The organism is Lacinutrix algicola (genome assembly GCF_001418085.1).
Taxonomy (GTDB): Bacteria; Bacteroidota; Bacteroidia; order Flavobacteriales; family Flavobacteriaceae; genus Lacinutrix; species Lacinutrix algicola.
This window is the reverse complement of sequence record NZ_LIQH01000040.1, coordinates 115,344-346,029: the sequence shown is the minus strand read 5'-3', so window position 1 is coordinate 346,029 and position 230,686 is coordinate 115,344. Positions and strand designations below refer to the sequence as shown.

Here is a 230,686-nt window from a genome sequence, read left to right as displayed (position 1 = left end):
TAAGTTTTCAAACACCAAAATTAGTTTTCTTTTTACCAGAAACAGCAAAATACACTGTACAATGGGAAGTTTTAGATATTGGTATTGATCCTGATTATTTGTTTACAACGGTTACGGAAGCCGATTTAATTGGGAAGAACGAAGTATTACCAATTTATAAACCTCGCGAAAAGTATAGTCATAAAGGTACTTTTGGACACAGTTTAATTATTGGTGGGAGTTATGGTAAAATAGGAGCAGTAACATTAGCGAGTAGATCTGCATTAGCAGTAGGCGCTGGAAAAGTAACTGCTTATATGCCAAAATGTGGTTATATACCACTACAAACAGCTTTCCCAGAAGCTATGGTAATTACTGATGAAGATGATGAAAAAATAACTAAAATAGCATTCGATATAGAACCAACAGTTATTGGAATTGGAGTAGGTTTAGGTACAGACTCTAAAACGGTTTCTGCGATTGAAGCGTTTTTAAAAACAAACAAAAAGCCTTTAGTTATTGATGCTGATGGCTTAAATATTTTAGCTAAAAAGAAAGCTTTACTAAAATTATTACCAGAATTAACCATCTTAACACCACACCCAAAAGAGTTAGAAAGATTGGTGGGAAAATGGGATAATGATTTCGATAAATTAAAGAAAACAAAAGCTTTTGCTAAAAAATATAAAGTAATTGTAGTTATAAAAGGAGCAAATACAATTACTGTTTTCGATGATAAATTATATGTTAACGCAACAGGAAATCCTGGTTTAGCAACTGCAGGAACAGGAGATGTTTTAACAGGAATGTTAACAGGTTTAATTTCGCAAGGCTACGATCCTTTACAGGCTACACTTTTTGGAGTGTATTTACATGGAAAAAGTGCCGATATATTAATAGAGCAATTAGGCTACCAAAGTATTATTGCAAGTAATGTAATAGAAGGTATAAGTTTAGCTTACTTAGATTTGTTTAAGCAGCCAGAACAGACTCAAGTAGAGCAAGCAGATACTGAAGCTCCAGAATAAAAACATAAAATTAAGCACAAAAAAACCGAGCTTTAAACTTAATGTTGCTCGGTTTTTTTTATACTCTATTTTAAAAATTAGATATTATCTAATCCATTTAAAATTTCTCTTAATTTAGGACTTGAAGGTCTTGGAGCATCAGCATTAACAATATTTCCAGCTGGATCGATTAAGATAAAACGAGGAATACCATTAATTTTGAATCCTTGTACGAATTCAGATTTCCAACCTTTGTCAGATATTATTTGAATGCCACCTAATTCCTTTTCGGCTATCATTTTCTTCCAGCCCTCTTTAGCTGCAGCTACATCTCCTTTAAATCCTCTACCGTCATCTACAGAAAGGCTTACAAATTCAATGTTTTTACCATGGAAATCTTTTTCAACTTTTTTTAATGAAGGAATTTCTCTAAGACAAGGTCCGCACCAGGTTGCCCAAACATCTATATAAACATATTTACCTTTTAAATCTGCTAAAGCTGTTTTTCCGCCTTTAACATTTTCAAAATTAAAATCAGGAGAAGGCTGTCCTACATATGAAGCAAATTGTGCAGCTCTTCCTTGTTGTTGTTTATAAGCTCCAGTAATTCCTGGTTTAAATTGAGTAATCTGTGCTTTTTCATTAGCAATAAGTGTAGAGTCTAATCCTTTAGTGTTATCGTTTAAAAACGTGTACATTTCTTTTTCAAGGTCAACTACTTTAGCATTGAATTCTGCTTCTTCTAAATCAAAAAGACTTGGCTCTATTAAGTTTTCTTGCATGACTGCTTTTTTAACTAAATAGTTGTTAGCATCTGCGCCTTCACCTGTGAATTTTAATGACTCATCAAATTCTTTAGTATCTAATTCTAATTTTAAATCATAACCATTTTTTAGAAAAATGTTAGTAGATTCATTACCATCATAAACACCATACATTCCAGTAGTAACTTTTAAAGTATCACTAAACGTACCATCTTGAGCAATTTTAATCGTTTTAGAAAATGCTCTTCCTTGGTATACGAATAAAGAGTCACTACTTTGGTTTTCAATTTTACCAGAAAAGGTAACGTAGTCTTTAGGAGCTTCTTCTTTACAAGCTACAACTGCTAATACAGATAAGCCTAATAATAATTTCTTCATTTTTTTTGATATTAAATTTGTATCAAAAATAAGTTATAAATATTAATTTAAATCATTTTGATAAATTATTAACAATACTTGCACAGCTTGTTTTGAATGATGATTTTTGATACACATAAAACAAACCATGAGCACATTCCATTATATATCTTCAGAAAAACTTGACATTGTAACAATTTACAATATTTTTAAGGACAAGAAAAAGCTAAAGCTTTCTAAAGAGTCTATAGATAAAATTAATACGTGTAAAACGTATTTAGATAAGAAATTAAGTGAAGCCGATAAACCATTTTACGGTATTAATACCGGTTTTGGTTCTTTATATAATGTAGAAATTTCTAAGAACGATTTAACAAAGTTACAGGAAAATCTTGTAATGTCTCACGCTTGTGGAACAGGAGATCGTGTTCCAGAAAGTGTTGTAAAAGTGATGTTGCTTTTAAAAATACAATCTTTAAGTTATGGACATAGTGGTGTACAATTAGCTACTGTAAACAGATTGATAGACTTTTTTAATAACGATGTGTTTCCGTTTGTGTTTACACAAGGTTCTCTTGGTGCTTCCGGTGATTTAGCGCCTTTAGCGCATTTAGCTTTGCCGTTAATAGGAAAAGGAAAAGTAGTACATGATAAAGAAGAATTTAATGCCAGCGAAATACTTGAAAAATTTGGTTGGGAACCGATAAGATTAGAAGCAAAAGAAGGTTTAGCGCTTTTAAACGGAACACAATTTATGAGTGCTTATGGTGTATATTTATTATTAATGTCTCATAAAACATCTTATTTGGCAGATGTAATTGCTAGTATTAGTTTAGATGCTTTTGATGGTAGAATAGAACCTTTTCATGATTTAGTTCACCAAGTACGTCCTCATCCGGGACAATTAAAAGTGGCTAGACGTTTTAATGAGTTTCTAAAAGGAAGTGAACTAATTACAAGAGAAAAGGAACATGTTCAAGATCCTTATTCTTTTAGATGTATTCCTCAAGTGCACGGTGCAACAAAAGATACTTTAGATTTTGTTGAACGTGTTATTTTAACTGAGATTAATTCGGTTACAGATAATCCTAATATTTTTCCTGAAGAAGATTTAATTATTTCTGGCGGAAATTTCCATGGGCAACCCTTAGCTTTAGCATTAGATTATTTAAAAATTGCGATGGCAGAAATTGGTAACATTTCTGAACGTCGTGTATTCCAATTAGTTTCAGGCTTAAGAGGCTTACCAGCATTTTTGGTAGATAATCCAGGTTTAAATTCTGGTTTTATGATACCTCAGTATACAGCAGCTAGTATTGTAAGTGCTAATAAACAATTAGCAACACCAGCAAGTGTAGATAGTATTGTGTCTAGTAATGGGCAAGAAGACCATGTTAGTATGGGAGCAAATGCGGCAACACAGGCTTATAGACTGATTAAAAACGTAGAACGCGTAATTGCTATAGAATTAATGAATGCTAGTCAAGCCATAGCATTTAGAAGCCCATTAAAAACATCTCCTTTTTTAGAATCATTTTTAGAGCAGTACAGAAAAGAGGTGTCATTTGTGGAAAAAGATCGTGTTTTACATGATGATATTGAAGCTTCAATTCAGTTTTTAAATGATGTTGATGTAGAAATAGAAGAGTTGTTTTTGAATAATTATGGTGTAAATAATGGTTAATTATTTACAATCAAGTAGCTCAATATTGTTACCCTTTATTTAATTAAAACAAAAAAAAGTTAACTAATAGTTAACTTTTTTGTTTTCTAAGACAAGTAAGTTTGCCCATGATTTTGCTTCGTTAAGTTCTTTAAATATTTTAAAGGGCTTTTCGACAAAAAGTTTTTCTATTAATGCGTTATTCTTGGTGATTTCTTTTTGAGAGACAACAGCAAAACCAATTAGGTTTTTTATTTGCTTAGTTTCAAAATAAACGGTAGGGTTTACCGCGTAAGAATTTTTACGATTACTAATGTAAACGAAATTTTTATTCTGGTAAAAAAGATCGACTAGGTCTAATAATATTTTATTAGTTTCTATTGTAACAGTTTCGTCTTTATTTATTATTACAACTAAATAATTTTCGTGTATTGTTATGTAGCCTACGCCAATGTCTATGTGTGCTTGTTCTGTCATGCCAATTTTATCTAATCTTAATATACAAAAAAAAGAGGTTATTTAAGAATATTAAATAACCTCTATATCTAAAGTGATATTATTTTAAGATTCTGTAGACTTTTCTGTCTTTTCTATTTTAATTGTTATTTCATCAGTTTTAGAATCTAAATCCATAATAATTTTATCTCCTTCACTTACATTAGAAGTAATTATTTCTTCAGCTAAAGCATCTTCAACATATTTTTGGATAGCTCTTTTTAAAGGTCTTGCTCCATACTGTTTATCGAAACCTTTTTCTGCAATGTAATCTTTAGCAGTGTCAGTTAATTCTAATTCGTAACCAAGGTCTTTAATTCTTAATAGTAGTTTATCAAGTTCTAAATCTATAATTTTATGAATATCCTCTTTTTCTAGAGCATTAAATACAACAACATCATCAATTCTATTTAAAAATTCTGGTGCAAAAGATTTCTTTAAAGCATTTTGTATTACAGCACGTGCATTAGCATCTTCTTGAGATTTTTGAGATGCAGTACCAAAACCAATTCCTGTACCGAAATCTTTTAATTTACGAGCTCCGATATTAGAAGTCATAATAATTATGGTATTTCTAAAATCAATTTTTCTACCAAGAGAATCGGTTAAATAACCATCATCCAATACTTGTAAAAGCATGTTAAAAACATCTGGATGAGCTTTTTCAATTTCATCTAAAAGTACAACAGCATAAGGTTTGCGTCTTACTTTTTCTGTAAGCTGTCCACCTTCTTCGTAACCAACGTATCCTGGAGGTGCACCAACTAAACGTGAGATTGCAAATTTCTCCATATACTCACTCATGTCTATTCTAATAAGTGATTCTTCACTATCAAATAACTCACGAGATAATACTTTGGCTAATTGTGTTTTACCAACACCTGTTTGTCCTAAAAATATAAATGAGCCAATTGGCTTATTTGGATCCTTAAGTCCAGCACGATTTCTCTGTATGGCTTTTACAACCTTTGCAACAGCTTCATCTTGACCTATAACTTTTCCGTTAATAAGCTCTGGTAGCTCTGCTAATTTGTTGCTTTCTTTTTGTGCAATTCTATTTACAGGAATTCCTGTCATCATAGAAACAACATCCGCAACATTATCTTCAGAAACTATTTCTTTATTTAGTTTGGTATCTTCTTCCCATTTTTCTTGGGCAATAGATAACTCTTTTTCTAAACGCTTCTCATCGTCACGTAAACGTGCAGCTTCTTCGTACTTCTGTTTTTTAACAACAGAGTTCTTAGTTTCTTTAACTTCTTCAAGCTTTTTCTCAAGCTCAATAATTTGCTTAGGTACATCGATATTAGTAATGTGTACACGAGAACCTGCTTCATCTAAAGCATCAATAGCTTTGTCTGGAAGAAAACGCTCTGTCATGTATCTATTAGTAAGTTTTACACAAGCTTCAATAGCTTCTTGTGTGTACTCGACATTGTGATGTTCTTCGTATTTACCTTTAATATTGTTTAATATTTCTATAGTTTCATCAACAGTAGTTGGTTCGACAATTACTTTTTGAAAACGACGCTCTAAAGCACCATCTTTTTCTATGTATTGTCTGTATTCATCTAAAGTTGTGGCACCAATACATTGTATTTCGCCTCTTGCTAAAGCAGGCTTAAACATATTAGACGCATCAAGGCTTCCTGTTGCTCCACCAGCACCAACAATAGTGTGTATTTCGTCTATAAACAAAATAACATCATCATTTTTTTCAAGCTCGTTCATAACGGCTTTCATGCGCTCTTCAAACTGTCCTCTGTACTTTGTTCCAGCAACTAAACTCGCTAAGTCTAAAGTAACAACGCGTTTTCCAAAAAGAATACGAGAGACTTTACGTTTAACAATTCTATTAGCTAAACCTTCGGCAATGGCACTTTTACCAACACCAGGTTCTCCAATAAGTAATGGATTGTTCTTTTTTCTACGAGATAAGATTTGAGATACACGCTCAATTTCTTTCTCACGTCCAACCACAGGATCTAGTTTTCCTTCTTCTGCCATAGCAGTAAGATCTCTACCGAAGTTGTCTAAAACAGGTGTTTTAGACTTTTTGTTGCTTTTTCCCGTAGGTGTATTAAATATGTCTTTAGACTCGTTGCCTTCATTTCCTTTAGAATCATCATCTTGAAAAGATTCCGATTTAGGCTCTATATAATTACTATCGTCGTTTGTGATCATAGACTTAAATTGTTCTTTTACATTATCGTAATCCACTTTTAACTTATTTAAAAGCTTAGTTGTTGGATCGTTTTCATTTCTTAAAATACATAACAGCAAATGTGCTGTGTTAATAGAAGTGCTTTGAAAAAGTTTTGCTTCTAAAAAAGTAGTTTTTAAAGCGCGTTCTGCTTGCCTAGTTAGGTGCAAGTTCTTTTTGTCGTTAGAAGTAATGGTAACATTAGGATTCGCAGGGCTTAAAATTTCGACTTTTCGTCTTAAATGATTTAAATCAATATCTAAGGCATTTAATATATTTATTGCTTTTCCGTTTCCATCTCTTAATAATCCAAGCATAAGATGTTCGGTACCAATAAAATCATGACCTAAGCGAAGTGCTTCCTCTTTACTGTAAGCTATTACATCTTTTACTCTTGGTGAAAAATTATCATCCATATAGTTATTCCTTTCGTCAATAAATTTAGTGAATCATAACATCAATGGCAAAAACTATACCTTAAATATTACGATATTCTATTTCTTATTTAAAATTATGTTAAAATAAAAGATGATTTTTTTTATATTTAAGTAAGAAAGTAAAGCATAGCTTTAATTATGGTTTCTTTTTTTTGTTAAATAGAAAGAGAAAAAGGACGTTTTATTTAGTGATTTCAAATAATAGATAGTATTCTACGCTAATAGACAAAAAAATGTTTAAAAAATCAAAACAATTAACAAGATAGTTATTAACGATAAAGGGTATACGAATTGTTAATAAAAAGTCTCAAAAAGTAGGGATAAAGACTTACTGTTACTAATGAAATAATTATATTAGCGCGTTACGAAACAACTATAAAAATTTAATTAAGATTATATATGGCAGAAGGCGAAAAAGTGATTCCAATTAATATTGAAGATGAAATGAAATCGGCTTACATTGATTATTCAATGTCAGTCATTGTGTCACGTGCTTTACCAGACGTAAGAGATGGTTTAAAACCAGTACATAGACGTGTACTTTATGGTATGCATGAACTGGGTGTTAGAGCAAACAGTGCACATAAAAAATCTGCAAGAATTGTTGGTGAAGTTTTAGGTAAGTACCACCCACATGGAGATACTTCTGTTTACGATGCAATGGTACGTATGGCTCAAGAATGGAGTTTACGTTATATGTTGGTCGATGGACAAGGTAACTTTGGGTCTGTAGATGGAGATAGTCCAGCAGCAATGCGTTATACAGAAGCAAGAATGCGTAAGATATCTGAGGATATGCTTGCAGATATTGATAAAGAAACTGTAGATCATAAATTAAACTTTGATGATACTTTAGAAGAGCCAACAGTTCTTCCAACACGTATTCCAGGTTTACTAGTAAATGGAGCTTCTGGTATTGCAGTAGGTATGGCAACAAATATGCCGCCTCACAATTTAACAGAAGTTGTAGATGGTACAATAGCATACATTGATAATAATGATATTGAAATTGATGAATTAATTACACACATTAAAGCACCAGATTTTCCAACAGGTGGAACAATATATGGTTACGATGGTGTAAAGGAAGCATTTCATACAGGTCGTGGACGAATTGTCATGCGAGCTAATGCTAATATCGAGGAGGTTCAAGGTAGAGAATGTGTTATTGTAACAGAAATTCCTTACCAAGTGAATAAGGCAGACATGATTAAAAAGACTGCCGACTTAATAAACGATAAAAAATTAGAAGGGATTTCTACTATTAGAGATGAGTCTGATAGAAATGGTATGCGTATTGTTTACGTTTTAAAGCGTGATGCTATACCTAATATTGTTTTAAATAAATTATACAAATACACAGCATTACAATCGTCTTTTAGTGTAAATAATATTGCATTAGTAAAAGGACGTCCACAGTTATTGAATTTAAAAGAATTAATTCAATACTTTGTAGAGCATAGACATGAGGTTGTTGTAAGACGTACAAAATACGAATTACGTAAAGCCGAAGAACGTGCACACATATTAGAAGGTTTAATTATTGCTTCTGATAACATCGATGAAGTAATAAAAATTATTAGAGCATCTTCTAACGGAGACGAAGCTAGAAATAATTTAATTGAACGTTTTAAGCTTTCAGAAATACAAGCGAAAGCAATCGTAGAGATGCGTCTGCGTCAATTAACAGGACTAGAACAAGATAAACTTCGTAATGAATACGAAGAGATCATGAAAACGATTGAAGACCTTAAAGATATTTTAGGTGATGAAGCGCGTAGAATGTCTATTATTAAGGAGGAGTTAATTGTTATTCGCGATAAATATGGAGATGATCGTCGTTCTGTAATTGAATATGCTGGTGGAGATTTAAGTATTGAAGATATGATTCCAGATGAGAAAGTAGTGATTACTATTTCTCATGCAGGTTATATTAAACGTACTTCTTTATCTGAGTATAAGACACAAAATAGAGGAGGAGTTGGACAAAAAGCTTCGACTACACGTAACGAAGATTTCTTAGAGCATTTATTTGTTGGTACAAACCACCAATACATGTTATTCTTCACACAAAAAGGAAAATGTTTCTGGATGCGTGTTTACGAAATTCCAGAAGGAAGTAAAACGTCTAAAGGTAGAGCAATTCAAAACCTTATAAATATTGAGCAAGACGACAAAGTAATGGCGTTTATTTGTACTCAAGATTTAAAAGATGAAGAGTATGTAAATAGTCATTATGTAATTATGGCTACTAAAAAAGGTCAAGTTAAAAAGACTTCTTTAGAGCAATATTCTAGACCAAGAACTAATGGTATTAACGCCATTACAATTAAAGAAGACGATGTTTTATTAGAAGCTAAATTAACAACTGGTGAAAGCCAAGTGATGTTAGCATTAAAATCTGGTAAAGCCATTAGATTCGAAGAAGCTAAAACAAGACCAATGGGTCGTGGAGCTTCTGGTGTAAGAGGTATTAGATTACAAGATGAAAAAACCGATGAGGTAATTGGTATGATTGCTGTGGATGACATGGAAAGCAACATTCTTGTGGTTTCAGAAAATGGTTATGGAAAACGTTCTAGTTTAGAAGACTATAGAATTACTAACCGTGGAGGAAAAGGAGTGAAAACTATTTCTATAACAGAAAAAACAGGTAACCTGGTATCTATTAAGAATGTAACAGATGAAGATGATTTAATGATCATTAATAAATCTGGTATTGCTATTAGAATGGCAGTAGCCGATTTACGTGTTATGGGTAGAGCAACACAAGGTGTAAAGCTTATTAATCTAAAAGGTAAAGATTCTATTGCAGCAGTTGCAAAAGTAATGCATGAAGAAGATGAAATAGAATTAGACGAAGATGGAAACATAATAATTCCTGAAGGTGTTGAAAAGACTAGTGATTCTGAAAATGGCACGACTGTTGATTCTACCGAAGAAGAGGAGTAAATAATTTTAAAACTTAATTCCGGTCAGGAATATAAAAACTTAAACTAATGAAAAAACAATTAATATTTACACTAGCTTTACTTGTAACTCTATTCTCTTTTGGACAAAAGAAAGAGTTAAAGGTTTTAGAAAAAGCTGTTAAAAATAACAACTTTGCTGAGGCTAAAGCAGCAGCAGTAACATTAGAATCTATGCTTGGTAGCATGGATGATAAGATGAAGTCTAAATTTTACTACAATAGAGCTAAAGCATTATATGCTAATGGAGCTGGTAATGTTGCAGATTTTGATACGGCTTTCAACGATTTAAATAAAGTTGATCAAAAATATGTAAGCGATTTAGCCGAAACCAAAAAATTTGTACAGAATGAATTATTGGTAAAAGGAAATAGTTTTTATACAGGCGGTAAGTATACACAAGCAGCAAGTTTGTTTTCAATGTTATATAAATTGGTTCCTGAAGATCAATCTTACTTATATTATGCAGCAGTTAGTTCTGTGTTAGGTAAAGATTTCGATTCAGCTCTTAATCACTATACAGCTTTAAAAGAGTTAGGTTATACAGGTATTACAACAGAATACTTTGCTGTAAACAAGGAAACTGGTGAAGAAGAAGTATTCGATAAAGGTACACGTGATTTATATGTTAAAGCTAAAACACATATTAAACCAGGAGAGAGAGAAACAAAATCTAAAGTTGGAGAAATCTATGGTCAAATTACTTCGATTTATTTAAATCAAGGTGAGAATGAAAAAGCTTTAGAGTCTATTAAAGAAGCAAGAATTGCTGATCCTTCTAACAGTGATTTAATTGTTACAGAAGCAAATGTGCAGTTAAAATTAGGTAACGAATTAGAATATGGTAAGCTTATTAAAGAAGCAATTGCTAATGATCCTAATAACACCGATTTGATTTACAATTTAGGAGTGATTTCTAATCAGGCTGAAAATAAAGCTGATGCAGAAATGTATTACAAGAAAGTTATTGAAATTGATCCTAATTATATTAATGCATTAAAGAATATTTCTGCATTAATTTTAGAAGAAGATGCTGAGATAGTTAAAAAAATGAACGTTTTAACAAATTCAAACGCAGATAATAAAATCTACGACCAATTACAAAAAGACCGTGGTGGCGTTTATCAAAAAGCTATACCTTATTTAGAGTCTGTAATAAAATTAGATACTAAATTAGAAAGTGCAGACTTTGCTAGAACTTTATCTAACATTTATAGTGTTGTTGGTGAGAGCGAAAAAGCTAAAGCGCTTAAAGCTAAATATGGTTTATAGAAAGAATTAAAGACATATGTTACAAACAAAAAAACCACTTATAAGTGGTTTTTTTTGTATTAGGATTTATTAATAGTTGGTAAATATTTAAAAGAAGAAAGGAATACTTTATTCAGTGCATATAAATAATAATAAAGCTATTTAGAAAAGGTTTAAAAACCAAAAAAGGAATGCGTACAGCATTCCTTTTTTTATGTATGTAATTTTTATTTCTGTTAGATTTAAACCTGTAAAACACCCATATTAAAAGGCTTCTCTATAGGTGCATGATTTGCAGCTTCAATACCCATAGAAATCCAAGTTCTAGTATCTAAAGGATCTATAATGGCATCTGTCCATAAACGAGAAGCGGCATAGTACGGTGATACCTGGTTATCATATCTATTTTTAATTTTAGAGAATAGTTCTTCTTCTTTCTCAGGAGTGATTTTTTCTCCTTTTTTCAATAATGAAGCTTTCTCAATTTGTAATAATACTTTAGCAGCACTATTTCCACTCATAACTGCTAATTCAGCACTTGGCCAAGCTACAATTAATCTTGGATCATAAGCTTTACCGCACATAGCATAATTTCCAGCTCCATAACTATTTCCAATAATAATAGTAAATTTCGGAACTACAGAGTTACTAACTGCATTCACCATTTTTGCTCCATCCTTAATTATACCACCATGCTCACTCTTACTACCAACCATAAAACCAGTAACATCTTGTAAGAATACTAAAGGAATTTTCTTTTGGTTACAATTAGCTATAAAACGAGTTGCTTTATCTGCGCTATCATTATAAATAACACCGCCAAATTGCATTTCACCACTCTTGGTTTTTACTAACTTTCTTTGGTTGGCTACAATACCAACAGCCCAACCATCTATTCTTGCATAAGCAGTAATAATGGTTTGTCCGTATCCTTTTTTGTATTCGTCGTATTCTCCATCATCTACTAATCTAGAAATAATATCAAGCATATTATATTGGTCTGCTCTAGATTTTGGAAGAATACCATAAATATCTTCTGGATTCTCTTTAGGTTTTTTAGCTTCAACTCTATTAAAGCCTGCTTTATCGTAATCGCCAATTTTATCTATTAATCGCTTAATAGTATCTAAGGCATCTTTATCGTCTTTAGCTTTGTAATCTGTAACACCAGATACCTCGCAATGTGTAGTTGCACCACCAAGAGTTTCATTATCTATAGTCTCACCAATAGCCGCTTTTACTAAGTAACTACCTGCAAGAAAAATACTTCCTGTTTTATCAACAATTAAAGCTTCGTCACTCATAATTGGTAAATATGCACCACCAGCAACACAACTTCCCATAACAGCAGCTATTTGGGTAATACCCATACTACTCATTATAGCGTTATTTCTAAAAATACGACCAAAATGTTCTTTATCCGGGAATATTTCATCTTGTAATGGTAAATAAACACCAGCACTATCTACTAAGTAAATTATTGGAAGTTTGTTTTCAATTGCAATTTCTTGAGCACGTAAATTCTTCTTTCCTGTAATAGGAAACCATGCACCAGCTTTTACTGTAGCATCATTTGCAACAACAATACATTGTTTGCCGCTTACATAACCCATTTTAATTACAACACCTCCAGAAGGACATCCGCCATGTTCTTCATACATACCGTCACCTACAAAAGCACCAATTTCAATACTTTTACGTTTTTTATCTAAAAGATAATCAATACGTTCTCTTGCGGTAAGTTTACCTTTTTCGTGATGTTTATCAATACGTTTTTGTCCACCTCCTAATTTTACTTGAGCAAAGCGGTTACGCAAATCAGATAATAGTAATTTATTATAATCTTCGTTTTTATTGAAGTCGATATCCATTAAAATAATTTTTAAGCTAAAATACAAAGTTTAATATCATTTTCACTTTGAAACTATCATAAAAATAATAGTTAATAATTTATTAAATTCCCTGGTATTATATTCTATGGAAACTATTTATTTATATTTGAGATATAATATTTTTTTATGAAAAACATTTTAGTATTTGCAGGAAGTAACAGTAAGGTTTCTATAAATAAACAATTAGCAATTTATGCCGGTTCATTAATAGAAGAAGCTAAGTTAACAGTCTTGGATCTTAACGATTTTAATTTACCTATTTATGGTATAGATTTAGAGAATGAGGAAGGTATTCCAAAAGCTGCAGAAGTTTTTTTAGAACACATTAAATCTACGGATGGTGTTATTTTATCGTTAGCAGAACATAACGGAGCTTACACGACAGTTTTTAAAAATCTTTTAGATTGGTTATCTCGTATTGATAATAAATTATGGCAAAACAAACCAATGCTTTTAATGGCAACATCTCCTGGAGGAAGAGGTGGTCAGTCTGTTTTAGAAATAGCAAAAGATAGATTCCCAAGACATGATGCTAATGTAGTTGCAACTTTTTCTTTACCTTCATTTAATGATAATTTTTCAGAAAAAGGTATTAAAGATGAAACTCTAAATAAAACATTAACTCAAGCTATTAATATCTTTAAAGAGAGTTTATAATGGGAGATATTTCAAAAGAAATAGAATCGACTTTTGCATCAAACGATTTAAAGGCATATATAAATATTTTATATACAGCGAGTTGGATTAATGGTAAACAATTAGAATTCTTTAAGCCATATAACATCTCATCGCAACAATATAATATTTTAAGAATACTAAGAGGAGCAAAGGATCCAATTAGTGTACAAACCGTTAAAAATAGAATGGTCCAACGTTCTCCCAACGTAACTAGACTAATGGATAAATTGTGTTCAAAACACTTTATAGATAGAATACCTAGTAAAGACGATAGAAGAGTTGTAAATATTATTATAGCAGAAAAAGGATTAAAATTATTAGGTGAAATTGATGAGAAGTGGGATAGTATATTACTTAAAAATTTAACAGATGAAGAGGCTTTGCAGCTAAGTAATTTATTAGATAAAGTAAGGTGAAAAATAGATTGAACTCTATCCTTATATTTTATTAAAAGTTAAAATTATAATATAAAATGAAGACAGTTGTACATAAAGCAGATTCTAGAGGGTTTGCGGATCATGATTGGTTACAGGCAAATCATTCTTTTAGTTTCGCAAATTTTCACGATCCAATGAAAATGCATTTTGGTGCGTTACGAGTATTAAATGATGATGTTATTGCTCCAAAAATGGGATTTGCCACACATCCTCATAATAATATGGAAATTATTACTATTCCATTAAAAGGCATACTAAAGCATAGAGATAATATTAGGCATAAAGAATGGCAACAAGTATTACCTGGAGAAGTACAAATAATGTCGGCAGGTACAGGTGTAGAACATTCAGAAATTAATGGTTCGGAACGAGAACATTTAAGTTTATTTCAAATATGGATTATACCAAATAAGCAAAATGTTTCACCTAGATACGATCAGAAAAATTTTGAAATAAAAGATAGAAAGAATAAACTACAAATTTTAGTATCATCTATAGATGAAGATTTAGAAGGAAGCCTAAAAATTAATCAAGATGCTATAATCTCTACAATAGAATTGAGTAAAGGAGAGCAGTTTATTTACAATATTAAAAGTGAAAACCACGGTGTATACATATTAAATATTAATGGTGAAGTTGAAGTAAACTCAGAAATTTTGAACACACGTGATGCTATAGGTGTAAGTGAAGGAGACCGTTTTACAATTAAAGCCAATAAAGAATCTCAAATACTCTTTATTGAAGTACCCATGCTTTTTTAGTAGAGTAATAAAAGAAGCACTTCTAAAAGTGCTTCTTTTATTTAGATTTTCTTATTAAAATAATAATTATTGCAATAAACACACCTATTCCTGCCATAGCAGCTCCAACCCAATCTGCAGAGGTATAACCAAGTCCCATTGCAATTGGTATACCAGCAAAGTAAGCACCACTAGCATTTCCTATATTAAAAGCACTTTGATTTAGCGAAGAGCCTAAAGCTTCAGATCCTTTAGATGAATTTATAATTAGTAATTGTATTGGTGTAGATATAGAAAAGGATGCAGCACCTATAATAAATGTCATTACTAAAATCAATATTTTATTTGTAGCTAGAAATGTATTTATAATTAAGAATATCGACATTACAAAAAGAACTATCGTTACAGCATAAAGCGGCGAGAATTTTTGTGCCAATTTAGCTCCTATAAAATTACCAATAACCATTCCTAAACCTGCCAAGGTCATAGCGTAAGTTACCATACTACTTGGATGTCCAGCAACATCTGTTATTAAAGGAGCAATGTAGCTGTACCAAGCAAAAAAACCACCAGTTCCAACTGTTGTAAGTAAAATAATTAACCAAAGTTCTAAGCGTTTAAAAATTTTAAATTCACTAATAAAACTATTTTCCGAAGAGTTTTTTAATAAAGGCATCCAAAACTTTACACTTAAAACTGCAATTACACCAACAGCACCTACCATTAAAAAGGAAACATTCCAATTAAAATTCTTACCTAAATAAGTACCAAATGGCACACCTAAAAGATTTGCAAAGGATAAACCACTAAACATAATAGCAATTCCTTGTGCTTCTTTTCCTGGTTTAGAAAGTTTACTTGCTACAATTGCTCCAATTCCAAAAAATGCTCCATGTGGTAAACCAGATAAAAACCTTAATATAATAAAAGAATTATAGTCAGTGGCAAAAGCAGATAAAGTATTAAATACGGTAAACCAAAGCATTAAGCCTAATAGCACTTTATTTGCAGGAAACTTACTTCCAAAACCAGTTAGGGTAGGAGCACCAACAACAACTCCTAATGCATAGGCAGATATAAAGTGTCCAGCTACAGGAATGCTAACATTAAAAGCAGTAGCAACATCTGGTAAAATTCCCATAATAACAAATTCCGTAAGGCCAATTCCAAAACCGCCAATAGCTAGAGATAGTAAAGCTTTATTCATTAAAATTTGTTTTTTGTGAATTAAAATAGAAACAACAAAAGTAGTAGCTAAATAAATGTTAATCACTATTAAGTTTACTAATAAAAAGTTAATTTAGAAATTCTAAAATTACATGTAAAGTTTCCATTATTGGATTATAAGATAGAATTTGAGACTCTAATCTTTAGCTTTTTATATAAGCTTTAAAATATTGGATATCATTAGTGTAAAAAAAACACTAGAATATAAGCGGTATATTTTTCTAAAATAAACGATATTTGTATTTCGCTTAAAAAACAATACAATTATGGCAATGAATAAAAATACTGTGTTAGCATGGGCTACCACAATTATGATAATAGTAGGTTTAGCATTAATAGCCTTAGGTGCTTTTAGATACGACGATGTCGCTGGTTGGGGATTTGCATCGGTAGGTATTGGCTTCTTTGCTATTGCATGGGTTTTTAATGCTTTAAAAGGAAGAGTATAAAGCTAGGCAACGAGTGATTTGATTTAATCAAGTCGTAATAAAAGGTTTAAGTAGTTAACTTAACAAGAATAAAAACAAATAAATCAATACACATAAATTATATGTCTGACGATAAAAAAATTATATTTTCAATGGCTGGCGTTACAAAAACGTTCAAGTCGGCAAATACACCAGTATTAAAAAACATCTATTTAAGTTTCTATTACGGAGCAAAAATTGGAATCTTAGGTCTTAACGGTTCGGGTAAATCTACTTTATTAAAAATTATAGCTGGAATAGATAAAAACTTTCAAGGAGATTTAACTTCAGATAAAGAATTTACAACAGGTTACTTAGAGCAAGAACCTCAATTAGATCCTGAAAAAACAGTTTTAGAAGTTGTAAAAGAAGGTGCTGCAGCTACAGTTGCAATACTTGAGGAGTACAATAAAATTAACGACATGTTTGGTTTAGAAGAAGTCTATTCTGATGCAGACAAGATGGATAAATTAATGGCACGTCAAGCGGTCTTACAAGATGAGATAGATGCCGCTGGTGCTTGGGAGTTAGATACTAAATTAGAAATTGCAATGGATGCGTTACGTACTCCAGAAGGTGATAAGAAAATTGGTGTACTTTCTGGTGGTGAAAAGCGTCGCGTTGCTTTATGTCGTTTATTATTGCAAGAACCAGACGTATTATTATTAGATGAGCCTACCAATCACTTAGATGCAGAATCTGTACATTGGTTAGAGATGCACTTAGCACAATATAAGGGAACTGTAATTGCTGTAACACACGATAGGTATTTCTTAGATAATATTGCAGGTTGGATATTAGAATTAGATAGAGGTGTTGGTATTCCATGGGAAGGAAATTATTCTTCTTGGTTAGACCAAAAGTCAACTCGTATGGCACAAGAGTCTAAAACAGCATCTAAGCGTCAAAAAACATTAGAACGTGAGTTAGAATGGGTTAAGCAAGGAGCAAAAGGAAGACAAACAAAGCAGAAAGCGCGTTTAAAGAATTACGATAAGTTAATGAGTCAAGATCAAAAACAACTTGACGAAAAACTAGAAATATACATTCCAAACGGACCACGTTTAGGAACCAATGTAATTGAAGCTTCCGGTGTAAGTAAAGCCTTTGGGGATAAATTACTTTACGAAGATTTAAACTTCAACTTGCCACAAGCAGGAATAGTAGGTGTAGTAGGACCAAACGGTGCTGGTAAAACTACTATTTTTAGAATGATAATGGGCGAAGAGAAGCCAGATAAAGGTGAATTTAAAGTAGGGGAAACTGCTAGAATTGCATATGTAGATCAAGCCCATAGTAACATCGATTTAGATAAAACCATTTGGCAAAACTTTAGCGACGAGCAAGAGTTAATATTAATGGGAGGAAAAGAAGTAAATTCAAGAGCGTATTTAAGTCGTTTTAATTTCTCTGGAAGTGAGCAAAATAAAAAAGTAAGTATGTTGTCTGGTGGTGAGCGTAACCGTTTACACTTAGCAATGACACTTAAAGAAGAAGGTAACGTGCTGCTTTTAGATGAGCCTACCAACGATTTAGATGTAAACACACTAAGAGCCTTAGAAGAAGGTTTAGAAAACTTCGCAGGTTGTGCTGTAGTTATTTCTCACGACAGATGGTTTTTAGATAGAATTTGTACGCACATTTTAGCATTCGAAGGAAACTCAGAAGTATACTTCTTTGAAGGAGGATATTCAGAATACGAAGAGAATAAGAAAAAACGTCTTGGTGGAGATTTAATGCCAAAACGTATTAAGTATAAAAAATTGGTTAGATAATAACTTTAATATATTGCATAAAAAAAGAAGATAATAGTCATTGCATCTTTTTTTATGCTTAAATTATTTTATTGGTATAAATGGCCATCTGTAAAGTCAATATACTTATTATCCATATTTTGTTTACTCGTCATTTCTTTAAGTTTTTTATCTTGGTCTTCAAGAGCTTTTAAATCTTTAAAAAGTTTTATCTTTTGTTTTAAAAGTGGTACAATAAATAAAAGAGTAAATACAGTAAAAATAACAATAGGTAATATTATACTAATCATGGCGGTTTATAGTAATAATTTATTTGGGTTATAACAAATATAGTAAATATCTAATTACCTGTTACTAGCATTTGGGTACCAATCTAATTGTACAACCTCAATATCTTTTGTTTCATTATTAACTATTTCTTTAAAAAGGGCTATATCACTAAGGCCTTCAGTGCCACGGTAATGGTATGGGTAAACTTGTTTAGGTTTAAAAGATAATACAGCATTTGCAGCACTTTCAACAGTCATAGTGTAAGGCAAGTTCATGCAAATAAAAGCCTTGTCTATATTTTTTAATTCACGCATTTCTGGTATATCTTCAGTATCACCAGAAATATAAATACGCTCTTTTCCAAAAGTTAAAACATATCCATTCCCTCTACCTTTAGGATGAAATTTTAAGGCTTCTTCTCTTAAATTATACATAGGTACTGCTTCAACAATAAAAGTTTCATAATTTTCTTTAGTACCATTAACAAGAGCATTTGTATTTTCTCTAAGTTCTTTAGGTAGTAATTCGTACACAGCTTCTGGTGCAATTATTTTAGCATTACTTAAATCTAGAGACTCAATAGTGTTTAAATGAAAATGATCACTATGAATATCTGTAATTAAAACAAAATCTGCTTTTGGTAAACCTTTAAAAGCATCTTTACCACCAGTAGGATCTATATAAATGGTTTTACCATGGTATTCTATTATCATGGTAGCGTGCTCAATAGGTGTGAATTTTACTTCAGAAATTTCTGATTCATTATTAGTTTTATCATTTTTACATGCTGAAATACATATAATTAAAGCTATAATAAGGTAGTTTTTCATGTTTATTTTAATTGATTTATTATTTGGGATAAAGATAATTTCTTTATTTCAGATAATATAATTGTAACATTTAAATAAAAGTTAATACATATAAGTAAGTAATTTGTTTCAGAAGTTAATTTTTTTTAACGAAATTGCTTAGCGAATATTACGTACAACCTTAAAACCATACATAACCTATGTCTGATGATTTTGACTTATTAGAAACCAGTTCAAACGAGAAAACCGAAAAAGTAGATGTTAATTGGGGAAAAGCAATAGATACCATGAAATCTAAGCTTGCCCAAGAGGACGATCCAGAAAGTCGTCAGAAAATTCTAAACGCAACATTAGACGATGTTGTAGATATGGCAGAAAAAGACAGAACAACGCTTTTAGATGCTATTAAAGATTTAACAGACTATCAAGATGAGGTTGGTATTCTTTTCGAGCGTTTTTCTTCGCTTAATGCCGAAGAGCAAAAAGTTATCGACGATGCTCAAAAAGCATTAGAACGTGCCAAAATAGAATTAGAAGATGCCCAAAAAGTACCAGATACATGGTGGAATAACCTTTGGGGACGCAAAAGCAAAATAGCAAAAGCAGAACAAGGTTTAAAAGACAAAGAAAAAGTACGTGCAGGAGCAGATAACAAAGCAAAAGCAATGTTTCAAGAGCGTATAGAAAGCGCAGATGTACAAACATTATTAAGTGAGCTTTCATATAAATCTCAAGCAGCAGTAACACGTTTAAAAAATCGTGAAGTAGAAATTAAAGAAGTAGAAGAAAAGCTTAAAGATGCTATTGTAGAAGCTTCTAAAAACCATACAAAAGCTTTAGAGAAAAAGAAAGAAACAGAAGATAAGTTAGAAGCGCAATATGCTTTATTAAAGCAAGCACGCCAAGCATTAGAAGATGTGTCAGATAAGCAATCTGCAGACTATTCAGAAGCCTTATCTAAAGTAACAACACTAGAACAAAAAGTAGAAGAATTAGAAGGGCTTAAAAACGCATACACAACACTTGCAGCATCAAAAGATAGTTTTGTACACAAGCATAATTTAACAATTAAAGTATTAACATCTTTACGTTCAAATTTACAAACGCACCGTGCAAAATTAAAGAGTGATACAGACGAGCGTCTTAAATATTATGATGGTTACGTTGTCGCTTTAAAAGCAAGAACAGATCAAGAATTTGCAGCTATTTTAGAGCATTTAGGTGTTAAAACCGATGAGCATATTGGAGAAACTTTAGCATCTATGCATACGGCAAGTGCAAAAGCACGTCAAGAAATGATGGATAATATTCCAGTGCACGAAAAAGTAATGCAAGGTGTTTACGGTAGTTATGCCGAAGCTTTACAAGAAATTAGAGCAAAAGATAGTGATATCCAAAAGAACTTTGCAGAGCGTTACGGCATCGACATGAAAGAAATGTTCGAAGACTTTTACGCAGCAGATGCAAACGCACCTTCAGGAAGTGGAGACGATGCTCCGGCACCAAAAAAAGAAGACTCTAGCGACGACGATTTATTAGGTTAAAATAGTGATAGCGTTTCCTACTTTTGCTTTTAATGGCAAAAGTAGGTCAGGCTTTCCGCTATATCTTTTGCTGAAAAAGCAAAAGGATGCCGCTTCAATCCTTAACGCGCCTACTCAAATAAATACTAATGAGTAATAAAGCTGAGTAGATTTTTTCACTTTTAACTTAAAAGATGTCATTAAACCACATAGTAACACCTTTAGATTCTGCTGTATTAGACAGTAAAGAACAATACGTGTTCTATCATAAAAAAGTAGATTTCGCTTTAAAAGAGCTCATTACAAGTGTGCAATTCAACAAATTGTGTACACCGCAAGAAATGACCTATTTTAAGCAATACTGCGATTTATTATTGTATTCCATAGAAGCCATGCGTGTAAAATACATGTACGACGACGAGGATAATATGAAAGTAGATGTAACCGAATCTGGTTTTCCAAACTATTTAGAGTTTCGTTATTTGTATAACGATTTATCATTACGCGATAATTACCTAAATAAGCTAAAAGATGTAAGTGAGTTGCAAGAAGAATTTCTAACGCAATTAATGCACAAAAAAGAGCCAATAAAACGCGATAAACTCTTTCAAGCAGCATCAATAGTATATTACACATCGGTAGAACAAAAATACATTTTCAACCGTTTTGTTCAAGGTAAAATAATAAATGCAGAAGCAGGAAGCCAAGCCCAGTATATGGTAAGTTGGAGTTTTTACGATGTGTCGTTAAATCGTCCATTTGTTTGCTTTATGTATTTCGATTACGATGGTAAAAAATTAGATAACATAAAAGAAGAACTTTACGAGACATTAAAAAATGTAGCAGATAGAAAAATGGCACTGGATACTATGGCTTATGGAATAGACAGGCGTTTAAAAGACGTTAGACCAAAGCACATAAAACGTATCGATTTAGGACCGTTTCATAACGTTTTTGCAAAAGATGAAAATGTACTTACACACAGTATTTTAGAAAGCATTGTTAAAAAAGAAGTACCATTAGAATCTTACGCTTTATCCTTTAAAATAGACGAAGTATTCTCTGGTAGCGAATTTAAAGAAGGCGGTTATTTCTCTAAACAAACCTTGCAAAAATGGAGTGATATTGTCAAGCAAAAATATGTATTTGCACCACACCGTATCATTCAATTATTATACAACAAAAATCCTGAGATTATGAATAAGTTGGCAAAACCACCTTTTCAAGTTGCAGATTTAAAAATGAAGTAAAAAGTAAACAGTTTACAGTTAGCAGTCCACTGTTAACGGTTTTAAATTATAAAAAGAAGATTAATTGCAATTTAAAGTAAGTATAGTAGATTAACTCTGCATACTGAAGATAGCATACTGAAGACTAAAAAAAATGGAACACAACTCAACTTTCCCAATAAAACAAAACGAATTAAGCATGCTTCGCGACGAAGCAAGTGGTTATTTAAAAAGTATACAATGGGAACAAGGAGCAAGAGCAAAGAATAAAGATAAAGACGTAAAAGACGAATCTATTTTACTGTATTTGTCTCGTGCCAATAATGGAAGTGGAGCTACAGATATTACTTCGGTTTCTAAAACCATATTAGCTTTAAAAAAGCGACTGTTACCAGATTCTATTGCTATTCCTGTACACTTAAATCAAACACTTTTTGCAGTTCAAGAAGGTATTGCTTTAGGTATTTGGGTAAAAGATAGTTATTACGATGCTTCAGGTTTGTCAAGCTTAAACGAACGTAAAGCGGCATTAGATTCTAACGGAAAGCGCGAATACGAAAGTAAAATGCACACGTCTACAGCATTCATGTTGTTTTCAATGGCATATAATATTCTTCATAATTTAAAGCCTTTAGCATCAGACGATTTATCTGTAATGAAACAGAAATTTGCCGGTTTGCCAGAAGTGTCTTTTATAACACCTTTAAAAGGTATTGCTTGCAGTTTATTTTATTACGATAAATATTTAGGACATCCAGATATTGTTAAAACAGATAAAGATGTAATTGATTTTACGGTTGTTTATTTTGAAGCTTTAATAGCCGAAATTCAACTACGTAAAAGTAGTTTAGAGTATACCGAAACCATTGTAGATAGAACTTACAAATTAGAAAACAGTGAATTTGCTATTTCCGGTTGGGATAATGTGTTTTCTGGAACAGCAAAAAGTATTGACTTTAACAAAATTCAGTTTGAACAAATTGTTGGTAACAGAGATGCAAAGCATTTTGCAAGACGTTTAACAGAACGTATGCTGAGTTACGATTTCGAGGCAAAAAAGAATCCGTTTCAAGAACTTGGTGGTTTTATGCCAGTGTTTATGGGTTATGGTATTCCTGGAACAGGAAAAAGTATGCTTATTGCAGCAATCGCTACACGATTAAAAGAACATGCCGATAATTTAGACATTCCGTTTTTATTCCATCCCATGCCAGATACTTTAATAAGTACGTTTCAAGGTGGAAGTGCCGAGAAAATGGTAGAATGGATGAAACCAATGCAAGATCCTTCGAAATTAATTTTTGCACCAATTGATGATGCAGAGAATAATTTACAAGAAAGAACATCGCAAGGAGTATCGGCAGGTGTAAAAGAAGTTATAGGTGTTTTTCTGCGTTATACAGAAGGTGCTTATGCTGTAAATTATGGAAATAGTTCAATAGGATTATTTACCAATTTACCAGAAATGCTAGATAAAGCTGTAATCTCTCGTGTACAAGGTCGTTTTAAAATCGATGGCGCAAGATCGGAACACGATTTTTTAGATCAAGATCATATATGGTGGAGAAAACTGGATAAAACAATGCCAGATTTCGTTAATATGGCAAGCCCTAAAGATTACGAATACCTAAAAGATCAAGGTTTAGCAAAAAACATGGGAGACATTTTAAATACTGTCGAAAAACCAAGTGAAGCTAGAGTTTTAGAAGCTTACGATAAAGCAGAGAAATTGCATAATACAAACAATCACTTGTTTTATGCAGGTTTATATAAGGAGATTCAAAATATATTTCCATTCTTCTCTTCTAGAGATGTTAGAAATATTCAGTCTGCAATTTCTTTACGTTTAACAGATTTCGATTTGGAACAAGATTGGTTCGATAAACCAGAGATTTATTTCAAGCAGAATTACGAAACAAAATTCAACATGCTTCAAGAATTAATGAAGCAAAACATGAAAGGTTTAAACTTTTCAGATATAAGAAGACAAGAAGTTGTACGCTACCTAGATAACGTTGCAACTATTGCGGATACCGACTTTAAACGTAAAGTAGATGCAAGAGTAAACCAAATGAATATAGACTTAAAAGCAAGAGAAAGCTTTGGGAAATAGAATAAAAAATAGAGTAAGTAAAACGCTCCACAAAGGTTGGGCAACTTTAAGCGAAATAACTTTCGATTATAAGATGACAGCTGGTAATTGGGTTAGTAAAAAAAGAGAGTCGTATAATAGAGGAGACGGAGCTACAATTCTATTATATAATAAAGAAAAACAAACTGTAATTTTGGTTAAACAGTTTAGAATTTCGGCTTTTTTAAACGAAGATAAAACTGGATTTATAATAGAAACATGTGCAGGGATGTTAGATAAAGACGATCCTGAAACTTGTGTTATAAGAGAAGTTGAAGAAGAAACAGGTTACAGATTAAAAGAAGTTAAAAAAGTTATGGAAGCTTATTCTTCGCCTGGAGCTTTAACCGAAAAACTATATTATTTTGTTGGGGAATATTCCGAAGGAATGAAAGTTAACGAAGGAGGCGGACTTGAAAGTGAGAAAGAAGATATTGAAATTTTAGAAATGTCATTTAAAGCGGCATTGCAAAAAATTGAAACTGGAGAAATTAATGATGCAAAAACCATAATATTATTACAATATGCACAGATTAATAATCTAGTATAATTAATATTCTATTCTCAGTTTAAGGACTAAGAATCTCAATGAAATAAAATTAAAGATTACCGCTTTTGCGGAAACAAGATGCAAAAACTAAAACAAGCAAATTTATACAGAAGCGAACTTATTCCTATAAGTGGCAAATTAGTAGAGCGTTATAATAAATGTTTGGTAAAACTTGGTTTTATGCCAACCAAATTAACGTCGTTTTCTATAGATGGAATAGGTTGGAGCCCAGAAATTGCTGAAGAAAAAAAGAAATTACATTATTTAAATAATGGTGAAGCAAATCCGCATGCCATTATTATTTCACCTTTACAAAAAGGAAAACCTGTTTATGTACCGTTTCATACGTTCGATCGTGAAATGATGCTACAGGTGTTTAAAACTCACGAAGCAAAAATTAATAATATTACTAGGGACAGCGCTATTTGTATTGATTTCGATCAAAATATTGATGCGTTTTACGAGCCTTTAGATGTTTTAAAATATAATGTTGTAAATATCAATTTTCATTTAATTGATAATTTAGATAAAGTTAAAAAAGAACAATTAGAACTTATTCATAAATTTAAGCAAGGCAATAATTTTATAGATGAATCTATTCATCTAGAATTACTTGAATCGGCTAAAAAATATGGAGACTTAAGACATCGAGATTTAGATTTGCATGAGGTTCAGTATACTACAAGTTCTTTTTACACAAAAGCCTTTGGAGGTGTTTATGTACTTAGAGATTTTATTAAAGAAATAGTGGTTTTCGAGGATAAAAAATGGCATAAACAAGCCATTAAAGACACTACTCACGATGTGTTGATTTATCATATTTCGCAACCTGAATTAATGGATAAATTAAGAGATCATGTTATTATTGAGTGCGATCTTGAGTTGATTGTTAAAACGGAACGTTACGAACGTATTAAAAAGTTTGTTTTTGCCGAGACCATTAAAGAGTCGCAACATTCAATTAAAGCTATTTTAAACGATAATGTTTTAACTAAAAGTTATTTAAATAAACTTTCTATTGAAGACAGAAAACGAGTAATGGGAGTAGAACGCTATCTGGAAAAACTTGAGGTTAGCAACGAGTTTAAAATTGCAGATATAATAGATTTAAAATTCTATGAAGCTTTACATAAACCACATTCATCATTAGATACAAATCATCAAGATTTAATTTGGAAGCTTTTAATTAATGTTTCTGCTAAAGATGTTTTGTTTTTATATTGGTACGATAAGGAGCAATTTTATAAAACTTATACTACTTGGGAAGACGATTTAAAAGAGTGGGTAATTCAAGAAATTAGTAACAATATATAGAATTTGTAGACCTATAAATAGCATAGAATGACAAAAAAAACTAAAATGAATAAAATACATTTCGATAATATGAAGAATTGGTTTTGGATTATGGTGTTAATCCTTTCTGTTTCTTTTATTATAGGTGGTTCTTTTGGAATTTTTAAATTTGAAAACCCAAGAATTAATAAAGTAATAACTGCAATAGGTTTTTTGTTGCAGGTCATTTATTTTAGTAGGATATTTTGGTACAAAAACTACGTGCAATGGAATAAAAAAGGAGCTGTTATTAAAATAAATTCTTTTAGAAGTAAATCATTAAGTTTTAATGAAATTACAACCACAGAGATTAATGATGAAAAATTAGTAGTAACCACAATAAATGAAAAAGTAACGACTTTTAATTTAAGGAATATAATTAAGTCCGACGTTCAAAGGTTGAATGATATTATAGTAAGTAATAGTGTTGCTAACGCATAATAAAACAAAAAAATATGACATTCGAAATAATAATATTTATCGCATCAATCCTTTTCGGAATTGTATTGTATTGGAGAGAATCTAAATCTAACAAAGTATATAGTTTCTTTAATAAACTATTTTATTCCGAAGAGCTTCAAATGAAACCAGGAAGTAAAAAAGGCTTTCTGTACCAGCAATCTTTTTTAATGCGCTTGGTTTATATTGGTGTTCTGTTTTTATTAGGAATAGTAATAATTCGATTCATTATACCAATAGATGTTTATACCATTCAATTATTTATAGCAAGTATTTCGGGTACTTTAGTAGGAACGTATTTGGCTAATTTTGTATTTAAATCGTCTGAAGTTTTAGACGAGCAAAGCGACTCTTTAGTAGATGCTGTAAAAGATACTGTAGAAAAAGGAAAAGATTTTATAAAAGATTTAGAAGCAAAGGATAATAAAGTTATAGAAGAAGCAAAACAGCAAATTAAAACAGAACCTGAAGCACCAAAAAAGAGTGCGAGACAGCGTTTAAAGGATAAAGGACATTTGTAATGAATCCAGAGGAATTTAAAAAGTTTGAAAAAAGAAGAAATACAAGACTTTTGTTATTCTTTATCTTGGCTCCTTTCGCAATTTATTGTTTAATTAGATTTTCTAAAAATCAATCTGTCAATGAAGAAATTAGTGGAGTCGTTGTAGAATTAAATTATGATGGTCACGGAAATCCTGAAGTAAAATTTAAAGAAGGAGATTTTAATAATCTTTTGCTCTTTTCATTTGGAGGTAATGAGAGAAATTTAAAAGTAGGTGATTCAATATATAAGAAAAGAGGAGAAGAATTTTTATTTCATTACAAGAAAAATGATAGTAATAACTATTTTCTATATAGAACATACAAGTATTAATAATAACTAAAAGAGATTCCTGCCTTCGCAGGAAAATATTATGATAAAAAATTACTGGAACAAAGGCGGAAAACAAAAGCGCATCGTCGTTATTTTAAGCATAATTATAATCGCATTATTATTTTTTATGCGAGATGATTACCAACCAGCTTTACTGTTTGTAAGAAAATTTATATTCATAATATTACTTTGTGTTATAGTACTTTTCTTTGGGTTAAGAACTTTTAGAAAGCAAGCGTCTACAGGGAAACGTATTTTTATGCTTGCAATTATGGGAGTGTTTTTTGGAGCCTTATATTTTGTGGGATGGAAAATGGAATTATACGACTACATGAAAACGTATAATGTATTTAACGATTTAAATAAAGTTAATATTTCTGAATTGCCATTAACGCAAAATGAACGTATTCAGCCTTTAAAAAATATTCATTCTATGGGAAATGAAAGTGTTGGTGAAACAAAAGATGTTTCATTACCACATTTGGTTAGAATAGATGGAGAAAACAAATGGACCATGGCAATCCAGCCTACAGAAAAATACTACTGGCAAGGTATGCGAGATAATACCGAAGAAGTATTTTCTGTATCCAGTACAACGCCTTTTCCGCGTTTTTCTAGCGAAAATAGAATTCCGGTGACATTTGCCATTGGCGAGTCGTTAAAATTTAGTAGAAACACTTACAATGCGGTTGTGCAACGTTTTAATCCTTGGATGCTTGTTAATTACGAGCCAAGTGATACGTTTTACATGAAAAACGACACCGGTCAATGGGTAGAAGTTGTAAGTTTAATAAAATGGAAAGGTTTCTTTTTCCCTTATCCATCTTTTGGAGGCGTTATGATAATTGAAAATGGTGAGCATGATTCTAGCGATTATTTTGAGCGTATTACCATTGGAAAAGGAGAATATATCGCACCAGACGAAATGAAAAATTTTCCGTTTTTAACAAAACAAAATACTTTAGCAGAAAAAATATCGCGCCTACAGGCAGAATCTTTAAAGTTTTTAGGTGGATTTAGTGATCCATTACCTTGGAATATGGAAACAGCAGTTAAGATTCCAGATTTAGCAGACGATCAAAACCAACAACCATTTGTAACCGATTTTAACTTTGAGGATACTAAAGTAGGTGCATATAGTGGTTTATACCATTGGTTTGGTTTAGAGCCAGTAGGAGATGAGCGCACAAGTTTAACATATAGTGTTTTTGTACCTGCCGATGGTACCGATAAGTTATATTATTACGACCATGCAGCTAAAAAGCAAGGTTATGCAGGAGTTTCGGCAATGCCTTTAAAAGTAATCGAATCGCGTAAAGAATTTGACTGGTCTGTAAATAAACCAGTAGAATTTAGACCGTATATAAAAGATATTGCTGGACGTAGAAGATTATTTTTCCTTGGAACTATTGCTGCTATTAGAGAAGGCTCAGATGCTTTTGATGGCTCTGCAACACCAGATTTAGCTATAATTGATAGCGAATATCGCGATGTTGTTTGGATAGATGTTAAACATCCAAGTGGTTGGGAAAAAGAAATCTACACTCAATTAGGAGAAGCTTGGCGTTCAAGTGAAGGTATTGGTGAGTATTTTGTTGAAGACACAAAAATTATTGATGTTGTTGGAGATAGCATTCCAGATTTTAAAGTTGATCCATTACCAGTTGAAGGAGAGATTGAAGAATCTTTAGAATCATTACAACGTAAAGTAGATTCTATAAAAAACTTTAATAAATCTAAAGAAATTAATCGTTTAAAACGAGAGTTAGATTCTTTAAAGAACTTGAATTAATAATTAGAATTAATAATAAATTAACTAATTTCGTAGTCGCTACTAACTATTAATCAAAACCAAATTATTTTTATGAAACAAATTTACGTGCTTACATCAATATTGATGCTTTTTACTATGCCTTTAATTGCTCAAACTACTGTTGTTACAACAGGTGTTTCTGACCCGTATAGGCTAGAACTCGATGGAAACAATTTATACATTTCAGAATTTAACAATGGAGTAATCTCTATTTTAAATATAAATCTTTCATTACCAACAACTAAGACAAATGTTATTTCTGGACTAAGTCAACCTATGGGAATAGCTATTAAAGATGATTTTATTTATATCGCCGAATCTGGTGCAAATAAAATTTCAAAGTTTGATACGACTTCTTCTTCACCTGTATCAATAGATGTTGTTACCGGATTAAACCAGCCATCTGGTTTAGTATTTGTTGGAAACGATTTATATTTTACTGAATTGGCAACAAATAAAATTTCTAAAATAGACGTAACTGTGGTTTCACCAACAGTAACCGTAATTAAAACAGGTCTTTCTTATCCTTTTGATATAGAAAATATTGGAACAGAATTATTTGTCGCAGAATCTAATGCTGGTAAAGTGTCTAAAATAGATATTTCTACTGTTGCGTATACAAAAACAGATTTAATTACAGGTTTAAGTTATCCTGTAGCTTTGGCTTTAAATGGAACCGATTTACATATTGCTGAATATTCAGCAAGTAAAGTATCTAAAATTGATGTTACTAATCCAACGCCAGTAGCTACAGATGTTGTTAGCTCTTTACAAGCACCAATTGGTTTAGTTGCTAATATGGGTAGTCTTTTTATTGCTGAATTTGATGGAAATAGAATTTCAAAATTTGATTTTCCTACGTTATCTACAAACAGTTTTAATCAACTACTAGATTATAAAGTTTATCCTAATCCTTCAAGAGATTTTATTAGTGTTTCAGGATTAAAAACGTCTGAAAACTATACTATTTATAATAGCTTAGGAGCAGAAATAATGAAAGGGAATATTTCTGAAAACCAGAAAGTTGATATTCAAAGCTTAAGTAATGACTTGTACTTTTTAAGTTTAAATAATGGAAATTCTTTTAAGTTTTTAAAACAATAACACTTAAATAAATTATTAATAGAAAAGCACTAAAGTTCTCTTTAGTGTTTTTTTTGTAACTAATATTAGTAAAAACGGACCTATATAAAGCAATATTATAGCTGGTTACATGGGTTTTTGTATGCAAAGTTGGGTCTATAAGAGAAAACAGAGAAAGCCTTTTTCTAAACGCGAACTTATGGCTTATCTAAAAAATACTCCATTTTAATATCGCAACGCTTATAAGGGCAATTATTTTCTACATTGATTTCAACGAAGTCAAATTTTCTATATAAATAAATAGCGTTTTCGAGTTTTCTGCTAGAATAGAGTAGTAGTCTATTAAATTGTTCTTGTTTTGCATAAGTAATGCAATGATCTAATAATTGTTGACCAATTTTTAATCCTCTATGTTTTGGAGAAACAGCCATTTTAGTTAACTCGAAAGCATCTTGCTTGGGCAATGGCATTAAAGCATAAGTACCAACTACAGTATTGTTTATTTTAGCAAAAAAAATAGAGCCACCTTGGTTTATAATATATTTCTCAGGGTTAGATAGTACTTCTCTATCAAATGGTTCTACTTCGAAAAAAGCTTCTAACCATTCTATATTTAAATTGTAAAAATCTTTTGAATATTTACTATCGAAAGGAATAATATTTAAGGTCATTTTAAGAGAAATAAGAATTAGTAATTAACAACATTACTATTGTAAATAAGGATACTAATAAGGTGAAAATGTATGTAGATTGCTTTTGGTTTTTCTTTCTTAAGTTATCTACTAATGCCCAAATAGGTAGTGAAACCAAAGCTAAAAGTGCAGGAATGGTTAATAATTCTCCAAGAACTCTAATGAATTGCAACTCTATTTTAGTATAATAAACAAAAAGTATAAAACAAAAATAAATAAGGACAATAATGGTAGCAATAAGTCGGTTTTTTTCTAATTTAAGTCTACTTTTCATAATTAATTACTGTTTGCTCTTATAAAATCGGTTATTAAATAAGTAATTAATTTTCCAACTTGTGTCTCTGTTTTTTTAGTTGGTGCAGCTTCACAAATATGAAGATATTGAGCGGCAGGATTACTTCCAAAATAGTGAACAAATTGTCTGGCCTTATTTACCGAGAAACCCGAAGGTGTTTGTGCACTGCTTGGTACATTTGCTATCGCATCGCAATCTATTTCTATTCCAAAAGTATCTTTAGAAACGTATCGTAATGCTTCTTTCATTTCGTCTTTAAATTTTAAACTATTTTCAACTTCAATTGCTTCAAAAGTATTGTATCTAATACTTTTATTAGCGTTTAAAGTGTCTTCTAAAATAGTTTGAGAAGTATAGTTTTTATGTATTCCGAAGATAAAATAACGATTAAGGAATCCTTCCGCGAAAGCGTAACTAAAACCATTACCACTATGTCTGCCTTCGAGTGCTCTAAAATCTGTATGAGCATCGAAATTTATAACGTTTATTTTCTTGTTTAAAGCTAATGAGGTGCCTTTAATATTACCATAAGCATTGTTGTGACCACCTCCAATAATAATTGGAATTTTACCAGCTTTTACTATATTGTAAATAAGATTACTAACTTCTTTATCTATTTCGGCTACAAGAGCTCTGGCTTTTTTAACGTGTTTTATGTTATTTTGATTCCATTTAGAAAGTTGTTCTTGCTCTTGAGTAAAGTCTAAATGACCTAATACACATAATTGTTTGGGATTGTTAAAAGTGCTATTTTGCGTATTTAACAAAATTTTAATTGTAGCATCCCAAGCGTTACAAGCACCTGGTTTACCGTAGTTTGCAAAAACACCAACGTCTTCGGGCAAACCTACTAATACATACTTGACGTCTAAATGTACTAAGTCTCCGTATATGTTTGTAACTGATGGAAGTATAGTTATTTGCTCTCCAAATTTAGATTCTCCAGATCGTGTTGTAACACTATCTTCAATTTTAGATTTGGTCATTAAAACAAGTTTATTCATAACGTATAGATGCGTTTAAAAGATTAAAATTAATGTTTTAAAAAGTAAATATGACGTATTAATTGAAATAAAAAGAAATAAATTTGAACCCTTAAACAAAATAATTATGACAAACAAAACAGCAAGTAATGGCCTAAAAGTAGCTTTGGGAATTGCATTAGCTTTATTTATTGGCTTAGGTGTATTTTCATCTTCTTTATACAAAGAAAAGAAACAAAATGAAAAAGTTTTAATTAGCGAAAAAACAAAAGTATTAAACGAATTAAATCAAATGGCAGCGCAGTACGATGTTGCTATGAGTGAAAATAATGTTGTTAATCAAAATTTAGTTGATGCCAAAGGACGTATTGACGGTTTAATAGATTCTTTAAAAGTATCTGAAAACAATATGAAAAGTTTATGGAAATACAAAACGAAATACTTGTCGTTACAAAAGGAAATGGATTACCTTTTAACTGAAAACGATAAGCTTAAAGTAGAGAACCAAATGCTAGCAACAAGTTTAGACAGTACCAAAGTTGAGTTAATACAGCGTACTATGTTTACAGATTCTCTTTTAGTACAAAATATAGCTTTAGCTGATGTTGTTGAGAATGCTGCAATTTTATCTGCAAATAGTATGAAAGCTTCTGGAGTTTTAGAGCGTTCTTCTGGTAAGCAAATACCAATGGAGAAGGCAAGCAGAAGTGACAAAATTAGAGTTTGCTTTACAGTTGCCAAAAACAAACTAGTTGAAGCAGGTGATAAAGAATTGTTTGTACAAGTTATAGACCCAAAAAACAATATTTTAGGTTCTAATGAGCAAGTTGTTTTTGGAGAAGAAACTTTAAACTATAGTTTAATTAGTAAGTTTAGTTATGAAAACCAAAGTTTACCAATTTGTGAGTACATTACAAAGAAAGATAAAAACGACGATTTTGAAAAAGGGACGTATAAAGTAAACGTTTTTAATGGCAAAGAGTTAGTTACAAGTACACAGTTTTCTATGAGATAACAGAAACTGTTATAAATATTAAAAGCCTGAAAAATTAAATTTTTTCAGGCTTTTTTATGTGTCATTTTCACTAATGCTACAAAAACTATAGTTTCAGTTGTGACTCTTATACAGGAACGATTTTATATGACTAAATAATAATAAGAAATCAAATGAATTACTCATTATAAAACTTATAGTAATTTATTTGTCAGTATTTTAATTAAATAGATTCACCATTTATTATCACTTTATCGATATTGTTTTCACCAAAAGCATAAGGCAGGTAATTGTAACTAGGAACCGCTTTAGTAATAATTAGGTTTGCTTTTTTTCCTTTAGTAATGCTTCCGTATTGGTTGCTAATACCCATAGCATAAGCACCATTAATTGTGGCTGCATTTATGGCTTCTTCTGGTGTTAATTTCATTTTTATACAAGCAGTACTTACTACAAAATTCATGTTTCCAGAAGGTGTAGAACCTGGGTTAAAATCTGTTGCTAATGCTAGAGGCAACCCAGCATCAATAATTTGTCTTCCTGGTGTATATGGTATGCTTAAAAAATAGGAACACGATGGTAATGCTACTGGCATTGTATCGCTACCTTTAAGAGCATTTATATCGTCTTGATTTAATTCCTCTAAATGATCTACACTTATTGCTTTATATTTTACCGCTAAAGCGACACCTCCAAAAGCATTAAATTGATTAACGTGAATTTTAGGAATTAAATGGTATTGTTTTGCTGCTTCAAGAATTTGCTCGGTATCTTCTAACGAGAAATAACCTTTTTCGCAAAAAACATCTACGTAATCTGCCAAGTTATCTGCTGCAACTTTAGGCATCATTTCATTAATAATTAAATCTAAATAGCCTTGTTTATTATCTTTAAACTCTTTAGGTAAAGCATGAGCACCAAGAAAAGTCGCTTTTATTTTTATAGGAAACTCTTTTTTTATGCGCTTGATTACACGAAGCATTTTAAGTTCGGTTTCTGTAGATAAACCATAACCAGATTTTATTTCTAAAGCACCAGATCCTAATTGCATTACTTTATTTACACGTGCAATAGATTGCTGGTATAAATCTTCTTCGCTAGTATTTTCAAGAGTTTTAGCACTATTTAAAATACCACCGCCTCTGTTAGCTATTTCCTCGTAAGATAAGCCGTTAATTCTGTCTACAAATTCTTGTTCTCTATTTCCTGCATACACAATATGAGTGTGAGAATCGCACCAAGTTGGTAAAACAACCTTGCCGCTAGCATCTATAACGTTGTCTGCATTATCATATTTGCAGTTATCCATAGTACCAAAATCTACAATAGTATCATGTTCTATAAATAGATATGCATTTTTAAGAGTAGGAAGTGTTTTCATTTCTTCACCAGAAACTTTTAAAACATTTGGCTCTCTAATTTGTAGTAATTCTTTTATGTTTTTTATTAGTAAAGACATCTTAAAGTGTTTGTGAGTAATCGGTTATATAAAGATTATAAGTAGCAATACACATAACAATTATACCTAATAGGCTTATAATCCAATTGTATTTTTTTATAAATAAACGCGAAACAAAGTAGAGTAGAAGTGTTGTTATTCCTATTAAAGCTGGTATCCATTTTAATATAATACCTACCATTCCAGCATCGGAATAATCGACAGTAAAAGAAATAGATAGCGTAACTATTTCTACTATAATTATTGCTATAATATTGTTTTTAGGGTTGTTTAAAAGCTTATTCATAGCCCAAATATAGATAAAATGCATAAGCTTGAATAATAAAGTACTGTTAGTTTTATAGCGTTTAATGTATTATAGATTATAACGAAAAGATAGTTTTTGTTTCTTGTAATTAATTACATTTCAAAGGCAAACTTGTAATTGAAGTATAAAGTGCTATTTATATTTTGTAAATAATTTGAATGAAACCATACTATAAAGAAGCTTTTGATTTTATCAATACGTTTCAACCTGTACGAATATCTGTTTATGATATTGCTAGTTATAAGGAAAAAAAAGAAGGAGACAAGCTTCTTGAGTTAGGTGTAATTCAGCAAAAAAAATTACTTAATTGGTAGAGGTGTAATGCGTTCTTATATTTTACTTTCTAACGGAAAAGAAGTTACAACAACATTATACAGTCCATTAATGTTTTTTGCTTCGTTTAAAGCATTATTGCACAAGAAACCAACTAATCTAATCTATGAAGCTTTAACAGATTGTGATGTTTTTGAAATTGAATATCAAATAGCAGCTGCTTTGGGGATTACACCAGTGCAGTTAAGCCGAATTAGAGCAAGGCTTTAACACTTTATTAACACATGTTAAGAGTTGTTTTAAACTTGTACTATTATAAAAATTCTTATCCTTTATGATAACTAACAAAAAATAAAAAACCAATAAGCTTAGCTAGTGTTTTTTTTATTTTTTGTCATTCCTGCGAAGGCAGGAATCTATAATATTAAGTTGAATTCCTGCCTTCGCAGGAATGACAAAATATTTACTTTAAACCTCCAACCATATTTTCTGGTTTTACCCAAGCATCATAATCTTCGGCAGTAACATAACCTAAGTTTACAGCTTCTGTTTTTAATGTTGTTCCGTTTTTATGAGCAGTATTTGCTATTTCGGCAGCTTTATAATAACCAATCTTTGTATTTAAAGCTGTTACTAGCATTAAAGAGTTGTTTAATAATTCTTTAATAACATCGTGATTTGGCTCTATTCCAGCAGCACAGTTTTCTTCGAAACTTACACAAGCATCACCAATTAATTGCGCACTTTGTAAAATGTTTGCAGCCATCATTGGTTTAAAAACGTTAAGCTCGTAATGTCCTTGAGTACCACCAACTGTAATTGCTACATCGTTACCCATAACTTGAGCACAAACCATAGTTAAAGCCTCACATTGTGTAGGGTTTACTTTTCCTGGCATAATAGAACTTCCTGGCTCGTTTGCAGGAATAATAATTTCTCCAATTCCAGAACGTGGTCCAGAAGCCATCATACGTATATCGTTAGCTATTTTGTTTAAAGAAACAGCTAATTGCTTTAAAGCACCATGAGACTCTACAATAGCATCGTGTGCAGCTAAAGCTTCAAATTTATTTTCGGCAGTTATAAAAGGTAAGTTTGTAAATTTTGCAATGTACTTAGCAACTAAAACATCGTATCCTTTAGGTGTATTTAAACCTGTACCAACAGCTGTACCACCAAGTGCTAATTCAGCTAAATGAGGTAAAGTGTTTTCTAACGCTTTTAAGCCATGATCTAATTGAGATACATAACCAGAAAACTCTTGACCTAAAGTTAAAGGTGTAGCGTCCATAAGGTGTGTACGACCTATTTTTACAACATCTTTAAAATCTTGTACTTTATCGTTAAGTGTATTTCTAAGTTTAATTACTCCCGGAATAGTATTTTCAACTATTTTTTTATAAGCAGCAATGTGCATTCCTGTTGGGAATGTATCGTTAGAAGATTGCGATTTGTTTACATCATCGTTTGGTGCAATTACTTTTTCGCCTTCTCCAACAATTCTACCTGCTAATTGTTGTGCTCTATTTGCAACAACTTCGTTAACATTCATGTTAGATTGTGTTCCAGAACCTGTTTGCCAGATTACTAAAGGAAACTGGTCGTCATGCTTACCTTCTAAAATCTCGTCGCAAGCCGCAGCTATTAAATCTCTTTTATCTTCTGGTAAAACACCTAATTCGCAGTTAGTGTATGCTGCTGCTTTTTTTAAGTATGCAAAACCATAAACTACTTCTAAAGGCATAGAAGCCGGTGTTCCTATTTTAAAATTATTTCTTGAACGTTCCGTTTGTGCTCCCCAAAGTTTATCTGAAGGTACTTTAACGTCACCCATTGTATCTTTTTCTATTCTAAATTCCATCTGTTGTTAGGTTTGTTTTAGGCTGGCTAATTTACGAAAAAAATTAAAGTTTTTAGGATTGAAATGTTGATAAGTTTTAACAGTAATACGCTGTTTCTAATTAATGTAATTTTTGAAATAGTTAATTTCGTTTAGCTTAATAGATATTAATGAAATGATAATTAATTCAATATAATTTGGGAAAAAAGAAATGTATATGGTGTTTAAGTTTAGAACAAGAAGAATCTTTTAAGACTAAAGCTCACACTATTCCAAAATCTTTAGGAGGCCAAAGTTATAATAAAAATGTTTGTGATAAGTGTAATTCTTATTTTGGAAGTAGAGTTGAGTATAAGTATTCAATTGAAGAGGCTTTAAAAGAGGGATTCAATATTTCACGAAGAATGATGTTGCTTTCGGGGAATCCTAAAAAAAAAGTTGGTGGTTTTAAATCTAGATATTTTGATATTAGAGAGCGAAATGGTAATATGACTTTAAAAGTATTACCGTCATTTAGATTTAATGAACCTTTTCAAAAAGAACTCTGTCATGCATTTAAACGAGGTCTTTATAAATTATTCCTTGAAGAGTTAAATCGCCAAAAAGGACTAGGTTTCGACGAAAAATTTAACATAATCAGAGAGTTTTCTAGATATAATAAAGGAGATTTACCTGTAATATATTTTGATAGATCTGTTGGAATATTTATGAGTATTAAGCGAGAAGCTGAAACTCCTATTTTGCTTTTTGACAGAATGAAATATTTATACTCAAATGAAAAATTTGTAGAAATAGAGTTTTTAGGACACGTATTCGGTTTTCCTATAACAGATGTAACGGAAGAAGATTTTAAAAATTATATTACTAATTCTAAAGAGTTAAAATTAGGGCATTTTAATGGTTGGAAAAAAATCGAAAAATTAATTGATATTGATATAGCATTGAGTATAATGAAAGGATAAATATCACTTAACTCCTTTTAAAAAGTAAATCTAATTTTAATACCACCATATTTTGCAGAACTTTCCGATTTTAGTTCGCGAGTTATTGCTAAATGAGAATATTCAAAATAAAGTGTTTTTGTTTTTAAAACCAATCCATAATTGTATTGTGCAGTCAGGCGTTCTAAATTATCTAATACTATTTATTTGTTTTTTGATTAATAGTTTTATGCGCTTTACTTCAATTTAAAACTAAGAAAAATGTAATTAAGTAATTATGGTTAATAAATCTGTTAATAATTACAAAGTTTATATTGTATAAAAAAAGAGATTAACTTATATTTGCATAATATTTAAAACAAGACACAATCAATTATGTTCGAATTCGACCAATACTTAGGCTTTTTAGCATTTTTAACAATATTAACTATAGGTTTCTGGTTAATGATATTTTTAATAACTTTTGTTGTTCCTTATTGGATTGGCGGAAGCTTAATAGAACGTATTAACGAAATTAGAGAAGAGAAAAAAGCGAAGCTTGAAAATTAAGCTTATTTTTTTTAATTTTATTATACTGAAATTATCAGTGTAATTTATTACTTCAAAATATAAATATTAAAAAAGGGAAACTTATTTAAGTTTCCCTTTTTTGTGCTTAATAGTTATCTGTTTTTATTCTAAAATTGATTACTCCTAATACAAAACAGCCAATTAACTTTATAAAAAGAGATCGATACAAAAAAAATCCTTGTAGCTAAAATTAATAGTTACAAGGATTGAGTTTTTGTATAGTTAAAGATTAACCTTCAAATCCCTCGTCTCCACCATAATTTCCGCTTTGTACACGTTTCTTTTTCTGGTTAAATCTATAAGTAAAAGCAAGGTTAAAACTACGTTCTCTCCATTGGAACTCACTTTCTGAAGTATAAGTTGGAGTCGTTGTTTCTTGCATACGTTTTCTACTATTAAATAAATCGTTTACATTAAAAGCAATAGATGCTTTTTCATTAAACAAGTCTTTACTAAAAGCCATAGTTGTAGTAAATATACCTTGGCTTTCGTTTTGTGCATCTGCACTAGGACCTCTGTAATTTAAATTTGTTTGCCAATCTATATCTGCTGGCAATGTGTATTTATTACTAATACGTGCATACCAACTGTTGTTAGTATTATCTAAAGACAAACCGTTTGGAGTAGTACCTTTTGTTTCGTTTTGGAAGAAATTAAAGTTACCATTTACTCTCCATTTTCTTGATGGATTATAAGTTAAAGTAAACTCAAAACCATAACGATCTTCGGTTGCTAAGTTAATAGGTGTACGTTTTATAATTGGCAATTCTTCACCGTTAACGTTTGCTGTATCTCCAGTATCGAAACTAATGTAACTAAAACCATCTGTTGCATGAGAGTAGTAAGCAGATGTGTTAAATGTAAATTTACCAAAACGCTTTAAATAACCTAAATCTATCTGTCCAGAATAACTTGGGTTTAAATCAGGATTTCCTTGAAAAAAGTTTGTAACACTATTTCTAGAAGGAAACGGATTTAAAAAGTAACCTCTTGGTCTTCTTAAACGTCTAGCATAACCTAAAGTAACATTTTCTTTCTCGTTAAATTCGTAACTTAAATTAACAGTAGGAAATAAACCTGTAAAATTCTTTCTTGTTAAATCTCCTGTAGTAGGTTGGTCTATTGTAAATCTTGTATTCTCTAATCTTAATCCTAATAAAAAAGAAAATTTATTGAATTTACTACCAAATTGAGAGTAAACTGCATTTACATATTGCTTAAAATTTAAAACGTTTGTTAAGTCTAAATTAGATACAAAAGTATTACTACTTGCATCAAAATTAGAAACATTAAAATCTGTAGTAGTCGTATCAAAATTACCTCTATATCCTGCTTCAAACTGACTATTCTCTCCAATAGGTAGTACATAATCTGTTTGTAAAAGAATCTGACTTTGATCTTCTAAAGTTGATACGTTTTCTACAGCTACATTATCTACAGAAATTAAAGAGTTTTCATTCTCTTGGCTATCTTCATATTGAAAATCGAAACTAAATGTGGCACTAGATTCGTAATTTTTTTGAAAATTTAAAGCATATTGTACTGTTTGATCATCTTCAGTTTCTGGATCCAAACGTGTTGTTGTAGATAATAAGTTTCTGTTACTGTCATACTGATTTAGAATATTTGTATTTAAATCTGTATCCTTACTATCTCTATATAAAATAGAAGTTGTTAAAGAAGCCGAATCGTCTACATACCATTCTACACCAAAGTTTGTAGTTAATCCTTTTCGTTCTCTATCGTAAGTATTGTCTTCGTCTAAAAAGTTGTCTGTAGCATTATATTGTGTAGATGAATTTGAATTTCCCGGTGCTTCTCTATAGCTATAACCTGTAGTATTAAAAATGTTTACGTTTCCAGTTCTGTAGTTTACGTTTCCGTTAATTCCAGCTGAAGGATTATAACCAACATTTGTAGTAATAGCTCCATTTAAGCCTTGCAATTTGCTACGGCGTAAAATAATATTTATAATTCCACCTGTTCCTTCGGCATCGTATCTTGAAGATGGAGAAGTTATAACTTCTACTTTTTCAATAGATTCTGCAGGTAATTGACGTAAAGCGTCTGTAGAGTTTAAACCAACTAATCCGGAAGGTTTTCCGTTAATTAAAATACGTACGTTATCGTTTCCACGAAGTGCAACGTTTCCTTCTACATCTACAGAGACTGAAGGTACATTATCTAAAACATCACTAACGGTACCACCTCTAACAGTTAAATCTTTACCAACATTATATATTTTTTTATCGAGTTTAATTTCAACAGTCGTTTTTTCGGCAATAAGTTCTACTTCTTCTAAAGTTGTAGCATCTTCTTTTAAAAAGATACTCCCAAAATTTAAAGACTTATCGATGACTTTGTTTTTTAACGTTATTTTTTCGAAGCTTATAAATTCGAAAGTAAAATTATAGGTTCCAGCGGCAACATTAAAATTAAATGCACCATTTTCGTTTGCAGTACCTCCTGTAATAATTTTTCCATCAGTAGGATTAGAAACAACAACAGTTGCCCATTCTAAAGGGATGTTAGTTTCTCTTTCTAAAATTTTTCCAGTAATGGTATAGTCTTTCTGTGCCGAAGCAAAAAAGCCAATAAAAACGGTTAAAAAAGTGGCAATTAATTTTCTGTTCATTCTCTTAGGATTTAATTTATAAGTTTACAAAAATAGCCTAAGGATTAAACGTCTTTGGTTAAAGGTTTGTTAAATAAAAAAGCCTTGTAATTTTACAAGGCTAAATCTTTTATGTTATAATATCGAAAATTTTTCGTGCAGGTTTACCAATCACTACTTTATCTCCATTAATTCCGGATATTTTATAAGTATTTGAATGTACTCTTCTTCCGAAAAATCTATTCCGGAGTCTATAATATGCTGAAATTTTTCAATCCAAATTACATCATGAGTTCTAGTAATCTCGATAGGGGAGACGTTAAGAACTTTAATAATTTTACGAAGTTTTATAGCATCTAGTGGTTTGTCTTTATACTTTATTATTTCGTGATTGTGTTTACTGGTTTCTAATATTTCAAGACATTTATTAGAATCTTCCGATTCTGGATTGTGATATATTATTATCATTGTAGATTGAGGGAAGTTAAAAAAATGCTAAAAATTAATTGCTTTAAAAAAGGTACTAATCTTTTCTATAGAACTTTATTAATATTTTCTGTAGGACGGCATATAACTGCATTATTTCCATTTACTACAATTGGTCTTTCAATTAGTTTTGGGTGTGCTAACATTGCATCAATAATAGCATCATTACTAAGGTCTTGGTTTTTGTATTCAGACTTCCAAATAGCTTCGTTTTTTCTTACTAAATCTATAGGTTCAATATTCAGCATTTTAATAAGTTGCTGCAATTCCTCTTTAGTTGGCGCATCTTCCAAATATTTTATAATTTCAAAGTCTTTACCAGAGTTTTCTAAAATCTCTAATGCAGATCTAGATTTACTACAACGGTTGTTATGGTATATTTTAATCATATTTATTTTGTAAGAAGGAGAACTTCTTTGTTTTTTCTTAATAAAAAAAGGAAACTATTTTATTAACCTTTTATAGTTGATTAGATTCTGTTGTTTGTTGTCCCATCATCATTAAATAAGCTTTTAAAAACGGTGTAATATCACCATCCATAACTGCGTCTACATTACCTGTTTCGTGAGCAGACCTTACATCTTTTACTAATTTATAGGGATGCATAACGTAATTTCTTATTTGGCTTCCCCATTCAATTTTCATTTTTCCAGCTTCAATATCTTGACGTTGTGCTAATTGTTTTTGAAGTTCAATCTCATATAATTGGGACTTTAACATTTGTAAAGCTCTAGATCTATTATCGTGTTGAGAGCGCGTTTCAGAACATTGTATTTGTATGCCAGTAGGTTTATGTAGTAATTGAACTTTTGTTTCTACTTTATTTACGTTTTGTCCACCAGCTCCACTTGATCTAGCAGTAGTAATTTCTAAATCTGCAGGATTAATTTCAATTTCTATAGAATCGTCTACTAATGGATATACATAAACCGAAGCAAAACTAGTATGGCGTTTTGCATTACTATCGAAAGGAGAAATGCGGACTAATCTATGTACACCATTCTCGCCTTTAAGCCAACCAAAAGCATAATCACCTTCAATCTCTATAGTTACTGTTTTTATACCTGCAACATCACCTTCTTGAAAGTTAAGTTCTTTAACCTTAAATCCGCTTTTTTCAGCATACATTAAGTACATACGCATAAGCATTTCGGCCCAATCGCAACTTTCTGTACCACCAGCACCAGCAGTAATTTGAAGCACTGCACTTAAGCTATCACCTTCTTCCGAAAGCATATTTTTAAACTCTAAATCTTCAATTAAAGCTTGTGCTTTTGTAAATCTGTTTTCAACATCTTTAACAGTAGCTTCCTCTTCTTTAAAGAATTCGTAAATAACTTCTAAATCTTCAATAAGTGTGTTAGCTAGGTTATAATCTTCAACCCATCTTTTTTTCACACGTAGTGATTTCATTATTATTTCTGCAGCTTTAGAATCGTTCCAAAAATCTGGGGAAAAGGTTTGTTCTTCTTCATTGCTAATTTCTATTAATTTAGCATCTATGTCAAAGATATTGCCTTAACTTAGTCAGGCGTTGTGAGAGATCTTTAATTTGATCTTGTGTTATCATTATATATGTGTTTGTAACAAAAATAGAATTTATAGTATGATAAATAAATTATTATCTACTTATTTTCTAATTTTATACTGAAAAATAATAATAAGAAATTCGTTTATATAATTAAGGTGTTAATATCTAAATTAAGACAACGATAAATAACAATATTAAGAACAAATGAGAATAGATTTAAGAAGTGATACTGTAACAAAACCATCCAAAGGCATGTTAAATGCTATGATGAATGCTAAAGTTGGAGACGATGTATATAAAGAAGACGAAACTGTTAACGCGCTAGAAGAACGAGTTGCCAAATTATTTGGAAAATCTCATGCTTTATTTTTTCCTAGCGGAACAATGGCAAACCAAACAGCTATAAAATTACATACTAACCCTGGAGACCAAGTAATTTGCGATAAGTATGCGCATATTTTTAATTACGAAGGAGGAGGAGCATCTTTTAATAGTGGTGTATCTTGTAATCTTATAGATGGAGATAGAGGTATGTTTACAGCAAAGCAAGTTATAGACGCTATTAATCCTCCAGATTTTTATCACAGTCCATTAACTACATTAGTTGAAATAGAGAATACAACTAATAAAGGAGGTGGAGCTTGTTGGGATTTTAATGAATTAAAAAAATTAAAGAAGTCTGTACATCTAATAATTTGGGTTTTCATTTAGATGGAGCACGATTATGGAATGCACTAGTTGAAACTAAAGAAACAGCTAAAGATTATGGTAAGCTATTCGATACTATTTCTGTTTGTTTTAGTAAAGGATTAGGTTGTCCAATAGGTTCTGTATTAGTAGGAGACGAACATTTAATGAAAAACGCTATAAGAATTAGAAAAATTCTTGGAGGAGGTATGAGGCAAGTTGGTTTCCTAGCAGCGGCAGCATTGTATGCGTTAGATAATAATATGGAAGCATTAAAAGAGGATCACATTAAAGCTAAAGAGATCGCTTCTGTATTAGAAAAAGCGGATTATATATCTAAAGTAGAATCTGTAGAAACTAATATTGTAATTTTTACTTTAACCAATAAATATGATAATGAAACTTTTTTTAATATTTTAAAAAATAAGAATATTCACATAAGTAATATGGGGCAAGGTAAACTTCGAATAGTGACACATTTAGATTACACATATAATATGCATAAAGTTGTCTTAGATGAATTACGCGTTTTGTAAATAAATAGAGGAAAAGTGTAAACGTCTGATTATTAGAATAAAAAAATGTTAACTAAATGTTAAACGGAGTTTTTTGACACTTTATCGAATTGTCATAGAAATATAGTAATTATTTGAATTAATAGTTTGTTAACAAGTAATTTTACACGAAATTAGAGAACAACCGAGTATATATTTGGTCTGTTTAAACTTAAAATAACCATTAAAATTATTTAAAAAATGAAAAAAGCATTACTAACAATCTTATCTTTTGTTGCCTGTACAGTAGCAATCGCACAAGATTTGCCTACAAATCCTGAACCAGGAAAATGTTACGTACGTTGTGTAACACCAGATGTATGGGTAAATCAAGATGTAACTATTCAAGTTGCACCGGCTTACAAAAAATTAAAAGTAGTACCTGCACAGTACAGAACAGAAAAGGAAGAAGTTGTTGTTCAGTCTGCTGGTCAAGAATTAGCTGTTGTACCTGCACAGTACGAAACACAAACTTTCGAAGTAACCGTTCAAGGTCCTGCTCAAAGACTTGAGAAAGTTGCTGGATCTACAGATACAACTACTGAAGAAATGGTAATCCAGCCAGGATATCAAGAATTAGCTGTTGTACCTGCACAGTACGAAACTCAATCTTTTGATGTTACTACTTCAGATGGTGGACAAACTTTATCTGTTGTTCCTGCAAAATTAGGAACAGAAACTTTTGAAGTTGTTGTTACTGAAGCTAGTCAGCGTTTAGAAGTTGTACCTGCTCAATACGAGACAAGAACAGAAACTGTTATTGTACAACAAGCTTACCAAAAATTACAAACAGTACCTGCTCAATACGAGACAAGAACTGAAACTGTAGTTGTTACTGCTGCTGGACAACGTATGGAAGTTGTTCCTGCTAAATGGGGAACTGAAAATGTAGAGATTGTTGTTCAACCAGCATCTTCTAGATTAGAAATCGTTCCTGCTCAATATGGAGGAGAAACTGAAACTGTTGTAGTTACTGCAGCTAGTCAACGTTTAGAAGTTATACCTGCTAAATGGGGAACTGAAACTTTATCTTACAAGAAAAGAGAATTTGGAAATACTTTAAAAGTTGTTCCTGCTAGTTTTTCTACAGATTACCAAGTTATCGAAACTAAGCCAGCAACTGCTAAATGGGGAATGAGTGATACTCCTGCTGCAGATTGTGCATCTAGCGATCCTAACGATTGTAGATACTGGTGTTACAAAAATGTACCAGCTCAAAACATTACAGTAAATACAACTACTTTATCTAACGATGCATCTGTTGTAACAACTCCTGGTTGTGATAATTCTAATGCTAATAGTGATGATTGTGGTATGGGAACTTACACAAGAAAAGTTGTACAAACTCCTGCTACTACTAGAGTAATCGATATTCCTCAAGTAACTAAAGAAGTTAAGCGTACAGTAATGACTCAGCCTTCAACTACAAGAACTATTGCTATTCCTGCTGTAACTAAAACAATCAAGAAAACAGTTTTAGTTTCTCCAGCAACTACAAGAGTAATCGATATTCCTCAAGTAACTAAAGAAGTAACAAGACAAGTAATGGTAACTCCTCCAACAACAAGAGCTATCGATATTCCTGCTGTAACGAAAGTAGTTAAGCGTACTGTAATGGTAACACCTCCTACAACAAGAGTTATTACTATTCCTGCAGTTACAAAAACAATGAAGCGTACTACTTTAGTAACTCCTGCTTCTACAAGAGTAACAGAAATTCCTGCTACTAGTAAAACTATGAAGCGTGTTGTTATGGCTACGCCTCCAACAGCAAGAGCTATTGATATTCCTTCTAAGTCAACTACAATTAGAAAAACTGTTCTTACTCCAGAAACTACTAGATCTATTGATATTCCTGCTGTAACTAAAACAATGAAGCGTACTGTAATGAGTACTCCTCCTACAACAAGAGTAATTGATATCGCTCAAAAAACAGCTTCTTTAAATAAAACTGTTTTAGCTAGTGATGCTAGAGTAGAAGAAGTTACTATTCCTGCTGTTAACAAAACAGTTACTAAAGAAGTTTTACAAACAAAAGGTGGTTTAACTACTTGGACTGAGGTTGATTGTAAAATCGTTGAGTATAACGATCTTAACATAAACTGGTTATTAGGTTCTGCAACTTTAACTCCTGCTGCTAAAGCTGAGATTGATGCAAAATTATTAGTAGAATTAAAGAATGGTGTTTCTGTAGAGATTGCTTCTCACACAGATTCAAGAGGTTCTGCTGCATCTAACAGATCTTTATCTGAAAGAAGAGCTCAAGCTGTAACTAACTACTTAATTTCTAAAGGAATCAACTCTTCAAGAATTGTTTCTAATGGATATGGTGAGTCTAGATTATCAAATAGATGTTCTGATGGTGTTTCTTGTACAGAAAGAGAACACTTAGCAAACAGAAGAACTCAATTTAGAGTTATCAATGCTAACTAATATGTAATTCTTATTTCATTTATATATAAAAAGAAGCCTTCGGGCTTCTTTTTTTTTTGTTATACTTTTTCTCAATTATTGGATATAGCGTTTTTAAATTTTGTACTATTAGTAGTTTAGAATGGTATTAATAAAAAAGGCCTCACTAAATATTTATATTTAGTGAGGCCTTTTCTAATAGTATTATTTAATGATTAAACTATTTAAACATATCCATTCCAGGAATATTAGGCATACCATCCTTTGCTGCAGCTGCTAATTCTGCTTCATTAATTTGAGTAGCTTTCTCAATAGCTTTATTTAAAGTAAGTATTAAATAATCTTCTAACTGCTCTTTGTCTTCTAATAAAGAATCTTCAATAGTAATAGCTTTTATGGTTCTATTTGCTGTTAAAGTAACCTTTAATAATCCATCGTTACTTTGTTCATCTACTAAAACAGTGTTTAACCTTGTTTTAGTTTCTTCTACCTTTTGTTGGGTTTCTTTAAGTTTTCCCATCATTCCTGCTAAATCTCCAAACATAATTTGTTTTTGTATTAATTTAAGAGCAAATTTATTAAATAGAATGGTTAATAACCAATATAATATATAATCAAAAACTTGTATTTATTTTCGCTTTAAGTTTTACTTTTGTTTTTTCTTGTAAACAAAATAAAAAGATGTCAGAAAGAACAGTAACAGTAAATGCACCAGTTGCAAAAAAAATAAAGAAATCTCTAGAAAAGCATAACGATATTCGTATTGATAATTATTTCTGGATGAATGATAGAGAAGATAAAAATGTTATTGATCATCTTAATGCAGAAAACACTTATACTAAATCAGTTTTAAAACATACAGAATCATTTCAAAAAGATCTTTTTGAAGAAATGAAAGGTAGAATTAAAGAAGATGATACTTCTGTGCCTTATAAATTGAATGGTTATTGGTATGTAACTAAATTTGAAAAAGGAAAAGACTATCCTATATATACAAGAAGAAAGGAGAGTATAGAAGCAACCGAAGAAATTATTTTCGATTGTAATGAGATGGCTAAAGAACATGCATATTTTAAATTAGGAGGAATATCTATTAGTCCAGATAATAAAATGGCAAGTTTTGCAGTAGATACAGTAAGTAGAAGGCAATATACGCTTCAAATAAAAGATTTGACTACAGGTGAAATTTTTTCTGATAAAATAGAAAACACTACAGGAAGTTCTACTTGGGCTAACGATAATAAAACGTTGTTTTACGCAAAGAAAGATGAAGTAACCTTGCGTTCGGATAAAATATACAAGCATAAATTATATACAGAAGAAGACAAAGATGTTTTAGTTTTTAATGAAACTAATGATACATTTAACTCTTTCGTTTATAAAACAAAATCTAAAAAGTACATTGTAATTGGTTCTTCGAGTACATTAACTTCAGAATATAGAATTTTAAATGCAGATACTCCAGATGGAGAATTTAAAATATTTCAAGAGCGTGAACGTGAGTTAGAGTACTCTATTGCTCATTATAAGGATAGCTTCTATATTATTACTAATAAAGATGATGCTACTAATTTTAAGCTTCAAAAAACGTCTGAAACCAATACGGAGAAAGAAAATTGGAAAGATGTGTTGCCACACAGAATTGACGTTTTATTAGAAGATATTGAGATTTTTAAAGATTATCTTGTTGTTAACGAACGTGAAAACGGACTAAATCAAATAAGAATAATAAGCTGGAATGGAGAAGAAGATTATCACTTACCATTCGATAACGAAACATACACAGCTAGTTTAGGAAATAACCCAGACTTTAATAGTGATGAGTTACGTTACGGATATAATTCATTAACAACACCAAGCTCAATAATTGATTATAATTTAAAAACGAAGACTAAAATAACAAAGAAAGAACAAGAGGTTTTAGGCGGAAAGTTTAATAAAGAAAATTACGAATCTAAGCGTCTTTGGGCAACTGCAAGAGATGGTGTAAAAGTGCCAATATCTTTAGTTTATAAAAAAGGAATAGAATTAAACGGGAAAAATCCAGTTTTACAATACTCATATGGTTCTTATGGATCAACAATAGATCCTTATTTTTCTACTATTAGATTAAGTTTATTAGATAGAGGTTTTATTTATGTAATAGCGCACATAAGAGGAGGAGAGTACTTAGGTAGAGAATGGTACGAAAACGGAAAATTATTAACTAAAATGAATACTTTCACAGACTTTATAGACTGTTCTAAGTTTTTAATTAAAGAAAAATATACCTCTCCAGAACATTTATATGCAATGGGAGGAAGTGCCGGAGGCTTATTAATGGGAACTATAATTAATTTAAATCCAGAATTATATAATGGAGTAATTGCAGCTGTACCATTTGTAGATGTTGTAACTACAATGTTAGACGATACCATACCATTAACTACAGGAGAATATGATGAATGGGGAAACCCAAACGATAAAAAATATTATGATTATATGAAATCATATTCACCTTACGATAATGTTACCCCTAAAAATTATCCAAACCTACTAGTAACGACAGGTTTACATGATTCTCAAGTGCAATATTTTGAGCCTGCAAAATGGGTGGCAAAATTAAGAGAATTAAAGACAGATACTAATAAGTTATTGTTTCATATAGATATGGAAGCAGGACATGGTGGAGCATCTGGACGTTTTGAAAGTTTAAAAGAAGTAGCATTGGAATATGCGTTTTTACTTGATTTAGAGGGAGTTGACTGTTAAAAAAAAAAGCTTATTTTTGCAAGGTTTTAAGTTACATTTCTAACTATAAGTAACTGATCAAATATTGTTTATGACACACGAGAAACAGGTTTTTGACAATGTATTGGACTTAATTGGCAATACACCAATGATAAAACTAAAAAAAATGACTTCAGAGTTTAAAGGTAACTTTTTGGCTAAAGTTGAAGCTTTTAATCCCGGACATTCTTCAAAAGATAGAATAGCACTATACATTATTGAACAAGCAGAGAAGCAAGGTATACTAAAGCCTGGTGACACTATTATTGAAACTACTTCTGGTAACACAGGATTTAGTATTGCAATGGTAAGCGTTATTAAAGGATATGATTGTATTCTTGCAGTAAGTTCTAAATCTTCGGCAGATAAAATAGATATGCTAAAGAATATGGGAGCCAAAGTTTATGTTTGCCCAGCAAATGTTAGCGCAGACGATCCAAGGTCTTACTACCAAGTAGCAAAACGTTTACATGACGAAATGAAAGGTTCGGTTTATATAAACCAATATTTCAATCAATTAAATATAGATGCACATTATGCCTCTACTGGTCCAGAAATCTGGAATCAAACCAATGGTAAAATAACACATTTAGTAGCTTGTAGTGGTACAGGAGGAACAATTTCTGGTACAGCAAAGTATTTAAAAGAACAAAACCCTAATATTAAAATTATTGGTGTTGATGCTTTTGGTTCTGTACTAAAAAAATACCATGAGACTAGAGAGTTCGATGATAAAGAAATTTATCCTTATCGTATAGAAGGTTTAGGTAAAAATTTAATTCCTACTGCAACAGATTTTGATACTATTGATGAGTTTGTAAAGGTTACAGATGAAGAGAGTGCTCATACAGCAAGAGAAATAGCAAAAACCGAAGGTCTTTTTGTAGGTTATACTTCTGGTGCAGCAATGCAAGCTATAAAACAATTAAGTGCTTCTGGTGAGTTTAAAGAATCAGATAATATAGTTGTAATTTTTCCAGATCATGGATCTCGATACATGAGTAAAATTTATAGTGATAAATGGATGAATGAACAAGGTTTTTTTGATAGTAAAAACCTTGAAGCCGCAGAAAGTATACAATATATAAAATAAGAAACTATTATAAATAATAAAGCTGATAACTGTAAAAAGAAATCAGCTTTTTTTATGTTAATAATAGAATGTAAAAATGTTATGCAAAAAAGAGAGAATTGCTTAATTTTGCATTCTCTAAACTAATTAAGTACAGATGAAAGATTTATTTGCGAAAATATATAAGGATAAAGGGCCATTAGGTAAATGGGCAGAACAGGCTGAAGGTTATTTTGTGTTTCCAAAGTTGGAAGGACAAATTTCTAACCGAATGAAATTTCAAGGAAAAGATGTTATCACTTGGAGTATTAACGATTACTTGGGTTTAGCAAATCATCCAGAAGTACGTAAGGTTGATGCTGAAGCAGGAGCTGCATATGGATCGGCTTACCCAATGGGAGCTAGAATGATGTCTGGTCACACTGAGTTACACGAACAACTTCAAAATGAATTGGCTGCCTTTGTTAATAAGGAAGCAGCTTACCTTTTAAACTTTGGTTATCAAGGTATGGTATCTACTGTAGATGCTTTAGTTGCTAAAGATGATGTTATTGTTTACGATGTAGATGCACATGCATGTATTATTGATGGTGTAAGATTACATCACGGTAAACGTTTTACATATAAGCACAACGATATTGAAAGTTTAGAAAAAAACTTAGAGCGTGCTACAAAAATGGCAGAGACAACTGGAGGAGGGATTTTAGTGATTTCTGAAGGTGTTTTTGGTATGCGTGGAGAACAAGGACGTTTAAAAGAAATTGTTGCTCTTAAGAAAAAATATAATTTTAGATTTTTTGTAGATGATGCTCACGGTTTTGGTACACTTGGTAAAACAGGTGCTGGAGCAGGAGAAGAGCAAGGTGTACAAGATGATATAGATGTTTACTTTGCAACTTTTGCAAAATCTATGGCTAGTACTGGAGCATTTATTGCTGCAGATAAAGAAATTATAGACTATTTAAAGTATAACTTACGTTCTCAAATGTTTGCAAAATCTTTGCAAATGCAATTGGTCGTAGGTGCTTTAAAGCGTTTAGATATGTTACGTACAATGCCTGAGTTAAAAGAAAACTTATGGAAAATTGTTAACGCATTACAATCTGGGTTAAAAGAAAGAGGATTCGATATTGGTACAACACAAAGTTGTGTTACACCAGTTTATTTAAAAGGTAGTATTCCTGAAGCAATGGCTTTAGTTAGAGATTTACGTGAGAATTACGGTATATTCTGTTCTATTGTAGTATATCCAGTAATACCAAAAGGATTAATATTATTACGTATGATTCCTACAGCAACACATACCATCCAAGATGTAAATGAAACATTAGATGCTTTCGATGCTATTAGAACACGTTTAGAAAATGGAACTTATAAAAGAATGTCTGCTGCTTTAATAAAAGCAATGGGAGAATAATTTCTTTTCAATTTATTATATAAAAATCCAATTCGAAAGAATTGGATTTTTTTTGTTAAAGAAAACAGAATATATCAGTTTTAAATTCAAATTTTTTAAATTAAAAATAATTTACTACGCAACCTTTCGTGTTTTTTTACATCTATTAAGTAATAGCTTATCAAAATCAAATTCTAAGTGAAACTGCTCGAATTCTAATTTAAAGGTTTTTCACTAAAAGTTTCTGTTATATTTGATTATCAATAAAATCGTAAACTTTTAAAAACGAAAACTATGACCAACTACTTCAAAATTCAGTGCTTTTTTACTTTTGCCTTTCTATTTTTATGTAGTGTATTACAGGCGCAATCTACAGTTTATATATCTGGAACAGCAAATAGTTACAGTGTAATAGAAGGAGATACCTATTCGTTTAATATTAACTTATATAGTGTTAGTTCAACTCCTATTGTCGTTGATGTATCTATTGCATCAGGAACAGCAGATGCTACAGACTATACGCCAATTACTACAACGGTTACAATTCCAGCTGGGCAATTGTCTTTAAGCACACCATTAAATCTAATAACAAATAATGATGCTATAATTGAACCTAATGAGAATTTTAGAATTCAGGCAGATATTACTTCTGGAAATACTACAAATACATCCACAAATCGATATATTCAAATTATAGATAACGATACACCACCAACAGTTTCTGCATCTTCTAATACAAGTATAACAGAAGGAAACTCGAGATTTATAAACTATGGCTTATCAAATCCTTACAGTTCAGATATTATACTAAATATAGCAACAAGTAATGGATCTGCGGATAATTCTGATTATAATACTGTAAACACTACAGTAACATTTGTAGCAGGTGAAACAAGTAAATCTCAATCTTTTTTCTCTATAGATGATACAGTTGTTGAGACAGATGAGACCTTTATTATTACAGGCTCAATTACTTCTGGAAACACTAATAACGCGACTGTTGTAACTACTGCAACCATTAGGGATAATGATACTACACCAATGTTAAGTATAGGGACACCATACGATAGAACAGAAGGGCAAAACGTTGTGTTTTCTGGCAGGTTAGATAGAGTTTTTAATGCAGATGTAACAATACAGTTTACAACAAGTAATGGTACAGCAGGAACAAGTGATTATAATACAACAACAATAGTAGAAACAATTTCCGCAGGAAATATCTCTAAAACTATTACAGTACCTACCATAGATGATAACCTTGATGAACCGCAAGAAACATTCACATTAACAGGTGTAGTTACTTCTGGTAATACAACCAATGCCTCGGCTTCTGCAACAGCTACAATTGTAGATAATGACGGTTTACCAGATTTCAGGATTTCTTATAGCTCAAATTTTCAAGGAGAAATAAATGAAGGAGAAGATGCAAGATTTAGTGTCTGGTTAACTCATGTAAGTGCAACCGATACATCAATCCAACTTTTAACAACAGCTGGAACAGCTGGATCTTTAGATTATTCAGCTTTAAATACAACGATAGTTATTCCTGCAGGTCAAACATACTATAATGCAACTAATTTAATTGTGCCGACGGTTTTAGATCAATTGCAAGAAACAGATGAAACATTTGTTATTAACGCTACAACAACTTCTGGAAATACATTTAATACAAGCGAATCATTAGTGTTTACAATTTTAGATGATTATAATGTGAATGCACATCATGATACTTTTTATCCTGTAATGGAAGTTGGTGGTAGTTTTCAAGTACTAACTAATGATACTTTACATGGTTTAGCATTAAATGCATCAGATGTTACTATTACTTTAGAAGCTAATACTATTGGAGTCACACTTGACGCATCTGGAGTTTTAACAATACCCAACACGCTTTCAGGTTATTATAATCTAGAGTATACTATATGTGAAAATTCAAATCTTAGTATTTGCGATACAGCAACTATTACATTGTATTTCATTTCACCATTGGAAGTAAGGTATACACCAACATATTCAGATTATAATGGAGATGGTTTTACTAGTGTTGGAGATATTATAACTTATCAATTTAGTGTTACAAACAATGGTAATGCAGTACTAACAAATGTGGAATCTATTAGTAATTTTTCTAATTTAAACGTCATTGGCGGACCATTAGTTACATTAAACCCTAATCAAACAGACAGCACAACTTTTTCTGCAACACACATTATTACTCAAGAAAATATTAATTCCGGTTATTTTACAGGAGAATTAATAGAACATTTTTTTACAGGAATGTATTATGGATATCAAGTTGATGGTTTAGCTGAACTTGATACTCCATTAAATTTATCTTTTTCAGATGGCATAGAATTTAATGCTTTTGTAGATACTAATGCAAATGGTATTCAAGATAATGCTGAAATAGATTTTCCTTTAGGTCATTTTGAATATGAAATTAATAATGATGGCGTTATTAATAACCTCCTTACAACTCCATTTTATTTATATGAATCTAATCCTACAACTAGCTATAATTTAAACTATGTTGTTGATAGTGAGTATGCTGTAAATAATGTATGTACAGTTAATTATTCAGGTGTAACTGTGGCTTCAGGTTCTGGTATTACAACATATAATTTTCCAGTTACAGTAACACCTTATAAAGATTTATCGGTGAGTTTAAATAATTACAATGCTCCTCCAAGACCAGGTTTTAGTTATAGAAATTATATTACGTATACTAATAACTCTAATCAAACTGTAGCTTCAGGTTCTGTAGGTTTTGTTTTAGATAGTGCTTTATCTATTACAGAAGCCCCAAATGGCGCTGTGATTACTAGTACAGGACTTACTTATGCTTTTACAAATTTGGAGCCATATCAAACAAGATCTATTTGGATAAAAATGTATGTGCCAACAATACCAACAGTTGCTTTAGGGGATTTAGTAAATAATTCAGCTTCAATAAATATACCGGCTGGAGATATTTTACCACTTAATAACAACTCTAGTTTAACACAAACTATAATTGGTGCTTACGATCCAAACGTGAAAACTGAAAAGCATGATGGACAAATTGTACATTCTACTTTTACAGATGACGATTTTTTAACCTATACCATTCAATTTGAAAATACAGGAACAGCTAATGCTATTAATGTTAGAGTAGAAGATTTTCTTGACGATAAATTAGATGAAACGACACTAAGAATGATTGATGCTAGTGCAAATTATGCTCTAGAGAGAGTTAACAATCATCTAGTTTGGAATTTCTATGGAATCAATTTGCCTCCATCTGAAGAAGATACTGATATTGGACATGGTTATTTTACTTTTAAAATCAAGCCAAAAACAGGATACATGCTTGGAGATATTATACCAAACGAAGCAGAAATATATTTCGATTTCAATCCGGCTATAATAACAGATGTTTGTAGTACTGAGTTTGTGGAAACATTATTAAGTGTAGACGATTTTACTTTTTCAGATTTTAACTATTATCCAAATCCTGTAAAAAACACATTGTTTATTTCGAACACTTCAAAAATTGAAACAATTGAAATTACAGATATTTTAGGAAAAGTAGTGAGCTCTAAAAAGATGAATGCAATGCAAACAACTCTAGATTTGTCTTCATTTGCTAACGGAGTTTATTTTGCTAAAATAGAATCCGGAAGGCAAACAAAAACAATTAAAATTTTAAAAGAATAATACTAATAATGGTTGTAGCAAAAAAAATCCGATTCATTAGAATCGGATTTTTTGTTTATCTTCTTTTAAAGATTATTCTATATTTTTTCTATACGTTTTTCTACGTTTTACAACTGTAGTTTCAATATGCTTCCAAATTTTATGGATAGCTTCATTATCTTCTAACTCTGGAGTTCTGTAGCAATTAATGATTCCTTTTTGTCTAAAAGTTTCATAATACTCATTAAATATCACTGCATGAATACCTTTGTTTTGATATTCTGGATGCACACCAATTAAGTAGAAAACCACATCTTTACTATGTTTCTTAGCTTTTAATAATTTAGCAAAACCAAAAGGAAATAGTTTACCATTCATTTCTTGTAAAGCAGAAGCAAACCTAGGCATTACAATAGCAAAAGCTACCATATCATCATTTTCATCTACAACAAACTTTATATACTCAGGATTTACAAACGAGATAAATTTCTTTTTAAAATACGCTTTTTGTATGTCTGTTATTTCAACAAAAGAAGATAAACTTTCATAAGATGCATTAAACAAATCGAACATCTTATCGACGTAAGGCATCACTTCAGATGTTTTTGTGAGTTGTAATGCTGTTAATTTGTAACGTCTTTTTATAAGTTCTTGAGCTTTTTTAAAGTTTTCTGGCTTTACGTTTACAAAAGGAAAGCTACTTTCAGAATAACTTTTTTCTACTGTAAAACCATGTGCTACATAATGCTTCACATAATACTCATGGTTATACCATGTTATCATATTACTAATCTGGTCGAAACCTTCGGTCATTACTCCCACTTTATCTAAGTTGGAAAAACCTACAGGACCTTCGGTATATTCAAGATTATGTTGCTTTCCAATTTTAGTTACTTCGACTAATAATGCTTTAGAAACTTCTAAATCATCAATAAAATCAAACCAACCAAAACGCATTTTAAGATGCTTTTGTTTTTTTACTTCAAGCCAATTAATAATTGCTGCTACCCGACCAACAAGCTTATCGTCTTTATAGGCAAGAATTAATGTAGTTTCGGCATCATTAAAAATGGGATTTTTGTCTTTATTAAAAGTCTCCATTTCTTGACTAATAATAGGAGGAACCCAATATTTAGAATCCTTATATAGCGAAAACGGGAATTTAACAAAGGTCTTTAAATCCTTTTTTGTAGTTACTAGTTTAGTTGTAATCATAGGCATTACTCATCATCAAAATCAATATCCTGAGTTTCTTTTTTACGTTTGTTATCGCTATCAGGAGAAGCATCGTCACCTTTCTTTTTATTTTTCTTCTTACGTTTTTTATTAGCTTTTCGCTCAGCTTCTTCTTCAGCAGAAGTTCCATTATCTATTCCTGGATCTTTATGAAAATCTAAACGGTAAGAAACACCTAGATTTAATCCGAAAACTGAAGGTGTATCTTTAGTATTAAATGTTACAGCGGTATCTAACTGAAAATCTTTTCCCCAAAGATACGCACCACCAAATCTAAAAAGGTTATCTGCATAAAAATCACTATGGATTCCTTGGGTTTCACCAAATAAAACCCATTGTTCACTAACAGCTTTAGTTAGAGTAAAAATGTATTGAAAATCTGAATAATCGGTTCCAATTCTATCTTTAGATAAATTCATTACCAATACCCAACCACTAGCAAAATTATTTTGTGTGGCAACCATTACTTTAGGGCTAAAACCTTCTACTCCAGGAGCAGTGTATGGATTGTCTGCTGAATCAAAATTTGCACCAACATAAACTGCAACAGCAGGAATTAAGCTACTCCATTTAAAACGTTTGTTTGCATGGTAACTAAAAATATTTGGTTTTTCTTCAACAGCATGTTTATAAGGATCGTAAACTAGGTATTTAGCACCAAGTGTTAGATTTTTAAAGTTTGAACGCTTTAAATCTGTAGGAATAGTAGAACGATAATCTGTTTGTGTATCATTTTGGTAAATACCTTCTATATTAATTTCTAATTGTGGTAAAAGTAGGCCATAACGTGCAGCAAAGTCAACTCCAAAACCTGATACATCGTATTTTAAAGGAGTGTGTTCTTCCTTTACAGTATATGGACCAACTTCAAGTTGAGCTACATTTGTTCCAACAGAAAAAGCAGACCTAGACACTCCAGGACGATTAGAATTAATAACTTCTGTATATTGTGCATGTGCTGTTAAACCAGCAATACACAGTACTATAGTTAAATAGGTTTTATTTAAAAACATAAGTTCTAGGTTTAGCTTCAAATATAGAGATTTTATATATTTTTTAAGTAAATAAATCTGAAATTACTCAACAAGAGTTGTATTTTTGTATTAGAACATTTAATATTTTTGATTTTTCTATGGGATTAATAAAGACCATACTTATAATATTGTTATTTTATTACGGATTCAAAATCTTATCTAGATTTTTTGGTCCTTTTATATTAAAGTATTTTACAAAAAAAGCAGCTGAACGTTTTGGTGGCCAATTTCGTGATTTTAATAACCAAAACCAGCAGCAACCAAAGCAAAAAGAAGGCGAAATTACTATAGATAAAATGCCTGACAATAAAACTTCAAACAAAACGGTTGGTGAATATGTAGATTACGAGGAAATTGATTAATTTTCGGTTTTAAGAATTATTCTATTATTTATGCAATCAACTTTAAAAAAAGTCTTACCGCATTTACTTGTGTTTGTAGGTTTTATTATACTGTCTTTAGCCTATTTTAGTCCTGTTTTACAAGGAAAGCAAATATTACAAAGTGATATTTTGCAATACAACGGTATGGCTAAACAGCAACGCGATTTTAAAGCAAATACTGGTGAAGAAGCTTATTGGACCAATAGTGCTTTTGGAGGTATGCCAACTTACCAATTAGGAGCCAGATATCCACATACTTACATTAAAAGTTTAGATTTAGGACTACGTTTTTTACCTCGTCCAGCAGATTATCTTTTTCTTTATTTTGTTGGTTTTTATATCCTATTATTATGCTTGAAAGTTAATTTTAAGCTAGCGGCACTTGGTGCATTAGCCTTTGGTTTTTCTACTTATTTAATAATTATTCTTGGAGTAGGCCACAACAGTAAAGCGCATGCAATTGCCTATATGCCTTTAGTTTTAAGCGGTATTGTACTAACTTTTAGGAAGAAATATATACTAGGTTTTATTGTTACTGCCATTGCTATGGGATTAGAATTGGTTGCCAATCATTTCCAAATGACCTATTATTTAATGCTACTTGTTATTGTTCTTGGCATTGTATATTTAATTGATGCTTATAACAAAAAAGTACTACCACATTTCTTTAAATCTGTTGGTATTTTACTAGCTGCAGTAATACTAGCTATTGGATTAAATGCAGCCAATATTATGGCAACGCAAGAGTATGCTAAAGAAAGTACACGTAGTAAAACAGAGTTAACTATAAACCCTGATGGTTCTCCTAAAAAAGATATTAGTTCTGGTTTAGCAAAAGAAAAAATTACCGAGTACAGTTATGGCTATTTGGAAACTTTTAATCTTTTTATTCCTAGATTTTTAGGTGGAGGAATGGGAGAAGATTTAGGTAAAGAATCTGCTTTTTATGAGTTTTATAGAAGTCAAGGTGTACCACCATTAGAAGCAGCAGATGCAGCTAAATCTGTTCCTACTTATTGGGGAGATCAGCCAATAGTTGAAGCACCAGCTTATGTTGGAGCCGTAATATTATTCCTTTTTGTTTTCGCCTTATTTTTAGTAAAAGGCAGACTAAAATGGTGGTTGGTTTCCGGATCAATACTAGCATTATTATTGTCTTATGGTAAAAATCTAGGTTTTTTAACCGATTTCTTTATAGATTTTGTTCCATTTTACGATAAGTTTAGAGCAGTAACTTCAATACAAGTTCTTTTAGAACTTTGTATTCCTGTTTTAGCAATTTTTGGTTTGGTTAAGTTGTTTAACGATTACGAAAAAGATGAAGATAAATTGAAAGCCTTAAAGTTTTCAGCAATAATAACAGCAGGATTATGTTTGTTGTTCTTATTATTAAGATATGCAGGAATTGTTTTAGATTTTGAAGGTATAAGAGATGCAGGTTGGTCTCAAGGTGGTGGACAACCATTTGTAGATGCAATTGTTGCAGATAGAAAATCTATTTTCACAAAAGATACGTTACGTACCTTATTATTGGTATTACTTTCGGCAGGAGCTATTTATATGTTTTTAAAACAAAAGCTTTCTGAAGGAAAAGTTATTATTGTTTTTGCAGTGTTAATTCTTTTCGATTTGGTTGGAGTAGATAGACGTTATGTAAATACCGAAAATTTTGTATCGAGTAGAGAAGTGCAAAGTCCTTTTAAAGCAAATAATGCAGATAAGAAGATATTGAGTGAGCCTGGTGATTTTAGAGTTTACGATGTTAGTTCTGGAGCAGGAAGAGCCATTTCTCAAAAAGTTGAAAGTATGGCTTCAGGCGCAACTTCTGCACCATATTTTCATAATACTATAAATGGTTATCATGCAGCAAAGCTGAAGCGTTTTGATGAGATTTCAGATTTCTTTCCATTTACAAGACATCCTGAAATGCTTAACATGTTTAATGTTAAGTATATTATTAGTGAAGATGAAATTAAACAGCCTTATCCATATTTAAATACTGATGCCAATGGCAATGCTTGGTTTGTTGAAAAAATAAAACAAGTTAATTCGGCAGATGAAGAAATGCTTTCTTTATTAGATTTGAATACTAAAACGGAAGCTGTTGTAGATAGAAGTGCTATTGAAACTTATAAGACCGTTTCGCAAACAGCACCTAATAGAGCTATAACAGAATTTAATCATATTGTAGATTCGCTAGCTTCAATTAAAGTATTAGAATACCAACCTAATTACATTAAATACGAGTCTAATAACTTAAATAAAGGTTATGCAGTATTTTCAGAAATGTACTATGCTAAAGGTTGGAATGCTTATGTAGATAATGAAATAACAAATCACAATCGTGTAAACTACCTTTTAAGAGGAATGGAAATACCTAAAGGAAAACATGTTGTTGAGTTTAAGTTTGAACCACAAGTTGTTAAAACAGGAGGTACTATTGCTTTAGCAAGTTCTGTTTTATTAGCACTTATAGTTTTAGGAGGATTGGTTTTTGAGTTTAAAAGGAAAAATGAATAAAAAAAAGTTTTAATCATTACATACTATTGGCCACCAGCAGGAGGACCAGGAGTACAGCGTTGGTTAAAATTTGTAAAATATTTACCTCAATTTGGAGTAGAACCTATAGTTTATTGTCCGTCTAACCCTATTTATCCGCAAACAGACGAAAGTTTGTTAGACGAAGTTCCAGACGGAATAACAATACTTAAACAGCCAATTAACGAACCTTATAAACTAGCAGGTTTCTTTTCTAAAGAGTCTAAAACCATTAGTAAAGGTATTATTCCAGAACAAAAGAAGCAGAGTTTTGTGCAAAAAGCAATGCTTTTTGTGCGCGGTAATTTTTTTATTCCAGATGCTAGAAAAAACTGGATAAAACCATCGGTAAGTTATCTGTCTACTTATATTCAAGACTTTGGTATAGATACTATTATTACAACAGGTCCACCACACAGTTTACATATTATTGGTTTAAAATTAAAACAGCAATTAGGTGTTAATTGGATTGCCGATTTTAGAGATCCTTGGACAACTATTGGCTACCACAAGCAACTAAAACTCACACAAGCGTCTAAAAATAAACACAAAAAACTAGAAAGTAAAGTACTTAATACTGCAGATACTATTATAGTAACCAGCGCGGTTACTGAAACAGAGTTTAAAGCATTAACTAATAAACCAATAGAAGTTATAACTAATGGTTATGATGTTACCAAAAATAGTGTTGTAACACTAGATTCGGAATTTACTTTAGCTCATATTGGATCGTTTTTATCTAAACGAAATCCAGAAATTTTATGGCAAGCTTTAAAAGAATTGGTGAATGAGAATCAAGACTTTTCAAAGTATTTTAAACTTAATTTAGTAGGATTAGTTAGTGAAGAAATTTTAGAGAATATTAAAAATTATAACTTAACCAGCTATGTTAATAATATAGGCTACGTATCGCATGGTGAGTCTGTTATTTATCAAAAAAAGTCTCAAATTCTTTTATTAATTGAAATCGACTCTGAAGATACAAAGGCAATTATTCCAGGAAAATTATTTGAGTATATGGTATCAAATAGACCAATAATAGCAATAGGCCCAACTGATTCTGATGTTGAAAAAATTATTAAACAAACAAACACTGGAGATTATTTTTATTATAATGCTTTAGAAGATTTAAAATTAAAAATTCTTAATCATTTTGATGCCTTTAGTGCTGGAGAATTAAAAGTAAATTCGGTAGGATTAAAACAGTATAGTAGAGAGTCTTTAACCGAGAAATTATCTAAAGTTATTTTTAAAGACTAATTTTAAATAATTTCGAATTTTAAAAATACATGGGAATTGTAATAAAGCAGTCTATTCAAAATACTATTACAACTTATTTAGGTTTTGTAATAGGAGCTGTAAATACTTTGTTTTTATACACTCAGTTTTTAACTCCTGAATATTATGGTTTAGTAGGCTACTTACTTTCTACAGCTAATGTAATGATGCCTTTTTTTATGTTTGGTGTTAGTAATACATTGGTTAAATTTTATTCTTCTTATAAAACCAAAAAGCAACAAAATAGCTTTTTAACGTTAATGCTTTTTTTACCTTTACTAGCAATTGTACCCATTGGTTTTATTGGTGTTTTGGGATACGAGTCTATAAGTAATTGGTTAGCTTCAGAGAATGCAATCATTAAAAATTATACGTATTTAATTTATGTTATAGCCGTTGCAATGGCCTATTTTGAGGTGTTTTTTGCATGGAGTAAAATTCATTTTAAAAGTGCTTTTGGTAACATAATGAAAGAAATATTTCATCGTGTTTGCATTTTATTTTTACTATTAGCTTTACATTATAAACTGCTTACTGTAGATCAATTTATTATTGCAATTGCAATAGTATATGTAGTAAGAATGGTGATTATGAAACTTTATGCTTTTAGTATAAGATTTCCAAAACTAGACTTTAAGTTTAATTTTGAAGTTTCTTCTGTCTTAAAATATAGTTTTCTAATCATTATTGCTGGATCTGTAGCCATGCTTATGCTCGATTTAGATAAATTTATGTTAGGTAAACTTATTGTAATAGAAAATATAGCGTATTATAATGTAGCTGTATTTGTTGCTATTGTAATAGCGGTACCAGCAAGAGCAATGCATCAAATAACCTATCCTTTAACGGCTAAGTATTTAAACGAAAAGGATAAGGTTTCGCTTGAAGGTTTATACAAAAAATCGTCTTTAAACCTTATTATTGTTAGCGGTCTTATATTTGTTTTAATTGTTATAAATATCAATCAGTTGTATGCATTGTTAAAGCCGGAGTACAGTCAAGCTTTGTACGTGGTTTTAATAATTGCTGTTGTAAAACTAACAGATAGTCTTTTAGGTATTAATAATTCTATTATTTTTAATTCGGACTATTATAGAATTATTCTATTTTTTGGTATTTTAATTATTGTAGTAGCTGTTATTTTAAATTACATACTAATTCCAATTTACAATATCAACGGAGCAGCAATAGCTACTTTTTTGGCTATGATTTTATACGGGAGTTTAAAATTATGGTATGTAAATAAGAAGTTTAAAATACATCCTTTTTCTATAAATACATTGTATTCATTAATGCTAATATTTATACTATCAGTTTCATTTTACTTTTGGGAATTTAGTTTTCATCCTATAATAAACATTGTAGTGAAATCGGCTATAGTTACTTCTATATATGGAATTGTTGTGTATCGTTTTAAGCTTTCCGAAGACATTTCTACTATTCTTAATAAGCTATTAAAAGCTAGTAAATAAAAAATCCTGCTACTTGCTTTGGAAAACAAGGTAGCAGGACTATGGCATAAAATACTTTTTATTATTATCTACGAATAGTTTTACTTCTAGAAGATGAAGAGCGATTTGTACTTGATGAAAGTCTAGATGTTCTAGATGTTGCACTTCTACTTGTAGAGGCTACTCTTTGTTGTGTTCTTGGAGCACTACTAACAGTTCTAGTTCTTGGTTTAGAAGTAGTTGTTGTATTACTGCGAGTTTGTGCTCTTGGTCTCGTTGTTGTGCTTACTCTAGTTCTTGGCTTAGAGCTTACAGAGTTGCTACGCGTTTGTGTTCTTGGAGTAGCTGTATTATTACCTCTAGTTCTAGGTGTAGAATTAGTAACATTGTTACGTGTTTGAGTTCTAGGTGTAGAAGTTACACGCGTTCTACCTTCTGTTCTAGAAGCATAACTTCTATTTCTTGTTATTGTGTTACCTCTTCTGCTTCCAACGGCAGTAGTACGTCTATAATTATTTACATAAGGTCTATTATAGCTATAACGAATAGGAGTGTAGTGCTGTCTGTAAGGTGTATTAAATACCACACAGTAATTAATACTAGGCGCAGCATAATATCTGTGCCATGGTCTGTATACATAAGCTCTGTTGTAAACATTTATATATCCAGTATAATGGTCGAAAGTATTATATCTGTTATAGTGTACATATAATCCACCAACTCTTTCAATATAACCTCTGCTATTGTAGTTTATATGTATATCGCCAGCTTGGCTTATTCTTCCGTAGTAATCGTAATAAATTGGAGTGTTTTCAATTTGAATAATAGCTCCAAATTCGTCATATTGTACATATGCATCATAATTATAACCAGAGTTAAAACTAATATTAACATTTGGAGATCCAACTGTTACATTTACTTTAGGACCATAATTAGGCATGTAAAAATCAAACTGTCCATCTGCATAAATAGAAAATTCTATACCTTGCTCGTTAAAGATAAAAGATTTACCATAACCTCTATAAGAAGTTGAAGTATTGGTTTCTAAAGCGTTTTCGGTGCTAATATTGTCTGCATTTACAGTAAAACCTGTTAGGAGTAGTGCTGAAAATAAATAGATTAGGTGTTTCATAATATTCGTTTTTAAGATTGAATACTAACTAAAAATCAAGCATCGTGCCAAAACGGAAACGCTGTAGTTTTGTAAAACGGATAATATCACGTAGTTTCGCGTTATACTTAAATTTATCAAGTAAATATGTCTTTCAAAAAATTGAACCCAGAAATTTTAGAAGCTTTAGAAATTAATGATTTTGAAGCTCCAACACCATTACAAAAAATAGCATTACCAATAATTAAAGGTGGTGCAAACGTATTTTGTATAGGTAGTAAAGGCTCTGGAAAAACAACTACTATTGTAATTAGTGTACTGCAAAAATTAAAATGTAAAGCAGTTGGTGATGCGCCTCGTGCTTTAATTTTAGTAGAAACTAAGGCTGAAGCTCTAAAACTTAAAGAAGAATTTGAGAAATTTATAAAACCAAGAACACTTAGAGTTTACACGGCTTACGATGAGCAAACACTAGATCAACAGCGTGAAGAAATTTATTACGGACAAGATATTTTAATTGCTACTCCAAAACGATTAAACAAGCTCTATTTAATGAATAGCCTAGATTTAAGTCAATTAAAACTATACATAATAGAAGATGCAGAATTTGCAGAAAAAGGACTTTATTTTGCAGCGATTAATCGTATTCCTGAAAGTATAGATAAATGCCAATACCTTGTTTTTGCTCAAAAATTAAGTCCGAGATTAAAGCGTTTTGAAGAAACTTTTATGTTTCGTGCTCAAGTTGTTAAGGTTTAATACTATTATTTAAATGAAGACAGTTTGTATATTATCATTATTTTTTTTGTTACTTATTTCATGCAATAAAGCTGTAGAAAACAAAAATAATGAAATTGAATATAATCATAAAATATACAAAAATCAGAAGTTTAAATATAAAGAAGCCCAAAAACTTAATAATAAAGGTATAGAATTATCTATAGAAGGAGAGGATGCTCTTGCACTTAAAACATTTTTTAAAGCACTATCTGTAGAACCAGATAGTCCAGTTATTTTAAGCAATATTGGTAATGTCTATAATCATTTAGAAAGATATAAAGAAGCAATTGATTATTACGAAAGTGGCTTAAAATTTTCAGATTCCTCATACTTAGTTATTGGTACAGGTCTCAGTACTGCCTATTTTAAAGTTGGTAGTTATCAAAAAAGTATAGATATCTGTAATTATATAGCGAGTATAAGTGAAGATGATTATATGCTTTTTGCTTTACAAGTACACAAAATATATAGTCTCATAGAACTTAATAAATGTGAAGTTGCTATTAGTGAAACAAAAAAACTGAACAAATACAGTAAAAATATTGATAACCCTCAAGAATATATAGATTTTATTGAAAAGCTAATGGAGGATTGTAAATCAAACAAGTAAATCCTTAGTTTTAGAATTCGATTTTTAAAAAAACTCCCACAAAATTAAATTCGTGGGAGTTTTTACATTTATAATTATTTTACTTACTAGTTTTTAGTTTTTTTTGCTTAACAACTTTTCCTTCTTTTTTATAGTAGAAATGGTCATTATCGTTATCCCAATCGTTATTTTGTTGAGAAGAATTAGGAAAATGATTTGTAGAGCAAGACGATCCTACACAGATACTGCAACCTTGATTATGGTAATTAACTTGACCAACAAGTTTAATTAATTGTCCTTGTCAATTGTATTTTAACTGTAAGCCTCCAACTTGTGTTAAAGTACCTCCTCGAGTGTATCTCATATAAACACTACCTAAGCGTTTAACTTGCCCAATACGATTATAGTTTACAAATACATTACCAATACGTCTTACTTTTCCGCTAGGATCGTGAGTAATTATAGTTCCTCTACTTCTTGGAGCCGAATATTGTACACGAGTTCCTGGAGCACCATAAGTAGTGTTTATAGAGTGCCTTCGAGTATTCGATTTTCTATAATATTCATTATCGTAATCATTATCATATTGGTTGTCTTCAATGTGTGTATTAAAATCGAAAGTGCCATCTGGGAAAATTAAAAATTCGACACCACGTTCTGTAAACTGAATAGGTTGTGTGTAATTGTTGTAGCGATTACTTTTTAAATCTTCACCTTTCGATGCAGATTCAACTTTTTCTGCTGCTGTTACAGTTGTTAATCCTATTAACAAACCTGTAAATAATAGTACTAGTTTTTTCATAGTATTATGGTTTTAGATTTTGTGCCTACTCTTTAGCTTTTCGGCTTGCGTTATTTACTTTTAAGGTTTCAATTCGCGTGATAAACTTGTTAGGTGTTGATTTTGTTGATGTTTTAAAAGGTTTTATAGAGAGCATAATAGTCGGTTTAATATTGAAAAACTCGATTTTAATATTATATTTACAGTTATCAATCTAACCAACCTATGTCAATTCAATACAAAACTTGTAAAAATTGTGAAAACGATTTTAGAGAGAATTTCGATTTTTGTCCACATTGTGGAATGAATGAAAAAGAGAAATTGACCTTAGGTGTTTTGTTTTATAATACTGTTAGTAATTATTTCTCTTTCGACGCTCGGTTTTTTAAGAGCTTTATTCCATTACTAATTAAACCAGGTTATTTAGCCACAAAATTTGTTTCAGGTAAGCGTTTGTTGTATTTACATCCAGGACAAATGTATCTTTTTGCAGCCGTTTTGTTTTTCTTTTTGTTTTCATTTAGTGCAAAAAAAGGTGCAAATGAATTTGATAAAGGATTATCGCAATCCTTCGGAAAAAACACAAAAATAGATTCGTTCTCTGTAAAAGCTTCGGAGGCGAAAGTAAAGATCGATTCAGTTTTAATGGAAGAAGCACGGATTGCACTTAAAAAGAATTCAAATCTTACAGGAATAACAGATAAACAAGTAGACTCTTTAGTTAATAAAGAAAATTTTAATAAAGAAAAAAACAGCTTTACTTTTTCTGGAAAAAAAATAGACTCTTTAATTGAAGCTAAAGTCCCAGATAGTGAGATTTTAAAGGAAATGGGTTTAAATAAAGGAGATAGTGTTTTAAAGAAAAGACTCTATAGTCAAGCACTAAAATTCATAAAATCTAAACAAGGAAGTGGTATTTTATTTGCATTTTTAGATGCAGCTCCAATAGCAATGTTTTTTATACTACCAATTTTTGCTTTAATATTGATGTTGTTTTACAGAAAACGCGGACTTTATGCACACCATTTAGTGTTTAGTTTTTATTACTTCGCATTTTTGTTTACTGTTTTTAATCTTGTTATTATCACTAACTTTATTGTAGATATTCCAGATTATATAGATTCTTTAATTGTTCTATCTGTTTTCTTTTATCTTATTATAGCATTAAAAAAGTTTTATAAACAAGGTTGGTTTAAAAGCTTTTTAAAAGGAAGCTTATCTACAATGATATTTTTTCCAATTTTAATTTTCGTTTCAGCCTTTGTGCTATTATTCTCTTTTATGTTTTATTAGATTCGGCGTGCCAAATAGGTACATTTAAGAATTCGCTTAAAGTTTCAGCATCGTTAATAATACCTCTAAGATTAGAATGGTCCATAACATTTAATCTCTCTGCATTATTTAAAATTATATTCAGCTCAAAGCTTTTAAAGCTACCATCTTCGTCTGAGATGGTTTCTCCAATTAATTGTATGGCAACAATAGTTTTTAAACTAATATCTACAGACATTTTAGTTTGAATACTTTTAAAGCCTCTATAATATCTATTGGAAGCTTTATCAAAGCCATGTGGTGAGAAGTAATTGAATAGTAAATACATACTAACACATAAAAAAATCAATCCTACAGCAACAAACAAAAGTCTGTTAAATTCCCAAGAGTCTGTTTTATTGTGTATTAATTTGTAAAGTGGAAATCCGGTAAAACAGATGCTAAATGTTGTAAAGACAGCAACAAATAAAGCGAGTCCAAATGTAGGTTTAATAACAAGTTCACTATTATTTTTTTTAAATAGAACGTGAGTTTCAAAATTAGAGCCACCTTTTGATAGCGGACTTCTTTTAGTTTTTATTTTTATGTCTTCAATATCCAAAAGACTATAATTTTTCTTTCAAATATTTACCTGTTTCAGATGCTTTAATTTTTACAACTTCTTCTGGAGTACCAAAAGCAATTAAATTCCCACCATATTCACCACCTGTTGGCCCTAAATCTATAATATGATCGGCACATTTTATAAGTTCTAAATTATGTTCTACTACAATAATGGAATGTCCTTTTTCAATTAATGCATTAAAAGATTTTAGTAACTTCTGTATATCGTGAAAATGTAGACCTGTGGTTGGTTCATCAAAAATAAATAAAGCTGTTTCTTTAGTATTTCCTTTTCCTAAAAACGAAGCTAGTTTTATACGTTGTGCTTCTCCACCCGAAAGGGTAGAAGAGCTTTGTCCAAGCGTTACATAGCCTAAACCAACATCTTGTAAAGGTTGTAGTTTGTTCTTTATTTTAGTAACATGATTAGTATCGAAAAACGCAATAGCATCATCGATAGTCATGTTTAAAATGTCGTCAATATTTTTGTCTGCAAAAGTAACTTCAAGTACTTCTTTTTTAAAACGTTTGCCTTTACAAGTTTCACATTCTAAATGTACATCTGCCATAAATTGCATCTCTATGGTTACTTGTCCTTCTCCTTTACAAGTTTCACAACGTCCACCATCTACATTAAAACTAAAATGTTTTGCTGCATAATTTCTAATGCCACTTAGTTTTTGTTTGCTATAAAGCGCACGAATATCGTCGTATGCTTTTATATAAGTAACCGGATTTGAACGTGAAGAACGACCAATTGGGTTTTGGTCTACAAACTCAATATGTTTTACATTACTATAATTTCCTTTTAATTCTGAAAATTGTCCTGGTTTATCTCCAAATCCAGTAAGTTCTTTTTGTATTGCAGGAAATAGTATTTTTTTAACTAAAGTACTTTTTCCACTTCCAGAAACACCTGTAATAACGGTTAGCATACCCAATGGGAAACTAACGTCTATATTTTTTAAGTTGTTTTCTCTAGCTCCTTTTATTTCGATACTATATTTAGAAGTACGTCGTTTTTTAGGTACTTCAATTTTTAATGATTCATTTAAGTATTGAGCAGTTAAAGAATCTGACGCTAAAATATCTTTAAATGTTCCAGTGGCAACTACATGTCCTCCAAGCGTTCCTGCTTCTGGTCCAATATCTATAATTTCGTCTGCTTCTTTCATGATATCTTCATCATGTTCCACAACAATTACAGTGTTTCCTAAATCTCGTAAGGCTTTTAAAACCAAAATTAGTCTCTCAGTGTCCTTTGGATGCAAACCAATACTAGGTTCGTCGAGAATATACATAGAACCAACTAAGCTGCTTCCTAAAGAGGTTGCAAGGTTAATTCTTTGGCTTTCTCCACCGGACAAAGTATTCGATTTTCTGTTTAATGTTAAGTAATCTAAACCTACGTTGGATAGGAAAGCTAAACGATTTTCAATTTCTTTTAGTAATCGTTTTGCAATAGTATTATCATGCTCGTTAAGCTTTAATTCCTTAAAAAAAACAGTTAGTTTATCTAAAGGCATTTCAACCAAATCGGTTAAAGTTGCATTATTAATTTTTACATAATTAGCCTCGTTTCTTAAACGTTTACCATTACATACTTTACATTTTGTTTTACCTCTGTAACGCGACAGCATTACTCGGTTTTGTATTTTATATGCTTTACTTTCTAACTCTGCAAAGAAGGTGTTTAAACCTTCAAAATACTTGTTGCCAGACCAAACAAGGTCTTTATATTTTTGTTCTAATTCAAAATATGGTTTGTGTATAGGGAAATCAAATTTATGGCAATTATTAACCAATTGATCGCGATACCAACTCATGCTTTCTCCTCTCCAAGGAAAAATAGCATTCTCGTATACAGATAATGCTGTATTTGGGATAACTAAGTCATCATCAATACCAATAACATCTCCATAGCCTTCACACTTTGGACAAGCGCCATAAGGATTATTAAAACTGAATAAATGTACATTTGGTTCTAAAAAAGTAATACCATCCAATTCAAATTTATTCGAAAATTGTCTAGAGGTATTATCATTTAATTTTTCTATAAAACATTCTCCTTTACCTTCAAAAAAGGCAGTTTGTATAGCATCTGCTAATCTGTTATAAAAATCCTCATCATCTTTTGCAACAATTCTATCAACTACTAAATAAAGGTCTTTAGTTTTTTCGGTAATGCCTTCTGCTTTATCCAATCGTAAAACTTCTCCATTGGCTTTTATTCTAGCATAACCTTGTGCGTTTAAGGCTTTTAATTTGTCACTCATTTCTCGACCTTCTTCAAGGTGAATAGGAGCGAGGAGTAATAGTTTTTCGCCTATGGCTATAGATTTAACATAGTTTAAAACATCTGTAACACTATCTTTTTTTACTTCTAGTCCAGAAATAGGAGAATACGTTTTACCAATTCTAGCGAACAGTAACTTAAGATAATCGTAAATTTCTGTAGTTGTACCAACGGTTGAACGTGGATTTGTAGAATTAACTTTTTGCTCTATAGCAATGGCAGGAGCAATTCCTTTTATATAATCTACTTTAGGTTTATTTAAACGTCCTAAAAACTGTCTAGCATAACTAGAAAGGCTTTCTACATAACGTCTTTGGCCTTCTGCATACAAGGTATCGAAAGCTAAACTAGATTTTCCAGAACCAGATAAACCGGTAATAACAACTAATTTATTTCTTGGTATTACAACATCAATATTTTTTAAGTTATGCAACTTTGCACCTTTAATAATAATATTGTGTTTAGGGTTAACTTCGGAAAGCTTAGTGTTCATAAGTGTTTTTAATCTAAAAGAAGAACAAAGATAACACTTAAAAGGAGCTTCTAAAAAAGAATATTGTGCAATAAAATGTTAAATTTTGAAATTATTTTTGCTTTTTCGGAATGATTGTTGTTATATTTACCTCAATATTAATAAACTAATTGTCAAGCCTATAATACAACATTACTTTTTAAATTAATTAACCAAGCTGAAGCCCTAACTTCTGCAATAAAAGTAATGATTATGCGACAAGAACTTATCTCTGATGCTACCCTAGTTAGTAGTTATATTGAAGGCGACGAATCTTCTCTAGAAATTTTAATTAAAAGACACAAACAACGTATTTATAGTTTTATCTACTCTAAAGTTTACGATAGAGATATTACTGAAGATGTTTTTCAAGACACCTTTATTAAGGTTATTCGAACGCTTAAATTAGGAAAATATAACGAAGAAGGTAAATTTTTACCATGGGTTATGCGTATTGCTCATAATTTGGTAATCGACCATTTTAGAAAGAGTAATCGTATGCCTAAGTTTCAAAATAGTGGAGATTTTAGTATTTTTTCAGTATTAAGTGATACGAGTTTAAATGCTGAAAAAGCAATTATTAAAGACCAGGTAGAAAGCGATGTTAGACGTTTAATAGAAGAATTACCAGACGACCAAAAGGAAGTTTTAGTAATGCGTATGTATCAAGATATGAGTTTTAAAGAAATTTCAGATCGTACAGGCGTAAGTATAAATACAGCATTAGGGCGTATGCGTTATGCATTAATTAATATGCGTAAAGTAATAGAAAAGCATAATATTATTTTAACGAATTAATTTTATACAATATTAGAATAAATTTTGCGTTATTTATTTGAAACAAAAATCAAATACATGGCGAAAATTTACTCTGAAAATTCTAAAAACGCAAAAAAAATGAATCCTAAAGATGAGACCATAAGTTTCATTCTTAATTACTCCAAGGCTTTAAGTGTTATAAATTATAAAAAAATGAAGTTTGAAGCACTTCTGAATTAGACTGAAAGATCCTGGTTTTTATAAATCAGGATTTTTTTACAAATTGTAATTCTAGATAATTTTGAGTTCTTAAGTATTCTTTTCTAAGCGCTTCCAAATAATTAATTACTTTTTTATTACTTGGGTGTTCAGGCTTTAAGCTGTTTTTTAAACCTTCATCGTAAACGGTTAGTAAAATGTACCATTTACCAACTCTTTTAGAGTAATTATCTTCAAAAAGTCTTGAATTTCCGTTAGATTCTCTTTTTGCATCTATAGCTGCTAAAGCTAGATTAACCGTTTTTGTTTCTCTTTCAGTCTCTCTGTACGATAAATAATAGGTTTTATCATCTATTTTAAAATGAGTATTTGCTCCAACATTAACGTGGTTTAAGCTGTATTTTGCGTTTATATAATTGTAAAACTCACCACCATCTTTTGGATCGTTAAATATAAATGAGGTTTCTTTTGGGAGTTTTCTTTTAAACTTCTTTGCTGTAGTAATTTTATAACTTTCAATATTTGGTGCAATTTTTACTGGAAAGCAAGATGTTGTTATTATTAAAATAACTAAGATTAGAAGTTGATTTTTCATAAATTAAATTTTTAACTAATCATTAATTATTAGACCATAAAGTATACGTTACAACTTATATTAAAACTAGTGTTTTTTAGACTTTTCATAATCATTTATAACAGTACTTCTGCCAATAGTTTTTGTAATAATATCTTTATCTAAATCCCAACCTCTAGCAGGTGAGTATTCTCTACCATACCAAATAATTTGAAGATGTAAATCGTTCCAAGTTTCTTTAGGAAATAAACGTTTAGCATCTTTCTCGGTTTGTACTACATTTTTTCCATTAGTTAAATTCCATCGGTACATTAATCTGTGAATATGTGTATCTACAGGAAATGCAGGCACTCCAAAAGCTTGAGACATTACAACACCAGCAGTTTTATGTCCAACGGCAGGTAAAGCTTCTAAATGTTCAAAACTTTGCGGTACTTCGCCATTGTGTTTGTCTATAAGAATATGTGACAAACCATGAATACCTTTACTTTTCATTGGAGATAGACCACAAGGTCTTATAATTTCTTTTATTTCCTCAACGCTCATTTTAATCATATCGTAAGGGTTATCGGCTTTAGCAAATAGCAATGGTGTAATTTTATTTACACGCACATCTGTACATTGAGCAGATAGTAAAACAGCAACTAATAATGTATAAGGATCTTTGTGGTCTAGTGGAATGGGTATATCTGGATAAAGTTCATTTAACGTATTTATAACAAAATTCACCTTTTCTTGCTTATTCATTAGTCGTATTTTTGATAAAAGATACCAAAGTAATCATTTATTGGTATAATAATGAAAACCAAAATTACAATTATGAATACATTAAAGCAAGGAGATAAAGTACCAGATTTTACAGTTAACGATCAAAGTGGAAATGCAATTTCTTTAAGCGACTATAAAGGAAAAAAGTTAATTGTATTTTTCTACCCAAAAGCGAGTACACCTGGCTGTACTGCAGAAGCTTGTAATTTAACAGATAATTATAAAACATTACAAGATCAAGGCTACGAGATATTGGGAGTAAGTGCAGATTCTGAAAAACGTCAAACTAATTTTAAAGAAAAATATAAGTTCCCATTTCCTTTATTAGCTGATGAAAATAAAGAAGTAATAGAAGCTTTTGGAGTTTGGGGAGAAAAGAAATTTATGGGAAAAACCTATGACGGTATCCATAGAAAAACCTTTTTAATAGACGAAAATGGAGTAGTGGCGCATGTTATTGATAAAGTAAAAACTAAAGATCATGCCGCACAAATACTAGAATTATAAATAATAATTTTAATAAAAAAAGCACTCATTGAGTGCTTTTTTTAACATTTTATATAGTAATAAAATATTTGCTGGTATTATGTTTAATTACCTAGCAAAAAAAAGCTCAGAATTATATTAATTCTGAGCTTTTTTAGTCTTTAAATAGTATTACTCAATCTCAAAAGAAAATGTAACCTCAATATCAGTTTCTCCTCCAGCATCAGATAAACCAGTATTTGGTTTTGTAGGTTCGTGACGTAAAGTAAAAGTTATTGTACCATTACTTACCGCTCCAGCTTCTAATGTAAACTCTGTACCTAAATTGTTACCATTGTTATCAAAATTTGTGTAAGTTGTTGTTACATCTAAATTATTACTAGCTGTATAAAAGAATTGGTGCTCATCACTTTCTTCTTCAACTTCTTCTGTAATATCCTCAGCAGGATTTTCAGTTTCGTTTAATAACTCTATTTCTCCATCATAAGTAACTCCAGCATCTAAAAATCCTGCTGCTAAACCTCCTGGATAAGTAAACACAGGAACATCAGAACCATCTCCATCTGCATCTTGCATTTGTATAACAATTGGTGTTCCACCTCCTTGAGGTGTTAATGTTAAGTTTAATGTAGTAATTACTTCTTCTTCATTTACAGGTGTTGGTATAGCATCGTCATCACTAGAACATGCGTTAAAAGAAAGAATTGAAATAAAAACTAGTGTTAAAAATTTAATATTTTTCATTGTTTTGTTTTTTTTAATTTAATAATTGATTTTTAGGTTTATTGAAAAATTTCTACCCAAATCGTCTGCATAATATCGCATGCGATTTAAATAATTTCTGTAGGATGTGTTAAAAACATTAGAAACATCAAGTCCTACGGTTAATGATGTTTTTTGACTTAATTTAAAGACTGCACTAGAATTAAAGTTTAGTAAATGGTAAGCCTCTGGAGGTGTGCTTACATCTACTATTTCTGTGGTTCCTGTTTCTGGAATAAATACCTCAAAGTTATTGTCTGGGTATTCATTTTGTTCAAAAACATATTCACTTTGTAACTTTAAATATAGGTTGTTTAATTTCTTGTTATTATAAATAATAGCATTTTTTGTGCTCGCAGCAGGCATGCTTATTAAAGCTTCGTCTGGAGAAGTGTCTTTTCCTTTTACAATAGAGAACTGATTGGTAAAATTAAAGTTATCTGTTAATTTAAAGGCACTATTAATGTCCACTCCTAATAATCTCGCATCGGTTTGTCTATATTCCCAAACTTGAAAATTACCACGAATAGTTTGTTGGACATCTACAGGTTCTATTACAATAAAATCTTTAATAAAATTAACATAAGGATTTATTGAAAAACTAAAATTGTTATTTTCTCGTTGTAACGTTAACGAAATTTTATTAGCAGTTTCAGAGTTGAACTGTAAATCTCCATATTCTATTCTTGATGCAGAATGGTGTAAACCTTCACTAAACATTTCGGATGGATTTGGTGCTCTAGAGGCTAAAGAGTAATTAAATAAAAGTTTATAATCATTATTAAATTCATACGTAACACCTGCCGTTGCAGATGGATTGTAAAAGTTTAACTTCGGATTTGCTAAAACTTGATTACCAAAATCGCCTTCAATAACGATATCTTGAAAAATAGTATCGTAATTTCTGCTTTCCCAAAACGAGGTTCTATAAAACTTATAAGCATCTAAATAAGTATAATCAAATCTAGCACCAATTTCAAAAAGTAATTGGTTATTGATTTTTTTATCTAAAACCACATAGGCTCCAACATTATACTTATCGTAATCAGGTATTAATCTTCTAACTCCGGTACTTGGGTCTGCAAAATTAGTTTGGTATTGTCCTGTTACACCTAATTTTAATTTAGAAGTACTAGAGATTTTAGAATCTAAATCTAAAAGTAGCGTATGCGTGCTTAATTTTAAATCTAAAGAAGCCTCATCTTTATCGTCACCACGTCTTACATCAAACTCTAATCGTTTATTTTGTTGAAAGCCATATTGAAAATTTAATGTTCCTAAATCTTCAAATTTCTTAAACGCTTTAATTCTAGCTATTTGATGTGTAACATCTTGGTAAGGTGCATTAATATCGTAGGTAAAATCTTCGAGATATAATGGCACAGGGCTACTAATTGCTCTAACTTGGTCTGATGCACCACCTAAATGCGAAGCTCTTAAAATACCTGTTTCTACTTTGTATAAGGAATAATAAGCTTCTAGACCAGAGCTAAATTTATTAATACCACCACGTAGTGAAAAACTACGTTCAAAAACACCTGTGTTACTTAGGTTGTAATCTGGAGTATTAAAATCTCCAAATCGTTTAGTAGAACCTTGTACTTTTCCATACCAACCACTTTTAAAACTTTTAGTTAGTTGAGATGTTATAGATCCTCCACGACCATTTGTAGACCCAGTTGCTATTGTTTTACCATATAAGCTATCTTTAACCGGAGTTTTATCCATTTCTGTAATAATAATACCACCTATAGCACTTCCGCTATACTGTAAAGCACTTGCTCCTTTTATTACGGTAATGTTATCTATAGCATTAATGTCTATGTTTGGAGCATGTTCGCTTCCCCAATCTTGGTCTTCCATTCTTAAACCATCATTCAAAACTGCAACACGACTACTATGCAAACCATTAATTATTGGCTTTACAATAGTGTTTCCTGTATTTAAAGAGGAAACACCCGAAATATTATTTAAAACATCTCCTAAAGATTTAGCACTGTTACGCTCCAAATCTTCTTTAGATATTTTATTTTCTATAGTAGTATTTGTTTTTGTTTCTACACTTTTCCCTTCTAAAATAATTTCGTTTAATTCTTCTAAATGGTGTTCAAGACGAAAAGTCTTATTAAGATCACCTGAAACGTCTAATTTATATATTTTTGAGTCGCAGAATGCATGATATACTTCGACGGTGTATGTTTGATTGCACAAACCTGAGATGCTAAATTCACCTTGAAAATTAGTTAAAGCTATTTGCTTTGTCTCTAAAACGGTAATTTTTGCATCAATTAAAATGGTGCTATCATGTTGGTCTATTACTTTTCCTGTAATTGTGTTTTCACAATTTTGGGAAATAGCAATCTGACTACTTATAAAAAGTAAACTTATAAAAAATAAACGCATAAATGCAAAGCGTATTATTAGTTAAACGCATAAAAGCATTTAACCAATTTATATATTAAAATGATTTTATTTAATGAGAGTATCATTATATAAAAGGCTGAGATATTACTTTAGTTTAAAGTAATTTAAGAGAAAAGAATAATTGTAGAAGGAGGACCTCTTAATGCAACACCAATGCTTTGGTAGCTGCTAATATAAAAATATTGATTATCAATTTTTTTATGATTATTTTGAAATATAGGTATGATGATGTCGTTAAAAACGAAGGAAAAAGTATTATTTAATTTAAACTTGTAAAATTCACAGTCTATATCAATTTCATGAAAGTGACTATCTGATGGATTATTACAAACTTCATGTTTATGGTTCTCAAAAACGTGCGCAAACTTTACAGCAGAAGGAAAAAGAACAACAACAAAAAGAAGTATTGCCGTGCTTTTAAATAATATATGTTGTAATGTATGCTTCATTTAATCTAAATACCTGCCTAAGCCAAAACGGCGTAACATTTTTTTCTCGAATTCCCAGAAAAATTTACCTTGACCAAGTAAATAACCTGTGGTTACTAATAAAACTTGATAAAAAACAAGCCCAATGATAATATATAAAATCCAATAGACAAAGACATTTAAGTTTTCTTTAGTAATTCCTATAAATTTAATAAAAGGTCTGCCTACTAATAAAGACGATGATCCAGTAATTGCAAAAACTATAAATATTCTAATTATTTCCCAACGTTGTTTAACAACCCATTTGTTTTCTAACTTTTTGAATATTAGTAAAACTAAACGTAAAAGAAAGAACGTAATTAAAAGTGCAAATGCAATTTGAAATGCAATATGAGATTCTTTTCTAAACAATCCAGCTATTTTAAAGCTAGAGTAGAAGAGACCTAACAACCCAATTAAAGGAAATAGTAATTGCCAGTTTTTTGTAATCTCCCAACGTTTTTTAAATTGCTTCATAGCCTTTTTTTAGAAGCTGCAAATATAAATTAATTTTGAGGAACTCTTGTGCCTAAAAGGTTTTGCTTGTATCTATTTTGAAAATAAACAAAATAGTTATACATTTTGTAGTTTACATCGTAGCCATAATCTACACCTTGAGAATAGTTAATTTGCATTTCGTATAAATTAGAATTGTATTGTCTAGGTTGTAAAACGCGTCTGTTCCATTCTTGAACATAACGTATATTTCTGGTTTCTAAATAGTTTTGTAGATAAAAGCCTTTTGGTTTAGCAACAGAAGCAAGGTATGTGCCAAAGCCAGGTTCAATAATAATAACATCATACTCAATATTATCTCCAGAAATTTTAATGGTATCACCTTTTTTAATTTCAATGCCTTCGTTTTTTGTAACTGTAGTTTCTTTAGAAGAGTTACAAGCAAAAACCATAAGTATAACAGTGAATAAAAGAAATACGTTTTTCATGAGTCTAATTTTTATAAAAATACAAATTATATAATTGAGTTAAGTATAATAAATAAAAAGAGCCAAACCTTGGTTTGACTCTTTTTATTTATTATTTCAGGTTTTAAGAAATATTATTTTCCAAAAAGACCACCTAATAGTCCACCAAGACCACCTTTGCTTTTTGCCCCACCAAGTACCATTCCGGCAACATCATCGACAATACTTCCGTCTCCATCTGCATCTAAAATAGACTCTAAGAAACTTTGTTCTTTATCTGCTGAGTTTCCTCCTAATAAACCACCAAGTAAATCTCCAATACCATTAGAAGAGCTTACATTTTGTTGTTGTGCTTGTTTTCCTAAAACACCCATTAAAATTGGTGCAGCTACTTTTAAAATATTTGCGACTGAACTAGCATCTAATCCAGATTTTTCACCTATAATTTTTTCAACTCCTTCTTTTTTAGCACCTAAAACGTGATTTAAAATCTTATCTCCATCATTTTTAACTTCGTCATCAACACCACCACCAAATAATCCACCTAGATTATCTAATATACTTCCGTTGTGCTTTCCTTGTATTGCTCCCATAAGTCCTTCTGCTCCTTCTGGAGTAGTGGCATTACGCTGCATAGCTTTCATCAATACTGGTAGAGCCATTGTAAGTACGCTACTTGTTTTTGATGAGTCGTTTCCTGTTGATCCTGCAACACCACTAATTATTGATTTTCCTAAATCGCTTCCTAATAAATCTAAAATTCCAGACATTTTTTTATATTGTTTAAGTTATTACTGTGTTGAAAAGGTACATAAAAAAAGCCTTAACATAAATATTAAGGCTTTGTATTTTTTTATTTATTGAAATTAACGGGATAAACAGTTAGTTTTTTCCGTCAAGTAACAGGTTTTTTATTTGTGTTGCAAGTTCTACACCAATGCGATCTTGTGCTTCATTTGTTGCTGCACCAATGTGTGGTGTTAATGAAATTTTTGGGTTCATAAGTATTTGTACAGCCGGAGTTGGTTCATCTTGAAAAGTATCTAAGCCAGCAAATGCAATTTTACCACTGTCTAAAGCTTTTACTAATTCTACTTCGTTAACAACACCACCACGAGCAGCATTTATTAAAGCAGAACCATCTTTCATCATATCAAACTGTGCTTGACCAATTACGTAGTCTTTTTGTGCAGGTACGTGAAGAGTTACAAAGTCCGATTGTTTTAAAACATCATCCATTATTTGTGTCTTAATATTAAAACTTGCAGATTGACCATCGAAAAAATCGACAGATACATCAGCAGTTTCAATAAATTTATCGGCAGCAATAACTTTCATACCAACACCTAAACCTATTTTTGCAACTTCTTGACCAATACGTCCAAAACCAATTATACCAAGAGTTTTTCCTCTTAATTCAACTCCTTTAGCATAGTTTTTCTTAAGTTTCTTAAATTGAGTATCTCCATCTAATGGCATGTTTCTATTAGAATCGTATAAGTAACGTACACCTGTAAAAAGATGAGCGAATACTAATTCGGCTACAGATTGAGAAGAAGCAGCAGGTGTGTTAATTACGTGTAACCCTTGTTCGCGTGCATAATCTACATCTATATTATCCATACCAACACCACCACGTCCAATAATTTTTAAATCTGGACAAGCGTCAATAACTTCTTTTCTTACTGTTGTTGCACTACGCACTAAAACAACACTAATCTTGTTTTCGTTAATATAGTTTGCTAATTGTTCTTGTGCTACAGTTGTTGTAGATACTTCGAATCCTGCACTTTCTAAAGCGTCAATTCCACTTTGAGAAATACCATCGTTTGCTAATACTTTCATAGAAATTTATTTCGTTACTCTCATTTTCATGAGAATATTATTAATTATTGTTATGAAAAAAGTGAAAAATTAAAAGTGTTTTAAACGATTAATATTTCAACTTAAAATTATTTTGTTTTTTAATATTTTGAATGTAAAACGGTTTATTGATAATAACCAATTTTAAGCTTTACTTTCTAATTCACTCATGATCTCTACTAATACTTTTACACTGTCTAGTGATAAAGCATTGTACATTGATGCTCTGTAACCACCAACGCTTCTATGACCATTAATACCGTTAATACCACCTTCTTTACACATGGCATCGAAAGTTTCTTTAAGGTTTTCATTCTCTAAAGTAAAGGTTGCATTCATTTTAGAACGGTCTTCTTTTGCTGCAAAACCTTTAAATAGAGGGTTTAAATCTATTTCAGAATACATTACAATTGCTTTCTTTTCGTTCTCTTTTTCTATTGCTTTTATACCACCTAAGTCTTTTAGCCATTGCATAGTTAACATAGATGTGTATACTGCAAATACGGGAGGAGTATTAAACATACTACCTTTATCGATATGTACTTTGTAATCCATCATAGATGGCATTTTACGAGATACTTTACCTAGAATATCTTCTTTAATAACAACTAGTGTTGTTCCTGCAGGTCCCATATTTTTTTGGGCTCCAGCATAAATTAAATCAAATTGAGAAAAGTCTAATGTACGAGAGAAAATATCACTACTCATATCGCAAACTAATGGAATATCTACTTTTGGAAAACTTTTCATTTGTGTTCCAAAAATGGTATTGTTAGAAGTACAGTGAAAATAGTCGTAATCTGAAGGTACATCGTATCCTTTTGGGATATAGTTGTAATTTGCTTCTTTAGAAGATGCTACTTCGTAAACATCATCGTAAATTTTAGCTTCTTTAATTGCTTTATCACTCCATGCACCTGTATTTAAATACCCAGCGCGTTTTTCTAATAAATTAAGAGCAACCATTAAAAATTGAGTACTTGCTCCACCTTGTAAAAATAAAGCTTTGTATCCTTTACCTTCTAAGCCTAAAAGCTCTAAAGCTAAAGCTCTAGCTTTTTCCATAACATCTACAAATGGTTTACTTCTATGCGATATTTCTATTAAAGATAATCCGTTATCGAAATCTAATAAGGCTTCCGAAGCTTTTAAAATTACTTCTTTAGGTAATACGCAAGGTCCTGCGCTAAAATTGTGTCTTTTCATGGTATGCTGAATTTATTTCAGGATGTATTAATATTTCATTTTCTTTTAAAAATGATTTGAATAACAAGAATACAAAGGTGCTAAATATTGAATAGTTTTCTGTTATTAATATGATAATTTATTAGCTATAATTTTAACAAATATTAATGTTTAATTTTTTGCAAAAGAATATTATTAATATTGTAACTTAAAATAGAAACTGTTTTTGGTACAGTTTTTAACTTAGTAATTATGAGCTTAACACTTTGATATTGAGTGCTTTTTGTTTTATGTCTTTACGTTGTTCAAAAAGTTAAACTAATTGTATCAATAAGCATTACAAGTTTTGTTTGGTCTTCTTTTTGAATAATTAGTCTAGAATTTTAATAATTAAAGCAAAAATAAAACAGTATAGAAACTGAACGGTATTTATATATTTTATAAGTTTAATAAAAATGTAATAGTATCTACATTATCTGCATAATCCCAAAGTTCTGGTTTTTGAGTATTACCAAATTTAATTTCATTTTCTGTGAAACCTTTAGCTACAATGCATTGTATGTTTTCGGTTTTTTGCGCTAATGTATCTTGTAGTACATTCGTATCTTCATAAAATTCGTAAAATACTGTGGCTATTGGAGAAGAGAAGCTTTCGTCTTCTTTAATCATAAGGAAGCCATTTTCCAGCATATCGAATTCACTCATTATATAAACGGCCTTATTGTAATCGTAATTATTAGCATATTTAGATTCGTTAATAATTGGATTCCATTTATACATAGCTTTAAAAAAAGCATCGAAATTATAGTTTTTTGGTAAGTATAACTTAGAAACGTTCCTGCAACCTAAACCATAGTATCTAAAGATGTCTTCGGATAGATCTTCAAGTTCTTCGTGAGTTTCCTTTCCAGTTAAAACAGCAACTGAATTTCTATTTTTTCTTATAATTGAAGGTTTATCTTTAAAATAATATTCAAAATAACGCGCTGTATTAGAGCTTCCGGTTGCAATAACGGCGTCAAAGTTTTCCATCTTAGCTTCGGTAAACTTTATTTTTCCTTTAAAACCAGGTTCTACATGTTCTAAATACTTCGCTAGAAAAGGAAGTAAATGCTTATCGTTAGACGATTGTTTTACTAAAACCATATGCCCTGAAATTAAAACAGAAATAAAATCGTGAAAACCAACCAAAGGAATATTTCCTGCCATAATAATGGCCACATTTTGAGAGTTGCTTTCTGTAAAGTTATAGGATGAAGTCCATTTTGTTAGTTGGTTTTTTGTTAACGAGTTAACCCAGCCATTAATAGAAAATACAATATTGGCTTTTGTAAACCATCCGTTATTTTCTTGTGCTAATTTTATTTGATGCTTAAAGCCTTCAAAAAACAATTCATTGTGTGGAATGTTGTCTTGTTCTTGGAATGTTTCCGAAGAAAATTGACTAATAAATGTTCCTAATTTTGAGAAAGCGTTAATTCTTTGTTCTAAAGTCATTCTGTATTTGGTTATGAATGGTTTTGGCTTTATTTTTGCAATTGCAAATTTACGCAAACTAAATAAAAAAACTACTATGGCAATTATTATAACAGACGAATGTATAAATTGTGGAGCATGCGAGCCAGAATGCCCGAATACTGCAATTTATGAAGGTGCTGACGATTGGAGATATAAAGATGGAACAAGTTTAGACGGTAATATTGTACTTACAGATGGTAAAGCTGTAGATGCAGATGAAGCGCAAGAACCTATTAGTGATGAAATTTATTACATTGTTCCAGATAAATGTACAGAGTGTGTTGGGTTTCATGAAGAGCCACAATGTGCTGCAGTTTGTCCTGTGGATTGTTGTGTGCCTGATGACGACCACGTTGAAACTGAAGAAGCATTATTAGGAAAGCAGAAATTTATGCATCCTGATGGATAATAGGTTATTAATCTATACTAATGATAAAAAAAAGCCGAAACAGTGATTTTTTTTTTATATTGTATTTTGTGTTAATCAATATCAGTCATTTCAAAAACTAAATACTCCATTATTCTATCTGTTGTAGTGAAATCGAATTCTTGATTTTCTGTATGAAATGAAGAATAAAAAACAGCACCTTGGCCTAATAGAAACGTAAAAGCTAAATCTTTGTTTTCTGTTATTGTGGCAGAGGACGCATCATTATAATCTACCTCACCATTAATCCATGAGATAGTTGTAGCAGGATCATATGAATCTACAACTTGCCAAGCGTATAAAAATTCATCAATTTCCACAACATCATTAACAGATATTCCAAAGTTTAACGATAACCAAGCACTTAAATTACCATCTAAAATGGTAGCAGTAGTCGTTAGGGATTGCCCGCTTCGTCTAGGTGTGTAGAAAGATAAATAATTAGTATCGTTATTTGTTATAGTATTTAATAGGCTAGAAGACCAATCTGTAACATATAAAAAACCGCCATTATTTACATAATCCATTAAGTTTTGCTCGTAAATAGGATTTTCTGAATGACTACTGCAATTAATAAATAAAACATCGTAAGATGCTAAAAGAGTAGGATTAGACATTAAATCGGTATAAGAGAAGCTTACATTAGGATCTAATATTGGATTTTTCATTTGGCTATTACTTGTATTAGCTCCATGTACATGTTCTAAGTTGTCTAAAGGTGTGTTTTTATTTAAAGTGATGCCATCTATTATATCGAATAATGGCTCTCCGCTAATAGGATTTACTAGTCCAATACCATATAAAACACTTTCAATATTATCGTAATTTCCTGTAATCACTCCAATGTTGGGAAGTATTTCAATTTTATAACTATCTAAAGTTATTTCGCCTTCAACTGTGATTTGTTTTTCGGTAGTAAATAGTCCTTTGGCTAATTTTAAACTATAATCACCTTTTTTAAGAGATAATTGAAAATTACCTTGAGCATCTGTTCTAGTTTCATATGCAATTATATTATTGTTTAACGCTGAAACTTTAGCGTTTACAATAGGATCTATATTGTTAGGAGCGAGTAGTCTTCCAGAAATATTTATGCTTTCTGGATTTGAACTTGGTTTTTCATCTTCGGAACAAGAGAAAATAAACAATAGTAATAATGCTGATAAAATAGTTGATCTCATAATGGTTGGTTTTATTGATATATAAATATAACAACTTTACTATTAAAACTCCTACCGTATTTTGTTTGTAACTGTTTATTTTTTAGATTTTTATATATAATTTAAATTAGAATTATTAAATAAAAAAAATGCTATTCGGTTAGGAATAGCATTTTTTAAATTGAAGCTTTGGTTTTAATTAAAACTTGTAGTTTATAGATAAGTTAAACATTGTACCTAATTGGCTAAAATGAGAACCATCGTAAGTCATTTGAGAATAACGTTGGTTAAAAGTAATTAAATTAGATTGGTTTCTAGTTGCTGCTGCATCAGCTAAAATAGCAGCGCCATCTGAGTTTTCTGCTTTAAATTCCCATTCTGGTAATACATTAAGTAAGTTGTTTACGTTTAAAGAGATTGTTAATTTTTCTGTAGCATTATAGTTAACGGCTAAGTCTGTAACAATTTTAGGAATAAACTCTGTACGTAAATCATTACTTAAACCTTGTTGTTTAAAAGTAGTTTTACCAAAATAAGTATTGTTTAAAGAGAACCCGAATTTATTAATGTCGTAGTTAGCGCCAAGAATCCATTTTGTTTCTGGTCTAGATGTGAAAAACAAAGCTTCTTGAGTTGCGTTTACAACAGATTGTCCTGCATTTGCCACTAAAGGAATATCTTTAACCGCTCCGTCTCTTTCGTTTTTAATAGTATAGTTTCCAGAAAGGTTAAGATCTAAATCTCCTTCTCCTAGAGAAATATTTTTCTTACTTAAAACAACATCAATTCCAGATGTTCTAGTATCTATTGCATTAGAGAAGAAACTTACATCGTTTAAGTTATTGTCTCTTAAAATATCATCTAATGGAGTTGTTCCAATGTTATTTCCATTATCATCAAAAGCAGTACCTGTTATTTCAGAACCTAAAACAATTCTATCTTCTACAGAAATACTATAGTAATCTACTGTAAATGTTAGATTGTCGGCTAATTTACCTCCAAATCCTATTGTAAAGTTGTTTGAAGTTTCAGCATCTAATTCTGGAATACCTAATAATTTAGCTTGTGTTGAGACATTGTTAATTAAACCACCAACTTGAATTCCTGATCCAGGAGTAAAGCTGTATTGCGCTTTTTGAGTATAGATTTGGTGAAGTGTTGGCGCTCTAAATCCTGAAGAAATAGAAGCTCTAGCAGTTAAGTTTTCTGTTAGTTTGTAGCGTGAACTTAATTTATAAACGAAAGTGTTACCAAAATCTGAATAATTTTCTGTTCTTACTGTTCCGCTTAATAAAAAAGCGTCACTTACATCATAATCTAAAGAGAAATAACCACCAATATTGTAACGGTTAAATTTCCCAGAGTTTTGAGGAGCATTACCAGAAAAAGAATCTGCACCACCACCATCATAAGATGCTAATTCACCTTCAATAACTTCAAAAGTTTCATTTCTAAACTCGGCACCAAAACCAACACTTATTTTATCAGATAATATTCTAGAAATATCAATATTTCCTACGTTATGAGTAAATCTTGTTCCACCTGGATCGAATGATTGCTGACTATTATCTCTGTATAGTTCTGTGGGCTCAAATTCACCAGTCTCAGGATTATAACTAGGAGCGAATACTTCATTTCTGTTGTGAGAATTACTAACAGTATAAGTTTGCGTATTTCCACCAGTTGTATAACTTAAATCTACATTCCAATCGTTAATTTTAGTTTTAACACCAATAGTGCCATTGTAATCATTTAATAAACCTTCAAAAGTAGGAGTGTAGCCATCGTATCCACCTGCTGTATTTGGGTTGTTGCCAGGGAAAAAATCTGCTAAATAAGGATCTGCATCAACAGATCTCCAATACGGTGTTCTATTATTTGCAAAACTATTAACCTTTTTATAAACATAGGCTGCATTAAAATACAATTCGGTATTATCTGCAACATCAAAACCACCATTAATTAAAAATTTAGAAGATGCATTTTCAGGAGATCCATTTACGTTATCGGCATCAGGATTACGACTTAAATACTCGTTTATTTGAGTAACTCCAGCAGCATTGTCTGCCGTTATAGAAGCTTCAGTAGCTCCATTTACATAGTTATCAGGATCAGTTGGGTCAACATATACAAAATCGGCATATTCACCACCTTCTAATGGTTCTCCGTTTGGTCCAAGATTAGAAGTTCCTCCATCTACTGTGCCAGGTCTATTTGCTAAATTAGTTTTAGATAAATCTATAGTATAGTTAATATAACCTTTGTCGTCGCCAATAGTAGTACCATTGTTTACAGAGAAACCTATTGTTTCACCATCACCTTCAGATGTCATTCCTGTTCTTAAAGTAGCAGAACCGTTGTTTACATCGTCTTTTAATATAATATTCATTACTCCAGCAATAGCATCAGATCCGTATTGAGCAGATGCTCCATCACGTAAAATTTCAACTCTTTTAATGGCGTCCGTTGGTATTGCAGAAATATCTGCACCAGTTTCTCCACGACCAGGAGAGGTTTGTGTGTATAATAACGCACTTAGATTTTTACGTTTTCCATTAATTAAAATTAATGTTCTACTTGGTCCCATATTTCTAATTTCATAGGGATCTAAAAGTGAAGTTGCATCATTTACAGGTGTTTGTACTGTGTTAAATGATGGTATTCTATATTGTAACGCTTTGTCAAAAGAAGCTTGACCTGTAGAGGTAAGTTCTTTAACACCTACTACATCAATAGGCAATGCTGTGTCAACACTACTTCTAGGTGCGGTACGTGATCCAACAAGAACGACTTCATCTAGCGCTTCGCCATCAGCCATTGTAAGGTTTATAAGAGATTTGCCATCTATTGCTACTTCTTGTTTGTTGTAGCCAACTGAGCTAAATACTAGTATTGCAGAGTCACTAACATTCAAGGAATAGTTACCGTCAAAGTCTGTTGCTGTTCCATTAGACGTTCCTTTTTCCACAACGTTAACACCTGGTAGTGCAGATCCATTAGCATCAGACACTGTACCCGAAACAGTCTGTTGTGCAAAAGTAAATGCTGTAAACATAAGGAGGGATAATAAAAAAGTTAGTTTTTTCATTTTTTTTATTTTTAATGATTAGTGATGCTAAATTATGTTAAAGAATTCATAAAACGACTTAATTATTGAATAAATGTTTATTTTTTAATAAAAAAAATGATTTTCATCAAAAATATTCTTAAAAAATGATAATAATATTGAATGATTCAGATTGTATTTTAATGATTAAGTATAGTATATTTGCAGCTTTAAAAATTCGTATATATGAAAGCAGGAATTGTAGGCTTACCAAACGTAGGGAAATCAACTTTATTTAATTGTTTATCTAATGCAAAGGCGCAAAGTGCAAACTTTCCATTTTGTACAATAGAGCCTAATATAGGTGTGGTAAATGTACCAGATCCAAGACTTCAAAAATTAGAAGAATTAGTAAACCCAGAACGCGTTTTACCAGCAACTGTAGAGATTGTTGATATTGCAGGTTTAGTAAAAGGAGCAAGTAAAGGTGAAGGTTTAGGGAATCAATTTTTAGCTAATATTAGAGAAACAGATGCTATTTTACACGTATTACGTTGTTTTGATAACGATAATATTGTGCATGTAGATGGAAAAGTAGATCCTATTAGTGATAAAGAAACTATTGATATCGAATTACAATTAAAAGATTTAGATACAGTAGAGAAGAAGCTTGACAAAGTTAAACGTGCTGCAAAAACAGGAAATAAAGAAGCGCAGAAAGAAGAAGCTGTGCTTTTAAAGCTTAAAGCAGGTTTAGAAGCCGGAATTTCTGTTCGTGCTTTAGAGTTTACAGAAGATGAAGATAAAGATTTTGTAAAACCATCTCAATTAATTACAGACAAGCCAGTATTGTACGTTTGTAATGTAGATGAAGGTGCTGCGGTTAATGGGAACGAATATGTAGATAGAGTTAGAGAAGCTGTTAAAGATGAAGGAGCTGAGGTTTTAGTACTTGCAGTTGGAACAGAAGCAGATATTACCGAGTTAGATGATTACGAAGAACGTCAAATGTTTTTATCAGATATTGGTTTAGACGAGCCAGGTTCGGCGAAGTTAATTCGTTCGGCTTACAAATTATTAAACCTACAAACATATTTTACTGCAGGTGTAAAAGAGGTGCGTGCTTGGACAATTGATATTGGATCAACAGCGCCACAAGCAGCTGGTGTTATTCATACAGATTTCGAAAAAGGTTTTATTCGAGCAGAAGTTATTGGTTATAACGACTATGTAGAGCATGGGAGTGAAGCTAAAGTAAAAGAAGCTGGTAAAATGAAAGTAGAAGGTAAAACTTACGTTGTTAAAGATGGAGATGTAATGCATTTCTTATTTAATGTGTAGCTTACTTAAATGTTAGACTTTGTAAAAAAAATAAGCTACAAGCAAGTGCTGTTTTTTTTGGTAACTACTTTAGTTTTTCAATTTGTATTACTAAAAGACTTACCTTTTTTTTGGGATGGTATTAGTAAATCTGTAAGGGCAAGTTGGATTTATAATTCTAATTTTACAGAATGGATTGTTCCAACGAACATAAATTCTGGACATCCACCACTATGGATATTGTTATTGGCAACTTTTTGGACTGTTTTTCAAAAAACGCTATGGTCGTCAAGGCTTCTATTATTATTAGTTAATATAGGAGCCGTATGGCAATTAGTTTTACTATGTAAGACTAATTTTACTAAAAGAGTAGCTCCATTTCTAATCTTTTTGGTTTGTTTAGAGCCCACTTTTGTAGCGCAAACAACAAGTTTAAATAACGACATGTTATTGTTGTTTTTTACGCTATTAGCTGTAAATTCTATATTAAAAAACAGGCTATTTTTCTTTACGTTTGCAGTAACTGGTTTGCTGTTTACAAACTTAAGAGGAATGTATATTTTGCTCGCTATATTATTAACTCATTTTGCATATATAAAATATAAATTAATAGAAGTAAAGAGGTCAATGTACTTAGGTTATTTGGTGTCAATTCTATTGTTTTCTGTTTTTTGTGCACTCCAATATCAAAAATTAGGTTGGTTTATTATTAGTTTAAATGAAGGGTATAATGACCATAGACAATCCGTTGATTTTAAACAAATAATTATAAATACTATTGTGGTTTTAAAATGCTTTTTAGAATATGGTAGGTTTATTATCTATATTATTTTATTGCCTTTAGTTATTAAGTATCTTAAAAATCGGAAAAAGAATAAAAGTAAAGAAATTGATAGATTGTTATTAGCTTTTTTAATCTTTGTTTTCGTTTTGTTATTAGGTATGATACCGTTTTCTAACCCAATTGGAGATAGATATTTTATGATTTGTTATATACTGTCTATCGTATTGTTAATCAATTTGATAAGCATGTATATAGCTAATAAAAAAACAGTTGTTTATTGTTTAATTACCGTGTTTTTTGTTTCTGGACATTTTTGGGTTTATCCTGCTACTATATCTCAATCTTGGGATAGCTCGTTAGCTTATTTAAACTATTATAAAATAGAATCTAAAATGGAAGATTTTATAACCTCTCAAGGAATTGATAAGGCAAAAATTGGAACAAGAATAAGATTGAATGAGCGTTTTTATTCAGAGTTAAAAACTGCAGAAGATACTAAGCAATATTCTACTTTTAATATTGATACAAATGAATATATCTTACTTTCAAATGTAGAAAACTACACAAAAGACGAAGAGTTAAATCATGTCAAGAATAATTGGAAACTGATTAAAGAGTATTCTCAATTAGGTGTATTTGTTTCTTTATACAAAAAGCCATAAAATCACCTCAAAAAACAAATTTTTTAGGGAAAAAGTACTTATTATAAAACATTGTTAATTAATTTATCAATGCAGTGTTTTATTTTTTGCTATGTTGTATTATATTAGCATTCTATCACGAAATTTTACTCAAATCTATGTCTGAAGAAACTAAATATACCGAAGATAATATACGCTCGCTCGACTGGAAAGAACATATCCGTATGCGACCAGGAATGTATATTGGTAAGCTTGGTGATGGTTCTTCGCCAGACGATGGTATTTATATTTTATTAAAAGAAGTGCTCGATAACTCTATAGATGAGTATGTTATGGGTGCTGGTAAAACTATTGAGATTTCAGTTCAAGGTACTAAAGTAATTGTTCGTGATTATGGTCGTGGTATTCCGCTTGGTAAAGTTGTAGATGTAGTGTCTAAAATGAACACTGGAGGAAAGTACGATTCTAAAGCCTTTAAAAAATCGGTTGGATTAAACGGTGTTGGTACAAAGGCGGTAAATGCTTTGTCATCTTATTTTAGAGTAGAATCTTCTCGTGATGGTAAAAGTGCATCTGCAGATTTTGAGCAAGGAAACCTTGTTGATGAAGAGTTTTTAGAAGAAACAAGCAGAAGAAAAGGTACAAAAGTATCTTTCGTTCCAGATGAAATCATTTTTAAAAATTACAAATACCGACCAGAGTATATTGTAAAAATGCTTAAAAACTATGTGTACCTAAATCCAGGTTTAACAATAGTTTTTAATGGCGAAAAATATTTTAGTGAAAACGGTTTAAAAGATTTATTAGCCGAAAAAATAGCAGAGTCAGATTTACTTTATCCAATTATTCATCTTCGTGGTGATGATATTGAAGTTGCAATAACACACAGTAAAACACAATATAGCGAAGAGTATAATAGTTTTGTTAACGGACAAAACACTACACAAGGTGGAACACACTTAACTGCATTTAGAGAAGCTGTTGTAAAAACCATTCGCGATTTTTATGGTAAGCAATACGATGCATCAGATATTAGAAAATCTATTGTATCTGCCATTGCAATTAAAGTAATGGAGCCTGTTTTCGAGAGTCAGACAAAAACAAAATTAGGATCTACAGATATGGGTGGCGAGTTGCCAACCGTAAGAACTTATATTAACGATTTCTTAAAAACGTATTTAGATAATTATCTACATAAAAATACAGATACAGCAGATAAGATTCAACGTAAAATTCTACAAGCAGAACGTGAGCGTAAAGAATTATCGGGTATTAGAAAATTAGCAAAAGACAGAGCTAAAAAAGCAAGTTTACATAATAAGAAATTACGCGATTGTCGTGTACATTTTGGAGATGCTAAAAATCCTAGAAATTTAGAATCAACTTTGTTTATTACAGAGGGAGATTCAGCTTCTGGTAGTATTACAAAATCTCGAGATGTAAACACGCAAGCCGTTTTTAGTTTAAAAGGAAAGCCTTTAAATTGTTACGGACTTACAAAGAAAATTGTTTACGAAAACGAAGAGTTTAACTTATTGCAAGCAGCTCTTAATATTGAAGAATCATTAGCAGATTTAAGATATAACAATGTAGTAATAGCAACAGATGCCGATGTCGATGGTATGCATATTCGCTTGTTGTTAATTACATTTTTTCTTCAATTTTTTCCTGAAGTTATAAAAGAAGGACACCTTTATATTTTGCAAACTCCTTTGTTTAGAGTTCGAAATAAAAAGGAAACAATTTATTGTTATTCTGAAGAAGAAAGACGCGATGCAATCGATAAATTAAAGCCAAAGCCAGAAATTACCCGATTTAAGGGACTTGGTGAGATTTCGCCAGACGAATTTGTGCATTTTATTGGTGAAGATATTAGATTAGATCCTGTAATGTTAGACGATAATATGTCTATTGAAGATTTGTTGTCTTTTTATATGGGTAAAAATACACCAACAAGACAGGAGTTTATTATCGATAACCTTAAGGTTGAGTTAGATGTAATTGAAGAGTCTTAGAAGTAAATAAAAGATGAGAATATTTAAAATAGTAGGTTGGCTTGCATTAATATGTTATTGGATTTATAAAATATATACAAACGATTTGCAAGTAAAAAGTAATACAATGTACTATGCTGCAGTATTAATCTCGGTTGGAGGTTTTGCTAAAAGTATTTACGATTATAAAAATGCTTTAAAAGAAAAATAATTGTTTGTTATTCTGGTGAAAGCTAGAATTCATAAAAAAGAATATATTTCTGCTAATACAGGAATAATAGAAATATGACAGAAGACCAAAATGACGATTTAGAAAATATAACTAACGAAAATTTAGATAACCAAGAGCCGCAGGAAACCATTACCAGAATTACTGGAATGTATAAAGAGTGGTTCCTGGATTATGCTTCGTATGTTATCTTGGAGCGTGCAGTACCAGCTATAGAAGATGGTTTTAAACCTGTGCAGCGTCGTATCATGCATTCTATGAAAGATTTAGACGATGGTCGTTACAATAAAGTAGCAAACATTGTCGGTCACACCATGCAGTACCACCCACACGGTGATGCAAGTATTGCAGATGCCATGGTTCAAATTGGTCAGAAAGATTTGTTAATAGACACTCAAGGAAACTGGGGAAATATATTAACAGGAGATAGAGCAGCAGCTTCTCGTTATATAGAAGCACGAATTTCTAAATTTGGTTTAGATGTTGTTTTTAATCCGAAAATTACCGAGTGGCAACAGAGTTACGATGGTAGGCGTAAAGAGCCAATAAATTTACCAGTAATGTTTCCATTATTGTTAGCGCAAGGTGGAGAAGGAATTGCGGTAGGTTTATCTACAAAAATATTACCACACAATTTTATAGAGTTAATAGATGCTTCAATAAAGCATTTGCAAGGGAAACGTTTTACTATTTTTCCAGATTTTCCAACTGCAGGAGTCGCAGATTTTTCAAATTATAACGATGGTTTAAGAGGAGGAAAGGTGCGTGTTCGTGCTAAAATTTCGCAAATAGACAAGAATACATTGGCTATTACAGAGATTCCTTTTGGTACAACAACATCATCACTTATCGATTCTGTTTTAAAAGCAAACGATAAAGGGAAGATTAAGATTAAAAAAATTGAAGATAATACAGCTGCGGAAGTTGAAATATTAATTCATTTACCATCAGGATTATCACCAGATAAAACTATCGATGCATTATTTGCATTTACAAGTTGTGAAAGTTCAATTTCGCCACTAGGTTGTGTAATTGAAGATAACAAACCATTATTTGTTGGTGTTACAGAAATGCTTCGTAGAAGTACAGATAATACTGTTCAACTTTTAAAGCAGGAACTTGAAATAAAACTTGGAGAGTTTGAAGAGCAATGGCATTTTGCGAGTTTAGAACGTATTTTTATAGAGAATAGAATTTACCGTGATATTGAAGAAGAGGAAACTTGGGATGGTGTAATTGCCGCTATCGATAAAGGACTTCAGCCACATATAAAACATTTAAAACGTGCTATAACTGTAGAGGATATTACACGTTTAACTGAAATTAGAATTAAGCGTATTTCGAAATTTGATATTGATAAAGCACAACAGAAAATTGATGCTTTAGAAGAACAAATAGCAGAAGTAAAACATCATTTAGCTAACTTAATCGATTATGCAATTGCATACTTTACACGATTAAAAAAAGAATATGGTGAAGGTAGAGAGCGTAAAACAGAAATAAGAACTTTTGGAGATGTAGATGCTACTAAAGTAATTATTAGAAACACAAAACTTTATGTAAATAGAGAAGAAGGTTTTATTGGTACCTCTTTACGAAAAGACGAATATGTTGGTGACTGTAGTGATATCGACGATATTATTGCGTTTACAGGTGATGGGAAAATGATGGTGACTAAGGTGGATACTAAAACTTTTATTGGTAAAGATATTATCCATGTTGCAATCTTTAAAAAGAAAGACAAGCGTACTATTTATAACCTAATTTATCGTGATGGAAGTAAAGGTGCTTCGTATATAAAACGTTTTGCGGTAACTTCGGTTACTCGAGATAAAGAGTACGATTTAACTAATGGTACAAAGAGTTCTAAACTTTGGTATTTTTCAGCGAATCCAAATGGTGAGGCAGAGGTAATAAGTGTGCTTTTAAGGCAGGTTGGTAGTGTTAAAAAATTAAAATGGGATATCGATTTTGCCGATATTTTAATAAAAGGTCGTGCGTCTAAAGGTAATGTGGTTACTAAGTATCCTATTAAAAAAATAGAATTAAAAGAAAAAGGTGTGTCTACACTTAAGCCACGTAAAATATGGTTCGACGAAACTGTTCAACGTTTAAATGTGGATGGTAGAGGTGAACTGGTTGGTGAGTTTAGAGGTGAGGATAAATTATTAATTATCAATCAAAAAGGAATTGTGAAAACTGTAACGCCCGAGGTTACACTTCATTTTGATGACGATATGATTGTCATGGAAAAATGGATTCCTAAAAAGCCAATTTCCGCAGTTTACTTCGATGGTGAAAAAGAAAAGCACTACGTTAAGCGTTTTATTATTGAAAACGAAAGTAGAGAAGAGAGTTTTATTACCGAGCATGAAAAATCTCAATTAGAAATTGTTTCTACAGATTGGAAGCCAATGGCAGAGATTGTTTTTGTAAAAGAAAGAGGTAAGGATAGAAGAGAGAATGAAGAAATAAATATCGAAGAATTTATTTCTGTAAAAGGTATTACTGCTCTCGGAAATCAATTAACTAAGTATAAAATCAATCAAGTAAATTTATTAGAGGCTTTACCTTATGAAGAGCCTGAAGAGGCTTCTATAGAGGCTGTAGAGGTTGTAGAAGAGATTGTAGTCGAGAATACTTTACCTATAGGTGTTCCTGTTGTAGAAGTTGATACGCCTGCTAAAGAGTTTGTTAGTAAGGAGGATAAGGCTAAAAAAGCATTAGAAAGAGCTATCCAAAAGAAAAAAGAAAATCTTGAAGATGGAAAGGATCAAACGTCATTGTTTTAATTAGAATTAACTTAATTTTTTGATTGTTTAGTTTTGTGATAATTATTTTTAAATAAATATCACAAAACCTTTATTTGAGACTTTTAAAAAACATACTTTTATTTCAGAAGAAAATCTTTTTTACTTCTTATGTAATTTCAATCCCGATCATTGTATTTCAAAACTTTACATTTTATGGGATTTTGGTTATGTTGGTAATGATACTCTTGCATTATTTTATATATGAAGTTAAGAATGAAAATGAATACTTCTATTACTATAATTTAGGATTCTCGAGACTACAATTGTGGTTGTTAACTTTTTTTATCGGAATAATTAATGTTGTAATATTTGCATTAATATGAGCCGTCTTTATGTAGATAGTATTAACAAGTCTTATAATAACAGAGTTATTTTATCTGATGTGTTTTTGTCTTGTGAAATAGGTGAGATTAAAGGATTAATTGGAAGGAACGGTTGTGGAAAATCTACATTACTTAAAATTATATTTGGTGTAGAAAATGCGGAAAATAGATTTGTAAAAATCGACGGTAGTTTAATTAAAAACACATCAGACTGTAAAGGGTTATTAAGTTACTTACCACAAAAGCATTTTTTGCCCAATGGAGTAAATATCTCAAAAATTATTAATTTGTTTTTGGAGAAAAAATATAGAGAAAAATTGCTCTCAAATAAATTCATAATTCCATTACTTAATAAAACCAATCAAGAACTTTCTGGAGGAGAAAGAAGAATTGTTGAAATTTTATTATTAATTCATTCAAATTCTAAATTTATATTATTAGATGAACCTTTTAATGGAGTAAGTCCAATATTAAAGGAATATATCTCAGAGTGTATTTTGGAAGCCAAAAAAGAGAAAGGAATTATAATTACTGATCATGATTACGAAAATGTGCTAAAATTAGCAGATGCTATTTCGTTTTTAAAAGATGGTTATTTAAGAACTATTAAAGAGAAATCTCAATTAGTTGAATTGGGTTATTTTGTGAGGGTAGATTAAAGTGTATCTACCCTCAAATTTTAAGTAATCAAACAAACGATATTTTATTATTTTTTAGTCTTACTTGTTTTCTTATTTAAAAACTCAACAAATAAAGAAAATGTTATTGCAAAATATAAATAACCTTTAGGAATTGCACCAACAGTATTTCCAAAAAATTCTGTATGAGATAGGTGAGCAGCTTCTGTAAGAAGCATAAAACCAATTAGTATTAAAAACGATAATCCTAATATTTGAATACTAGGATTTTCGTCTATAAAACGTCTTATCTTGTTTGCAAAGCCAATCATTATTGCAATCGAGATTATAACTGCAATTATCATTAATATTAAATTATGATTTTGATTGTCCGATAAGCCATTAGTCATCCCAACAGCAGTTAAAATAGAATCGATAGAGAAAATAAAATCTAAAATTAATATTTGTACAATGGCTTGCTGAAAAGACTTTATTACTTTTCCTTTAGCTTCCTCTTCATCATGTTTAGGAGTTTCTACTTTTTCTCTAATTTCTGAAGTAGACTTATAGATTAAAAATAATCCACCACAAAATAATATTAATGCTTGCCAACTTATTTCAAGATGAAGCCAACTTGTTTCTATAATTTTAAAAGGCTCAGATAGGCCAACAAGAAAAGAAACAAAGAATAGTAGTATTATACGTTGTACCATTGCAAGCAATAGTCCAATGTTGGTTACTTTTCCACGTTGTTCTACTGGGAGTTTATTAGCTGCAATAGAGATAAAGACTATATTATCTATTCCTAGAATAATTTCAAGGAAGGTAAGTGTTAGTAGTGCGAAAATAGCATCAGAGGTTAATAGAAAATCTAGCATAATTATTTTATGTCTTTTAATTAATTAGTTCAGCTTTAGTTACGGTACCTTTTTGTTTTTCAGATTTACCCACATAAGAATATTCAAAAGTATAGCCAGAATCTGTTGTGCTTAAAATTTTTAAATGAATATCGTTTTTATCAGCCATTCGTTTTGGGTTGATGGTTTTGAATATCACTTCACAATCATTAATCCATCTTACTTCAGAAGAATCTATTTTATTGTCGTAAGTTTCTATTTGAAGATTTTCAGACCTTAATATATGCCCAACTTTTTCTACACCATTATCATTGTAGTTAAATTCAAAATAACCAGTTTTATAATCTGTGCAATTTCGTTCTGGCTGTTGGCAACTAATAATAAGAACAAGAGAGAATAGGAAGAATATATTTTTCATTTTTTAAAATTTGCTTTAAAACAAATTTACAAAATGAAAAGCTTAAAAAAGGGCTTTTTTACTATTCTCTTAGAATCGCATATTTTAAATTTTTAAGTGACTTGTGTTTAATTCTCAAAATTTGAAAAACTACCATCTTTATAAAAAATGACAATGCGATCAATTTCCTTTTTAGAATTTGAAACAATTTGTTTCATTTCAGAATTATCGGTTGGTCTTTTTTCGATTTCAGTTTTAATTTCAGTTTCAGCTTTCGAAAATAAATTTTGATTTTCAACTTTTGGTTTCACTTCAACTTTTTGTTCTGAATCTTTTTCAAATGGAAATTTTCCTTTTCCATTCATCAACCAATACAATTCTACTTCCGGAAAAGAGGAGAGTACTTTTAGTACAAATTCTAAACTTGGTTTATTTCTACCAGAAAGAATATGTGAAATACTAGAGCGTTGCACACCTATTTTTTCGGCAAAAGAAGAGGCGCTTTCACCGTAGTAATCTATGACTTTTTTAAGCCTTTTAGTAAATTCTTGGTTGTTTATCATTGTTATACAAATGTAAACAATCTAAAAGAAACTGAGTGTTTACATTTGTATATTTAACAGTATTATTATTGTTGAAGTTAGTTTAGTATGTGTAAATGTATTAAATGTATACTTTATGTATTAATATATAACTAGCTGAAAATAAATAATATAATTTACAAAATAATAATTTGTAATTATTTCTGTTTTGGATTAAGAGTTTCCTGTAGAATTTACATGCCTATTGGTTACATCTGTAAATTACATTTGTAACAATTACTGTTTACAAATGTAAAATAGATATTGTTTACATTTGTAACGTAAACAAAACCTATATGGAACAGATAGTATTAAAGACTATATTTAACACTTGCAAAGAGACGTCTCTTATTGGGCGATATATTACAGTAGAACATATTAAACCACTTTTAATTAAACACTCAAATAATTTTAAAATTGAAGTTATTGGGCAGTCTGTTTTAAAAGAAGACATACACTCTATTAAAGTTGGATCTGGAAATAAAAAGATCTTAATGTGGTCTCAAATGCATGGAAACGAATCGACGACTACTAAGGCTGTTTTCGATTTACTTAATTTTTTAGCAGACACTAATAATGCAAAATCCATATTAAAAGACTGTACAATACTTATTATTCCTATTTTAAATCCAGATGGCGCTAAGGCTTATACGCGCTTAAATGCTAATGGAGTGGATTTAAATCGAGATGCGCAAAACTTATCTCAGCCCGAAAGTAATGTGCTTAGGTCTCTTTATAATAGCTTTAAACCTCATTATTGCTTTAATTTACATGGGCAGCGTACTATATTTAGCGCAGGAGAAGTAAATAAAAGTGCTAGTTTGTCTTTTTTGTCTCCTGCTCAAAATGAAAAATGTAGTGTTACCGATAATAGAAAGGTTGCCATGTCTATAATATCTAAAATTAATACCATGCTACAGACCGAAATACCTAATCAGGTTGGTGTTTATGATGATGTTTTTAATATAAACTGTGTTGGTGATACTTTTCAAACTTTAAACACACCAACGGTTTTGTTTGAGGCTGGGCATTATGCAGATGATTACCAGAGAGAAGAGGTGAGGCGCTTGGTGTTTCAGTCTTATTTGACTGCGTTAAACGCTATATCTGAGGATAAAATTGATTTAAATGACTTTGAAGATTATTTAAAAATCCCTCAAAATGGAAAGCTCTTTTTTGATGTGATTATTAAGAATGCCTTGTATGAAAACAAAACTGTAAATATTGCTGTTCAGTACCAGGAGAAATTAATTGATAGTAAAGTGCATTTTGTTCCAAAAATCGAAAAAATTATAAATGATGATGCTTTTTTTGCTCATAACTATTTGAATGCTAGTGGTGACGTGGTTTACGGGCAAAATGGAGAATCTTTGACTTTAGGAAGCGAAAACGATTTCGTAATAATAAATAATGTAAAATTTTCATTAAAATTTGATTAATCTGTATTTTTAGTGTGGATAATTTAATAAAAATGTATTATTTTTGATTTTTATTTAAGAAAATAGACAAAATGGCTAAATTTAAACTAGACGAAATAGATCATCAAATTCTTGATATGCTGATCGATAATACAAGAGTTCCTTTTACGGATATTGCAAAAAAATTATTAATATCTGCAGGGACGGTGCATGTAAGAGTGAAGAAAATGGAAGATGCGGGAATTATTAAAGGTTCGTCGTTAACATTGGATTATAAGAAATTAGGGTATTCATTTATTGCTTACGTAGGTGTGTTTCTTAAAAACACATCGCAAACAACATTTGTTTTAGAGCGTATTAACGATATTCCTTTTGTTACTGTAGCACACGTTACTACTGGTAAGTTTAATGTTTTTTGTAAAATTAGAGCAAAAAACACAGAGCATGCTAAGGATGTGATCTTTATGCTTGATGCTATTGAAGGTGTTTATAGAACTGAAACTATGATTTCTTTAGAGGAAAGTATAAACGATAAAAAGCGTTTAATGCACGATATCTTTAATTCTTTATAAGGTTATTTAAGTGTGATAATTTAAAGTCCTTTAGCTATCTTGCTAAAGGACTTTTTTATGAATACAAATTAAGAAAAATGAAAGCAACAGATTTAAATAAAAACGAGTATTTGCCGTATTTCCAGCCGTACATTAACAAAATTGGAGATTTAGTGCTTTTAGAAGGTTTGGTAGATGGATTAGAGAAAACAATTACTTTCTTGAAATCTATTCCAGAAGATAAATTGGAGTATCGTTACGAGATTAATAAGTGGACTATTAAAGAGATAGTGAGTCATTTAATAGATTCGGAGCGTATTTTTGCATACAGAGCTTTGCGCTTTGCTAGAAAGGATAAAACTCCTGTTGCAGGTTTTGAGCAAGATGATTATATTTTAGCTTGTGAAGCAAATAAAAGAAGTATGGAAGATCTTTTGGAGGAATTTGTGTTGGTAAAACAGGCTTCTATTGCTCTTTATAAAACTTTTGGCACAGATAGTGAGGTTTTAAAAAGAACAGGTGTTGCAGGTGGTGGAGAGGTTTCTGTTCGAGCTTTAGGTTTTTTAATTGCTGGACACGAAAAACATCATTGTGATATAATAAGAGAGCGTTATCTTTAAAGAGTAATCACTCTTCTTCGTCGTTATTGAAGGACTTATTAATTATAATGTGTCCTTCATTATTTAAAACTAAATCATCTGTGTCGTCAAAATTCGCCATGGTATAGTGAAGTTTGCTGCTTATTTTTACGAGGTAAATTATTTCCTCAGTTCTAACTTCTATGGCTTCTATGGTTTCGTTTTTATGGTTGTCGAAAACGAGAATGTCGTTATCTCCATACCCATCAGGGTACTTCTGAGTAAGTAATGTTAGTACTTCTGGTGTTAATTTTTTGTAATCTACAATAACTCTACGCATAACATTAAAGGTTTAGGTTAGATGTTTTATTTCGCTTAAATACTGTGAGTTAATTATAAAAATACAAATTTTTATTTATAAATCATATTAAGATTTGTAAAATTTAAAAGCTTCTAAGATAGCTTCGTTTTCGACTATGCAACCTGTTTTTGGTTTGCCTATTGCTTCTAGTAGTACAAAGTTAATGTTGCCATGTTCATTTTTCTTATCGTACTTTAATAGATCGATAATAGGTGAGTAGTCTGTTTCAGTAATTTCTATATGACCATAAACGGCTTTAATTACGTTTTTAATATTATTGTTTTTTTCTTCAGAAAAACCACAGTATTTAACAGAGAGGTAGTTTGCTAATACAATTCCAATAGCAATAGCTTCTCCATGTAGCAAGCGCTCTTTATTGTCACTATCCATGTAATAAGATTCTATGGCGTGGCCTAGAGTGTGTCCGTAATTTAAAGTCTTACGCAAGCCTTGTTCTGTAGGATCTTGCTCAACAATAGTCTTCTTTATTATTATAGACTGGTAAATTAAATCGTCTAAATCTTCTATCGTAGATTGTGACAAATCTTGAAGTTGGTTCCAGTATTTTTCGTCGTAAATTAAGCCGTGTTTTAACATTTCAGCTAAACCAGAGCGCATTTCTAATTGTGGTAGAGTTTCTAAAAACGAAGTGTCTACTACAATTAACTCAGGTGTATTAATAACTCCAATTTGGTTTTTTAAAGTACCCAGATCTATTCCTGTTTTTCCTCCAATCGAGGCGTCAACCATTGCTAGGAGTGATGTAGGGATGTTTATAAAATCGATACCACGTTTAAAGGTTGAAGCAACAAAGCCACCTAAATCTGTAACAACTCCACCGCCAATATTAATGATAACACTTTTTCTATCAGCACCATATTCAGATAAGGTTTCCCAAAGCCCAAGGCATATGTCTAGGTTTTTAGATTCTTCTCCTGGATCAATTTCTAAAATGTCGTAGGCAATCTCTGTATCTATATTAGCGAGAAAAAAAGGAACGCAATCTATATTTGTGTTAGTATCACATAAGATAAAAACTTTTGAATAATTCGAGTCGCTTAAGTGTTGATTTAGTGCTTTGTATCCGTTGCTATTGAAATGGATAGTGTAATCTTGTGTTGTGATAGAAGTCATTAAAAAATGTATTATTATGATGTAAAAGTAAGGAGTTTTTGAATAAGTATAACTTAGTTGATTTATATTTGTGAAATAATTTATTTTAAAAATGACATCAAAAAACATCTTCGATAATACAGAAGTAGCATTTGCTTTAAAAAGTGATTCAGAATTAGAGCGTGCTTATTTTTTATTTAAAATGATTGCCAACGAACCTTTGGTTCGTATTGGTACAGCAGCGACAAGGTTTGCCTTGAATGCAAAACTGCCGGTTGAAGGTTTAATAAGGGCAACAGTATTCGATCATTTTTGTGGTGGAGTAAATGAAGAAGATTGCTTGCCTGTCATCGATAAGATGTTTACGGCAGGAGTTTGCTCAGTTTTAGATTACTCAGTAGAAGGTAAGGCTTCCGAAAATCAATTTGATGATGCAACCGAGCGTTTAGCAAAGATTATTGAGTTTTCAGATGAAAAAGAAGCAATGCCAATTGTTGTTTTTAAACCTACGGGTTTAGGTCGTTTTGCCTTATTTCAGAAAAAAGGAGAAGGAAAAGCTTTTACAGATGAAGAGAATGAAGAGTGGAATAGGATTGTAGAACGTTTTAAAAAACTATGTGGCTTAGCTAAATCTAAAGATGTAGAGGTTTTGATTGATGGAGAAGAAAGCTGGATGCAAGATGCTGCAGATGATTTAATTGAGGAAATGATGGCGCTCTATAATAGAGATGTGCCTATTGTTTATAACACATTGCAAACCTACCGTTGGGATAGGTTGGATTATTTAAAAGCGTCTCACGAACGTGCAAAAGGAAAAGGGTATAAGCTAGGTTTTAAAATTGTTCGTGGTGCTTATATGGAAAAAGAGCGTGAAAGAGCGAAAGAGAAAGGTTACGACTCTCCAATTTGTACAGATAAAAAAGCTACAGATGACAATTTTGATAACTGTCAGCGTTATATTTTAGATAATTTAGAAGATATTTCAATATTTATTGGAACACACAATGAAGAGAGTACTTATTTGGCTCTTGAGTTAATGGATAAGCTAAATATAGCAAAAGAAGATAATCGTGTATGGTTTGGGCAATTGTACGGTATGAGTGATCATATAAGTTTTAATCTAGCTAAAAACGGCTACAATGTGGCTAAGTATTTGCCTTTTGGACCTGTTAAAGATGTTATGCCTTACTTAATACGTAGAGCAGAAGAAAATACATCGGTTGCTGGGCAAACAAGTAGAGAGTTGTCTTTATTAAAGAAAGAGCGAAAACGCAGAAAAAATTAATCTAGAAGCTCAACAGAGTTTATAGTTGCAGTTTCTTCGCAGTTTTCTACTATTAAGGCGATGTCTTTTTTGTTTACATTGCCTTCAACAAAATAAAGGCCGCAAGGTTTTCTTTTAGCTTCACTTTTAGAGAAATCTACATCTCCTTTAAATAGGATATAGTTAATGTTGGTAGTGTCTATGCCTTTAGATTTCATAAAGGCTGTAGCTTCATTAGAATATACTAAAGTTTTAGTTCTAATGTTTTTTAGTGTTCTAGCATCTGGACCATAGTCGCAAGATGCTTTTTTTCCATTTAGAAAAAAGGCTAAAATTATTAAGCCAATAGAAAAACCTCCAAAATAATATCCAAATCTTTTAAGTAAACTCATTTAAAAACTTCTTTTTGTTATTCTGAATATGATTTAGAATAACGTTATTTTCAACAAAATTCGTGAATAAAACTGGTTTATAATAGAGAAAACCATAATTATAATTGAATTTAAAAAATTAGAAGATTTATATCGTTGTAATTCATGTCAAACCATTCTCCAACTGCACGATTGGTTAAAATACCATGATAGAAGTAGAGTCCATTTTTAAGACCATGATCCATTCTTAAAGAGTGTTCTAGACCACCATCTTCTGCGATTTTAAGCAGGTACGGTGTAAAGATGTTGCTTATTGAAGCAGATGCAGTTCTAGAATAACGAGCTGGGATATTAGGCACGCAATAATGTATTACACCATGTTTTTCGAAAATAGGATGTTTGTGTGTTGTAACATCGCTTGTTTCAAAACAACCACCCATATCTATGCTTACGTCAATAATTACAGCTCCCTTTTTCATTTGCTCAACCATATCTTCAGTAACAATAACAGGAGAGCGATCTTTGCCTCTAACTGCTCCAATAACAACATCGCAACGCTTTAAAGCTTTTTTTAGATGTTTTGGTTGAATAGTAGAGGTGTAAAGTGTTCTACCTAAGTTGGTTTGAATACATCGAAGTTTGGTAATGGAATTGTCGAAAATTTTAACATTTGCACCTAAGCCAATCGCGCTTCTAGCTGCAAATTCGCCAACGGTTCCTGCTCCAAGAATAACAACTTCTATGGGAGGAACGCCGCTAATGTTTCCGAACATTAATCCGTTGCCATTTGTCGTATTACTCAGTAATTCCGATGCTATTAAAACTGAAGCTGTTCCAGCAATTTCACTTAATGCACGAACTGCAGGGTAAGCACCGTCTTCATCGCGAATAAATTCGAAAGCTAAAGCGGTAATGCGTTTACTAGCTAGTGTTTCAAAATATTTTTTTGATTGTGTTTTTATCTGTAATGCCGAAATTAATGTAGATTTCGGGTTTATTAGTTTTAATTCTTCTAGAGTAGGTGGTTCTACTTTCAAAATCATTGGGCAGCCATATACTTTTGCTACATCGTTAGTTATTTCCGCTCCATTTTCGCTATAATCTTTGTCGCTAAATTTAGATCCTTTTCCTGCGCCAGATTCTATAAGTACGCGATGGCCATTGTTTACAATTGCCGAAACAGCATCCGGAGTTAAGCAAACGCGCTTTTCCTGAAAAGCAGTTTCCTTAGGGATGCCAATAAATAGTGAGCTTTTTTGTTTTGAAATCTCTAAAGTTTCCTCTTGTGGTAAGAGTTGTGCTTTAGAAAATGGAGTAATGGATTTTGCCATATTTTGCTATTCGTTATTTACAAAGATTTAAATTACGAATAAATAGTAAATTAACAAGTATATTGTAAGGTTATATTAATACAATTAAAAAAATTGCTTGATTTTCCCCCAAAGAGTTTTTGGTCTAAAGGTTAATTCGTCTTCAAGTTCTTGTATTGATTTGCTTACTGTGTTTAGTTTGTTGAATATTCTAGCTCTTACAAGATAAATAGACGGAATTATAATAAGCATTACAGGTAAAAGATATACTATGTTTAATTCTTCAAAATACCTATTATCGTCATTAAGAATACCCATTGCTTGGTATGTATACATAGCAATTGGGATTATTATTGAATGATACCACCAATGGCGGCAAGTGAAAAACCATGTAAGTAATAATATAATGGGTACTATTTTACCAGTTAAAAGCCATGCTGCAATATTTGCATCTGTGTAATGTGTACTGTTGTATGTAAATAGAAAAGTGTTCCAAACTTTTACCTTTGGAACACTTTTATAGATTTGAAACATTAAAGGAATAAAAGCAATAAATAATGCTATTATAGATCCTTTAATTAATCGTTTTTTATCCGTGTGTTGGAACTTTAAGCTTTGTTTTGTCAATTCCGTTTTCAATTTGGTCATTTAAATCAATAATGTTTGTCGCGTTTGCTGTGAAAAACACACCTCCGAAAATAGCCAGTGCTATTAAATACTTTTTACTTTGCATAATTTATAGGGATTAGATTAATTTATTACTCAAATCTATATAAAACTATGGTCTGAAAATACGCGAAATGTTAAAATTATGTTAAAAAGAACTTTTTTCTTGCTTTTCGTTACGGTAAAAACCGTAATCAACCCAAAATTACACTTTTTGTTGAGATAAAAAAGTCTTATGATTTTAATTTAAGATCATTTTTAGCACTCTACTAGTGTTGTTTTTTATGTTAATTGTAATACAATTATATGTTTCAATTAGATTTTTAGCAAGTTCTGGCCATTCTATAAATAGGTAGGTGTTTGAGTTTAGATACTCTTCAATACCAAAATCATAAAGCTCGTCTTCATCTTCCACGCGGTATAAATCGAAATGATATATTGTGTCAGTTTTGGTTTGATATTCGTTTACTAAAGAAAAAGTAGGACTGCTAACAGCATCGTCACAGCCAAGTTCCTTAACTAAAGCTTTGATTAGTGTTGTTTTTCCAGCTCCCATTTCGGCTTTAAAAAGAAAGGATTTTGTAGTTGCGTGTTTTAAAATTTGTTTAGCAACGTTATCAATGTCTTTTAAGGTGTATTCTATTTCTAACATATGGCAAAATTAAAGTTAAATCTCAAATAACTAAAATAAACGGGTTAGAAAAAACAGAAACTAAAGATTGAAGAAGTTTTTCGTGTAATAAATTAAATAAACTAATTGTGGTAGTCGATTTTAAATTAATTTCTAATTTAAATGAACTACCACAGTTGTTAGTTGTTTGTAATGAAGTGTGCTGTTATTTTGGGTCTAATACAACAAAAGGAATAATCATCTCTTCTAAAGAGACGCCTCCATGTTGGTATGTGTTTCTATAATAACTTACATAATGATTGTAGTTGTTAGGATATGCAAAAAACAAATCGCTCTTCGCGAAAATAAAAGAACTATTCATCGACATAGAAGGCAAGTGTATAGATTTTGGGTCTTTAGCTGCTAATACATCTTTGTTTTCATAACTTAAACTACGTCCTGTTTTATAACGTAGATTTAAACTTGTATCTCTATCACCAACTACTTTAGATGGATTTTTCACATTAATAGTACCGTGATCTGTAGTGATAATTAATTTAAAGCCCATTTGTTGTGCTTGCTGAATCATCTCTAAGAGTGGAGAGTTTTTAAACCAACTCTGTGTTAATGATCTATAGGCTTTATCGTTAGAAGCAAGCTCTTTTACAACATCCATTTCTGTTTTAGAATGCGATAACATATCTACAAAATTGTATACCACTACTGTTAAATCGTTGTCTTTGGTGCCTTTAAAGTTATCTGCTAATTTTTTACCATTTTTTAAGTTGGTAATTTTGTAATATTCATGTTTATAGTTAGTTAAGCCTAAGCGTTTCATTTGTGCTTCTAAAAAATCATTTTCATGCATATTTTTACCACCTTCATCAATATCATTTTTCCAAAACTCAGGATGTAATCTTTCCATGTCACTAGGCATAAGTCCTGAAAAAATGGCATTTCTAGCATATTGTGTTGCTGTAGGTAGAATGCTAAAAAAAGCACTTTCGTTTTTCTTTTTGTAATGATTGGTTACAAAAGGTTCGAAAGCTTTCCATTGGTCATAACGTAAATTATCAACTACTACTAAAAGTGTTGGTTGTTCTTTGCTTAATTCGGGAACAATTTTGTCTTTAAATAAGTTGTAAGATAGTGTAGGGGCATCTACATTAGGTTCGAACCAAGTAGGATAGTTTTTGTCAATAAATTTCCCAAACAAAAGATTAGCTTCGTTTTTTTGAGATTCTAAAATCTCAAACATGCCAGTATCTTCAATGTCTTCCAGTTGCATTTCCCAATATATTAGCTTTTGATAAAGTGCAACCCATTCTTCGTAACTATTCACCATTGCCATATCCATAGCAATTTTTCTAAACTCTTGTTGATAGTTAGAGGTTGTTTTCTCTGAAATCAATCGAGAATGGTCTAAATTTTTCTTTAAACTTAGTAGAATCTGATTAGGGTTTACGGGTTTTATAAGATAATCGGCAATTTTATTACCAATAGCATCTTCCATTATATATTCTTCTTCACTTTTGGTAATCATAACTACCGGAAGCGTGTCTTGTTTCTCTTTTATTTCGTTAAGCGTCTCTAAACCTGTTAATCCAGGCATATTCTCGTCTAAAAATACAATATCAAATTTTTCTTCTTCTAAAATCTCAAGCGCTTCTGTACCGCTATTGCACTTGGTTACAGCGTAATTTTTTTGTTCTAAAAAGATAATATGTGGTTTTAGTAAATCGATTTCATCGTCAACCCAAAGTATTTTTATTTTATCCATGTATATTTGTTTATCTTAATCATTGAAAATTCATCAGTTTGCAGAAAAGTAACAAACTTAAAATATTAAACGACCCAATTTACGGATTTATTACAATTCCTAATTCACTTATCTTCGATTTAATCGAACATCGTTATTTCCAAAGGCTACGTCGCATTACTCAAATGGGAATGAGTTACTTGGTTTATCCAGGTGCCCATCACACACGTTTTCATCACGCTATTGGTTGTATGCATTTAATGCAGAAAGCAGTTCAAGTGCTTCGTTTTAAGGGTGTTGATATTTCTGAGGAAGAAAAAAACGCACTATACATTGCTATTTTATTACATGATATTGGTCACGGGCCATTCTCTCATGCCATGGAACATAGTATAGTAAATGGTATTTCTCATGAGCACATTTCTATGCTTTTTATGGAGAAATTGAATGCTGAATTTAACAACGATTTAACTTTGGCTATACAGATATTTAAAGGCGATTATCATCGACAGTTTATGTGCGAGCTTATTTCTAGCCAAATAGATATGGATAGAGCAGATTATTTAAAACGCGATAGCTTTTATACGGGTGTTGCTGAAGGTAATATTAATAGTGAGCGTTTAATTACCATGCTTAATGTTAAGGACGATAAATTAGTAGTAGAAGATAAAGGTATTTATAGTATCGAAAAATTCTTGGTGGCTAGACGTTTAATGTATTGGCAAGTGTACTTGCATAAAACAAGTTTATCTGCAGAACAAGTATTAATAAGGGTGCTTAAACGTGCAAAGGAGCTAACAAAAAGAGGAGAGGAGTTGCATGCTAGTAGATCGCTTCAGTATTTTTTAAAGAAAGAAATAACATTAGATAATTTTAATAATGAAAGTCTAGAGACGTTTTCTAAACTAGATGATTATGATATTGTTTCAGCAATGAAAGAATGGCAATACCATGATGATTTTGTTTTAAAGAACCTTTGTAAGATGATTATTAATCGTGATTTATTGAAAGTTAAAATAAAAAAGAAAGAGATTAAGCCTTCTTTGTTACTTCAGCATAAAAAAGAATTAATAGAAAAACATTCTATCTCTGAAGCTGAAGCTGAGTATTTTGTATTTACCGGTAAAATATCAAACCAGGCTTATACTAGAAAAAAACAAGGCATTAATATTTTACATAAAAACGGAAAAATTGAAGATATAGTAAAAGCAAGCGATCAGTTAAATCTTAAGGCGCTGGCTAAACCTGTAACTAAATATTATATTTGTTATCCTAAAAATTAATATAAAGTAGTAATTGTTAAAGCGCGTGTATATTGAGTTTGTTAACTTAATTAAGAGATTAATTTAATGCAGATATAACATTAAATTAATGACCACCTAAGCTAAGCAGTAAACAACTTTAGAAGTTTTCACGTTATATGATACATTTTTTCTATTTTTGCGAGAGATGAAATTCACAGCAGAACAAATAGCTGGTATTTTAGAAGGCGATGTAGTTGGTAACCCACATGCAGAAGTTTCTAAATTATCAAAAATAGAAGAAGGCGTAGAAGGTGCTTTAACCTTTTTGGCTAACCCAAAATATACTCCTTATATATATAGTACAAAAGCATCTATTGCGATTGTAAATAAAGATTTTGAGCCTGAGCAAGAAATTAAAACAACTTTAATTAAAGTTGACGATGCTTATAAATCCTTTTCAAAACTTTTAGAATACTATAATCAAGTAAAACTTAATAAGTTTGGAATAGAGCAACCATCGTTTATTTCAGAATCCTCGACGGTAGGTAAGGATATTTATGTTGGCGCTTTTTCATACATTGGAGATAATGTAAGAATAGGTGATAATGTTAAAATATTTCCAGGATGTTACATTGGTGACAATGTGGTTATCGATAACGACACGGTACTTTTTGCAGGAGCTAAAGTTTATTCAGAGTGTATTATTGGTAAAAATTGCGTTATCAATTCGGGAGTTATTATAGGAGCAGACGGATTTGGTTTTGCACCAAATGAAGCAGGAGAGTATGATAAAGTGCCGCAAATAGGAAATGTGATTTTAGAAGATTTTGTAGACGTTGGAGCTGCAACTACTATAGATAGAGCAACATTAGGTTCTACAATTATTAGAAAAGGTGTTAAATTAGATAATCAAATTCAAATTGCACATAATGTAGAAATTGGTAAAAACACAGTAATAGCTGCACAAACAGGTATTGCTGGATCTACTAAAATTGGCGAAAATTGCCAAATAGGTGGTCAAGTTGGTTTTGCAGGACATTTAGTAATTGGAAATAATGTAAAAATACAAGCACAGTCTGGAATAGGAAAAAACATTAAAGACAACGATGTTTTACAAGGTTCTCCGGCTTTTAGCTATGGAGACTGGAATAAATCTTATGTTTATTTTAAAAACTTACCAAAACTAGTTAAAACTATTAACGCACTAGAAAAAAAAGGAAATGGCAATAGTTAATTCGGAAATCAACCAAAAAACGATAAGTAATGAAGTCTCTTTGACTGGTGTAGGATTACACACAGGAAAAGATGTTACTTTAACTTTTAAACCAGCTCCAGCAAACTCTGGATTTGCTTTTAAACGTGTAGATCTTGAAGGTAGTCCTGTAATCGAAGCAGATGCAAACTACGTTACGAGTACACAACGTGGTACTTGTTTAGAGAAAAACGGTGTTAGCATACAAACATGTGAGCATGTTTTAGCAGCATTTACTGGTTTAGACATAGATAATGCAATCATAGAATTAGATAATTCAGAACCTCCAATTATGGACGGTTCTTCAAAATTCTTTGTTGAAGCTATTGAAAAGGCTGGAATTGTAGAATTAGATGCTTTTCGCGAAGAATACATTGTAAAAGATGTTATTTCTTATGTGGACGAGGAGAGTGGTAGTGAGATATTAGTAATGCCTGCTAAAGAATACCAAGTAACAACAATGGTAGACTTTGGCACTAAAGTTTTAGGTACTCAAAATGCAACGCTTAATCGTTTGTCCGATTTTAAAGAGCATATTTCAGATTCTCGTACTTTTAGTTTTTTACATGAATTAGAATCACTTCTAGAACATGGATTAATAAAAGGAGGAGATTTAAACAATGCTATTGTTTATGTAGATAAAGAATTGTCTCCAGAAACAATGAAAAAACTTCAAGTCGCTTTTAATAAAGATGCTATTGCAGTTACTGCTAATGGTATACTTGATAATTTAACTTTACATCATCCTAACGAAGCTGCAAGACATAAATTATTAGATGTTATTGGAGATTTAGCTTTAATTGGTACACGAATTCGTGGAAAAGTAATTGCTAATAAGCCAGGACACTTTGTAAACACTCAGTTTGCAAAAAAAATGTCTAAATTAATTAAAAATGAAAGACGTAATAATGTTCCTGCTGTAGATTTAAACCAAACACCTTTAATGGATGTTAATCAAATAATGGATATGTTGCCACATAGACAACCATTCTTATTATTGGATAAGGTTTTTGAATTGACGAGTAGCAAGGTTATTGGAATGAAAAATGTGACCATGAACGAAGAGTTCTTTAAAGGTCATTTTCCCGGTTCTCCAGTTATGCCAGGTGTTTTAATAGTTGAGGCAATGGCACAAACAGGAGGTATTCTAGTATTGAGTACTGTTCCCGATCCAGAAAATTATTTAACATTTTTCATGAAAATGGATAAAGTTAAATTTAAACAAAAGGTTGTTCCTGGTGATACATTAATTTTTAAATGTGAACTAATAACACCAATTAGAAGAGGTATTTGCCATATGCAAGGTTATGCTTACGCTAATGGGAAATTATGTGCTGAAGCAGAATTGATGGCGCAAATATCTAAAATAAAATAAAAATATTAGTAACGTTAATCGCTTACATATTTTACCTTTCAAAACAAATATTACAAAAATGAACCAACCCTTAGCATACGTACATCCTGGAGCAAAAATCGCGAAAAATGTGGTTATTGAGCCTTTTACAACTATATATAATAATGTTACCATTGGAGAAGGAACTTGGATTGGGAGTAATGTAACAATCATGGAAGGTGCTCGTATTGGTAAAAATTGCAGTATTTTTCCTGGTTCTGTAATTTCTGCAGTACCACAAGATTTAAAGTACGATGATGAAGATACTTTAACTATTATTGGAGATAACGTTACCATTAGAGAATGTGTTACCATAAATAGAGGTACAACAGATAGAATGAAGACTGTAATAGGTGATAATTGCTTAATAATGGCATATTGTCACATAGCGCACGATTGTATTGTTGGTAGTAACTGTATTTTTTCAAATAACAGTACGCTTGCTGGTCACATTACTATTGGTGATTATGTTATATTAGCAGGAATGACAGCAATACATCAGTTTTGTTCTGTAGGTAATCATGCTTTTGTAACAGGAGGATCTTTAGTAAGAAAAGATGTGCCGCCATTTGTAAAAGCGGGTAGAGAACCTTTATCTTACGTAGGTATTAATTCTGTTGGATTAAGAAGAAGAGGATACACGACAGAAAAAATTAGAGAAATTCAAGATATATTTAGAATATTATATCAAAAAAATTATAACAATACACAAGCCGCTGGGATTATAGAGGCTGAAATGGAAGCAACCACAGAACGCGACGAAATTCTTCAGTTTATTAAGAACTCTCATCGTGGTATAATGAAGGGTTACTTTAAATCAAATTAATTTTTGATATAAGAAATAAAGAAGACAGATTTAATGATTGAAAATAGATTCTAAAATTTAGAATTATATCAATAATAAAAGACTTAATAATAAATAATAATATGGCTACTACTTCAGATATAAGAAACGGATTATGTATTAAATATAATAATGATATTTATAAAATTATTGAATTTTTACATGTAAAACCAGGAAAAGGACCTGCTTTTGTTCGTACTAAAATGAAAAGTGTTACTAACGGAAAAGTATTAGATAATACGTTTTCTGCAGGACATAAATTAGAAGATATTCGTGTAGAAACTCATAAGTTTCAATATTTATATAATGATGGTGAATTTTATCATTTTATGAATGAATCAGATTACACACAGATTAGACTTCTAGAATCAGCTTTAGATAATCCTGGATTAATGAAAGAAGGAGAAGTTGTAACCATTCAAATTAATACAGAAGACAATATGCCATTGTCTGTAGAATTGCCAGCAACGGTTATTCTAGAAGTTACAGCTACAGAGCCAGGAGTAAAAGGAAATACAGCAACTAATGCAACAAAACCAGCGACTGTTGAAACAGGAGCAGAGGTAAATGTACCTTTATTTATAAATGAAGGTGATAAGATTAAGGTTGAAACAACAAAAGGAACTTATAAAGAACGTGTTAAAGAATAATCTCACACAATTAATACCTATTTATTAAAGAATGAAATTCCCTAAACCACATACTCTAAAACAAGTTGCTCAAATAATCGATTGTGATTATGTTGGAGCAGATGATTTTCAAGTTTTAGGAATGAATGAAATTCATGTAGTAGAACCTGGAGATATTGTTTTTGTAGACCATCCAAAGTATTACGATAAAGCACTACAGTCTGCAGCTACTATAGTTTTAATTAATAAAGATGTAGATTGTCCAGAAGGTAAAGCGCTTTTAATAAGCGAAGATCCTTTTCGTGATTTCAATAAGTTAACTAAGCATTTTAAGCCATTTCGGGCTTCAAATAGTAGTGTTTCAGCTTCAGCTAAAATAGGAGAGAACACTATAATTCAACCCAACTGTTTTATTGGTAACAATGTAACAATTGGAAATCATTGTATTATTCATGCTAATGTTACTATATACGACGATGCTGTTATTGGTAATAATGTGACTATACATTCTGGAACTATTTTAGGAGCAAGTGCTTTTTATTATAAAAACAGAACAGAAGGTTTCGATCAATTAATTTCTGGAGGCCGTGTTGTTATAAAAGATAATGTAGATATTGGTGCATTGTGTACTATAGATAAAGGCGTTACAGGAGATACAATTATTGGTGAAGGCTCTAAGTTAGATAACCAAATACAAGTTGGACACGACACCGTTATTGGAAAAAAATGTTTAATAGCTTCTCAAGTAGGAATTGCAGGATGTTGTATTATTGAAGACGAAGTTACTATTTGGGGACAAGTAGGTACAAATAGTGGAATTACTATTGGTAAAAAAGCAGTTATTCTTGGTCAAACAGGTGTTACAAAATCTGTTGCTGGTGGGAAAAGCTATTTTGGTACTCCTATTGAAGAAGCAAGAGTAAAATTAAAAGAATTGGCTTATGTTAAGCAGATTCCTAATATTATAGATCAATTAAAAAATAAATAGATGTCTGCTAAAAAAGTTGTTAAAGCGTTTTATGATTCTAATTTAGCTAAAGATGAAGATATAATCAGCATGTTTCATGAAGATTGTGTTTTACATTGGAATAGCAGTCAGGGTTTTACAACGTTAAATAAAGATGGAATATTAGAGAAACTTCAAGGAGTTAAAGAATCTTATTTGTCATTTGCTTATAGGTTAAGTCACCTTTTAGAAGATGGAGATACTGTTACTGCTAGATATACTATTTATTGTACAACAATAGAAAGACCTTTTAAAGAAGAGCCTTTGGCGCATTTTATCTCAATATGGGAAGTAAAAGACGGTAAAATGTATAGAGGTTATGAGATTAGTCAGAGATTAGATGAAAGCGTAGAAAATTTAACTACTTTTTCTGAAATAAAAATTTAAATACATTTAAAAAATAGCTATCAAAAACTTACTTTTGTGGCAGATAAATAAAAACAACTCCATTTTTGTTTCCCTTTGGGAAATGTCTGAAAAGACAATGGGACAAAAAACATACAAATGAGCGTTTTAGTAAACAAAGATTCAAAAATTATAGTTCAAGGATTTACTGGTAGTGAAGGAACATTTCACGCTGGACAAATGATTGAGTACGGAACAAATGTTGTTGGTGGTGTTACTCCAGGAAAAGGAGGACAAACACATTTAGATAGACCAGTTTTTAATACAGTTGAAGAAGCTGTTGTTAAAGTTGGAGCAGATACAACAATTATTTTTGTACCACCTGCTTTTGCAGCAGATGCTATTATGGAAGCTGCAGATGCAGGAATTAAAGTAATTATTTGTATTACTGAAGGTATTCCTGTTGCAGACATGATCAAAGCATCAGATTATATTAAAGGTAAAGAGTGTAGATTAGTTGGACCTAACTGTCCAGGAGTTATTACTCCAGGAGAAGCTAAAGTTGGTATTATGCCAGGTTTCGTTTTCAAAAAAGGTACTGTAGGTATTGTTTCTAAATCAGGAACATTAACTTACGAAGCTGCAGACCAGGTTGTAAAACAAGGTTTAGGTATTACTACTGCAATTGGTATTGGTGGGGATCCAATTATTGGAACTACTACTAAAGAAGCTGTTGAGTTATTAATTAACGATCCAGAAACTGAATGTGTAGTGATGATTGGTGAAATAGGTGGTCAATTAGAAGCAGATGCTGCTAACTGGTATAAAGCTAGTGGATCTAAAAAACCAGTTATTGGTTTTATCGCTGGTGAAACTGCACCTGCAGGTCGTACTATGGGACATGCTGGAGCAATTGTTGGAGGAAGTGATGATACTGCTCAGGCTAAAAAAGCTATTATGAGAGAATGTGGAATTCACGTTGTAGATTCTCCTGCAGAGATTGGTAAAAAAGTGAAAGAAGTTTTAGGATAAGACTTTTAGTAGTTCAGTATTTTAACAGTTAAATTCTGTTAAAATATTTATAATATAATAACGTTATAAGTTCGTTGGCTGTACATTAGCTAACGAACTTTTTCGTTTTATAGCATCATTGTGTTTTATAACGTATCCCAAGTTCATTTTAATAATAAATATTAACACAATCAACCAAAAACCTTTACAATGAGAAATTTAAGATTGGTTGTTATTCTTTTACTTGTAGCTTTAGTCTACAGTTGTAAAAAAGAAGACAACAAAACAATGACTTACGCTGTAGAAAGTCAGAAAGATGCTAACGGATTTGCATACGAAACCGTTGAAAATGATCCAACCGGATTACGTTTGTATACTTTAGATAATGGTCTTAAAGTATATATGAGTAAAAATACAGACGAGCCAAAAATACAAACTTACATTGCAGTAAGAGCAGGTTCTAACTACGACCCTAAAGAATCTACAGGTTTAGCACACTACCTTGAACACATGGTTTTTAAAGGTACAGATGAAATTGGGACTATAGATTACGAGAAAGAAAAAGTCTATTTAGATAAAATTTCAGATTTATACGAACAACACAGAGCAGAGCAAGATCCAGATAAAAAAATTGCATTATACCGCGAGATAGATAAAGTGTCTTTAGAGGCATCTAACTATTCTGTAGCAAATGAGTATGATAAAATGACGAGTTCTCTTGGTGCAACAGGAACGAATGCGCATACTTGGTACGAAGAGACTGTTTATAAAAATAAAATTCCAGCAAACGAACTTAGTAAATGGTTAGCGTTAGAAGAGGAGCGTTTTGGTCAATTAGTATTGCGTTTATTTCATACAGAATTAGAAGCAGTTTTCGAAGAATTTAATAGAGGTCAAGATAACGATGGAAGAAAGCGTTATGCTGCAATGTTAGATGGTTTATTTCCTAACCATCCTTATGGTCAGCAAAAAACTATTGGTACGGCAGAGCATTTAAAAAATCCTTCTTTAGTTGATATTAATAACTATTTCGATAAATATTACGTGCCTAACAATATGGCAATGGTATTAGTTGGAGATTTAGATTTCGATGCTACAATTAAAGAAGTTGAAGCAACTTTCGGAAAATTAAAACGTAAAGAAGTAACACATCCTACATTACCAAAGGAGCAACCAATTACTCAAGTATTAACTACAGAGGTTTTTGGTCCAACATCAGAGAGTGTTTCTATAGCATACAGATCTGCAGCAGTAAATACTAAAGAAGAAAAATTAGTAACGCTATGCGATATGATTTTAGCTAATGGGAATGCTGGATTAATCGATTTAAACTTAAATCAGAAACAACTAGTGCAAAGAGCAGGTTGTAGTCCGACTTTTTTAAACGATTATGGTTACCATAGTTTTTCAGGTTCACCAAAAGAAGGACAATCTCTTGATGAAGTTAAAGAATTAATTTTAGGTCAAATTGAAAAACTTAAAAAAGGTGAGTTTGAAGATTGGATGATTGAAGCTGTAATTAACGATCTTAAAAAATCACAACTTCAAGAATACGAAAATAGCACAGCATTAGCTTCAGCATATTATGATGCTTTTATTCATAGAGTAGATTGGAATGATAAAGTAAGTTTCTTAAACGATTTAAAGAAAATTACTAAACAAGAATTAGTAGATTTCGCAAACACGTTCTATAAAGACAACTACGTAGTTACATATAAGCGTAAAGGTGAAGATAACAATATTGTAAAAGTATCTAATCCAGGTATAACTCCGGTTAAACTTAATAGAGACCAATCTTCAGATTACATAAAAGCATTTAATGCAAAAACGTCTAAACCATTAGCACCTTTATATGTTGATTATGCTACAGCTATAAAAGAAAAGAAAACAAACAGTGGTCTAAGTGTTTCATATATTGAAAATGAAACTAACGATTTGTTTACTATGAATATCATTTTCGATATGGGAAGTGATAGTGATAAAAAATTAGGTTTAGCAGTTGGTTACTTAGAGTATTTAGGAACTGAGAAGTATTCAGCTGAAGCTTTAAAGAAAGAATTCTACAAGTTAGGAATTGATTATTCTGTAAACACTGGAGGTGAGCAAACGTTTGTTGGTTTAAGCGGATTAAAAGAAAACTTACCAAAAGGATTAGAATTATTAGAACACCTTTGGGAAAATGCTGTACCAAATAAAGAGGCTTATGGTAAGTATGTTGAGTCAATTGGTAAAGGAAGACAAAATAACAAAACAAGTAAAGGTAGTATTTTACGTTCTGGTTTATTGAATTATGCTAAATATGGAGAAAATTCAAGGCTAAGAAATATTATTTCTGTTAGCGAATTAGAGAAAATAGATCCTCAAGAGCTTGTAGATTTAACTAAGAATCTAAAAAACTATAACCAACGTGTTTTCTATTATGGAAAAGATGTAGATGGAGCAGTTTCGGCTTTAAATACTTTCCATAAAGTACCAGAAAAACTAGAAGAATACCCGGAAGCTACGGTTTACGAAGAAAAGGAGACTGGTGGTAACGTATATTTTGTAGATTACGATATGGTACAAAGTGAAATGATGTTTTTAGCAAAAGGAGAACCTTTTAAAGCAGAAAACATGGCAGCTTCTACATTGTTTAACACTTATTTTGGAGGTGGTTTATCTTCAATTGTATTTCAAGAAATTCGTGAGTCTAAATCTTTAGCATACTCTGCATGGTCTAATTACTCTACAGCGCGTAAAAAAGATGATTCTAATTACGTGATGGCTTACATTGGAACGCAAGCAAATAAAATGCCTCAAGCGGTAGAAGCGATGATGGATTTAATGAGTGATATGCCTGAAGCTGAAGAACAATTTAATGCAGCAAAAGAAGCAACATTAAAGAAATTAGCAGCACAGCGTATTACTAAGTCTAATATTTTCTGGAGTTACGAAAGACTTCAAAAATTAGGAATAGATAACGATAATCGTGAAGAAATGTATAATGCTATTCAAAACATGACAATGGCAGATTTGCGTGATTTCTTCAACAAAAACATTAAAGGAGAAGATTATAATGTTATGGTTATTGGAAATAAAAAAGATATTGATTTTAAAGCACTTGAGAAATTAGGTGAAGTACAAGAAATGGATGTCGATCATTTATTTAATTATGAAAAAGCAGAAGACGTTAAGATGTAAGAAATCTTAAGAGTCTTGCGCATGCAAGAATTCATTATTAAAACCTCACAAATACTTTAATTTGTGAGGTTTTTTTATTCTGAAGAACATAGTAATTACTATATTTGAAATACTAAAAATTAAAACTCCGAAAACCATCGGAAAATAGAATTAAACCATTTTTTATGAAACTTTTAGAAGGTAAAACAGCTATAATTACAGGAGCAAGTAGAGGTATTGGAAAGGGTATCGCAGAGGTATTTGCACAACAAGGCGCAAATGTTGCATTTACTTACAGTTCTTCTGTAGAAGCAGCTAACGCATTAGAAAAAGAATTAAACGCTTTGGGTGTTAAAGCAAAAGGATATAAAAGTAATGCGGCAAATTTTGATGAATCTCAAAAATTAGCTGAAGATGTTTTAGCAGAGTTTGGAAGCATCGATATTTTAATTAATAACGCAGGAATTACAAAAGATAATTTATTAATGAGAATGGGTGAGGCAGACTTCGATAAAGTAATCGAGGTAAACCTTAAATCTGTTTTCAACATGACAAAAGCCGTACAGCGCACTATGCTTAAGCAACGTAAAGGTTCTATAATTAATATGAGTTCTGTTGTTGGTGTAAAAGGAAACGCCGGACAAACAAATTATGCAGCATCTAAAGCTGGTATTATTGGTTTTTCTAAATCTGTAGCTTTAGAATTAGGATCAAGAAATATTAGAAGTAACGTAATCGCTCCAGGTTTTATTGAAACTGAAATGACTGCAAAGTTAGATGAAGAAACAGTAAAATCATGGCGTAATGCTATTCCTTTAAAAAGAGGTGGTACACCAGAAGATATCGCAAATGTATGTGTGTTTTTAGCTAGTGACATGTCTGCTTATGTTACAGGACAGACTATTAATGTTGATGGTGGAATGTTAACATAATAATAGTATCTTATTATAATTATGAAAAAAATCTCTCTACTATTATTAGGTTTTCTTTTATTTTCTGTTTTGAGCGCGCAAGTAAGTGTTGGTCCAAGACATGTTGGGAAGTCTAAAAAATTTCCAAAAGAACGTCTCGCTAAGTTTAAAGGAACTGAAACTATTTTTGTATTGTCTGATGTTATTGATATTAATGATTATAAAAAAATATTAGACGACTCTTGGAGTATTACACCTTATAAATTAATCTATCGTAAAGATTTTAATTTGTTAGATTATACAGAAGCTAATTATTCTTTCGCGAATTTAGAAGGCTATCATGTAACTAAAACAATGGAATCTGGAGCAGAATTAGAGTATTTATATATTTATATAAACTTTTTTATGCTTGATGGAGAAGGTTTAAAAGAAGGTTTAAGTAAATTAGATAAAAGTAGTTGGAGGTATAAAAAAAAGTATGAGAAAACTTTTGAAGCTAATAAAGAAAAATTAGCAAGAGTAGATTTGTTTCCAAAAGACACTTTTTTACCAACAGCTTTAAAATCTGAGTCTTCTGTGATTATGGATACTATTTATAGTAAAGATGTTTTTTATAACTATAAGTCTGGCTTTTTAAAAAACTATTTTCAAAAAGTAAATAACCAATTAAAAGAAGGTGAAGAGTATTGGATGTATGAAAATGATTTCTTACCAGAATTAAAAAAACTGGCTAAAAAAACGTTGTATATTCCTAACTACCATTTGATTAAATATAATCCTTGGAAAATGAGTTCTGAAAAGGATGAAGATAAGTTTACAGAAGTATTTGAAAACTACGACCATAAATTTGAATTCCAAGATGAAAAAGAAATAGATAGAAGAATATTAGCAGGAGAAGAGTTCTATTATCTTCGATATGTTAGAGTTAATTCTCAAAAATTTGTACATATAGTCAATTCTAAAACAGGTGAAATTGTTTACAGAAATTATGTAGCAGGAATGTTGTCTTCATATAATTTAAAATCAAGACATATTAAGGATATTAATAGCAAAATTAAGAAAGCACTAAAAAAGTAATTTTGTAAATACTACATATAACATTGTCAACAGAAAATATTTTATACATTATACTTGCTGGAGTTGTATCGATTTTACTAGCATTGTTCCAATATAAATACAAAGCAAAAGGTGCATCTAAAAAGAATGCACTTTTTGATTTTTTTCGTTTTTTAACCATTTTCGGAGTTTTATTATTGCTTATCAATCCTAAGTTCGAACAGGTTAAGGTTTATAACGAAAAACCAAATTTAGTATTAGCTGTAGATAATTCTAACTCTATTAAGTATTTAAACCAAGAAGAGAATGTTACTACTATTTTACAAAGCATTCAAAGTAACAAAACACTACAAGATAAGTTTAATATAGATGTCTTTTCCTTCGGAAACACGCTTAACACTATAGATTCATTGTCATTTACAGAGCATCAAACCAATATAGATAAGGCTTTTAAGGAGTTAGGTCAAGTTTATAAAAGAACAGTTTCTCCAGCCATTATTATAAGTGATGGTAATCAAACCTATGGAAACGATTACGAATATGCTGCTAACAAATATAATCAGCCTATTTACCCAATAATTGTTGGTGATACCACGCGTTATTCCGATTTAAAACTAAAGCAACTTAACGTTAATAAGTATGCGTTCTTGAAGAATAAGTTTCCTATAGAAGCTATTTTAGTGTATAATGGAGACGAAAATGTAAGTACAAAGTTTGTTGTAACATCAGGAAAAAACACAGTGTATTCTAAGAATTTAAGTTTTTCGGAAACGGATAATTCTAAAATTTTAAACTTCACTTTACCAGCAAATAGTGTTGGCGTAAAAAGTTACAGAGCATCTTTAATTCCTATTGCGACAGAAAAAAATAAAGTAAATAATTCTAAGAATTTTGCTGTTGAAGTAGTAGATGAAAAAACAAAAGTAGCTATTGTAAGCTCGGTTTTACATCCAGATTTAGGCATGCTTAAAAAGAGTATTGAAACTAACGAGCAACGTGAAGTGGTATTCTTGAATCCACAAGAAGTTGTTAGTCAATTAAATGATTTGCAATTGGTTGTCTTATTTAATCCAAATAATTCATTTAAGACTGTTTTCGATGCTTTAAAGCTTCAAAATAAAAACAAATTCGTAATTGCAGGACCTAAAACGGACTTCAATTTTTTGAATTCTGTAAGCGAGTACTACCAACACGATATCACTTCTCAAACTGAAGATTACCAGCCAGTATTAAATGTAAATTACAGTTCGTTTATTGTGGACGATTTAGATTTCGAATCATTTCCACCTTTACTTGCTAATTTTGGAGAGCCTACTTTTTCGGTTCCTTTTGAAAGTATTCTTTATAAAAAAGTAGGATCTATAAATACTGAAGAACCACTTTTGGCAACTTTCGAAATTAACGAAAGAAGAGAAGCTGTTTTATTTGGAGAAAACCTTTGGAAATGGAGAGCGCAAAGTTTTATTAATACAGATGGTTTTAATGCTTTCGATAATTTTACAGGAAAATTAATACAGTATTTAGCTTCTAATAAACGTAAAAACAGATTAAACCTAGATTACCAATCGTTTTACCAAGGTAGTAGTAATATAATAGTGTCTGCTCAGTTTTTTAATAAAAACTACGAGTTTGATGCTAACGAGAGTTTAAATATCATTTTAACAGACAAAATAAGTAAGACGTCTAAAACAATTCCTTTCATTTTAAAAAACAATAATTATCAAGTCGATTTAAGTACTTTACCAGCTTCAGAGTATGCCTTTACAGTAAAAGCAACAAGCGAAAATATTTCTAAATCAGGTAATTTTAAAATATTAGAATACAATATTGAACAACAGTTTTTAAATGCTAATGTTTCAAAATTAAAATCCATTGCAAGTAAAAATAACGGAAGTATTTATTTTATTGATAATTACGAAGCATTAATAGAAGAATTATCTAACGATGAACGTTACAAACCAATACAAAAAAGCAGTAAAAATATTGTACCTTTAATCGATTGGAAATACCTTCTTGCGCTAATAGCATTAACGCTTGCAATAGAGTGGTTTATGAGAAAATATAATGGATTAATATAAATAATAACAAAAAAGATAAAATGGAGAAATTACCAAAATTAGGATTACCTGTAATTATAGGAATAGTATTAGTGCTATTTTTAGTAGTAAAATCTGCAGTAACTATTGGTCCTGGAGAGGGAGGTGTTATTTTCGAACGTTTAGGAGATGGTATTAATACAGAGAAAACATACGGAGAAGGTTTCCATATTGTTGCACCTTGGAATGATATGATTGTGCGTAAAGTACGTCAGCAGTCAATTTCAGACGAAATGAATGTATTATCTGTAAATGGGTTAGAGGTTAAAGTAAACGGAACTATTTGGTACGAGCCTGAATATGAAAACTTAGGAAAGTTAATTCAAACTAAAGGACAAGATTACGAACGCGAATTATTAGATCCTGCAATAAACGCAGCAGCAAGAAGTGTTGTTGGACGTTATACACCAGAGCAATTGTATTCTAGTAAACGTGATGTAATTGAGCAAGAAATTTTAGACGAAGTAACTAAGTTGTTAGAAGGACAATTTTTAAATGTTAAGCGTGTTTTAGTTGAAGATGTAAAATTGCCACCAACAATTAAGGAAGCAATTGAGCGTAAATTAAAGCAAGAGCAAGAATCTTTAGAGTACGAATTTAGATTAGTAACGGCTTCTAAAGAAGCAGAGAAAGTGATTATCGATGCTAAGGGTAAAGCAGAGTCTAACCGTATATTAAGTGCATCTTTAACAGATAAAATTTTACAAGATAAAGGTATTGAAGCTACGGTTAAATTATCTGAATCACCTAACAGTAAGGTTATTATCATTGGTTCTGGAGATAGTGGAATGCCTATAATTTTAGGGAATCAATAATTTAACCCTGAATTATTAATAAAAACATAAAATTTAGAATAATCTTGCAATTGATTTGGAATTGTAGATTTATTTTAACAATATTTGTTCTCAGAAAAAAAGCAATGAACTTTATTCAATCACATCATCATTTTCATATTTGCACTCAAGCGAACTGATTATGTATTGAATAAAATCAAGATATTATTAAAAACCGTTTGAGCTAATCAAACGGTTTTTTGTATTTATATACTTTCCAAAAGATTTGCTCAAATAAGAAAACAAAAAAAGAAATGAGTAAACTTAGAATTGCAGTACAGAAATCAGGAAGATTAAACGAAGATTCAATGAAACTTCTTAAAGACATTGGTATTTCTATCGAGAATGGAAAAGATCAATTAAAAGCATTGGCTAGAAATTTTCCTTTAGAAGTATTTTATCTACGAAATGGCGATATACCTCAGTATTTAAGAGATGGCGTTGTTGATATTGCTATTATTGGTGAGAATGTATTAATTGAAAAAGGAAACGATTTACCAATTGTAGAACGTTTAGGTTTTTCAAAATGTAAAGTTTCTATTGCAGTACCAAAAGAATCTAATGCATCTAGTTTAAAAGATTTAGAAGGCAAGCGCATAGCTACATCGTATCCAAATACAGTAAATCAATTTTTAGAGAAAAATGGAATTGAAGCAAACCTTCACATTATTAATGGTTCTGTAGAAATTGCGCCAAATATAGGTTTAGCTGATGGTATTTGCGATATTGTTTCTAGTGGAAGCACCTTATTTAAAAATGGTTTAAAAGAAGTAGAAGTACTTTTAACTTCCGAAGCTGTTTTGGCTAAGTCACCAAAGTTAACAGAAGAGAACGCAGCATTATTACAAAAAATTCAGTTTAGAATTCAGTCGGTACTAAGAGGTCAAAACTCAAAATACGTACTGTTAAATGCGCCAAATGATAAATTAGAAGAAATTATTTCAATATTGCCAGGTATGAAAAGTCCAACAGTTTTACCTTTAGCAGAAGCAGGTTGGAGTAGTGTACACTCAGTAATTGATAAAAATTTATTTTGGGACGTTATCGATGAGCTTAAAGCTAAAGGAGCTCAAGGTATATTAGTATGTCCAATTGAAAAAATGGTAATGTAATGAATACTATAATAAACCCAAATAAATCAACTTGGTCACAATTACTAAAAAGACCTACACAAACGGTTGATGACATAGAAAAAACGGTGATTGAAGTTTTTGAAGATGTATCTAAAAATGGCGACGCAGCCATTGCTAAATACACCAAGAAATTTGATAGTTGCGAATTGGTCTCAAATGTTGTTACAGCTGAAGAAATAGAAAAAGCATCTGCATTAGTTCCGGAAGCATTAAAACAAGCAATAAAACAAGCGAAGTTTAATATAGAAGCATTTCACAGTGCTCAAAAAACAGATAAAGTTCAAGTAGAAACCGTAAAAGGTGTGCAATGTTGGCAAGAAAAAAGACCAATTGAAAAGGTTGGTTTATATATTCCAGGCGGCACTGCACCATTATTTTCTACAGTACTAATGTTGGCAACTCCTGCAAATATTGCTGGTTGTAAAGAATTGTTATTATGCACACCACCAAATAAAGAAGGTAAAGTAGCTAACGAAATTTTATACGCGGCAAATTTATGTGGTGTTACTAAAATTATTAAAGTTGGAGGTATTCAAGCCATTGCAGGTTTAACGTTTGGTACAGAAACGATTCCTCAGGTTTATAAAATTTTCGGACCAGGAAATCAGTTCGTAACCGTTGCAAAGCAAATAGCAACCAAGTTTGGTGTTGCTATAGATATGCCAGCTGGACCAAGTGAATTATTAATTGTGGCAGACGATACAGCTAATGCAGCCTATGTTGCTTCAGATTTGTTGAGTCAAGCCGAGCATGGTGCAGATAGCCAAGTTATTTTAGTGTCGACCTCTAAATCTATAATAGAAAAAGTATCAAATGAAGTTGAAAAGCAGTTAGTAGAACTACCAAGAAAAGAAATTGCAACACAAGCGATAGCTAATTCTAAGTTAATTTATGTTGAAAACGATAACATTGCCTTAGAGATGATAAACGAATATGGACCAGAACATTTTATTGTTTGCGTAGAAAATGAAGATTTATACGTTAATAGAATAGCAAATGCTGGCTCAGTATTTATTGGTAATTACACACCAGAAAGCGCTGGAGATTATGCATCTGGAACCAATCATACATTACCAACTAACGGTTTTAGTAAAGCGTATTCTGGAGTGAATTTAGATAGTTTTACAAAAGCGATTACGTTTCAAAAAATAACAAAAGAAGGTATTTTAAATATAGGAAACACTATTGAGTTAATGGCTGAAGCCGAAGGATTACATGCGCATAAAAACGCAGTAACACTAAGATTAACGGATTTAAAGTAGCTATCATTTAGAGCGCAGAGAAGAATCTATAAAAGAATATTATTTTGTCATTCCTACGAAGGCAGGAATCCATTTTTAAGAAACAATATGAATATTAATATAAACAATCTCGTTAGAGACAACATAAAAGCATTAAAACCTTATTCGTCAGCAAGAGATGAGTTTAAAGGTACAGCCGATGTTTTTTTAGATGCAAACGAGAATCCATTTGGAGACTTAAATAGGTATCCAGATCCGCAGCAACAAGAAATTAAAGAAAAGTTAGCGGCACTTAAAACAGTAGAAAAAAATCAAATTTTTATTGGTAATGGTAGCGATGAAGTTATCGATTTAGCATTTCGTATTTTTTGTGAACCAGGAAAAGACAAGGTATTAACGTTTTCGCCAACTTATGGAATGTATGATGTTTCTGCGAATATCAATAATATAGAGATTATAAAACAACCGTTAATTAACGATTTTCAAATTAGCTTAAACCAATTACAACCGTATTTGGATTTCGAAGACATAAAAATTATTTTTATATGTTCGCCAAATAACCCAACAGGAAATAGCATTAATCCTGAAGATATTGAATATGTTTTAGAAAATTTTGAAGGCATCGTTATAGTAGACGAAGCGTACATAGATTTTAGCGCACAAACATCATTTATTAAAAATATTAATAAATATAATAACTTAATAGTAAGCCAAACCTTTAGTAAAGCTTGGGGATTAGCAGGCGTTAGAGTGGGAGTTGCCTATGCAAACGAAGCCATTATAAAATTATATAATCGTGTAAAACCACCTTATAATGTAAGTACTTTAAATCAAGAAGCTGTTTTAAAAAGCTTAAATAATTTTGAAGCAGTTACCGAAAACATTCAAATAATTCTTAAAGAAAGAACAAAGTTAAAAGATGCTTTAAGTAAATTGTCTATAGTTAAAAATATACATCCAACAGATGCCAATTTTTTACTTATAGAGGTTGATAACGCTAACAAAACGTATCAATATTTAATTGAAGAAAAAGTAATTATTAGAAATAGAAACACACAAGTAGACAATTGTGTTCGTATTACTATTGGGACTTCTGAGGAGAATGACCGATTAATAAAAGTTTTAAAAGAAATATCATAGTGTTTTGTCATTCTTGTGCAAACAAGAATCGACAGCATATTATTAACTAAAAAATAGATTCCTATTTTGATAGGAATGACAAAGATGAGCAAGAAAGTATTATTTATAGATAGAGACGGAACATTAGTATTAGAGCCACCAGTGGATTATCAATTAGATAGTTTAGAGAAACTCGAATTCTACCCAAAAGTGTTTCAATATATGGCTAAAATCGCTTCAGAATTGGATTACGAATTGGTAATGGTTACAAATCAAGATGGTTTAGGAACAGATTCTTTTCCAGAAGATACCTTTTGGCCTGCTCAAAATAAGGTAATGAGCGCTTTCGAAAAAGAAGGTGTTGTTTTTACTGAAGTTTTTATAGATAAAACGTTTCCTCATGAAAATGCCGAAACACGCAAACCAAGAACAGGTTTATTAACGCAGTATTTTGATAAAGAAAAATACGATTTAAAAAATTCTTTTGTTTTAGGAGATCGTATTACAGATATGGAATTGGCTAAAAATTTAGGAGCAAAAGGTATCTTTTTATCTGAAGATCCTGAATTAGGAGCAGATGAAATTGAAACTTCTAAACAAGCAATATTAGACTGTATCGCTTTAACAAGTACAGATTGGGAAGCTATTTATGAGTTTTTGAAATTAGAAGATAGAGTCTCTGAAATCACCAGAAACACTAACGAAACTAATATTTACATCAAATTAAATTTAGATGGTTCTGGTAAAAACGATATTGATACTGGTTTATCTTTTTTCGATCATATGTTAGATCAAATTGGTCGTCATGGCGCAATGGATTTAACCATAAAAGTAAAAGGTGATTTAGAAGTAGATGAACACCATACAATTGAAGATACCATGATTGCTTTAGGTGAGTTATTCAATAAAGCTTTAGGGAACAAATTAGGAATAGAACGTTACGGTTTCTGTTTACCAATGGACGATTGCTTAGCGCAAGTAGCAGTAGATTTTGGAGGTAGAAATTGGTTAGAGTGGGAAGCAGATTTTAAACGTGAAAAAATAGGAGATATGCCAACTGAGATGTTTTTCCATTTATTTAAATCGTTTACAGATGGCGCAAAATGTAATTTAAACATAAAAGCTGAAGGTAAAAACGAACACCACAAAATAGAAGGTATTTTTAAAGCCTTTGCAAAAGCTATGAAAATGGCAGTAAAACGCGATTCAAACAAAATGTTTTTACCTTCAACTAAAGGCATGTTGTAAATAGTGTTGTCATTCCTGCGCAGATAGGAATTCTCAAGCTAAAAATAATTAAAAATAGATTCTTGCTTTTTGCAGGAATGACAGAAAAATGAAACTAGTTATAATAAATTACGGAGCAGGAAACATTAAAAGCATACAATTTGCTTTTAAAAGACTTGGTGTAGATGCTATTTTGTCTAACAATCCTGAAGAAATAAAAGCTGCTGATAAAGTGATTTTTCCAGGCGTTGGTGAAGCAAACTCAGCAATGCAAATGCTTAGAGCTTCAGGATTAGACACGCTAATTCCAACTTTAAAACAACCTGTTTTAGGTATTTGTCTGGGTATGCAATTAATGTGTAAATCTTCGGAAGAAGGCAATACAAAAGGTTTAGGGATATTTAATGTTGCTATAAAGCGTTTTTCAAATGTTGTAAAAGTACCGCAAATGGGATGGAACACCATTTCAGATTTAAAATCGCCTTTATTTAAAAATATTGAAGAGGATGCATTTATGTACTTAGTGCATAGTTTTTATGCTGAAGCTTGCAAAGAGCAAATAGCAACCACAAATTACGAGTTTGATTATGCATCTGCTTTACAGAAAGATAATTTTTATGGTGTGCAATTTCACCCAGAGAAATCATCAGTAGTAGGAGAGCAAATTTTAAAGAATTTTTTAGCAATTTAGTGCGTTATTCTGAACTTGATTCAGAATCTAATTGTAAAATATAATGTTTTGTCATTCCGCACTTGATCCGGAATCCACAATAAAAGAATAAGTATTAATTAAAAAGATTTCCCTTTTTACGGGAAGGTAAACTATGAGAATAATACCAGCAATAGATATTATAGACGGAAAATGTGTTCGTTTAAGTAAAGGAGATTATAACACAAAGAAAATATACAACGAAAGTCCGTTAGAAGTAGCTAAGTCTTTCGAAGGTGCAGGAATCCAGTACTTACACGTAGTAGATTTAGATGGCGCAAAAGCAAAACACATTATTAATCATAAGGTTTTGGAGCAAATTGCAACTAAAACGAACTTAAAAATAGATTTTGGAGGAGGACTTAAAACCAATGAAGATTTAAAAATCGCTTTTAATTCTGGTGCTTCACAAATTACTGGAGGAAGTATCGCTGTTAAAAACCCAAAGATTTTTCAAGAATGGTTAACTAAATTTGGAAGCGATAAAATTATTCTTGGAGCCGACTGTAATAACGAAAACATTGCTATTAGTGGTTGGTTAGAAGAAAGTGATTTAAAAGTGATTCCTTTTATACAAGACTATCAAACAAAAGGAGCAAGCTATGTTATTTGTACAGATATTTCTAAAGATGGTATGCTTGAAGGACCAAGTTTTGAGTTGTATGAGCGTATTTTAAAAGAAACCAAGAATCTTAATTTAATAGCTTCTGGAGGAATTTCAACTTTCGATGAGTTGCCTAAGTTAGCCGAGTTAGGTTGCGAAGGTGTTATAATTGGCAAAGCAATTTATGAGAATAGAATAAGCTTAAAACAATTAGAGAATTATATAATTAATAAATAGTTTTTGTCATTCCTGCGTAGGCAGGAATCCACAATAAAAGTAATAGTATAGTTATGTAACACTTGAATAATTAAAATTGTTTCCACGAAAAGAAAATAAAGAACACTAATTAATAAGATTCCTGCCTTCGCAGTAAATAGATATGCTTACAAAACGAATAATACCTTGTTTAGATATTAAAAACGGACGAACAGTAAAAGGCGTAAATTTTGTCGATTTACGAGATGCTGGAGATCCTGTAGAATTAGCCAAACAATATGCTTTAAAAGGAGCAGATGAATTAGTGTTTCTTGATATTTCTGCAACATTAGAAGGTAGAAAAACCATGCATGATATGGTTTTAAAAGTAGCCGAACACGTAAATATTCCGTTTACAGTTGGTGGTGGAATTTCCAGTATTGAAGATGTAGACGCTTTATTAAAATGCGGAGCAGATAAGATTTCTATAAATTCTTCAGCAGTAAAAAGACCAGAATTGGTTAACGAATTGGCGAATAAATTTGGAAGTCAATGTGTTGTAGTTGCTATAGATGCTAAAAATGTAGATGGTAATTGGATTGTGCATTTGGCAGGAGGAACTATTCCAACAAAACTAAATTTATTCGATTGGGCAAAAGAAGTCGAACAACGTGGTGCAGGTGAGATTTTGTTTACGTCTATGGATAATGATGGTACAAAGGATGGTTTTGCAAACGATGCTTTAGCAAAATTATCACAAGAGTTGAATATTCCAATTATAGCTTCAGGAGGAGCAGGAACGATTCAACATTTTGTGGATACCTTTAAAAAGGGAAAGGCAGATGCTGCTTTAGCTGCGAGTGTATTTCATTTTGGAGAAATACCAATTTCAGAATTAAAAGAAGCATTAAAAGAAAATAATATAGCAGTGCGTTTATAATATTACTGTAACAAAGTAAGCGTTTAAAATAAGATTGCCATAGTAAATGAAGATTTGCTTGGTAATAACAAAATAAAACAAAATGAATATAGATTTCAATAAAAACAACGATGGTTTAGTACCTGCAGTTGTACAAGACGCAACAACAAAAAATGTATTAATGTTGGGTTATATGAACGAAGAAGCGTTCAATAAAACAAAGGAAACTAAATTAGTAACCTTTTTTAGTAGAACCAAAAACCGTTTGTGGACTAAAGGTGAAGAAAGTGGCAATGTTTTAAATTTAGTAGATATAAAACTGGATTGCGATAACGATACGTTGTTAATTCAAGTAAATCCAAAAGGTCCAACATGCCATAAAGGAACAGATACGTGTTGGAATGATGAAAATACCGAGAATTTTGGTTTTATTTCAAAATTAGAAAACACTATTGAAAGTAGAGTTAAAGCTGGAGATGCTGAGAAATCTTATGTCGCTTCATTATTTGCTTCTGGTATTAATAAGGTAGCTCAAAAAGTAGGTGAGGAGGCTGTGGAAGTTGTTATTGAAGCAATGGATAGCAACGACGACTTATTTTTAAGTGAAAGTGCAGATTTATTATTTCATTATTTAATGCTTTTACAAGCAAAAGGTTATAAATTAAATGATGTAGTTGCTGTTTTAAAAGGAAGAGAGAAATAAAAAAACATCAATTTTAAAAAAGATAAAATTGATGTTTAATATTTAAGTTTAGGTTGGGTTTTAAGAGATCCAACCTTTTCTTATACCATGTTTTGCCAAGTAAACCAATGCCATACCAACAATAATAATTAAAGGCGTCATAGCATTTGCCATTTCTAAAACAAAAGTTAAATAACTCATTTGTGCAATAGCAGCAATTAGAGAGATTAGTAATATAACATAAGCCCATTTTTTTCTAAGTACTAAAGCTAAACATCCTAAAGTTCCAGCAAATACAGCAATTGCAAATGCTGCGGTGTACCAAACAGGTAAATTAGCATACATTTGTTGGTCTGTTTCAGACATTTGTGCTAGTACTTCGTCGCTCATATTAGCTTGTCCTATATAAGCAACAACTCCCATAGCGTTCCATAGCAGCGCTAAAATAGTTACAATCCAATACCAAATGGGTACTTTTTTAGTTTCAATTTCTGTCATTATTTTTAAGTTTTAGTCAGTTTTTTATAATTACAAGGTATAAAAATTTTGCCATTTTTATTAAATTAGGTTACTTGCACCGCTATGGCATTTAATAAAAAATATTTCTACTTAATAACTATTCAATATTTGGGCTACCGTTTTCACGGTTGGCAAAAACAACCTAATGTAAAGACCTTGCATTTAATGGTGGATAGAACTCTAAATTTTATTTTAGAAGGGAAACGTTTTAAAAGTTTAGCTTCTGGTAGAACAGATGCTATGGTGTCTGCCGAGGAAGCTGCTATCGAATTATTTTTATACGAACCAATTGAAGATTTTGATACCTTTTTAGAGCTATTTAATAGAAATTTACCTCAAGATATTCGTGCGCTTACCATTAAAGAAGTAGATGCAGAATTTAATATAATACAACATTCTAAAATAAAGGAGTATTTATATTTGTTTGCTTTTGGAGATAAGTTTCATCCTTTTTGTGCGCCTATTCTTACTACTATTTTAGACGATTTAGATATTAATTTAATGATTGAGGCTGCTAAATTATTTGAAGGTGAACATTATCTTAAAAACTATTGTTATAAACCTACAGATAATGGTATTTATAATAGAACGATTATTAAATGCGAGATTATAGAAAACACTATTTATACCGCAAACTTCTTTCCTAAAAAAAGTTATATGCTTCGCGTAAAAGGAAAAGGCTTCATGAGAAATCAAATACGCTTAATTATGGGCGCCTTGATAGAAGTAGGTCAAGGAAAACGAACTTTAAAGGATATAGAATCTAGTTTAACACCAGAGTTTGAAGGTAATATTTATTATGTGGCACCTGCTTCTGGGCTAATTTTAAAAGGTATTGAATTCGAGTAAATCTTGAATTATTCTCCTAATTTTACATTTTAACACTTTTTTATTAAGAAAACACCACTATTTTAGGGTGTTTATTGGAATTCTATAACATTCTTAAAAAATCATATAACACGTCTGCTTCATTTGTGTTGCATCTTTGTACCAGAGATAATAACAACCTTAAAAAACAGACGATATGAATTATTTGAATATGAAAGATGAAAAGTTAATTCCTGTAGTAATGGAGTTAAATTCGTTGTTAGCAGATTACAACATTTATTACCAAAAACTAAGAAGCTTTCACTGGAATGTTTTAGGAAAAAACTTTTTCGATTTACACATCCAGTTTGAAGACATGTATAACGATGCTAAAGTAAAAATTGACGCAATAGCAGAACGTATACTTACCTTAAGGCATCATCCTGTGAGTAATTTTAGCGATTACTTAAAAATTTCATCAATAGAAGAAGCTTCAGTTTTAGCTACAGATCAAGAAATGGTAGAGATATTATTAAATGATCATAAAACCATTCTTGCTCAAATGACAGATGTTATTTCAAAATCTGAAAAAGTAGGTGATGAAGGAACAATAGATTTAATTGGTGCGTACATACGTGAATTAGAAAAATCTAGTTGGATGTTAAATGCTTGGTCTAAAAGTACAGACGAACAACTTAAGAAAGATGAAATTAAGAGTTAGTATTAAGTAGTATACTTAATTATTAACCTCAAATAACAAACGATGACAGACGAATTAAACACAGCATACGAACTAATATCAGGTAAATTAATAGGTTGGTTAAATACCTTTGTAAAAAACTTACCAAATCTTGTAATTGCAATTATAGTACTAATAGTATTTTATTTCATTGCTAAATATGTTTCTCGATTAATAGGGAAGCTAATTTCTAGAAAAGTAGAACAAGATTCATTAGTTAATATTATCACCAAAATAACAAGCATTACTATTATAGCGGTAGGATTGTTTCTTGCTTTAGGTGTAATGAATTTAAGTAAAACTTTAGAAACCTTAATTGGAGCCGCAGGTGTCTCTGGTTTAGTAATAGGTTTAGCTTTACAAGGCACGCTTAGCAACACTTTTGCTGGTATTGTATTGAGTTTTAGAAAAAGTATAGAACTAGGTAATTGGGTAGAAACAAATGGCTTTTCAGGAGAAGTTGTAGAGATTAGCTTAAAAAACTTTGTAGTTAAAGAAGCTGATAATAATATGGTACTTATCCCAAACAAATCAATTTTAGAGAATCCAGTGAAAAACTACTCTTTAACTACAAAAATGAGAATTTTCTTAGAATGTGGTGTTGGTTACGAGTCAGATTTAGATGAAGTTGAAGCATTAACAAAACAGACTGTTGCAGATACATTCGATCAAATAAACTCGCCAGACGACGTAGAATTCTATTACACAGAGTACGGTGGGAGTTCAATAAATTATCTATGTAGATTTTGGATAGAATCTGAAAATGCACTAGAGAAAATGAAAGCAAAAAGTAAGGCTATTATAGAAATTAAAAAGGCTTACGATAAAAAAGATATTAATATACCATTTCCTATTAGAACGCTACAGTTTGATAACAAGTTGAGCTTAGATTATAATAAGGAATTAGAATTGTCACAAAACTAAAAATTAGTTTTTTGAAATACATTTATTAACCATTAAAAACAAAAATTATGTTACGTTGGACCATTACATTTATTATAATTGCAATTATAGCTGGAGTCTTAGGATTTGGTGGTATTGCAGGAGGAGCGGCAGGAATAGCTAAAATATGTTTCTTTATATTTCTAGTATTATTTGTGTTATCTTTAATTAGAGGAAGAAGATAATTTTTTCATTTTTTTTAAAAAATAAGCTAAACTTTTTGTTAAAGATATTTAGTTTAATTGTAGATTTATTCTAATGTTTAACCATTAAAAAAAACAGCAAAAAATGAAAAAAATATCATATTTATTAGTCTTAATGTTTTCGTTATCTATAGTATTAACAGGATGTAGAGAAGAAAAGAAAACACCGGAAGAAACAATTGAAGAAATTATTGAAGATGCAGGAGATGAGATCGATGATGCTTCCGACGATGTACAAGATGCCATTGAAGATGTAGAAGAGGAAATCGAAGAGATTAATGACGAATCTTAATAACTATTAAAAATACTAAAAATGAAAAAATTACCATATTTATTTATTTATAGCTTTATTTACAATGTCTATAGCTTTAACAAGCTGTAGAGAAGAGTCAACCGGAGACAAGATTGAAAATGCCGTTGAAGATGTTGCAGATGATATTGATGATGCAGTAGATTAATTTTAATAATAAGTTTTTAGTTAGAGTCTCAGTTTCAAAATATTGAAACTGAGACTTTTTTTGTATTTTTATAGTCCAATTTCAAACGCAGTTTATGATTTCAAAAAACGTATTTAATTTTTTAAAAAAATTAGAAAAGAACAACAACCGAGACTGGTTTAACGATAATAAACCAGAGTTTAAAACATTAGAAACCGAGGTTAAAAGTTTTTATAATACTATAAATGAAAGATTAAATACTCACGATGAAACAGATAAGGTAAAAGTATTCAGGATTTATCGCGATGTCCGTTTCTCGAAAAATAAGCAACCGTATAAAACACATCTTGGTGGTTCTTTTCATAGAGTAAAACCTAGATTACGTGGTGGTTACTATTTCCATATTCAACCTAATAACGAAAGCTTTATCGCTACAGGTTTTTGGGATCCTGCAAAAGAAGATCTATTACGAATTAGAAAAGAATTTGAAATGGACGACGAGGAAATAAGAGCAATAATCAATAATAAAGACTTTAAATCTGTTTGGGGAGAATTAGAAGGAGAGGAGTTAAAAACAGCTCCAAAAGGCTTCGATAAAGAACATGCTTCTATAGATTTAATACGAAAGAAACAGTTTGTTTTTACTAAAAAACTAACAGATAAAGAGGTGCAAAGTAAAGAATTACTAGATATTATAGATAATGCATTTGTTACTATCCGCCCATATTTCGATTATATGAGTGCTATTTTAACAACAGATTTAAATGGAGAATCTCTAATAGATTAAATAGCGTTAAGTGCTTCAGTTTTTTCAAACAGCTGGATGTTACTTTGCAAGCGTTGTATTACTAAATTCATCATGCGTTTATTTAATGCAGAAGAATTTTCTATGTAAAGGGAATACTCTTCGGTAGTAAATTGCCCAATAATCATTCCTTTTAGAGAGTTTCTAAGCTTAATGTCTTTATGTATTGCGTTGTCAATATAATGCAAACGTTTATCTAAAGTAAGCTCATAAAACACATTTTTATGTTTTGCAATATAGTTTCTAAAGACAGCCACAAGTAAATCATTTTGTAATTTAATAATGGGACGTAGCGTAACGTTTTGAAAACGTTCACCTTTACTCATATTATCACTTATTTTAATCGTATTTATTATTGGTCTAATGTCTAATAACTGCAAATCTCTAGTTGTCATGATTATAAGTGTTTCTATAAAATTATTAATTATAACGGTATAACCATTTCATATAGAAATTTCTTGTTAACGGTCTTATCAACAATTACCTTTATAATAAATTAATATTAGATGAAATTTGGAAGCGTAGACCATCCAGAATTAATAGACTTTACTTTACCAAAAGACCATAAAGACACTAAACGTGTGCTTAATTTGGTAAAGGATAATAATGTGCCAGAAATATATGTTGGTTGTGCCAAATGGAATAGAGCAGACCTAAAAGGTTTTTATCCAAGAGGAACAAAAGATGAATTGGCTTATTATGCTTCGCAATTTAATTCTATTGAATTAAACGCAACTTTTTATCGCATTTTTCCATCAGAGCAGTTTGCTAAATGGTATGATAAGACACCATCGCATTTTAAATTTTTTCCTAAACTGAATCAGGAAATTTCGCATTGGAAACGTTTAAAAGATACAAACGCTGTAGTTGAAAATTATTTATATAATGCTTCAAATTTAAAAGAAAAACTAGGAACCATTTTTTTGCAAATGCATTCTAATTTTGCACCTAAAGATTATTCTCGTGTGGTAGATTTTATTGAGCATTGGCCAAAAGAGATTCCTTTAGCCGTAGAGTTTAGACACACAGATTGGTATAATACAGAGATTGCTGAAAAACTATTTCAACTTTTAGAAGCAAACAATATTTCTAATATTATTGTCGATTCTGCTGGAAGACGAGACATTATGCACATGCGTTTAACAAACAGTACTGCCTTTGTGCGCTATGTTGGTGCAAACCATCCAAGTGATTATGCAAGGTTAGACGATTGGGTAGAACGTATTAAAGACTGGAAAACACAAGGTATTAAAGAGATTGATTTCTTTATTCATCAAAATTTAGAAGTAGAATCGCCTTTGCTTTCAGCATATTTTATAAAAAAATTAAACAACGAACTTGGTTACGATTTAAAAGTTCCAAACGAGGACACTATCGCGCCACAACAAAACTTATTTACATTATGAGATTTCACACAAGAAAATGGGTAAAACCCGAAGATTTAAATCCGAATGGCACTTTATTTGGTGGCCGTTTATTAGCATGGATAGATGAAGAAGCAGCACTTTATACTGTAGTACAATTAAACAATTCGAAAATTGTAACCAAGTATATGAGTGAAATAAATTTTAATAGTAAAGCCGTAGAAGGTGATATTGTTGAAATAGGAATGGAAGTTAAGGTTTTTGGAAAGTCGTCAATCACATTAAAAAGTGAAGTAAGAAACATGATGACAAGAGAAACCATTATTACAGTAGAAGATATTATTATGGTTAACCTTGGAGACGATGGTAAACCAAAACCGCATGGGAAAACTAAAATTGAATATATAAAAGACAGGCTAAAAGAGTAATTTACTCTTTTAGCAATTGCTGTATTCTAGATTCTAAAGCGCTACCCGAAATTTTTTCGCTAGCAATATTTCCATTTTTATCTATTAATATTTTATAAGGAATAGATTCTACGCCATAGCGAAAAGCTATGTTTTTATTTTTATCAATTACATGGTAATCCCAAGTTAAACCGTCTGCGGCTATGGCATTTAGCCATTGTGCTTCTGCCTTGTCTTCACTCACGCTTAGTATTTCGAAGCCTTGGCTTTTATATTTTTTGTGTAATGCTACTAAGGTTGGGTTTGTTGCTCGGCATGGTCCACACCAGCTCGCCCAAAAATCTACTAAAACCACTTTACCTTTAGGTATGGATTTAAAAGAAATAGTCTCGCCGTAAGGATTTAAGCCACTTATTTTATAAGCTTTTGGTCTGTATTCACCTGTAAAATTCTCTTCAACTTTTTTCGCTACTACAACAGGTAAGCGTTCTTCAATTTTAGACTCTTTTTCTACAATTAAAGAATCTATAAACTTAGAGATATCTAAATCTCTAATTTCTGGAGATAGACCATTGTAAAGCGACCTCAGTGTTTTTGTATTATAAGTAGTAATGTTTTCTTTTATTAAAAAAGCAGCGACATAAGAGTTCGGGTGGTCTTTAATATAGGTTTCAATAAAACTATTTTGTTCTGCAAATAATGCTAAACGATCTTGTTTTAGTTTCTTTATGTTTTCTGCAGAAAAATTTCCTTTTAAACCGTAATACAAAGCCATGCCTTTGTCTTTAAAAACAGTCATTTGCGAAATGTAATCGTTATATTCTTTTTGTACAGTAGAAGTAGAGTATGCTGTTGAGTGATCGATACGTTTATTTAAAAACACATTTATTTCTGATGCATCAACTAATATAGAAAAACCTTTATTTTTGTTTCTAATTTCCGAAACACGATACATCGCAGGTATTTCTGCTAAACCTTTAAATTGAAATTTAGCATCACTAACCTTTGTAGAATCTACTAAAGCAAAAGAATCATCTTCAGCTTTAAAAAGATAAATGTTTGTGTTATCTAATGAGAACGAAGTTCCTTTAATTAGAAACTCGTTATCATCTTTTATAGAAGTTACTTGTTCTTCAACAGTTTCCTTTTGTATTTCTAAAGTCTTTTCAGGTTTAGAAGATTGTTTACACTGAAACAATAAAAAACTAGCTATTATGATAGAAAAACGAGGGAAATTGGACATAAATTCAGTATTAATTACCGAATAATACAACAATTTTTAATTATGCTAAGGGTTTTAAATACTTTTTATCGACATAGAACGTTCCAAAAGGTATAAGAGAACCTAATAAAATGATAATAAATGATTTAGTATCCCATTTGTATGTAATACGTAAAAACACTGCTAATGCAACATAAGCGACAAAAAGTAAACCATGAGGCATACCAAGTAGTTTCACAAGTTCATCGTTACCATCAGGCATACGTTTATATATTGCTGCTCCTGCTAATAATAAGTACGAAACACCTTCTAATAAAGCTACAATTCTAAATGTTTTAAGCATAATCTTTTTTTAGATTTTAAAAATGTAAAGTTAAGTAATGTCATATTTCATTCCTCATTTATTTATAATAATTATCTTTATCAAAATGAATAAAACAATCAACATGCGTTTATTAAATAAAACACTCTTATTAGGTACTATTTTATTTTCAATAAGCTGCTCTAATAAAGAAGCAGAAGTAGAAGTAGAAACTAAAACAGTAGATTTTAAAATTGACTACGAAAAATTTACTTTAGACAATGGTTTAGAAGTTATTTTACACGAAGACCATAGCGATCCTATTGTGGCAGTTGCTACCATGATGCATGTGGGTTCTAATAGAGAAAAACCTGGTCGTACTGGTTTTGCACACTTTTTCGAGCACATGAGTTTTAACGACAGCGAAAATGTTCCTGTTGGAGCAAATCGTAAAATGATACCTGAGTGGGGAGGTAGCAGAAATGGAGGAACTTCTAACGATTATACGGTGTATTATGAAGTAGTACCAAAAGACGCATTCGAGAAAATACTTTGGATAGATTCAGATCGTTTTGGATATATGATTAATACCGTAACTACCGAAGCTTTAGAGCGCGAAAAACAAGTGGTTAAAAACGAAAAGCGCCAACGTGTAGATAACGCAGCTTATGGTTATACAGACGAGATTAAACGTAAAAACCTGTATCCAGAAACGCATCCATACAATTGGACAGTAATCGGTGCTTTACCAGATTTACAAGCGGCAACAATAGAAGATGTTAAAGATTTCTACAAACAATATTATGGTGCAAGTAATGCTTCTTTAGTTATTGCTGGAGATATTGATATTAATGAAACAAAAGCACTCGTAAAAAAATGGTTTGGAGAAATACCTAGCGGTCCAGAAGTAGAGAGTTTGGAGCCAATGCCTGTTACTTTAAGTGAAACAAAATCATTGTACTTTGAAGATGGTTTTGCAAAACTACCAGAGCTACGCATGACGTTTCCTACGGTAGAAGAATATAACAAAGATAAATATGCACTAGAAATTTTAGGTCAGTTATTAAGTGGAAGTAAAAAAGCACCATTATACAAAACCATTGTAGAGGAACAAAAATTAGCACCTAATGTTGGTACTTACCAAAGTAGTAGTGAACTAGCAGGAGAATTTGTTTTTAGAGTAAGAGCTAATGCAGGTACAGATTTAGACTTAGTAAAAGCAGCGGTAGACGAAGGTTTGTTGCGTTTTGAAAAAGAAGGTGTAAACGAAAAAGATTTAAAGCGTATTAAAGCAGAATTAGAAACTAGCTTGTTTAGAGGTGTAAGTACTGTTTTAAACAAAGCGTTTCAGTTGGTAGAAGATAATGAGTTTAACGGAGATCCAAGTTATATCACACAAACCGCTAAGTTAACCAATGCAGTTACTGCAGAAGATGTTATGCGTGTGTACACTAAATACTTAAAGGATAAGAATTATGTAATGACGAGTGTTGTGCCAAAAGGAAATTTAGATTTAGCTGTAGCTGAAGCTGAATTAGCTACCGTATGGATTGAAGAAGTTAAAAAAGATGTTGCTAATGAAGAAGTAAGCCAAGGTGCAGAAGCTGTTTACACTAAAACAGAATCTAAACACGATAGAAGCGAACCTGGTTATGGTAAATTACCATTGTTTAAATCACCAACCGTTTGGACAGATGCTTTAAGTAATGGTATGAAAGTTTACGGTATAGAAAATAACGAAGTGCCTTTAGTGCAATTCGATATTACTATTCCTGGCGGACATTTATTAGATCCTATTAATAAATCTGGTGTTGCTAATTTGCTAGCCGATTTAATGATGGAAGGTACAGCAAACAAAACATCGGCAGATTTGGAAGAAGCTATTGGCTTATTAGGCGCAAATATTAACACCTATTCAACATTCGAAGATTTTCATATTATAGGTTCTTGTTTGGCTAAAAATTTCGATGAGACTATGGCATTGGTAAAAGAGATTATTCTAGAGCCGCGTTGGGATGAAAATGAATATAACAGACTTAAAACAGCTTTAGAAACCAACTTAAAAGGTAATGAGGCTAATCCTAATAGTATTGCATCATTGGTTTATAACAAGTTAATATATGGCGAAAATCATATATTTTCGGTGCCAAGTTCTGGAACACCAGAATCTACAAATGCTATTACTATTCAGGATTTAAAAGATTATTACCAAAAACTGTCACCAGAAAAAGCAACATTTCATATTGCTGGTGCATTAGACAAAACAGCTATTAAAAACACACTAGCTTCTATAAATAATTGGAAGACTAAAAGTGTCGTTATTCCAGAGTACAAATTACCAGAAAATACAACTAAAAATCAATTGTATTTTGTAGACTTTCCAGGCGCAAAACAATCTGTAATATTAATAGGTAAATCGGTATTATCCCAAGAAAATGAAGATGCAAATAATTTAGGTTTTGCAAACGAAATTATTGGAGGTGGATCTAGTGGTAAATTATTTCAAACGTTAAGAATTGGTAAAGGTTACACCTATGGAGCATACTCAAGTATAGTGGCTAATAAAACAGTATCTCCTTTTACTATTAGAACAAGTGTAAGAGCAAATGCTACTTTAAAATCCTTAGAAATAATTAAAGACATGGTTTCTAATTATGCTAAAGATTTTTCTGAAACAGAAGTAGAGCTTACCAAAAATAAAATACTGAAAGGTAATACTAGAGCTTTCGAAAGTTTAGGAGCACAATTAGGTATGCTTAGAAAAATTAGTAAATACAATTTAGCTAAAACATTTACAGAAAACGATCAAGAGGAATTGGTAAATATGTCTTTAGAAGATTATAAAAACATAATCAATAAATACTTGGTTGAAGAAGACATGATTTATGTAATTGTTGGTGATAAAGCGACTCAGTTTGAGGACGTTAAAAAGCTAAATAAATCTATTGTTGAATTAGATATTTATGGAAATAAAATGTAAATTTTAAATAACTGAAAAACAGTAAATTAAATCTAAAAAATTAACATTTATTTAGATAAAAAAACACGATATTTGGCGCGTAATTTGTAAATTATACTTGTTACATTAAAACTTAAAAAATTAAATGAATAACACAATAAGAACTTCCGTTTCAATACTAGTGTTTTTGATAAGTATATTAGGTTTTTCACAAAATGAATTACCACTAAAGAGTACAAGATTAGAAATTGATCCCATTGCAGATTTACAGAATGCAGATTTGCAAAAAATATTGCAAACCGAAATTTATAAGAATTCTGAGTGGAAAGGACTAATTCAAAATAAGAAGATGTCCATAGCTATTGTAGATTTAACAGACCAATGTAACATTAAATATGCCGGTTTAAATGACGACCACATGATGTATGCTGCAAGCTTACCTAAAATTGCTATTTTGTTAGCAGCTATGGATGCCATAGATAAAGGTGAGTTACAAGACACAAAGGAAGTTAGAAACGACATGAGATTAATGATTAGTAAATCTAACAATCAAGCTTCTACAAGAATGATTGATCGTGTTGGGTACGATAAAATTGAAGCTGTTTTAAGAGCGCCTAAAAATAAACTTTACGACGAAGAAGTTGGTGGTGGTTTATGGGTTGGAAAACGTTATGCGGCAGGTGGTAAGCGCCATCCAGAACCTATGAAAGGTTTAAGTCATGCGGCAACAACAAAACAAGTATGTAGTTTTTATTATCAGTTAGCAATGGGTAACTTAGTTAGTAATGCACGTTCTAAAGAGATGTTAGATATAATGAAAGATCCTGCATTACACCATAAGTTTGTTAACACGCTTGATAAAATAGCGCCTAAAGCAACAATTTATAGAAAATCGGGTTCTTGGAAAAACTACCATGCAGATTCTGCTCTTGTTTGGGGACCAAAACGCAAGTATATTATTGTAGCACTAATTGAAAACGATTTAGGAGAGCAAATCACGAGAAATTTAGTGGTACCAATAGAAAAAGTTTTAAAGAAATCTCATTCTTCACTAAAAGTATAAAGTACTTTATTTGCCTTTACTAAAAAACATATTTAATAAAACATTTGGACTAAGAGATGGTGAAATATACATCTCTTTTTTAATGCAGTTATATATTTTTTTAATTATAACGGTGTTATTAATTGTAAAACCAACGGTTAATGCAATATTTGTTAATCAATTGGGTGCAGATAGTTTGCCATATGGTTACTTGCTTGTAGCATTGGTTGCTGTGCTTACTTCAATATTTTATAATAAAGCAGTTAAAGCCTTTTCGTTACTTAAAGTAACTATTGGGTCTCTAATAATTTTTAGTTTAGCGTTTATAGCATTAAGTATTATTTTACATTTTAATGCTCTCGATAAAGCATTACTATATTTCTATTATTTAAGTATTTCACTTTTTGCAGTTATTGCAACTTCTCAGTTTTGGATTCTAGCCAATATGGTTTTTAATGCAAGAGAAGCCAAGCGTTTATTTGGTTTTATTGGAGCAGGAGCTATTGCTGGTGGTGTATTTGGAGGTTATTTAACGAGTATTATCGTATCTTCTTACGGTAATAAATATGCCATTTTAATGGCAGCGCTACTTATTTTATGTTGTATTCCAATTATTAAGAAAATTTGGAATTTAAGAATTCTAAAAATGACAAGTTACGTTAGGAAACAACGTAAATACAACGAAACTGCTACTCAGGATTCTTCATTTAAACTCATATTAAAATCTAAACATTTAACTTACTTAGCTCTAATAACTGGTATTGGTGTTATTGTAGCTAAACTAGTCGATTTTCAATTTAGTGATTTTGCTAATAAAGCTATTTCAGATTCAGATGAATTAGCCTCTTTTTTTGGCTTTTGGTTTTCCACTTTTAATGTTATTGCTTTAGTTTTACAACTGTTTGTTACCAATCGTTTTTTAAGTAGGTTTGGCGTTTCTTCTACATTACTAATATTGCCTTTAGGTATTGCTTTAGGGAGTTTACTGTTTTTAACCTTTCCAGAATTATGGGTTTTAGTTATAATAAAAGGAATAGATGGTAGCTTTAAACAATCGTTAAATAAAGCAGCTGTAGAATTATCTATCATGCCAATTCCTAATAACATTAAAAATCAGGCAAAGTCTTTTATAGATGTTGCAGTAGATAGTGTGGCAACTGGTATTGCAGGTTTCCTACTTATTTTTTTAATTAGAAGATTAGATTTAGACACCTCGTATATTACAGTTATCATTTTACTTTTTGTCTTTATTTGGATTCTTTTAATCTACAGACTAAGAGAGGCTTATTTTAATTCTTTTAGAACTAATATTCAAAAAACGTTAGTTGCGAATGCAAAAACAGAAAAAAGAGTTAAGTACGAAACGACTTTAGTTGCTGCTAGACGTATTCTAAATTCTGGAGCAGAAACCGAAATTTTAAGTCTTTTAGAGCAATTAAGCTCATATAGATTTGTTGCTTTAAAGGATAGTATTATCAATTTATTAGAGCATCCATCGAATAAGGTGAAAACAGAAGCAATAAAAGAATTGTTTCAATATGATAAAGGAACTGCTATTAATAAAGTTGAAGCTTTAATTACGGAAGAAAATGATGATTTAGTTTATACTGCTTTAGATTATATTATGCAGCATTCTAATATAAATACAAATGCGTTTTTTGATAAGTATTTAAACCACGAAACCGATTATATCTCTAACGCAGCCTTGCTATGTCTTGCAAAAGAAGGTGTGAATAATAATAAGCTATCTCTTAAATATAATTTGCAGAATAGAATAGCAGAGCAAGTGAGAACGTTAAACACACCAGAAGGATTTAGTAGAAAAGAAGCTGTAGCAAAGCTATTAGTTACTATTGCATATTCCGGTATCGAGAAGTTTTATCCTTTTATAACTGTACATTTAAACAATAGAGATCCATACATAGTAGGTTACGCTATTAAAGCTGCAGGTATAACGGCCAACGAGCGTTTTATAGATGAACTATTACAATATTTAGCGACTAAAGAGCATCGAAAACAAGCCATTAAAGCGCTTAAAAACTACGGAACAGGAATTACCAAAACAATTTTAAACCTCAACAAATCTGAAGAATTATCCGATAATATTAAACAGCATCTACCTAAAGTAATAAGTGCTTTTAACTCTCAAAATTCTGTAAAAATTTTATTAAGATTACTAAAGAGTAAGGATGTAGTTATTAGGTTAGAATCTGCTAAAGCATTATTAAAACTTAGACAGAAAAACCAATCACTCTTTTACAACAAACGAATTTTTAAACGTGTAATATTAAGAGAAGGGCGATATTATAAAAATACAATTGATGCTATTTCCTCAATTCAAAGTGCTATTAATCAATCGCTTTTAGAACCTGAAAACGACAGTGATACCGAGGTTTTTATTGCTAGACAAAGTTTAATTGACGTTTTAAATGAGCAGATTGACACTAGTTTAAAATGTATTTTTAAGTTATTAAGTTTGGTTTACGATGAAGCCGATATTAATGTAACTTATTCCGGTTTGTTTAGTGACGTTAAAGAGGCTAGAGTTAATGCCTTAGAATTTTTAGATAATTTATTAAATTCACAATTAAAGTCTAAAATCTTTCCATTAATAGAACATACTGTAATAGAAAATGACCATTTCGATTCTGCGATATTAAAAATTAATACAATACCAGAAAAAGCATACTTAACAATGCTAATTAAACGAAGAGGTAAACGTGTTAAATTAGAGATTTTACATCTTATAATGGTACTTGGTAACAAAAAGTACATCCCTATTGCAATGCCTTTAAAAAAGCATAAAAATAAGGATGTTAAGTTTTTTGCTTACGCAACTATAGATAGTTTAACAGATGTTAAACTTTAATTACCACCAGTTTCTCCTTGGTCGTCTTTATCTTTAAAATTCTCGTCTAATTTAGCATCAGAATCCTCGTTGTTCTTTTCAATTAAGTCATCAATCTTACTTGCCAAATACATGTGTGCTCCTGCAGAATTCTTGTTTAATACGTTAGACATTAAACAAACAATGTATTTAGTACCGTTGTTTGGATGTTCTACAATAATAACAGAATTCATATAATTAAAAACGTTTCCTGCATAATCCTTACAATCAGGATTCTTCTTTCTATCGCATTTGTAATAGCTACCAGACTTAAAATATACAGCAGCACTATCTAGTCTATTAGATTTTGCATAACGAATACGCCTGTCTGTAGAGTAGAGTAGTCGTTTCATTTCAAGACTAGTCTTTGTATCTACAATTTTTCCTTGCTCTAGTTTAACAAACCATTTCATTAAACCTTTTGGCGTACCAATACTACCACCTTTTCTACCCACATACTTATCTGCTGTACGTGTAAACATACCTCCAAGTCTCCAATCGTCTTCAGTTATTCCTAAATCTCTTAAAGGTTCGTTTACAACCGTATTTGCTAAGTTTGTTAAACTGTCTCTTGGTGTCTCTTTAAAGTAGTTTTCACCTTGTTCTTCGGTTAAATTAACATATTCTTGTCCAAAAGCTGCCATTAACATTGCTTCTCTGTACATAACACTTGCGGCACCATTATTACTAACAGAAACCATATGGTCTAACCATTCAAATAACGAAAACTTATCGCTGGCTATAACCTGTCTTTTAGATAGTTTATCTTTTTCAATATCATAAATTGGCACAGTATGGTGATCTCCAGTTCCCCAATAACGAGAAGACACTTTAATGTCTTTTAGGTACATAATACGTTCATCGAAATCGGTACATACTTTAGCCATTTGCGTAAAAACAGCATTTAAAACGGCTATTTTACCAACACTTCCTGGTTGGTAACCCACATTTTCTCTATGTGCAGCATATTTTAAATCGTTAGCATTGGTCATGTCCATAATTGCTAAAGAATAAGCACCACTAGGCACCAAACGTTTAATACGTTCAGCAAATTCTTTGTTTTCTACAAATAATTCTTTAATACTGTCTTCGGTTCTAGACGTTAGATTAAGCTTAATATCTGCTAACTTTTTATAGGCACCAAACGGAATACGGTTATAAGGCACACTGTCTATTTGCATTTTATGTATTTGGTATAAACGCTTAATTCCAGTACGTTGGTAACCATCTATTGGGTAGGATACAAACCCAAAAGAAAGTAAAATGCAAAGACCAATAGATATGTAGAATATTTTTTTCATAATATTTTTTATAGTTTTTCTGAAAGACTGATTAATGTATCACCTTCAATTTTTGGTGAGATAGAAGAGAGGTATTCAGAACTTTTTGCTTGCTTGTTTTCCACAAACGGACGAATTTGAAACAACCACAATTTATCATCCTTGAAACCAAATTCTACATCGTAAGCTTGATTTGGAGTGTCGGCATGTTGCACCATTTTTTTTCTAATTTCGGTTGCCAATGTTCTAATGTCACTAATATTACGAGCATTTAAAATTGGAAACTCAAAAGTTGTCGTATATTTTTTAGTACCGCCATAATCTGGAAGTCTTATGTAATCGTTTTGTCTTGCAGGCGCTAATAATTCATCTGTTTTAGATGAAATTAAACGTGTCTCTGCACTTTGTCCGTCTACAGCACCACCAGCACCACGACTAAAAGCAACCGTTAAATCGTTATCATTTCCAGAGTTAATACCTTTAGTAATCATAACACCAGAATAATCAACATCTACACTTGGTATTATTAAAATAGAAGGAAATACATTTTCAGGATTACTTAAATATTTTTGACGCCATTTAAAGCTACGTTCTGTGTAAGCACTTGCCCAAACGCGTTTAATACCTTTTACAATGGCATCTTCATCTTTAATATTAAACAACGTTAAATTTAATCCAGCACCAGTAAATTCTTTCAAATCTTCCATATTGGTATCACTACGTAAAAACACAGGAACATTACCAATAGTATCTCCAAAAGCGGATTTAAAATTAGATTTCATGTCTTCAACAAAACTATTTTCTAAAGGCATGTTTATAATAGCATCGTGTAGTTTCTTTAAGTTTTTAAGCTGAAATTCTTCAACTGTAGCTTCATCTGTTTTATTAGCACGCATATCATTAGCAACAGTAAATGTAGCGTTTAGGTATTCCCAATACGTTTTATTCTCATTTGCCATTTTAGTATTCATGTGCGATCTAAAAATTCCGAAAGGAATAATAATACCTTCCACAACTTGCTCAGGAAACAATTGCTTTAACTCTCCTAAATTAGCAGCTTTTGGTCCGCATAGTTTACCGGAATCTGTAGCATCCACATCACGCATATTAAGCACTTTTGATACATCCAAACGAATTTGATCTACAGGAACAGCAATAATGTTTTTACTACGTTCTTTTTTGCTAAAAAGCTCTTTTTCGGTAGAAGACATAGCGTCTTCTGCTTTAATAATTACACTACCTTTATTAGATACCGCATAGAAAATGGTTTTGCCATTGTATTTTTTCATTGCTTTTAAATTATCATAAGACAAAGCAGCATTTGGTATTCCTAAATTACGGGCTAAAAGTTGAACGTGAGACACTAAATTACCTTCAGAAACCGTCATTATTCCTGCAACTGGTTTTAAATCGTGAGGTGGTTTTTCAAATATATAAATGTTATTACTGTTTACTTCAACATCATCAGGATTGCCATCTACAACAACCAATTCACCAAAGGCATATCCAGGATTTAATCCTCTTATTGCACTTTGGTTTTCTATAGACATCACGGCGTTGTTAATTTTAGAAGTTTTAGAAACAAAAGCACCAAATTCGCTAACGGTTTCACCTAAGCTTAAAGCAACGCTACTTCTAACGCGATCGTCTATAAAACCATAAGATAGTGGCTCGAAAGTAGTATAGTCGTCAACAATATCTTGATAATTAGCCTTAACCATTGCAGCACTCCATTCTACAACACTGCGGCTTGTGGTTAATAATTGATTTAAATCGTTAATACTTAATTCGGTATTTGCAATTTTACTATTAGTTGTCTCTTCTATGGCATTGTATTCCCAATCTTCAATTAAACCAGTTCCTAAGGCAGCACAAGACAAAGCGCTAATTTTATCTAGGCTCTCTCCAGGTGTAATGGTTTTCCAATTTTGAGTTTCGGTAAGTAAAGTATGTTCTAATTGGTTAGATAAATCCAATAATTTTAAACGGTCTTCACTGCTTTTGTAGCTTAAGATATTACTTCTAATTTCAACTAAAATAGTAGCGATTTCAGAAATAAAAGAAGCTGAGGTATTATCATTTTTATTAGCAGTAATAAAATCTTGAATTCTTTTAGTTGTAATATTAGTGCTTGGCAATGTTTTTAACTCTTCTTCTAATCTTGTAAAATCGATAGGAGCATAAAATTTATCCATGGTTATTAATAACGCATCGAAATCCTTCTTTAATTCTTTTGGAACACTTTTAGTTTCCATAAAATCTTTCACCAATTTAATATCGGTAACTTCTGGTTGCCCATGAATTTTAATTCTAATATCCATAAACGATTTCAAGTCTTCAGAAATAGTTTTACTCTGACTTCTCATTAATTGTGTAATATTATCATCGCCATTATGAGGGACATCTTTTAATACTTGTCTTAAAAAATAATAATTGGCATCAATAAACTGTTCGTCTTTTAATAACCATTCAAAAAAGTCTTTTCCCCAAGTGTCTTCATCTTCACTTTGTATAGCACCTCTGTAGTATTGTGCTTTTTGTAAAACCCATCCATCATCTACACTAGCAAGGTATTTACCAATTTGATATTGTTTTATTCGGCTAAACTTATGGTCACGATTTAAAAAATCGTTTTGCTTTACAGCAGCAATAATTTCACCAAAATAAAGACGATTCGTTTTTCTTAAATTTAAAGCAGACTCTTTAAAACTTGCATGTTGTATTCCGCCTCCAATACTATCTGGACATGGATCTTTGGGCTCGCGCTCTGTATTATCTTCGCAAAACCATTTGATACGATTATAAGGACCTCTGGGATCTTTTTTATAAGCTTCAATTAAGTTTTTAATTTGTTTTGTAGAAAGTTCTTGAGCTTCAGTTTTTAAACTAAAAGCAATAAGAATAACAAGTAGTGGTATTATTTTTTTAAGCATTATTTTTATTAATTAATGTTTACACAAAAAAGATAGAGTGATTTTTTATGAGATTTTTTCTAACGGTATAATATATAAATTTTAACATTAGTATTGTAATTTATTTAGGTATTAAAGCACAGTGTTTTAAGATAATATTATAAATGTTTTATTCTAAAAAAATTAAATTTACTCAATATTTAACTAAAAAATTGAATAATGAAGAGGAAAACATTTGTATTGGTATTTTTAAATATTATAACTTTTTTCAGCTGTTTAAATACGGCCGAAAGTCAAACACCTAAATCGGTTAAAGAAACTTTTCAAGCTAAATATCCTGGAGAGAATGACCCAGATTGGGAAGTAGATGCGCATGGTAATTTCGAGTCAGATTTTAAAATTGATGGTATAAAATATAGAGCAGATTTCTCTCCAAATGGAAACTGGATTGAAACCGAAACAAGTATCGATAAAAAAGACTTACCAAAAGCGATTAAAGAAGCCATCAAGAAAAATTATGGTAACGAGAAAATTACAGAAGTAGAAAAAGTAGATAGCGCTACTAAAGGCGAATTTTACGATGTAGAGTTCAAGAAAAAAGGAAAAAATATGGACATAGAATATCGTGCCTCTGGTGTCGAACTTTAAACACTATAAATTAGATATAAAAAGGATAATCCTATTAGCAGGATTATCCTTTTTTTTATGCTCTAATTACTTGCTTACGTAGAAGGCATGGATAACACCAGGAAACCAACCTAATAAAGTTAATAGTAAATTTACAATAAACTTACCTCCAATACCATGTTGCATAGCAACAGATAATGGTGGTAATAATAAATTGATAATAATTGTAATTAATGACATAGTGTTTTAGTTTAATTAATAAATTTAAAGGCTTAACAATAGCTTCATTTTATTAATGAGCGATTGTTCTTTTTTGTTTATAAAAATGAATTTTAAAGCATTCAAAATAACAGAATTAATATAGTAAATGTATTTAACAATCACAATTATATTATAAGCTAAAATAGACACTAATTAATACCAATCAACTAAAGAGTAAATACAATGAAAATTTTAGACTTCAATACAAACCACACATTAGAAAACGACGTTGTAAAACTAATACCATTACAAGCAGAGCATTTAAGTATACTATCAGAATTTGCAATTAATGAACCCGGTTTATGGGAATACTCGTTACAATCGGCTAGCGGATTAGATAACATGAAAGCCTACCTAAACAAAGCGTTACAAGATAAGGCTAATAAAAAAGCGTACCCGTTTTTAGTATTCGATAAGCGTACAAATACATACGCAGGAAGCACACGTTTTTACGATTATCTCCCAGAATACCAAACCTTACAATTAGGCTATACTTGGTATGGTAAAGCGTTTCAAGGTACGGGCTTAAATAAAAATTGTAAATATCTAATGCTATCTTTTGCTTTCGATACCTTAGGAGTAGAGCGTGTAGAGTTTAGAGCAGATAATAACAATAAAAGAAGCATTGCAGCCATGAAAAGTTTAGGCTGTACTGTAGAAGGTGTATTAAGGCAAAATTGTGCCACACCAAAGGGTACACGAAGAGACAGTATTATACTTAGTATTTTAAAAGAAGAATGGCTTGGTGGTATTAAAGAGAAATTAGCAGCAAGACTATAATTATAAAGCCAAAGTGTTATATCTCATTGTATATTAAGTAATAGTTATTTGAAAAATAGAAAAAAAGAACTCAAACCAAAAACTGTAGTTATCTTTGCAAAAAAAAGAGTAATGTCAAACCAAAAAAAAACGCATAAAGCAATATTAGAGAAATTAGGTATCGAAGCACTAAATCCTATGCAGGAGGAAGCGTATTTATCTATTACATCTATTGCAAATACTGTTTTGTTATCACCAACAGGAACAGGTAAAACGCTTGCGTTTTTATTACCTACAATAAGCGAATTGTCTACTAAGTGCGAGAATGTACAATTATTAATATTAGTACCTTCTCGAGAGTTAGCAATACAAATAGAACAGGTAATTAGAGAAATAGGATCTGGTTTTAAAGCCAATGCTGTTTATGGTGGTAGACCATTCTCTAAAGATAAGATAGAACTCTCCCACGCACCAGCCATATTAATTGGAACACCTGGTCGTGTTGCAGATCATTTAAGGAAAAAAACCATTTCTGTAGAAGACATTAAAACTTTGGTTTTAGATGAATTCGATAAATCTCTAGAAATAGGATTCGAAAAAGAAATGAGCGAAATTCTTGGCAGCTTACCAAGTATTAAAAAACGTATTCTAACCTCGGCAACTCAGGATATGGAAATTCCTAGATTTGTAGGTTTAGAAAATGAAATAGTAATAGACTATTTACATACTAAAATATCTAATTTAGTTATTAAAAAGGTAATCTCACCAGATAAAAACAAACTACAAACTTTAGTAGATTTATTACAGCATATAGGTAACAAGCCAGGTATTATATTCTGTAACTTTAAAGATACTATACAGTATGTAAGCGACTTTTTAAACACAAACGATATTCCACACGGTTGCTTTTTTGGTGGTATGGAGCAAATAGATAGAGAACGCGCGCTTATAAAATTTAGAAACGGCTCTCATAAAATTATTATAGCTACAGATTTAGCGGCTCGTGGATTAGATATTCCAGAGTTAAACTTTATCGTGCATTACCAATTACCATTAAAAGCTGAAGAGTTCACCCATAGAAACGGTAGAACAGCAAGAATGAACGCACAAGGAACAGCGTACGTTTTACAATGGGAAAACGAATACTTACCAGAGTTTATTACATCTTCAGAAATTGTAAAACTTAAAGGCAGACCAACCAATATGGATAGTTTATGGTCTACTTTATTTATTTCTGGTGGTAGAAAAGATAAAATCTCTAAAGGAGATATTGCAGGTTTGTTTTTTAAACAAGGCGATTTAGAGCGTAACGAATTAGGTGTTATAGAACTAAAACAAGACTGTGCATTTGTAGCAGTCCCAAAAGCAAAAGCAGAAGCAATAGTAGAGAAAGTAAATAATAAGCACGTTAAAAAACGTAAAGTGCGTGTTACCATTATTTAGTAGCATTTTTTGTAACTTTCAATTGTCAAAAAAGTGTAAAATAAGTGTCAACAGCTATTAGAAGTCACTAAATAGCAAGTTATTTACATCGATTTTAAAACACCAAAGCATTGAGAATCTATAAAGCATTTTTAGTACTAATAGTAGCACTAGTCTTTTTTTCGTGTAAAACCGAAAACAATACTAACGTTTCGGCATTGGCTAAAGTTGCTATTCGTGAAGCCGGCAATCAATTATTACTAAAAAATCAAGATTCCACATCATTAATATTACCTGTTTTAGAATTGAAAACATCGGTTTTTAAACTAGAATTTAATAAACCACTAGCTTTCGAGCCAAGTCAACTAGTTAAAGCAATAGAAAACAGCTTTAATAAAACAGCACTTGCTAAAAGTTACCGTGTAGAAGTATTGCAATGCACAGATAACGAAGTTGCCTACAGTTACGAAATTCACGAAACGCAGGAACTTACTATAATACCATGTGCAGGTCGTGTGTTGCCAGAAAGCTGTTATATCATTACTATTTCATTTTTAGATAATCCTAAAGCAGCAAACAGCTATACTTGGCTTTTATACCTTTTAGTAATTGCTATCCTTATTGTTATAGGTATAATGGTATTCAAAAAAAGGAAATCAGAAACGGTATCAAAAGCAATAGAAACAGATTTCGAAAAGCTTGGCGTTTTTCAATTTTATCCAGAACAGAACAAACTTGTAAAAGCCGCAACAACCATTAGCCTTTCTAAAAAGGAATGCGAAATTCTAGCCATTTTTGTAGCCAATCCAAACCAAATCATTAAACGCGACACGCTTACCAAAAAAGTATGGGAAGATAACGGTGTTATTGTGGGCAGAAGTTTAGACACCTACATTTCTAAACTCCGAAAAAAACTAAAGGACGACACCACTATAAAACTAACGAATGTGCACGGTGTAGGTTACAAGCTAGAAATAGAATAAAGCGTTTTTATTCATTTTTATAGTATTTACACGCTTTTTAGTACCAAAAACGGTCATTTTTAGCTCTAACATGTCAATTTTGTAAAGCTCTCGCATAATTGTGTAACAGGTTTGCCTTGGTTTATTTTTACCTTTGTGTAAGCGAATTATTAAACATTAATACTGTTGGTTATTTCAACCTTCATATTAATTAAAACATATAGTAAAAATGATTAAACCAAGAGAAAAAGCACCAGAATTAAAAATAGAACTAGTAAACGGTACAACATGGACATTAAGCGAGCAATCGCCAGAAAACTTCACGTTACTATTAGTATATAGAGGTAAACATTGTCCGGTTTGTAAAGGCCAGTTAGAAGAACTTCAGAAAAAAATAGGTAAGTTTTCAGATCGCGGTGTAAACGTTATCGCCATAAGTGCAGATACTAAAGAAATTGCAGAAGAAACTTATAAAGAATGGGACATTAACGATATTCCATTAGGTTATAATTTTTCTATCGATGAAGCCAGAAAATGGGGATTATTTATTTCCGAAGGCATAAAACAAGAACCGAAACATTTTGTAGAGCCAGGATTATTTTTAATCACACCAGACCAAACCATGTATTGGGAATCTATCCAATCTATGCCATTTGGTAGACCACCATTTAACGAAGTCTTAGGAGGAATCGATTATATTCTAAAAGCAGATTATCCTGCTACAGGTGAAGCCTAAAACTTCAGGATTAACAATCCGTTAATCCAACCATTATTATTAGCCTTTTATTAAAGGCCAAACACAAGAAGCGTTATCATTTTAAATGTTCATTCAGTATCGAACAAGAGAGCGTGTACTATAAACTTAAAAATAAAATAACATGAGTAATACCACAGATAAAGGATTTGCAACTATTAATCCTGCTACCGAAAAAGAAATTAAACAGTATACATACATGACGGAAGACGAAGCTGTAAAAGCAGTAGAGTCCTGTCACGAAGCTTTTTTAGATTGGAAACTAAAATCCTTAGAAGAGCGTTCTGAAATTATAAAAGCCGTTGGTAAAACACTAATGGATGTAAAAGACGAGTACGCCACATTAATGACCCAAGAAATGGGAAAACTAGTAAAGCATAGTCACGACGAAATAGAACTTTGTGCAGGCGTTTGCGAGTACACAGCAACCGAAGGCATCAAACATTTACAAGATGAAGTAAGAACCATGGAAAATGGCGGAAAAGGAATCATTCAACAAGCGCCAATAGGTGTTATTTATGGCATCCAACCATGGAATTTCCCATTATATCAAGCCATTCGTTATGCTATTGTAAACTTAATGGCAGGAAACGGCGTCTTATTAAAACACGCTAAAAACGTAACTGGTTCGGCTTTAAAACTTAAAGAAGTTTTAGAAAAAGCAGGATTACCAAAAAATCTATTTACCGTTTTAATTATAGATCACGAAACGTCCGATAAAATTATCGAGCACAAACTAGTAAGAGGTGTTACCTTAACCGGAAGCTCTAAAGCTGGAGAATACGTGGCACAAAAAGCAGCAAAAGTATTAAAAAAGACAGTATTAGAGTTAGGAAGTAACGATGCCTATTTGGTGTTAGACGATGCCGATATAGACCTAGCAGTACAAACCAGTATTTTTGCACGTACTTATAACAATGGAGAAACCTGCGTTGCAGCAAAACGTTTTGTGGTAGTAGAAAAAGTGTACGACCAATTTAAAGATGCTTTTGTTAAAGGCATGGAAGCCGTAAATTTTGGAGATCCAATGGACAAAGCGTCTAAATTAGGACCAATGGCTAGAGAGGATTTAAGAGATAAAATTCACGAACAAGTAGAAGAAAGTGTAAGCAACGGTGCTACTATTTTATGTGGTGGGCAAGTGCCAGACGTTACTGGTTACTACTATCCATCTACCGTTTTAGGCGATGTAAAACCTGGACAACCTGCTTATAGTGATGAGTTATTTGGACCAGTAGCCTCATTAATTAAGGCAAAAGATAACGAAGATGCTATGCGTATTGCAAACGATAGTCGTTTTGGGCTTGGTGGCGGAATTTTTAGTAAAGACGAAGACAAAGCCATACAATTAGCAAAAGACCATTTCGATACCGGAATGATTAACATTAACTCTTACGGTTTAGCACACCCAAACATGCCATTTGGAGGCGTTAAAGACTCTGGTTATGGTCGTGAACACGGTGGTTTTGGTATTAGAGAATTTGTAAATGCTAAATCTATTATGTTGAATAATAGTAAGTAATTTACATTAGAGTAACGTTTATTATAGAAAAAGATCAAGTTGTAAAGCTTGATCTTTTTTTTGTTTTAATATGAAATTTTAAGTTGTTGAGGTTTCCCGTAAAGATTGTGTTTTTAATTTATATACATTTACAACTGAACAACTTAAATTATAATAATTATGAAAATTGAAGCTATTAAACCAGGACCAAAACCAAAGAAAGAAGATGGAACGCCTGATAGAAGAAGAAGAGTTACTCCTGATAATAAGCCAAAACACCCAAATCTAAAACCACATAAGCATAAGCCAAATGATTAAGCATTTTTTATGAGTGTATTATATCTCAATAAAGTATTTTAGTACCATTGTATAAAGATTTATTACAGAGAAGAATGATTAAAAATATTAAACTACATAATATTGCTACCTATATAGATCCAGTAGAGATAAAAAATCTAAAAAAGGTAAACTTTATTTATGGATCTAATGGAACAGGTAAAACAACAATATCTAACTTCCTCTATGACTCTAATGAAGAGATTTATTCTGATTGCAAAAAAGAATGGTACAATAATACAGAACTTGAAACACTTGTATATAATAAAAAATTTAGGGAAGAGTATTTTGAGAAAGGAAAACTTAGTGGCGTTTTCACATTAGGAAAAGCTTCTAAAGATGAAATAAATATAATTAATACTAAAAAAGAAGAACTTAAAAATTTAAAAGAACAATATCTTAAACGTGAATCATCACTAAATACACAAAATAATAAAAGAGATGAGAAGGTTTTAATGTTTAAGGAGGAAATATGGAAGAGTATTTTTCAAAAACATAAAGTTCTCTTCAAAGAAGCTTTTGTTGGTTCTATGAAAAGTAAAGATGCTTTTTATGATAAAATAATAAAAGAGTTTAAAAATAATACTACGCCACTTTTAGAAATAGAGATTATAAAAACAAAATCACAAACTATTTTTGGAGAACCGCCAAAAAGAATAGATTCTTTTGATGTCATTGATTTTAAAAGATTAGTAGAGATTGAAAAAGATGAAATTTGGCAGAAGAAAATTATAGGAAAAGCTGATGTTGATATTGCTAAACTTATTCAAAAACTTAATATTGATGATTGGATTATAAAAGGTAAAGGTCTATTAGACGAAACAGAAACTATTTGTCCATTTTGTCAAGAAGAAACAATTACATCTGATTTTAAAACTCAATTGGACGAATTCTTTGATGAGAATTTCACTAAAGATTTAAAGTATATTAAAAATTTTAAAGAAGAATATCTTCGAGAAGCTACTACAATTGTAAATCAATTAAATCAAATTGAAAAGAAAGAAAACGATAATAAAAAAACAATACTAAATATTAATCTATTTTCGGCAAATTTAAAAACCCTAATTAGCGAGTTTAGTGTTAATAAAGAATATCTACAAAGTAAAATATCAGAACCAAGTAGAGAAATAAATTTAACATCTATTGGAGAACAATTAGATAATTTAAATTCATTACTTACCGAAGCCAATATATCTATAGATAATCATAATAAAATTGTTTTAGATTATTCAAATGAAAAGAATGAATTGATAAGCTCAATATGGAAATATCTTATAGAGGATAATAAAGTAAATATTAACAGCTATGTTAAAGAACTTGAATCTCTAAACAAAAGTATAAATGGAATTAAAGGGCAATATGATGAATTTAAAGAGAAACATAGATTACTTAAAGTTGCAATTGATGAATTAAGTTTAAATGTTACTAGTTCTGAGCCAACTGTCATTCAAATCAACAATACTTTAAAAACTTATGGATTCCAAAGTTTTACGATTGTTCCATCTAAAAAAGAAGATAATCATTATGAAATACAACGAGAAGATGGCTCTTTAGCGGAATCTACTTTAAGTGAAGGAGAGGTAACCTTTATTACTTTTTTATACTTTTTACAAATAGCCAAAGGTTCATTGGAGCAAGGAAAAATTTCAGAAGATAAACTACTTGTAATTGATGATCCAATTTCTAGTTTGGATAGTAATATTTTATTTGTAGTGAGTACTCTGATTAAAAACATTCTAAAAGATGTAAGAGATGATAAAGGAAACATACTTCAGGTGATACTATTAACTCATAATGTGTTTTTTCATAAAGAAGTATCTTTTGTTGGAGGAGGTAACACCAAATTAAATAGTACGCATTTTTGGATCTTAAGAAAGAAAGACAAAAAAAGTACTATTCAAATCTTTGGTCAAGAAAACCCAATTCATTCCTCATATGAACTATTATGGAAAGAATTAAAACAAGAAAACTCTCTTGTATCTGTTCAAAACACTATGAGACGAATTATTGAAAATTATTTTAGATTACTTGGAAAGGATAGAGATGATAAATTAATTGGTAAATTTGACACAAGGGAAGAACAAGACATTTGTAGAGCTTTAATTAGTTGGATTAATGATGGTTCTCATACGATTAATGATGATTTATATATTGAGTATCAAGATGATACTATAAATAATTATAAAAAAGTATTTAGAGCTATTTTTGAAAAAACTAAACATATTGAGCATTACAAAATGATGATGGAAGAAGAAGATGAGGTTTTAGCTTAAACTCATTTATAAATATGAGTTAATCTGAGAAATAAAAAATACTGGCTTAAATGAAAAACGAAAATCAAATAAAATGTCCTAATTGTGGGACTTCCATAGATGTTCAAGATATTTTATCGCATCAATTAGAAGAGGAAATAAAGCAAAAATACCAGTCGCAAATAGCGGCAGAGAAGAAGCGTTACGAAAGTCAGCAAGAAAAGCTAAAATTAGAAAAGTTAGATTTCGAGAATAAGAAAAAGCGCGAGAATGTGTTATTTCAGGAACGTTTAGAAAATCAGTTAAAAGAAGATAAAAAAGAAATAGAAGCAAAGCTAAAGCTTAAATTAAAGGAGGAATCTTCCGATCAGTTTGAAGCCTTACAAAAGGAATTAAACGAAAAATCTGAGCAAGTAAAAGAGTTAAACCGTTCTAAAGCTGAGATAGAAAAGCTTAAAAGAGAAAAAGGCGAACTTAAAGAAGCTGCCGAAGCCGAGGCACAGAAAAAGCTAAATGAGATTCTAACTTCAGAAAAAGAAAAAATTAAAAAATCTGAGGAAGACAAAAACGAATTGCGTTTTAAAGAAATGCAAAAGCAATTAGAAGATCAGAAAAAGCTTACCGAAGAAATGAAACGTAAGCAAGAGCAAGGTTCTATGCAATTGCAAGGTGAAGTTCAGGAATTAGCAATAGAGGAGTGGTTGGCGTCTAAGTTTCCGTTAGATACAATACAAGAAATTAAAAAAGGAGCTAGAGGTGGCGATTGTCTTCAAATTGTACACACCAGAACCGAGCAAAACTGTGGTACTATCTATTACGAAAGTAAACGTACTAAAGATTTTCAGCCCAGTTGGATAGAAAAATTTAAAGCAGATATTAGAGACAAAGGTGCAAATATTGGTGTTTTAGTGACAGAAGTTATGCCATCGGACATGGACCGAATGGGATTAAGAGATGGTATTTGGATTTGTAATTACGACGAGTTTAAAGGGTTGTGTGCCGTTTTAAGAGAAGGGATTTTACAAGTAAATAACGCTATAATTACCCAAGAAAATAAAGGTGATAAAATGGACTTACTTTACGATTACCTAACCAGTACAACCTTTAGAATGCAAATTGAAGCGATTGTAGAAGGTTTTACACAAATGAAATCGGACTTAGAAAGTGAAAAACGCTCTATGCAACGTATTTGGAAACAAAGAGAGAAACAAATAGAGAAAGTAGTGACTAATACTATAGATATGTACGGTTCTATTAAAGGCATTGCTGGAAACGCAATCCAATCTGTTAAAGCATTAGAGTTACCAGGTTATGATGACGACGATGATTTAGAGTAGTATATTTTAAGCAGTATTAATTTCGTGTTTTAGAAGAAAAAGGTAATTAATAAAATATAAAGGATAAATTTGTCCGCTATTAAATATAGCATTATATTTGTCGTATAAATAAAGAAATAGATGTTTTCAAAATCTTGCGAATATGGTTTACGCGCTGTAATTTTTGTAGCTCAGCAGAGCTCGAAAGGAGAGAAGGTGAGTTTAATCACTATTTCGGAAGAAATTAATTCACCTACGGCATTTACTGCCAAAATTCTACAACAATTAACAAGAGCACATATATTAACCTCTATAAAAGGTCGCTACGGTGGTTTTTTTATAGAGGATAATAAAATGGATACAAAGCTTAGCGAAATAGTAAGTTTACTTGATGGCGATGCTATATATAATGGCTGTGGTTTAGGTTTAAAACAATGCGATGCAAACTCACCGTGTCCTTTACACTTTAAATTTATTGAGATTAGAGATAATTTAAAGACGATGCTTGAAAGTACGTCATTAAAAGCTTTAGTGGATGATCTTAGTTTGGGAACTTTTATTTTAAAACGCTAAAAAAAATTAATTATAAATAGGATAAAAAGGTCTTTTAATCGATTATGAAGAAACAAATCATTTACAGTATCGCTTTAACTTTTATATGGGTAGGTTTTGTAGGCGCAATAAGCTTTATGGAAGCTTGGTTAAAATTTCAAGCACCAAATATTACTACAGCGTTAGGCTTAGGCATTGGGCAATTAGTATTTAAAGCACTTAATAGCGTAGAGATTACCTGTGCCATTTTAATTTTACTCTTAATTTTTAGCAGTAAACACACACAACGTTTTAAGGCGTTACCGTTTTTAATAATAGCGTTAGTAGTACTTGTTATTCAAACCGTTTGGGTATTACCAGCCTTAGACGCTAGAGCAAGTTTAATTATTAATATGGTAAAAGTACCACCAAGCAAACTGCATCTGTGGTATGTTATTCTAGAATTAATAAAAGTAACAAGCTTGATTATTTACGGTATTAAAATATTACGCAGTCACACATTAAATAATAAACAAATAACAACCACATGAAAACAGCTTCATTAACAGACGATTTGGTTTTTACACCAAACAAACCAGCCATTACATTAATACTAAAAACAGAAACCACTAAAGAAATAAGAATCGCCTTAGAAAAAGGGCAAACCATGAAAGAACACAAAGCACCATTTCCAATAATTGTTGAGGTTTTTGATGGTGCCATAGAATTTGGTGTAAACGGCGAAAAACAACACTTAACAAAAGGAGCACTAATAGCGTTAGACGCTAATGTTCCTCACGATTTAAAAGGATTAGAAAATAGTATTATAAGATTATCTATTTCTATAGCAGATACAGTACAACGCGTACAAAATGTAGGTTAATATAAAAGTAAAAATATATAAAAATGAAAAAAGTTTGGATTGCATTTTCAAGCGTAGTCATACTCTCTTTTATTGCCCTAATTTGGGTAGGAACAGAAGTATACCAAAAACAACCACCAATACCAGAAACGGTAATAATTGAAGAAACAGGAGAGGTAGTATATACAAAAGCCGACATACAAATTGGGCAAAACGTTTGGGAGTCTATAGGAGGTATGGAAGTCGGTTCTATTTGGGGACATGGTAGTTATGTTGCTCCAGATTGGTCTGCCGATTGGATACATAAAGAAGCGGTTTTTATGCTCGATGCATGGGCTAAAAAAGACTATAATACGACTTACGATAATTTAGATGTAGAGCCTAAAGCAGCTTTAAAAGCGCGTTTAATTAAGACCATTAAAACAAATACTTTTAATCCTTTAGATAAAAGTGTTACCATAACACAAGAGCGTTACACTGCTATTGTTAGCAATACGGCACATTATACCGATATTTTTTCTAACGGTTATGAGCAATATGCTATACCAAAAGGAGCACTAGAAGACACCGAAAAATTAGAGCAGTTAAATGCTTTTCTATTTTGGACTTCTTGGGCAGCAAGTACTAACAGACCAGATAAGGAGTATACTTACACGTCAAACTGGCCACACGAACCTTTAATTGGTAATACAATTACTGCCGATTCTCAAATATGGTCGGGATTCTCGGTAGTATTATTGCTATTATTTATTGGGATATTAACGTACTATTATCTTAGAAAACACGAGAAAGGAGACGCGGTTATTCATCCTAAAGAAGATCCTTTAGGAAAATTAGTGCTTACTAGATCTCAAAAATCGGTTTTAAAATATTTTATCGTCATATCACTATTAATAGGACTTCAGGTAATATTAGGCGTATTAACGGTACATTATACAGTAGAAGGTCAGGCCTTTTTTGGTTACGATTTATCTAGTGTATTACCTTATTCCATAACCAGAACTTGGCATACGCAATTAGCAGTATTCTGGATTGCTGCCACATGGTTAGCAACAGGTTTATTTTTAGCACCAATGATTAGTGGTAAAGAAATGAAATACCAAGTCTTTGGTATTAATTTCCTCTTTATTGCATTACTTATTATTGTTTTAGGATCTTTAGTAGGCGAGTGGCTTGGTGTACATCAGTTTTTAGATTTAACAACCAATTTCTTCTTTGGGCATCAAGGTTACGAGTACATGGATTTAGGTAGATTCTGGCAAATATTTTTAGGTATCGGTCTTGTTTTATGGGTACTTATGGTTGGAAGACACGTAGTATTTGGTATTAGAAAAAACGATGATTCTAAGCATTTATTAATCATATTATTAATTTCTGTAATTGCTATTGGTATGTTTTTCTTTTCAGGATTAATGTATGGCGAAAACAGTAGTTTACCAGTAATTAACTATTGGAGATGGTGGTTAGTACACCTTTGGGTAGAAGGATTCTTCGAAGTTTTTGCTACTGTAATTATTGCCTTTATTTTTCTAAGAATGAAAATTCTTTCGGCTAAAACAGCAGGACGTGCTTCTATAGCCTCTGCAACAATATTTTTAGCAGGTGGTATTATAGGGACGCTTCATCATCTATACTATTCGGGAACACCAGTGCAAGCCATAGCTTTAGGTGCTACATTTAGTGCGCTAGAAGTGGTGCCACTTACTTTAATGGGTTTCGAAATTAGAGAGAATTGGAACTTGTTAAAATCTAATGAGTGGGTTCAAAATTATAAATGGCCAATATTCTTTTTTATTGCAGTCGCGTTCTGGAATATGGTAGGTGCAGGTGTTTTTGGTTTTTTAATAAATCCGCCAATTGCATTGTATTACATTCAAGGTTTAAATACCACAGCAGTACATGCACATACCGCATTATTTGGAGTCTATGGACTGTTAGGAATGGGCTTTATAATTATATGTTTACGTTTTTATTCGGACCGTGTTTGGAGTTCTACAAAACTAAAAAGAGCCTTTTGGTTATTAAATATAGGTTTAGTAGCAATGGTTGTTTTTAGCATGTTACCAATAGGTATTATTCAAGCATATACGTCTATTACAAAAGGCTATTCGTTTGCGCGTAGTGCAGATTTACTGTACTCACCAACGGTTCAAACCTTAAAATGGTTACGTATGATTGGAGATATTATTTTTTCTGTCGGAATATTTTACTTCTGCTGGTTTACTATTAACGAAACTATTTACTGTTTAAAAAAGAAAATCTAACACCCGTTTTAATATGAAAACAATTGAAGATAGAGCAGATGTTTACAAGTTGGTAACTACTTTTTATGCTAAAGTTAGAGCTGATGCACTTTTAGGTCCCATTTTTAATCATCATTTAACAGATGAGCAATGGCCACCGCATTTAGATAAACTAACCGATTTTTGGGTAACAAGTTTATTTGGAGAAGCCTGTTTTAAAGGAAATCCAAGTCAAGCACACCAAAAAGTAGATAAATATTTAAACCAAAAAATGGATCAACACCATTTTACACAATGGCTAGATTTATGGTTTAAAACTATCGATTCTCTATTTGTAGGCGAACATGCTAATCGTGCAAAAGAAGCCTCAAAACGAATGGCGATGGGACAATTTGCTAACGTTTGTAGGAGTAGAGAACAATTGTAGATTATAAAACAAAGTAACTATACTATTACTAATGTTTTAGTAACGTTTAACTTTAGGGCTGTAATAGCAACATTAGAGAATGATTTGTTATTGCTTGAACTCGAATAGAAAGCCGTAAAAACTTATATTTAAAAGATTTAATGTTGTTTTACGGATTAATGGTATTATCTTTGCAACACATTAATAAATTAAATTACATTACAATGAATAAAGGTACAGTTAAATTTTTCAACGACGCGAAAGGATTTGGATTCATCACTGAAGAAGGTGTTGACAAAGATCATTTCGTACACATTTCTGGATTAATCGATGAGATTAGAGAAGGTGACCAAGTTGAATTCGATTTACAAGAAGGAAACAAAGGATTAAACGCGGTTAACGTAAAAGTTATCTAAGAATATATTCATATTTTTTCAAAAAGCCCATCTAATTTAGATGGGCTTTTTTTATGCTCAATAGTTTGTGCTACAAAAAGTGTGATTATCTTTACCAAAAAATATTTTATGTCAAAACAGTTTTCAGATATTGGGATTAATAAGCAACTTCAAGAAAGTTTAGCGACTTTACAAATTTCTGTACCTACAGATATTCAAGAAAAAGTTATTCCTGTTATTCTAAACCAAAAGGAAGATGTTGTTGCATTAGCAAAAACAGGAACAGGTAAAACTGCTGCTTTTGGTTTACCATTATTACAACTTATAGACATAGAGCAATCTTCTATTCAGGCTGTAATACTTGCGCCTACAAGAGAATTAGGACAACAAATTTTCAATAATTTAGAGTCTTATAATGCAGAGAGCATGCAAGTATCTATTGCAGGAGTATTTGGAGGAATTCCAATAAAACCACAAATAGAACGATTAAAAGAAACAACTCATATTGTAGTAGCAACTCCAGGACGTTTAGCAGATTTAATAGAACGTAATGCTATAAACGTAAAAGAGATTACTTATTTTGTGTTGGATGAAGCCGATGAAATGGTAAGCGCACACAAAGAAGGTGTAGATGCTATTATTAAAGCGTTACCAAAAAGTAGAAGAACTTTACTTTTTACCGCTACACTACCAGGAACTATTAAACAAATGGTTCAAAATTACATGTCTAAACATGTGGTACAAATTGAAGCGAATATGGAATCTGTTGGTCATCAAGGCATCGATCACCAATACATAGTTGTAGAGCCTATAGAAAAACTTGAAGTTTTACTTCATTTTTTAAATGCAAACGAAGGACAACGTGGTATTATATTCTGTAAAACTAAAGCAGCAGTAAATAAGCTAGCAAAAAAACTAGCCATTAATAAATTCTCTTCTGGTGCTATACACGGAAGCCTAACACAAGGTATTCGAGATCGTATTATGGGACAGTTTAGAGAAGGCCATATTGATATTTTAGTAGCTACAGATTTAGCAGCTCGTGGTATTGATGTAAAAGAATTGTCTTGGGTAGTAAATTATCATTTGCCAGATACTTATGAAGCTTATGTACATAGAAGTGGACGTACTGCTAGAGCAGGAGCAAACGGATTATCGCTTACTATTATACAGAAAGAAGAAGTAGAAGATATTGGTGAGTTTGAAGAAGAGTTAAACATTAGTTTTACACCTTTTAAAAAGCCAGATGCACAAAGTATAGAAGATAATAACACGTTATTATGGGCTAAAAAAATATTTAAAGCGAAGCCTAACAGAGAAGTTAATGAAGCTTTAAAAGGACAAATTAAAACGATATTCCATCACTTAACAAAAGAGGAATTAGTAGATAAAATACTGGCAAATTATTTGATGCAAACCAGTGCAAGTAAAGAAAAGCCAGAAGAGTCTAAAAAGAAGAAAAACAAGTAATTTTTATAATAGAATGTTGTCACTTTTAGTGATTCTGAAATATGAAGAATTGTATCGAGAAGATTAATTTTAAATTGTTCTCGAATTAATTCTGATAAAAAACAGAAACACTCAAATTCACAATACACCGTTAGATAATTTTATGAAGGAAAAGAATAACAATCAAGAGATTGAAAACTGTATTGCAACAATTCAGAAGTTATTGGATGATACCAATCAGCTTTTCGAATTACCAGAAGACCAAAGAGTAGAACTTTTTAAAGTTGCTGGTGCCTTAACACGACCAAGTCGTGACGAGTTTCAACGCAGACGTAAAGACGCCAAAAAAGCGGCAAAGCGTAAAATGATTGAAAGCGATAAGCATGCTAGAAAAACAACTGGTATTCGTTCGGCTAGAGAAGCAACATTATTTGTAGCTCCAAAATTATTGGCAGCTGCTGTAATTAATGAAGATACTCCAGAATTAGAATCGCCAAGAAACTGCTACGTTTGTAAAACAGTCTATACTAAATTACACCATTTTTACGATACGATGTGTACCGATTGTGGCGATTTAAACTATGCTAAACGTTTTCAAACTACAGATTTAAAAGATCAAGTTGCTGTAATTACAGGTTCTCGATTAAAAATTGGATACCATATTACATTAATGTTATTACGTTCTGGTGCAACAGTTGTTGCAACTACACGTTTTCCGGCAGATTCTGCTATTCGTTTTTCTAAAGAAGATGATTATAAAACGTGGAGCGATCGTTTACATATTCATGGTCTAGATTTAAGACACATACCAAGTGTAGAAATTTTCTGTAACTATATAGAACAGAAATACGATAGATTAGATATTTTAATAAATAATGCAGCGCAAACGGTTAGGCGTCCATCTGGTTTTTATTTCCATTTAATGGAAAATGAAAAGTTACCTATCGATAAACTGCCAAAGCTTGCACAAACGTTATTACAAGACCACGAAAGTTGTTTAAAAGAGCTGTCTAATTTGAGTGTTGGACCTTCTAAAACAGATAAAAATAATGTATTGCCAGTAACTTGGCATGGTCCAGAACCTGGTATTGGGTTAAGAAACTCGGCAGAGTTATCTCAAATCCCTTATAGTTTCGACAACTCTTTACAAACAGCAGAAGTATTCCCAGAAGGAGAATTGGATGCCGATTTACAACAAGTAGATTTACGTAAAACAAACAGTTGGAGATTAAAACTAGGCGAAATTGAAACTACCGAAATGGTAGAAGTACAGCTTGTAAATGCTGTTGCACCTTTTGTATTGTGTAACCGTTTGTCTAATTTAATGATGAAAGAAAACACAGGTAAAAAACACATTATTAATGTGTCGGCAATGGAAGGGAAGTTTCATAGATTTAAGAAAGAAGATAGACATCCACATACAAATATGGCAAAAGCAGCTTTAAATATGTTAACGCATACTTCAGCAGGAACTTTTGCTAAATCTGGTATTTACATGAACGCAGTGGATACAGGATGGGTTACAGACGAAGATCCAGCAGCTTTATCTAAAAAGAAAGTTGAAGTTCACGATTTTCAACCACCATTAGATATTGTAGATGGTGCGGCACGTGTTATGGATCCATTAATAGATGGTATTAATACTGGTAAGCATTGGAGTGGTAAATTCTTAAAGGATTATTTTCCAATAGATTGGTAGAAAACTATTGCTGTAAAAAAAACTATTTTTTATCATGTACTCATTAAAGATGTTTTTGAATGGAAATGCGACCTCATTGTGTTAAAATAACATAACAATAAGTTAATACTGTTGTTTTTAAACATTAGATATACTCGTAAATTTACGCATAGGATATTGAATGAAACATAAAGTAATTGATTGTTAAAGTCACTAAAAAGAAACATTTAATACTTATAAAACATTAAAAAGCTTCCAATATTTGGAAGCTTTTATGCTTTTGTTATAATAGTTTTTAAAAAAATAACTTTAAAATAATTCTCATATTATCGTATTTAAGATTGATTAAAAGGACTATTTTTATTCCTTTAAAATTAACTAAAATAGTATGCAGAAGTCTAACTCAAAAGCCCTGATTATAGTAGCATTTTTCTCTATTTATATTATTTGGGGATCAACGTATTTACTTAATAAAATTGCAGTTACCGAGCTGCCACCTTTTTTCTTGGCCTCAATTCGTTTTTCTTGTGCGAGTGTTTTAATTTTTAGCATTGCAAAAATCATGAAAATGAAAATTGCTATAACTAAAAAGCAATTTCGAAATTCTATATTAGTAGGTTTTCTATTTTTAGTTTATGGAAATGGCGTTTTTGTTTGGGCACTTAAGTACGTAGATAGTGGATTTGCAGCGTTATTAGCATCTACTCAACCATTATTTGTTTTGTTATTAATGCGATTAATGGATAATAAAAAAATGAAACCTAAGTCTTTAATTGGTGTTGGTTTAGGTCTTGTAGGTATGTATTTGTTGGTGAGTCAGCAAGATTTAATAGCTAATGAAGGCGCACTTTTAGGAATTTTTATGATTTTCACCTGTGTTTTAGGCTGGAGTTATGCTAGTGTATTTGTCTCTAAAGCAGATATGCCTAAAAATTATTTTGTAGCAACAGGTTACCAAATGGCTATTGGAAGTATAATGTTACTTTGTGCAAGTCTATTAACCAACGAAGAATGGATTTCACCATTAGAGTGGAGTACTAATGTAAAAACGGCTATGTTTTTATTAATAACCTTTGGAAGTATTGTTGCTTTTACGGCTTTTAATTTCTTGTTAAAGCAAGTGTCTACAGAGAAAGTAGCAACATCGGCTTATGTAAATCCAATAGTTGCAATGCTTTTAGGCTGGTATGTTTTAGACGAACAATTAAGTACGCAATCTATAGTAGCAGCAGTAGTGCTATTAACAGGTGTTTATTTTATTACTTCAAGGAAAAGACGTTAAGCTTCTCTTTTATTTATTAGACTTTTACTCGTGTATGTTAGTTTTAGAAAACTTAAATGGTGAGATATTAAATAATATAATGTATTTAATTAGGTAACAAGTAATCTTTGGCATTATCTTTGATTTCTATTAAGTAATTATTAAAATTAAATATATTATTATTATGAGTACAGGAACAGTTAAATTTTTCAACGACACAAAAGGATTTGGATTTATTACAGAAGAAGGAGTAGACAAAGATCATTTTGTACACGTTTCAGGATTAATCGATGAGATTAGAGAAGGAGACGAAGTTGAATTTGACCTTCAAGAAGGAAACAAAGGATTAAACGCAGTTAACGTAAAAGTTATCTAAGATATATACTTCAAGTTTTTACAAAAGCCCATCAGTAATGATGGGCTTTTTATGTTTTTGTAATTTTACAAATTAAGCTATTAACTTATTAATTATAGAAATATTGAATAGTTTAGCTTAAGGCTATATATTTCATCTATATTTACAACTTAAGTTGTTGATAGCTTTATTATATGAGTTTCCTTTATACTCATTAAACATTTTTATTTGGTCTTTTTCAATTTTTAATTAAGCGTTTTTCAGTATAAAAAATCTGTGCGTCGTATTATTCTAATTTAAAAATTAATAGCATCAATAATCCAAAATTTTCAAGAGACATAAATCCAGACTTCGCAAGAACGTTAAGATCACGAGTAAACGCATACTTTAAAACGCATAATAAAAGCAGAAATGGTAATGCAAGTATGGTTGTTAAGACTATTATTATGCTATCGTTGTTTATTGTGCCATTGGCTTTATTGTCTTCCGGTTTGGTAACTGCAACTTGGCAATTATTTGCTTTATATATTCTTAGTGGATTTGGTATGGCAGGTATTGGAATGGGAGTAATGCATGATGCTATCCATGGATCATATTCTAAAAACAAAACAGTAAATAAAATATTAAGTTATTCTTTTAATCTTATTGGCGCTAATGCTACTGTTTGGAGGATACAGCATAATGTTTTACACCATACTTATACTAATATAGATCATTCAGACGACGATTTAAATGCGCCATTTTTTCTAAGGTTTTCGCCACATGCAAAACATTATAAGTCTCACCAATACCAACATATTTATATTTGGTTTTTCTATGGTATTTCTACTATATCGTGGATTACAACCAAAGATTTTGTGCGTTTAAAACGTTATAGAGATATGGGCTTTTTAAATAAAAAGAATGAATATAAAAAAGCCTTAATTAGCATGACAGCGTGGAAACTTTTTTACTATTCTTATGCTATTGTATTACCAATGATTTTATTACCATTTGCTTGGTATACTATCTTATTAGCCTTTGTATGTATGCATTTTGTTACAGGTCTTTTGGTTAGTACTGTTTTTCAGGTTGCACATATTATGCATGACAATACTTTTCCTTTACCGGATGAAGATGGTGCAATGAACGATAATTGGTATGCGCATCAATTTGCAACGACTTGTAATTTTGCTCCAAGAAGTAAATTTCTATTTTGGCTTATTGGAGGATTAAATTATCAAGTAGAACACCATGTATTACCAGATGTTTGCCATGTACATTATAAAAATTTAACCAAAATAGTATCGGACACAGCAATAGAGTTTGGGATGCCTTACCACGTTAAGAAGTCTTTTTTTCAAGCCATTATAGATCACACTAAAACGCTTAAGCAATTAGGTAAAAAGGATGTAGTAGTAGTTTAGTGTTTTCATGTACTAAACAGTAAAATTGTCACTAAATACGTTTTGGCATAATATTTGAATTATATAAAATAATTATTAAAATTAAATATAATACTATTATGAGTAAAGGAACAGTTAAATTTTTCAACGACACAAAAGGATTTGGATTCATCACTGAAGAAGGTGTAGATAAAGATCATTTTGTACACGTTTCAGGATTAATCGATGAGATTAGAGAAGGTGACGAAGTTGAATTTGACCTTAAAGAAGGAAACAAAGGATTAAACGCAGTTAACGTAAAAGTTATCTAAGATATATACTTCAAGTTTTTACAAAAGCCCATCAATTTATTTTGATGGGCTTTTTTTGTCATAAAATGTGACATTATTAATTAGTATGACACTGCCATTTGAATATGGCTGTCATTCAGAGGATATTTGTCATTGTGAGCATTACTGTCATTCAGAGCGCAGCGAAGAATCTCTATTATAAAAGAATAGATTCTTCAGTCGTTCCTCCTTCTGAATGACAGTGTATTTAGCTTTTTTCGTTACAAGAAGAATTGATTTTAGGTAATATAACCGTTATTAAGAGCATTTCTGTCATTCAGGGAGAAGCGAAGAATCTCCACTACTAACCATTAGAATACAAAATTAAGAATACACCAATCATAATACCAGCTAATGGCACTAGTTTTTTACGCTTGTTCTTTTCTTTAAATACAATACCTCCAATAACTACAGCTATTATTAACTGGCTTCTTTTTATAGCAGATAGTAACATTATTAAAGCTTCCGGATCTTGCAAAGCTTTAAAATAAAAGTAATCTGCTGCTACTAGTAAAACACCAACAGCAACAATAGACCATCTAAATTTAAATGCTTTACGCTTTGCTGCATATGGAAACCAGGTAATACTTAATATAATTAGTAAAATAATGATGGTATAAAAGCAAAACCAAAATTGTAAAGTTTGCGGATTTAAATTTAAATTTTGAATTAAAAACTTATCGTATAAACCACTTGAAGCACCTAAAAATGTAGCACCTATAATGGCAAATATCCACTTGTTGCGTTTAAAATTAATACCTTCTTTTTTTCCAATTCGGGAATATAACATCACAGAAAATATAATTAAGAAAAACCCAAACCATTGGTATAAATTAGGACTCTCTTTATATATTAAAATGGCTCCTATAAATGTAAAAAATGGTCCAGCCGAACGTATAGGAGTTACAATAGTTAATGGCAAATGCTTTAATGCTTGATAAGCTAAAATCCATGAAGCGGCCATTATAGCTGACTTTATTAAAATAAAACCATGCATTTTCCAGGCTATGTCTTGAAAATTATAGCCATTCTCTTTTGCATATTCTGGATAGAAAATAGAGAGTAAATAAAATGCAGCTACAAATAAAAAGCCACTAGAAACAGTACCTAAAAGTACAGGAAAAACTTCGTTACCTCGTACAGCATGTTTCTTGCATAAGTTATGTAATCCTAAAAAAAGAGCGGCCAATAAGCCTAAATACATCCACATGGTGCGAATATAGTTTTTTAAGAGATTTTGTAATTAAAATGAAGTAAAATTTTTAAGGATTTAGATTTTTAAAATAAAAGAACCTTGTTAACTTGTAACTTTCTCTCTTGTATTAAAAGATTTCGTTTTGTTGTATTTCATAAATAAGTTAATCCATATGTTTCTAGAAATTCTTAAAATTATTGGCAATGCAATAACCATTACAGTAACTATTAGCGCATAACAAATAGCCAATGAAAGATGGAAAAGAAAGTAGGATATAAAAAAAGTGGTCCCACCAAAAAAGATACCAACAGGATAACTAACATACATAGCACCAAAAAAGAAAGAAGGTTCAATTTTATATTTTGTATTACAATGGCTACAACGCTCATTCATAGTTAATGTACTTGATACTTTGTATGGATTATGCACAGTGTACATACTCTCGTTTTGACAAACAGGACAATTTCCAGTGAAAATACTATAAATTTTAGTTCCTTTTAAAAATGACATAATCAAACTATTTATATTCTTAATTATATTTTTTGTTTAAAATAGCGTATGAATAGTACTTATACGGTTTTAATCACCTTTTGTTTAATAGCTATTTTAACACTGTAAAGGTATATTATTGTTATTGTATATTACTTGTATCATTGTCTCCATTATTTGTATATTTAGGACATATTTTGTTATTATGAAAAGCTTACCCATTTTAAATATACAGCAGTTTGAAGAAGAGTCTTTATCTAACTTCTATAGTAATGATTTAAGAGTGCACTTAAAAAAGAATGCAGAAATGGTGCATAAACCACATAGTCACAATTTCTTTTTATGTGTCTTTTTTGCCGAAGGTATGGGTACTCATGAGATAGATTTTAATACTTACAATGTTACAAGAGGTAGTGTTTTCTTTTTAAGGCCCGGCCAAATGCATAGTTGGAAATTTACTAGTACACCAAAAGGTTATATTTTTTTTCACACTCAAGATTTTTATGAGTTTCACTTTTTGAATAAAAAAATAAGCCAGTTTCCGTTTTACTATTCTTATGAGAATCCACCAAACCTTATTTTAAATGAAGAACAACTTGATGTTATAGAAATTAGATTTAAAGAAATAAATATAGAATATCATGAGAAAGTTGCTTATAAAAAGCAAAAATTAGCAAGTCTTATTAATCTAGTATATATCGATTTATCTCGTATTTATACAGCTATAGACTCAAGAAAAGAAGTGTTATCTCCTTCCTATTTACAGGCTTTAAGTATTTTAGAAGAAACAATTGATCAATTTTATAAAACGGAAAAATCGGTTAAATTTTATGCCGATAAGCTAAACATAACTTCTAAACACTTAAACCGAATTACAAAAACAACTATTAATAAAACCACTACAGAACTTATTACAGAACGTGTATTATTAGAAGCAAAACGATTAATTGTACATTCTAAAAAATCATTATCTATTACAGCAGAGGCATTAGGCTATAATGATTATGCACATTTTTCTAAATTATTTAAACAAAAAGTAGGAGTAACACCTATAGATTTTAAGAGAAAATATGAGAGTAATAGTTAACATATTTTATAATATTATTCATTACTTAAAATACTCTCCAAAGCATAATACAGTCTGTTTTGAGCATTTTCTTGTGAGCCAAAAATAGAACGAAAAAGCTCTCCTTTTTCTGAAATTAGTAACCACTGCGGCGTGCCTTCAGCCTCAAACTGGTCATAAACTTTATGTCGCTCATCTATATAAATGGGAAACGGAACCTCTCCACTTGTAAAAATACTTTTAATGTTTTCTTTAGTGCCTTCTCTGTTTATAAAATCGGCGTGGATACCTGCAACTTGAATTGTTGGATACTCTTGTTGAAATTTATAAGCCAAAGGTATTGCTCGACCGGTACAACCCAAGCAATCGTTATTATAAATAATAAGTAATAAAATTTTATTACTATAGGTTGCCATTAAGTCTATAGTAACACCATCTAAATTTTTAACTTGTATGTGTTGTATTGGTGTATTCATTTTTGTCTTTTTTAATGTCTATTACTATCAGCAAATTTAAATGTAAAGTTTAATTGCCTAATATTTTATTAATAATCATAAATTTTTCTTTTTTCTATCATAAAAACGAAGTGCTCATAAATCGCGTATTTGAAAATTTATTTACAATGGCACAGAATATTAAAATTATAGCGCTTAATGTTATTTTCATTTTTTGACATAAAAACGTGTTGAAAACAATATAAGTGTAGTGGCTTATTTTTTTATACCTTTAAATACATTTTATGATTATTTCGATTACTATTATTCACTTTAAAGATTAAAAAATGAGAACGTATTTTATACTTACTATTTTATGTTTTAGTTCAGTTATTGGTTTCAGTCAAAAACTAGAATTAGAAAGAGCATCTCCTTTTACTGCTGTTAAGTGGAAAAAAAATCTACCTATTGTACAATTTGAAAATGAATGGTATCATTTTGAAAAATTGGATCATATTAGTAAAAAAGAACTTTTAGATTATTGTAAAAAAGAGTTTGGAAATAAATGGCAAAAACGATTTTCTGAAGATTTAGTAGAAGTACTTAAAGAAGGATTAAACTACACACCAAATGCTCAGGTTACATTGCAATTGTCTAAAGATGGTGTTACAAAAGAATACACTGGTTTTTTTACTTTAGAAAACAGACAACGTTCGCTTAAATATAATAGAAGCAAAGCTGTTTCTAAAACGAAACATTTATTACCTAAAAAATTAACAATAGTAGAAGCTATTGAAGATTTAAGAGCTTTCGAAAATATATTAGATAACAAATCGTCTTACGCACAACTTTCAACTTTTGATTATAAATCTGCTATTAAAGAATTAATAGTTTCAATTGAAAGTAAGAAAGGAGAGATAGATATAAATGAATTTACTAACGAGATAAGTAAAATTATGTCGGAAATTGGAGATAGACATTCTTCAATTAAAAATGAAGCCTTCCGTAAAGAAAATCATAAAAAGTATAATTTAAGGCTTCCGTTTGGTGTTGCCGTTGTAGATGGGAAAATTGTTGCCACAAAACAAGATAAAAATAATCAGAATTATAATTACTATTATAATTCGCATCCAAATATAAAAAGTATAAATGGAATAGCTATAGAAACAATAATAGACACCTATAATTATAGAGCTAAAAAAGCACCTATAAACGCTAAAATTTATAGAGCGAGTAGAGCAATTGAAAAATATGGAGAGTTATTATTTAAAAATAACATTATTTCTTCGGATAGTATAAAAGTAGTTTTTAGTGATGGAGTTAATGATAAAGCAGAAACATTTAAATTTACTTCAGCTAAAAAAGGATATAATTCTAAGTTGCTTAAAGCTAATTATAATAACAGGCTTAAGATTGAAAATAGAAATTTTAATGATTTAAGTAGAAAACTTGAAGACAATATTGGGTATATTAATATTCCAAGAATGTACAATTATGATGAAATTGAAGACTTAGAAAATGAAATAGAAAAAGCTCTTGAAAACTTATTGGATACTAAAGCTTTGATTATTGATGTTAGAAATAATCCTGGAGGAGGAAGAGCTATTATTCAAACTTTTTCAAGTTATATTTTACAAGAAAAACAGTCACCTTGGGTTGCTAATGTTGCTTATTTAAGAACTGATAAAAAAGAAACTGAATCTGTTGAATCTATGAGTGCTCGTTATTTATATAGTTATAATTCTGAAAAATTAACAAACAATGACAGGCAAGCAATAGATAAATTTAACAGTGATTTTAAACTTCAAAAAACATTTGATACATTAAAATTTAGTCAGCCATTTTATATGATTTTGCATAAAGGAAACAAAAATTATACTAAACCAGTTTATATATTAGTTAATGAGAATAGTTTTAGTGCTGCATCTGTTTTTACTAGCGCATTTAAAAGTTTACCAAACGTAAAAATAGTTGGTGTAACAACCGATGGTTCTAGTGGTAACTCGAAAACAGCACATTTAAAATATTCAAACATACGTGTAAAAGTCTCTACAATGTTATCGTTTCAAAGAAACGGAAAAACTTTAGACGGAAATGGTACTATACCAGATATTAATATTCCGGCAGATGAATTACAGGTTTTAAAAGGTGTTGACAGTCAACTAAATAGTTTAATTAAAATGATTAATGAATAGAAGTTTGTAAAAATCACCTTTTATTTAAACCTGCACCTCTATATTTTCTCCAACTTGTACCTTGTGTACACGGACAATCGCTCATACCTTGTAAGAAATCTATACCTATTGTGAGTGCGTGCGTTCCGGAATTAAAACCAGATAAATCGTTTATTGTTATTTGGTAAGAATAGCCTAAATAAAAACCTTTTTTCATAATACCAGCCATTGGCCCAATATTTAAAGGCTTTAGGGCTTGGTCGTTTAAAAAACGATAAGATGCACCAATCCAATAATAATCTCCTGAACGATTAAATTTTCGATATTTAAAATTAATATCTGTACTTGATCTACCATCATTATTATACCTCTGGTAAAATACAGAAGGTTCTATTTCTGTATTTTTTGCAGTTTGAATTATGTAACCCGTATAAGCTTGATAATTTAAAAGTTTACTTGGTTCAATTCCTGTAAAATTATCAATATCTTTTTCTAAAATGTTATTTGCATTTAAACTTAAATAAAACATTTTATAGCGGTAGAGTAGACCCACATCAAAATTACTGTTATTAATTGAGCGGTCATCTGTAATGGTTGGATCTACAATAGGCATTTCTTCAGTACCTACAAAATCTTCAATATCAATTCTAAAACTATTAATGTTATAAGAGAGACCAAAAGATAGATATTGCTGCGATTTATAATCTAATACAATATGATGTGCAAAAGAGAATTTGACACCTTTTTGGCGTGTGTTTCCATTTTTATCATTGTAAAGTGAAACACCAACACCTGTTTGGTTGGCAATTCTAAAATCGGCATACAAAGCTTGATTATCTGGTGCATTTTTAATACCAACCCATTGTGTTAGTCCGTTAGCTCTAATTCTTAAGTTATCTCCAATTCCTGCGTAGGTTGGAGAAATAATAAAATCGTTATCTGCTAAATATTGCGTAAAAACTGGTAAGTTTAGTTCTTGCGCATAATTTAGCGAAGTAATAAAAAGAACGATATATAGTGTGAATTTTTTCATGTGATTCGGTTTTTATAAATCTTTATTATTACCTGTAAAGTGTAAAATGTCCAACATATTCTTTGTCTAATAGTGAGCTATTCGTTTTCACTACGTACCAATAATCTCCTGTTGGTAATTCGGTTCCGTTATATCTACCATCCCAATATTGACCAACTTTGTAAGTTGCAACTTTACGACCATAGCGATCGAAAATATCGAAAGTTAAATTCGGAAAATCTTCAACACAACCTGGAGCCCAAGTATCTGTTATGCCATCTCCATTTGGTGAAAAGTAGTTAGACATACATGGACCTAATAACTCTATATTAATTTTTTCTTCTGCCTGACATCCATAACTATCTGTAACAATTATGGTATAAACTCCAGCTTCTGTAACTACATATTCGTTACTACTACCATAGTTAGTATTATTAAAAGTATAAGTATAATCTCCAGTACCACCTGTTGTTTGCGCTATAATCTCACCAGGTTCATCACCTTCAATTAAGATTAAACTTAGTGGTTGATAGTTTTCGATATTGAAGAATTCTGTGTATTGTACACAGCCGTCTATATGGGAAACTTCTATAAAATGTAGAGCACCATTTGCACTATCAACATTTGGAAAGATATTACTAGTTTGAGAACCAATACCATCTAAAGAATAAGTTAGTACACTAGTATCTGTAATACTTTCATCTACGTAAACTGTAACAGTATTAGTAAGTACATCATTCTCGCATAAATATTCTATTTCAAAAGTAGGATTTATTTTTACCGATTCTGGGAAAGTTATATTCCATGTAGACTTACAACCTACAGCGTCTTCAATATAAACTATGTGATCTCCACCGTTTAAGTCTGTAAAATCAAAGACTGTTTGTGTTACTGTTCCAGTAGTATACGTTCCATTAAAATCGTCTAAACTAACACTGTAGGGTAGACTTCCACCTGTTATATCGATACTAAAAGCACCATCAACTTCTCCTTCGCAAGTTTCGGCAATTAAAGAATCTGCTACAATTTGAATTAAAACAGGATCAGGATCTACAATTGTAAATGAATCTGTATAATAACAACCTTGAGTATCTTGAGCAATAAACTGATAAGTACCAGCCGATAAGTTTTCGAAAATATTAGTTTCAAAGAACTGATTTAATTGTGGAGATATAGCATATTTTATAATGCCAGTTCCACCAGTAGCGTTAATTACTAGAATACCATTATTACTTCCGCTACAAGTAATATCTGTAGCTTCAAAATCAACTTGTAATGCACTAGCAGGTTCTGTTATGGTAATAGTACTAGACTCTGTAATGCAGTTATCACTTATTACATTAACTTGATAAGTACCAGCAAATAAATCTGTAAAACTAGCAGGACTATCTGTAGTTGTAGCAACAATATTACCAAGATCGTCTTCTAAAGTATAAGTATAATTACCTAAACCACCTTGAGCTGTAGCAACTACACTACCGTTATTATCTCCAGCACAATTAATAGTTGGATTATCACTTTGTAAATTAATAACTAATTCTGGAAGTGTATCGATAGTAATTTCATTAGAAACAATTGCAATACATCCATTGGCGTCTCTTACATAATATTCATAAGTTCCTGGTGTTACAGCAATTGTTGTAGAGTTATTAAAATTCCCTAAAACATTAGCAAAATTACTTGTATCACTATAAGTATATATTCCTGTTCCTCCTGTAGCAGATAGTGTTAACTCGTAAGCTATTGGGCAAGGTTGTGTACTAGAATTTACTAAACTTGCTTGTATTGGAGTAGGTTCGTTTATTATAATATCTACTGAAGTAGACTCACAACTATAACCATCGTTTATAGTTACTGAATAAGTTCCAGCAGCTAAATTATTAAATACATTAGATGTTTGTGGTCCAGAATTAGTAACAGAAGGAGACGAACTATTTAATGTATAAGTATAATTACTGCCTTGTCCACCCGTTACATTACTAGCAGTAATAGTAGCATCTTGATCTCCAAAACACAATAGCGTATTTGAGCTAGCAGTATAAGTAGCACTTATTGGAGTTGGTAATGCTAGAATTACAGTTTCTGAAACAATACAACCTTGTGAATCTCTAACATTAACAGTATAAGTACCTGCAGACAGACCAATAAATGTTCCATTTGTAGAGTAAGCAACAGTAGCATCTCCTGTTAATTCGTATTCTATATTTCCCCAACCACCTGTTGCAACGGCATTAATAATACCTTGATTATTATCACAAGTTACGTCTGACGTTTCTGTAGCTGTAAGAGCTAATGTTTCTGTAGGTCTTGTAATAGTAAAATTCTGACTAACTGTACAAAAAGGACTAGAAGCTAATGTTGCATTTATAGTATATGTTCCGCCAACTAATCCTGTAATAGTTACAGGACCAGCATTAGCAGTTGTTCCTGAGTTTACTGTTGTACCAGAATTATCAACAATTGTATAGTCAAAAGGACCTGATTGATCTGGATTTGTACCTGTAACAACCTCATCTACAAATGTTACATTAACACTACCATTGTTATCATCGAAACAAGTAACGTCTATAACAGAATCTACAATAAGATCAAAAGTATTTGGATCGTTTACGTAGTGTACCGTTTCAAGAGTACAACCAGTATCTAAGTTTGTTACCGAAATAATATAGTTTGCAATATATAATCCAGTAAATATTCCAGTTGTATTTGTTTCACTATAAATAGCACCTGTTACAGTTCCAGTTACATCTTGAACAGTATACTCTAAATTTGGAGCAGTACCACCAGTTGTAGTTGCTGTTACTGTAATGTCTTCTAAATTAGTACATGTAATAGCATTATCAACTGTAACATCTACAGTATCTAAATCTATATATGGATTAATAACTACTGTTGAAACAGTTGTGCCTAAACAACCATTATCATCGTATACATTTACAGTATAAGTTCCTCCATTTGCATCAGATTCTGTATAAACATTACTAGTACCAGACTGTACAACAGTTCCACTTTCTAAGAACTCATATGTAGTATATGTTCCAGAACCTCCAGTAACACCAGTTACAGTAATTGATGCATAATTAATTGCATTAGTATCTGTAGTACAAATATATTGAGATACAGTAGGAGCAGAGACAGTAATAATACTAGGCTCAGCTATTGTAATAGTATCTGTTGCAAAACAATCTCTACCAGAATTAACTTGTATTGTATAAGTACCAGCGGCTAATCCTGTAAATATATTAGAGTTTTGTGGCGCTACAATAATTGGAGCTGTAATCTCGTAAGTATAAATTGGATTATTATTACTAGCAGGCAACTCTACGGTAATTGTACCATTAGATTCTCCATTACAAGAAACATCGTTACTTGTTGCCGTAAATGTTACTGGAGTTGCAGTGTCTAATATTACTGTTTCATCTTTAGTACATAATGTTGTTGTATCTGTAATAGTAACAGTATAAGTTCCTGATGGTACACCAGAGAATACATTTGCTATTAATGTTATAGAACTAGGATTCGGATTTATAGCATAAGTATAGTTTCCTGTTCCTCCATAACCTGTAACAGTAATTTCACCGTCATCGTCACTACAACTTGGTGATACAGCAGCTAGTGTTAATGCTACTGGATCTTCAATAGTATAGGTTGTTGTATTTGTACAACCATTTGCATCTTGAACTGTTATGTTATAAGTACCTGGAGCGTTTACTGTAAACGTTGGACTAGATTGAAAACCATTACTAATACTATATTCGAAAGGTGTAATACCTGTTGCAACATTAACTGTAAAAGAGTAATCGTTTGCAGCACTTGGACATTGAGAACCTGTAACTGTTAATCCTGTTGGAATAGGATCTGTATCGATAGTAATTGTTAAAGGTGTTGAAATAACACAATTGTTAGTGTCTTGTACATAAACATCCCATGTTGTTGATACTGCAGGATCTAGAACAGCTGTATTTGAACCAGAATAAGTTCCTGCTGGTGTTCCGCTTACAACAAATGAATAACTGTAAGAACCATTTCCTCCAGAAGCGGTAACGCCTACTTGAGCACCAGTATTACAATTAGCATTAATAAAAGGATTAGCGACTAAACTAAGTGGTATAGATTGCTCTACATTTATAGCTATAGTTGCTGTACATCCAGTTGTTTCATCTGTAACAACAATGGTTTGTGTACTTGCACCAGTTAACCCGTTAACAGTAATTGTTGAATTGGTTTGTCCAATAACATCTGTACCACCGTTAATAGAGTAGCTATATGTTCCGGCAAAATTGGATACAGTAAATAATACTTCTCCATTGGCACCTGGATTACATGTAACATCACTTATTAATTGACCGTTAACATTTATGTTTTCAACATCATTTAAAACATATAATTCTTGGTAAGTACATCCATTAGCGTCTGTAACTTGGAATGTATAACTATCTGCAGTAAGTCCTGTAAAAATACCATTTGCAGCTCCTGTAGTGTTTGTTGTTGCTGATGTAGGTGATATAATTTCATAACTTAATGTTGAAGTACCTCCTGTAGCAGTTAGAGTAATATCTGCTGTATTAACTATACAAGTAATTGCAGTTGCAGAGAAATCTAAATCTGAAGGAGAATCTAAAGGATTAACTGTTACAGATCCTGTAACCTCACATCCATTTGCATCTCTTACAGTATAATTAATAGTTTGTATGCTACCATTATTATTAACAGTGTATGTATTTGTTGTAGAAAAACCAGTTCCATTAAAATCGTAATAGTAATCACCAGAAAGAGTAGGTGTACCATCTTGACCTAATACAGTAATAAGTGTTTCAACATCACAAGTAGTAGTAACTAAAATAGAATCTGTAGCAGTTAAAGCTAAAGGTTCACTTATTGTAATTGGAGCACTTGTGTTAGTACAAGAATTTGCATCTATAACTGTTACAGTATAAGTTCCTTGAGACAATCCGTTAAACACATTAGAACTTTGTGGAGTTCCAGAATCTAATTGGTAAGTAAAAGGACCTGTAGAAGATGTTGTAGTTACTGTTATAGAGCCATCACTACCACTATTACAGCTCACATTAGTTTCTGCTGTAGTAAAAGTTGTTGCTGGAATAGGATCTAAAACATAAGTTGTTGTAGAAATACAACCTGAAGCATCTGTAACATTAAAAGTATATGATCCAGCTGTTGAAGTTGTATAAACATTAGTAGCCATTGTAGTATATGTAGTACCACCATCTGTAGATACTTCATAAATATAAGAAGCAGTGTTACCTCCTGTAGCTGTTAATGTAATTTCAGCATCTGATGTTATTGTACAATCTAGAGTACTTGTTAAAGCTGCATTTAATAATAATTGATCATTTACTACATACGGTGTTGAAACTACACAACCATTTCCATCTTGAATGTATAAAGTATAAGTTCCTGGAGCAGATATAGTAAAATCTGGATTCGATACAAAAGTAGTTCCGTTAATACTATAAAGTGGACTACCTATTGTAGTAGTACCAGTAATAGTTACTGTTATTGGAGTACCAACATAACAAGGAGCCGTTTGTGCATCTATTGTAGGTTCAGCATCTCTAATTAAGGTAACGTCAAAATCTCTAATACAACCGTAAGCATCTATTGCATAAACAGTATATCCATTTGCAGCTACAGTAAAAGTGTTAGGTGATGCCCAACCTGTATTTGAAGCTAGTGGAGCAGTATCGGTATCTAATAAAATTTGATATTGATAAGGAGGTGTACCATCACTCGCTATTGCAGTAATTACACCTAAATCGTTACAATTTTCATTTGAAGAAACAGAAGCTGTTAGGTTAAAATCTATTGCGGATTCTGTGATATTAAATGGTGAAGTAGTTACAATACTACAACCTGTATTAACACCTGATGTTTCAGTAATTAAAACATAATAGTTTCCAAAAGGTAAAGGACCTAAGTTAGTAATAGGAAGAGATCCTCCTGCAGGTACTGTTCCGTTTCCATTTGCACCTGTTGATACTTGTGATAATGAATCGAATATTTCAAAATCAACATCAATAGCAGTAGTCTCAGGATTATTTATAGTAAAAGATACATTACCATCTGCACTTCCTGTACAAGTAATATTATTAGAGCTTTCTGCACTTACAGTTAAAGTTGAATTTGTAGGTATAGGAGCTGCAGCTGTCTCAAAATAAGTACAACCTGTAAGAGAATCGTAAACAATAAAAGTATAAGTAACACCAGTTGTTAAACCTGTAAAAGTTATAGAACCAGGAGAAGTTTCTAATTGCCATGTTCCTCCAGGTGGTGGAGAAGGTATTGTGCCATTATAAATATCAAAGTAAAATGGACCAGAACCAGCTAATGCTGTATTTACAGTAACAACAGCTTCTCCTCCAATAGTACAGTCTGCAGTTGTATTAATAGTAATATCTAAATCATCTGGAGGAGAAGCTACCAATACATCTTGTATTAATACTGAACATCCATTAGTATCAACTACATTAATTTGATATAAACCAAAATCAACAACGTCGAAAGTAGTAGATGTATCTCCTATATTATTAAGTTCTACCTCATCATAACCATTTGTACCAGTTACAAAGTAGTTGTAAGGTCCAGTACCACCTGAAACACTATCAACAATTACAGATCCTTGAGATATACCATTTGTAGTATCACAAGTAATTGGAACTGTAGAATGGTTAACAATAATAGCCTCTGGTTGTGTTATAATAATAGTTTCTACCTCTGTACAACCTCTTGCATCTGTTACAGTAACAGTATAATTACCTGCAGGTAAACCTGAAGTTTGAGAACCATAAGAAACACTTGTTGTTGTGTTTAGTACTTCAAAAGCAAATGGTGCTTGACCAAGTGTTGTATCTGGTGTTATAGAAATAGCAGCAGTTTCTTCTCCATTACAATTAATAAATCCAGTTTGAGCTACTGTAATATCAGGATTTACTGCTGGAGTAATTTCTATAGGAGTTATTGTTGTTACTGTACAAGAATTAGCATCTGTAACCATAAATAAATAACTTCCTGGAGTATTAGTGTTAAATATATTAGTAGGTATACTAGTAAAAGTAGAGCCTCCATCTGTAGAATATGCATAAGTATAAATTGATGCATCACCACCTGTAGCTGTTAATGTTACTTGAGCTTCTTCAGGTAACACACAAGTAATATCTTTATCTAAAACAGCAGAGAGTGTTAACTGTGGGCTAACAGTTATTGTATCTGTTACTTCACATCCATTTCCATCTCTTACAGTTATAGTATATGTTCCTGGTGCAACAGTAAATGTATTACCTGTTTGGTAATTAGTTCCATCAATACTATACATTAAAGTAGCAACTCCAGTTGCAGTAGCTGTAATTGTATAATTATTCCCTGTTCCAGTACATTGGTTATCTATAGTTGCTGTAACGGTTGGTAAATTATCACTAATAATAGTTATTGTGTTCATAACAACACAACCATTACTATCCATTACGTATACGTCGATTACTAACCCAAGAATACTTGTATCTACAGTTGTTGAAGAACTATAATCAGTGTTTGTTGGTACAGGATCTCCTGACGTTACATAAGCATAAGAATAACCTCCAGATCCACCTGAAAGTGTTGGGAAACTAATATTTGAAATTGTAGTATTACAACTTACATTACTAGCGTTTACTGTAAAAGTAATTTCCGTTATTGGATCGATAGTAATAGTTGCAGAACTATTACAACCTGTTGTAGTATCTACAGCATTAAAAGTATATGTTCCAGTAGGTAAATTAGTTACTGTAACTTCATTATCAGTCTGAATTATTGATCCTGCAACAGGTGAAAGAGTATAAGTATAATTCCCTAAACTACTAACATCTGTTAATGTAAAAATAGCAGTTCCATTATCAGACCCAAAACATGTTTGATCAGTATTTGTTTCTGCTATAGCAATATTAGTCGCTGGCGGAATAGTATGAGAAGCACTAATAGGACAACCATTAGCATCAATTATTTCAAAGGTATAATCTCCAGAAGTTAAACCAATAAATATACCACTTGTAGCACCCGAAGTGTTTGTTGTTGCAGTTGCAGGAGCTGTTATTTCAAAAGTAAATGGTGCAATACCATTAATAGGTGTTATTGTTACATCTGTAGTAGTGTTATTACAAGTAATTACATTCGAATCTGTAAAAGTCATTCCTGTTAAAGGATTGAATGGAGGAACATCTATAGTTTCGGTAACAATACAACCATTAGCATCTCTTACAGAATAAGTAATTGTTTGTGTTGTAGTTGTATTTGTTACAGTTAATATGTTTGATGTTGTAAAAGAAGTATTGCCATTAAAACTATAAGTATAAGTTCCAGTTCCACCAGTTGCAGTTACTGTAATATCTGTAGTAGTACTACAGTTTGTGTTGTTAGATAGCGTAGCGTTAGCAATAATCTCGTTTGGATTATTTAAAGTAACTGTATAAATAGGAGATAAACAGCTATTGCTATCTTGTATTTGATACGTATACTCTGTAGTTGTAGCAGTAGTTGTATTTGCATTTAATCCAGTATATAATGAAGTCGAAGTAAAAGTACTACCATTAAAACTGAAAGTAAATCCTCCAGAACCACCTGCCGCAGATAATTGAATTTCTCCATTTGCATCATCAAAACAGAGTGGGTCTATACCGTTGGCTGTTCCTGTTGGTGTTGAAATAGTATCGATAGTATTAACTTGAGACTCTGTAATACAGCCTTGTGCATCTGTAATTTGAAATTGGTAAGTTCCTGCTGTTGTTACTGTGTAGGTATACGGTGTACCTGTAGTTCCTAGATCTGTGTAAGCATTTCCGTTTTCGGAAACAGCGTATGTATACGGAGCAGAACCGCCAGTTATAGTTCCTGTAATTATAGCATCAGGTGAGGTTGTACAATCTAAATCCTTTGTTATTTCTGTAATTAATAATAATTGTGGCTCTATAGTTTCAGAATCCAAAGTAACTTCACAGCCATAAGCATCTCTTACAATTATAATGTATGCTCCAGGTGTTAGATTACTAAATACGTTATTATCTTGAAATGAACCTCCATTTATATTGTATTGGTATGGTGTAACACCTCCGGAAGCAGTAACTTCTATTGTTGCTTCGTTTACTGTATCGTAGCAAAAATCTGATGTAGTACTTATTGTTGCTGTAGGAGTAATAGGAGCATCTAAAGTTAGTGTTGTTGATGCTGTACAATTAGAAGCATCTGTTACTTCAACAGTATATGAACCTGCAGGAACATTAGTTAAAACACCATTATTAAAATTTGTTACTGTAAAAGGAGAAACGGTATCAATTAATTGAAAAGAGTAACCAGGCGTTCCTTCTGTTGCAGTTGCTGTTATTGTTGCTCCGTCCAAACAAGTTACTTCAGTATTAGAAATACTAATAGTTAATGGGTCTGGAGTATCTATAGTTTCTGTAAAAGAGAAAGAACAAGTATCAGCAGTATCGTCATAACGTATTTGAACATTATAAGTTGTATCTGTTAAACCAGTAATGGTATACGGAGATGTTATTTGAGTTACCCAAGTGGTTCCATTATCTATAGAATATTGAAAACCTAAAGTCGTGTCAAAATTTTGAGCAGCAATTGTGATTTCGCCATCAGCAGCGCCAGAACAACTTACCATTGAAGTTCCTGTAATATCTGCTGTAAATGCATTTCCAGAATCAATAATAAATGGGAAATCTACTACAGTTGAACACGCAAGAGGAAGTTGAAACACTTTCAAATCATCTATTGCAACATCGTTACCACTTACTTGTTGAACATTAGATCTTAAAATGAATTTTAAACTAGTATTTGCTCCTGGATCTAAAGTTATTGGAGTAGTAGGATATTCAATCCAATTTTCTGTTTTAGGAATATTCCCAGTATTATAGAAAGATATTTCTGTACCGGAAGCATCTACTAATGCCACTCTTAAATCAGGATCGAATTCACCAATACCAGTTCTAAGTAAATTCATTGCAGCAAATTCTACTTGTATTGGTTGATTAGGTATAATATCATTTATTTGCTTTTCGTATAAAACTTCAGAGGCTGGTATTGTTGCTCCAATATTAACAACCATATATCTTCCATTTGGCGTTACAGGATTTGTAGCAGGAGTATAATCTGTTGGGTTTACCCATGACCAAAAAGGAAACTCGATATTAGAGGTAACTGAATATTCTCCATCGTTTATACTCGGACTATTACCACATTGTGTTGCTGCTACTTGTTGCTCGAAACAATAGTATGTTGGGTTAATTCCTGGAGAGGTTGTGTCTACACCATAACCAAAAGTTTCATAAAGTAAATTACTAAATGTAGGTACCGTTAATAATGTATATTCAACACTAATTGTATGCGATCCAGAAGGAACGTTTGTAAATGTTTCTGGATTTGTAGTATTTGGGTTAAGTGTACCATCTAGGTAATAATCGTATTGATAAGAAGATCCACCATTGTTAGTAACAGTTACTGTAGCATTTCCAGAACCATCACAATTAAAAATTGTATCACCTATTTCTATAGTTGGAGCAGGAGGTTCTTGATCTAAAATTGTATCCTGCATAACAAAAACACAACCATTAGCATCACGTATATAAACAGTGTATGATCCGGGAAGTACATAAGCTTCATTTGATGTTGTCCATGTTGCTTGATTATCGAAACTATATTCATAATAGTTAGGTGCGGGAAATGGTGTTCCACCTTGAGGATTTGTAATTCTAATTATACCTTCTCCAGAAGGTCCGCATCCTGCAAGTTCAGATATACCAGCTGTAGCAGTTAAGGCTTCATCTGGTTGGTTTATAGTAATTGTTTCTGCAGTTGTAAAACACTCAGAACCATCTAGTGTATATTTTATTATTATTTGATAATCACCTCCACTTAAATTTGAAAATGTAGAACTTGTTGTATAAGTAGTTCCATTATCAATGCTATATTCTAAAGTATAACCATTTGCGTTTGTAACATTCACTAAAATTTCGGCAGTAGTATCATTATAACATAAAACATCTGTATGTGTAATGTTATATTCTGGAGCAGGATTGTTTTCTATTGAAATACTTGTTTCTGCTATACAATTATTAGAGTCTATTACTGTAATATTATAAGTTCCTCCGGTTGTTACTACTATTTCTGGTACTGTTTGAAAATCTGTGGTACTATTAACATAATAGAAGTAAGGTTCAACTCCTCCTTGAGGATATATTGTAATTTCACCGTCTGTACAAGTTAAAGGACTAGTAATAGCTGCTGTAACTGTTAATAATGGTGGTTCTATAATAGTAACATCTTCAGAATAAGTACATCCATTTTCTGTTTCTACTGTAACAGTATAAGTTCCTGCATTTAAATTTCCAAATAAATAAGTGTTTTCTAAAATAGGACCAACACTATTTACCAATGTACCGCCTTCAGATATAGTGTATGAATATTGTGGGTCGACATCGTTAGCTGCTAATTGAATACTTCCTTTGTCTCCATTACAAAGCGGTTGTAAAATTGTAGAAGATACTGTAAAATCACGTTCTCTTATTTGGATATCTTGTACTGTAAAAATACAAGGATTTGTAGGGACATCATTTTGTCTTATATATACAGTATATAAACCAGCAGTATCAATAGAAAAAGTATTACTATCTTGATATGTAATATTGTCTAGACTATATTCATAACCAGAAGGAACATCATTTACAGTAATACTACCGAGTGTTGTACATATAATATCTGTAGCAACAACAGTAGGGTTTAATAAATTTTGATAAACATTAAAATAAAATTGAACAAAGCAACCTCCGTCATAGTTAATTGTTAATCTATATTGTCCAGAAGTATTGGCTAAAAAATTTGGTCCTGTTGCTACTTGATTCCAAGTACAAGTGTTATCTTCATTTGCACAATCTGTATTAGACACTGCATCACAACTCGTTTCGTCTAATTGTTCCCATATAATTGATGATGCACCAGCAATATTTGTTTGTATATCTCTAGAATCATTAGCACCACATAAAAAGATGTTTGGTAATAATTTACCATCGTTAGGACAAGATACAACCTCGTCAGCATAAGGAATAACAGGATTTTCTATGTTTCCTCCAAAAAGCTCTACAATAAATTCTTGAACTATAGATTGGCAAGGTGCAATTGCTGTATTAAAAACATAATAAGTACCTGTTGCAGTAACCGTAACTGTTTGGTTAGTTCCTATTACAGGACTTCCTGTTTCACTTGTAGACCAAGAATAAGTATCGTAACCATCTGCAGCAGTTAATTCTAAACTAGAACCACAGAGTATTTCATTTTGAGAAAATTCGCAATCTAAATCCGCTAGAAAGTTAGTAGCTTGAGGTGTTAATAAACATCCTGTATTGCTATTTAAACTAGGATCATCCGTAATTAGAAAAGAAGTGTTAAAGAAACCATTATAAGTAGCAAAAGCTTGATTATTAATTATATTAGAACAAGCATCTGCCAATTCATTACAATTATCTACTACTTGTACTTCTATTCGAATTTCATATAAAGGATCATTTTCTTCTACTAAATAATCTTCAATATTAAAAATAATTTCTCTTGTTATAACATCATAACTATCAACAGTAACACCAGGAGGAAGTACTAAGTCTGTTGGGTAGTTAAAAAGGATATTTATTGGTAAAATATCTTTTATTTGAAAATTGGTAGCATTATCATTTCCTACATTTTGAAAACCAATAACATAATTTAATGACGAGCCTAAGCCTACGGTTTGACCTCCAATATCATTACCAGCATCATCTTCTACTAATTTTGTGAGTACAATATCTGGCTCTATTATCTCTACCGCAAAAGCGAAAAAGTATTGAAAAAAAGTATCTCCATTTGTTTCTAAACGCACTGTAGCTGAGGTTGCATCATTAGCAATTACAGAATTAGCAGGATTAGGAACAGCCATAATTCCTGTATCGAATCCTAAAGTATTGGTGCTGTTTGGAACTCTATCGTTAACGGGTAATGCATTTAACTGTGTTACAGAACTGTTAAAAAAATTATTTACAGGACGATCTGCAGCAGATAAATTTACACCGTTTAATAATAATTGATCTCCTGTAATTGCACTATCACCTTCTAGAGTAGCGAACGCAAAATTTGCTCTTACTGGAGCAGGAGCAGGTACGGTTCTAAAACCACTAATAGGAATGTCTGCAGTTGGGTTTTCTGAAGCACTTATAGCACTAAAACCATCAAAACTTGTAATTGATTTACCTGGTAATGTAGGGTCTTCATATACTACAAAAAGTGACCAACCAGCAGATTGACCAGTTCCATTATAAGGAGAATAATTAGCAGTTTCACCTTCTGCAGATGATACGTTTGCAACGGTATACGTACCTAAGTCTGTTACAGAGCCTAAAGCTGTAACTATATCTGTTACATCCGCATAACATGCATAAGAAAAACTATTTCCACCATCTACAGAATTACCGTTAGCATCGTAAATAATAGTACCTTGAATATCATTATATCCACCTGTAGGTCCTTTAAATTTTACATTTGTTATCGTTTCTGCTCCAGGATTTACAGCTCCCCAATACAGACCAGCATATTGTATACGATAGCAATCTGGATTAGGTATACTTAAATCTGCGCTAGAGGAACTAAATGTTGTGTTATCACCATCAATATCAATATAGTTCATTTCCACATCGTGGTTATAAGCAGAATTGTTATTAAATGCATTGTTACTTGGACCAAGAATATTATTTCCAATAAGAACAATATCTCCTTTTAAATCATCATCGAATCTTGGTGTAAATGGTTCGAAGTTTTGGGCATAAGAAGAGAAGCCTAAAGATAGTATTATTACTATGAGGGCAATTCTAGAAAAAGTAGGTTTTTCCATGATATTTTATTTTAGTCTAGTTCTTGTTATCAGCTTAGGCGATTCTGATAATAAAAATGTAATTAATTAGTTTTCTATTTTTACTATTGACATGTTAGCGTTATATATATTATTTCCCTTAGCATTTAGGGCATTGTTAGCATCTTGTATATTGTCGAATTTAGCGTAGTAGATATAATATTTACTAGAATTAATATCGTAGAAAAAATCAATACCAGCGAAACCTGACTGAACAACTTTAGTTAAAAAAGCATCACGTTTATTTACATCGCTATGTATAGCTAATACTAGATAGTAACCACTTTCTACATTTTTAACATTCTCTAAAATTTGAATATTATCACTTTGTTTTTCTCCAAAATCGAAATCATTTACAGTTAATGTATCAGTCGTTGTAACGGTATTCTCTTTTATACGTTTTAACGCATCTCTATCTTGTGTATAGCGCTCGTCTTCATTATCGAATGCAGCACGTTTAATTCTTCTTCTGCGTTCAAATTCTGTAGAAACATTAATGTCTTTTAGTCTTTTGTCTAATTTGTTTTTAGCTTTTATAGCTTCTTTTTGTTCAGACTCTAAGCGTTTTATAGTTTTTTTGTAATGTAGCTCAACATTATCTAACATTATAACACCATCTTCTGAACTATCATCTTTTAACTTCTTTAGAGCTTTGATTTCTTCGTTTCGAGCTGTAATAACTTTTTCTAAATCAGATTTAATGGCATTTAAGGTATTGTTTTCTTCACTTATGCTTTTAAATGGTTTTGGTTTAACGGCAATACCTTGCTCACTTAAATCATTTTCCTCCTTTAAATCTTGAAGATCTTTATTTTTAATTTCAACTATATCATCAAATCTTTGTAGTAAATCGCTTTGAGTTGTTTTAGATTTTTCAGCTTGTTTAGTAATATTAAGTATTGCTTCTCCAAGTTTATCTGTAGGAGTAAATTCTTGCTCCTCTTTAGCTTTTTGTTCTGCTAATAATGCAGCTTGAGCATCAGCATCTTCTTTAGCTTTTTGTTCTGCTAATAGTGCAGCTTGTGCATCAGCTTCTTCTTTAGCTTTTTGTTCTGCTAATAGTGCAGCTTGTGCATCAGCATCTTCTTTAGCTTTTTGTTTTGCTAATAGTGCAGCTAGTGCATCAGCTTCCTCTTTAGCTTTTTGTTCTGCTAATAGTGAAGCTTGTGCATCAGCATCTTCTTTAGCTTTTTGTTCTGCTAATAGTGAAGCTTGTGCATCAGCATCTTCTTTAGCTTTTTGTTCTGCTAATAGTGCAGCTTGAACATCAGCTTCCTCTTTAGCTTTTTGTTCTGCTAATAGTGCAGCTTGTGCATCAGCATCTTCTTTAGCTTTTTGTTCTGCCAATAGTGCAGCTTGAGCATTAGCTTCCTCTTTAGCTTTTTGTTTTGCTAATAGTGCAGCTTGTGCAGCGGCATCTTCTTTAGCTTTTTGTTCTGCCAATAGTGCAGCTTGAGCATCAGCTTCCTCTTTAGCTTTTTGTTTTGCTAATAGTGCTGCTTGTGCATCAGCTTCTTCTTTAGCTTTTTGTTCTGCTAATAGTGCAGCTTGTGCATCAGCTTCTTCTTTAGCTTTTTGTTCTGCCAATAGTGTCGCTTGAGCATCAGCTTCCTCTTTAGCTTTTTGTTTTGCTAATAGTGTTGCTTGTGCATCAGCATCTTCTTTAGCTTTTTGTTCTGCTAACAGTGCAGCTTGTGCATCAGCATCTTCTTTAGCTTTTTGTTCTGCTAATAGTGCCGCTTGTGCATCAGCTTCTTCTTTAGCTTTTTGTTTATTAACTACTTTTTTATCGTTTTGTATTCTTGTTATTTTTTTCTTCTTACGTTTTCTATTATTTCCTGAAATTAGACTACTAACTTCATCACCGCTACTATATCTATAGTTTTCGGTGTTTTTAAATCTATAAGCTAATGATATTTCATGTGAGGTTTCAAATATTGATAAATCACCTATTGCTTTTTCAAAATTATATTCAATAGCAATTTGAGGAGAAATATTTAGGCCTAAACCCGCAGAAGCTCCATAAATAGAGTTGTAACCAGCTTGTGCCCATATACCTTTAGGAATGGTAATCATTACTATGGCTGAAATAATAGTTTCTTCTTTTTTAAACTCTGATTTTACTAAAGTTGTAAATTTACTTTCATCGAAAAAACCTCTTGATGTTAAGTAACCAGTATACATAATATGACCTTGTAAACCTTGTTCAGGATTGTCTTCAATAACGGTAGAGGATTGAAAGTTATAAGCTACTATGTTTTTTAGAGATATACCAAAATCAAAAAAGCCGGTTCCATAATTAATCCCAGGATTTACCATAGCTAAAAAGTTTTCTGGAACATTTTCAATAGAAAGATCATCGAAATTTGTAATTACACTACCGGTATTTAATCCGCTTTTATAGGCTCCTATATTAAGGCCAAATGTAAGGTTGCTATCTCTAGCTAATCTTACATTATAAGCAAAATTTAAAATACCACCAAAAGTGGTTAACACACCATAATTTTGTTGAAAAACACCAACTCCGGCCCCTATGTTTTCTCCAAATCTTCCCGAATAACTCGCTAAATAAGTAGTCGGAGCATCGTCAAACTGTACCCATTCTCTTTTATTAGAAATACTGATGTATTTATTTTGTTCTCTAACAAAACTAAAGGTTGGGTTTATATTAAAACGGTTAAATGTTATTGAATTTCTTATTGGAAGGTTAAGCGCAACAACACCATCATTCTCTTGAGAATAAAACATCTGAATTGAACAGATGCATAATATTAAAACAAGAAGTTGTTTTTTCATATTATTTTATTGTTGTTATTGAGCCTTTTAAAACTTGATTATCAGATGTTGTTATTACATAGTAAAATACCTGATTTATGCTAGTTAATTTTAAATCGTTTTCGGGAAAATTGTTTTGATAATCGTTAGTTTCTAAAATCACTATTCCGCGATTATTTAATATTGTTACTTTTGTATTAGATCCAGTTACATACTTTGTAGGTAGTACCCATGTATCATTAACGTTATCGCCATTAGGGCTAATAAGGTTTGGTATTTTTTCTACATCAGGAAAAGGATCAAATGCTTCTATAATTTCGAATAAAAATGTTCTAGACGCTGTACAGCCTGAAGTTTCTGTAACTATAACTTTGTAGTTGCCAAAATTGGTGGCTTCAAAATTATCATCGACAGCATCAGAAATTAAAACATTATCTAAATACCATTCAAATTGTGGATTGTTGGCAGTACTAGAAATTATTACAGATAGAAAAGCTCCTTCTTCAATAGTATTTGTTTCATTTACATTAATAGAAGCTTCAAAAATTTCGCTTTGTATGTTAATAGTTCCAGATGCAGAACAGTTTCCTAAGTCTACTTGAACTGCATAAGTCCCAGATTCTATTGTTTCATACATTTGATTGGTTGCATTAGGGATACTAACTCCATTTCTAAACCATTGGTAGTTGTTTCCACTAATTGTACTTAAAACTGTTGCACCTTGATCTGGACAAAAAACAGGACCTAAGCTAGAAGAAATACCAGCATCTGCTTCACCAGAACTGACAGAACTAATTGTTACACGATTAGAAAAGGAATTAGAAGTACAAGTACCGTAATTAGTCTCTACAAAATAAGTACCTTCCTGATTTACAGTTAGTGATGTTCCATCTGAAACAAAAACAGAAGTTGTAGGACCAGTTTCTTTGAACCATTTATAGGTAAGCGATGGGTAGTTTAATGGAGAATCATTATTACCCGAGCCAGGATTATCTATTGTTAGTAAATAACTACCACCAATACAATAGGCTCCTGTTGAGACTAAATTGTTTATTGTAAAAGGAGAGTCTTGTATTTTATAGTAAGCTGCAAAAGAAATAGAACTTGAGCTAGTTGCAACTGGAGCACTACTTTTTATACGAATTCTATAATTTTCGCCAGCAGTTGTATTCGGTATAGAAAAATCCAATGTTGCAGGAGAAGTACTAACACTTCCTGCATTAGATGTGAATACAGTTGTTGGGTTAGAAAAGTCTCCATTCTCATCTGATAATTCAATAGAAAATTGATTCGATGAATTTAAACCGCTTTCTGGTGAAAAAACAAAAGTAGTAGAGTAGGTATTGAAAGTTTCACTTGCGCATGCTTGACTAAAACCTAAATTAGGAGTTCCTATTACTATTTGTGAATTAATTTTTTGTAGAGATACAATAATTAAGAAACACAATAGGAAATATACTTTGTATTTTGAGTTGGTGGTTTGCATTTGGTTGGTTGTAATCTTCTGTCCTATAGATTGTTTTTTTTAAGAATTTACTTAATCGTTTCTCGAAGCAACAATGCGATTAATTCTTAACCTGTAGTCAGGACGACTTAGATTTTTAGAATCTATAAAAGTTTCAGAGTCTGGGCCTTTTGAATATACGTTGTTAAAAAATTTACTACCATACCAATTTTCTAAATCTTCATTATTGTTACGTTCTTTAACAAAAATGTTTCCATTGCAATTGTTAAAATAATTACTAGTAAATATTATTTTATCAAGGTTATCATTATTTATAGTAATATTATTGTCCAATATTACAGCTGGATTAAAACCAGAGATTACACTTTTATCTATTTTAAAAGACACTTTGTCTCCAATATAAATAGCTTCGTTTACTAATCCTATTTTAATATCGTAATCTAAATCACTACTAATATTAATTAACGTAAGATTATTAGCTACTACTGTTGTTTCTGCTTTAGTTAAGTCTGTATCTTCTAAAGCATCATGATTTAATACATATAAGCATCTTGAAGATTCTGCTCTAGATACATAAGGAGATTTTATAGCTAAGGAATTTATTAATTTGCATTGAGCACCGTATTTTATGTTATAATCATTGCTACTCGACTTATAGGAAACAAATTTATTTAAAGTAACATCACCTCCAAAAACAGCAACAGAGTTACCTTCACAAAAGGTTATCATTATATTTTTAAGAGAAGTTTCACTTCCAACACCACCTAAAGTAAGGCCATTAAAATAGCCATAGTCTTTTGTTCTTTTTCCAGCATACTCAATTCTAACATAGCTTAAAATACCAGAGTTACTTTCTATATTATCACCACCATAACTAATATCTTTGGAATCTACAGCGTTTAAACCGTAATTTAATACAGTATTATTATTCGTTGTATTTATTGGTGCATTTCCTAATATAAAAAGCCCTCCCCAATCTCCAGGTTTTTTTAAACTTCGATTAGAAGTGAAAATAATTGGGTCTGTACTTTGACCTTCAGCAATTATGGTAGATCCATTACTTATAGTAAGAGAGCCTTTGGTTTTAAAGTCTCCCATTATTACAGTTCCTGGCTCAATAACTAATGTGGTACTATCCGTAACAAAAACATCACCAAGTAATAGGTATGTGTCGCTTTTGTATAATTTTGTATCATTTGATATGGTTCCACTAAGTATTTGAGTTGGTTTTCCATATTTAGCTTTATTAGGTTTAAACTCTGTCCAATGGTTAAGCCAATTTTTAAAACCTATAACTCCTTTTTCTTGTTGAGCGAACATGCTACCTAATGTAACGAATAAAAGTAGTGCGGTTAGTGTAGTTTTTTTCATGAGGGTTAAATTTTAATAGATTATTAGGCGAATAATTTACTGCTCAAATATATGATTATTTCACATTAAGTGCAAGTTATATCGACGAAATGCAAATAATTGTTTTATTTGACGTTTTTAATTTTAATTTAGACCAACTTATAACCTGATAATGAATTGATTAATTTAAGTGAATTAAGAATAACTTTGGTATAGAAAACAAAAAGTCCTTACTATATAAATTAGTTAAGGACTTTGTAATAAATTATTGTTGAATTATAGTTATTCTGCTTTAAAATCATTGTACGTGTGTAGTGATTTTAATGTTTCTTCATAAAATAATATAGCAGCTATAAGATCTCTAGAATCTGAGTAAGGTAAGATTGATCTTTGAAATATTACTGTACTATCAAAATATTCAGCAGATGCTTCACGGTTTAGCTCTAAGGCTTTTATATTTTCTTTTGTTTCAGGAATTCCTAAAGAAGCCATAGTGACATTTGGTTTAGTTGCAAATGCAATGTTTGGTAAAATATTTACAATTACCTCAATACGTTGTATATATAAAGTAAGCAAATCTCCTTTAGAAAATCTGTTTAATTCATCAAGACTATGGTATTTACTAATACTTACTTTTCCATTAATCAATTTAAGTGATTTTTTCTTGTTTTGTGCGAAACTGATACTAAGTATCATAAAAAAAATAAGAGTAATAAGTGTAGTTTTTGCTTTCATTTGATGCTATTAATTATATAAATATGTAACAAATCTATATAAATAAATGAAAAAAACAACTCATTTACGATTTTTTTATTAGATTTTTATTATGACAAAATGTGTTTTTATCAGACAAACGGTATAAACATTAGATAAAACGCTTATTTGTTCGGTAAAATGCTGTTTATGTAATTTTATACATTAAGCTTAAAAAAGGTGATGAATTGAAATATTTATAGCATTAATTAACTTTTCTTTAGTTTAATTGAGAACTTAATGCAAATAGATAATTGAAATTTATTAATAAAACTAATATGATTATTTGATCTCATTTCTAAATATTACTTTTAAAAAACATATTTCTCTCAAACAAAAAAGGTTGCCCAAATAGGACAACCTTTTTTCATATTATATAATAGTCTATATTATTTTAAACTTTCTAATAGTTTTTCTGCTACTAATTCAGACGATGCAGGATTTTGACCTGTAATTAAATTACCATCTTGTATTGCATAAGCAGCCCAATCTTCTTTTTTAGAATAGATTCCGCCATTTTGGCTTAACATATCTTCTACTAAAAAAGGTACAATATCTGTTAATCCTACAGCTTCTTCTTCGGTATTAGTGAACCCTGTTACTTTTTTACCTTTTACTAAAGGTGTTCCATCCGCATTTTTAACGCCTTTTAAAGCAGCAGGAGCATGACATACAAATGCTACTGGCTTATTTTGAGTGTTAAACTTCTCGATTAATGCAATAGAAATAGCGTCGTTTGCTAAATCCCATAATGGACCATGTCCACCTGGATAAAACACTGCATCAAAATCGTCTGCATTCATATCAGATAATTTATTTGTGTTTGCAATTTTAGATTTAGCATCTGCATCTTTATTAAAACGTTCTGTTGCTTCTGTAGCAGCATCAGGAGAATCACTACTTGGATCTATTGGTGCAGCACCACCATTTGGAGTAGCTATAGTAATTTTTGCTCCTTTGTCTAATAATGAATAATATGGACTGGCAAATTCTTCAACCCAAAATCCTGTTTTCTTTCCTGTATCTCCTAATTTATCGTGAGATGTTAATACAAATAATACTTTCATATCTTTTTCTTTTTTTAATTCTGTTTTTACTTCTGAAGCGTTTTCAGAAGGTGTTTCGCTTTTTTTGTCTTTACAACTTGATGCAGTAATAATGGTAAGCGTTAATACTAATGTTTTTAATATATTCATCTTTAAATTTAGTAAGCCATTTTTACTATTTTCTCAACCTTATCTGGAGACAATGTTTGGTGTTCACCTAAACCTGTCCAACCACGATCTGTAAAACGTTGTGAAATTTTCTCAGCTGTTCCTTCATAATCTTCAGTATAGTCTGATAGTTTAGTATCTATACCTAATTCATGGAAAAAATCTACTGTTTTTTCAATTGCTGCATAAGCTTTATCGTCTATGCTACCTTCTGTAATGTTCCAAACACGCTCACCATATTGTGCTAATTTTTCTTTTTTAGCTTCAAAATTAAACTTGTAATGACTTGGCGCGATTACAGCTAATGTGCGTGCATGATCGATACCAAATAAAGCAGTTAACTCATGACCAATGGCGTGTACGGCCCAATCTGTTGGTACTCCTTTTTGTATTAATCCATTTAATGCCATTGTACAACTCCACATAAAGTTAGATGCTGCCTTATAATCTGTTGGATCTTTTATAACAGTTGGTGCAACTTCAATTAAAGTTTGTAAAATGCTTTCTGCAAAACGATCTTGTAATATGGCTCCAATTGGATACGTCATGTATTGCTCTAAAACGTGTGTAAAAGCATCTGTTAAACCATTTGCTAATTGACGTTTTGGAATTGATTGTATTACTTGTGGATCTAAAATAGAAAACTCAGGAAATAAACCAGGGCCACCCATTGCAAGCTTTTCTTTAGTTTCAGCTCTAGTAATTACTGCTCCAGAATTCATTTCAGATCCTGTAGCTGGTAATGTTAAAACCGTTCCAAAAGGCATGCCCTTTTCAGTTCTAATATTTTTAGTTAAAATATCCCAAGGTGTATCACCATTGTAAACTGCAGCTGCAGATAGAAACTTGGTTCCGTCAATTACAGAACCACCTCCAACAGCTAACAAGTATGTGATATTTTTGTCTTTAATTACCTTTAAAGCTTCCAAAAGTGTTGCATACTCTGGATTTGCTGGAATACCTCCAAATTCAACAACTTCAACATCTGCTAATGCCGTTTTCACTTGGTCGTAAATGCCGTTTTTCTTAATACTTCCTCCACCGTAAAGTAATAATACTTTAGCATCTTGAGGTATTTCTTCTTTTACTTTTTCTATTGTATCCTTTCCAAAAATAATTTTGGTTGGGTTTTTAAAATCAAAATTGTTCATCTTCTTTTCGTTTTTAAATTATTAAAATTTAAATTTTTACTATCATTTTCCCTTTGTTTTTACCTTCGAATAAATCGATAAAAGCAGTTGGAATATTATCGAAACCTTCAACTATAGTTTCTGTGTATTTTAATTTACCTTCCGCTAACCAACCTGATAATTGTTGCATCGCTTCTGGAAATTTATCAACATAATTAGAGACTATAAAGCCTTGCATTAGTGCGCTGTTTTTAACCAAGAAAGGCTGTACGCTTACACCTGTTGGTGTTTCAGTATCATTGTAAACCGAAATTGCTCCGCAAATTATTATTCTAGTGAAGTGGTTTATGTTAAATAAAACAGCATCAGATATTGGTCCGCCAACATTATCAAAATAAACATCTACACCGTTTGGTGCTAGCCTTTTTATATCGGCATTAATATCTTTACTTGTATTGTAATTAATACCAGCATCGAAACCAAACTTATCTTTAAGCATGTTGATCTTCTCATCGGTTCCAGCAATTCCTATAACATGAAGCCCTAAGATTTTTGCTATTTGTCCAACAACACTACCAACAGCTCCAGCAGCACCAGAAACAACAATAGTTTCTCCTGCTTTAGGTTTACCAATTTGTGTTAAACCTAAATATGCTGTTAACCCTGTCATTCCTAAAACACCTAAATAGGTGCTTAAAGGCGCTTTAGAACCATCTACTTTATTTAAGCCTTCGCCATTTGATACTTGCTGTGTGGCCCAATTTAACATACCAGCAACAAAATCTCCTTCTGTAAATTTTTCGTTTTTTGAAGCAATAACCTTTGCAACAACTCCAGATTGTACAGGTTTATTTAATTGAAAAGGAGGAACGTAAGATTTTGCATCGCTCATTCTTCCTCTTAAATAAGGATCTACAGAAACATAAGCAGCTTCTAAAAGGATTTCTCCTTCAGAAATTGAAAGTTCTTTTTCTTCAGTAACAAATTCAAAATTTGAAACTGTAGGTTTTCCTACAGGTCTATTATTTAATAAAATTGTCTTCATTTTAATTGTTTTTAGTCTATTACAGTTACTAATTCTTCCATAGGTTTTCTAACCTTTACAAGATTTACTAACCAATCTGCATCATCTTTTCTATAACCAATTGGTAACATTACAGCACTACGTAAGCCTTTTTCGCGTAACCCTAATATTTTATCAACGGCATCTGGTTCAAAACCTTCTAAAGGAGTAGCGTCAACACCTTCAAAAGCAGCAGCAGTTAAAGCTTCGGTAAAAGCAATATATGCTTGTTTTGCCGCGTGGTTAAAGTTTTCTTCTGGATCTTTTTGAGGGTACATACCTAATAACATCTGACGGTAATTTTCCCATCCTTCATTTTTAAATCCGCGAATTTCGTTAGTTAAATCGAACATATGATTAATACGTTCTACTGTGTAGGTATCCCAAGCAGCAAATACAAGTAGGTGAGAACAGTCTGTAATTACAGATTGGTTCCAAGCGACAGGTCTAATTTGTTCTTTAATATCTTGATTTTTTATTACAAATATCTCGAAAGGTTGTAATCCGCTTGATGTTGGTGCTAAACGTGCAGCTTCTAAAATACGTTCTACTTTATCTTCTGCTACTTTTTCGCCATTCATTGCTTTTGCCGCGTATCTCCACTTTAATTTATCTAATAATTCCATGTATTTTTTTATTTGTTTTTTGTTATTCTTTTTATATCGTTTGAAGTAATAATGTCTCCAACATAGCTTGTGCTATTTGCTAAATTTATCATGGCTTGTGCCATGTTTTCTGGTTCTGTTATTTTGTATTGCTTGAGACTACCTATAAATAAAGGTTGAATGATTTTAAAAATGGTTAAACCTATTTTTTCTAGTGTACGCTGTTCTTCTCGTTCTCCACCAATTAAAGATGGTCTAAAAATAAAGGTGTTTTTGATGTTTTGTTTTTGAACATCTCGCTCCATTTCTCCTTTTGTTTTGTTATAAAACACAGAGCTGTTTGCGTTTGCACCTAATGCTGAAACTACTAGAAATGTATCAATATTATTTTCTTTTGAAAGTTTTGCAGCGGTTACAGGAATACCATAGTCTATTTGTTTGTACTTTTCTTTATTTGGTGTTTTTGATTTAGTTGTACCAATACAGCAGTATACTTCGTCCGCTTTAAAATCTTCTTTAAATTGTTCTAATTTTAAAAGGTCTCCAATAAACTGTGTGACTTTATTAGGTAAATTTTCAATTTTAGAACGTGAAAATAATTTTATGATTTTGTATCTATCATCTTCAATTAATTTTTGAAGTAATATATTCCCAGTTAATCCAGTTGCTCCTAATATTATTGCTGATTTCTTCATCTATTTACAGACTTTAATACTGCTCCAAGCAGATTGATAAGCTTCTTCTAAATGTGTTTTGTCTAATTGAAATGAGCCACGTTTTTGAGTTATCATTAAAAATGATAACGGATTTATAGAGTATGCATAGAGTAGATAATCTGACATTGGTTTAATAATTCCTTCCTTTTTACCACGAGCCCAAAGGTCGAGTAGTGGTTGTAAGTGTTTAATACCTTGCTGCCTACTAAGCTCGTCAATCATTGGTGTATTATCACATTGTGCTAAAAACATTGCGTTTTCACATTCTTTAAGTTTAAAGTCTGCTATACGTTTCCAAATAAGCTCAAACCCTTTTTCAACAGACATAGTCGTATCAAAATCTTTAAAAGCATATTTTGTGTATTCTGCTTTAACGTCTATATAAGTTTGATTAACTAAATCTTGTTTATTTTCAAAATATAAATAAATAGTAGCAGGAGATACATTTGCCATCTTTGCTATTTTGCTCATTGGTGTAGCATGAAAACCATTATTGTTAACCAACTCGATTGTTGCTTTAACCAATGCGTTTCTTTTGTCTATACTTTTTTGAAGTTTTGCCATTATGAGTTAATATTATAAAGTTTATAAGACAAAGCGATTAAAACTAATTGTATAGGTAATCTTATCAATGCAGCTTCATGGCTACCAATAGCAGGTGTTTCTGTAAACACATCCCAAATATGAATTGGTAGAAAAAGTAACATTAAAATAAAAATTCCTAATGCAGCTTTAGCAGCGTATTTTGGTAAGATTAATAATAATCCTAAAAATAACTCTACAATACCTGAACCGTAAATTATAAACGTTTTGTAGATAAGAAAATCTGGAACGTATGCATTAAAAAATTCGGTTTTAAAAAAATGTTGACTACCCGCATATATCATAAATAGGGCTAACAATAATCTTAATATGGTCCAAAATAGTTTCATTTGTTTGTTTTATTAGTACAAAGATATGTAAAAATGAACGTTCATTCTTTTTTTTAACAAAAGTTTAATTCAGTTGAAAATAATATGTTTCTTAATTTCAATTTAATCATTGCTTAAAAGTAAAAAAAACGAAAATTTAATAATTATTTAAGTCATAATTAATTTCTTAAAAAACAAGATTTAAGTCATTAATAACGATAGAGAATATGGAATTAACACATTAAGACTCTTAGTTTTAGTAAATCCTTAAAAAGGATGTAAGGTTCTTATTTGGTTGAAGTTAAATTATAATGGATATAAGTTAATTCTTACTTATATAAGTTGTTATTTTGCACACCTTTTTAAAAAAATCACACATATGATTACTAAAAAGTGAGAAATTATTTAATACATTTTTTTATTTATGAAACATTATTACAACATTTTTACATTTACGTTATTATTAACTTTATGTACTCAATTGTCTTTTTCTCAAGAAGATAATTCTAACCGTTGGTCTTTTGAAGCTGGTTTAAGCGCAGTAGATCTTTATCCTGTTGGAGAAAATACTCCACAAGGTGACTATTTTGATGAATTTTTTAACCTTAACGACCATTATAACGTTGGTTATTATTTAGGTGCTACAAGAAACTTTACTAGCAATTTATCTTTATCTGCTAGAGGTACAGTAAATGAAATTAGTAAATGGGGAGATTTAGGTAAAGCTGATGAAAGTGTATTAGTTGACAATCTTAAATATTATGGACTTGACGCTATGGTAAATTATAGTTTTGGTCAGGGAAAATTACAACCTTTTATTGCAGTAGGTGGTGGTTATACTTGGATTGAAGAAGGACCATTTAATACTTTTTCTAAAACCTCTAATAGTTTAGTTGGTGCAGGTACAGCAAATGGATCTGTAGGAGTAAAGTACTGGTTTAGTGATAAGTTTGGTGTTAATTTACAAACGACTTACAAGCACTCATTCGAAGATTATTTACCTAAGCATTGGAACCATAACTTAGGTCTTGTTTATAAATTAAACAAAGAGGAGCCAGAAGTATTAGAAACAGAAAAAGTAACTATTACACCAAGCCGTTGGTCTTTTGAAGCAGGTTTAAGTGCTGTAGATGTTTATCCTGTTGGAGAAAATTTACCACAAGGAGATTACTTTGATGAGTATTTTAATTTAAACGACCATTATAATATTGGTTATTATGTTGGTGTTACAAGAGACTTAACAAATAATTTATCTATAACTGCAAAAGGTACCGTTAACGAACTAAGTAAATGGGGAGATTTAGGTAAAGCTGATGAAAGTGTATTAGTTGATAACCTTAAGTATTATGGACTTGATGGTATGGTAAACTATAGCTTTGGTCAAGGGAAATTACAGCCTTTTATTGCAGTAGGTGGTGGTTATACTTGGATTGAAGAAGGACAATACAATACATTTTCTAGTACTTCTAACAGTTTAGTTGGAGCAGGTACAGTAAACGGTTCTATAGGTGTTAAATACTGGTTTAATAATAAAGTTGGTGTAAATTTACAAACAACATACAAGCACTCATTCGAAGATTACTTACCAAAGCACTGGAATCATAACTTAGGTTTAGTATATAAGATTGGAAATGGAAAAGAAAAAGTTTCTAACGATAGAGATGGTGATACAGTGCCTAATGAATTAGATTTATGCCCAGATACTTTTGGTCTAGTTAGCCTAGGAGGTTGCCCAGATACAGATGGTGATGGTGTTACTGATAAAGATGATTTATGTCCTGAAGTAAAAGGATTAGTTGAATTTGGTGGATGTCCTGATACAGATGGAGATGGTTTTCCTGATAATAAAGACAATTGCCCTAAAGTAAAAGGAACAGATAATGGTTGTCCAGTAAAAGTTGTTGAGCCTGCACCAGTAGCAGTAGTTGTACCTGCAGTTGTAGGACAAAGAAAAGTATACTTTAACTACGATAGCTCTAAGCTTGATGAAACTGCTAAATCTATATTAGATGATATTGCTAAAAATATTAAAGCAGATAAATCTAACTTTAGTATTTCTATTCAAGGCCATGCAGATAGTAGAGGAAGTGATAACTATAACTATAACCTTTCTTTAGTAAGAGCACAAGCTATTAAAGATTACCTTACTTCAAAAAACATAGCAAATAGCTTAATTTCTATTTCTGGTAAAGGAGAAACTGAACCTGTAGCCCCTAACAATACTGAGGCTGGAAGAGCAGCAAACAGAAGAGTAGAGTTAACTATTGACATTACTGCTAAGTAAATTCTAATTTACTTTTTATAAATCGTGCTATCATATTTAATATGGTAGCACTTTTTTTTGATATTATTATTAATGAAGTACAATACTCATTATATAAATTTAAAAGACCTTCCAGCAATAATTATGCAGCTTTTTTTTATGAAGTTAATAGAATTTAATTAACAAATAATTAGATATAAACATATACTGCGTTATGTAACTTTGTGTAAGTAAAAGCAACTGTTTTTAACTTAATATTACAATTGATTACTGCATGTTATGGACAATAAACAAACATTATATTCTATTTTAGATCTTGCTTTAGTATCACAAGATCATTCACTTAAGCAAACTTATAATAACGCTTTGGAATTAGCACAACAAGCCGAAATATTTGGTTACACGCGCTATTGGTTGGCAGAACATCATAACTCGGCAAATATAGGTAGTAGTGCAACATCGGTTTTAATAGGTTATGTTGCTCAAGGAACTAATACATTGCGTATAGGATCTGGCGGTATTATGTTGTCTAATCATTCACCGTTAATAGTTGCAGAGCAGTTTGGTACATTAGGTTCTTTATATCCTAACAGAATCGACTTAGGTTTAGGAAGGGCACCTGGAACAGATAGAGAAACGGCTCAAGCCATAAGATCTGATTTTATGCAAGCTGCGCATTCTTTCCCTAATGAATTAGATAAAATAGAAACCTATTTTTCTGCAAATAATGCTACTTCAAGAGTGCGTGCTACTGTAGCGGAAGGAGTAGAGGTTCCAATTTATATTTTAGGCTCAAGTACAGACAGCGCACATTTAGCAGCAAAAAAAGGATTGCCTTATGCTTTTGCGAGTCACTTCGCAACAACGCATTTATGGAATGCTTTAGACATTTATCGTAAAGAATTTAAACCGTCAAGTGTTCTACAAAAACCTTATGTAATTGTTGGCGTAAATATTATTATAGCAGATACAGATCAAGAAGCCCAGCGTCTATCAACATCATTAATTAGAATGATTGTTGGCATATTTACAGGCAAACGCGATTTTGTACAACCTGCAATAGACATGACAGATGAGTTAAAAGAGATTATGCAAAACCCGCAAGTGCACCAAATGTTGAAATATTCTTTTATAGGAAGTAAAGCAACAGTTAAAGCACAAGTAAAAGAGTTTATCGAGCAAACGCAAGCTGATGAACTTATTGCTGTAACTAATATTTATGATATAAGAGACAGAATAAGGTCTTACCAATTGTTTTCAGAAATAATGAAAGAGCTAAATTAATTACGCCTCAAAAGTATGGCGCTGCTCTTGTGTAGAAGATGCGTTTAATAGTTTATTAAAGTCTCTTATACTATCAAAATTTTGAGTTATCGCATGAGATACTGCAATACCAGAAATATCTGCTTTTAATAAATCAGGAACATCTTCTAAAGTAATACCTCCAAAACCAATAATTGGTATAGGTGTTTTTAGTACATCTGTTATTGCTGTATAACCTTTTAAGCCTAGTGCAGGATTCAAACTATCTTTTGTAAACGTACTTTTAAACGGGCCTAAATTAATATAATCTATTTCTTTATCTAATAGTGCCTCACAATCTTCTAAAGTATTTGCAGCACCTCCAATACTTTGCCAAGTATGCAAATACTTTCTAGCAATAGTAGGACAGGAGTCCGCTTTTTCTAAATATACACCATCTGCTTTAACCTCTTTAGCGACTTTATAAAAACCACTAATTATTAATCTAGTTTGGTAATGACTTGTAATTTTTATAGCTTCCTTAGCGATTTTTAACACCTTTTTTTCTGAAGCATTTTCCATACCAAATCGTACCAATTCTGCACCAGAAGTACATGCTTTTTGTATGTTTTCTAATATTGTTTTTGGTGAATCGCCTTCGGCTATATAATGTAGTTTTGGTATAATCATGTTTAAGTTTCTTGTTATTTGTAATGCCTTTTAAGAGTTGCTTTTCTTAATTAATTAAAATGAAGTTTCATCTTCTTGAAAACAGCTACTGGTGTATCGCTTTTCCATATACCACCCAAAACACCAACGCCATTATAGCCTAATGTATCGAATGCTGATAAATTACCTACTGTAACACCTCCCATACCAATAATTGTTTTATCAATAGTATTAACATCAAAACCACGACCATTATAACCTTTTTTAGATATAGATGAAAATATAGGGCTTAATAAGTGATAATCAAATTCGAAATAACAATCTTCAAGGTCTTTTGGCTCATGAAAGGATGAACTTATGGTTTTTCCAAAAAGACTTAGGTTTTTAAAATAACGACCCGGATTATCGATATTATCAATTCTTTTTTGTTCTTGAAAATGAATACCTTTTAAGTTGAAGTCATTAACTAATTCATGATGATAGTGCACAACTATTTTATTATGATGTTGTTTATCAATTTTGTTTAAATAATCGCAATGTGCTTGGTAATCTTTATTGGGTTTTCTTAAATGATAGTATTCTAAACCTTCTTGAAATAATTGATTAAGAATCTCTATTTCGTTTGGGATATCATTTTCGGGTGCTATTAAAACTATCATTATTTAATACTTTTCTTATTTTGTAAAGATACCTCAGATTCTTCATATTTAAAGACTACTTAATACAGAATATTGTAATAAACAGAATACTTGTGATAGCTTTCCTTTTTTCAGTTAAGAATAAATATTAAAAAAACTTTTTCTTAATATTTTCTGGCTTTATAACTTTAGTTTTTACGATAAAGTACATAAATAGATAAATAGCCATCATATGGCAAATAATAACAAGTACAGTAAAAGTTCTACTAAAATGTAAGAATTCATTAATTGATACTAATACAATTTGAAAAAAAGTAAAAAGACCTGAGGCAAGTAAAATAGGACTATTTTTATAGTTATCATTTATAAATACAATAGCAAATGTAATAGTGTAGACTATTAAACTTAAGGCACATAGAAAGACAAAAAACAAATGATTATTTGGTATAGAATTGACTAATAGTTTTAAAATAGAATATAAAATATAAGAAATTAAAACAATGCTAATCATTACCGAAATAGATGGTAAAGATCTTAGTTTCCCTGCATGTAAATATTTTTTAAGACTAAAAGCACAGCATATTAGATATATCGAAGTAAATGAAGCAATAGCACCAAAGCAATCTTCAAAACAGTAAAAGGATAATATATCTGATGCTAAAGTCGCCAGTAAAGCACATATAAACACTGGGTTAGCCTTTTTTTTAGTAAGGTGTATATATTTAAAAAGAAGAGAAGTAATTACAATGGGTAATACATATATTAATTTTGTTTTGCCAAAACCAATACTGACAATAACTGCCGAAAAAAAAGAAACGTATAGTACAATATCTATAATATTCGTAATTTTGAAAAAAGGAGTATTTATAGTTTTTTTTTCCTTCATTAGTAGCTTTTTTACATTACAGTAATATCAAATATATTAATTTAGTTTCTTAAAAACGAATATAATTTTATTAATATAAGCAATAAATAATAATCCTAAATAATAACTATATATGTTTCATTAACAATGTGTTATGTGGTTGAATTAATTGTAGAATAACTTAGTAAACTGAAATATAGAAACACAAATTAAAAGAGCTCCAATTATTCTATTAATTCTTGTGGTAATGTTTTTCATGTTTACCTTTAATATATGGCTAAATCTTCCATAGCCATAAAGTGTGATTATTTTTCCTATAAAAACACCAATTAGAAATAGAATTAATAATAAGCATTCAATACTAGTATTTAAGTATAGCATTTTTTTGTTTAAAAAAGAAATAATTAATATCCAATAAACTAATACTGTAGGATTAATTAATCCAAGTAGAAAACCTAGCATTTGCTTAGATAGACTATATCTTTTTTTTATAATTATGCATTCTTTGTTTTCATCTTTCACACATTCTTTTCTGCCCAACACAAGAATAAATCCAACAATTAATAATATAAAAGCGATTGTATATTGTAGCCAAACATTTGTATTAATAAAATTTTCGATTTGTATATTAAATTGAATGGCAATAGAAACTAAAATTAATTCTGCTAATGCCGCTGTGTAAACAATTTTTAATGCATTTTGAACATTCTCTTTTATTGTTGTATTAATTACGGCAACATTTGTTGTCCCTAATGGTAAAGTTCCAATTATGGCAGTAATTAAACCTAATAAAAAGTAAATTAATACAGTCATATATTATCTTTAATTTTGTAATATGTTTAAATAGGTCGTGGTTAAATGATTTAGCTTTCAAATAGTTTAGAATTCTAAATATTTATACGTCTGTTAAGTTTTAAACCAAATGTTTTTTTAGTTGTAATAGAGCTTTATCATTAATTTTATTAAATTTTTAAGATATAGTCTTAGAAAAACACCCGTCTTTTGTGTGCTTATTGTTATTAATAAAAGATATAAAGCACATGATGACAAACAAAATGATTGGGATAGTTGGTGGCGTAGGTAGTTATGCTGGTATTGACTTAATTAAAAAGGTTTACGATCTTACAGAAGCCTTGTCTGATCAAGACCATTTACCAGTATCTATGTTATCTGTACCACATAAGATTATAGATCGCACAAAATATCTTTTAGGCGAAACTGAAATAAATCCAGGTATTGCTATTGCAGAAATTATTGCGTCATTAATAGCTAGTGGATCGTCTATTATTGCTATTCCGTGTAATACTGCACATGCCCGACCTATTTTGAGTTTAATTGAAAAAAGTATACCAGAATCTTGTGTTTTGGTTAATTTAATAGAAGAAGTTGGTTTGTATATTTCTACAAAACATCCAGAAATCACAAAAGTTGGTGTTTTAGGTACTACAGGAACTATTTTGGCAAAAGTATATCCAGAAGTCTTGGCTAAATATAATATTGAAGTAATACAACCTTCCGAAGACATTCAAGACTTATTTGTGCATCCTTCTATTTACGACACTAGTTACGGGATAAAAGCATTTTCTAACCCTGTAAATCAAAAAGCTAAAGAAAACCTTGGTATGGCAGCCACTTATTTGTCTAGAAAAGGCGCGCAAGCTGTTATTTTAGGGTGTACCGAAATTCCGTTAGCAATCCAATACGAAAAAATAGAGGATAGTCTTATTATTGATGCAACAACCGTTTTGGCTGCTGCTTTAATACGCGAATCTAAAAAAATGGAATTAATAGCTTAAATACTTTATAAACTTTTAATGCACAGTAAAATACGTTTCTTTTTTTGTGAATCGTTAACTCTAATTTAGATTTATATTCTAATCCTTAATTTTTGTTTTAAGCAAAACACAATAAATGATTAAATACATTCAAAAACATTCCATTTTATCTATTTCGGTAGGTATCATTTTTCTATGCACTTTAGTTGTGTTTTTTGCAACCGAAGCAAGTTATAATGCTATTGAAAGTGCGTCATTATGGGTTCGGAATTATTTTGGATACTTCTATTTGTACTTAGGTTTTGGTTGTGTTGTAGCATTGTTATTAGTTGCATTTTCTAAATACGGAAACATAAAATTAGGTAAAGCATCGTCTAAGCCTGAATACTCATTATGGTCTTGGATTGCGATGTTGTATAGTGCAGGAATGGGTTCTGGTATTTTGCTAAGAGCCGTGCAAGAGCCCGTTTTCATGCAACAAAATCCACCTTTTGCATCTGGATTATCCAATGAAACTGTAGCATTAGAATTCACGTTTTACCAATGGGGAATTACTGCTTGGGCATTTTACGGATTATTTGCAGTTATTGTTGGTTATGCGTTGCATGTCAAAAAAAAGAAAGTCAGAATTAGTGCCACAATTGAAGATCGTATTAAAAGCAAACCGATAAGAGCAAGTGTAGATATAATTACGATTATCACCACTATTTTTGGATTAATTGCGGCTATTGGTTTAGGTACGACTCAGATTAATGGTGGATTAAATCACGTTTTTAGTGCAGATTTTGGACTAATGACAACTATAATTTTGTGTGTTTTTATTTCTACAATAGCATGTTATTCTGCTTGGCAAGGCGTTAATAAAGGGATTAAAATATTTTCTAAACTAAACATTATTGTCACTTTGGTAATATTGCTATTCGTTTTTTTTACAAGTGATATTCAGGGTATTGTGGTTTCTTTTTTTACTGCTTTATATCAATACATTATAGACTTTATACCAATGAGTTTGGCAATTAGAGACTATAATCCTGGATTAGAGTTTTTAACAGGTTGGACCTTCTATTATTGGGCCTTTTGGTTAGCTTGGGCACCTTTTACAGGCATATTTATTGCGCGTATTTCTAAAGGAAGGACGATAAGACAGTTGTTGTTAGGCGTTTTAATTATTCCAAGTTTAGGAACTTTCTTTTGGTTTTCGGTTTTTGGAACGTCAGCTTTTCATTTAATTGAAGCTTGGGGCAGTTACGATAATCAATTCGGGAATGTATTCTCATCTATTTTTGTCTTTTTTGAGCAGTATCCGTTCGCAACATTTTTAAATATAACCTCTATATTTTTATTAATCAGTTTTTTAATTACTTCTGTAGATTCTGCTGTGTTTGTGCTAAGTATGTTTACGGATAAAGGGTCTAAAAACCCAAATAAAACGCATCGTGTAATTTGGTCTGTTTTCATCTTATTAGCAACTATTGCTTTAATTCTTTTAGGTAATATTAAGGCAAATGTCAATGTATTGGAAGCTGTGCAACGCTTGTTAATTATAACGTCGCTACCGTTTTCGTTTTTCATCATCATTATGTTTGGTTTTTTTGTAAAAGATCTTAGAAAAAACCGACTAAAAGTTAATAATAAAGAATAGAGTAATTATGGAATCATTCAATCAAATAGATTTGTTTTCGACTAATGAGGTCCAAAAAACGGAATTTGATTTACCTGGTGCTGCTGTTACTTTATTTGAGAATTTCTTTTCAATAGAAGAAAGCGATAGATTGTATAATAGCCTTTTAAAAAATACCAATTGGGAGCAAGGCCAAATGGCTATATACGGTAAACAAATAGACTTACCCAGACTTACAGCTTGGTATGGCGATACGGATTTAGAAGTGGCCTATGTTGGAAAAACAACAAAGCTACGTCCTTGGACTGCGGAGCTATTAAAAATCAAACAACGCATAGAGCAGGAGGTAGACATCAAATTTACGCGCTGTTTACTTAATTATTATAGAGATGGAAAAGACAGTGTAGATTGGCATCAGGATTATGAAGTAAATCAACGCAAAAACACGGTTATCGGCTCCGTTACTTTTGGAGAAACTAGACCTTTTCAACTAAAACACGCCACGCGTAAAGATTTAAAACGCTTAGACATTCCTTTAAAGCACGGTAGTTTGTTACTAATGCAAGGTGCTACTCAAAATAATTGGAAGCATAAAATTCCGAAAACAACAAAAAAAATTAGACCACGAATAAACCTAACTTTTAGATGGGTTGGATAAAACTAAAATGGTATTAAAAAAAGAGTAACTAAAACTAAATGTACGTTGTGCAGTTTGGAAATTGCTTATTATCTTTTTTATGAAAACTTTAGGAATTACCTTTAATTATAGCGGTATTCCCTGTTTTTCTACATTAAATTGGATTGATTTTCTAGTTATTTTTGTACTATCATTTATGACCGTTATTGTGAGGTTTTAATACTATACTTACTTTTGTCACTATAAAAATGATAGTTAATTAAAAAAACATATAAAAATGAATTTACAAGACACATTAAACTGGAGATATACTACGAAGGAATACGACACAACCAAGAAAATATCTGATGCAGATATGGCACAAGTTAAAAACTTATTACGAATGAGTCCATCAAGTATAAACCTGCAACCTTGGCATTTTATCGTTGCTGAAACTACAGAAGGTAAAGCACGTATGACAAAAGGAACACAAGGCTTTTTTCATTTTAATGAACCAAAAATAACGAATGCATCAGCTGTAGTATTGTTTTGTTCAAAAACAAGCGAAGGTGCAGATGATACTTTTTTTAAACACCTTTTAGAAGTACAGGATAAAGACGGAAGATTCCCTAATGAAGACATAAAAAACGGAATGTACGGAGGAATGAACGCTTTTGGTGATATTCATAAATATGATTTAAAGGATTACCAACATTGGATGGAAAAGCAAGTATATCTTAACATTGGAAACTTTTTATTAGGAGTTGCAAGTTTAGGTATCGATGCAACACCAATGGAGGGTATTGATGTAAAAGCGTTAGATGAAGAATTTGGATTAAGAGCAAAAGGATTTACATCTTTAGTAGTTGTTTCTTTAGGATATAGAGCAGCATCTGATTTTAATTCGACTGACAAAACTCCAAAATCTAGATTACCACAAAGTGAAATTATCACTGTAATATAATTGCAAAAATTTTAATTCAGATGAAAGCAATAGGATACAAAGAGAATTTACCAATAGACAATGTAAATTCACTACAAGACATAGAAATAGAGACTCCAAAAGCAACAGGTAGAGATATTTTGGTAGAGATTAAAGCCATTTCGGTAAATCCTGCAGATTACAAAGTACGTGCAAATATGCCTGTACAGGGTGACGATTGGAAAATTATTGGTTGGGACGCAACAGGTATTGTAAAGCAAGTTGGAGATGATGTCACTTTATTTAAAGTTGGAGATGAAGTTTGGTACGCTGGTGATTTTACACGTCAGGGTAGTTATGCGCAATTTCAGGTGGTAGATGAACGTATTGTGGGAAAAAAACCAACAAGTTTATCCTATGCTGAAGCTGCTGCCTTACCATTAACATCTCTTACTGCTTACGAAATGTTATTTGATAGATTAGAGGTTTCTAAAGACGATGCCAATAAATCTATTTTAATAATAGGTGCAGCTGGTGGCGTTGGTTCTATAATGGTACAATTAGCTAAAAAGCTAACAAAACTGAACATTATTACTACTGCTTCTCGCGGAGAAACTACCGATTGGTTAAAAGAATTAGGTGCAGATACGGTTATCAATCACAGAAATAAATTGAGCGAAGAGTTTGAAAAATATAGCCTTCCTGCTCCAGAATATGTTGTGAGTTTAAATGCTACGGAACAACACGTAGATGAAATTGTAAAACTGATTAAACCACAAGGGAAATTCGGTTTTATTGATGATCCAAAAGTTCTGAATGTGATGCCTTTTAAAGGGAAAGCAGTTTCTACTCACATTGAGTTAATGTTTACACGTGCTATGTTTCAAACAGAAGATATGATTGAGCAACATAACATTTTAAACAACGTTTCTCAATTAATTGATAACGGAACAATTAGAACCACTTTAGGCGAAAATTTCGGAGTTATTAATGCTGAAAACTTACGTAAAGCACACGCTTTTTTAGAAACCGGAAACGCAAAAGGTAAAATAGTTTTAGAAGGATTTTAGTCTCAATGAGACCAATAATATATACATAAAATGAATTTCAAATCAATTATAGCAGCACTAGCTGTAACAGCATTATTTGCCAGTAACACAGCAAATGCACAAGTAAACACTATAGATTCTTTAGCAACTTCCAAAGTGCAACATTTCAATTTTGATGAAATGGAGTCAGAAACTATCGGTGAAGGAATCAAACGTAAATGGTTCCATGGTGAAAAAGGTCAAATGACTATTTTCAATTTAGAGAAAGATGCGCATATTCCTTGGCATAAACATCCAAACGAACAGATAACATATATCATGTCTGGTAAGGTTAAAATCAAGACTATTATTGATGGTAAAGAAACATTTGTAGAAGTTGGAGCAGGAGAAGTGATTGTTTTTCCAGAAAATGTACCACACGAATTTTGGGCTTTAGAAGAAACTGTAGATTTAGATGTACACGTTCCTGTACGTCAAGATTGGTTGTCTAAAGAGCTTCCTGACTATTTAAAGAAAACTAAAAAATAGAGATCATATTTCAGCAGATTGGTTGGCTTTTTAAACCAAATTTAAGGGAGAAGAGAACGTTAAATTAGGCAGTAAAGCCATCTGAAAGCTGTAATTTTGTGACACTAAAAATAGACAAATCATGAGCAAAATAACTGTTGTGGCTAAAATTGTAGCCAAAGAAGAAAATAGAGAATTGGTTAAAACCGAATTACTAAAATTAGTTGCCAGTAGTGTTAAAGAAGCGGGTTGTATCAACTACAACTGCCTTCAAGACAATGACGATGCCAATACATTTACAATGTATGAGAACTGGAAAGATGCTGAGGCACTTACTTTACACGCTGCAACACCTCATTACGTAGCGTTCCAAACTGCGGCCAAAGATGCTATTGCCGAATTTGCAGTCAATAAAATGACTATGCTTGCCTAAGTAAAACACCATTTAATTTGAAAATGAAGCTTTTGCGACCAATGTGAATACATGGTCCAAAAGTTCTTTTTTTTGGTTATAATTTGATGAAAGTAGATATTTTTTTTGGAGCTATTTCCAGCTATCCATTCCCGCTTTTTTAATCTTGCCTTTTTTGGCAAGATTAAAAAGAGCTCCACTTCTATCTGGGCTAGGGGTTTTAGGGATGCGAGGAATATTGTTTAAACATATGTTTATTTTGCTCGTACAGACGTATTAATTTTCATTGTTTTATCTTACATTAGCGTAATGGTTAAAGTATCATAAATGTGATATATGTACCTCCTAAATTGGGTGGCTTTGTATTGTTATGTGATACATATAAATGAGTTGGTTATAACAATTGAGCAAATGATATATACAAGAGTATATTTCGAAGAAAGAATAGTCAGACAAAGCGGATCTCCAGCTGGAAGAAAAACAGTTGCAAATATCGTCGATAATTTAATAGAAGGTGTTACCCTAGATTTATTCGAAGAAGATTTCAAAAAAGGTAGTGGAAACGAACTTGAAGCAAAATTTCGAGCCATATATTCTTCATCTGCATTAGCAGCCAACAATTTTTCAATTATCAAAAAGAAACCGTTTTCTTTTCGCTTTCTAAACAAATCTGGATTTGAATTTTCTAGCTTCGAAAGACAATTCCCAACTGGCTTAGGTGGATTTCCTCCAAATATCGATTTTGTTTTGGAAAATTCTAAAGATATAGTTGCTTTTGAATCTAAATACTTAGAACATTTGACCAAAAAGCCAGTTAGCTTCGCTTTATCTTACAATAAAAACAGATTACCATTTTTAAGTGAATTTTGGTTTAAGTTAATTGAGAATTATAGTGGCAAGATCTTAAGGTTGGATGTAGCACAATTAATAAAACACTCAATTGGATTAATAAGATATAATAAATTTCTTAAAGAGAAATCTAAAAAAATAACACTAGTTTATATTTATTGGACTCCAAAAAACATGGAATCGTATGATGTATTTCAAAGTCATTCCGACGAATTAATTGAATTCGAAAATGTAATGAATGAACAAAATGATATTAATTTTATTAGAATGACGTATCAAGAATTCTGTAAAATGTATGAAAATGATAAACAACTAAACGAGCATTATTCTAAAGTTAAAGGCAGATATGACATAATAATATAAATATTGCTATCGCTCCGCAAAGTATAATTCCCAATTCAATTTTCAAACGGCAACTTCATCGTGAACGCTGCGCAAATGTCTCCGACTTTGCGCCCATTCCTATTAACAATTACAGTAGCTAGATTCATTAGTAGACAACAAAAACCACCAATTATAATCGTTTAACATCAAAATACAAAGTGATGCACTGTAAGTCATTGCTCCGCTCCTCGCAATGACCCTGATTGCGGATGCTCGTTGTGTATGCGTGTGTGATATTCTTTCAGAATGACAAACTAGGTGGATTTAAAATCCATCCGATTTACAACATAGTACAATTGCAAAATCGAGCGAAGTCAATAATCAATAATAGATTTCGGCTTCGCTCGATTGTTTACTAATAGAATGTTTTATAGCTCTAAAAATCAACTTTTAGAACGTCATAGTAATTACATCTTCAAAGTGATTTTGTTTAAAAAGCCACTGTAATTTTCTAACTCCAGAGGTACATCTGCATTTTTTTCCATATCGTGAAAATGGTGTTTACCTATCAATTCCATACCTGTAAAAGCATTCATTCTGTGAAACCCAAACATAACCCCTTCATCAACACTTTTTTGATCAAAAAACTCATTTTCTAAGGTAAAAGCTGTTTTGGGTGCGTTCCAACTAGTGGTGAGGATGTATTTTTTTCCGTGCATCAATCCACCAGTTCCGTAGTTGATATCTGGATTTGTTCTGCTTCTTCCGTCGCTTTTATAAATTCCGTTTTGATGACCTTCGGTAAAAACTTCATCGATATATTTTTTGAAACCAAATGGAATCTGAAACCACCAAATAGGGGTGTGGTAAATAACGATATCTGCCCATTTAAATTTTTCTACTTCTTCCTTTGCATCATAATCGTCACCAACCTGAGTAGATTTTACAGCAAAATTCTCATTTGAATCAAAGTAACCCATTGTATTATTGAAAAGTGTTTCGTTAAATCGACCTCCAGAATGTGCAAATGGATGACTTCCATTTATTATAAATATATTTTTCATCTTTCTTTGTTTAATTATGAGACAAAATTAAGTTGATTTTTTGTATTGTAAAAATAATACAAATCATACCTTTGTATTATAATATTAATAGTTATGGTCAATTTAGAATGGTATAGAACATTTAAAGAAGTATATGAAAACGGCACTTTAACTAAAGCGTCAATTGCTTTATACTCCTCTCAACCTGGTGTTAGCGTGCACTTAAATGCCTTAGAAACCTATATTGGAAAAAAATTATTTGAACGCACTTCCAGAAAAATGATCCCTACGGAGGATGGGAAATTTTTATACGAATACATTATAGAATCGCTGAACAAGCTGGAAATTGCCGAACAGCATTTTAAAAGAACAACGCAAGAAACAAATCCTTCTATAAATATTGGTATGTTTTCTGAGATGTTCCAACTCATTATTGAACCCGAAATTCCGAAGTTAGATTTTGACCTAGTGGCACGATTTGGTGCGCATACCGATTTAATAAAAGACTTGAATAATGGCATTTTAGATTTAGTAATTACGCCCAGAAAACAAAATGATAAAAAATCGCCGGTGGAGTATGTCCCTTTTTCGAAAGAAAGAATTATTCTCATTGCAGGAAATAAAACGGATACAACCGAGATAAAAAAGCACATTGAAGCTAATAATTTGAATGCCTTAGAAGCGGAATTATTGAAAAATAGTTGGTATAGTTCCTCCAACGAAATGGAGCATTTTAGACGTTTTTGGTTTGAGAATTTCAATAAAAAACCATCTTTTAAACCCAACTATATTTTGCCTAATATCACTTCTATCATTCGATGTTTATCTAATGAAAACGGATTGGCATTAGTGCCAGATTTTCTATGTCAAAAGGAGATTTCGAATAAAGAGATCAATTTAGTTTGGGAAGGAAAAGTAAAAACCGAAAACACCTTGTATTTTGCCTCAAGAACAGATTTGAAATACAAGAAAGAACTAGAGGTGCTTCGAAATATATTTACAGCAAAGATGAAGTAATACCAAATAAACATCAAAATGACCGATTAAATTCGTTTCTTTTTCCTTAATATTTCAATATAAAATAGAACCATAACTAAGGCTATGATTAGATTTTCTATTTCATATTAAGAAAAAATAATTCAAATTTATTATCAATCATTTCGAAATTCATTTGGTATAAACAAAATGCAGCCGCTTATTATCATTAATAATAATTAAAGCACAACTCTCGCTGTGCTTTTTGTTTGTATATTATTGTTTGCTCATTGTTGTGGGTACTAAGTCAGAGACACTCGCATAGCAGCACTTAGATTTTTCAGAACACTTCGCAGAGCTGGTTATTGGTCTCCGGCAGAAAAACTGAGGCTTATAAAAACGATTCCGGGAAGTATTTTGATAATGATAAAGGAGATCCGAAAGGGTGTTTTTCATCAGCGCATCTAGATGCTTATGATGAGGCTAAAATTAAGCACTTATTATCAATAACCGATAGTTTATTGTAAACGCTTCAGTTTAAAAATATAATAAGACTACCTAATAGAGTAGCCGTATTTATTTAACCTCTTCAAATAAAAACTCGCCTTTAGTTTCTGCAGCAAATAAGCCCCATTCCGTAATTAGATTTAAAATAGGAGTAAGAGTTTGTCCAAACTCAGTTAGCGTGTATTCTACTTTTAAAGGTGGTTTTTTAGTATAAACTTTTCTGCTTACAATACCATCAGCTTCTAGTTGTTTCAATTGCAAACTTAGGGTGCGTTCTGTAATACCCGGTATTTCTTTACGTAACTCGTTATACCGCTTCTTATTACTAGTTAAATGTGTAAGTATAACACTCTTCCATTTTCCGCCAATAAGTTGCATAGCTGCGCTTGTTGGGCAAAAGGATATTTTATCGTTGATCTTAATTTTTGGTTTCTTTTCAAATAGTTCTTTTCTATCCATTACTTCTTATATATAAACTAAAATGTATTTCAATGTTAATTTGTTATTACAAAGCAAAGGTAAGCAGCTTTAATTTAATATGCAACCATACTTTTTATAGTTTATTTATTATGTTTATAGTATTGACAAACAGGTTGTTATATATTTATTGCTATACTATACTTTTAAACCGTTATTGCAAGATAACAATACTATATATACTTTTGTCACTATAAAAATGATAGTATAATTAATCGACTAAATATAAAGACATGAATTTAACAGATATTTTAAAAGACCGTTACTCTGTAAAACAGTTTGATGCTACTAAAAAGATCTCAGATGCAGATTTTAAACAAGTAAAAGATGTATTACGTTTAAGTCCATCAAGTATAAATTTACAACCTTGGCATTTTTTAATTGCCGATACTCCAGAAGGGAAAGCACGTATTGCAAAAGGGACAGAGGTTTCTTTTCCGTTTAACACACCAAAGATTTTAGATGCTTCTCATGTCATTGTTATTGCTGCGCGTACACATGCAGATGAAGCATATTTGACTAGTATTTTAGAACAAGAAGATAAAGATGGTCGTTTTGCTGCACAAGAATTTAAAGATCAAGTACAAGGTGGTCGTAAGATGTTTGTAGACCTTCATAAATACGACCTTAAAGATTTGTCACATTGGATGGAAAAGCAAGTGTATTTAAATATGGGCGCACTTTTATTAGGTGCTGCAGCTTTAGGTATTGATGCTTGTCCTATGGAAGGTGTAGATGTAAAAGCTTTAGATAAAGAGTTTGACTTACATGAAAAAGGCTATACAGCATTAGCTGTTGTGTCTTTAGGATATAGAAAAGATACCGATTTTAATGCGAAGCTTCCAAAATCGAGATTTTCAGAAGAAACCATAATTACCAAATTATAAAATAAACGAGAACACTATAAAAAATCATATTATGAAAAGCACAATAGTAAAATTCACAGCAAAACCAGAACACGCAACTAGTTTTGCAGCAACATTAAAAGAAGCACAGGCAGCAACACAAAAAGAAGCTGGTAATAAAGAAATTAAAGTATTTGTATCTAAAGCAGATGCCAATGTATTTTTTGTTTATGAGCGTTGGGCAGATAAAGCAGCAATAACGTCTCACGATAATGAGGCGCACACAAAAAAGTTAATGGAAGTAGGGCAAACAGCGTTACAAATGGCGCCAGATTTTTATTTCTTAGGGGATACCAATCCGTTACCAGACCATTCTAAATCTGCAAATCCGGAGGATGAAGTATTTATCATTTTCTTCATTTTTAAATTGAAAACAGAATTTAGATCACAACTTTTAAATCAGTTTGAAGACCACATTACACATACCAGAAAAGAGGAAAAAGGAAACATTCTTTTTGATTTATACACAGTAGACGACCAAGACGATACATTGGCTGTTTATGAGCATTGGAGAAAAGAATCTGATGTTTGGGACATTCACTTTCACCAACCTTACGCAGAAAAAACGGGTAAACTTATGGAAGAAGCTGTTATTGGTGATTTAAAACAGTATATGAATTTTGTAACTGAAATTTAAAAATTTTTTAAAATGAAAAATATAATTACAGCACTAGTTTACGGAATTATCGTTGCAGTTAGTATTCAGGAAATTTCTGCTCAAGAACCAAGTATGAGAACTTTTAATGAAAACACAAAAGCAGTACAATTAGATAAGGGTACGATGCAAATTTTTGATTACGGTGAAACTAAAGTTCACGTTTACGAAACCAAAGGGTTTTTTAATACACATGCTTTTTTTATTGAAAAAAACGGAAAAGGAGTATTGATTGAAACACCACCAATGAAAGATAATTACAAGGAGCTTGTAAATTATATTGTTGGTTTAGGTTACACAAATATTGATGTGATGGTTTCTTATCATTTAATAGGAAAGCACTTTTTTGATACGGATAAACTAAAATTTAACCATATATATTCTAATCAAGAATCTTTAGATTATATGACGAATTCTGGTAATGAATCGCTCTCAAAATTAGCAGAAGTCTCAGGTGAAGATCTAGACGAAACTACAATAGTGCCAACCGATTTGCTAGAAGCAGGAGCACAAGAAATTTCAGGAATTCCTTTTATTATTACGCCTACCGGTTTTGGTTTTGATGTAGAAATGCCAGAAATAAAGGCTGTTCACTTGCATATGGTTGGGCACGATAACCATACTATGATTTTTAATTCAGAATTTATAGATACGGTAATTAAAGAGCTTACTGCTTTTCAAGAAAAAGGGTATACCACCTATTTTTCTTCACACAGTGCACCGGAAACTTCTGGAGATGTGACCATTAAAATCAACTATCTTAAAGAGATGAAAGCTATTCTTTCAGCTTCTAAAAATAGCGAAGAATTTATTCAGAAAATGGATAAAGCCTATCCTAATTTTGGATGGAGAAACTACTTATTAGGAAGTGCAAATATGTTGTTTACTGAAAACTAATTCAGTTAAACAAAAAAAACTACTATTATGAAAAAACTAATACTACTATTTTCGTTGGCGCTTTTAGCAAGCTGCGGAAATGAGACTAAAAAAGAAGCAACGTCAACTTCGGAAGAAGGACACGGACATTCACATTCTCAAGTTACGGACGAACACGGTTTGGCGCCTCATACCGAAAATACCATTCACCAATATGCACCAACGGTTGCCTTATTAAATAGTATCTACGAAGGTAATATTACGCCGCAACAAATGGTACAACAGGGTAACATTGGTATTGGAACCGTAAATCATTTGGCTGGCGAATTGGTTGCTGTAGACGGAGTGGTCTACACGATTGATGCCGAAGGCGGAATAGCAGAAGCACCGGAAGATTTAGAATCACCAAATATGACGATGATAAATTTTCAGCCGAAACAAACCGTAACTGTTGAAAATATTGAGTCGTATGAAGATTTAACTAGAGAACTTCAAAAATATTCAACCTCTAAAAATAGCTTTTACGCGTATAGAATTAAAGGTGAATTTAAGCACTTAAAAATGGCTTCTGCCCATAAAGTAGAGAATGAAGATGTGTCTTTATTTGAATATTTAGATACACGTGTAATGTATACTAGAGACAACATTAAGGGGACTTTGGTAGGTTTATTTACACCAGATTATCTAGGAAACATCGTTATTCCGGGAATGCATTTTCACTTTTTATCAGACGATATAAAATTGGGTGGGCATTTAGAAGACATCAAATTTGATAAACTTTCTATTGAAATTCAAGAAGTAAACCAAGTTAATTTACAACTTCCAGAAACAGAAAAATTCAGAAATAAAGATTTAAAACAAGGTGCAGCACCAAAGGCTACAGCTAAACAAAACGGAAAATAATAATATTATGAAAAAGCACATAATATTAGTTTTAGCATTGTTTTTTTCTTTTACAACTATTGCGCAAAACACAAAAGAAGACAACTATAAAACAGGTGTAAAAATTGTAAACGAGGTAAATGGCGATGGCGCTTCAAAAGGTTTGGAAGCCGCTTTTAAAAGCGTGTCTCCAGATATGGCAGATTATATTATTCGTTATGGTTTTGGAGAAATTTATAACAGACCGGGTTTAGATTTTAAGACAAAAGAATTATTAATAATAGCTAGTCTTACTACACAAGCCAATGCAAAATCGCAATTAAAGTCGCATATGAAAGCTGCACTAAACCTTGGTGTAACTCCAGATGAGATTTCTGAAACGATGATTTTGTTGAGTTTATATACTGGTTTTCCAGCAGCTAACAATGGGATTTTTGCTTTGAAAGAAGTTTTAGGTGAAACTAATTATGCTGCCTCTTCTAAAATAAATTCAACGAATCAATTAATTAAAAATTGGGAATTAGAGGGTTTTGCTATGCCAGAATCTATAGTAGCTTCTCCAACTGAAGATTGGTTGTATGTTTCTAACGTAAATCAGAATGAAAAAGGATATATAAGCCGAATTACAAAAGCCGGTAAAGTAGATAATTATAAATGGGTTACAGGTTTAAACAACCCTGCTGGTTTAGCTTTATACCAAGACAAATTGTATGTAGGTGATGGTAAGGAACTTCATATAATTGATGTAAAAAAGGGTAAGCTGATAAATAGCTTTACATCAACAGATGTGGTTTCATTAAATGATGTTGTAGTTTCTAAAACTGGACAGGTTTTTATCTCTGATATTGCAGGCGGAAAAATCTTCACTTTAGAAAACAACAAACTAGTGGTTTGGTTTCAAGCACCTGAAATTAAACATCCCAACGGAATTTTCATTCAAGATGATAATTTAATTATTGCTGATTTTGGTTCAGAATTATCATTAGAGTTAACTCCAGATAAGTATGGTAGTTTGTATAAAGTCAACCTAAAAGACAAAACAGCTACGATGATTAAAAGTGCGTATCAATTAGGTGCTTTAGATGGTTTAGCAGCAGTTAAAGATGGGTATTTAGTTACAGGCGGTACGGTTAGCGATTTGTTTTTTATTAATGATGACAACCGTATAAAAATTGGAACTTTTCCAAAAGGGTTAGCGGATATAAGTATTCTAGGTAATACGCTATATGCACCAATTCTCTTTAGTAATAAAATTGAATCTTTTTCAGTTCCGAAGGATTTTGCAACAATTACTATACTTGGTAAAAATTAGAATCATAAACAGAATAGTTAAAATAACAAAACATAAAACTCACAATATGAAAGCAATAGTTTTAACAAAGGCAGGAGGACCAGAAAATCTTCATTTAACCGAAGTACAAAAACCAAGTATAAAGGAAAACGAAGTATTAGTTGCTGTTAAAGCAATATCGTTAAACCCAGCAGATGTAAAACCGAAATACGCAGACGAGATGTTGAGTATGATGTACGGTAAAGAACGACCAATAATTTTAGGTTGGGATATTGCAGGTACCGTTACAGAAATTGGTGCAGCAGTTACCAATTTAAAAGTTGGAGATAAAGTTTTTGGAATGGTAAATTTTCCAGGTGTTGGTAATGCTTACGCAGAATTTGTTGCTGCTCCAGAAGCACATTTAGCGGTAATGCCTAATAACGTTTCCTTTATAGAAGCTGCTGCAACTACGTTGGCTGCTTTAACGGCGTTACAAATTTTAGAAGGTAAAGTTAAAAAAGGGGGTAAAGTCTTAATTCAGGCTGGCTCTGGTGGTGTTGGTCACTTTGCAATACAAATTGCTAAAAGCTTCGGAGCGTATGTAATTACTACTGCTTCAGCAAAAAACAAAGGTTTTGTACTATCTATAGGTGCGGATGAAGCTATTGATTATCACACACAAAAATTTGAAGAAGTTTTATCAGATATCGACTTTGTATTAGATACACAAGGTGGTAAAGTTTTAGAAAATTCAGTAAAAGTTTTAAAAAATGGCGGAACGGTTTTAACAACTGTGGCACCAGATGTATCTGAAGAAGTTAAGGCTATAGCTAAAAAAGAAAATAAAACAATAACTAATATTTTAGTGCATTCTAACGCTGAAGATATGTACACCTTAAAAGGGATGTTAGAAAGCGGAGCCATTAAACCAAACATCTACAAAACTTTTGCTTTTGAAGCTATGGCAGACGCGCATAGAGAAGTTGAAAAAGGAAGGACCGTTGGTAAAGTAATAGTAACTATTTAATTAAGAACATTCGTAACAAGAAAGCATAAAATATTTACACATTGGATTACTATTCAAAAAACACCAAGAAAATATCCGTTTAGAGCATCGGATTTCCAATAGAAATATTTTTTTTATTAAAATGCTCCGATTAATTACAAAATTAATTGGAGCATTTCTTATATTATACAACATCATAAAAAAAATCTAAAATAAAGTATAATTGCTTTGGTGTTAATGGAGTAATTTAATTTCTTTCCGGATTAATAATTTAACACTAAATGGAGAACATTACAACATTTTCAATTACAGTATTTACGGCATTTTTTGCTATTACAAACCCAATATCAAACATGACTGTTTTTGTATCTTTAACGCAAGGTGCAGATAAAAAAACGAAAAGAGAGATCAATAAAAAAGCAAACTTAATTGCTTTTGTAATTGTGACGGTTTTTATTTTATTAGGTAAATATATTTTTGAGTTATTTAATATTAGTATTCCGGCCTTTAAGATTACTGGAGGTATTCTAATATTTTTTATTGGTTTTGATATGCTTCAATCCAAACAGTCTAATGTAAAAAGCTTAAATAATGTTCATGTTGACGAAGATATAGCAGTCTCGCCATTGGCTATTCCTATTTTAGCTGGTCCGGGAACTATTGTAACAGCCATGAATTTTGTGTCTAATGCAGCACCTTTGCAAATGTTTTTGGTAATAGCCATTTTTGGATCTATGAGTTTAATTACTTACTTCACTTTTAAATTAAGTGATTTTATTGTTGGATTAGTTGGTCACAATGTAATTTCTGTAATTGGAAAAATTATGGGATTAATAATAGCCATAATTGGTACAGGTATGATTATACAAGGTATTAAAATTTCTTTCGATTTAATAGCTGGGTAATTTTGTAGGTTTAAATTGTAAATAACCGTTTTAAAAAGAAGTTTAATTCTGTTTTTAACAGACACATTAATATGAAAAAAATACTAATCCTATTTTCTCATCCAAAATTTGAAAAATCAAGAGCGAATACAGCATTGGTAAATCATATTAAAGATATTGAAGGTGTAACATTTCATGATTTATATGAACGTTATCCAGATTTTAATATAGATGTTTCAGCAGAAAAAAAAATATTAAATGCACATGATATTATTATCTGGCACCATCCATTTTATTGGTATAGTTGTCCGCCATTAATGAAACAATGGATTGATATGGTGTTAGAATTTGGGTGGGCTTACGGTCCAAATGGAAACGCATTGCAAACCAAAACATGTTTAAATGTTATAACTACTGGAGGTTCTAGAAAAGTGTATTGCTCAGAAGGTAGTAATAGTTTTACAGTTCGTCAATTTTTAAGACCATTCGAGCAAACTGCTAATTTATGTGGTATGGAATATTTACCACCATTTGCAGTAATGGAAACACATAAATTAAGTGATAGTGATTTAAGAGATTATGCTTTAAAATATGTCGAATTAATTACTTTACTTAAACAAAGTCTTTCCAATAGTGATTGTGAAGGATTTTCATTTATAAACGATATTCCGAAACTAAATACACTATAAATTTATGACTGGAAGTATACTTTTTGAAGCCATAGTCTTTTTATTAGGCGCAATTATTTGTGTATCTATTGCTAAAAAATTAGGCTTAAGTTCTGTAATTGGTTATTTATTAGCAGGTGTTTTAATAGGACCTTACGTCTTAGGATTTATAGGTAAAGAAGGTGAAGATATCTTACACTTTGCCGAATTTGGTGTGGTAGTAATGCTATTTTTAATTGGCTTAGAAATCGAACCAAAGAATTTTTGGAATATGCGAAAAACCATACTAGGTATGGGAGGATTACAAGTGGGAGGAACCATGTTACTTTCCTATATTCTGTTTGCTTTACTTGGTTTCGATTGGAAAGTAGCTTTAGTAATCTCTATGGCAGTAGCTCTATCTTCTACAGCAATTGCCATGCAAACGATAAAAGAAAAAGGCTTAATGAATACTACGTTTGGTTCATCTTCTTTTTCTATTTTATTATTTCAAGATATTATTGTCATTTTTATGTTAGGTTTTATTCCATTATTATCTAATACAGACGATAACGCTTCCGCGGAAAAACATAGCGAACATGCCAATTTATTAGAAACACTACCTATCGGTTTTCAAACGTTAGCCATTATTTTATCTGTAGTTTTAATAATTATAGCTGGCCGTTATTTAATTGTTCCAATGCTACGAAAAGTGGCTAAAACAGGAGTTAGGGAATTATTAATTGCTGCTGCTTTATTAATCGTTTTTAGTATTTCTTTTTTAATGGAATATGTAGGAATAAGTCCTGCATTAGGAGCTTTTTTAGGTGGAGTAGTACTTTCAAACAGTGAGTTTAAACATGAGTTAGAAAGCACATTAGAGCCTTTTAAAAATTTACTTTTAGGGTTGTTTTTTATGGCTGTTGGCGCTTCTATTAACTTTATTGTTATTGCGAATAGTCCTTTAGAAATAGGAGGTGTTTTAATAGCAATTGTAGTTATTAAAGCGCTTGTTTTGTTTATAGCAGGTCATGTTTTTAAATTAAAATTAGACCAAAAATTGTTACTTACATTTAGTTTGGCACAAATTGGAGAATTTGCCTTTGTATTATTGTCTTTTGCATTTGGTCTTAATATTTTGTCGCAAGATCAAATGGATATGATGCTTGTAATAACAGCTTTAAGTATGTCGCTTACACCAATTATTGGTATCATTAACGAACGTTTCATTCTGCCAAAAATTGGTACTAAAGAATCGATAAAACGACCAACAGATCATATTGCAAAATCTCAAAAAATTATATTAGTAGGTTTTGGCCATTTTGGAAATACTATTGGACGTTTTTTGCGCTCTCATGGTGTAGAAGCAACCATTTTAGATCATGATTCTAACCGTGTCGATTTTCTACGTAAAATGGGATTCGAAGTGTATTATGGAGATGCTACCCGTCTAGATTTATTAGAATCTGCGGGAATTGCTGAAGCTAAAATAATTATTTGCGCTACTAATAAAATAGAAGTTTCTAAAGCTATTAGTAAAATAGTAAAAGAAAAATATCCTCATGTAGAAATGATGATTCGTACTAAAAACCGCTATGATGCCTACGAACTACTTAATCTTGGTCACGAAAATATTTACCGTGAATCTCTGGAAACGTCATTAACTTTAGCTAAAGATGTGTTGAGTAGAATGGGTTTCAGAAAATACACGCTTAACAGACAAGTACAGAATTTTATTAAATATGATGAAGATAGTCTAAGGCGTCTAGCATCCGAGCCTAAACAAGAAGATAATTACATTTTTAAGGCTAGAAAAGAGCTAGAGCAACAAGAGAAATTTTTAAACGAAGATTTTAAAAGAGGTATTGTAGATTTCGATAGTCATTGGGATAGTGAGCATATTAGACAAGTTTTAGAAAAAACAAAAGAGGAATAAAACTGCTATTGGATAAAAATATTCCACATATTGAATTTGATTCTTCAAAACCAGATAATAGCGGTATTGAAATACTAACTATTGAAAGTCTTTCTATACGTAAAAACGAAATAGATCATAGTCCAGAAAA

The 230,686-nt window shown here is 31.3% G+C and carries 201 protein-coding genes and 1 pseudogene (2 of these 202 only partly in view); 126 read left to right on the top strand and 76 right to left on the bottom strand.

The features are described 5' to 3' along the window. Positions 1-1,007 carry the 3' portion of a bifunctional ADP-dependent NAD(P)H-hydrate dehydratase/NAD(P)H-hydrate epimerase gene (locus ASC41_RS14490; protein WP_055437363.1) on the top strand. 556 nt of this gene lie to the left of the window's left edge, so only the last 1,007 of its 1,563 coding nucleotides appear in the window; its start codon lies off the left edge, out of view; the stop codon is at positions 1,005-1,007. 77 nt (positions 1,008-1,084) lie between these two features. Here ASC41_RS14490 and ASC41_RS14485 read toward each other — a convergent pair whose 3' ends face one another. Next, a complete protein-coding gene (locus tag ASC41_RS14485; protein WP_055437362.1) occupies positions 1,085-2,128 on the bottom strand; it encodes a TlpA family protein disulfide reductase in 1,044 nt (347 codons plus the stop codon). A 127-nt stretch (positions 2,129-2,255) separates the two neighbouring features. Between ASC41_RS14485 and hutH the strand changes: the two genes are divergently transcribed. Further along, positions 2,256-3,791 carry a histidine ammonia-lyase gene (gene hutH, locus ASC41_RS14480; RefSeq protein WP_055437361.1) on the top strand — a complete coding sequence of 512 codons (1,536 nt, stop codon included), beginning with the start codon at positions 2,256-2,258 and terminating at the stop codon, positions 3,789-3,791. Positions 3,792-3,854: 63 nt separating this feature from the next. Here the strand turns inward: hutH and ASC41_RS14475 are convergent, their stop codons facing one another. Next, positions 3,855-4,247, bottom strand: a complete 393-nt coding sequence (locus ASC41_RS14475; RefSeq protein WP_055437360.1) for an STAS/SEC14 domain-containing protein — start codon at positions 4,245-4,247, stop codon at positions 3,855-3,857. Positions 4,248-4,331: 84 nt separating this feature from the next. Continuing rightward, positions 4,332-6,884 carry an ATP-dependent Clp protease ATP-binding subunit gene (locus ASC41_RS14470; protein WP_055437359.1) on the bottom strand — a complete coding sequence of 851 codons (2,553 nt, stop codon included), beginning with the start codon at positions 6,882-6,884 and terminating at the stop codon, positions 4,332-4,334. Positions 6,885-7,304: 420 nt separating this feature from the next. Between ASC41_RS14470 and gyrA the strand changes: the two genes are divergently transcribed. Beyond that, on the top strand, positions 7,305-9,857 hold the full coding sequence (gene gyrA, locus ASC41_RS14465) for a DNA gyrase subunit A (protein WP_055437358.1): 2,553 nt from the start codon (positions 7,305-7,307) through the stop codon (positions 9,855-9,857). Positions 9,858-9,904: 47 nt separating this feature from the next. Then, on the top strand, positions 9,905-11,146 hold the full coding sequence (locus ASC41_RS14460; protein ID WP_055437357.1) for a tetratricopeptide repeat protein: 1,242 nt from the start codon (positions 9,905-9,907) through the stop codon (positions 11,144-11,146). A 221-nt stretch (positions 11,147-11,367) separates the two neighbouring features. On the opposite strand, the gene ASC41_RS14455 is transcribed toward ASC41_RS14460, so the two are convergent. Beyond that, a complete protein-coding gene (locus ASC41_RS14455; RefSeq protein ID WP_055437356.1) occupies positions 11,368-12,996 on the bottom strand; it encodes an acyl-CoA carboxylase subunit beta in 1,629 nt (542 codons plus the stop codon). 147 nt (positions 12,997-13,143) lie between these two features. Here ASC41_RS14455 and ASC41_RS14450 point away from each other — a divergent pair, with 147 nt between their 5' ends. The 3 genes from ASC41_RS14450 to ASC41_RS14440 are packed head-to-tail and all read left to right on the top strand — an operon-like array spanning position 13,144 to position 14,893. Further along, positions 13,144-13,674 (top strand): NADPH-dependent FMN reductase, encoded by a 531-nt coding sequence (locus tag ASC41_RS14450; protein WP_055437355.1) that lies wholly within the window; start codon positions 13,144-13,146, stop codon positions 13,672-13,674. Further along, positions 13,674-14,111 carry a MarR family winged helix-turn-helix transcriptional regulator gene (locus ASC41_RS14445; protein WP_055437354.1) on the top strand — a complete coding sequence of 146 codons (438 nt, stop codon included), beginning with the start codon at positions 13,674-13,676 and terminating at the stop codon, positions 14,109-14,111. Before ASC41_RS14450 ends, ASC41_RS14445 begins: the two co-directional genes overlap by 1 nt. A gap of 56 nt (positions 14,112-14,167) precedes the next feature. Continuing rightward, the gene (locus tag ASC41_RS14440) at positions 14,168-14,893 is read left to right on the top strand and encodes a pirin family protein (RefSeq protein ID WP_055437353.1); all 726 of its coding nucleotides are present in this window, start codon (positions 14,168-14,170) and stop codon (positions 14,891-14,893) included. 37 nt (positions 14,894-14,930) lie between these two features. On the opposite strand, the gene ASC41_RS14435 is transcribed toward ASC41_RS14440, so the two are convergent. After that, the gene (locus ASC41_RS14435; RefSeq protein WP_055437423.1) at positions 14,931-16,079 is read right to left on the bottom strand and encodes an MFS transporter; all 1,149 of its coding nucleotides are present in this window, start codon (positions 16,077-16,079) and stop codon (positions 14,931-14,933) included. A 286-nt stretch (positions 16,080-16,365) separates the two neighbouring features. Here ASC41_RS14435 and ASC41_RS14430 point away from each other — a divergent pair, with 286 nt between their 5' ends. Beyond that, positions 16,366-16,548, top strand: a complete 183-nt coding sequence (locus ASC41_RS14430) for a CAL67264 family membrane protein (RefSeq protein ID WP_027878875.1) — start codon at positions 16,366-16,368, stop codon at positions 16,546-16,548. Between the two features lie 101 nt (positions 16,549-16,649). Then, positions 16,650-18,341, top strand: coding sequence for an energy-dependent translational throttle protein EttA (ettA, locus tag ASC41_RS14425; RefSeq protein ID WP_055437352.1), 1,692 nt, complete (start codon positions 16,650-16,652; stop codon positions 18,339-18,341). 68 nt (positions 18,342-18,409) lie between these two features. Here ettA and ASC41_RS14420 read toward each other — a convergent pair whose 3' ends face one another. Both ASC41_RS14420 and ASC41_RS14415 read right to left on the bottom strand, forming a co-directional pair. Continuing rightward, positions 18,410-18,610 (bottom strand): hypothetical protein, encoded by a 201-nt coding sequence (locus ASC41_RS14420; protein WP_055437351.1) that lies wholly within the window; start codon positions 18,608-18,610, stop codon positions 18,410-18,412. Positions 18,611-18,664: 54 nt separating this feature from the next. Further along, positions 18,665-19,420: an MBL fold metallo-hydrolase gene (locus ASC41_RS14415; RefSeq protein ID WP_055437350.1), complete on the bottom strand. Its 756-nt coding sequence runs from the start codon at positions 19,418-19,420 to the stop codon at positions 18,665-18,667. 179 nt (positions 19,421-19,599) lie between these two features. On the opposite strand from ASC41_RS14415, the gene ASC41_RS14410 reads away from it, so the two are divergent. The 10 genes from ASC41_RS14410 (at position 19,600) to ASC41_RS14365 (ending at position 30,414) form a co-directional block, all read left to right on the top strand. Then, the gene (locus ASC41_RS14410; RefSeq protein ID WP_055437349.1) at positions 19,600-20,943 is read left to right on the top strand and encodes a coiled-coil domain-containing protein; all 1,344 of its coding nucleotides are present in this window, start codon (positions 19,600-19,602) and stop codon (positions 20,941-20,943) included. 173 nt (positions 20,944-21,116) lie between these two features. Next, positions 21,117-22,172 carry a hypothetical protein gene (locus ASC41_RS14405; RefSeq protein WP_055437348.1) on the top strand — a complete coding sequence of 352 codons (1,056 nt, stop codon included), beginning with the start codon at positions 21,117-21,119 and terminating at the stop codon, positions 22,170-22,172. 133 nt (positions 22,173-22,305) lie between these two features. Further along, positions 22,306-24,264: an AAA family ATPase gene (locus ASC41_RS14400; RefSeq protein WP_055437347.1), complete on the top strand. Its 1,959-nt coding sequence runs from the start codon at positions 22,306-22,308 to the stop codon at positions 24,262-24,264. Further along, positions 24,254-24,832 (top strand): NUDIX domain-containing protein, encoded by a 579-nt coding sequence (locus tag ASC41_RS14395; RefSeq protein WP_055437346.1) that lies wholly within the window; start codon positions 24,254-24,256, stop codon positions 24,830-24,832. Before ASC41_RS14400 ends, ASC41_RS14395 begins: the two co-directional genes overlap by 11 nt. A gap of 78 nt (positions 24,833-24,910) precedes the next feature. Beyond that, a complete protein-coding gene (locus ASC41_RS14390) occupies positions 24,911-26,146 on the top strand; it encodes a DUF6638 family protein (protein WP_055437345.1) in 1,236 nt (411 codons plus the stop codon). A 45-nt stretch (positions 26,147-26,191) separates the two neighbouring features. Further along, positions 26,192-26,605, top strand: coding sequence for a hypothetical protein (locus ASC41_RS14385; protein WP_055437422.1), 414 nt, complete (start codon positions 26,192-26,194; stop codon positions 26,603-26,605). A gap of 14 nt (positions 26,606-26,619) precedes the next feature. Then, complete coding sequence (locus ASC41_RS14380; protein WP_055437344.1) at positions 26,620-27,144, top strand: hypothetical protein; 525 nt, start codon at positions 26,620-26,622, stop codon at positions 27,142-27,144. After that, positions 27,144-27,497 carry a hypothetical protein gene (locus ASC41_RS14375; protein ID WP_055437343.1) on the top strand — a complete coding sequence of 118 codons (354 nt, stop codon included), beginning with the start codon at positions 27,144-27,146 and terminating at the stop codon, positions 27,495-27,497. The genes ASC41_RS14380 and ASC41_RS14375 overlap by 1 nt, the downstream gene beginning before the upstream one ends. A gap of 40 nt (positions 27,498-27,537) precedes the next feature. Next, entirely contained in the window at positions 27,538-29,289 is a 1,752-nt protein-coding gene (locus ASC41_RS14370; RefSeq protein WP_055437342.1) for a bZIP transcription factor, read from the top strand. Between the two features lie 72 nt (positions 29,290-29,361). Then, a complete protein-coding gene (locus ASC41_RS14365) occupies positions 29,362-30,414 on the top strand; it encodes a T9SS type A sorting domain-containing protein (RefSeq protein ID WP_083477224.1) in 1,053 nt (350 codons plus the stop codon). 176 nt (positions 30,415-30,590) lie between these two features. Here ASC41_RS14365 and ASC41_RS14360 read toward each other — a convergent pair whose 3' ends face one another. From ASC41_RS14360 to ASC41_RS14350, 3 genes are read right to left on the bottom strand one after another with little or no spacing between them, the layout of a single operon-like run. Beyond that, entirely contained in the window at positions 30,591-31,064 is a 474-nt protein-coding gene (locus tag ASC41_RS14360; RefSeq protein ID WP_055437340.1) for a GNAT family N-acetyltransferase, read from the bottom strand. A gap of 1 nt (position 31,065) precedes the next feature. Further along, positions 31,066-31,359, bottom strand: a complete 294-nt coding sequence (locus ASC41_RS14355) for a hypothetical protein (RefSeq protein ID WP_055437339.1) — start codon at positions 31,357-31,359, stop codon at positions 31,066-31,068. A 2-nt stretch (positions 31,360-31,361) separates the two neighbouring features. Next, positions 31,362-32,384: a formimidoylglutamase gene (locus ASC41_RS14350; RefSeq protein ID WP_055437338.1), complete on the bottom strand. Its 1,023-nt coding sequence runs from the start codon at positions 32,382-32,384 to the stop codon at positions 31,362-31,364. A gap of 106 nt (positions 32,385-32,490) precedes the next feature. On the opposite strand from ASC41_RS14350, the gene ASC41_RS14345 reads away from it, so the two are divergent. Next, the gene (locus ASC41_RS14345) at positions 32,491-33,378 is read left to right on the top strand and encodes a coiled-coil domain-containing protein (RefSeq protein ID WP_055437337.1); all 888 of its coding nucleotides are present in this window, start codon (positions 32,491-32,493) and stop codon (positions 33,376-33,378) included. A 202-nt stretch (positions 33,379-33,580) separates the two neighbouring features. Here the strand turns inward: ASC41_RS14345 and hutI are convergent, their stop codons facing one another. Both hutI and ASC41_RS14335 read right to left on the bottom strand, forming a co-directional pair. Continuing rightward, complete coding sequence (gene hutI / locus ASC41_RS14340) at positions 33,581-34,816, bottom strand: imidazolonepropionase (protein ID WP_055437336.1); 1,236 nt, start codon at positions 34,814-34,816, stop codon at positions 33,581-33,583. Between the two features lies 1 nt (position 34,817). Beyond that, positions 34,818-35,102 carry a hypothetical protein gene (locus tag ASC41_RS14335; RefSeq protein WP_055437335.1) on the bottom strand — a complete coding sequence of 95 codons (285 nt, stop codon included), beginning with the start codon at positions 35,100-35,102 and terminating at the stop codon, positions 34,818-34,820. A 179-nt stretch (positions 35,103-35,281) separates the two neighbouring features. Here ASC41_RS14335 and ASC41_RS16955 point away from each other — a divergent pair, with 179 nt between their 5' ends. Both ASC41_RS16955 and ASC41_RS14330 read left to right on the top strand, forming a co-directional pair. Further along, a complete protein-coding gene (locus tag ASC41_RS16955) occupies positions 35,282-35,437 on the top strand; it encodes a hypothetical protein (protein ID WP_160318812.1) in 156 nt (51 codons plus the stop codon). A 7-nt stretch (positions 35,438-35,444) separates the two neighbouring features. After that, complete coding sequence (locus tag ASC41_RS14330) at positions 35,445-35,666, top strand: cyclic nucleotide-binding domain-containing protein (protein ID WP_055437334.1); 222 nt, start codon at positions 35,445-35,447, stop codon at positions 35,664-35,666. Between the two features lie 193 nt (positions 35,667-35,859). On the opposite strand, the gene fumC is transcribed toward ASC41_RS14330, so the two are convergent. Next, on the bottom strand, positions 35,860-37,257 hold the full coding sequence (fumC, locus tag ASC41_RS14325; protein WP_055437333.1) for a class II fumarate hydratase: 1,398 nt from the start codon (positions 37,255-37,257) through the stop codon (positions 35,860-35,862). A gap of 176 nt (positions 37,258-37,433) precedes the next feature. Between fumC and ASC41_RS14320 the strand changes: the two genes are divergently transcribed. Both ASC41_RS14320 and ASC41_RS17010 read left to right on the top strand, forming a co-directional pair. After that, complete coding sequence (locus ASC41_RS14320) at positions 37,434-38,198, top strand: HNH endonuclease (RefSeq protein WP_055437332.1); 765 nt, start codon at positions 37,434-37,436, stop codon at positions 38,196-38,198. A gap of 354 nt (positions 38,199-38,552) precedes the next feature. Next, the gene (locus ASC41_RS17010) at positions 38,553-38,726 is read left to right on the top strand and encodes a hypothetical protein (protein ID WP_169787563.1); all 174 of its coding nucleotides are present in this window, start codon (positions 38,553-38,555) and stop codon (positions 38,724-38,726) included. 250 nt (positions 38,727-38,976) lie between these two features. Here the strand turns inward: ASC41_RS17010 and ASC41_RS14315 are convergent, their stop codons facing one another. The 4 genes from ASC41_RS14315 to prfB all read right to left on the bottom strand — a co-directional run bounded on the left by ASC41_RS14315 (position 38,977) and on the right by prfB (position 43,417). After that, entirely contained in the window at positions 38,977-41,382 is a 2,406-nt protein-coding gene (locus tag ASC41_RS14315) for a TonB-dependent receptor (protein ID WP_055437331.1), read from the bottom strand. 153 nt (positions 41,383-41,535) lie between these two features. Beyond that, positions 41,536-41,829, bottom strand: a complete 294-nt coding sequence (locus tag ASC41_RS14310) for a thioredoxin domain-containing protein (protein ID WP_055437330.1) — start codon at positions 41,827-41,829, stop codon at positions 41,536-41,538. 65 nt (positions 41,830-41,894) lie between these two features. Continuing rightward, a complete protein-coding gene (gene arsC, locus ASC41_RS14305; RefSeq protein ID WP_055437329.1) occupies positions 41,895-42,236 on the bottom strand; it encodes an arsenate reductase (glutaredoxin) in 342 nt (113 codons plus the stop codon). A 70-nt stretch (positions 42,237-42,306) separates the two neighbouring features. Then, a protein-coding gene (gene prfB, locus ASC41_RS14300) for a peptide chain release factor 2 (protein WP_152971481.1) occupies positions 42,307-43,417 on the bottom strand; the annotation gives its coding sequence in 2 pieces (ribosomal slippage) (positions 42,307-43,353 and positions 43,355-43,417; 1,110 coding nt in all). A 165-nt stretch (positions 43,418-43,582) separates the two neighbouring features. On the opposite strand from prfB, the pseudogene ASC41_RS14295 reads away from it, so the two are divergent. Both ASC41_RS14295 and ASC41_RS14290 read left to right on the top strand, forming a co-directional pair. After that, positions 43,583-44,601, top strand: a pseudogene (locus tag ASC41_RS14295) (threonine aldolase family protein). Positions 44,602-44,820: 219 nt separating this feature from the next. Then, positions 44,821-47,052, top strand: coding sequence for an OmpA family protein (locus tag ASC41_RS14290; protein WP_055437327.1), 2,232 nt, complete (start codon positions 44,821-44,823; stop codon positions 47,050-47,052). A 199-nt stretch (positions 47,053-47,251) separates the two neighbouring features. Here the strand turns inward: ASC41_RS14290 and ASC41_RS14285 are convergent, their stop codons facing one another. Continuing rightward, positions 47,252-47,575, bottom strand: coding sequence for a YbaB/EbfC family nucleoid-associated protein (locus ASC41_RS14285; RefSeq protein ID WP_055437326.1), 324 nt, complete (start codon positions 47,573-47,575; stop codon positions 47,252-47,254). A 137-nt stretch (positions 47,576-47,712) separates the two neighbouring features. On the opposite strand from ASC41_RS14285, the gene ASC41_RS14280 reads away from it, so the two are divergent. The 4 genes from ASC41_RS14280 (at position 47,713) to ASC41_RS14265 (ending at position 55,964) form a co-directional block, all read left to right on the top strand. Then, positions 47,713-49,782, top strand: coding sequence for a S9 family peptidase (locus ASC41_RS14280; RefSeq protein WP_055437325.1), 2,070 nt, complete (start codon positions 47,713-47,715; stop codon positions 49,780-49,782). Between the two features lie 70 nt (positions 49,783-49,852). Next, the gene (gene capA, locus ASC41_RS14275) at positions 49,853-50,893 is read left to right on the top strand and encodes a cysteate synthase (protein WP_055437324.1); all 1,041 of its coding nucleotides are present in this window, start codon (positions 49,853-49,855) and stop codon (positions 50,891-50,893) included. A gap of 136 nt (positions 50,894-51,029) precedes the next feature. After that, positions 51,030-52,289, top strand: a complete 1,260-nt coding sequence (gene capB / locus ASC41_RS14270; RefSeq protein WP_055437323.1) for a cysteate-C-fatty acyltransferase — start codon at positions 51,030-51,032, stop codon at positions 52,287-52,289. Positions 52,290-52,562: 273 nt separating this feature from the next. Beyond that, complete coding sequence (locus tag ASC41_RS14265; RefSeq protein ID WP_055437322.1) at positions 52,563-55,964, top strand: DUF7619 domain-containing protein; 3,402 nt, start codon at positions 52,563-52,565, stop codon at positions 55,962-55,964. A gap of 72 nt (positions 55,965-56,036) precedes the next feature. Here the strand turns inward: ASC41_RS14265 and ASC41_RS14260 are convergent, their stop codons facing one another. Both ASC41_RS14260 and ASC41_RS14255 read right to left on the bottom strand, forming a co-directional pair. Beyond that, the gene (locus ASC41_RS14260; protein WP_055437421.1) at positions 56,037-57,158 is read right to left on the bottom strand and encodes a GNAT family N-acetyltransferase; all 1,122 of its coding nucleotides are present in this window, start codon (positions 57,156-57,158) and stop codon (positions 56,037-56,039) included. A gap of 5 nt (positions 57,159-57,163) precedes the next feature. Next, positions 57,164-58,192, bottom strand: a complete 1,029-nt coding sequence (locus ASC41_RS14255) for a transporter (RefSeq protein WP_055437321.1) — start codon at positions 58,190-58,192, stop codon at positions 57,164-57,166. A 119-nt stretch (positions 58,193-58,311) separates the two neighbouring features. On the opposite strand from ASC41_RS14255, the gene ASC41_RS14250 reads away from it, so the two are divergent. From ASC41_RS14250 to ASC41_RS14235, 4 genes are read left to right on the top strand one after another with little or no spacing between them, the layout of a single operon-like run. Next, positions 58,312-58,575, top strand: a complete 264-nt coding sequence (locus tag ASC41_RS14250; protein WP_055437320.1) for a DUF4834 family protein — start codon at positions 58,312-58,314, stop codon at positions 58,573-58,575. Between the two features lie 30 nt (positions 58,576-58,605). Continuing rightward, positions 58,606-61,116, top strand: a complete 2,511-nt coding sequence (locus ASC41_RS14245) for a YfhO family protein (RefSeq protein ID WP_055437319.1) — start codon at positions 58,606-58,608, stop codon at positions 61,114-61,116. 12 nt (positions 61,117-61,128) lie between these two features. Continuing rightward, positions 61,129-62,394, top strand: a complete 1,266-nt coding sequence (locus ASC41_RS17030; protein ID WP_055437318.1) for a glycosyltransferase family 4 protein — start codon at positions 61,129-61,131, stop codon at positions 62,392-62,394. 29 nt (positions 62,395-62,423) lie between these two features. Further along, positions 62,424-63,884 (top strand): lipopolysaccharide biosynthesis protein, encoded by a 1,461-nt coding sequence (locus ASC41_RS14235; RefSeq protein WP_055437317.1) that lies wholly within the window; start codon positions 62,424-62,426, stop codon positions 63,882-63,884. A gap of 64 nt (positions 63,885-63,948) precedes the next feature. Here ASC41_RS14235 and ASC41_RS14230 read toward each other — a convergent pair whose 3' ends face one another. Then, on the bottom strand, positions 63,949-64,995 hold the full coding sequence (locus ASC41_RS14230; protein WP_055437316.1) for a hypothetical protein: 1,047 nt from the start codon (positions 64,993-64,995) through the stop codon (positions 63,949-63,951). Between the two features lie 141 nt (positions 64,996-65,136). Here ASC41_RS14230 and ASC41_RS14225 point away from each other — a divergent pair, with 141 nt between their 5' ends. Both ASC41_RS14225 and ASC41_RS14220 read left to right on the top strand, forming a co-directional pair. After that, a complete protein-coding gene (locus tag ASC41_RS14225) occupies positions 65,137-65,733 on the top strand; it encodes a DEAD/DEAH box helicase (RefSeq protein ID WP_241489677.1) in 597 nt (198 codons plus the stop codon). Between the two features lie 13 nt (positions 65,734-65,746). Then, positions 65,747-66,364 carry a tetratricopeptide repeat protein gene (locus ASC41_RS14220; RefSeq protein WP_055437314.1) on the top strand — a complete coding sequence of 206 codons (618 nt, stop codon included), beginning with the start codon at positions 65,747-65,749 and terminating at the stop codon, positions 66,362-66,364. A 280-nt stretch (positions 66,365-66,644) separates the two neighbouring features. On the opposite strand, the gene ASC41_RS14215 is transcribed toward ASC41_RS14220, so the two are convergent. Continuing rightward, complete coding sequence (locus ASC41_RS14215) at positions 66,645-67,145, bottom strand: hypothetical protein (RefSeq protein WP_055437313.1); 501 nt, start codon at positions 67,143-67,145, stop codon at positions 66,645-66,647. A 204-nt stretch (positions 67,146-67,349) separates the two neighbouring features. Here ASC41_RS14215 and ASC41_RS14210 point away from each other — a divergent pair, with 204 nt between their 5' ends. Then, the gene (locus ASC41_RS14210) at positions 67,350-68,417 is read left to right on the top strand and encodes a DUF3667 domain-containing protein (RefSeq protein WP_055437312.1); all 1,068 of its coding nucleotides are present in this window, start codon (positions 67,350-67,352) and stop codon (positions 68,415-68,417) included. Here ASC41_RS14210 and ASC41_RS14205 read toward each other — a convergent pair. After that, complete coding sequence (locus ASC41_RS14205; protein WP_055437311.1) at positions 68,404-68,997, bottom strand: hypothetical protein; 594 nt, start codon at positions 68,995-68,997, stop codon at positions 68,404-68,406. The two genes, ASC41_RS14210 and ASC41_RS14205, sit on opposite strands and share 14 nt — an antisense overlap. A 4-nt stretch (positions 68,998-69,001) precedes the next feature. Continuing rightward, positions 69,002-71,788 carry an excinuclease ABC subunit UvrA gene (gene uvrA, locus ASC41_RS14200; protein WP_055437310.1) on the bottom strand — a complete coding sequence of 929 codons (2,787 nt, stop codon included), beginning with the start codon at positions 71,786-71,788 and terminating at the stop codon, positions 69,002-69,004. Positions 71,789-72,019: 231 nt separating this feature from the next. Between uvrA and ASC41_RS14195 the strand changes: the two genes are divergently transcribed. Next, entirely contained in the window at positions 72,020-72,604 is a 585-nt protein-coding gene (locus ASC41_RS14195) for an RNA polymerase sigma factor (protein ID WP_055437420.1), read from the top strand. Positions 72,605-72,830: 226 nt separating this feature from the next. Here the strand turns inward: ASC41_RS14195 and ASC41_RS14190 are convergent, their stop codons facing one another. Continuing rightward, on the bottom strand, positions 72,831-73,379 hold the full coding sequence (locus tag ASC41_RS14190) for a hypothetical protein (RefSeq protein ID WP_055437309.1): 549 nt from the start codon (positions 73,377-73,379) through the stop codon (positions 72,831-72,833). A 66-nt stretch (positions 73,380-73,445) separates the two neighbouring features. Beyond that, positions 73,446-74,105 (bottom strand): endonuclease III domain-containing protein, encoded by a 660-nt coding sequence (locus tag ASC41_RS14185; protein ID WP_055437308.1) that lies wholly within the window; start codon positions 74,103-74,105, stop codon positions 73,446-73,448. Positions 74,106-74,177: 72 nt separating this feature from the next. Between ASC41_RS14185 and bcp the strand changes: the two genes are divergently transcribed. Beyond that, on the top strand, positions 74,178-74,633 hold the full coding sequence (gene bcp, locus ASC41_RS14180; protein ID WP_055437419.1) for a thioredoxin-dependent thiol peroxidase: 456 nt from the start codon (positions 74,178-74,180) through the stop codon (positions 74,631-74,633). A 150-nt stretch (positions 74,634-74,783) separates the two neighbouring features. Here bcp and ASC41_RS14175 read toward each other — a convergent pair whose 3' ends face one another. The 9 genes from ASC41_RS14175 to ASC41_RS14135 all read right to left on the bottom strand — a co-directional run bounded on the left by ASC41_RS14175 (position 74,784) and on the right by ASC41_RS14135 (position 83,733). Further along, positions 74,784-75,356, bottom strand: coding sequence for a hypothetical protein (locus tag ASC41_RS14175; protein WP_055437307.1), 573 nt, complete (start codon positions 75,354-75,356; stop codon positions 74,784-74,786). Positions 75,357-75,374: 18 nt separating this feature from the next. After that, positions 75,375-77,777, bottom strand: coding sequence for a TonB-dependent receptor (locus tag ASC41_RS14170; RefSeq protein WP_055437306.1), 2,403 nt, complete (start codon positions 77,775-77,777; stop codon positions 75,375-75,377). A gap of 125 nt (positions 77,778-77,902) precedes the next feature. Continuing rightward, positions 77,903-78,247, bottom strand: coding sequence for a hypothetical protein (locus tag ASC41_RS14165; protein WP_055437305.1), 345 nt, complete (start codon positions 78,245-78,247; stop codon positions 77,903-77,905). After that, positions 78,248-78,742 carry a DUF6787 family protein gene (locus tag ASC41_RS14160; protein WP_055437304.1) on the bottom strand — a complete coding sequence of 165 codons (495 nt, stop codon included), beginning with the start codon at positions 78,740-78,742 and terminating at the stop codon, positions 78,248-78,250. 29 nt (positions 78,743-78,771) lie between these two features. Then, complete coding sequence (locus ASC41_RS14155; RefSeq protein WP_055437303.1) at positions 78,772-79,209, bottom strand: DUF6146 family protein; 438 nt, start codon at positions 79,207-79,209, stop codon at positions 78,772-78,774. Between the two features lie 113 nt (positions 79,210-79,322). Continuing rightward, positions 79,323-79,958, bottom strand: a complete 636-nt coding sequence (locus ASC41_RS14150) for a DUF937 domain-containing protein (RefSeq protein ID WP_055437302.1) — start codon at positions 79,956-79,958, stop codon at positions 79,323-79,325. Between the two features lie 112 nt (positions 79,959-80,070). Further along, positions 80,071-81,033 carry a D-2-hydroxyacid dehydrogenase gene (locus ASC41_RS14145; RefSeq protein ID WP_055437301.1) on the bottom strand — a complete coding sequence of 321 codons (963 nt, stop codon included), beginning with the start codon at positions 81,031-81,033 and terminating at the stop codon, positions 80,071-80,073. Between the two features lie 162 nt (positions 81,034-81,195). Then, on the bottom strand, positions 81,196-82,257 hold the full coding sequence (gene serC, locus ASC41_RS14140) for a 3-phosphoserine/phosphohydroxythreonine transaminase (protein WP_055437300.1): 1,062 nt from the start codon (positions 82,255-82,257) through the stop codon (positions 81,196-81,198). A gap of 417 nt (positions 82,258-82,674) precedes the next feature. Next, the gene (locus ASC41_RS14135; RefSeq protein ID WP_055437418.1) at positions 82,675-83,733 is read right to left on the bottom strand and encodes an acyl-CoA reductase; all 1,059 of its coding nucleotides are present in this window, start codon (positions 83,731-83,733) and stop codon (positions 82,675-82,677) included. Between the two features lie 76 nt (positions 83,734-83,809). Here ASC41_RS14135 and ASC41_RS14130 point away from each other — a divergent pair, with 76 nt between their 5' ends. After that, entirely contained in the window at positions 83,810-84,163 is a 354-nt protein-coding gene (locus tag ASC41_RS14130) for a 4Fe-4S dicluster domain-containing protein (RefSeq protein ID WP_055437417.1), read from the top strand. Between the two features lie 71 nt (positions 84,164-84,234). On the opposite strand, the gene ASC41_RS14125 is transcribed toward ASC41_RS14130, so the two are convergent. Next, positions 84,235-85,362 (bottom strand): carboxypeptidase-like regulatory domain-containing protein, encoded by a 1,128-nt coding sequence (locus tag ASC41_RS14125; RefSeq protein ID WP_055437299.1) that lies wholly within the window; start codon positions 85,360-85,362, stop codon positions 84,235-84,237. A gap of 178 nt (positions 85,363-85,540) precedes the next feature. After that, the gene (locus tag ASC41_RS14120) at positions 85,541-88,429 is read right to left on the bottom strand and encodes a TonB-dependent receptor (RefSeq protein ID WP_055437298.1); all 2,889 of its coding nucleotides are present in this window, start codon (positions 88,427-88,429) and stop codon (positions 85,541-85,543) included. A gap of 204 nt (positions 88,430-88,633) precedes the next feature. Here ASC41_RS14120 and ychF point away from each other — a divergent pair, with 204 nt between their 5' ends. The 6 genes from ychF (at position 88,634) to ASC41_RS14095 (ending at position 97,150) form a co-directional block, all read left to right on the top strand. Next, positions 88,634-89,728: a redox-regulated ATPase YchF gene (gene ychF, locus ASC41_RS14115; protein WP_055437297.1), complete on the top strand. Its 1,095-nt coding sequence runs from the start codon at positions 88,634-88,636 to the stop codon at positions 89,726-89,728. A gap of 9 nt (positions 89,729-89,737) precedes the next feature. Next, the gene (locus ASC41_RS14110; RefSeq protein WP_055437296.1) at positions 89,738-91,153 is read left to right on the top strand and encodes a glycosyltransferase family 39 protein; all 1,416 of its coding nucleotides are present in this window, start codon (positions 89,738-89,740) and stop codon (positions 91,151-91,153) included. Between the two features lie 137 nt (positions 91,154-91,290). Beyond that, positions 91,291-93,147: a DNA topoisomerase IV subunit B gene (locus ASC41_RS14105; protein ID WP_055437295.1), complete on the top strand. Its 1,857-nt coding sequence runs from the start codon at positions 91,291-91,293 to the stop codon at positions 93,145-93,147. A gap of 13 nt (positions 93,148-93,160) precedes the next feature. Next, positions 93,161-93,337, top strand: coding sequence for a hypothetical protein (locus tag ASC41_RS16950; RefSeq protein WP_160318811.1), 177 nt, complete (start codon positions 93,161-93,163; stop codon positions 93,335-93,337). Positions 93,338-93,411: 74 nt separating this feature from the next. Continuing rightward, entirely contained in the window at positions 93,412-96,147 is a 2,736-nt protein-coding gene (locus ASC41_RS14100) for a DNA gyrase/topoisomerase IV subunit A (protein ID WP_055437294.1), read from the top strand. 340 nt (positions 96,148-96,487) lie between these two features. Next, positions 96,488-97,150 carry an ATP-binding cassette domain-containing protein gene (locus tag ASC41_RS14095; RefSeq protein WP_055437293.1) on the top strand — a complete coding sequence of 221 codons (663 nt, stop codon included), beginning with the start codon at positions 96,488-96,490 and terminating at the stop codon, positions 97,148-97,150. Positions 97,151-97,197: 47 nt separating this feature from the next. Here ASC41_RS14095 and ASC41_RS14090 read toward each other — a convergent pair whose 3' ends face one another. From ASC41_RS14090 to ASC41_RS14080, 3 genes are all read right to left on the bottom strand, one after another. Beyond that, positions 97,198-97,986, bottom strand: a complete 789-nt coding sequence (locus tag ASC41_RS14090; protein WP_055437292.1) for a TerC family protein — start codon at positions 97,984-97,986, stop codon at positions 97,198-97,200. 16 nt (positions 97,987-98,002) lie between these two features. After that, a complete protein-coding gene (locus ASC41_RS14085) occupies positions 98,003-98,383 on the bottom strand; it encodes a hypothetical protein (RefSeq protein WP_055437291.1) in 381 nt (126 codons plus the stop codon). A 107-nt stretch (positions 98,384-98,490) separates the two neighbouring features. Further along, positions 98,491-98,925 (bottom strand): helix-turn-helix domain-containing protein, encoded by a 435-nt coding sequence (locus tag ASC41_RS14080; RefSeq protein WP_055437290.1) that lies wholly within the window; start codon positions 98,923-98,925, stop codon positions 98,491-98,493. A 314-nt stretch (positions 98,926-99,239) separates the two neighbouring features. Here ASC41_RS14080 and ASC41_RS14075 point away from each other — a divergent pair, with 314 nt between their 5' ends. The 3 genes from ASC41_RS14075 to ASC41_RS14065 all read left to right on the top strand — a co-directional run bounded on the left by ASC41_RS14075 (position 99,240) and on the right by ASC41_RS14065 (position 101,532). Further along, positions 99,240-100,382: a DUF2817 domain-containing protein gene (locus ASC41_RS14075; protein WP_055437289.1), complete on the top strand. Its 1,143-nt coding sequence runs from the start codon at positions 99,240-99,242 to the stop codon at positions 100,380-100,382. 71 nt (positions 100,383-100,453) lie between these two features. Then, positions 100,454-100,933: an Lrp/AsnC family transcriptional regulator gene (locus ASC41_RS14070; RefSeq protein ID WP_055437288.1), complete on the top strand. Its 480-nt coding sequence runs from the start codon at positions 100,454-100,456 to the stop codon at positions 100,931-100,933. Between the two features lie 77 nt (positions 100,934-101,010). Beyond that, positions 101,011-101,532 carry a DinB family protein gene (locus ASC41_RS14065; protein ID WP_055437287.1) on the top strand — a complete coding sequence of 174 codons (522 nt, stop codon included), beginning with the start codon at positions 101,011-101,013 and terminating at the stop codon, positions 101,530-101,532. Between the two features lie 7 nt (positions 101,533-101,539). Here ASC41_RS14065 and ASC41_RS14060 read toward each other — a convergent pair whose 3' ends face one another. Beyond that, complete coding sequence (locus ASC41_RS14060; protein ID WP_055437286.1) at positions 101,540-101,830, bottom strand: hypothetical protein; 291 nt, start codon at positions 101,828-101,830, stop codon at positions 101,540-101,542. Between the two features lie 87 nt (positions 101,831-101,917). Continuing rightward, positions 101,918-102,985 (bottom strand): 3-dehydroquinate synthase, encoded by a 1,068-nt coding sequence (aroB, locus tag ASC41_RS14055; protein WP_055437285.1) that lies wholly within the window; start codon positions 102,983-102,985, stop codon positions 101,918-101,920. A gap of 91 nt (positions 102,986-103,076) precedes the next feature. Between aroB and ASC41_RS14050 the strand changes: the two genes are divergently transcribed. Next, positions 103,077-104,249, top strand: coding sequence for a proline dehydrogenase family protein (locus tag ASC41_RS14050; protein WP_055437284.1), 1,173 nt, complete (start codon positions 103,077-103,079; stop codon positions 104,247-104,249). On the opposite strand, the gene ASC41_RS14045 is transcribed toward ASC41_RS14050, so the two are convergent. The 5 genes from ASC41_RS14045 to porX all read right to left on the bottom strand — a co-directional run bounded on the left by ASC41_RS14045 (position 104,246) and on the right by porX (position 108,965). After that, positions 104,246-104,620 carry a DUF4258 domain-containing protein gene (locus ASC41_RS14045; protein WP_055437283.1) on the bottom strand — a complete coding sequence of 125 codons (375 nt, stop codon included), beginning with the start codon at positions 104,618-104,620 and terminating at the stop codon, positions 104,246-104,248. The two genes, ASC41_RS14050 and ASC41_RS14045, sit on opposite strands and share 4 nt — an antisense overlap. A 110-nt stretch (positions 104,621-104,730) precedes the next feature. Then, a complete protein-coding gene (locus ASC41_RS14040; RefSeq protein WP_055437282.1) occupies positions 104,731-105,930 on the bottom strand; it encodes an alanine dehydrogenase in 1,200 nt (399 codons plus the stop codon). 84 nt (positions 105,931-106,014) lie between these two features. Further along, on the bottom strand, positions 106,015-106,557 hold the full coding sequence (locus ASC41_RS14035; protein WP_055437281.1) for a hypothetical protein: 543 nt from the start codon (positions 106,555-106,557) through the stop codon (positions 106,015-106,017). A gap of 259 nt (positions 106,558-106,816) precedes the next feature. Beyond that, complete coding sequence (gene tsaE / locus ASC41_RS14030; RefSeq protein ID WP_055437280.1) at positions 106,817-107,227, bottom strand: tRNA (adenosine(37)-N6)-threonylcarbamoyltransferase complex ATPase subunit type 1 TsaE; 411 nt, start codon at positions 107,225-107,227, stop codon at positions 106,817-106,819. A 184-nt stretch (positions 107,228-107,411) separates the two neighbouring features. Next, positions 107,412-108,965, bottom strand: a complete 1,554-nt coding sequence (porX, locus tag ASC41_RS14025; RefSeq protein ID WP_055437279.1) for a T9SS response regulator signal transducer PorX — start codon at positions 108,963-108,965, stop codon at positions 107,412-107,414. A gap of 38 nt (positions 108,966-109,003) precedes the next feature. Here porX and ASC41_RS14020 point away from each other — a divergent pair, with 38 nt between their 5' ends. The 21 genes from ASC41_RS14020 (at position 109,004) to hisIE (ending at position 132,573) form a co-directional block, all read left to right on the top strand. Next, positions 109,004-110,227: an HD domain-containing protein gene (locus ASC41_RS14020; protein WP_055437278.1), complete on the top strand. Its 1,224-nt coding sequence runs from the start codon at positions 109,004-109,006 to the stop codon at positions 110,225-110,227. Positions 110,228-110,393: 166 nt separating this feature from the next. Beyond that, positions 110,394-111,422 carry a UDP-3-O-(3-hydroxymyristoyl)glucosamine N-acyltransferase gene (gene lpxD, locus ASC41_RS14015; protein ID WP_055437277.1) on the top strand — a complete coding sequence of 343 codons (1,029 nt, stop codon included), beginning with the start codon at positions 110,394-110,396 and terminating at the stop codon, positions 111,420-111,422. Next, positions 111,409-112,815, top strand: coding sequence for a bifunctional UDP-3-O-[3-hydroxymyristoyl] N-acetylglucosamine deacetylase/3-hydroxyacyl-ACP dehydratase (locus ASC41_RS14010; protein WP_055437276.1), 1,407 nt, complete (start codon positions 111,409-111,411; stop codon positions 112,813-112,815). Before lpxD ends, ASC41_RS14010 begins: the two co-directional genes overlap by 14 nt. Before the next feature lie 58 nt (positions 112,816-112,873). Continuing rightward, the gene (gene lpxA, locus ASC41_RS14005; protein ID WP_055437275.1) at positions 112,874-113,659 is read left to right on the top strand and encodes an acyl-ACP--UDP-N-acetylglucosamine O-acyltransferase; all 786 of its coding nucleotides are present in this window, start codon (positions 112,874-112,876) and stop codon (positions 113,657-113,659) included. A gap of 101 nt (positions 113,660-113,760) precedes the next feature. Further along, positions 113,761-114,327, top strand: a complete 567-nt coding sequence (gene efp / locus ASC41_RS14000; protein ID WP_055437274.1) for an elongation factor P — start codon at positions 113,761-113,763, stop codon at positions 114,325-114,327. Between the two features lie 31 nt (positions 114,328-114,358). After that, the gene (locus ASC41_RS13995; protein WP_055437273.1) at positions 114,359-115,294 is read left to right on the top strand and encodes a UDP-3-O-(3-hydroxymyristoyl)glucosamine N-acyltransferase; all 936 of its coding nucleotides are present in this window, start codon (positions 114,359-114,361) and stop codon (positions 115,292-115,294) included. Beyond that, positions 115,295-115,699 (top strand): nuclear transport factor 2 family protein, encoded by a 405-nt coding sequence (locus ASC41_RS13990; protein ID WP_055437272.1) that lies wholly within the window; start codon positions 115,295-115,297, stop codon positions 115,697-115,699. A 117-nt stretch (positions 115,700-115,816) separates the two neighbouring features. After that, positions 115,817-116,689: a succinate--CoA ligase subunit alpha gene (gene sucD, locus ASC41_RS13985; RefSeq protein ID WP_055437271.1), complete on the top strand. Its 873-nt coding sequence runs from the start codon at positions 115,817-115,819 to the stop codon at positions 116,687-116,689. Between the two features lie 189 nt (positions 116,690-116,878). Beyond that, positions 116,879-119,848 carry a M16 family metallopeptidase gene (locus tag ASC41_RS13980; protein ID WP_055437270.1) on the top strand — a complete coding sequence of 990 codons (2,970 nt, stop codon included), beginning with the start codon at positions 116,879-116,881 and terminating at the stop codon, positions 119,846-119,848. A 164-nt stretch (positions 119,849-120,012) separates the two neighbouring features. After that, complete coding sequence (fabG, locus tag ASC41_RS13975; protein WP_055437269.1) at positions 120,013-120,759, top strand: 3-oxoacyl-[acyl-carrier-protein] reductase; 747 nt, start codon at positions 120,013-120,015, stop codon at positions 120,757-120,759. A 21-nt stretch (positions 120,760-120,780) separates the two neighbouring features. Beyond that, positions 120,781-121,815: a hypothetical protein gene (locus ASC41_RS13970; protein ID WP_055437268.1), complete on the top strand. Its 1,035-nt coding sequence runs from the start codon at positions 120,781-120,783 to the stop codon at positions 121,813-121,815. A gap of 23 nt (positions 121,816-121,838) precedes the next feature. Further along, positions 121,839-123,872, top strand: a complete 2,034-nt coding sequence (locus tag ASC41_RS13965; protein ID WP_055437267.1) for a vWA domain-containing protein — start codon at positions 121,839-121,841, stop codon at positions 123,870-123,872. A gap of 20 nt (positions 123,873-123,892) precedes the next feature. Next, positions 123,893-124,705 (top strand): prohibitin family protein, encoded by an 813-nt coding sequence (locus ASC41_RS13960; protein WP_055437266.1) that lies wholly within the window; start codon positions 123,893-123,895, stop codon positions 124,703-124,705. 272 nt (positions 124,706-124,977) lie between these two features. After that, positions 124,978-125,835: an ATP phosphoribosyltransferase gene (gene hisG, locus ASC41_RS13955; RefSeq protein ID WP_055437265.1), complete on the top strand. Its 858-nt coding sequence runs from the start codon at positions 124,978-124,980 to the stop codon at positions 125,833-125,835. Then, positions 125,835-127,118: a histidinol dehydrogenase gene (gene hisD, locus ASC41_RS13950; protein WP_055437264.1), complete on the top strand. Its 1,284-nt coding sequence runs from the start codon at positions 125,835-125,837 to the stop codon at positions 127,116-127,118. Before hisG ends, hisD begins: the two co-directional genes overlap by 1 nt. A gap of 87 nt (positions 127,119-127,205) precedes the next feature. Then, positions 127,206-128,237 carry a histidinol-phosphate transaminase gene (gene hisC, locus ASC41_RS13945; protein WP_055437263.1) on the top strand — a complete coding sequence of 344 codons (1,032 nt, stop codon included), beginning with the start codon at positions 127,206-127,208 and terminating at the stop codon, positions 128,235-128,237. An 84-nt stretch (positions 128,238-128,321) separates the two neighbouring features. After that, positions 128,322-129,464 (top strand): bifunctional histidinol-phosphatase/imidazoleglycerol-phosphate dehydratase HisB, encoded by a 1,143-nt coding sequence (gene hisB / locus ASC41_RS13940; protein WP_055437262.1) that lies wholly within the window; start codon positions 128,322-128,324, stop codon positions 129,462-129,464. An 88-nt stretch (positions 129,465-129,552) separates the two neighbouring features. Further along, positions 129,553-130,134: an imidazole glycerol phosphate synthase subunit HisH gene (gene hisH, locus ASC41_RS13935; protein WP_055437261.1), complete on the top strand. Its 582-nt coding sequence runs from the start codon at positions 129,553-129,555 to the stop codon at positions 130,132-130,134. 133 nt (positions 130,135-130,267) lie between these two features. Then, complete coding sequence (gene hisA / locus ASC41_RS13930; RefSeq protein ID WP_055437260.1) at positions 130,268-130,993, top strand: 1-(5-phosphoribosyl)-5-[(5-phosphoribosylamino)methylideneamino]imidazole-4-carboxamide isomerase; 726 nt, start codon at positions 130,268-130,270, stop codon at positions 130,991-130,993. Positions 130,994-131,135: 142 nt separating this feature from the next. Next, a complete protein-coding gene (hisF, locus tag ASC41_RS13925; protein ID WP_055437259.1) occupies positions 131,136-131,891 on the top strand; it encodes an imidazole glycerol phosphate synthase subunit HisF in 756 nt (251 codons plus the stop codon). Between the two features lie 82 nt (positions 131,892-131,973). Further along, entirely contained in the window at positions 131,974-132,573 is a 600-nt protein-coding gene (gene hisIE / locus ASC41_RS13920) for a bifunctional phosphoribosyl-AMP cyclohydrolase/phosphoribosyl-ATP diphosphatase HisIE (protein ID WP_055437258.1), read from the top strand. Between the two features lie 60 nt (positions 132,574-132,633). Here the strand turns inward: hisIE and ASC41_RS13915 are convergent, their stop codons facing one another. Then, a complete protein-coding gene (locus ASC41_RS13915; protein ID WP_055437257.1) occupies positions 132,634-133,050 on the bottom strand; it encodes a hypothetical protein in 417 nt (138 codons plus the stop codon). Between the two features lie 84 nt (positions 133,051-133,134). Here ASC41_RS13915 and ASC41_RS13910 point away from each other — a divergent pair, with 84 nt between their 5' ends. From ASC41_RS13910 to ASC41_RS13890, 6 genes are all read left to right on the top strand, one after another. Next, positions 133,135-133,920, top strand: coding sequence for a tRNA pseudouridine synthase A (locus ASC41_RS13910; protein WP_055437256.1), 786 nt, complete (start codon positions 133,135-133,137; stop codon positions 133,918-133,920). Between the two features lie 175 nt (positions 133,921-134,095). Then, the gene (locus tag ASC41_RS13905) at positions 134,096-134,599 is read left to right on the top strand and encodes a Dps family protein (protein WP_055437255.1); all 504 of its coding nucleotides are present in this window, start codon (positions 134,096-134,098) and stop codon (positions 134,597-134,599) included. Positions 134,600-134,641: 42 nt separating this feature from the next. Next, positions 134,642-135,541: a mechanosensitive ion channel family protein gene (locus ASC41_RS13900; protein WP_055437254.1), complete on the top strand. Its 900-nt coding sequence runs from the start codon at positions 134,642-134,644 to the stop codon at positions 135,539-135,541. A 47-nt stretch (positions 135,542-135,588) separates the two neighbouring features. Continuing rightward, positions 135,589-135,744 carry a DUF1328 family protein gene (locus ASC41_RS16670; RefSeq protein WP_083477220.1) on the top strand — a complete coding sequence of 52 codons (156 nt, stop codon included), beginning with the start codon at positions 135,589-135,591 and terminating at the stop codon, positions 135,742-135,744. Between the two features lie 103 nt (positions 135,745-135,847). After that, positions 135,848-136,054, top strand: a complete 207-nt coding sequence (locus ASC41_RS13895; protein WP_055437253.1) for a hypothetical protein — start codon at positions 135,848-135,850, stop codon at positions 136,052-136,054. Between the two features lie 260 nt (positions 136,055-136,314). Continuing rightward, positions 136,315-136,986: a DUF2461 domain-containing protein gene (locus ASC41_RS13890; RefSeq protein ID WP_055437252.1), complete on the top strand. Its 672-nt coding sequence runs from the start codon at positions 136,315-136,317 to the stop codon at positions 136,984-136,986. Here ASC41_RS13890 and ASC41_RS13885 read toward each other — a convergent pair. Next, positions 136,983-137,399: a hypothetical protein gene (locus ASC41_RS13885; protein WP_055437251.1), complete on the bottom strand. Its 417-nt coding sequence runs from the start codon at positions 137,397-137,399 to the stop codon at positions 136,983-136,985. The genes ASC41_RS13890 and ASC41_RS13885 overlap by 4 nt on opposite strands. A 111-nt stretch (positions 137,400-137,510) precedes the next feature. Between ASC41_RS13885 and ASC41_RS13880 the strand changes: the two genes are divergently transcribed. Further along, positions 137,511-138,410 (top strand): DUF72 domain-containing protein, encoded by a 900-nt coding sequence (locus ASC41_RS13880; protein WP_055437250.1) that lies wholly within the window; start codon positions 137,511-137,513, stop codon positions 138,408-138,410. Beyond that, a complete protein-coding gene (locus ASC41_RS13875; protein ID WP_055437249.1) occupies positions 138,407-138,796 on the top strand; it encodes an acyl-CoA thioesterase in 390 nt (129 codons plus the stop codon). Before ASC41_RS13880 ends, ASC41_RS13875 begins: the two co-directional genes overlap by 4 nt. 1 nt (position 138,797) lies before the next feature. Here the strand turns inward: ASC41_RS13875 and ASC41_RS13870 are convergent, their stop codons facing one another. Both ASC41_RS13870 and ASC41_RS13865 read right to left on the bottom strand, forming a co-directional pair. Beyond that, a complete protein-coding gene (locus tag ASC41_RS13870; RefSeq protein ID WP_055437248.1) occupies positions 138,798-140,018 on the bottom strand; it encodes a TlpA disulfide reductase family protein in 1,221 nt (406 codons plus the stop codon). Positions 140,019-140,058: 40 nt separating this feature from the next. Continuing rightward, entirely contained in the window at positions 140,059-140,340 is a 282-nt protein-coding gene (locus ASC41_RS13865) for a DUF3817 domain-containing protein (RefSeq protein WP_055437247.1), read from the bottom strand. A gap of 85 nt (positions 140,341-140,425) precedes the next feature. On the opposite strand from ASC41_RS13865, the gene ASC41_RS13860 reads away from it, so the two are divergent. The 3 genes from ASC41_RS13860 to ASC41_RS13850 all read left to right on the top strand — a co-directional run bounded on the left by ASC41_RS13860 (position 140,426) and on the right by ASC41_RS13850 (position 147,168). After that, positions 140,426-143,278, top strand: coding sequence for a M16 family metallopeptidase (locus ASC41_RS13860; protein WP_241489676.1), 2,853 nt, complete (start codon positions 140,426-140,428; stop codon positions 143,276-143,278). A gap of 124 nt (positions 143,279-143,402) precedes the next feature. Next, entirely contained in the window at positions 143,403-144,320 is a 918-nt protein-coding gene (locus ASC41_RS13855) for a serine hydrolase (RefSeq protein WP_055437246.1), read from the top strand. Between the two features lie 82 nt (positions 144,321-144,402). Continuing rightward, positions 144,403-147,168, top strand: a complete 2,766-nt coding sequence (locus tag ASC41_RS13850) for an Npt1/Npt2 family nucleotide transporter (protein ID WP_241489675.1) — start codon at positions 144,403-144,405, stop codon at positions 147,166-147,168. Here the strand turns inward: ASC41_RS13850 and ASC41_RS13845 are convergent. Together ASC41_RS13845 and ASC41_RS13840 are read right to left on the bottom strand one after the other, a co-directional pair. After that, positions 147,165-148,487: a serine hydrolase gene (locus ASC41_RS13845; RefSeq protein WP_055437244.1), complete on the bottom strand. Its 1,323-nt coding sequence runs from the start codon at positions 148,485-148,487 to the stop codon at positions 147,165-147,167. The genes ASC41_RS13850 and ASC41_RS13845 overlap by 4 nt on opposite strands. An 8-nt stretch (positions 148,488-148,495) precedes the next feature. Beyond that, a complete protein-coding gene (locus tag ASC41_RS13840) occupies positions 148,496-151,399 on the bottom strand; it encodes a PEP/pyruvate-binding domain-containing protein (protein WP_055437243.1) in 2,904 nt (967 codons plus the stop codon). Positions 151,400-151,597: 198 nt separating this feature from the next. On the opposite strand from ASC41_RS13840, the gene ASC41_RS13835 reads away from it, so the two are divergent. Beyond that, positions 151,598-152,026, top strand: coding sequence for a PepSY-like domain-containing protein (locus ASC41_RS13835; protein ID WP_055437242.1), 429 nt, complete (start codon positions 151,598-151,600; stop codon positions 152,024-152,026). Between the two features lie 66 nt (positions 152,027-152,092). Here ASC41_RS13835 and ASC41_RS13830 read toward each other — a convergent pair whose 3' ends face one another. Then, positions 152,093-152,245: a YqaE/Pmp3 family membrane protein gene (locus ASC41_RS13830; RefSeq protein WP_055437241.1), complete on the bottom strand. Its 153-nt coding sequence runs from the start codon at positions 152,243-152,245 to the stop codon at positions 152,093-152,095. A gap of 204 nt (positions 152,246-152,449) precedes the next feature. Here ASC41_RS13830 and ASC41_RS13825 point away from each other — a divergent pair, with 204 nt between their 5' ends. The 20 genes from ASC41_RS13825 (at position 152,450) to ASC41_RS13735 (ending at position 172,444) form a co-directional block, all read left to right on the top strand. Further along, entirely contained in the window at positions 152,450-153,046 is a 597-nt protein-coding gene (locus ASC41_RS13825; RefSeq protein WP_055437240.1) for a GNAT family N-acetyltransferase, read from the top strand. 111 nt (positions 153,047-153,157) lie between these two features. Further along, positions 153,158-154,468 carry a DEAD/DEAH box helicase gene (locus tag ASC41_RS13820; protein ID WP_055437415.1) on the top strand — a complete coding sequence of 437 codons (1,311 nt, stop codon included), beginning with the start codon at positions 153,158-153,160 and terminating at the stop codon, positions 154,466-154,468. Between the two features lie 110 nt (positions 154,469-154,578). Further along, positions 154,579-155,430 (top strand): winged helix-turn-helix domain-containing protein, encoded by an 852-nt coding sequence (locus tag ASC41_RS13815; RefSeq protein ID WP_055437239.1) that lies wholly within the window; start codon positions 154,579-154,581, stop codon positions 155,428-155,430. Positions 155,431-155,638: 208 nt separating this feature from the next. Continuing rightward, positions 155,639-156,145 (top strand): redoxin domain-containing protein, encoded by a 507-nt coding sequence (locus ASC41_RS13810; RefSeq protein WP_055437238.1) that lies wholly within the window; start codon positions 155,639-155,641, stop codon positions 156,143-156,145. 142 nt (positions 156,146-156,287) lie between these two features. Beyond that, a complete protein-coding gene (locus tag ASC41_RS13805; RefSeq protein ID WP_055437237.1) occupies positions 156,288-157,685 on the top strand; it encodes an NAD-dependent succinate-semialdehyde dehydrogenase in 1,398 nt (465 codons plus the stop codon). A 159-nt stretch (positions 157,686-157,844) separates the two neighbouring features. Further along, the gene (locus ASC41_RS16945) at positions 157,845-157,982 is read left to right on the top strand and encodes a hypothetical protein (protein WP_160318810.1); all 138 of its coding nucleotides are present in this window, start codon (positions 157,845-157,847) and stop codon (positions 157,980-157,982) included. A 74-nt stretch (positions 157,983-158,056) separates the two neighbouring features. After that, the gene (locus ASC41_RS13800; protein ID WP_055437236.1) at positions 158,057-160,273 is read left to right on the top strand and encodes an AAA family ATPase; all 2,217 of its coding nucleotides are present in this window, start codon (positions 158,057-158,059) and stop codon (positions 160,271-160,273) included. A 50-nt stretch (positions 160,274-160,323) separates the two neighbouring features. Then, complete coding sequence (locus tag ASC41_RS13795) at positions 160,324-161,589, top strand: DUF2130 domain-containing protein (RefSeq protein WP_055437235.1); 1,266 nt, start codon at positions 160,324-160,326, stop codon at positions 161,587-161,589. Between the two features lie 120 nt (positions 161,590-161,709). Next, positions 161,710-162,141, top strand: a complete 432-nt coding sequence (locus tag ASC41_RS13790) for an RrF2 family transcriptional regulator (RefSeq protein ID WP_055437234.1) — start codon at positions 161,710-161,712, stop codon at positions 162,139-162,141. A gap of 44 nt (positions 162,142-162,185) precedes the next feature. Next, positions 162,186-162,650, top strand: coding sequence for a hypothetical protein (locus ASC41_RS13785; RefSeq protein ID WP_055437233.1), 465 nt, complete (start codon positions 162,186-162,188; stop codon positions 162,648-162,650). Next, on the top strand, positions 162,647-162,982 hold the full coding sequence (locus ASC41_RS13780) for a cupin domain-containing protein (RefSeq protein WP_055437232.1): 336 nt from the start codon (positions 162,647-162,649) through the stop codon (positions 162,980-162,982). Before ASC41_RS13785 ends, ASC41_RS13780 begins: the two co-directional genes overlap by 4 nt. Before the next feature lie 23 nt (positions 162,983-163,005). Beyond that, positions 163,006-165,225, top strand: a complete 2,220-nt coding sequence (locus ASC41_RS13775; RefSeq protein ID WP_055437231.1) for a nitric-oxide reductase large subunit — start codon at positions 163,006-163,008, stop codon at positions 165,223-165,225. A gap of 13 nt (positions 165,226-165,238) precedes the next feature. Further along, positions 165,239-165,631, top strand: coding sequence for a group III truncated hemoglobin (locus ASC41_RS13770; RefSeq protein WP_055437230.1), 393 nt, complete (start codon positions 165,239-165,241; stop codon positions 165,629-165,631). 203 nt (positions 165,632-165,834) lie between these two features. Further along, entirely contained in the window at positions 165,835-166,026 is a 192-nt protein-coding gene (locus tag ASC41_RS13765) for a cold-shock protein (protein WP_055437229.1), read from the top strand. 108 nt (positions 166,027-166,134) lie between these two features. Beyond that, the gene (locus ASC41_RS13760; protein ID WP_055437228.1) at positions 166,135-167,475 is read left to right on the top strand and encodes a DEAD/DEAH box helicase; all 1,341 of its coding nucleotides are present in this window, start codon (positions 166,135-166,137) and stop codon (positions 167,473-167,475) included. 142 nt (positions 167,476-167,617) lie between these two features. Next, positions 167,618-169,153 (top strand): SDR family NAD(P)-dependent oxidoreductase, encoded by a 1,536-nt coding sequence (locus ASC41_RS13755; RefSeq protein ID WP_055437227.1) that lies wholly within the window; start codon positions 167,618-167,620, stop codon positions 169,151-169,153. Between the two features lie 367 nt (positions 169,154-169,520). Continuing rightward, positions 169,521-170,414 (top strand): EamA family transporter, encoded by an 894-nt coding sequence (locus ASC41_RS13750; RefSeq protein ID WP_055437226.1) that lies wholly within the window; start codon positions 169,521-169,523, stop codon positions 170,412-170,414. 163 nt (positions 170,415-170,577) lie between these two features. Next, positions 170,578-170,769, top strand: coding sequence for a cold-shock protein (locus ASC41_RS13745; protein WP_055437225.1), 192 nt, complete (start codon positions 170,578-170,580; stop codon positions 170,767-170,769). Between the two features lie 425 nt (positions 170,770-171,194). After that, positions 171,195-172,154 (top strand): fatty acid desaturase family protein, encoded by a 960-nt coding sequence (locus ASC41_RS13740; RefSeq protein WP_241489674.1) that lies wholly within the window; start codon positions 171,195-171,197, stop codon positions 172,152-172,154. A gap of 98 nt (positions 172,155-172,252) precedes the next feature. Beyond that, the gene (locus ASC41_RS13735; RefSeq protein WP_055437223.1) at positions 172,253-172,444 is read left to right on the top strand and encodes a cold-shock protein; all 192 of its coding nucleotides are present in this window, start codon (positions 172,253-172,255) and stop codon (positions 172,442-172,444) included. A gap of 322 nt (positions 172,445-172,766) precedes the next feature. On the opposite strand, the gene ASC41_RS13730 is transcribed toward ASC41_RS13735, so the two are convergent. Together ASC41_RS13730 and ASC41_RS13725 are read right to left on the bottom strand one after the other, a co-directional pair. Beyond that, positions 172,767-173,672, bottom strand: coding sequence for an EamA family transporter (locus ASC41_RS13730; RefSeq protein WP_055437222.1), 906 nt, complete (start codon positions 173,670-173,672; stop codon positions 172,767-172,769). 87 nt (positions 173,673-173,759) lie between these two features. Further along, positions 173,760-174,167, bottom strand: coding sequence for a DUF983 domain-containing protein (locus ASC41_RS13725; protein WP_055437221.1), 408 nt, complete (start codon positions 174,165-174,167; stop codon positions 173,760-173,762). 184 nt (positions 174,168-174,351) lie between these two features. On the opposite strand from ASC41_RS13725, the gene ASC41_RS13720 reads away from it, so the two are divergent. Continuing rightward, a complete protein-coding gene (locus ASC41_RS13720; protein WP_055437220.1) occupies positions 174,352-175,233 on the top strand; it encodes a helix-turn-helix domain-containing protein in 882 nt (293 codons plus the stop codon). A gap of 14 nt (positions 175,234-175,247) precedes the next feature. On the opposite strand, the gene ASC41_RS13715 is transcribed toward ASC41_RS13720, so the two are convergent. Beyond that, positions 175,248-175,688 (bottom strand): TlpA family protein disulfide reductase, encoded by a 441-nt coding sequence (locus ASC41_RS13715; protein WP_055437219.1) that lies wholly within the window; start codon positions 175,686-175,688, stop codon positions 175,248-175,250. A 305-nt stretch (positions 175,689-175,993) separates the two neighbouring features. On the opposite strand from ASC41_RS13715, the gene ASC41_RS13710 reads away from it, so the two are divergent. After that, positions 175,994-177,841, top strand: coding sequence for a S41 family peptidase (locus tag ASC41_RS13710; protein ID WP_055437218.1), 1,848 nt, complete (start codon positions 175,994-175,996; stop codon positions 177,839-177,841). Between the two features lie 13 nt (positions 177,842-177,854). Here ASC41_RS13710 and ASC41_RS13705 read toward each other — a convergent pair whose 3' ends face one another. From ASC41_RS13705 to ASC41_RS13645, 13 genes are all read right to left on the bottom strand, one after another. Beyond that, the gene (locus ASC41_RS13705; protein WP_055437217.1) at positions 177,855-178,853 is read right to left on the bottom strand and encodes a PorP/SprF family type IX secretion system membrane protein; all 999 of its coding nucleotides are present in this window, start codon (positions 178,851-178,853) and stop codon (positions 177,855-177,857) included. 28 nt (positions 178,854-178,881) lie between these two features. Beyond that, positions 178,882-192,738 (bottom strand): T9SS type B sorting domain-containing protein, encoded by a 13,857-nt coding sequence (locus tag ASC41_RS13700; protein WP_055437216.1) that lies wholly within the window; start codon positions 192,736-192,738, stop codon positions 178,882-178,884. Positions 192,739-192,804: 66 nt separating this feature from the next. Further along, a complete protein-coding gene (locus tag ASC41_RS13695) occupies positions 192,805-195,552 on the bottom strand; it encodes a PorP/SprF family type IX secretion system membrane protein (protein WP_055437215.1) in 2,748 nt (915 codons plus the stop codon). A gap of 1 nt (position 195,553) precedes the next feature. After that, positions 195,554-197,017 carry a T9SS type B sorting domain-containing protein gene (locus tag ASC41_RS13690; protein WP_055437214.1) on the bottom strand — a complete coding sequence of 488 codons (1,464 nt, stop codon included), beginning with the start codon at positions 197,015-197,017 and terminating at the stop codon, positions 195,554-195,556. 51 nt (positions 197,018-197,068) lie between these two features. Further along, complete coding sequence (locus ASC41_RS13685; RefSeq protein ID WP_055437213.1) at positions 197,069-198,367, bottom strand: hypothetical protein; 1,299 nt, start codon at positions 198,365-198,367, stop codon at positions 197,069-197,071. A gap of 261 nt (positions 198,368-198,628) precedes the next feature. Beyond that, complete coding sequence (locus ASC41_RS13680; RefSeq protein ID WP_055437212.1) at positions 198,629-199,081, bottom strand: hypothetical protein; 453 nt, start codon at positions 199,079-199,081, stop codon at positions 198,629-198,631. Positions 199,082-199,488: 407 nt separating this feature from the next. Then, positions 199,489-200,295: a type 1 glutamine amidotransferase domain-containing protein gene (locus ASC41_RS13675; RefSeq protein WP_193786898.1), complete on the bottom strand. Its 807-nt coding sequence runs from the start codon at positions 200,293-200,295 to the stop codon at positions 199,489-199,491. Between the two features lie 8 nt (positions 200,296-200,303). Then, a complete protein-coding gene (locus ASC41_RS13670; protein ID WP_055437211.1) occupies positions 200,304-201,464 on the bottom strand; it encodes an iron-containing alcohol dehydrogenase in 1,161 nt (386 codons plus the stop codon). A gap of 28 nt (positions 201,465-201,492) precedes the next feature. Beyond that, positions 201,493-202,488, bottom strand: a complete 996-nt coding sequence (locus tag ASC41_RS13665) for an NADP-dependent oxidoreductase (protein WP_055437210.1) — start codon at positions 202,486-202,488, stop codon at positions 201,493-201,495. An 11-nt stretch (positions 202,489-202,499) separates the two neighbouring features. Further along, positions 202,500-203,132, bottom strand: coding sequence for an NAD(P)H-dependent oxidoreductase (locus tag ASC41_RS13660; protein ID WP_055437209.1), 633 nt, complete (start codon positions 203,130-203,132; stop codon positions 202,500-202,502). 8 nt (positions 203,133-203,140) lie between these two features. Next, positions 203,141-203,806, bottom strand: coding sequence for an NAD(P)H-binding protein (locus ASC41_RS13655; RefSeq protein ID WP_055437208.1), 666 nt, complete (start codon positions 203,804-203,806; stop codon positions 203,141-203,143). Then, the gene (locus ASC41_RS13650) at positions 203,807-204,391 is read right to left on the bottom strand and encodes a TetR/AcrR family transcriptional regulator (protein WP_055437207.1); all 585 of its coding nucleotides are present in this window, start codon (positions 204,389-204,391) and stop codon (positions 203,807-203,809) included. Then, entirely contained in the window at positions 204,391-204,759 is a 369-nt protein-coding gene (locus tag ASC41_RS13645) for a DoxX family protein (RefSeq protein WP_055437206.1), read from the bottom strand. The genes ASC41_RS13650 and ASC41_RS13645 overlap by 1 nt, the downstream gene beginning before the upstream one ends. A 403-nt stretch (positions 204,760-205,162) precedes the next feature. Here ASC41_RS13645 and ASC41_RS13640 point away from each other — a divergent pair, with 403 nt between their 5' ends. After that, a complete protein-coding gene (locus ASC41_RS13640; protein WP_055437205.1) occupies positions 205,163-207,022 on the top strand; it encodes an OmpA family protein in 1,860 nt (619 codons plus the stop codon). Positions 207,023-207,280: 258 nt separating this feature from the next. Further along, positions 207,281-208,285, top strand: coding sequence for an LLM class flavin-dependent oxidoreductase (locus ASC41_RS13635; RefSeq protein WP_055437204.1), 1,005 nt, complete (start codon positions 207,281-207,283; stop codon positions 208,283-208,285). Here ASC41_RS13635 and ASC41_RS13630 read toward each other — a convergent pair whose 3' ends face one another. The 4 genes from ASC41_RS13630 to ASC41_RS13615 form a co-directional block, all read right to left on the bottom strand. Continuing rightward, a complete protein-coding gene (locus ASC41_RS13630) occupies positions 208,286-208,933 on the bottom strand; it encodes a thiamine phosphate synthase (RefSeq protein ID WP_055437203.1) in 648 nt (215 codons plus the stop codon). It lies immediately after the preceding gene. Between the two features lie 50 nt (positions 208,934-208,983). Next, positions 208,984-209,571: a thiamine phosphate synthase gene (locus ASC41_RS13625; protein WP_055437202.1), complete on the bottom strand. Its 588-nt coding sequence runs from the start codon at positions 209,569-209,571 to the stop codon at positions 208,984-208,986. A 127-nt stretch (positions 209,572-209,698) separates the two neighbouring features. Then, positions 209,699-210,436 (bottom strand): hypothetical protein, encoded by a 738-nt coding sequence (locus tag ASC41_RS13620; RefSeq protein WP_055437201.1) that lies wholly within the window; start codon positions 210,434-210,436, stop codon positions 209,699-209,701. Between the two features lie 144 nt (positions 210,437-210,580). Further along, entirely contained in the window at positions 210,581-211,228 is a 648-nt protein-coding gene (locus tag ASC41_RS13615; protein WP_055437200.1) for a LysE family transporter, read from the bottom strand. A 227-nt stretch (positions 211,229-211,455) separates the two neighbouring features. Here ASC41_RS13615 and ASC41_RS13610 point away from each other — a divergent pair, with 227 nt between their 5' ends. The 8 genes from ASC41_RS13610 to ASC41_RS13575 all read left to right on the top strand — a co-directional run bounded on the left by ASC41_RS13610 (position 211,456) and on the right by ASC41_RS13575 (position 218,529). Beyond that, entirely contained in the window at positions 211,456-212,211 is a 756-nt protein-coding gene (locus ASC41_RS13610) for an aspartate/glutamate racemase family protein (RefSeq protein ID WP_240788913.1), read from the top strand. 115 nt (positions 212,212-212,326) lie between these two features. After that, positions 212,327-213,832 carry a BCCT family transporter gene (locus ASC41_RS13605; protein ID WP_055437199.1) on the top strand — a complete coding sequence of 502 codons (1,506 nt, stop codon included), beginning with the start codon at positions 212,327-212,329 and terminating at the stop codon, positions 213,830-213,832. Positions 213,833-213,839: 7 nt separating this feature from the next. Beyond that, positions 213,840-214,469, top strand: a complete 630-nt coding sequence (locus ASC41_RS13600) for an alpha-ketoglutarate-dependent dioxygenase AlkB family protein (RefSeq protein WP_055437198.1) — start codon at positions 213,840-213,842, stop codon at positions 214,467-214,469. Positions 214,470-214,725: 256 nt separating this feature from the next. Beyond that, complete coding sequence (gene nfsB, locus ASC41_RS13595) at positions 214,726-215,391, top strand: oxygen-insensitive NAD(P)H nitroreductase (RefSeq protein ID WP_055437197.1); 666 nt, start codon at positions 214,726-214,728, stop codon at positions 215,389-215,391. 20 nt (positions 215,392-215,411) lie between these two features. Further along, positions 215,412-216,419: a zinc-binding alcohol dehydrogenase family protein gene (locus tag ASC41_RS13590; protein ID WP_055437196.1), complete on the top strand. Its 1,008-nt coding sequence runs from the start codon at positions 215,412-215,414 to the stop codon at positions 216,417-216,419. 30 nt (positions 216,420-216,449) lie between these two features. Further along, positions 216,450-216,926 carry a cupin domain-containing protein gene (locus ASC41_RS13585; protein ID WP_055437195.1) on the top strand — a complete coding sequence of 159 codons (477 nt, stop codon included), beginning with the start codon at positions 216,450-216,452 and terminating at the stop codon, positions 216,924-216,926. Positions 216,927-217,047: 121 nt separating this feature from the next. Then, a complete protein-coding gene (locus ASC41_RS13580) occupies positions 217,048-217,338 on the top strand; it encodes a putative quinol monooxygenase (RefSeq protein ID WP_055437194.1) in 291 nt (96 codons plus the stop codon). Positions 217,339-217,728: 390 nt separating this feature from the next. Then, positions 217,729-218,529 carry a PGN_0703 family putative restriction endonuclease gene (locus ASC41_RS13575; protein WP_152971479.1) on the top strand — a complete coding sequence of 267 codons (801 nt, stop codon included), beginning with the start codon at positions 217,729-217,731 and terminating at the stop codon, positions 218,527-218,529. 428 nt (positions 218,530-218,957) lie between these two features. Here ASC41_RS13575 and ASC41_RS13570 read toward each other — a convergent pair whose 3' ends face one another. Then, on the bottom strand, positions 218,958-219,554 hold the full coding sequence (locus ASC41_RS13570; protein ID WP_055437192.1) for an NAD(P)H-dependent oxidoreductase: 597 nt from the start codon (positions 219,552-219,554) through the stop codon (positions 218,958-218,960). Positions 219,555-219,647: 93 nt separating this feature from the next. On the opposite strand from ASC41_RS13570, the gene ASC41_RS13565 reads away from it, so the two are divergent. Then, positions 219,648-220,550: a LysR family transcriptional regulator gene (locus tag ASC41_RS13565; protein WP_055437191.1), complete on the top strand. Its 903-nt coding sequence runs from the start codon at positions 219,648-219,650 to the stop codon at positions 220,548-220,550. 534 nt (positions 220,551-221,084) lie between these two features. Here ASC41_RS13565 and ASC41_RS13560 read toward each other — a convergent pair. Further along, positions 221,085-221,474 (bottom strand): winged helix-turn-helix transcriptional regulator, encoded by a 390-nt coding sequence (locus ASC41_RS13560; RefSeq protein WP_055437190.1) that lies wholly within the window; start codon positions 221,472-221,474, stop codon positions 221,085-221,087. A 251-nt stretch (positions 221,475-221,725) separates the two neighbouring features. Here ASC41_RS13560 and nfsB (ASC41_RS13555) point away from each other — a divergent pair, with 251 nt between their 5' ends. The 10 genes from nfsB (ASC41_RS13555) to ASC41_RS13510 form a co-directional block, all read left to right on the top strand. Then, complete coding sequence (gene nfsB, locus ASC41_RS13555) at positions 221,726-222,379, top strand: oxygen-insensitive NAD(P)H nitroreductase (RefSeq protein ID WP_055437189.1); 654 nt, start codon at positions 221,726-221,728, stop codon at positions 222,377-222,379. 31 nt (positions 222,380-222,410) lie between these two features. After that, positions 222,411-223,034, top strand: coding sequence for a putative quinol monooxygenase (locus ASC41_RS13550; RefSeq protein ID WP_055437188.1), 624 nt, complete (start codon positions 222,411-222,413; stop codon positions 223,032-223,034). A gap of 12 nt (positions 223,035-223,046) precedes the next feature. Next, positions 223,047-223,949: a hypothetical protein gene (locus tag ASC41_RS13545; RefSeq protein WP_055437187.1), complete on the top strand. Its 903-nt coding sequence runs from the start codon at positions 223,047-223,049 to the stop codon at positions 223,947-223,949. A 27-nt stretch (positions 223,950-223,976) separates the two neighbouring features. Beyond that, the gene (gene budA / locus ASC41_RS13540) at positions 223,977-224,831 is read left to right on the top strand and encodes an acetolactate decarboxylase (protein ID WP_083477218.1); all 855 of its coding nucleotides are present in this window, start codon (positions 223,977-223,979) and stop codon (positions 224,829-224,831) included. Between the two features lie 7 nt (positions 224,832-224,838). Then, a complete protein-coding gene (locus tag ASC41_RS16665) occupies positions 224,839-226,122 on the top strand; it encodes a carboxymuconolactone decarboxylase family protein (RefSeq protein WP_083477217.1) in 1,284 nt (427 codons plus the stop codon). Positions 226,123-226,168: 46 nt separating this feature from the next. After that, complete coding sequence (locus tag ASC41_RS13530) at positions 226,169-227,110, top strand: NADP-dependent oxidoreductase (protein ID WP_055437412.1); 942 nt, start codon at positions 226,169-226,171, stop codon at positions 227,108-227,110. A gap of 260 nt (positions 227,111-227,370) precedes the next feature. Then, entirely contained in the window at positions 227,371-227,994 is a 624-nt protein-coding gene (locus ASC41_RS13525) for a MarC family protein (protein ID WP_055437185.1), read from the top strand. Between the two features lie 71 nt (positions 227,995-228,065). Continuing rightward, complete coding sequence (gene kefF / locus ASC41_RS13520) at positions 228,066-228,662, top strand: glutathione-regulated potassium-efflux system oxidoreductase KefF (protein WP_055437184.1); 597 nt, start codon at positions 228,066-228,068, stop codon at positions 228,660-228,662. Positions 228,663-228,666: 4 nt separating this feature from the next. Further along, positions 228,667-230,556: a monovalent cation:proton antiporter-2 (CPA2) family protein gene (locus tag ASC41_RS13515; RefSeq protein WP_055437183.1), complete on the top strand. Its 1,890-nt coding sequence runs from the start codon at positions 228,667-228,669 to the stop codon at positions 230,554-230,556. A gap of 8 nt (positions 230,557-230,564) precedes the next feature. Then, positions 230,565-230,686: the beginning of a helix-turn-helix domain-containing protein gene (locus ASC41_RS13510; protein WP_055437182.1), read on the top strand. The gene runs 757 nt beyond the window's last position; only the first 122 of its 879 coding nucleotides appear in the window; it begins with the start codon at positions 230,565-230,567; its stop codon lies beyond the right edge, outside the window.

What these genes read in the sequence shown, in the direction of transcription:
- ASC41_RS13695 (WP_055437215.1), bottom strand. Translation starts at nt 195,552, where the DNA reads ATGAAAAAACAACTTCTTGTTTTAATATTATGCATCTGTTCAATTCAG.
- ASC41_RS14255 (WP_055437321.1), bottom strand. Translation starts at nt 58,192, where the DNA reads ATGTTTTTAAATAAAACCTATTTAACTATAGTACTGTGTATTGCTGGT.
- ASC41_RS14410 (WP_055437349.1), top strand. Translation starts at nt 19,600, where the DNA reads ATGTCTGATGATTTTGACTTATTAGAAACCAGTTCAAACGAGAAAACC.
- ASC41_RS13780 (WP_055437232.1), top strand. Translation starts at nt 162,647, where the DNA reads ATGAAAACAGCTTCATTAACAGACGATTTGGTTTTTACACCAAACAAA.
- ASC41_RS13880 (WP_055437250.1), top strand. Translation starts at nt 137,511, where the DNA reads ATGAAATTTGGAAGCGTAGACCATCCAGAATTAATAGACTTTACTTTA.
- ASC41_RS14330 (WP_055437334.1), top strand. Translation starts at nt 35,445, where the DNA reads ATGCGTTCTTATATTTTACTTTCTAACGGAAAAGAAGTTACAACAACA.
- ASC41_RS16955 (WP_160318812.1), top strand. Translation starts at nt 35,282, where the DNA reads ATGAAACCATACTATAAAGAAGCTTTTGATTTTATCAATACGTTTCAA.
- ASC41_RS13705 (WP_055437217.1), bottom strand. Translation starts at nt 178,853, where the DNA reads ATGAAAAAATTCACACTATATATCGTTCTTTTTATTACTTCGCTAAAT.
- ASC41_RS14345 (WP_055437337.1), top strand. Translation starts at nt 32,491, where the DNA reads ATGACAAACAAAACAGCAAGTAATGGCCTAAAAGTAGCTTTGGGAATT.
- ASC41_RS14150 (WP_055437302.1), bottom strand. Translation starts at nt 79,958, where the DNA reads ATGTCTGGAATTTTAGATTTATTAGGAAGCGATTTAGGAAAATCAATA.
- ASC41_RS14075 (WP_055437289.1), top strand. Translation starts at nt 99,240, where the DNA reads ATGGAACAGATAGTATTAAAGACTATATTTAACACTTGCAAAGAGACG.
- ASC41_RS13840 (WP_055437243.1), bottom strand. Translation starts at nt 151,399, where the DNA reads ATGCTTAAAAAAATAATACCACTACTTGTTATTCTTATTGCTTTTAGT.
- ASC41_RS14135 (WP_055437418.1), bottom strand. Translation starts at nt 83,733, where the DNA reads ATGACTTTAGAACAAAGAATTAACGCTTTCTCAAAATTAGGAACATTT.
- ASC41_RS16665 (WP_083477217.1), top strand. Translation starts at nt 224,839, where the DNA reads ATGAAAAAGCACATAATATTAGTTTTAGCATTGTTTTTTTCTTTTACA.
- hisG (WP_055437265.1), top strand. Translation starts at nt 124,978, where the DNA reads ATGAGTAAACTTAGAATTGCAGTACAGAAATCAGGAAGATTAAACGAA.
- ASC41_RS13545 (WP_055437187.1), top strand. Translation starts at nt 223,047, where the DNA reads ATGAAAAATATAATTACAGCACTAGTTTACGGAATTATCGTTGCAGTT.
- hisH (WP_055437261.1), top strand. Translation starts at nt 129,553, where the DNA reads ATGAAACTAGTTATAATAAATTACGGAGCAGGAAACATTAAAAGCATA.
- capB (WP_055437323.1), top strand. Translation starts at nt 51,030, where the DNA reads ATGAAAGATTTATTTGCGAAAATATATAAGGATAAAGGGCCATTAGGT.
- ASC41_RS13605 (WP_055437199.1), top strand. Translation starts at nt 212,327, where the DNA reads ATGATTAAATACATTCAAAAACATTCCATTTTATCTATTTCGGTAGGT.
- ASC41_RS14380 (WP_055437344.1), top strand. Translation starts at nt 26,620, where the DNA reads ATGACATTCGAAATAATAATATTTATCGCATCAATCCTTTTCGGAATT.
- ASC41_RS13905 (WP_055437255.1), top strand. Translation starts at nt 134,096, where the DNA reads ATGAATTATTTGAATATGAAAGATGAAAAGTTAATTCCTGTAGTAATG.
- ASC41_RS14145 (WP_055437301.1), bottom strand. Translation starts at nt 81,033, where the DNA reads ATGAAAGTATTAGCAAACGATGGTATTTCTCAAAGTGGAATTGACGCT.
- ASC41_RS13640 (WP_055437205.1), top strand. Translation starts at nt 205,163, where the DNA reads ATGAAACATTATTACAACATTTTTACATTTACGTTATTATTAACTTTA.
- efp (WP_055437274.1), top strand. Translation starts at nt 113,761, where the DNA reads ATGGCTACTACTTCAGATATAAGAAACGGATTATGTATTAAATATAAT.
- ASC41_RS13810 (WP_055437238.1), top strand. Translation starts at nt 155,639, where the DNA reads ATGATTAAACCAAGAGAAAAAGCACCAGAATTAAAAATAGAACTAGTA.
- ASC41_RS13850 (WP_241489675.1), top strand. Translation starts at nt 144,403, where the DNA reads ATGCAGTTATATATTTTTTTAATTATAACGGTGTTATTAATTGTAAAA.
- ASC41_RS14065 (WP_055437287.1), top strand. Translation starts at nt 101,011, where the DNA reads ATGAAAGCAACAGATTTAAATAAAAACGAGTATTTGCCGTATTTCCAG.
- ASC41_RS13835 (WP_055437242.1), top strand. Translation starts at nt 151,598, where the DNA reads ATGAAGAGGAAAACATTTGTATTGGTATTTTTAAATATTATAACTTTT.
- ASC41_RS13530 (WP_055437412.1), top strand. Translation starts at nt 226,169, where the DNA reads ATGAAAGCAATAGTTTTAACAAAGGCAGGAGGACCAGAAAATCTTCAT.
- ASC41_RS13970 (WP_055437268.1), top strand. Translation starts at nt 120,781, where the DNA reads ATGAAAAAAATCTCTCTACTATTATTAGGTTTTCTTTTATTTTCTGTT.
- ASC41_RS13860 (WP_241489676.1), top strand. Translation starts at nt 140,426, where the DNA reads ATGAATAAAACAATCAACATGCGTTTATTAAATAAAACACTCTTATTA.
- ASC41_RS14110 (WP_055437296.1), top strand. Translation starts at nt 89,738, where the DNA reads ATGTTAGACTTTGTAAAAAAAATAAGCTACAAGCAAGTGCTGTTTTTT.
- ASC41_RS14445 (WP_055437354.1), top strand. Translation starts at nt 13,674, where the DNA reads ATGGGAGATATTTCAAAAGAAATAGAATCGACTTTTGCATCAAACGAT.
- ASC41_RS14125 (WP_055437299.1), bottom strand. Translation starts at nt 85,362, where the DNA reads ATGAGATCAACTATTTTATCAGCATTATTACTATTGTTTATTTTCTCT.
- ASC41_RS13765 (WP_055437229.1), top strand. Translation starts at nt 165,835, where the DNA reads ATGAATAAAGGTACAGTTAAATTTTTCAACGACGCGAAAGGATTTGGA.
- ASC41_RS13795 (WP_055437235.1), top strand. Translation starts at nt 160,324, where the DNA reads ATGAAAAACGAAAATCAAATAAAATGTCCTAATTGTGGGACTTCCATA.
- serC (WP_055437300.1), bottom strand. Translation starts at nt 82,257, where the DNA reads ATGAAAAGACACAATTTTAGCGCAGGACCTTGCGTATTACCTAAAGAA.
- ASC41_RS13845 (WP_055437244.1), bottom strand. Translation starts at nt 148,487, where the DNA reads ATGAAAAAAATATTCTACATATCTATTGGTCTTTGCATTTTACTTTCT.
- ASC41_RS13715 (WP_055437219.1), bottom strand. Translation starts at nt 175,688, where the DNA reads ATGAATACACCAATACAACACATACAAGTTAAAAATTTAGATGGTGTT.
- ASC41_RS13550 (WP_055437188.1), top strand. Translation starts at nt 222,411, where the DNA reads ATGAAAAGCACAATAGTAAAATTCACAGCAAAACCAGAACACGCAACT.
- ASC41_RS14315 (WP_055437331.1), bottom strand. Translation starts at nt 41,382, where the DNA reads ATGAACAGAAAATTAATTGCCACTTTTTTAACCGTTTTTATTGGCTTT.
- ASC41_RS14385 (WP_055437422.1), top strand. Translation starts at nt 26,192, where the DNA reads ATGAATAAAATACATTTCGATAATATGAAGAATTGGTTTTGGATTATG.
- porX (WP_055437279.1), bottom strand. Translation starts at nt 108,965, where the DNA reads ATGGATAAAATAAAAATACTTTGGGTTGACGATGAAATCGATTTACTA.
- ASC41_RS13875 (WP_055437249.1), top strand. Translation starts at nt 138,407, where the DNA reads ATGAGATTTCACACAAGAAAATGGGTAAAACCCGAAGATTTAAATCCG.
- ASC41_RS14130 (WP_055437417.1), top strand. Translation starts at nt 83,810, where the DNA reads ATGGCAATTATTATAACAGACGAATGTATAAATTGTGGAGCATGCGAG.
- ASC41_RS13990 (WP_055437272.1), top strand. Translation starts at nt 115,295, where the DNA reads ATGTCTGCTAAAAAAGTTGTTAAAGCGTTTTATGATTCTAATTTAGCT.
- ASC41_RS13915 (WP_055437257.1), bottom strand. Translation starts at nt 133,050, where the DNA reads ATGACAGAAATTGAAACTAAAAAAGTACCCATTTGGTATTGGATTGTA.
- ASC41_RS13910 (WP_055437256.1), top strand. Translation starts at nt 133,135, where the DNA reads ATGGCATTTAATAAAAAATATTTCTACTTAATAACTATTCAATATTTG.
- tsaE (WP_055437280.1), bottom strand. Translation starts at nt 107,227, where the DNA reads ATGTTAGAAATAGAATACACCTTAAAAGACATTGATAACGTTGCTAAA.
- arsC (WP_055437329.1), bottom strand. Translation starts at nt 42,236, where the DNA reads ATGATTAAAATATACCATAACAACCGTTGTAGTAAATCTAGATCTGCA.
- ASC41_RS13745 (WP_055437225.1), top strand. Translation starts at nt 170,578, where the DNA reads ATGAGTACAGGAACAGTTAAATTTTTCAACGACACAAAAGGATTTGGA.
- ASC41_RS13680 (WP_055437212.1), bottom strand. Translation starts at nt 199,081, where the DNA reads ATGAAAGCAAAAACTACACTTATTACTCTTATTTTTTTTATGATACTT.
- ASC41_RS14120 (WP_055437298.1), bottom strand. Translation starts at nt 88,429, where the DNA reads ATGAAAAAACTAACTTTTTTATTATCCCTCCTTATGTTTACAGCATTT.
- uvrA (WP_055437310.1), bottom strand. Translation starts at nt 71,788, where the DNA reads ATGAACACTAAGCTTTCCGAAGTTAACCCTAAACACAATATTATTATT.
- ASC41_RS14230 (WP_055437316.1), bottom strand. Translation starts at nt 64,995, where the DNA reads ATGAAACACCTAATCTATTTATTTTCAGCACTACTCCTAACAGGTTTT.
- ASC41_RS13800 (WP_055437236.1), top strand. Translation starts at nt 158,057, where the DNA reads ATGATTAAAAATATTAAACTACATAATATTGCTACCTATATAGATCCA.
- ASC41_RS13825 (WP_055437240.1), top strand. Translation starts at nt 152,450, where the DNA reads ATGAAAATTTTAGACTTCAATACAAACCACACATTAGAAAACGACGTT.
- hisA (WP_055437260.1), top strand. Translation starts at nt 130,268, where the DNA reads ATGAGAATAATACCAGCAATAGATATTATAGACGGAAAATGTGTTCGT.
- ASC41_RS13570 (WP_055437192.1), bottom strand. Translation starts at nt 219,554, where the DNA reads ATGAAAAATATATTTATAATAAATGGAAGTCATCCATTTGCACATTCT.
- ASC41_RS13515 (WP_055437183.1), top strand. Translation starts at nt 228,667, where the DNA reads ATGACTGGAAGTATACTTTTTGAAGCCATAGTCTTTTTATTAGGCGCA.
- ASC41_RS13790 (WP_055437234.1), top strand. Translation starts at nt 161,710, where the DNA reads ATGTTTTCAAAATCTTGCGAATATGGTTTACGCGCTGTAATTTTTGTA.
- budA (WP_083477218.1), top strand. Translation starts at nt 223,977, where the DNA reads ATGAAAAAACTAATACTACTATTTTCGTTGGCGCTTTTAGCAAGCTGC.
- ASC41_RS14485 (WP_055437362.1), bottom strand. Translation starts at nt 2,128, where the DNA reads ATGAAGAAATTATTATTAGGCTTATCTGTATTAGCAGTTGTAGCTTGT.
- ASC41_RS14350 (WP_055437338.1), bottom strand. Translation starts at nt 32,384, where the DNA reads ATGAATAAACTTGTTTTAATGACCAAATCTAAAATTGAAGATAGTGTT.
- hutI (WP_055437336.1), bottom strand. Translation starts at nt 34,816, where the DNA reads ATGTCTTTACTAATAAAAAACATAAAAGAATTACTACAAATTAGAGAG.
- ASC41_RS14170 (WP_055437306.1), bottom strand. Translation starts at nt 77,777, where the DNA reads ATGCGTTTATTTTTTATAAGTTTACTTTTTATAAGTAGTCAGATTGCT.
- ASC41_RS13725 (WP_055437221.1), bottom strand. Translation starts at nt 174,167, where the DNA reads ATGTCATTTTTAAAAGGAACTAAAATTTATAGTATTTTCACTGGAAAT.
- ASC41_RS14375 (WP_055437343.1), top strand. Translation starts at nt 27,144, where the DNA reads ATGAATCCAGAGGAATTTAAAAAGTTTGAAAAAAGAAGAAATACAAGA.
- ASC41_RS13750 (WP_055437226.1), top strand. Translation starts at nt 169,521, where the DNA reads ATGCAGAAGTCTAACTCAAAAGCCCTGATTATAGTAGCATTTTTCTCT.
- ASC41_RS14355 (WP_055437339.1), bottom strand. Translation starts at nt 31,359, where the DNA reads ATGAAAAGTAGACTTAAATTAGAAAAAAACCGACTTATTGCTACCATT.
- ASC41_RS14070 (WP_055437288.1), top strand. Translation starts at nt 100,454, where the DNA reads ATGGCTAAATTTAAACTAGACGAAATAGATCATCAAATTCTTGATATG.
- fabG (WP_055437269.1), top strand. Translation starts at nt 120,013, where the DNA reads ATGAAACTTTTAGAAGGTAAAACAGCTATAATTACAGGAGCAAGTAGA.
- ASC41_RS14285 (WP_055437326.1), bottom strand. Translation starts at nt 47,575, where the DNA reads ATGTTTGGAGATTTAGCAGGAATGATGGGAAAACTTAAAGAAACCCAA.
- ASC41_RS14475 (WP_055437360.1), bottom strand. Translation starts at nt 4,247, where the DNA reads ATGACAGAACAAGCACACATAGACATTGGCGTAGGCTACATAACAATA.
- ASC41_RS13735 (WP_055437223.1), top strand. Translation starts at nt 172,253, where the DNA reads ATGAGTAAAGGAACAGTTAAATTTTTCAACGACACAAAAGGATTTGGA.
- hutH (WP_055437361.1), top strand. Translation starts at nt 2,256, where the DNA reads ATGAGCACATTCCATTATATATCTTCAGAAAAACTTGACATTGTAACA.
- ASC41_RS16670 (WP_083477220.1), top strand. Translation starts at nt 135,589, where the DNA reads ATGTTACGTTGGACCATTACATTTATTATAATTGCAATTATAGCTGGA.
- ASC41_RS14420 (WP_055437351.1), bottom strand. Translation starts at nt 18,610, where the DNA reads ATGATTAGTATAATATTACCTATTGTTATTTTTACTGTATTTACTCTT.
- ASC41_RS14095 (WP_055437293.1), top strand. Translation starts at nt 96,488, where the DNA reads ATGAGCCGTCTTTATGTAGATAGTATTAACAAGTCTTATAATAACAGA.
- ASC41_RS14365 (WP_083477224.1), top strand. Translation starts at nt 29,362, where the DNA reads ATGAAACAAATTTACGTGCTTACATCAATATTGATGCTTTTTACTATG.
- ASC41_RS14460 (WP_055437357.1), top strand. Translation starts at nt 9,905, where the DNA reads ATGAAAAAACAATTAATATTTACACTAGCTTTACTTGTAACTCTATTC.
- ASC41_RS13645 (WP_055437206.1), bottom strand. Translation starts at nt 204,759, where the DNA reads ATGAAACTATTTTGGACCATATTAAGATTATTGTTAGCCCTATTTATG.
- hisIE (WP_055437258.1), top strand. Translation starts at nt 131,974, where the DNA reads ATGAATATAGATTTCAATAAAAACAACGATGGTTTAGTACCTGCAGTT.
- ASC41_RS13665 (WP_055437210.1), bottom strand. Translation starts at nt 202,488, where the DNA reads ATGAAGACAATTTTATTAAATAATAGACCTGTAGGAAAACCTACAGTT.
- ASC41_RS13655 (WP_055437208.1), bottom strand. Translation starts at nt 203,806, where the DNA reads ATGAAGAAATCAGCAATAATATTAGGAGCAACTGGATTAACTGGGAAT.
- ASC41_RS14210 (WP_055437312.1), top strand. Translation starts at nt 67,350, where the DNA reads ATGTCAATTCAATACAAAACTTGTAAAAATTGTGAAAACGATTTTAGA.
- ASC41_RS13575 (WP_152971479.1), top strand. Translation starts at nt 217,729, where the DNA reads ATGATATATACAAGAGTATATTTCGAAGAAAGAATAGTCAGACAAAGC.
- ASC41_RS13980 (WP_055437270.1), top strand. Translation starts at nt 116,879, where the DNA reads ATGAGAAATTTAAGATTGGTTGTTATTCTTTTACTTGTAGCTTTAGTC.
- ASC41_RS14440 (WP_055437353.1), top strand. Translation starts at nt 14,168, where the DNA reads ATGAAGACAGTTGTACATAAAGCAGATTCTAGAGGGTTTGCGGATCAT.
- ASC41_RS13675 (WP_193786898.1), bottom strand. Translation starts at nt 200,295, where the DNA reads ATGAATATATTAAAAACATTAGTATTAACGCTTACCATTATTACTGCA.
- ASC41_RS14050 (WP_055437284.1), top strand. Translation starts at nt 103,077, where the DNA reads ATGACATCAAAAAACATCTTCGATAATACAGAAGTAGCATTTGCTTTA.
- ASC41_RS13615 (WP_055437200.1), bottom strand. Translation starts at nt 211,228, where the DNA reads ATGACTGTATTAATTTACTTTTTATTAGGTTTAATTACTGCCATAATT.
- ASC41_RS13635 (WP_055437204.1), top strand. Translation starts at nt 207,281, where the DNA reads ATGGACAATAAACAAACATTATATTCTATTTTAGATCTTGCTTTAGTA.
- ASC41_RS13700 (WP_055437216.1), bottom strand. Translation starts at nt 192,738, where the DNA reads ATGGAAAAACCTACTTTTTCTAGAATTGCCCTCATAGTAATAATACTA.
- ASC41_RS13580 (WP_055437194.1), top strand. Translation starts at nt 217,048, where the DNA reads ATGAGCAAAATAACTGTTGTGGCTAAAATTGTAGCCAAAGAAGAAAAT.
- ASC41_RS16950 (WP_160318811.1), top strand. Translation starts at nt 93,161, where the DNA reads ATGAGAATATTTAAAATAGTAGGTTGGCTTGCATTAATATGTTATTGG.
- ASC41_RS13855 (WP_055437246.1), top strand. Translation starts at nt 143,403, where the DNA reads ATGAATAACACAATAAGAACTTCCGTTTCAATACTAGTGTTTTTGATA.
- ASC41_RS13670 (WP_055437211.1), bottom strand. Translation starts at nt 201,464, where the DNA reads ATGAACAATTTTGATTTTAAAAACCCAACCAAAATTATTTTTGGAAAG.
- ASC41_RS16945 (WP_160318810.1), top strand. Translation starts at nt 157,845, where the DNA reads ATGAAAATTGAAGCTATTAAACCAGGACCAAAACCAAAGAAAGAAGAT.
- ychF (WP_055437297.1), top strand. Translation starts at nt 88,634, where the DNA reads ATGAAAGCAGGAATTGTAGGCTTACCAAACGTAGGGAAATCAACTTTA.
- ASC41_RS13960 (WP_055437266.1), top strand. Translation starts at nt 123,893, where the DNA reads ATGGAGAAATTACCAAAATTAGGATTACCTGTAATTATAGGAATAGTA.
- ASC41_RS13820 (WP_055437415.1), top strand. Translation starts at nt 153,158, where the DNA reads ATGTCAAACCAAAAAAAAACGCATAAAGCAATATTAGAGAAATTAGGT.
- ASC41_RS14105 (WP_055437295.1), top strand. Translation starts at nt 91,291, where the DNA reads ATGTCTGAAGAAACTAAATATACCGAAGATAATATACGCTCGCTCGAC.
- ASC41_RS14265 (WP_055437322.1), top strand. Translation starts at nt 52,563, where the DNA reads ATGACCAACTACTTCAAAATTCAGTGCTTTTTTACTTTTGCCTTTCTA.
- ettA (WP_055437352.1), top strand. Translation starts at nt 16,650, where the DNA reads ATGTCTGACGATAAAAAAATTATATTTTCAATGGCTGGCGTTACAAAA.
- lpxD (WP_055437277.1), top strand. Translation starts at nt 110,394, where the DNA reads ATGAAATTCACAGCAGAACAAATAGCTGGTATTTTAGAAGGCGATGTA.
- ASC41_RS13590 (WP_055437196.1), top strand. Translation starts at nt 215,412, where the DNA reads ATGAAAGCAATAGGATACAAAGAGAATTTACCAATAGACAATGTAAAT.
- ASC41_RS14280 (WP_055437325.1), top strand. Translation starts at nt 47,713, where the DNA reads ATGTCAGAAAGAACAGTAACAGTAAATGCACCAGTTGCAAAAAAAATA.
- ASC41_RS14160 (WP_055437304.1), bottom strand. Translation starts at nt 78,742, where the DNA reads ATGAAGCAATTTAAAAAACGTTGGGAGATTACAAAAAACTGGCAATTA.
- hisD (WP_055437264.1), top strand. Translation starts at nt 125,835, where the DNA reads ATGAATACTATAATAAACCCAAATAAATCAACTTGGTCACAATTACTA.
- ASC41_RS14470 (WP_055437359.1), bottom strand. Translation starts at nt 6,884, where the DNA reads ATGGATGATAATTTTTCACCAAGAGTAAAAGATGTAATAGCTTACAGT.
- ASC41_RS14360 (WP_055437340.1), bottom strand. Translation starts at nt 31,064, where the DNA reads ATGACCTTAAATATTATTCCTTTCGATAGTAAATATTCAAAAGATTTT.
- ASC41_RS13895 (WP_055437253.1), top strand. Translation starts at nt 135,848, where the DNA reads ATGAAAAAAATATCATATTTATTAGTCTTAATGTTTTCGTTATCTATA.
- ASC41_RS14155 (WP_055437303.1), bottom strand. Translation starts at nt 79,209, where the DNA reads ATGAAAAACGTATTTCTTTTATTCACTGTTATACTTATGGTTTTTGCT.
- ASC41_RS13755 (WP_055437227.1), top strand. Translation starts at nt 167,618, where the DNA reads ATGAAGGAAAAGAATAACAATCAAGAGATTGAAAACTGTATTGCAACA.
- ASC41_RS14010 (WP_055437276.1), top strand. Translation starts at nt 111,409, where the DNA reads ATGGCAATAGTTAATTCGGAAATCAACCAAAAAACGATAAGTAATGAA.
- ASC41_RS13805 (WP_055437237.1), top strand. Translation starts at nt 156,288, where the DNA reads ATGAGTAATACCACAGATAAAGGATTTGCAACTATTAATCCTGCTACC.
- ASC41_RS13775 (WP_055437231.1), top strand. Translation starts at nt 163,006, where the DNA reads ATGAAAAAAGTTTGGATTGCATTTTCAAGCGTAGTCATACTCTCTTTT.
- ASC41_RS14185 (WP_055437308.1), bottom strand. Translation starts at nt 74,105, where the DNA reads ATGAATAAGCAAGAAAAGGTGAATTTTGTTATAAATACGTTAAATGAA.
- ASC41_RS13625 (WP_055437202.1), bottom strand. Translation starts at nt 209,571, where the DNA reads ATGATAGTTTTAATAGCACCCGAAAATGATATCCCAAACGAAATAGAG.
- ASC41_RS13900 (WP_055437254.1), top strand. Translation starts at nt 134,642, where the DNA reads ATGACAGACGAATTAAACACAGCATACGAACTAATATCAGGTAAATTA.
- ASC41_RS14250 (WP_055437320.1), top strand. Translation starts at nt 58,312, where the DNA reads ATGGGATTAATAAAGACCATACTTATAATATTGTTATTTTATTACGGA.
- ASC41_RS14215 (WP_055437313.1), bottom strand. Translation starts at nt 67,145, where the DNA reads ATGAAAAAACTAGTACTATTATTTACAGGTTTGTTAATAGGATTAACA.
- ASC41_RS14415 (WP_055437350.1), bottom strand. Translation starts at nt 19,420, where the DNA reads ATGAAAAACTACCTTATTATAGCTTTAATTATATGTATTTCAGCATGT.
- hisC (WP_055437263.1), top strand. Translation starts at nt 127,206, where the DNA reads ATGAATATTAATATAAACAATCTCGTTAGAGACAACATAAAAGCATTA.
- ASC41_RS14220 (WP_055437314.1), top strand. Translation starts at nt 65,747, where the DNA reads ATGAAGACAGTTTGTATATTATCATTATTTTTTTTGTTACTTATTTCA.
- ASC41_RS13885 (WP_055437251.1), bottom strand. Translation starts at nt 137,399, where the DNA reads ATGACAACTAGAGATTTGCAGTTATTAGACATTAGACCAATAATAAAT.
- ASC41_RS14435 (WP_055437423.1), bottom strand. Translation starts at nt 16,079, where the DNA reads ATGAATAAAGCTTTACTATCTCTAGCTATTGGCGGTTTTGGAATTGGC.
- ASC41_RS14430 (WP_027878875.1), top strand. Translation starts at nt 16,366, where the DNA reads ATGGCAATGAATAAAAATACTGTGTTAGCATGGGCTACCACAATTATG.
- ASC41_RS13660 (WP_055437209.1), bottom strand. Translation starts at nt 203,132, where the DNA reads ATGGAATTATTAGATAAATTAAAGTGGAGATACGCGGCAAAAGCAATG.
- ASC41_RS14335 (WP_055437335.1), bottom strand. Translation starts at nt 35,102, where the DNA reads ATGAATAAGCTTTTAAACAACCCTAAAAACAATATTATAGCAATAATT.
- bcp (WP_055437419.1), top strand. Translation starts at nt 74,178, where the DNA reads ATGAATACATTAAAGCAAGGAGATAAAGTACCAGATTTTACAGTTAAC.
- ASC41_RS14260 (WP_055437421.1), bottom strand. Translation starts at nt 57,158, where the DNA reads ATGATTACAACTAAACTAGTAACTACAAAAAAGGATTTAAAGACCTTT.
- ASC41_RS13585 (WP_055437195.1), top strand. Translation starts at nt 216,450, where the DNA reads ATGAATTTCAAATCAATTATAGCAGCACTAGCTGTAACAGCATTATTT.
- sucD (WP_055437271.1), top strand. Translation starts at nt 115,817, where the DNA reads ATGAGCGTTTTAGTAAACAAAGATTCAAAAATTATAGTTCAAGGATTT.
- hisF (WP_055437259.1), top strand. Translation starts at nt 131,136, where the DNA reads ATGCTTACAAAACGAATAATACCTTGTTTAGATATTAAAAACGGACGA.
- ASC41_RS13525 (WP_055437185.1), top strand. Translation starts at nt 227,371, where the DNA reads ATGGAGAACATTACAACATTTTCAATTACAGTATTTACGGCATTTTTT.
- ASC41_RS14085 (WP_055437291.1), bottom strand. Translation starts at nt 98,383, where the DNA reads ATGAAAAATATATTCTTCCTATTCTCTCTTGTTCTTATTATTAGTTGC.
- ASC41_RS14370 (WP_055437342.1), top strand. Translation starts at nt 27,538, where the DNA reads ATGATAAAAAATTACTGGAACAAAGGCGGAAAACAAAAGCGCATCGTC.
- ASC41_RS13740 (WP_241489674.1), top strand. Translation starts at nt 171,195, where the DNA reads ATGCTATCGTTGTTTATTGTGCCATTGGCTTTATTGTCTTCCGGTTTG.
- nfsB (WP_055437197.1), top strand. Translation starts at nt 214,726, where the DNA reads ATGAATTTACAAGACACATTAAACTGGAGATATACTACGAAGGAATAC.
- ASC41_RS13610 (WP_240788913.1), top strand. Translation starts at nt 211,456, where the DNA reads ATGATGACAAACAAAATGATTGGGATAGTTGGTGGCGTAGGTAGTTAT.
- ASC41_RS13560 (WP_055437190.1), bottom strand. Translation starts at nt 221,474, where the DNA reads ATGGATAGAAAAGAACTATTTGAAAAGAAACCAAAAATTAAGATCAAC.
- ASC41_RS17010 (WP_169787563.1), top strand. Translation starts at nt 38,553, where the DNA reads ATGTTCGAATTCGACCAATACTTAGGCTTTTTAGCATTTTTAACAATA.
- ASC41_RS14245 (WP_055437319.1), top strand. Translation starts at nt 58,606, where the DNA reads ATGCAATCAACTTTAAAAAAAGTCTTACCGCATTTACTTGTGTTTGTA.
- ASC41_RS13890 (WP_055437252.1), top strand. Translation starts at nt 136,315, where the DNA reads ATGATTTCAAAAAACGTATTTAATTTTTTAAAAAAATTAGAAAAGAAC.
- ASC41_RS14035 (WP_055437281.1), bottom strand. Translation starts at nt 106,557, where the DNA reads ATGACCAAATTGAAAACGGAATTGACAAAACAAAGCTTAAAGTTCCAA.
- ASC41_RS14040 (WP_055437282.1), bottom strand. Translation starts at nt 105,930, where the DNA reads ATGGCAAAATCCATTACTCCATTTTCTAAAGCACAACTCTTACCACAA.
- ASC41_RS13620 (WP_055437201.1), bottom strand. Translation starts at nt 210,436, where the DNA reads ATGAAGGAAAAAAAAACTATAAATACTCCTTTTTTCAAAATTACGAAT.
- capA (WP_055437324.1), top strand. Translation starts at nt 49,853, where the DNA reads ATGACACACGAGAAACAGGTTTTTGACAATGTATTGGACTTAATTGGC.
- ASC41_RS13730 (WP_055437222.1), bottom strand. Translation starts at nt 173,672, where the DNA reads ATGTGGATGTATTTAGGCTTATTGGCCGCTCTTTTTTTAGGATTACAT.
- ASC41_RS13565 (WP_055437191.1), top strand. Translation starts at nt 219,648, where the DNA reads ATGGTCAATTTAGAATGGTATAGAACATTTAAAGAAGTATATGAAAAC.
- ASC41_RS13870 (WP_055437248.1), bottom strand. Translation starts at nt 140,018, where the DNA reads ATGTCCAATTTCCCTCGTTTTTCTATCATAATAGCTAGTTTTTTATTG.
- ASC41_RS14080 (WP_055437290.1), bottom strand. Translation starts at nt 98,925, where the DNA reads ATGATAAACAACCAAGAATTTACTAAAAGGCTTAAAAAAGTCATAGAT.
- ASC41_RS13760 (WP_055437228.1), top strand. Translation starts at nt 166,135, where the DNA reads ATGTCAAAACAGTTTTCAGATATTGGGATTAATAAGCAACTTCAAGAA.
- ASC41_RS14405 (WP_055437348.1), top strand. Translation starts at nt 21,117, where the DNA reads ATGTCATTAAACCACATAGTAACACCTTTAGATTCTGCTGTATTAGAC.
- ASC41_RS13710 (WP_055437218.1), top strand. Translation starts at nt 175,994, where the DNA reads ATGAGAACGTATTTTATACTTACTATTTTATGTTTTAGTTCAGTTATT.
- ASC41_RS14195 (WP_055437420.1), top strand. Translation starts at nt 72,020, where the DNA reads ATGCGACAAGAACTTATCTCTGATGCTACCCTAGTTAGTAGTTATATT.
- nfsB (WP_055437189.1), top strand. Translation starts at nt 221,726, where the DNA reads ATGAATTTAACAGATATTTTAAAAGACCGTTACTCTGTAAAACAGTTT.
- ASC41_RS14175 (WP_055437307.1), bottom strand. Translation starts at nt 75,356, where the DNA reads ATGAAAAATATTAAATTTTTAACACTAGTTTTTATTTCAATTCTTTCT.
- ASC41_RS13770 (WP_055437230.1), top strand. Translation starts at nt 165,239, where the DNA reads ATGAAAACAATTGAAGATAGAGCAGATGTTTACAAGTTGGTAACTACT.
- ASC41_RS13650 (WP_055437207.1), bottom strand. Translation starts at nt 204,391, where the DNA reads ATGGCAAAACTTCAAAAAAGTATAGACAAAAGAAACGCATTGGTTAAA.
- ASC41_RS14165 (WP_055437305.1), bottom strand. Translation starts at nt 78,247, where the DNA reads ATGAAGCATACATTACAACATATATTATTTAAAAGCACGGCAATACTT.
- ASC41_RS13865 (WP_055437247.1), bottom strand. Translation starts at nt 140,340, where the DNA reads ATGCTTAAAACATTTAGAATTGTAGCTTTATTAGAAGGTGTTTCGTAC.
- fumC (WP_055437333.1), bottom strand. Translation starts at nt 37,257, where the DNA reads ATGGAATTTAGAATAGAAAAAGATACAATGGGTGACGTTAAAGTACCT.
- ASC41_RS14045 (WP_055437283.1), bottom strand. Translation starts at nt 104,620, where the DNA reads ATGAGTTTACTTAAAAGATTTGGATATTATTTTGGAGGTTTTTCTATT.
- ASC41_RS14090 (WP_055437292.1), bottom strand. Translation starts at nt 97,986, where the DNA reads ATGCTAGATTTTCTATTAACCTCTGATGCTATTTTCGCACTACTAACA.
- ASC41_RS14235 (WP_055437317.1), top strand. Translation starts at nt 62,424, where the DNA reads ATGGGAATTGTAATAAAGCAGTCTATTCAAAATACTATTACAACTTAT.
- ASC41_RS13600 (WP_055437198.1), top strand. Translation starts at nt 213,840, where the DNA reads ATGGAATCATTCAATCAAATAGATTTGTTTTCGACTAATGAGGTCCAA.
- ASC41_RS13785 (WP_055437233.1), top strand. Translation starts at nt 162,186, where the DNA reads ATGAAGAAACAAATCATTTACAGTATCGCTTTAACTTTTATATGGGTA.
- ASC41_RS13720 (WP_055437220.1), top strand. Translation starts at nt 174,352, where the DNA reads ATGAAAAGCTTACCCATTTTAAATATACAGCAGTTTGAAGAAGAGTCT.
- ASC41_RS13830 (WP_055437241.1), bottom strand. Translation starts at nt 152,245, where the DNA reads ATGTCATTAATTACAATTATTATCAATTTATTATTACCACCATTATCT.
- lpxA (WP_055437275.1), top strand. Translation starts at nt 112,874, where the DNA reads ATGAACCAACCCTTAGCATACGTACATCCTGGAGCAAAAATCGCGAAA.
- ASC41_RS14310 (WP_055437330.1), bottom strand. Translation starts at nt 41,829, where the DNA reads ATGATAATAATATATCACAATCCAGAATCGGAAGATTCTAATAAATGT.
- ASC41_RS14190 (WP_055437309.1), bottom strand. Translation starts at nt 73,379, where the DNA reads ATGAAAAATCAACTTCTAATCTTAGTTATTTTAATAATAACAACATCT.
- hisB (WP_055437262.1), top strand. Translation starts at nt 128,322, where the DNA reads ATGAGCAAGAAAGTATTATTTATAGATAGAGACGGAACATTAGTATTA.
- ASC41_RS14455 (WP_055437356.1), bottom strand. Translation starts at nt 12,996, where the DNA reads ATGGATATCGACTTCAATAAAAACGAAGATTATAATAAATTACTATTA.
- ASC41_RS13995 (WP_055437273.1), top strand. Translation starts at nt 114,359, where the DNA reads ATGAAATTCCCTAAACCACATACTCTAAAACAAGTTGCTCAAATAATC.
- ASC41_RS14450 (WP_055437355.1), top strand. Translation starts at nt 13,144, where the DNA reads ATGAAAAACATTTTAGTATTTGCAGGAAGTAACAGTAAGGTTTCTATA.
- ASC41_RS13630 (WP_055437203.1), bottom strand. Translation starts at nt 208,933, where the DNA reads ATGATTATACCAAAACTACATTATATAGCCGAAGGCGATTCACCAAAA.
- ASC41_RS14390 (WP_055437345.1), top strand. Translation starts at nt 24,911, where the DNA reads ATGCAAAAACTAAAACAAGCAAATTTATACAGAAGCGAACTTATTCCT.
- ASC41_RS14290 (WP_055437327.1), top strand. Translation starts at nt 44,821, where the DNA reads ATGAAAAAAGCATTACTAACAATCTTATCTTTTGTTGCCTGTACAGTA.
- ASC41_RS14100 (WP_055437294.1), top strand. Translation starts at nt 93,412, where the DNA reads ATGACAGAAGACCAAAATGACGATTTAGAAAATATAACTAACGAAAAT.
- ASC41_RS13685 (WP_055437213.1), bottom strand. Translation starts at nt 198,367, where the DNA reads ATGAAAAAAACTACACTAACCGCACTACTTTTATTCGTTACATTAGGT.
- gyrA (WP_055437358.1), top strand. Translation starts at nt 7,305, where the DNA reads ATGGCAGAAGGCGAAAAAGTGATTCCAATTAATATTGAAGATGAAATG.
- kefF (WP_055437184.1), top strand. Translation starts at nt 228,066, where the DNA reads ATGAAAAAAATACTAATCCTATTTTCTCATCCAAAATTTGAAAAATCA.
- aroB (WP_055437285.1), bottom strand. Translation starts at nt 102,985, where the DNA reads ATGACTTCTATCACAACACAAGATTACACTATCCATTTCAATAGCAAC.
- ASC41_RS14400 (WP_055437347.1), top strand. Translation starts at nt 22,306, where the DNA reads ATGGAACACAACTCAACTTTCCCAATAAAACAAAACGAATTAAGCATG.
- ASC41_RS13690 (WP_055437214.1), bottom strand. Translation starts at nt 197,017, where the DNA reads ATGCAAACCACCAACTCAAAATACAAAGTATATTTCCTATTGTGTTTC.
- ASC41_RS14060 (WP_055437286.1), bottom strand. Translation starts at nt 101,830, where the DNA reads ATGCGTAGAGTTATTGTAGATTACAAAAAATTAACACCAGAAGTACTA.